Genomic DNA, 230,686 nt, shown 5'->3' on the forward strand with positions numbered 1-230,686 from the left:
GCGCATTGATTTCATAAACTGTATGGGTGACATCCGAGTAGCTTGTTTGAATTTACGATGGAAAACAGCCCGGCTCATCCCCACCAAAGAAGCCAGTTCGTCTATGGTGACGTTCTTACCTAGGTTCAAAGATAGGTATTCGATCGAGCGGGCGATCTCGTTGCCAATGCCAAATGCTCTGCGCGCCGATATACCTGCATCCCCTTTCAACACCGCATAGTAAAGCTCACGCAAGCGACTCTCACCAAGCACTGCTATATCCGTCTTATCATCACCAAGCTGAAGCAATCTAAGCAAGGCATCGGCAAAGTTGTCATCCCAATTAACCAGCGACAAACCCGGGGGCTGTTCACTGCTTTTCGGTAGCTTGATTGCTCCTGCTGCGCTCTCCATCTCTATGGCAAGCTCGGTCATCACCTTGGTATCGAGTGAGATATAAACACCTAGCAAAGGATCTTCGGGTGAGGCATCTGGCGTACCCGCCTCTACTGGCAGTGAGACCGTGCAACACATGTACTGACTATTGTCATACACGTAGCGGTCACCCTCTAAGATAGCTTCCTTCTTGCCGCTCAAAATAACGATAACAGTAGGGTCATAGACTGCAGGTGCACAGGGAATGGAGTCGGTCACCCTAAATAGGCTAACCCCCTTAATTCCGGTTTCAAACATACCATCTTCTGAGAGACGCCTTTCTACCAGCGCTTTTATTTTTTGCTTGAGCATTATATCCACCAATCACACCAAAGATACAAATAGGCAAGTTTTAGACATTAATATGCCTATTTTAGTATCAACCTGAGAGTTATAGTAACTTCCACACAAAGATACTACCGCCGATAGCTGAATGTAAATCACTTTATATCGCTATCAAAGCGCTCAATTAAACGACATAGGTAACGATTATGACCACATTGCATTTTGGTAAAAAAGGTTGGACTCCAGAACGTATTGGCTCTCTTACTGGTAAAACATATCTGATCACTGGCGCTAACAGCGGCGCTGGATTTGAGGCCTCTCGCATCCTGCTTTCCAAAGGTGCCAAGGTGGTCATGCTAAACCGTAACCCAAGCAAGTCTGACGCGGCTATAGCTCAATTAAAGCAGTTACTTGGCACCCAGATAGACGTGAGCTTGGTACAGATTGACCTAGCCGAGCAAGACTCTGTGCGCAGAGCGGCTGAAGAGGTCCTTGAATCCACTGCACGCATAGATGCACTTATCTGTAACGGCGCGATTGCTCAGGTAGCCAAACAAGAGATCACTGTTGATGGCTTTGAAAGCCAGCTAGGCGTGAATCATCTTGGTCATTTCCTGCTATGTGGTTTGCTTTTTGACCGTATCGAAGAGTCTAAAGGCCGTATTGTGATGGTAGGCAGCAATGCCTATAAGATGGGGTTAAAGCGCATCAAATTTGAAGACCTAAACTTCGATGATAATTACACGGCGTGGGATTCATACGCTCAGAGTAAGCTCGCTCAGATGATGTTTGGCTATGAACTACAGCGCCGTATCGAGCAGTCAGGCAAAAACGTTGAGGTACATGTATGTCACCCTGGCGCTTCACGCACTAACCTATTGATGGATACTGCCAGCTCCTTCAACAAGATTGTTTGGTCGGTAATGTCTCGTATTGTTGCTCAGTCAGCGGAGCGAGGCGCTTGGCCAGAGGTAATGTGCGCCACCGAATCAGGACTCGCAACAGCCAAGCTATATGGTCCAACCAAGCGAGCCAATACCGTTGGTCCTGTAGGAGAAAATAAGTTGGATGCGGTTGCCCTAGACAAAGATATGGCGGCTAAACTGTGGCAAGTGTCCCTTGAGAAAACCTCACTAAACTGGGCTTTATAAACGACATTCGCCCGAGATAAAGCGGTGATCTTGCACTAACCGACAATCGTAACTAACGCTTATAAGGATTAAAGCTTAGGAGCGATACATGGACAGTAGACTTACAGTAAAAGAGTTTCTCAAGGTATTTGATTGCGTGCGCTCTAACGGCGAGAGAACCGAGGATCGCTATCAGCTAGGCATGATAAACGCATGGCATGACTATGATGGCTACACCTGTTGGATTGGATACAAGGACGTTACCGTCACTTTAATGTTCCATGGTGCGCTGAAGATCGAATATCGTGATACCTCTCACTACAACGAATTCATTCAGCAATGCCTTGCGCTTACTGCAAGTAAACCGCTGCAATAGAGGAGTTCATCATGCCAATGCTCCCTTATCCTTTATATACGCTTATTTCTCTCTGTTTTTTACTGGCTTGTTCTCTCACACTCTCTTTAACTGCCCACGCCTCGGATACCTCTATGATTGATCTCACCAAGCCAAACGAATACCAACTATGGCGCTCAACCAATGACAACGTCATGGGCGGGATATCACAAGGCGGCGTTCGCTATGACGGCGAGACTAGCCTTTTCTCTGGAGAGCTATCACTAGAAAACAATGGTGGCTTTAGTTCGGCTAATCGTTCTATAGAAATAGCGCCAGAGATGGCCGAAGTAGAGTTAACCTTCATCGGCGACGGTCGCACCTATCAAATGCGCTTTGCTAGCTGGAACAATGGCAACCGAGTTACCTATAAGCATGAGTTCACTACCGAGAAAGGTAAGCAGCAGACAAAGACATTCAAGCTTGAGGACTTCAAGGCGACCTTCAGGGGAAGACCCGTTTACAATGCTCCCACTCTTATAGCCAAAGATGTAAAACAACTTGGGGTGTTGATAGCAGACAAGCGAGCTGGAAGCTTCGAGTTAAAGCTCATCAAGATTGAGTTCCAATCCTAAATCATCTCTTTTGAAACACACCAGCGAAGTGTATCAAGCGCTTCTTGTTCAGCTCCTCAGAATTACCGCTCACTCCTGCCACAGCCACTAGCCTTCCATCCAGATAGAGCGGTATGGCAAGGCAATTCAGGTTAGGTTCTGCCTCTTCTAGATCCAATGCATATCCCTGTTCGAATACTTGGTTCAACTCTTGTTCAAGGGGAGCAGAAAGCTCGTCTCTCAGGCGCAACGCACGGCGCAGTCCATCATCAAAGGCCAGAAATACCTTACCTATCGCGGAGGTCGCCAAGCGCTCTCGATTACCTCGAGGGCTGCGGATCGTTAGTGGGTTATCTCTCTCAATGGCGTCGATATACAGATATTCTTGTGCGCCACTTTGCACCGCTAGATATGCGGTATTGTCGGTAAGCTGCGCCATCTGTTTAAGCAGAGCGCTAAAGTGAAGGCGTATGCTTTCATCGTTTTGCTCGAGCGGTTTAGACAACTCTCTTAGCCTGAGCCCAAGAGCGTAACCTTGCTCTACTCGAGAGACATAGCCAAGCGCAGATAGAGTAGCCAGAATACCATGCACCGTAGTTTTACTGATCTCAACCGCATCGCTGATCGCCTGCAGAGACATAGGTTTTTCAGCGAGGGATAGCACCTCTAAAATAGAGAATCCTCGTTCGATAGACTGGATGCGTTTCGGTTCTTTAGCCAATGAATTTCTCTAGTAGCACAAACTATTGATGACAGTATGAAATATAAGTGCTCAATAACAGTGATGTCATCCTATTTAATCTGTTATTAAACTTAGTGCGCTTATCAGAATAAATCGTCAGTTGGGATAAGCAAAAAAAAGGGCGCTCTATAAAGAACGCCCTTTTTGTATTTCAGAGGATCAAGCTAGTTCTAGTTGATGACTTTGCTTGCTCTGCTGTAGATGAGATGTCTTGGTAAACTCAATGCCAAACTCGTACACGTTTTTACGTGTGCTCTCTTCGGCATACAGAAAAGAGCGAACCTCTTCCCTATCCATCACGTAGGGCTTGCTACACGCAAACTGCCCTTGCTTGATGATGATCTCTACCTTACCTGCTCCCAGATCTCTTACCTTAAACGCTAGGTCTAGGGTAAAATCAAACATGTTTTCTAGGGCAGTTTTAACTAATCGTTCACGACCGATAGGCATCAGGCTAAGCCTCCTGCTGCAACTAGTGGCCAGTCACCTTCTTCGATCTGAGCCTCGAAATGTAGGCAAAAATCGACAATGTGATTGATGACTTTAGTGTCTTCTAGCAATAAATAAATGACGTCTACACGCGAAAGAATCAGTGGCACACTCTTAGCACACCAACCTTCCGAAATGACGACTTGCACTCGCCCTGAGCCCAACTCGTCTACCTGGAATCTTAGGTCCGGGTTATGTTTTAGTATGTTTTGTAGCTTCCCTTCTACTAACGTTTTACGGTTAATAGTTTTCATTCTAAGCCTCTTTGTGGGGAGCTCCATTATACTTACAATTTTGAAAATTTATATTTCAGATCAAAGAAATTTTGTGATTTTGGTGACAAATTTTCATCTTAATTATGAGGACTTATCAGTTTAATATGTAACTCATTGATGTGATTTATGGGTATAGATTTGGAAAATATAACCTTAATTAGAATAAGGAATTAATGATTATATATGGCAATTAATGCGCTCTCTATTTCATATTTATTCTAAATAAATTCTTACAATGTGACACAACAATAAAGCAATTGATTTCATAATATAGAATTAATCGAATTAGGAAACACACTAAAGTGTCAATTAGCCCACTGCCGCATCAACTTTCCAAAACCCTCTACTCTGAACTGTTTAATGCCTTTCAAAATCACGGTAAACGAGTGCGCTATAGCCATGGACAGACCATAGTTGGGCAGTTCGAAAAACCTGACTATATGGGGATATTGATAGAGGGGGTTGCTGAGGCACACATTACCTCGGCGGACGGTAACAGCTATATTGCGGAACAGCTTCAGACTGGCTGGGTATTTAATGCGGCTTGCTATCTCGATAACGGCACCTCTCCTGCCGAAGCGCTTTCAATAAATGATTGCACTCTATTAACGCTTCCTTTTTCTGTGTTGCGAAAACACCCTGCTCTTAAGGCTGAAGCCACGCAACTGGCCGCCTATTGCGTGGTTCAGCTATATCGAAGGTCGGAGGTCTTATTTACCTCTGCCATGTTACTCCCCTTAGAAGAGCGCATCCTGCGAAGGCTCAACACCCTTAAAGACAAACAACATACAATAAACATCACAACAGATAAGCTCGCTAGTTACCTCGGGGAAAGCAAGTTCAAGGTGTATCGAGAAATCAAACGCCTTGAGCAAAACAATGTCCTCAGCACCGGCTATGGGACTATCACTCTGCATCAAGCCGGCTTGCTAGATTAAGAGCCTCACCCAACTTAAGCCCCAAATAACCTTTCATTCTGCTTCGTGTACGCCTGTCAACCATACACTTCGAAAATAACGAAGTTTGTATCGATAAAATACCTGCTCGAAAGTTGCAAGGTGCAACTTTTGCTTTGAATAATTTAGGTAATCTAATCGCGAAACCTAACACGTAGAGTGCGCCCTTATATCCTGTGCACTTTGCAAGGTAATCCATGTAGTAACAAGCAACACCCCGTATGGATTTTTGTCGCCTATGGTTTGCTAATTTTGTAAATAACATCAGCGACAGGTATCAGGTAAAAGTTATTGACCTCCTCACGGTGGGGGAAAATACGTGTCGGTTCGTTTATCGAATTCGACTGAAAACCCTTAGGCCAGTGCAACCCACTGGCCCTTTTTTTATCTTATCTCCACCAAATCACACTCGCACTTAGAGTGCAAAAACGCTTTTCTAGCTTGGTTAAGATCGAGCGGTTTTCCTACTTTCGGTCTTGTTATGAACAAAAAACTGTTAACTCTAGCACTTACCGGTGCCTTCTCAGCAAACGTATTTGCCGGCGGTATCCTGCTTCACGAAATTGCTACCTTTGATAGCGTCTCATCTGCAGGTGTTTCCAACCCAACCAATCGCACTGATGCCAGTGCGGCTATCACCAGCCCGGCTGGCCTTACTGCTATCGGTGACTGTAGTTTTTCTGTGGGTCTGCAATATCTAGACGCTTACTCTGAGTAAAATGGCGTGAATGCGCTGGATAATCCAGTGGGCACATCGGGTAAGAACCAATCTCCGGTGCCAAGCCTTGCTTACGCCCACAGACTGAACCAAGACTGGGTGATTGCAACATCACTTCATGGTGATGGCGGTTTGGGCATGGACTATAAAAATGGTCGTTCAGGTATCGGCATCATAGATGAAGAATCTCAAGAAGCGCTGAACGTTCACTTTGCGGCGGCCTATCAAGCCTCTCCTTCTCTCTCCGTTGGTGGCGCGCTAGTGGTTCAACACCTTATGACCTCGGTTGATTTATCTTTTGGTAATATGGTCAGTGGCAGTGGTGACGAAGGGAATACCGCTGTTAGCTTTATCCTTTCTGGTATGTATGACCTAAATGAGCGCACTTATATTGGCGTCAACTATAAGCACAAGGTTGATCACAGCGATAAAGCCGTGGATTTAGACCTCTCAAATGGCGGAAAAGCTTCTGTGGACGTCGGTGTAAACTGGCCTTCTCGCCTAGACCTTGGTATCTCGCACAAGCTAACAGAAAAGGTCACCCTTAAAGCCATGACGGGCGTTGAATTCTGGTCTGATTTTTCTGATGTGCTGGATGCTAACGATATCTACACCCTAGGCGGTGCGGCTGAGTATCAGCACAATGGCTGGATCTATCAGGCAGGCTTGCGCTACGACTCAGCCATGTTTGATACCGATAACATGGTTCCAGAGCTAGCAATTGCTGAAAACTGGTCGTTTGGATTAGGCGCTGAAAAGGCACGCAGTAATGGTCATCGCATCGGCCTAGCCTACGAGTATCGTAACCTAGGTACTCATGATGTGACCTACAGTATTGGCGATATCCCGTATTTTGATGGTCGAATGGATGAGCAGCGAATCCATGTGCTCAGCCTAAGTTACGCTTACTAATGCAAAAAGACCTACTCGTTTGAGTAGGTCTTTTTTTGATTAACTGCGTTAAGCAAATGTATCAAATTAGTGATCTTGGTGGACTTTTAGTTTACCAAAGGATTGCATTTAAAATATTTAAGCTTACACTTGTGCGCTCATTCAGCTAACAAGTGTAAGCTTAAATAATGAACACAACACTTAACCCTTTGAAGCGCTTCGTTAATGCTTCGCTGTTTAACAACACTTCTGCTATCGGCTGGTTAGCTCCGGTCATTCAATTACGTCGCCCAGGATGGCAGCCTGGGCTATTTCGCTGTTATGTAACAAGCAAACAAGTCATCAATCAGCATGTGCTTAAACTGAGCCTAAAACCTTCGGCAAAATGGCCTGGCTTTAAGCCGGGACAGCATATAGAACTGAACACCCTGATAGATGGCCGCCAGCAAAGTCGCACCTTCACCATCTCGAGCCCCTTGTCTTTGTGGCAGAAAGAAGGGGAAATAGAACTCACCATAAGATGCCACCAAGATGGCAAGTTCACCCCACACTTATTGTCTGCCGTTTCGTCAGGCGATCGTTTGTATATCAGTGAAGCAAAGGGAAACTTCTATCCTGAAACAGACCGCTCTCCTCTATTGCTGATCGCCGGTGGCACGGGAATTACACCATTTGCCAGCTTCCTTGATCAGCAGGTAAAACGTGACACACCAGTAACCTTGTTGCACTTTGCACCAACCTCTGATGATCACCTGTTTAGTCAGCATTTCACTAAGCTCTCACAGCAGCACCCGCATTTTCGCTACTTACCAATGAGTACACAGGAGCAAGGCTATCTGAGTCGTGAAATGCTGCGTCAAAACCTAAGTGAAAATGATAGTGACCATGTCATGGTCTGTGGCCCTGATGGATTAATGAAACAGGCTCGTAAGTTAGCGTTAGCCGCAGGTATCAGCGCGGAAAACTTCAAAACCGAAGCCTTCTCTTTGTCGCTGGGTAACCTTGAATCTGGCGCTGCGCAAGCTGCCCCAGCTATTTCTGTCAGTCAAAATGGCACTAGCCAACAAGTACAACCAGACAAGCCCGATACGCTATTAAATCAACTTGAGTCCGCGGGAGTGGCTGTGCGCTCTGGATGCCGAATGGGGGTGTGTCATCAATGTAGCTGCATTAAAAAGTCTGGCACTGTCGTCAACCTGCTTACAGGCAAAACTTCTGGTCCAGGCGAAGAGCGTATTCAAACCTGTATTTCCCAAGCGCAAACTCCAGTCGAACTTAGTCTTTAGGAACCAACATGAAGCAATTAACTCAGGCCGATTTCGATAATCTGGCCCGTGACTTAGACCAAATCAAAGCTGACACCCAGAAAAAGATCGGCCAAACCGATGCTCGATACATCCGAAAGGTTATTCTGGTACATCGAGTAGCGGCTATCGCTGGCCGCATTCTTATCTTTGCCGGTTGTTTCGTCCCTTTGCTCTTGATCCCCGGTATTCTGCTGCTGGCGCTGGCAAAGATCCTCGACAATATGGAGATCGGCCACAATGTCATGCACGGTCAGTATGATTGGATGAACGATGCCAATATCAACTCGGATAAGTTCGAGTGGGATATCGCTGGCGACGGCGGCAGTTGGAAGCGTGTTCACAACTATGAGCACCATACTTACACCAATATTATTGGTAAAGATCGTGACTTTGGTTATGGCTTGTTGCGTCTATCTAATGATTTTCGCTGGAGAGTTAAAAACCTCTGGCAACTGATCACCTATGCCATGCTAAGTCTGCTGTTTCAGTGGGGCGTGTCCTACCACGAGCTCGCAGGCGAGCGCGTATTCTTCGGTAAAAAGAAGGAAGGTCGTGAGCCAACAGTTCCACACAGTGAATTAAAGAAAGCCTTCTTTGCTAAAGGTGCTAGGCAAATATTCAAAGATTATCTGTTGTTTCCAGCCCTTGCCGGCCCTTTCTTTGTGACCGTTCTTTTGGCCAACTTAGCTGCAAACGTACTGCGCAACCTATGGACCTCTACCATTATCTTTTGTGGTCACTTTCCACAGCAGACTCGCACTTTTACTCAACAAGAGTGTGAAAATGAGTCTAAAGGCCAATGGTATTATCGTCAGGCTCTTGGTTCAGCAAACATTAACGGCAAGCCATGGTTCCATATCCTAAGTGGACACTTGAGCCTGCAAATTGAGCACCACTTGTTCCCAGATATGCCTTCGTCGCGATATCAGGAAGTAGCACCTCAGGTTCGAGAGGTGTTTGCCCGCTACGGTATTCCTTACAACACAGGCCATTTTGTGCGCCAATATGCATCGGTGGTTAAGCGCATTACACGTTATTCATTCCCTTAATTTACGGGACCAGACATAAAAAATGGTTCTTCGCAGATTAGAGGGGAGCGCAAATATTCCTTCTGAGCCAGTCGCTCCCTCCGAGTGTTTGATTCACAAGGCCGCGATGAACCCATCCTTGGGCGCTTGACGCTCGCCTCCCTGCGAGCGACACCTTGCTCCATCAATCACTCTCCAGGAGCGGCATCGGTATGTAGTCCTAACTTGGTATGGCTCAAAGTCATCGCTGATGCCCCGGACGGAGCGAGCGGCAGGCTGTGGTGCAGGGCAAGTGTTTGAGGCAAGGATGCCGAAGCCAAGCCTACAGGGAGGTATTTACGGCGGCTTGCCATACATCGCAGGCAGAGTGACCGCACGAAGCTGAAGTAGCTGTTCGCACCAATCTGCGATGAACCTAAAAAAAGGCCTACTCAAATGAGTAGGCCTTTGCTTGACTCTTATGTTTGTATTTTACTTTTTTATTTGTCGGTAGATTTCACTACTGCCATTGTCATTACGAATGACAGTGCGAACACACCTAGTACACCCATTACCGCCTGGATGAAGTTCTGAGTACCGGCTGCTAGATATGCTGGCAGACTGAACACAGAAGATAGGATATAGCTGGTTAGGTGAGTATCAATCGTTACCGAGATTGCACCTACAATACCTGTTGCCAAACTCGCAGTGAATAGCGCCTTAGTGTACTTGGTTAGAACACCGAATAGTGCTGGCTCTGTGATACCTAGAATTGCAGTCACACCTGAACCTACAGTCACTGAAGATTGCTCTTTAGATAGGGTTTTACGTTGCTTGTACCAGATAGCTAGGGTTGCACCCGCAATAGCGATGTTACCTAGACACATGATAGGCATCAGCAGATCCTTGCCGTACAGAGCAAAGTTGTTCAGGCTGATTGGTGTCATGCTGTGGTGGATACCAAACACGATAGTGATTGGACGGGTTAGACCGAAGATAAAGCCAGTTAGTGTTGGAGAGATTTCAAGTAGAGAGCTCACTACCCAACCTGCGCCATTACTTAGCCACATACCCGCTGGTGCTACGAAAGAAAGCACAACAGTAGAGGTTACAGTGAACGCTAGTAGCGGAGTAAATACAGGCTTAGCCGATGATGGTACTAGCTTGTCTACCAGTGGAGTAATCTTAGATAGCACCCATACCGCTAGGATTGCAGGTACGATAGCACCACCATAGCCCATTAGCTCGATTGGCACTGCGCCAAGCACGGTAAGTGTAGGATCAGCGCCTGCATCTTTTAGCGCAGCCGCCTTGTCAATCAATGCTGGCGAAAGCATTGCCGACGATACTGCCAGAGCGATGTATTCATTTACCTTAAATACCTTAGCCGCTGAGAAAGATACCAGCATAGGCAGGAAGAAGAATACCGCTGTAGAGATAGAACGGAAGAAGAAGACGGTATCAGAGCTTTCTGGAATTACGTTAGTTGCGATAAGGCCCGAAAGCAGACCCATCAGCATACCTGCACCTGCGATAGCCGGTACTACTGGGCCAAAGATGCCCGCTACGATACGCATCGCGTTCTGGAAAAGCTTGCCTTTTTCTTGCTCGATCTCAGCTTCTTCTGTTGCTGCTGCCTTGCCAGAAAGCGCGTTGTACCACTTCTCAACGTCCACGCCGATGATAACCTGAGTTTGGCCTTGAGCCAGCACTACACCCTTAACGCCTTTTACGCTCTCAAGGATTGTCTTGTCAGCTTTAGATTCGTCTACTAACTTGAATCTCAAGCGAGTCATGCAGTGAGTAATGTTGGCAATGTTCTCTTCGCCGCCAAGACCCTGAACTATCTGCTGTAGGTTTTGTTCAAAGCTATTTTCTTTGCCTGGGGATGCGCTGAAGGTTCCGCCGTTTGTTTCTGTCAATTGCATCATATCGCCCTATGTGCTTGTCGTTATCAGATGTGCTCATGGTATCTATCCAGGTTATTAATCCAATCGAGAAAACGGTGACTTTCATCACACAAAACGCTCCAAAAAGTTAATTTTCAATCATTTTCGCTGATTGGTTCGTTTTTTTAGCGCAAAACGAAACAGGAACGAACCAGTTAATTTTAGGTGCAAAATACCCCTTGAAATCTGTTTTTTTTCGCTGTTAGATAAAATAAATCCAGTTAGCCAGAGACCATCTGAAGTGAACAAAAATACCATTACTAACATTGAATGCATTATTACAAGACCAGACAGACACAATCTGATCACGGTAATTGTTGAAACTGAGCAAGGCGTGACTGGCTATGGATGTGCCACCTTTCAACAACGTCCCCTTGCGGTTAAAACCATGGTGGACGAATACCTTAATCCGCTACTGATCGGTAAAGATGCCAATAATATCGAAGACCTATGGCAAATGATGATGGTGAACGCTTATTGGCGTAATGGTCCCGTTATTAATAATGCTATTTCTGGTGTCGATATGGCGCTTTGGGATATTAAAGCCAAGCTAGCTAATATGCCTCTCCATCAATTATTTGGCGGTAAGTCTCGCGATGCTATTCAGGTATATACTCATGCCACCAGCGATACTATGGAAGGCCTATATGAGCAAGTGGATAAATATCTTGAGCAAGGCTACAAGCATATTCGTTGTCAACTTGGATTTTATGGTGGTGTGCCAGAGAGTCTAAATACGGCAGAGAATCCAACCGAGGGTTCTTATTACGATCAAGACCAATATATGGCAAATACCGTGGAGATGTTTAAACAGCTTCGCGCTAAATATGGCAACCAGTTCCACATCCTGCACGATGTGCACGAACGTCTGTTCCCAAATCAGGCTCTGCAGTTCGCGAAAGCAGTCGAGCAATACAATCCATACTTTATCGAAGATATCCTCCCCCCAAGCCAAACTGAATGGCTGGATAACCTTCGCAGCCAAACCAGTGTGACCCTTGCATTGGGTGAGTTGTTCAACAACCCAGAAGAGTGGAAGCAGCTAATCATTAATCGTCGCATCGACTTTATTCGTTGCCACGTTTCTCAGATTGGCGGTATCACCCCAGCCCTTAAGCTAGGCCACTTGTGTCAAAGCTTTGGTGTTCGTATCGCATGGCACTGCCCACCAGATATGACTCCGATCGGTGCTGCGGTAAACACTCATATGAACGTTCACCTGCACAACGCGGCTATCCAAGAGCACGTTGAATACAAGGAAAACACCCAGCGTGTATTCCCTAATGCTCCTGAACCAAGAAACGGTTACCTGTATGCTCAAGAGAAGCCTGGTATTGGTGTTGAGATGGATGTAGCAGCAGCGAAAGATTTCCCTGTTGTCTATCGCCCGCACGAGTGGACTCAGAGCCGCCTACCGGATGGCACTATCCATACGCCATAGACGGATAAATAAAAATATTTCAAATCACAGACTCGGTCACCTTTGGTGGCCGTTTCTGTATCTGGGGAAAAGCAAAGCCCTACCTATTGCTCGCCCGATGTATCTCTGTATTGCAGGCTCTCGCTATTAAACTTGGTGTGATAGGTACACTGATAATTAATATCGATAATATCGCTGACGACAAATACCTCACCGCTAGATAAAAACCCTCGATTCGTAATATTCATAGCAGCGCTTGAGCGTTTCACCCCAAATAAATTTGCATCCTCTGAAGATAAATTAATTGCTTGATAACTCGTTAGATAACTTTCTATTTCTAGCCCTAGTGATAGAACATGCTTCTGCAATGAGCTTTCTATAATCTCATCGGTTATTTTAGGGAATAAAGAGACTGGCATTCTGGCCTCTTCTATTTGAGTAATCTTATCCTGAACGAGTCTCAACCTTCTTATATTCCAAATATATTCATCTTCTTCTATAGAGAATACCTGCATCTCATGGGCAGTAGGAAGACGCTTATTAAGCTTAAGTTTCTTGTAGGATATTTCACCGAATTTAGTTTCAGTGATTGAATTATAAATTAACGGAGCACCGATAATAGAGGTATTAACATAGTAACCTGAGCCTATTTTAGAAGTCACCATACCAATGGCTTCCAGTTTAGACAGTGCTTTACGTACAGAGAAACGAGAAATCTGATACTTTTCAACAAGTTCACGTTCGGATGGGAGCTTGTCAGTAATAATATTCTGACAGATCTTACTGACTATATCTTGTACTAGAACTTCGTATTTTTTCATCGTTAAATTGTTATTGTAATGCCTTTAAATATATTACTCGTACATCTTGCTTATCTCCACAAAAAAGAGCCCAGAAAATCTGGGCTCTCGTCTCATAAGTGGAATAAATAATGTTTACTTGTTTTGAGGTGTTTGTAGTTTCTCCATCACCTGATCCAAGCTAAAGCTGGCTGCTTTCTGTCTTGGTGGGAACTCTTTGAAGGTCTCGAGATACTTACTTACATAAGCCTGTGCTGGCACCAGCATAAAGGCTCGGTCTAGCATCCAGTCGTAGTAGGTGTTTGAGGTGATGTCTGCGACCTCATATGGATCCATTCTTAGGTTGAAGATCTTAGGCACACGCAATGGAGTGAAGGGTTCAGCCCAGATATTCAACGTACCCTTGGCGCGCTGCTCTAGGAACACGATCTTCCATTTGTTGTAGCGAAGCGCCGCCAAATCTCCGTCATCGGTAAAGTAAAAGATCTCATCTCGACGCCCTTCCGCCTCTTCACCCGTCAAGTGTGGCAAGAAATTGTAACCATCTAAGTGAACCTTAAAGCTCTCACCGCCGACATCCATACCTTTAAGTAGTTTCTCTTTTACACCATCATCACCAGCAGCGGCTAGGAATGTTGGCATCCAGTCCATATGGTGCATGATCTCGTTAGAGACGGTTCCTGGCTGGATTTTGCCTGGCCAACGCACCATAGCTGGTACGCGATATGCCCCCTCCCAGTTGGTGTTCTTCTCACCTCTGAATGGAGTGGTACCCGCATCAGGCCAAGTGTTCATGTGTGGGCCGTTATCGGTTGAATAGAAGACAATTGTGTTGTCTTTAATACCAAGGTCGTCGACTGCTTTCAGCAGTTGCCCTACATGGCCATCATGCTCCACCATACCATCGGCATAATTACTGATGCCTGTTGAGCCCTGCAGCTCAGGTTTCACATGGGTTCTGAAGTGCATTCGAGTAGCGTTCCACCACACAAAGAAAGGCTTCTTCGCTTTTACTGATTTTTCCATAAACTGAATGGCCGCTTCTAGGGTCTCTTCATCAACGGTTTCCATGCGTTTACGAGTCAGCGGCCCGGTATCTTCAATCTTTCCGTCAGCATAGGACTTAATCACCCCACGCGGTCCGAATTTTTTACGGAATTCTGGGTCTTTCGGATAATCGATATTCTCAGGCTCTTCTTCAGCATTTAGGTGATAAAGGTTACCGAAGAACTCATCAAAGCCATGTGCGGTAGGTAGGTGTTCATCTTTGTCACCTAGGTGGTTCTTACCAAATTGTCCGGTTGCATAGCCGTGGGGTTTTAGAAGCTCCGCAATAGTCACATCTTCAGCCTGCAAACCCAAGTCTGCGCCCGGAAGGCCCACCTTACTCAAACCAGTTCGCAATACACTCTGACCGGTAATAAAGGTTGAACGACCCGCCGTGCATGATTGTTCTCCGTAATAGTCGGTGAACATCATGCCCTCTTTAGCGATACGGTCGATATTCGGGGTCTTGTAGCCCATCAAGCCAAAGGTGTAAGCACTGATATTGGATTGCCCGATGTCATCCCCCCATATAACCAAAATATTCGGTTTTTCTGCTGCAACGCTAGTACCTGCTGCCCCGAGAAGAACCGAAGCTATTATCGCTAAGCGACGTTTAGCTCCTTTAAACGCAGTCATAGTAACTCCTTGTTTGTTTTATATAACTAGCCAACCAAGATATAGACTAGAAACGCTTGATTGGCGAATAGTTAACCAATCGCCAACGCCCCTTTCTCCTTACGCTTTGATTGCCAATCTAGTTCACAATTTTGGCGCTACCGTCCATAGGCGTCATATTTTTACTTCATAACTATCAATCACTTACGATTTAGATAACTTTTAGTTATAGGTGGTATAAAGCGACTTTGTCGGGGTGCAGTATTTACACTGCTGGCCATCAATATGAGTCGAGCGCCATATGGACGTAACAATGAACTTGTTATTTGCTAGGGATATCAAAAGCGCTCCTCTCGTTTTGTTTTCAAATCCTAAAACGAAATTGATGGAGTCTTTTGACAATGCAAATCAGTAAGATCGCAATGACAGCAGGTATGCTAGCCGCATCTGCTTCTGCTGTAGCGGCTGATAAGCCAAACATCCTAGCCATTTTTGGTGATGACATCGGCATCTGGAACGTTGGTGCTTACAACCAAGGCATGATGGGCTACGACACGCCAAACATCGACCGTATCGCAAACGAAGGTGCGCTATTCACCGACCACTACGGCCAACAATCTTGTACTGCAGGCCGTGCAGCCTTTATCACAGGTCAAGAACCGTTCCGTACGGGTCTTCTAACCATCGGTATGCCAGGTTCTACCCACGGTATCCCTGACTGGGCGCCTACCCTAGCTGACCTTCTTAAAGAACAGGGCTATATGACAGCTCAGTTCGGTAAGAACCACCTAGGTGACCAAGACCAACACCTTCCAACCAAGCACGGCTTCGACGAGTTCTTCGGTAACCTTTATCACCTTAACGCTGAAGAAGAACCAGAGACTTACTACTATCCAAAAGACCCTGAGTTCCGCAAGAACTACGGCCCTCGTGGTGTAATTAAGTCTTACGCTGACGGTCGTATCGAAGATACAGGTCCTATGACGCGTAAGCGCATGGAAACTGCTGATGAAGAGTTCCTAGAATCATCTCTAGCCTTCATGGAAAAAGCAGTTAAAGCTGACAAGCCTTTCTTCATCTGGCACAACACCACACGTATGCACGTTTGGACTCGTCTGCAAGAGAAGTACAAAGGTAAGTCTGGCATCAGCATCTATGCAGATGGCATGCTAGAGCACGATGACCACGTAGGTATCCTGCTAGACAAACTAGATGACCTAGGTGTTGCTGACAACACTATCGTTATCTACTCAACCGATAACGGTGCAGAGACAGTATCTTGGCCTGACGGCGGTGCAACTCCGTTCCACGGTGAGAAAGGTACCACTTGGGAAGGCGGTATGCGTGTTCCTCAGCTAGTTCGCTGGCCTGGCGTTATCGAACCAGGTTCTCGCTACAACGACATGATGGCGCACCAAGACTGGCTACCAACGCTAATGGCAGCAGCTGGCGTTCCTGATGTAAAAGAGAAGCTTGCAAAGGGCTACGAAGCTAACGGTAAAGAGTGGCGTGTACACATCGATGGCTACAACTTCAAGCCTTACTTCGAAGGTAAAGAAGACCACGGCCCTCGTGACTCACTGCTTTATTTCTCTGCAAACGGCGAGCTAAACGCAATCCGTTGGGAGGATTGGAAACTGCACTTCGCTACCCTAGAAGGTAACATCACTGACGCAGTTCGCTTCCAGTCTAACTGGCCGAAGATCATTCACCTACGTGCTGACCCATTCGAAAAAGCACCACACGAATCTGGCATGTACCTACGTTGGATGGCAGACAACATGTGGCTATTCGTTCCAGTACAGGACGAGCTAGGCAAGTTCTTCGCAACCCTAGACAAGTTCCCACGTCAAAACAGCCAGGTGCTAAACCCAGCAACCATCACTCAAACTTCTTTGGGTGTTAAGGCGAAACTTGACCAGATCGACGAGCTGAAGAAGCAAGTTGCATCAATGCAGAAGTAATCGACTTCTGACTCTTAAAAATGCTCGACCACTATTTGACAATGGGGTCGAGCATTTTTGTTTCTGGATTATTATAAGCTTAAAAAAGTTTTCCTCGCCTTACATTGTGAGACACTTTTTGTCTCTTCGATTCTTAGAATGCTTTTCAGAGGGCGGACGGGCAAGATTCATTTTGTTGGCATAAACTGACAACTTTTAATCTGGCATCTTTGCTATGGTTCACTTCTTCAACGGTTCTCATGATTTTAGAGAGTGTTTGTTTGCATAAGGTAGGCGTGACTGTGTCAGAAAGTTCAAGTTTATATGTGGTGGTTCTAACCGATAAAGCGGGTATTGAGTTCGTTAGGTTTGGCACAACGCTGAACTTTGAACTCAGAAAAGAGCAGCACCTGCGTGGCCTAAAAACGGGCTTCTTCTACTCTAATGGTCAGAAACAGGATTATCGCTTCTTTCATGATACGCGACTGCTAGGTCGTATCTCTCGACGTGAGAAGAATGCTCTTCTGGCGAAAACAGCTATTCGAAACCGCTTAGTAAGAAAGGCCCGCAATGGCGAGCTCAGAATCTCGGTCAAAGAACTGTATGTAGGCTCTGCTGAGACGGTAGCCCTTATTGAGCGTGTGCTGATTCATGCCTTTATCTACACCTCTCGTATCCTAAACCACTACAAAGACAGAGGTGGTGAAGTAGCAGGTGTGGAATACCGATACCCAAGTAATTATCTAGTAAAGAGTGAAGTACGAGAGACCGTGCTTGAGCTTCTTAAGAATTTTGATTCCTCGGTTGAGGTGGATAATCGCGCCCTAGAAATGGTGGACTCTTGGTATATCAAGGGCGACACCCAAGCCTCTTGTAGTAAAGAGGTTCGCAAAAAGCTGGCGACTGAGAATGCGCGCAAAACCCGCACCGCTAACCTGTTTGGGCTTTTAAAAACGGCTATTGCAAGCGGAAAAAGCCAAGGCTCGCTTTCCAACGTTATGATAGAAAACCGAGCTAATCAGCTAGAACATAAATCTGTTCAGAAGCTTGAAGAGGTTTCTTATCCAGAGGCGTTGGAGCTTAAGGCACAGATCACCTCGATGGAGTCTAAGATGGCATACTACAGAGACATCGCGGTCATGAACCACCAGGACTACTGCGATCTCGGTGGAGATGCCATGCTACTGTCCCTGCAGGAAAGCGCCAATGACCCAGACCTATTACAGGACATGAAGCAACGTAAAGAGCTTAGAGACAATAATCTAGAAAAGATCCAATCCCTGGCTAGCACGGTTCGCGAGCACCGCCAGAGACTCAATGGTTCTAAATATCAGCAACTCTAAACCGACTAATTATTGACCGTGGCGCAAATTGATAAAACATTAGTTCAGTTGTTTGGTATCTTTCGTGTCACAGAACAAGGCCACACTTCAGCATAGATAACCGTATAAAAGGTTACGCCTTTAGTGTCGGCAATCAGCGCTTTTATTCCGGTTAAATAAAAGTCCCCCTGTTGAACTTGTTCCAGACAAACAAACAAAAATAACAACGTCAAACTTTGGTTTATAACTAAAAATGGCTTAAAACTATCAGGCTCAGCGAAATGCTGAGCCTTTTTTTACGCTTTTACAATGCGCGCTTTGGTATCATAAAACACAGTGGAACCGCCTACCTTATCCATAAGCCCCATATTCGGCACATCTGGGTCGGTGCGCATAATCGGGTTTAGATTAAATCCGGCCTTGCGCTGCTTACTTCCCTTAATCAGCTTTCCATCCACTTCATAATCTGAAGCGCCATAGCCGTTGTGACCAAAGCCAACGATAAAGCTAATTGCGTCCGGTGCTATGCCCTCACGCAGTTTCACCTCCGCTTTACGCTTACCATTTACGCTCTCGATCCACACCATGTCACCGGTTTTCAGCCCTTTAGCCTCGCCAGTTTGTTTGTTGATCTCGGCAAAGTTAGTCGGCGTGATTTGGCGGATAGAGTTCGCAGACGACAGGCGTGAGTGACTCTGCAGAGCCGATTTTCGAGTCAATATGGTCATGTCAAACCCTGTATCTAGATCTGATAATGGCTTGTCTAACGCTGTCACAGATTCGGCGTTTAGCGCCTGTCCCTTGAATCGCTTGCCCGTCATACTATCGACAGTGGTAGCCACCTTTTCTGAGTACATGGAAATGCACTTATCGAACTGATGCGTCAGTTGCTTGCCGTTGCGACGATTATTCACAGACTCAAACAAACCGCCTCGACTGATAGCAAACAGTACATCCAACCACTCATTCGCTTTAAGCGTATCTTTGTGCTCTTGGTAGAAGCTATCTAAACCGGTAATTCTCAGTTCTTCATCGGTGATCTCTGGAATCTGACCAAAGTTGTGAGCAAGGTTAGCCACACCCTTGATGTAGTAATCAGACATAGTATTTAGCGGCCATAGCTTGCCGTAGCCATCAGGAATGGCGTCCTCACCAAAGCCAGGCATACCCAATTCAATCGCCACATCAATCAAGAACTGCTCATAGCTCATGTGGAAGCCTTTCTCGGTTTTGTCCGTCATCGGCTCAACTACAGGAGTGCGCACTGCCGTGCCTTTAACCAGTGTTGCCTCCATCATTGGATGGTGCACATACTGCTCAAGGTACATGAGATCTGGGATGATGTAGTCTGCATAAGCTGAACTGTCACCCACCACGATATCCGATGCGATCAACAAAGGCACTTCTTTAGGGTCAGAGATCTTGGCAATGATCTCATCTCGGCCCGTACTTGGCGTCGAATACAGAGGTGTGCACATATGCCAAAGCAAGATGTCTGCTTTATAAGGGTAGCCATCGATAATAGACGGAATAATCTCACTAAACACATCCTTGGTGATTGGGAACCAAGGGCGCTGAGCCGGATATGGGTTCTCACCATTGGCCAATTTGCGCTTATATTCGCTAGAGTCTTCGTAAGCCATCTGCTCACGGGTAATGTGCAGCCCTTGAGGTTTCGCTTTCAGTCCAGGAATGGTTTTCAGGTCATAGGCGCCGCCATTGTAATCGACACCGCCACCACCAACGGACAGACCGCCAGTCCAGTTCATGTTGCCCATTACAACGTTGATCTGATTGATCAAAAAGCCGGTGTAATAACCGTTCGGATGCTGAGCAATGCCACGATAAAACTCCACCGCTGACTTACGTCCTGCCTTGGCGATGCCCTTAGCTAGCCACTCGAGTTTCTCGAACTCTACGCCCGACTGATTACTATACTCTGCCATGCTTTGGCTAAATACAGAGTCACAAAGCAGGGAGAAAGAAGTGACTAGAGGCTTGCCGTTTAGCTCACCTTTGAACTCAATATCTGCCTCATCTAGGGTATCAAATGGCACGATATTGCCGTTCTTATCCGCCACTAGATATTTGCCGTTCTGACGAGCAAACTTGCCGCTTTCCAGATCAATCAAATAAGAAGAGTTGGTATAAGAAAGTTCACCAAAGCGTTTGGCAGACTCTAGGCTTGGACGACTCAGGTAACTGCGGTTGAAGCCATCGCTTTCAATAAGGGTACGTAAGATAGCCGCAGCAATGGCACCATCAGAGCCTATCTTAGGGCAAATCCAATGAGTGTTAGGTGAGGTCTGCACTGTGCGTGGAAGCACTGGGTCAACCACAGTGATCTGTGCTCCTTTGACTCGCGCTTCTGCACTGTATTTGCCCATGGTCTGCATTGGGAAGTTAGCTTCACCTGGTGCTGTCCCGAAGAACACCATGAACTCAGACTCGGTAATATCAGCCTTGGCATTGTGCTTGCCCGCATAAACCTCACCTGTTGCGATGTGGTGGGACAACTCACAGATATTGGTATGCTCGTAGTTATTCACGGTACCGAACGAGTTACAAAAGCGCGACTGGAAGTCTTTACGACTCTTAACGATGCGCCCTGCTTGTAGCACAAACTTATTAGTCTCAAAGCCATACTCAGGATTTTGCTTGTCGATCAAGGTATCGCGCTTTTGGTAGAGTTGTTTGAAACCCTTCACGTTCAAGTTTTGGCTGTCAGCATCTGAGGTATCGGCGAATATCTTGCCGCCATTAACCGTCTCTGAAATCAACTTCTCCCAAGAGATGGTCTTCCATTTACCTTCACCTCGCTTGCCCACTCGTTTTAGCGGTGCACTTAGACGGTATTCATCGTACAGGGTCTCGATACCCGCATTACCACGCGCGCACACGGTACCAACTGCAGCCGCAGTTGCACTAATTGGTGTCGAGATATCTGTGTAATCTATCTTGGTATTTGGGTGATAAGGGTTACCAACGATACGTTCTATCTTACCGCTGTTGTTGTTTACTTTAACGCGCAGTCCGCACTCAGAGTGACACTGTAAGCAGGTGGTGTGCTTAATACAATAGCCCGGAGCAATCTGGTGTTTACCTACTTCATTCAAGCGCCATTCAACATTGTCCGAGTTGCCATAAGCCTGGTAGTTAACAGGCTCACCGTTTTTACTCATGGTAACGGCACGGGCGAAGATACCTGAATAGGCCGCACCACCAGTTGCAATACCAACACCGGCAGCACCTTTTAGAAATTTACGTCTATCCATGGGTTAATCCTCAATTTTTTGAATAAGAGCAGGAACAGCCAGTAGCAGAGCTGCAAACAAGCCGCCGGTTAACAACAGAGATGCGACCGTAAAGAAAAGCTCGTGTAGGTCTGGAGCAAACAGCGAGATGCCTCCCCCACTGCGACTCACGCCTTCTCCGGCTACGAGCAAGCAGTAGCGCACAAAGTAGGCTCCGACTGCAGACAATACAAAAGCAATCAAGGCCATAGCGCGTGAGCGACTGATCAACAGGATCGCCAACGCCAGTACGAAGCCGCCGAAGGCTGTCCACTCAATGCCAGCAAAATGCGTATCCAGAAGGGCTTTAGAGAGTTGAACCTCTGCGCCAGAGAAACGAATCGCCCACCAATTGGCTAAGAATAAAAACGCGATATTGGTAACCAGCAGTGTTCTAAGAATGTTGCTTCTGATAGTGCTTCCATCGTGAGACAGAACATTGAATAGTAGAGAGCCAACTGCCACCCCAGATAGAGAGGTCAAGACTACCGTTAGTGGAGAGTTCCATAGTGCCACGCCATGCTCATTCATCATCCAGATGCCCGAATAAGCGGGTAGGAAAAGGCCTAAAACCACGATCCCTGCTCGAAGTGGGTTGAATAGCTTCTCAGCAATCGGGTGAAATGGTGCGAATATGGTCAGTAATAACAGCCCCATAAACACAGGGATAGCCGGCACGCCGTATTTGATGATAGAGCCGTTCCAGTTTTCCCATCCGGCGATAAATCCATAGATCAAGCGACCTTGTTGCTGTACCTCAGCCAGTACGTTGAAGGTTGCGCATAAGGCCAAAGCCACTGCGACTAGCTGCGGCAAATAGGCTTTGCTCGGTTTTTCGGTACATAACGCCCAAGCTACGCCTAAGCCACCGGCCATACCTGCGAGCAAGGAGTAGTTAACGAACAGCAAACCAAAAGGCATCTGGTTCGATACGTTGATAATATTAATCATTGCTCGCCCCCTTGAAGGTCAACTCAACATCATCCATGTTGCGCTCAAGATCTAATAGCCAGGTGTTAGGCTCTATCTCACCATTAGCAATCTCAGGATGATTTAGACCGATATAGAAAACGTTCGGCTTCGTGCCTGCGCTTGGTTTAAGAACCGATACATCGTTCTCTGCAATAAGCTTGCTCGCTGGGCTTTGAGGATCGTTCAAGTCGCCAAAAATTCGGGCACCACCGACACAGGTCTCGGCACAGGCTGGAAGTAGCCCCTCTTCTAATCGATGAGCGCAGAAGGTGCACTTGTCTGCAATCTTGGTCTCAGAGTTGATAAAGCGAGCGCCGTAAGGGCAGGCTGTTACACACGAACCACAACCCCAACATTTATCGGAATCGACCAGAACTAGGCCATCTTCTCGCTTATAGGTCGCTCCAGTTGGACAAACAGGAACACAACTTGGCGTTTCACAATGGTTACACAATCGAGGTAAGAATGAACGGCGAGTGTCCGGATAGCTCTTCACCTCGATATCGCTAACCCAGGTTCTAAACTGACCAACGGGCGCATTGTTCTCGAATTTGCACGCCACGGTGCATGCCTGACAGCCAACACAACGTCGTAGATCAATGACCATACCCCATCGTTTGCCTGAGCCAGACTGCTGTTTTAGTGAGTTTTTCGGCTGTGATGCCATTGCTGATGTGGCAACGGTAGCCGCTGCCGTGGCTATAGCTCCGGTGAGGAGTTGTCGCCGAGATATCTGTTTATCCGCCATTAAGTTACCTTGAAACACTGAAGTTACTCTCTGAAACTTAACGGCAATAAAACTGCAATAAATTGATCTGAACAGGCATATCGTCAATCGACGATGAAAAATAAGATTGCTTTAAAAGTAACCTAGAAGCATATGAAACAACTTTAAATCATTGTCTTGATTAGGGTTTTAACCATTTTGATTACAAGGCAAAATAGGCTCGTCATTTCTAATTGGAGCTAGAGTATGCTCAAAGGTACTCATCACGTTGCAATCATCTGTAGCGACTATAAGATCTCAAAACGCTTTTACACTGAAGTGTTAGGACTGGAGATCCTTGCGGAGAATTATCGAGCCGAGCGCGACTCTTACAAGCTCGATCTTGCGCTTCCCGACGGCACACAAATAGAGCTGTTTTCTTTCCCAAATCCACCCGCAAGACCCAGCAGACCGGAGGCGCAGGGATTGAGACATTTGGCTTTTCAAGTAGAAGATTTGGATGCTGCGATAGACAGGTTGACTGGCTTTCACATTGAAGTAGAGCCGGTGCGAGTGGACGAATTCACTGGCAAACGCTTTACCTTTTTCCAAGACCCAGACCAGTTGCCACTGGAGCTGTACGAGGTTTAATAAGGGAGAGTATCTGGGTCGACATCGATAAAGTGCGGCTCGATCACATTAGGAAAACGCACTGCCTTAATGTGACTATCACCATTTATCAGAGCCTTGCACACACGATGCATGCCATCCATTACTCTGCCTTCGCTGCACAATAAAATGGGATAGCTGAGGTCGGTTTGCTGAATCAACTTGGCATGCTCTGCTACATTGCGACAGGTAGGCTTGGCACCGCCTAAGTCATACCAGAAGGCCTCATCGAGCTCTTTAATGCTTTCTAGTGGAACGGACATGACCTCGAATTCACGGGCTAACTCTATCAGCTTGATGACATCCCAAATGAGCAGTTGCCCCTGCTGTGAACGTCTGAAATGGTATTGCTGTCTCATGGTTTGTAACGCAACTTCCGTTTGATTTGACCTATGCTGAAGCCAATCATAAACAATCCAAGCAAGATTGGTACACCCCAAAGTAGTGTGTTTTGCATGCTGAGCTTAGGTTTGTAGAGCACATGCTCGCCATAGCGCTCGACCATAAACGCCTTAACCTCAGCGTCACTCTTGCCCGCTTTCACCAACTCAAATACTCGCAGTCGAATATCCTTTGCTACTTCCGAATTAGACTCGATAAGGTTCTGATTCTGGCACATAGGGCAGCGCAAGGTTTTGGCCAGATTAATTGCCTGTTTTTGCTGCGCAATGGAATCAAATTCAAACAGTTCCACCGGATGCACTTTGTAGCTTTCAGCCAAACTGAAGCTAGAAACTAGAAGCAGTACAACAAGGGTTAACAGGGATTTCATTGAGAAAGACTTTCCTTAAAGCGAGGTAGTGGAATAAGTCTACCTAGCCGTATACAAATAAGCCCGATACCGGCAAACACCATCAACAGCGCACCCACGCCAATCCAGCGAACAAAGGCCTTAAATTGTACTCGAACCGCGTAGTTTTGAGTGTCGAGCTTTTCTCCAAGTGTGATGTAGATATCACCGTCCCAAAAGCAGGTCATCGACGGCTCGGTCATATTCATCACTCGCACCGGATAGTGTCTCTTCTCAGGCTTTGCGAGATAGCTTTTTGAGCCACTGATGATCTCAATCTGCCCCTGCTCTGCGGTAAAACTTGGTGCGATATAGAGCTCAGTATCTAGATAACGTAACTGAAACTCACCAAATTGAGTGCCAAGTTCAGGGCCAAGGCGCACGTTTTTTTCATAGGAATAGAAGCTGTTCATACTGGCGCCAATACACGCCAAAGCTACCCCAATATGAGCAAGGCTTACGCAGAGCTTTTTGGCAGAGACACCACCTCGAATAAGAGCCCATATATGACCAATAATCACCCATAGCCCGAGACTCAAAGTTGCAAACGCCCACCATGACCACTCAGCTCCTACCTCTTTATTGGAATGGGTATAGAGATTGAGTAAAGAAATGGAGAGCACTAAGCTGCAGAACAGAGCTAGCTTGCACTCCAGCCAGTTCGGTTTCCCTTGTTGTCCTTGCCACTTAACAAACGGCATCACACCCAAGAGCGCTAAACTAAGCAGCGCTAAAGGCGCAAACAACAGATTAAAGTACGGCGCCCCCACAGAGATATTACCTAGGCCAAGCAACTGATAAACCATGGGATAGAAGGTGCCAAATACCACCACTAAGGTTGCCACGACTAGGACATTCACCCCTACTAGCACTAGGCTATTTTTGCTCTCAAGTTGCTTGATATCCTCTGATTGTATCTCTCTAGATTTCACTACCAGTAAGGTATAGGAAGCGATAAAAATAAGACTTAGCATCGCCAGCAGTGTCAGTCCTTTGCTTGGGTCTACCGCAAACGCGTGTACTGAAGTCAGCACTCCAGAGCGAACAGTAAAGGTCCCGAGAATACTCAAGCAGAAGGTGACTATTGCAAGGGACAAACTCCAGAACAGCATCTGTTTTTGAGTGCGGCTAAGAACAAGAGCGTGCAACAGCGCTGTAGCTGTTAACCAAGGCATCAGCGAGGCATTTTCTACGGGATCCCAGAACCACCAACCTCCCCACCCGAGCTCGTAATACGCCCACCAACTGCCCACTGCAATGCCTAGGGTTAAGAACACCCACGCCAGCATGGTATGCCTGCTAATACGTTTAAACGCTTGTGCTGAATAGTCTCTACATACTAGCGAAGCCACTGCCAGCGCTAGGACAGAAGCGAAACCAACATAACCCACATACAGAAGTGGCGGATGGATAATAAGACCGATATCCTGAAGCATAGGGTTGAGGTCACGCCCTTCTAAAGGCACTAGGGTATTGAGTTCAAATGGATTGGAAGCCAATAAAGTAAACCAGCTAAAGATGGCAATCACCGCCATCATTACTGTGGTCGCGACAGGTGTGGTATTTACTCGCCTTACACTTATCAAGGTTCCCCACAGCGATAACACCCAGACCCAGAACAGCATAGAGCCTTGATGCCCACCCCAGGTTGCTGCCAGCTTAAAGCCCATCGCGAGCGAGCTATTTGAGTTGTCAGAGACATAGCTCAAACTAAAGTCATCGATGGCAAAGGCGTACATTAAAACGCCCACCGCTGAGCTTGCTATAACCAGAACCAGAGGCGCACCACCGATGAGTAGCCTTGAGGCTAATCTAGATTGAGAAATTGAGCCCTTAATGCCTATCAATATAAGTAGGGAGCTCAGTACGGCTACCGCTGTTAAGAGCCATAAGCCGCTGTTTGCTAACAACAAATGAAATCCTTAATTTTTACTATATCCAAATCACCTCGTGATCTCTTAAAAGATAACTGACCTGTGCTGTAGAAAGTTTCTGCGGCATGGATGCCGCAGTAAAGCCATCAAGGATGATTTAACGGCGTCTTTCGGAAGTACAGGTTAGTTAAACCACAAAGAAATTTGGATATATCACCAAGCCCATACTGAGCTTGGTGATAACGTTTAGATAAGCGTCATCTGTCCTGCGTACAGAACAAAGGTACGTAACATCAATACGCCTATCAGGCTAAGGCTAGTCACTACCAACACAAAACCGTGGCTGTGTTTGGTCTTGGCTGGAGAGAAGTAGTTCATGGCAAGTGGCAACAACATGCCCAAACCAATTACACCAAACCAAAACCAGTTGGACCAGAAACCGCCACCGATCGCATTCCATGCCGCCGCTTCATGCTGACCACCTGCGAAGATAAGGCCAGTGAAAAAAGTCACTAGAACGAACAACTCAAACATCACTACAGGGCGCTCAAAGCCGTGAATCCACGCGACACTCGAGCTGTGTACGTCCTCTTTAAACACTAAGATGCCGAACATCAAACAGGCCGCGGCACCAGACGAGAGGCTGGAGAACAAGAACAGGATTGGAAGCACTGGGTTGTTTAGCATTGGGTAGGTTTTCAATGCAGATAGTAGGAAGCCCGTATAGGCTGCTAGCGCAATGGCCAAAAAGCCAAGGAACAGCTCGATACCATTCTCATAGCGTTTGAACCACTGCAGTAGACCATCCACAAAGCTCAACTTACCACCAAGGAAGCCAACTATAACCTCACGGAAGATGATACCGATCCAGACAAACAGCACCGCCATATACACCTGGAATAGGATCACACCCATGGACATCACTGAGGTCGGATTGTAGTAGATCATGATCTTCCAGAAATCTAACGGCTTGGTTAGATGGAAGATCAGGATCAACAGGCCCACTATGATGCCAAACGGTGCCAGCCAAGCGATCGCCTTCATGATGCCATTTTGTGAAGCATCACCTTCAATGACCTTGCGCTTCAGATACAACCCGACAATAACCGCACCCGCAGACATACCCGCTAGAAACAGGTAGATGGCGATGATCCAGTCCCAGACCAGAGAATCAAAATGAAATGCGCTACTCATTACACCTCTCCTTTCGCGAATGGAACTTTGTACAACTTAGGTTTAGTGCCTAGCGTTACCTTGTCACGGTAGACAGGACTAGATGCTATGGCCTTGGAGACATCGCTGCTTGGGTCATTGAGGTCGCCAAAGATAAGCGCCGTAGTTGGACAACTTTCAACACAAGCAGGTTGTTTACCTTCAGCGAGGTTGGTGTCGCGACAGAAGTTACATTTGTCAGCCGACTTGTTTTCAGGATGGAAGAAACGAACCTGATAAGGACAAGCCGCCAAACAGTAGCCACAACCTACACATTTATCATGATGCACGTCGACGATGCCGGTTGTTTCGTCTTTGTAAGCTGCGCCGGTTGGGCACACATACACACAAGGTGGATTTTCACAGTGCTGACAAGAAGTGCGAGTGAATCGATACTCCACATCTGGGAACTCACCAACAGGTTCAGAGCGCTCAATCTCAAGGCGAGATACGCCCTCTGGCACCTTGTTTACTTCCCGGCATGCCTCGGTACACGCGGTACAGCCAATACAGGCATTCTCATCGTGTAGCATACCTAGCTTGACGCTAGTTTCTGCCTCTGTGGTGGCAAATGATTTCTTGCTGGAAACCACGCTTGCCACCCCAGTGCCTGTGGTAAACATCACAGCTCCCGCGCCAGCAAGGAAGTTTCGTCTAGAACAACTCATATCCCTACTCCTTCTCTTCGCGGGTCTGATTAAAATCAGAGTGACAATCTACGCACATATTCACCAACTGCTTGCGCTCATAGGAGAGCACCTTGGCGTCGGTGGCGTGCAGTGTGTGACAGTTTGAGCAGGTTAGATTTTTGGCGTGCACATCGTGCGTCCAACTCGCCTCTCTTAGATTCTCTGAGCTATGACAATCCATACAGGTATTATTGGCCTGTAGAATGGCATCGGTTGAAAGGTGTGTCTTGCCCGTACCCGCTTGGGATTGAGCATCAGAGAACTTAGTGACTGTGGAAGCCCCATCGCGGTGATCGGGACCTATATTGCCGTGACAATCAGTACAGTTGGCCTCTTTGCCTAGTTTTTGCATAACGCCCTCACCGTGAGATCCGGCTAAGGTTTGCTTAGAGTCCTTGTGGCACTGAATACATTTATAGTCTTTGTCACGAATGTATTCGACTTTATGACGGTCAGATGTTGAATCACTTTGGACACCATCATCGGCCATAACATTATTTGAGAAACCAAGTAAACAGGATGCAAATAGCAGACTAAGCATCATGGACTTGATCAATATAATATTGCCCATTGTATCCTTTCCTTAAAACCAAAATATTCCACGCGGAATTTTGATTAGAAACTAAAACCCCTTGAATTCCTTGCACCGAACTCAAGTGAAATTAATTCTTATTTAGGATAAGCCACAACGCTTTTACCTTATAAAGTCTACGCCTAAACCCCTGATACAGATAATAAAACCCGTCTATTTTGCGAGCAAAATCACTGCCTAAATATGGATTTAAATAAGTGTGATAAAGGTCTCTGATAGAAATTGATGTATATCAAATGAAACTAAATATGAAAAATAATTTTTAATATTTGCAGTAAAATTAATATATCCGAGACATTATTTTGGATACTCAGAACCTATTTATATATAGGTTTTACTCCAATTCTTTTTTAGGAATCGTGACCACAACGCCGTTCATAAAATTAAGAATATGGAGACAAACTCGTCATGAAACAGTGGAAGCTTGGGTGGATAGCACCGTTAGCGCTTTTCGGTGCCTTGAGCGGCAACGCCTTTGCCGAATCGTATAGCCAGGAGATTGTTGACCCTCGCAATGAGGCGTACGAACAAGTACATCCTGATCAATTTCATAGCTGGAAAGCCACCAGCGAAAGCGAACAAATCGACGATGCTCTAGCAGGAGATCCAAACATGGTGATCCTATGGGCAGGCTATGGCTTTGCTAAAGACTACAACAAGGCTCGTGGCCACTACTATGCCATCGAGGATCTACGCAATACCCTACGTACCGGTGGTCCAACGGACGCAGAATCTGGTCCTATGCCTATGGCGTGCTGGAGCTGTAAAAGCCCTGACGTAGCGCGTCTTATCGATGAGCGCGGCGAGGACGGTTACTTTGAAGGTAAATGGGCACGTCTTGGCGGGGAAGTGGTTAATGCCATAGGTTGTGCCGACTGTCACGACACCAAGAGCGATGGCTTCAAGAAGGGCGAACCTGCTCTTAAGATCACCCGTCCTTATGTAGACCGTGCCATGACTGCCATTGGTATGCCGTTTGAGGAGCAGTCTCGTCTTGATCAGCAAGCCTCGGTATGTGGTCAGTGCCACGTTGAATACTACTTCGTAAAAGAGGCGAAGAACGCGGTTAAGTTCCCATGGGATATGGGCACCAATGTGGATGAGATGGAGCAATATTATGACGCTCTAGGCTTCGCAGACTGGACCCACGGCGTATCTAAAGCCCCAATGCTAAAAGCTCAGCACCCTGAGTATGAAACATGGCGTGACGGCATCCACGGCAAGAATGGCGTGGTCTGTGCAGACTGCCACATGCCTAAAGTAGAGCGCGAAGATGGCACCGTTTACACCGACCATAAGATTGGCAACCCATTCGATCGCTTCGAAGACACCTGTGCTCAGTGCCACACCCAAAGCAAAGACCAGCTTCACAGCATAGTGGCTACTCGTAAAGGTCAGGTTCTGAACATGAAGCTAACCGCTGAGAAGCAGATCGTTGCCGCTCACTTTGAAGCAAAAGCGGCATGGGATGCTGGTGCTACTGAAGACGAAATGAAAGATATCCTACAAGATATCCGTCACGCTCAATGGCGCTGGGACTATGCAATCGCATCACACGGCGTACATATGCACGCCCCTGAGGTTGCTCTTGAAGTGCTAGGTACTTCGGTTGACCGTGCAGCAGATGCTCGTGCGAAACTGATTCGTCTTCTAGCAACCAAAGGCATCACTGATGAGGTTCAGATCCCAGATATCTCTACTAAAGAAAAAGCACAAGCAGCTCTTGGTATGGATATGGACGGCATGAACGCTGAGAAAGAACACTTCTTGAAGACAGTAGTGCCGAAGTGGGATGAGGAGGCTGAGAAGCGTGAGGCGACTTATTAGGTAGTGAAGTAAATACGGTGGAAGATCCCGGATATTTGCTAGACGCAAATTCCGGGATGACGAATTGAAAGTGAGGTTGCCTTTAATTCGTGAAGAACACCACTGTACTAATTAATCGTCATCCCGGAACGCCGTTAGGCGTATCCGGGATCTCCCCACCAACCCAAACTAAACCAAACATGCAGATACTATTCATCACCCTAACCCTAATCCTAATCGCGTTCTTCACCTTAAGAGTCGCGTTTAAACACCAGTCCCAGCCTAACCTAAAGGCAGGAAGCACTGTGGTGGGTATGATTCTGCTAACAACCCTAGTCTGGCTGTCTGTAAAACAGCCCACACCAGAATTTGAAACAGCACCAGAGCCTGTTTCCTACCCTGGGTTATTAAGCCAAACCCAAGACAAACTAAGAGATAATCCAAACGATTCAGAAGCCTGGTTTCAGCTAGGAAAGCTTTATATCCAAGACAACCAATTCCAATCTGCGCTCACCTGTTTTGACTACACCTTAAAACTCACCAAGGTGCCACACGCGGGCCACTATGCCGCCTTTGCCACCGCGCTCTACTATCAAAACAAGCAACGCATCACTCCACAAGTTCAGCACTATCTGGATCTAGCCCTTGAGAGCGACCCTTTCAACGAGACCGCACTGCAATTAATTGCTTCCGATTATTTCATTGAGGCTGACTATCAAAACGCCATCAATACCTGGACTAAGATACTCGACTCTCAGAACCTAGGCGTGGATAGAGCTAAGGTTATCAATAACATAAACCAAGCCAAGGCTATGCTGCCACGCTCATAGTCGCTGACTGATTCCTCTACACTACTTTCACTAAACCTTATCTTGCACCAATCATGTGCAAATCTGTGGTAGAAATCCCTATGGATTGGCTTATACTGCACGCCATTTCTATATCCCAGATTTATATAAGGTGAACGAAAGTGGAAGAAAAACTACAGCCCAAATACGGACTGGGCACAGCCGTTTCTTTGGTTGTTGGTATCGTAGTTGGTATCGGTATCTTCTTTAAGGCAGGTCCTGTCCTGCAAGCAACCGGCGGTAACGGCACGTATGCCATCATTGCTTGGGTAGCGGCAGCGCTACTAACCACAATAGCGGCTATCGTAATCTCTGAGATCGCCTCGATGGGCTCAAAAACCGGCGGCCTGATGTCATTCAGTGAAACCGCTTGGGGTGAACGCTTTGGCTTCTTTGTCGGCTGGGTACAAACGGTTCTGTATATCCCGCTTATCCTTTCTATCATTCTTTATTACTCAGCGGTATTTACCTGCGCATTCTTGCAGATTGAGCCTACCCTGCCAGCGCTTGCAGGCTTAAGTGCCCTTTACTTCGTAACCTTTGCAGCAGCGAACCTGCTGGCTGAGTCTCTAGGTGGATTACTACAGCGCGTTGCCACAGTTATCAAACTGATCCCACTACTAGGTATCGCTCTGTTTGGATTCTTCCATCAAGGCGAAACCGTTCAAGCAGGTCAGGCAGCAATGGAAGCAATCAGTGATGTGAGCTTTGCTACTGCAATCGCAGCAGCCATGATCCCTGTGCTATTTGCGTTCGATGGCTGGATTTTCGTAACCACTATCGCACACGAAATCAAGAACCCTCAGCGCAACCTACCTCTTGCTATGGTAGGTGGTCTTGCCATCATCGGCCTTGTGTACGTGATGTTCACTACGGGTCTTCTGTCAGTGGCGAGCGGTCATGCCTATGCGGCAGGTGAGATGGATGTGTCTGGCGTGGCCAACATCCTATTTGGTGAAGGCCTAGGCCGCACCCTAACCTTCTTTATCGTTATTTCTGCGCTTGGTGGTTTTAATGGTTTGATGCTGCTGGGTATGCGCATGCCATACTCGCTAGCGATGCGTCGTAACTTTGCAGGCTCAGAGGCGCTACTATCAGTTTCTCCTCGCACTAACCTTCCGGTTCGCTCGGGTCTCACTATGCTGGCACTGCTAGCTACCTACATGACTGTTGGCTTTATCCTAGCCGGTACTGGTGTTCACACAGGTATCTTCGACCTATACGGCGACCTACCAATCGCACTGATGTGGATCATCTACGCAGTACTATTCCTTGGTGTTTGGCGTCTGCGTAAGACTCAACCAGATGCGAAGCGTCTTATCCGCGTTCCTGCACTGCCGGTATTCGTACTGCTAGCTATCGCAGGTACAGGCTATGCATTGTATGGCTTTGTACCAGCAAACATTACCTCGTTCGCTCTATCTTGTGTAGTAGCCGCGCTTGGTCTGATTGTTTACGCTCGCTCTGAGGCGCGCGACTAATCAGCTGATATCAGAGGGGCAAAGTATGGACTCAATCCAGCTTTGCTTCTCTTTTATGAACTCAATAAACAGCTTGGATTTCTGCGGTAGGTTTACCCTATCCTGATACACCATAAACAAGCTCTTATCTTGCTCTATCCAGTCGGGTAGCAATATCTTCAGATCCTGCATTTTTCGCTCTCGATAAAGAGAAGCGGGCAACAAGCTCACCCCATAGCCGCTTATGGTCATGGTGCGTGCCACAATAAAGTCGTCACATAGCATGGCTGGCTCAGAGTTAATCTCATACCTCTCTCCTGCTTTAGCAAACTGCCACGGCAAGATATAGCCCTCAATATGCGCTCGAATACAGGGCAATTCCAGAAGCTGGCTAGGATGATCCAACTCATCACTCACCGCATCTTTGTGTGCGGCCAACACATAAGTCACCTTGGACAACTTCATCGCAATCAAGCTGGAATCTACCAAAGGACCAAGGCGAAAAGCAAAGTCGATATTGTCTTCCGCTAGGTTTTGAAAGCGGTTCGAAGCTCTGAGGTCTAGTTTGATATTGGGATAGCGATTCAAAAACTCAGCCAATAAAGGAGCGAGCAAATCCTGACTCAAGGCGCGAGGCGCAGAGATGGTCAGCTTACCCATAGGGCTGCTCATCATGGTTTGGGCTTCATTGCTGAGCTCATACACGGTATCTGCTATCAAACGTGCTTTAGGCAGTACCTGCTCACCCAGTTCGGTCAATGAGAGTGAGCGCGTGCTTCTATTGAGAAGCTTGCCTCCGATCTCTTGCTCCAAGGATTGCACCTTACGGCTTACGGTTGTGGTTGGCAGATTCAGCTTTCGCGCCGCTTCTGCAAAGCTTTTGCACTCCACCACGGTAGCGAAGATAGGTAGTGCGGATATCTCTTTCATTGTCTATTTAAATTTATCCCATATTCGGGATAGTAAAGCCCAATTTAACCATCTAATCAAACTTATTGGGATGACCTAATATTTATCTCAAGCAATCAAGCAGACAAACAAACAGAGGTTCATCATGGATATCTTGGTACTAGGCGCAACAGGCAACACAGGCACAGCAGTAATCGAGCAATTAAAACAAACTGACGCTAAGTTTGGCGCTATGGTTCGAAACGCATCGGCAGCAGAGAAACTTGGCCTAACACAAAACCAAATACGTGTGGGCAACTTTGACGACAAGGCCTCTATGGTTGAGGCAATGAAAGGCATCAAGCGCATCTATGTTGCAATGCCAGCGCACCCAGATAACCGTCTATGGATAGAGAATGTACTTGAAGCGGTAAAAGAAGCAGGCGTTGAGCACATGGTTAAGCTTTCAGGCATGGGAGCTAAGAAAGATGCTGGCTCTGCCATCATCCGCACTCACGCGGAGACTGACGAGTTAGTGGAAGCATCAGGCGTAACCTATACCATTATTCAGCCTAACTCTTTCTTCCAAAACCTATACGGCAGCCTTGAAACCATCAATGGCATGGGTCAGTTCTTCTTGCCTCTAGCAGATGCAAAGCAGAGCGTAGTGGATATCCGTGATGTAGCAGCAGTTGTCGTTACTGCACTGACTCAAGACGGTCACGAGAATAAAATCTACCTACTTTCAGGCCCAGATTCTCTAACCTTTGCGGAGCAGGCTGAAATCATCAGTAAAGCAGCTGGCAAAAAAGTGGAATACGTTGCGGTTTCAGAGCAGCAAGCAGCCGAAGCGATGAAAGGTGCTGGCATGGGTGAATGGCTATCAGACAATCTTGCAGAAATCATGGCTTGGTTTGGTGAAGGTCACTACGCCTACACAACCGATACCGTTGAGAAAGTAACAGGTAAGAAACCTCGCACTTTTGCAGACTTTGCCACTGAATTTGCTCACTCAGTACAATAACCGAGCTTTGGTCCTTAGAAACGGCGCTTTATGCGTCGTTTTTGTTTGTCTGCTGTTAAGCGATTGATAAGTGGATATGCAACTTTATACATTGAAAATCAGAAACTTAGATTGCAGTTAGATCTTTTCCTATTTGTGACGCAACCCATTAAACTCCGCGCTTAATTTTTACCAACATTTTTGAAAGGACGACTAATGTCAAAGCAACTAGCCAACCCAGCACCACTAGGTTTGATGGGTTTCGGTATGACTACCATTCTACTTAACATGCACAATGCAGGCTTCTTCCCACTAGATTCAATGATCCTTGCTATGGGTATCTTCTACGGTGGTATCGGCCAAGTTATCGTAGGCACCATGTGTTTCAAACGTGGTGACACCTTTGGTACAACTGCTTTCACCTCTTACGGTCTTTTTTGGCTAACTGTTGTTGGCCTAATCGCTATGCCTAAAATGGGCTTCCCGGCGAGCCCAGCACCATTCATGGGTTGGTTCTTCGCAATCTGGGGCGTGTTCACAGGCTTCCTATACATCGGTTCTCTGCGCTACCCAACCGCGAAGCAAATCGTATTCTCTTCACTAACCATCCTTTTCTTCCTGCTTGCAGCAAAAGAGTGGACTGGTAACGGCACTATCGGCTTTATCGCGGGTATCGAAGGTATCTTCTGTGGCGCTTCAGCTATCTACTTCGGTCTAGCTCAAGTGCTAAACGCTGAATACGGTCGCGTTGTACTTCCAGTAGGCGCACCAAAATTTGCAGCTAAGCCAGAAGTTGCTACTGCATAATAATTAGAAGCTCCACGTTCTGATTTAAAAAGCCCTGCTCACTGAGCAGGGCTTTTTGTTATGCGTTTCTTTTAAAGAAAGATACCAGAGATTTGGCTAGGGTCTGCTTACCCTCTTGGTAGGCATCAAAGACATCATCGTCTCTGCCTGCCGCAGCAAGTCCTCCGTAGACTATGGTGAGAAACAGTGTCGCTACGGCGGTCAACATAGCCACAAAGCCTAAGATCCTGTACTCGATAAGCACCAAGCAAAAACCGCAAAATCCAGCCGATATTAAGGCGCGTTTTGTGTTTCTTCTCATCTCAATCCCTCCCTCGTATCCATTGAATACCATTTTACTAGGATTGAAACGGTGAATGTTTGCTCTAAATCACTGTTAATACGTGAGAAATTATTCGTTACAAAATTGTAGCGAAGTCTTATTTTTTACTTTTCATTATTTAAAGTTGCATCCAGCAAGTTATTTTAATTGAGGGGGCTAAATAACCAAAAGGAAAGACAGATGATCACTTGCTACGTGCGCTATGTTATCGACCCAAAGAAGATTAAAGAGTTTGAGGTCTACGCCAAGATGTGGATTCCCTTAGTGGAAAAGTTTGGCGGTCAACACAACGGTTACTACCTGCCTTCTGAGGGTGCCAACAACATCGCCTTGTGCCTGTTTACCTTCCCTAGCCTTGCGGCTTACGAAGAGTACCGAACTACTTCGGTTAATGACCCAGAGTGCCAAGCAGCGTTTAAATATGCGGAAGATGTTGATTGTGTTATAAGCTATGAACGCAGTTTCTTTAGACCCGTTTTTGAATAATGCCCTATCAGCCGATATTTGAATTAACGCACAATCACACCCTTGAACTGCTTGCCCTCTATCGCAAGCAGTGGTGGTCGACGAGTCGCACCCTAGAACAAACTCAACTCTGCATTGAAAACTCAACCCTTTGTGTAGGCATAGTGAACGAAGAGCAACAGCTGATTGGCTTTGCTCGTGTTCTATCAGACAAGGTGTTTAAGGCGCTAATCTTCGATGTAATCGTAGATAGTGACTATCAAGGACAGGGGATCAGCACTCTTAATTTGGACTGCATCAAAACGCACCCAAGCCTTGCCAGAGTGCAGCACTTTGAACTCTACTGCTTACCCGATATGTTCGATTTCTACCGCAAACAGGGTTTTAGTGATGAAGTCTCCGGTGTAAAACTAATGCGCCTGACCAATCCTATTTTGGATAACAAATAATATCTTGAAAGACGGTCTTTTCTGAAAGCGCTTCATAGCCATGAGGCTGGTCTGCGAAGAATCGAACCGTCTCTCCCTTTTTGAACAGATGCCACTCGTTGTCGAAGAAAAGATTCAGCTCTCCCTCAAGTACGTGAATGTGCTCAATCACACCCACTGAGTGCGCCGTCGACATCTGTTGATGTCTATCGATAAGGCTTATCTCAAACATCTCCATACCTGTGTCCGCTTTATACGGGAACAAGGTTTTGACTTTCATCTTGGCGTCATCGGGAAAAACACTCTCACTGGATTGAAGCTCAGGTTGATGGGCAAAAAAGGCTGAAAACGAAATATCTAATCCACTGGAGATCTTCCACAGCGTTGCGATGGTGGGGCTTGATTCCTCACGCTCTATCTGGCCTAGCATGGCCTTCGAAACCCCAGTTAATTTTGAGGTGGCATCTAGGCTGAGCTTTCTTTCTTTACGGCACGCCTTTAGGTGACTGGCTATCTGAGTCTTAAAAACTGTATCTGTCATGGCTCTAATTTATTCTTGTGCGCTATAACGCACAGTGCTACATTCTATTTGTGCGCTTTAACGCACAACTTAGATAATACTACAGAAACAGGGATCAAACTATGAGTCAGAGAATCAATCTTGGGCACCTCTCTGCCGGCTTCACCTCAATCCTAATCGGCTATACCGCCGCGGTGATCATCATAGTACAGGCCGCCAACAATTTAGGTGCTACTGAAACTCAATTAGAAAGCTGGTTATTAGCCCTTGGCTTAGCCATGGGTATCTGCTCAATCGCTCTGTCTTGGTACTACAAGCTGCCAATTCTAGCTGCATGGTCAACGCCAGGCGCGGTGCTGATCGCAAGCGATGGACACGGTTATGGCCTTTCCGTTGCGGTGGGAGCATTTATCGTCTCTGGGTTTCTGCTAATGTTGACTGCATTTGTCAAACCCATCAGCCGAGCCCTAGCACAAATTCCTTCACAGCTGGGCACCGCCATGTTGGGCGCAATACTACTTCCATTTTGCATGGGCGCATTTGAGACCTTGCCAAGCAGCCCGTGGCTGTTCTTTATTATGCTGGTGACCTTTTTTGTGGCTAAGCAATTTGCATCAAAATACGCCATGGTCGTTCTTCTGGCGGTCGCCTTGGTCTGTGCCACATATATGGGCAGTTTCAATGGTGTAGATTTAAGCCTAAGACTGGCAAGCCCTGAATGGGTAACGCCAGAGTTTGATCTGCACGCCATCCTAAACCTTGCCCTTCCTCTGTATATCGTGACCATGCTTTCGCAAAACCTACCTGGCTTTGCCATGATGAAAAGCTTTGGCTATGAGCCGCCAGTAAAGGCAACCCTAGCCACTACGGGAACGGCTAATATTCTGTTCGCTCCAATCGGTGGATTTGCCATTAATCTGGCTGCTATTACCGCTGCTATCTGCATGAATGAAGAGGTAGATAAAGACACCTCTCAGCGCTACAAGGCGAGTATCTGGGCTGGGGTTTTCTATCTTATTGCGGGACTGTTTGCCACCTCAGTAGTGAGTCTTTTTTTGGCCTTTCCAAAAGAGCTTACTCATTTACTCGCCGGCTTTGCTCTGCTTGGCACCTTGATGATGTGTCTGCAGACCGCATTTGCTGAAGAAGGCTACCGAGAAGCAGCTCTACTTACCTTCTTAGTTACTTTATCTGGTGCAAATTTTTTAGGAATCAGCTCTACCCTTTGGGGACTGATGATAGGTATGGTATATCTAAAGCTGTTCACTCAGAAAAAGGTCAAGGATAACCATGAAAATCAGGCTGTTACATCCTAGCGAAACGGATATTCAGAAAGAACTCCTATTCACTGCCCTTTGGAAACCAGAAGACGAAACACCGCATACCAAAGCAGATTTGGAGTTGCCCCATATCAAGGAGTATTACCAAGATTGGGGCAAACAGGGGGATTTAGCTTTGGTAGCAGTGAATGGCGATGACGCGCCGATTGGACTGATCCAGATCCGCCACAAAACCTGTGTAACTGACGATCATGCCGAGCATCCTGAGTTAGCAATGGCGGTGCTTCCTGAACATCATGGTAAAGGTATTGCCAAGGCACTGTTCGATGAACTCTTCACTCGCATCGAAAACACCGAATCCGGTATCCGCCTCGGGGTTCACCCGAAAAACCAAAAGGCGATAGGCTTGTATGAGAGATTTGGATTCCGAGTGTACGATAGGCCAGATAAAGGCTACCCACAGATGGTTTGGTTAGCGGAAACGCTTTAGCATCTGCTTTGCCATCTGCTTCAAGAGACCCGAACGCAGCATATTTGCGCCCACTATCAGCCCAAGACCTATGTATTGATGCAGGCTGAAGCGCTCATCAAATAGGGTAAATTGCCAAACAGCGGTAAATACCAGATTGGTATAGATGAGCGGGGCCAACTGTGAGTTGGTCTCTGCTAATCGATACGCGCTGTTGCGAGCCAACTGTGTGCCGATAATAGCAAAGGTCATCACCATGACTATTAGCATCACGATATGGCTAGCAGTGAAGGTAAAGTTCAGATCTACAGCGCCTTGCTCATGGAACAGAGCTAGGATAGGCACTAGTATCACGCCCGCCAACAGAAAAGACCAACCGCTGCTTTCCATACCGCTCATGCTGCTTTTAGATGCCCTATGTAGACTCAGCTGAGAAACCGCATTGAACATGCCCGACATAAGGCCAATCAACAGCTCCGGTTTAAAGGTAAAGCCATCCGTATTACCCGCCAGAAATATCACACCCCAAAAGGTAAGACCAATTGCCCACAGAGTTGCTGACTGCAATTGAATCTTAAATAGGCAACGCTCAAACAGTGCGATGAATATTGGCCCTGTGCTGAATAACACCACGCTTTCCACCAGCGACAGCTTGCCCAAAGAGTAAAGGAAACAGAACTGACAGGCCGCCACTCCAACAGCGCGGATAATCAGCACGCGCCACATATCTCTCTCTGGAAGACATCGCTTTGCCAGCAGAATCAGAGACAGCATGATGATGGCAGGCAAGAAGAATCTGAGAAGTAACACACTACCCGTCGCCATTCGCAGTGTTAGAAATTTTGCAGTTAAGCCCGTAAGAGAGGTACAAAAAGTCGACATGAGCATAAATGCGGTGGCGCGTTGGTCAGTCTTTATCAAGTTACATACTCCTAAACCCGATGAATTTAGGCGCAGTATAGGTCTCAAAGAGCTTGAGAATAACTGAATAATGCTGAACTATACTGTTAGAAAAACTTACATATAGCATCCAATGAGAAAACAGGTTCCTCTAAAATCAATTTACGCTTTTGTTGCGGTTAGCGAGACAGGCAGCATGTCCGCGGCAGCAGAAAAGATCAATGTCAGTCACTCTGCCATAAGCCAGTCTATTAAAGCACTTGAGTCTCAGCTGGATACTGTACTATTCACTCGTATAGGACGACGTGTTGAACTCAACAAGGTGGGCAGAGAGTATTATCGAAAGGTAGCTCCAGCTCTTGAAATCATACTGGATGCTAATCAAGATTTACTTAATAAAAATAGCCCAAGGTTGACCATCAATATGGTTAACTCTCTCACTCTGCATTGGTGGATCCCTAGAGTCAACCGATTGCAGGCGCTGGCACCTGAACTGGATATTCGTATTTCAAATCGCGTAGGCGTGTTTGACCTAGATGCTGAGGGCGTAGACATTGCCATCATTCACGATGCCATCGAACCTTGGAAAGACTATCACTGTGAGCACCTAGCCGATGACGAGCTCATCTTGGTATGCAGCCCTAATCTTCTAGAACAGAGCACAACACCGCAAGAGCTGTTCAATCAGCATCCAAGGATCAATGTGAACAATGCTAGACGTAAGCATGATTGGAAGATCTGGTGTGACGCCTACGATCTTTCGAGGCCAAAGCCCGATCCTAAGCTCACCTTTGTAGCATCGGTGCAAGCCATTCAGGCTGCTATTAGGGGACTAGGTATCTTGGTCACCCATCGGCACTTCGCAAAGGATGATATTGAGCAAGGAATGTTGGTAGAAGTGGGAAGCGCAGTCACCAACCCGACGCAAGGTGTGTATGTGGTGTGCCATGAAAAGCAATTGGAGAACCGAAATGTATCCGTATTTCTCCAATGGCTTAGGGATGAGTTTTCAACAAATTAGTCTTTGTTTTCTCTCTTATGCTTTGGCACATAGTTGAGGATCGAGATAGGCACTTCCTTACGTGGTTGGAAGCCTTCGATCTCACGGCGTTCAATAAGGTGACCCAATCGGCTCTCAATCATACACAGGTTTTTGAAGTTGTCCTTCGACACAAAAGAGATAGCCTCACCTTTGGCATCCGCTCGGCCGGTACGACCGATGCGGTGTACATACTCATCCGCAGGGTACGGCAGGTCATAGTTGATTACGCGAGGCAGCTCTTGAATATCGATACCACGTGCGCCCACACCCGTTGCAATCATGTATTGGATCTTGCCTGCTTTAAAATCCGCTAACAGCTGAGCACGCACCTTTTGGTTACGTCCGCTATGAAATGCCTCAGCAGCAATACCGCGTTTCTCTAGCTGGCTAGCAAGCTTAGCCGCACCGTGCTTGGTCTCAATAAAGATAAGCGCCTGATCCCATTGGTATTCATTGATCATATGCGCAAGCAAAGCAGACTTCTTATCCTTATCTACTGTAACCAGCCACTGCTCAATATTTGATTTTGATGCGCTGTGCTTTGAGATAGCAATCTCTTCCGCGTCATCAATTGCAGTGCGTGCTAGCTCGCGAACTGGATTAGACAGGGTCGCTGAAAACAGCAGGTTTTGAACATCATCAGGAAGACGAGCAATGATCTTGTTGATGTCCTCGATAAAGCCCATGTCCAACATGCGATCAGCTTCATCCAGAACCAGAGTTTCCACTTCCTCAAAGTAAACCGCACGCTGACCATACAGATCAATTAAGCGTCCAGGAGTGGATACCAATATATCCACTCCTTCAATCAGAGCCTGCTTCTGAGGTGCATAATCCACCCCACCATATATAGCGGTTGAAGTAAGGTCGGTAAACTTGGCGTATTGCTTAACCTTCTCATCAACTTGGATGGCAAGCTCACGAGTAGGAACCACAATCAGTGCACGCACACGCTTCTTTTTCTTAGTGGTACCAGTGCTCAGCATCTCCAAAATAGGCAGTACAAAACTCGCCGTTTTACCCGTACCCGTCTGCGCTGCCGCAATCAAGTTTCGACCCTTCAATACGATAGGAATCGCTTTCTCTTGGATAGAAGTCGGCTTGTCATAACCGGTTTCGACAACGGCATCGGTCAACGCCTTGGAAAGACCTAGTTTAGAAAATGGCATAAATCACTCTGTGGTTTGCTGAACCCTTTAGATGCAAAGAATTCTAGCCTAAGAAATGGAGAGGGATAGTAGCATGGATGTGTATTAATTTTATGTGTTTTTGAGGCTAGATAGCTTCTCAACAAGTAATTTTAACTATCAAAGAGCACAAAAAAAGCGCCAATCAAATTGGCGCTTTAATACTCTTTTTAAATAGGTCGATTACTGTCGTTGGAAAGACAATGTAGCTTCGCCCGCAGGTGAGACGTCAAATACATTAACACCCCAATCCCAACGTTTTAGCACAGCAACAAAGTTACCTGAAGCTTCTACAGACGTAATTTCCATCTTAAAAGTATCGATTACTCGATCGTAGGTCTTGCTCTCAGAATCCTCGAATTCACATCTGACAGTCAAGTACATATCACCGCCTTTTTCGAACTGAAGAAACTGCTGAATACCTCCGCCATTAGTACCGTCAATACAAGCATCTCCCGGATATGCGCTCATATCATAACCTTGACGATACTTATTAAATACGAACGATGGTGATGAATTGAAAATGAAAGCAGCTACTTGCTCTGTATAAACATCATCGCTTTGAACTGTCACACTCCACTCACTAGTACCCTCAAAAATACTAGATGTGAAAGCCGGTCTTTCTTTAGCAGAGTTATCATTACCTTCTTGTTGGCCACTAACGGCCATATCTGCAAACTGTACACCGTTAAAATCTACAAAATTGTCAACCTTAAAATGCTGAACGAAAGCTGATGAAGGAATATCTTCACTATCAAACGACTTAATTTTCGCATCTAGGATTTCTTTGTCTGCATCCCAATCAATTTCAGTTTCTGACCAAACTTCAGGTTTGCCATTGGCATCCACGTAATAAAGCTTCGGATCTTCTGCTTGCAAGCGCATAGTTGTGCTAGCGTAAGATTCAGAACCATCACCAAGCTCAGTATGACGCTGAGAGATGAAGGTTTCCTTTGTGTTCATCCAGCTAAACATGTTGATTTGGTCGTAAATTAATGCACCTCGCATTTCAAACTCATTTGAGGGTACAAGTGCGTTGTTCCAAAACGGTACTGAATGGTCGATATAACTTTCACCATTTGGCTCATTACCTTCGATCTTTATCTCATTGAATGGTTCGTCATGAGGAAGATCCGGCTGATGATAATGAACTGCATTCCAATCATGTTTAGACATGTAAGACTGAGAGCCGTCATCTAACCACTCTTGAACACGCTCTTCATAGTAGTCTTGGTTGTCGTTACGCACTTCTACAGGTACACCAACAGGGGACTGCCACTCAGTCATAAAATCAGTAGCACGAATCCCTTTGTTAAATTCAGTTGTCGTAATATCTCTGAACTCAACAAAATCAACACAAGTATCTAGAGTGGTTCCTGCTTCGATTTTATTAATTTCATCTATTACTGGACAGTTTTCAGACCACTCTCGATCTGGTCTATCCTGAGCACCCTCATCAGCCGGATTACCCTCATTATAGGTTTCATAGCCACTGTATTTTGCAAGCTCTAGGTCCTCATAATGGTAGACAGCACCCTTCTCACCTTTAAAGTCAAAACTAGTGTCTCTGTTATAGTCAAACTCCCAATACGCGTGCACTTCTACCGTATTCGTAGTTCGCCATACTCGCTCTTCTCGCCAGTTCTGCATAGGATCACCGTTACCATCGGCATAATCCTCTACATACCACTGCACTCCCTCTTTCTTATCTTCATCCAAGCCTGCGTCCGATACGCGAGTCATATAGACAAGGTGTTCAACACGGTTGGTAAACTCATGATTATGGTGACTGTGTTGCCATAGGTTTGTGACGTAAACTTCAACCGTGTCCCAACCAGCATAAGGCGAATCAGGGTTATTTTGGATATCTTCTAGGATTTCTTGCTCTATCTCTTGAGCTTTTTCCATGTCCTGTTTAGCGATTGTCGCTCGTTCAGCAACATCGTTATCAGCGGCAAACAAATAGTCTTCAAATAGATTGTCTGTATTATCTAGATTCTGGTTATCTGAAACTTTTTGACTGGCACTTTTATAGCTTGCGTCGTTAACCAGACCAGTGTTGCTTAGAGCAATTTCATTCACAATTTGTGTAGTGAAAGGTGATACCACAATATGCTCTGTTTGAGTACCAATTGCTAAAGCCTCATACTTGATAGTCGAGCTTTCTTCAGAGGAAGTTGATAACGAGTATGTTGATGAATCACTTTCGATGTTCGCAGTTATCTTCGCGTTTGCTAATTTTTCCTGGTTGTCACTCTCAAGTTCGAAATGAAATTGTCCATTCTCATCCGTAGTCGTAGTGAATTCAGACTTACATGTCTCATCCAGTCCTTCGAAATCAAGGCAGACTTCTGTGCCAGACTTGTAGGCTTCGTCAAGAACGACACCAGAGAGAGTAAAGGTGGAAGGTTCGCCACCCGAAGACGAGTCAGAGTCTGAACACCCTGCCATAAGTGCAGCAAGTGTGACCGCTAGAAAAGTAGATTGCTTGTTCATCGATTTCCCAAGAAGCTAGATAAAATTAAAAGTCGCGCGATAGTAACTGCAGCGGGAAAACAATGCTTACCAGTTCACGCCACAATTCCGAATACGACCAGAATCAATATGGGACAAGCTTCATACACTAGGCATCATCCCGAGGCTAGCTCAAATTAACTTTGAGTTCGTTTATGTGATGTAACACCTTGAAAAACTAACTTACTCATTCACAAGGCAAATACCACCTTGTTACAGTTCTGAATTCTGTATAACCTTGCACCCTATGCCTTTAGTTGCACTAAAGGCCTAACTCCCCTCTTCAAAGGGAAATTCTTTTAGATTTGATAGCGAAGTAGTAATGAGAGTTAAAGGCTTTACTCTGATTGAGCTAGTTGTGGTGATAGTTTTGCTTGGTGTGATTGCCGTGGTGGCAGCGCCGAGGTATTTGGACTTCCGTGTGGATGGCAAAATAGCCGCCATGAATAACTTTGCCAGCGCGCTGCGCTCTGGCGTTGATCTCGTGCATGCAAAGGCCATTATTCAGGGGCAAGAGGGAGAGACGGGCAAAGCTGACCTTGGCAATGGTACCAACCTCGACCTTGCTTATGGCTATCCTGATATGAGTTACGGCAATCTTGATAGCCATATCACCAAGTTAAGTGGCTGGTTAAATGCTGAGGTGGTCAACCGGCAAACGAACAAGGATTGGCCGCGCGAAGTAATGACTATGGATCGCTCTCAGGTTGGGTTGGATGGCGCAAAGCGTGTCATTCAGTTTTTCTTTATGAGCGACTCCAAAGCAGGACTAGTAAACAGTAAGTTCGAATGTATGGTTCAGTATCAAAACGCTACAGAAAGCAGCACACCCATCATTACTACCTATCTCGATGCGTGCTAATCCAATAGAAAAGAAGCTACCAAACAGGCAGCTTCTTCATACATGTCACTTTAGAGACTTTGCTGATGCGCCTGGATCAATTCATCCATCTTAGCCTGCGCCAATTCATTTGCCTCAGCAAAACTCATCCCCGAATCAAATTCACTGATCACCTCGTAGTAGCACTTTAATTTAGGTTCTGTGCCGGACGGCCTAACAATCACCCGCGATTTATCCTCTAAATAATAAATAAGTACATCACTCGCCGGTAAATCAATAGATTCAGCTTTCCCGTCGTCAAAGAGCCGACTTAGGGTTTTCAAATCTTCGGTAACTTGAACCCGCTTACCTGCTATTTCTTGAGGTGGGCTCGCTCGCAGCTTATCCCCTATTGGAGGTGCTTTCGGATCTAAAGCAATACTGCGCTGCGCGTTTAGGTAGAAGCCATGTTGCCTGTAGATATCTTCCAGTTTGTCCCAAAGCGTTTTCCCCTGCGCTTTTAACTTGGCTGTCAGTTGAGAAAAAGCTACTAGCGCCGATAAACCGTCTTTATCCCATACCTTACTGCCGACTGTGTAACCCAGCGCCTCTTCATAAGCAAACAAGAATGGCTTTTCCTTGGTTTGTTGCTGCATTGCAATGTTGGTGAGCCACTTAAAACCGGTCAAGGTTTGATAGTATTGAGCGCCATGGGCTTTAGCGATACTGCTCAGCAGTCGCGAGGAGACAATGGTGTTTCCCACCAAAGAGCTAGGCTGACCTTCGAGCAAGTATTCTCCTAATAACGAACCCACTTGGTCACCAGTGAGCATTTGATACTCTCCATCTGGGCGTTTTACCGCAACCGCAAAGCGGTCGGCATCAGGGTCATTAGCGCAGGCGATATCAGCATCGACTGATTTCCCCAACGCCATCACCATGTCCATTGCACCCGCCTCTTCTGGGTTTGGAAAGTTAACCGTTGGAAAGCGACCTTCAGGCTCTCGCTGCTCGGCAACACTAGCGACTTTTTTAAATCCAGCATCTGCGAGCAAGGTTTCCGCCATTTCCGCGCCTACCCCATGCATTGCGGTATATACAATCGAAATATCGGTATTCCCATCGGGTATCAGCAGCGGATTTTCATTCATCGTTTTGCGATAGGTTTGGTAATACTCATCTTCTAGCCAAACCAGTAGTCCTTTTTGATGCGCCTCATCCAAAGGCATCAGCTGTAAAGGAAGTACTGTGGCTTCATCAATCTTGTTGGCAATACCTGCATCGTGGGGCGGAATAATCTGAGCACCATTCTCCCAATACACTTTAAAGCCGTTGTACTCTGGAGGATTATGGCTCGCCGTAACTACTACGGCGCCAGCAGCATTGCGTTCAAGAACACCGAAAGCAGCGATAGGCGTTGCCGCTACCTTGTGAGTGAGATAAACCTTGATGCCAAGAGCAGCCAATACCGAAGCGGTATCACGGGCGAATTGCTCTGAATCAGGGCGACCATCATAACCAATGACTATGCCGCGAGATTGTGCATCAGCGACCTGCTCAATTAGATAGTTACCCAAGCCCATCGCCGTTTCTTGAATCACCAAGCGATTCATACGATTCGGTCCTGCGCCTATCATTCCGCGCAGACCAGCGGTACCAAAGGCCAAGCGAGAGCCGAATCTGTCTGTCAGTTCTTTCTCGTTGTTGGTATCCACTAGATGTTGGAGTTCATCTCGAGTTTTCGGGTCTGGATCTCTTGCTAGCCACTGGCTAATTTGTTCCGACATATTACATCCCTCACCAATTTGACCCAGTTGAAGTGAAAGATTAACTGAGCCTGAATGTTCCTATTGAATAAGTGTAAATGACTATCAAGTGTTATTCAGGGTGGGGTTTAGATAAATAGCCACCACTGTAAATCAGCAAGTTTAATCTTACTGATTCTCATTCGCGTATACAATTAACTAAACAGATTTACTTGGAGAGAACGTATGTCAGAGCAGCAACTTTATGACCGTTATCTACCTGGGTATACGGACGCGCACAGCGAAGACGAGCGACAAAGGTTATGGTTTTTGGCATCACCACAAGCCAGGTACAAAATACATCGAGGTCTGCAACAACGGCATTGCGAAGGAGATGATTGCATCCGTTTTCGTGACCAAGAAAGAGCAGAACTCGGACCCGTGGCATGGCCAGATCTACTTTCCTTGGACGTTGCCCTATGGAAATCACGTCAATGGAATCCAGACTTCTTTGGTTTAGAAAGCTCTGAGACTCCGATTACCAAGCAGTCTGTTTCCGCTAACAACAAACCCGATAGCTACATCAACAGCTACAGCGGAGAGCGAATGCAGCTCTTCTACGAGTCACGTTTTGTGTATGCGAGGATCTATAGCGCTGCCCACTACGTACTGATGCACGCTAAATTACTGGCAGAGCAGTGGAGCCAAGAGCGCTTTCGTCATCACTTGCCTATCGAACTCTACACGCCGTCAACAAACGAGCGTTCTTTTACCACTAGCTTGGTCAATATCAATGGCTACCAATCACTAAGAAAGCATTTTCTACAGGATTTTAGCGACTGGTCTGAAAGCCAACAGTTCAACTGGCTGATTAAGCTAAATGATGAGCTTAACAAGCAAACCGCCGCTGCCTACATCATCGAGTATGAAGACGATGATGGCATCCCTTGGATAGACTTTGTGTGCAAGAATGACAGTGCGCTGAATCTAATACGCCCAGCCCACTTTGTGGAAGATATTCAAAGGATTGCCGCCGATAGTACCTTTATCGAACATCAAGCACTCAAGCTAGCATCAAGAATAGAGGATGAATGCAAGGGCAAGTGCATGTAATTAACCACAAGCATGTTTGATAAAACCGAACGTCCAAACGACCATATTCTGGGTATATAAATCATGGGGGGTGGAGGCGATGCTATCGCTGAAACAGTTGTCGTACGCATTGGCTGTCTCTAGGACACTGCATTTTCGTAAGGCAGCGGAGACTTGCCATGTCAGACAATCAACCCTGAGCACAGGCATCAGTGAGCTTGAAAAGCAGCTCGGTATTAAGATCTTTGAGCGTGATAATAAGAAGGTGCTCATTACCCCGCTAGGGCGAGAGGTGCTAGATAAAGCCAGTATTATCATGAGCCAGTTAGACGAGTTGGTTCGGTTAGATAACAGCAAGGGCAAACCTTTCTGTTTCCCACTATCCGTAGGCATGATACCAACCATAGCCCCCTATCTATTGCCGAAATTGCTCCCAGTCCTCAAGCAAGAATATCCTGACAGCAATATAGATATCGTAGAAGAACAGTCTCATGTATTAGTGGAAATGGTTCACAGTGGGGAGATAGACACAGCCGTGTTGGCGATGCCCTATCCTTGCGACGGATTGCTGACCCTTGAGTTCTGGCAAGAAGATTTCTACTGGATTGCCTTAGATGGGGAGGCAAACACCAAACAGACTGAGATCACCTCACAGCAACTGCAAGAGACCAACCTGATGCTGTTAAAAGACGGTCACTGCCTTAAAGACCACATCCTAGACGCTTGCCGTTTCTCCGATGACACTAACAACCAAGAGTACAGAGCCACCAGCTTGAATACTCTGATACAGATGGTTATGAGTGGTTTGGGCACTACCTTAGTGCCGGAAATGGCGATAAAACAACTGGTTACCCACTACCCTGTCCTATCCGCTATCCACTTAAATGAGCCCAGCCCGCATCGTCGTATCGCTTTGGCATTCAGGCCGAATTATGTTGATATCACCACACTACAACTGCTAGCTAAGATATCGAAACAGTCTTTGATGGAACACTGACCTGACTCTTTGTCGGTGCCATTATTCATCGATTGATAAAACCTGCGCGCCGTACAGTTATTAATCGATTTTATCGATTGAAGTAATCACCATTATCATTTTTACAAATCACCAGTTCTCCCCAATACTTTCCCTATCTGAACATAAGGTTCTGAATAAATAACCGTGATTTCGCCACAGAGTGATTGTTAATTCCAACAAAACAGTCTTCAAGAAACGTACGGTTTTATTGTTGCTTTAGAAGAAACCTTATTCAGCAATTGCTCGATTGGATTGTTGTAGCCGTAATAGAGCAACGAATACATTCAATAGCCTGTGTTTGTTCACCAGTTGTATAGATAGACACCCGCGTTTTGCACTTTAAAGGGAGTACATCATGTCACAAGACAAAGCACACTCTTCTGGGAAATGCCCAGTAATGCATGGCTCGATGACTACAAGGGACCGCACCGAGAAAGACTGGTGGCCCAAGTCTCTTAATCTCGACATCCTCCATCAACACGACGATAGAACCAACCCTATGTCCGGTGCTTTTGACTATCAAGAAGAAGTCAAAAAACTGGATTTTGTAGCTCTGAAGCAAGACCTTATTGCTGTTATGACCGACAACCAAGAGTGGTGGCCAGCAGACTGGGGTCACTACGGTGGCTTAATGATTCGTATGACCTGGCACGCAGCTGGCACCTACCGAGTCGCTGATGGTCGTGGTGGCGCTGGGACAGGTAATCTACGATTTGCCCCTCTCAACTCTTGGCCGGATAACACCAATCTTGATAAAGCACGACGCATCCTTTGGCCTATCAAGAAGAAATACGGCAACAAGCTCAGCTGGGCTGACCTAATCGCCTATGCTGGCACCATGGCTTACGAGTCGATGGGTCTAAAAACCTTCGGCTTCGGATTTGGTCGCGAAGACATCTGGCACCCTGAGAAAGACATTTACTGGGGTTCAGAGAAAGAGTGGCTCGCCACCTCAGACAACCCTAACAGCCGTTACTCCGGCGAGCGTGACCTTGAAAACCCACTTGCGGCGGTAATGATGGGTTTGATCTACGTAAATCCACAAGGTGTAGACGGACAACCTGACCCAGCTAAAACCGCACACGATGTACGCGTCACCTTCGCTCGCATGGCGATGAATGACGAGGAAACCGTAGCACTAACCGCCGGTGGCCACACTGTAGGTAAAGCGCACGGTAACGGTAATGCTGATGAGCTAGGGCCAGAGCCTGAAGGCGGTGATATCCATGACCAAGGCTTCGGCTGGCTCAACAAGAAGTCACGTGGTGTGGGTAACCAGTCTGTTACCAGTGGCCTTGAGGGCGCATGGACGACAGAACCGACCAAATGGGATAACGGCTACTTTGACCTCCTCCTAAACTACGAATGGGAACTCAAGAAAAGCCCGGCCGGAGCTTGGCAATGGGAGCCGGTAGGCATTCAAGAAGATCATAAGCCTGTAGACAGTGAGAACCCAAGCGTTCGCCACAACCCAATCATGACTGATGCTGATATGGCGATGAAGGTAGACCCAGAATATCGCAAGATTTCTGAGCGCTTCCATAAAGACCCAGCCTATTTTGCTGAGACCTTTGCCCGAGCTTGGTTCAAACTGACTCACAGGGATATGGGACCTAAAGCACGCTATATTGGTCCAGACGTTCCTCAAGAAGATCTTATCTGGCAAGACCCAGTGCCAAAAGGCAACGCTGGTTATGATGTAGCGGCAGTAAAAGCTAAAATTGCCTCTAGCGGTTTATCAGTGAGCGATATGGTTTCTACCGCGTGGGATAGTGCGAGAACCTTCCGTCACTCAGATAAACGCGGCGGTGCAAACGGTGCACGCATTCGTCTTGCTCCACAAAACAGTTGGCAAGGCAATGAACCTGAGCGCTTGTCACGCGTACTTTCAGTACTGGAAGGTATCGCCAGTGATACCGGAGCAAGTGTGGCCGATGTCATTGTGCTCGCCGGTAACCTTGGCGTAGAACAGGCAGCGCAAGCCGCTGGCATAAGTGTCAATGTGCCTTTCCATCCAGGACGCGGTGATGCCACCGACAACGACACAGATGTAGAGTCGTTCGAGGTACTAGAGCCACTTCATGATGGTTTCCGCAACTGGCAGAAACAGAGCTACGTGGTAACGCCTGAAGAAATGCTGCTAGATAGAGCACAACTCATGGGGCTCTCAGCTTCTGAAATGACGGTGCTTGTGGGTGGCATGAGGGTGCTTGGTACTAACCATGGTGGCAGTCAGCACGGTGTGTTCACTGACCGAGTCGGCCAGCTCACCAATGACTTCTTCGTCAATCTCACCGATATGGGATACACCTGGGACCCAGTAGGTGAGAACGCCTATGAGATCCGCGACAGAAACACCAAAGCCGTAAAATGGACTGCGACCCGTGTAGATCTAGTATTCGGTTCAAACTCCATCTTACGCGCTTACGCTGAACTGTATGCCCAAGACGATAACCATGAGAAATTTGTACACGACTTCGTGGTCGCTTGGAGCAAGGTAATGAACGCAGACCGCTTCGATTTGTAATCGATTAGTCTGATACACCCAATAAACAAAACCCCGCATTTTCAAGCGGGGTTTTTTATGGTTCATCGCAAATTAGAGTGGAGCGTTAATAATCCCTCTGAGTCAGTCACTCCCTCCGAGCGATTGATTCACAAGGCCGCGGTGAACCCATCCGTGGGCGCTTGGCGCTCGCCTCCCTGCGGGCGACACCTTGCTCCATCAATCACTCTCCAGCAGCTGCATCAGTGGGAACTCCAACTTCGCAAGGCTCAAAGTCATCGCCGATATCTGGGCGTTTGAGCGGCAGGCTGTGGTGCAGGGCAAGTGTTTGAGGCAAGGATGCCGAAACCAAGCCTACAGGGAGGTATTTACGGCGGCTTGCCATGCATCACTGGCAGAGTGAGCACACGAACCTCAAGTAGTAGTTGTTCCCGCGAATCTGCAATGAACCTTTTTTATTTCCTTATGCTTTCCAATCGCCTCCGAGGGATTTATAAAGACCCACAGTCACCTGCGAGGTTTGAAGCTTAGCTGCGACCTCTTGGTCGAGCAGCATGCGCTTTTGGCGCTGAGCATCAAGTACGCTCAAGTAATCAATCAGCCCAGCTTTATACAGAGACTTCGCCTTAGTTAATGCTGTCTCAGCAGATTGATACGCCTTTTCGATGCTCTTCTGGTGCTCCTGACTTCTGCCATAGGCAAACAGCAAGCTATCCACCTCTGCAACTGCGCTATTTACCGAGTGTTGATAGCTCATAGCTGCCGATTCAAATCTAGCCTCGTTCATCTTAACCATAGCCTTGCCTCGACCACCATCGAACACATTCCAATGGATGCCTGCAGCCCCTACCCAGCCGAATGAATCACTGCTGAACAGGTCATCAAAGCTGTCCGCCGAAACGCCCGGAGCACCAGTTAGGAAGAACTTCGGATAGCGGTTGGCAACGCTGGCTGCCCACTCTTCATTCACCGCTGCCATCTCGCGCTCGGCAAAGCGAATGTCTGCTCGGCGCTTCAGTAACTCTGAAGGCAAACCGACAGGGATAGTTCCCTCAAGTTCAGGGAGCTCAGCCTCATTTGCCAAACGAATGTCCACCTTAGATAGAGGCTCGTTTAAAAGCGTTGCGATACGCTGTTTGTGCACCTGCTGTGCGATTTCAAGTTGAGGTAGTAGCGCTTCTGTGGCTGCAGTTAGCGCCTGGGCTTGGGCAAGGTCAAGCTCAGAGCCATAGCCGCTAACAACCATTTTTTGTACTAGTTCTTCGGTGCGCTGCTGGTCTTCAAGGTTATCCAGCATTAAGGCATGGCGTTTTTGAGCGCCGCGATACTGAAGGTAGTTATGGATAAGGTCGGCAGTGAGCAAGGTGGTTAATCCATCCTGATAGATTTCCACCTGCTCTTTTCTTATCTCCGCGGCATTGGCTTGTCTGTCGAGTCTTCCGAAGATGTCCGCCTCCCATGCAATAGAGGCACCAACAAAACCGCCCTGATGCTGATTATCCAAAAGCGTCATACCGCCAATCTGAGGAGGCAAGCCAGATACGCTATCACCAATAGGATTTAGTGCAGGCGATAACAGGGAGTCATTCTTACTCAACTGATAGTTGTAGTAGCCGGCACCGACACTTACTGTTGGCACCTTAAATGACTCAACTACCGTCTGATAGTTCTTTGCCATCTTCACGCGTTGCGAGGCCATCTGTAGGGTCAAACTCTGGCTCTGCATATCCTGAACCAAGGTGTTCAACACCGGGTCATTCAAGCCTAGCCACCAATGACCCTCATTAAGTTGAGCTTGAGTTTGGTCATTGATATAAGCTTCGGCCATACTCACTGTCGGCTCCTGATAGTCAGGGCCAACAGCACAGCCCGAAAGCAGGATTGCTAGCGCAATAGGAGTAAAGTTTTTTAGGTTGTTCATCATTATGTCCTATTGAGTAAGTAGCTCTGCTTGAGGCTCAGTTGCTTCTTCTTTGGTGGTCAATCTATACAGAGCCGGCATCACAAACAGTGACAATACGGTTGCCGCCACTAGACCGCCGATAATGGTTGCTGCCATCTGATCAAACAGCAGGTCACTCAGCAGAGGGATCATGCCCAGCGCTGTGGTCAATGCGCCCATACTGATTGCCATGGTGCGATTAACCGTTGCATGCTTGATGGCATCGGATAGGCCCTTACCATTGGCACGCTCTAGCTCTATTTGGTCCATCAACACTATGCCGTTTTTGATGATCATGCCCGATAACGTGATTGCCCCCACCAAAGCCATAAATCCAAATGGCTTATCCAAACCAATCAGTGCAAAGGTTGCACCACAGGCCGCCAGTGGAATGGTTGCCAAAATGATGATTGGCTGTTTAAAGCGGTTGAACATAGCCACTAGGATGATCACCATGATCAGTAGTGCCTTTGGCATCTGCTTCATAATATCCGTTACTGCCTTGTGCTCATCGTAATACTCACCGCCCCACTCCATGCTGTAGCCCGATGGCAAAGCGATTGCTTCTATCTGATCGATAAGTGCATTACGAACGCGTGCTGGTGTTGTGGTTCTAGCCACGTCCGCTTGTGCGGTAATGGTCTTGACGCGGTCACGACGCCAGATCATGCTTTGCTCCATTTCTAGCTCAAAGCCATCGACAACCTGACCCAGTGGTACGCTATGTAGACCTAAGATAGATTTCACCGGCAGAGTCTCTAGGGATGCCATATCTTGGTTATCAGCACGTAGCCTGATTGGAATCAGCTCATCATTCCAATTCATCTGGCCAAGAGGCATACCATCGGAAGAGCGCTTCATGGCAAAGGCGATATCGGTGCGGTTGATACCCGCCTCACGAGCACGTTGCTGATTAATGATTGGCTTAAGCATCTTACTCGGCTGGCGCCAGTCATCTCGGATGTATTTAGCATCAGGGTGAGTAGCAAAGATGGCTTTTGCTTGGTTAGCTAGGTCATGTAGCACAGTCTCATCAGGTCCAGAGAAGCGCGCCTCTACCGAGAACTTATCCGCCGTTGCTAGCTTCAAGTTTCTAAACCTTGGCTCAGCATCAGGGAAGTTCTGCGCTAGCCATTTATCACCGCGAGCAATCAGACCATTGATGCTGTGAAAATCCACGGTATTGATAAGGATCTGGCCATAAGCTGAATCCAAAGGCTCTGGCTCAACAGTTACCGAGAAGCGAGGAACGCTGGCACCGATAGAGGTCGAGAAACTTTCCACCTCAGGCTGTGCAATCAACCACTGCTCAACACGCTTCAGGTCATCTGCGGTGCGCTCTATCTTGGCGCCGTTTGGTAGCCAATAGTCCAAGAAAATAATGGGTCTGTCTGATTGGGGAATAAAGTTCACAGCCACCGACGGAATCGCAATCGCTGTTGCGGCAACAAGGGGAATCAAAGCCGTCAACGCCTTCGCTGGATTATCTACCGTCCAACTAACCAAACGCTTATACAGTGACTCTTTATCTGCTTCTTCTTTAAGATCTGGCTTTAGGAATAGCCAACAAAGCAGAGCGGTAATAGTCATTGCCACCAGCCAAGAGAACATCAAAGATGCGGCTATGATGTAAAACACTGAACCCGAGAACTCTGCTGCATCGGTTTTAGAAAACAGCACTGGGCTTGCCGCCATGATAGCGATTACAGTAGCCCCAAGCAGGGGAATAGCCGTCTCTTTTACCGAATCGATAGCCGCTTGTGTGCGCTCAATGCCTTGCTTGAGTTTTGCCATCATCATATCGGTGATCACGATAGCGTTGTCCACCAGCATACCAAGCGCAAGGATAAAGGTACCAAGGGATACGCGGTGCAGGTCAATACCGGCGATATACATGTAGTTAATAGTCAGCAATATAGTCAGCAGCAGGCTAGTTCCGACTATGCTCGCACTCTTAAAGCCCATAAAGACCAAAAGCACCACAAATACGATACCGACGCTCTCCATCAGGTTTCCGACGAAGTTATCGATAGATTTTTGCACTTCTTCGGGCTGATAGGCGATAGTCGAGATATCAACACCAAGTGGCAACGTCTGTTCAAAACCATCTAAGATATTAAGGACTGTATCGCCGAGGGAAACCACGTTGATGCCCTCAACCGGACTTACCGCAAGGGTAATAGAAGGCTCGCCGTTGTAGCGGTTCTGGTTAAGTGCCGGGGTCTGATAGCCCATGCTAATATCGGCCACGTCACCCAAACGAATACTGCCTGAGCTTAGCTCGCCCACACCACCTCGGATAAGTAGGTTTCGAATATCATCCAGAGATTCAAACTCACTGCCTTGGTTGATACGAATGCGTTCACTGCCCGCATCGAAGCTACCCGCCTCAAACACCATATTCTGGTTATTTAGCTGATTCCACACCTGAGCGATAGAAAGGCCATATTGAGCAAGTCGCTCGTCAGGCAGGTCGATGTTCACCACGCGAGGCTCAACCCCGTGTAGTTCAATCTTCTTGATGCCGTCTACGGTTTTTAGCTGACGCTGTAACTCTTCTGCATAGCGGCGCAGTTCTTCTGGCTTAGCATCTGTGCTGTGAATGGCGAATAGCATGCCATACACCTCAGAGAACTCGTCCTGAACTATGCTGATCTGCGCGGTAGAAGGCAGCCTGAGCTTAACGTCATTAACTTTGCGACGAAGCAAGTCCCACTCTTGAGGCAGTTCGTCTGAGCTCATGCTCTCTTTAAGATCCACAAACACCATAGACACGCCCGGGCGAGATAAAGAGCGTAGGCGGTTCAAGCTTCCCATCTCTTGAAGCTTGGTCTCTATAGTATCTGTTACCTGTTGCTCTACCTCATGGGCAGAGGCTCCCGGATACAAGGTCACCACAACCGCCGTTTTCACGGTAAAGCTTGGGTCTTCTAGCTTACCCATGTCGAAGTAAGAGTAGAGGCCAGCAATAACGCTCAGTGCGGTAAAGAACAGCACAAAGGTTCTTTGGCGAATGGCAAATTCGGCTAGATTTATCATGCGTTACTACTCTACTCTTACCAATAGGTTCTGTGCTGGGTCACCGTCTTTCACAAAGTGCGAACCGCTTACAATCACATAATCGTTGTTGGTGATATCACCCGAGATACACGCTTGATAAGCATCGATGGCTTTGATTTCTACCGTAGTACTTACCACCTTGGCGTCACGCACTAGGTTCACATGCAGATGCTCTTTGTCCCCTACAATCGCAGAATAAGGAACGCAAGAGGCAAACTCGCTAGCAACCACTTCAGTCTGCACAGTTACTGTCTTACCTGGGAATAACGCCTTATGTTCAGCATCTAAGGTGTAAACCACAGAATAGGTTTGCTTGATAAGGTGAGGCAGAGGCGCAATCTCAGTGACCTTAGCCCCTAGAACATCTTTACCTTGATACCAAGAGACATCCGCCTGCTGGCCAAGCTCAAACTCTTCAATCAGGTTCTCAGGCACGTCAACTTCTACCTCAAGGCGACCATTATTTTGCAGAGTCGCCACCGCGATACCCGGCAGGATCTGCTCATGGTCGTCGTAATTTACATTACCAATGACACCGGTAAATGGCGCCTTAAGCTCGGTATAACCAATGGTGTCTTGTGCACGCTGAATGTTCTTATTCACTACCTGAATAGCGGCAAGGCTGCGCTCGTAGCCGCTGGTAGCACGGTCTAGGTTTACTTGAGCAATGGCGTTGTCCGCCGAGGCTTGCCTCACGCGAGCCAGTTCTGCTTTAGCCAGTTTATGTGCAGAAACTGCTTCTAGTTTTTTGGCTTTGAGTTCTTGCAGAACCAGTTCGTAATCGTGAGGGTCAAGCCTTGCGATCACCTGCCCCTTCTCAACGTTGTCGCCCTGTTTGACTAATACTTCCTGTATGGTGCCAGGGACTCGGAAAGATAGATTTACCTTCTCTTGGGCATGAACAACGCCGTTGAAGGAGTAGGAAGGGGAAGCGCTTGCTACCTGAATAACCTGTAGCGGTCGTGGATCGGGTGAAGTAGTGGCGGTTTCAGTGACCTGCGCGCCTTTACACCCCATTAAAATTAGGCTGCCCATTACTGGGATTAACGGAAATGCATATTTCATAAGATATGGCTCCTTTTAGATTGGAGCCATCATAGAGAGAAAACGGCATTCGATAATCTGCCGTACGCATTACTTACTGTCTCATTATTTATGACAATTGATAGGTCTCAGGCATCACCTTCATAAAATACTCAATAATCGCGCGACTAGCGGCGGTCAAGGTGCGAGATTGAGGATGAAGGATATAGCAATCGCACCATTTCACCTCAGAATCAGTCAGCACTTCCACTAACTCTCCACTTACTAGACTCTCTTGGGTAATGATGTTTGGCAACACCCCGATACCCTTACCTGATAGGATGGCATTCTTGATTAGGCTAAGGCTGTTAGAGATGAGTTTGGGTTCAATATCTATGGTCTCGCCGTTGTGCTCATATTGGGAATAAACATCCCCTGTCGGCCAGCGCAGACACAGCACCTGATGCTGATTAATATCTTCTAGCGTTCTGATTTCATTATGTTTACTGAGGTACTCTGGGGAGCTCACCATGCTCGCTTTAACGGAAAAAAGCTTACGTGCCACGATATCAGAGTCCCGCAACTCACCACCGTGAAATGCAAAATCCAATCCCTGCTCAAACATCTCATCAAAGCCATTGGTGATATTTCGAATATCGAGTGTCACCTCTGGATATTGCTCCATAAAATCAAACAATAGTGGCTGCAGGAACTCTAACGAATCAGGTAACAGCCCCAGTTTTACTTTGCCCGCTACCTTCTTGGTATCTCGATAGAGCACTTGGTTGGCGTTTTCTAGCATCTCGAGCGCTTTGAGCAATTCTTCGTAGTAGACCTCACCATGGTGAGTAAGAGAAAGGCTTCGCGTAGTGCGATGAAACAGTTTAATGTCGAGGGTATTCTCTAACTCATTGATACGACGACTGACGTTCGCCCGAGGAAGCTCAAGGGAGTTAGCTGCCGCAGTAAAGCTACCCAGTTCTACCACCTTAACGAATAGCTTTAAGTCTTCAATCTTCACTTTATTTCCTATGTGAATGAATGCATACACGCGTACCTTATCAATACTGCGTACAGCAAAACCTTGATCTGAATCGCTACATAAGAAATAACCGAGGCTCAATTCTAGTTTGTTGACCTCGGTTACTCAGAGTTAGCAGGTTCCCGCGTTTTACTGAACCACGGCTTGCTGATAAATATCCTGCTCAGAGATTGGCTGGAAGTCACCGGCTATATTCCCTTCAAGTCCGTTCTGCGCATGTCTGTCGATCCTTGGGATAACACTAACCGCTTTTTCTTTGTTCCAGTCAATGTTGCCAAGCTCAATGTACACATCTTGTGGAGCCAGCACAGACTTGAAGCGATAGACTAGATTAGTTAAGTCTGAGATAGACTGGAAATAAGTACCTACACCATAAGAGTCCTCCGGACTGGTGTGTTTCATAATGGCTTCACCGACCGCTTTATCTTCACTAGGTAGAGCCATGCCCGGAACGAAAGCATTGGTTCCAAGCGCTGAGTACATGAAGCCATAAGCGGCATTGATGTCGTCAGTACCTTTAACTTTTGGGAAGGTATCTAGCCAATATTGCGCCTTTTGGAATCTATCTTCCGCGCCCCAAGTATTTGGGAAGGTGCCATCATTCACGTCGATGCTTCTCTCTTTCGCTTTGCTGATTTGAGTCTGCATATTTGGCGGATTGGTCATCACTTGATACTGCTTGCCGTGAAAGATTTTGACCTCTCCATCTTGGATCTCGACGATCGCTGAATCCCCAGTCGAGTCTGCAATCGACAGATGCTTAGGGCTGGCTGAATAGCTGTATCCACCTTTAATTGCGACCAATTTTACTGACTCAAGTGCTTTAACCGCTTCATCAACCGTTGCGAAATTATCTAACACATAGCTAACCCAATGATCGCCATCTAGCTCAGGCATATCATCAGAAGTGGAGACTTGGTCTATCTCACCTTGATCGAAATAAAGAGTACGCGCAGTCAGTCCCTTTTCATTCATTCCATCCATTGGGAAGCGGTTGTTAGCAAAGGCTGCAATACTGCCATACTTAGTACGCCACTCGATGGCATTAGCGTTATCGTCAACGGAGCCTCTTCGCTCTATGCCGCGAGGCGTCTTAACTAGAGTCGGTGCTGATGCAGAGAAATAGTCCTCGTTGCGACCCACTATTACAAACTCAGAGTCGGTATTCCACAGCATACGAGTACACGCACTCACGCTAGTCGGGATAAGAGCAGTGGTGGTAAGCGCTGCTGCAAGGCAGGAAATGATTAATTTTTTCTTCATTTTTGATGTCCTCAGTAGTGAATGAATTGAGGTCATCTTAAGCTTCGTTTGCTAAAGTTCATCCCAGGGAAAGGGGGAATATCCCCCAATTAAAGATTCGCCGAGGAACTAGATGGATGAGCCAAATCACCCTATCTCAACTTACAGCCTTTGTGACTGTCGCCAAGAAGAAAAACTACAGCAAAGCGGCAGCTGCATTAAGAAAAGATCGTAAAACCATCAGTGAGCAGGTTGAATATTTAGAGCTTAATCTTGGCTACAAGTTGTTTGAGAAATCAGGACGAAAGTTAGAGCTCACTGACAAAGGGGAAAAGCTATCTCACCGCGCACAGCTACTCTCAGCCGATATCAGTACCTTCGAAAGCTTTGCTCTAAGCCTATTCGATACTGATCTCGAAACACTTTCGGTCTGTTTTGATGAATCCATACCACAGATATGGCTAACTAGTTTAAGGCGTAGCTGCCTTGCTAAGAAAATCAACCTAGATCTAATAAAGGTCTCAAGAGAACATGGTGAAAAACTTCTCAAGACGGCGCAGTGTCAATTTGGGATGTTCCTGGCCAAAGGACAGGTGATCAATTCAGAGCTGTATTGGAAAAGTTTACCTCCAGTATCTGTGTCCGCGTTTACCCATCAAGACTCCTTACTTTTAACGCAAGTGCCTTGCTCGATTCGGGCTCTGGCGAGTCAAAAGCAACGTGTCTATTCCAGCGTCACAAGCAATACCGATAAATACCCGCTATTACTGTCTGACAGCCGTGTGTTTGAAAATGATCTAGACCTTCTATTAGGTGGTTTGGTGGATGAACCGAGTTGGGCTTTTTTGCCCAATCATCTCGAGCAAAAAATCCCTGAACCTATAAAGAAAATAGATCTAGATGTGGCCGACGAGGCCCAGTCAATCCAACTTCAGCCAGTATTACTATGGGCAATCCCATATCCGGACTATTCTAAAATGATCCTTAAGGCCATAGACAAAGGAAATTAGTCCTCAACCTTGATACACGGAGCGGTGTCGTTTGAATCGTGATAACATACCACGAAATTGAATGACTAGGTCAAAATCCATCAACCTTTAACGGCGGAATGGTGTTTTCAACTTGGTCTTTACCACCTGGTATGACATCAGTGGTGCAAATTAGAAAAGGCAATATATTTAAGATGGTAAACAACAACATCCAATGGTTTCCGGGCCACATGCACAAGGCACGCAAGGAAATCGAAGAAGTTATCCCTCAGATTGATGTGATCATCGAAGTGCTAGATGCACGTATTCCCTACTCTTCTGAAAACCCTATGATTGCTGGTATCCGTGGCGAGAAGCCATGCATCAAGGTGCTGAACAAGCGCGATCTGGCAGATCCAGAGTTGACCGAGCTTTGGATCGAGCACTACGAGAAAGAGCAAGGTGTGAAGGCGATGGCCATCACTACCGAGAATGTTCAAGAAGTGCATAAAATCATGGAGCTTTGCCGCAAGCTAGCGCCTCATCGCGAAGCCATGGGCAAGAACATTCGTACCATGATCATGGGTATTCCAAACGTAGGTAAATCTACCATTATCAATACCCTAGCCGGCCGTACTATTGCTCAAACAGGTAACCAGCCTGCGGTAACCAGGCGTCAGCAACGCATTAACCTGCAAAATGGCGTAGTGCTTTCTGATACCCCAGGGATCTTGTGGCCTAAGGTAGAAAACCCACACAGCGGTTTTCGCCTTGCAGCAACCGGGGCCATTAAGGATACCGCAATGGAATACGATGAAGTGGCTTTCTACACGGTTGAGTATCTGGCAAAGCACTACCCTGAGAAGCTACAAGAGCGTTATCAGTTAGACGAACTACCAGATAGCGAACTAGAACTGATGGAAGCGATCGGCAGAAAACGCGGCGCACTGCGCTCTGGCGGTCATATCGACCTACACAAAGCCTCTGAGATCCTGCTTCATGAGCTACGTCAGGGCACGCTAGGTAATATCACCCTTGAGTTACCTGAGATGATTACTCAGGAGCTTATCGAGGTAGAAGAAGAGACGGCTCGTCGCGAAGAAGCAAAAGCGAAGAAGAAAGAAGAGCGCCGCAAGCGTTATCTGAAGAACAAACGCTAGTCTCCTCTCAAAAAACAAAACCTCAGCCCTTATTAAAGCTGAGGTTTTTTTATTTTTGGAGCAGTTGTTCTATATTTAACCGGTGTTGCACCTTTTCTTCATGGAGGAAGAAATATGCTACGTCGTTTGTTCTACCCACTGATCGGTCTTTTCATCATCGCCTGCATCTTTTTTGGCGAAGAAATGTGGCTATTTATCACGGGCGACCCCATCCGCGATATCCAAGAAGGCGCGCAAAACATCATCAAGGCCTTCAATCGCTTCATCAGTGGCTAGACGATATTCAACACATAGTTCACTACATTGAAGTAGATCCAAATACCTGAGATATCCACCACAGATGCCAATACCGGACTCACCAGCACGGCTGGGTCTAGTCTAATTGCCCTAGCAATAATAGGTAGCAAGCCACCAATCACGGTCGACAAAGTCACTTGGATAAACAAGGCTATAGCGATGGCAATGGCTATCATCCAGATAGAAAACCCGGCGATAGTGCTAGAGTCCGTAAACAGCACCACACGCCCAATAATCACAACTGAAACGATAAAGGCCAAGCAGATGGCGATACCTCCCTCTTTCAAAAAGACCTTAAACCAATCGTTCTGCCGAATCTCATTTGTTGCCAACGACCTAACCACCAGAGTCGCAGCCTGACTGCCCGTATTACCGCCAGCTGCAGCAATCACAGGCATATACACAGCAAGCAACACCAATTGACTGATAGCATCTTCATATTGCGAGATGATAACGCCAGAGACTATACCAAGTAGCGCCAACATCACTATCCAGCCAGCACGCTCTTTTACGTGCTCTAACACTGAGGTAGAGAGATAATCCTCACACGGCTCTGCCTCAGAGTGAACAAAGCCCAGTTGGTGCGAAAGGTGACTAGCAAGGGTATCTAACCCCTTCTTTTCAACCTTTTGGATCAGGTTTTGCACATAGTTGATAGAAAGCTCTGATAAGATTTCCACCGACTCTTCAATGCTCTTTATTCTGAGTATATTGATCTGCTCATCAACACTGGCTTCAACAAAGCGCTGTCTAAACTCTTCTCGATTGTCAGAAGAAAATATCGATAAATCTTCTGTGCAGATAGGCTTTAACTTATCCATTATTCTCTCCTAATTCGTTGATTAAAAAAAATGCCCTCGTTGTCCTTAACAAGGGCAAAATGGTATGGAAAATACCAAAAGATAGAGACTGATTTAGTGTTCCCCGCGTCTCCATCAAAGAGGATGTGTATTTTAATTACTAACCCCGATAGCAATTACAAATACACAGGGCTTGACCAAAGCCGATAACAAATATCTGGTCTTTTTTATTTAGAGGCTGATTTGATATTTGTTATTTAAATTGCGTAATAAAGGGTTGCAGCAACGCTGCCTAGAGACTCTAATCGAGTTGCGGCTTCACCGTGAATAATCTCTACCTCCACATTATTTGCTAGAGCTTCAACTAGAATAGAGTTGAATTTCACTGCATCTACTGGGTGAGAAATATAAATACGACGCACTTGCCCATTCTCTAGAGCGGTTAATACTTCTTGCTCGCCAAACACACTGCGGTCAAACACATTTTGACGCGTGATCAGCTCTTGAACCATAGAGTAATCTTGTACCTGCTCATACTCATCAGCGATGCTGCGCACTACATCTCTTAGTTCCTTTTCAGCAACCTTGAATGGAATAGGCTCGATAGAAACTAATAGCTCAGCAACACTGTGGTGAAGCTCACTCGCTACTTGATTCGCAATCTTCATGTTGCCTCCAAGGATGATACGGTCGAACTCGTTGTCATCCATAAAGTAAGAGTTAATCTCTTCAGCCGCAGTGCGATAGATACGCTGCTCTGTGTCTAGGTCGCGACGGTCTGACGCTTGAGTGCGAGACTTTTTACCACCTGGGCGCAAGAACACACCAGACTCAACACCACTGTCGATAAAGGCTTCAGTCTCTTGAGAGTTAAGGTTGATAGAGATAACGCGGTGCTCTTTCTCTGAGAACAGAACCACTAGGTATTTGCCGTAGCGATGCAGTTGCGACATCAAGTGGCAAACCTGTGGTAGACCATAATAAACCTTGCTCTCAACTGGCAGTGGCAGGTCAACAATCATGCCGTCAACGAAGTCGGTCACTATCATAGCTGCGCGGCCTTTTGGCTCATGTTGCTCAAGGGTCTTTAGTGTGTGCTCTTCAATGTATTCCCAAGTAAGAGAGGTACCCACCATCTCTTCTGCTTCGCGCTTCTGCTCGTCAGTTAGGTTGTCAAACTGGTTCTTAAGCTCGATCATCCAAGCTGGGCGCTGACGCTGATTATTGCGATCACTTGGATCTAGGTTCGCATATACAGTCATCATATTTGACTTAGTTTTTTGATGCGCATCGATATAAGCGCGCAATGTAGAAAATAGATCTTGAATTGTATTCTTCATAAATACCTCTATAAATTACTTTGGGTTAACCAAATTAATAAATCTGTTGGAGAAATCTTATAGCCAAGGGCAAAGGTTGTTCTTGCTTGCATCCTGGATAATCTTTGAATTAATAATAAATTTGTTAACAGAGAAAAATAGTCTATTAATACGAGCTTTCATATTTAATCTTGAATTTTGGACGTAAGAATCCTGCTATAGCTATTAAATCTACAGCTTCTTACTAGTTAAAATTATTTAATAATTAATTAGCACTCAAACAATTTGGAGTTTGAACCGTCCAAAGAGAGCTTATTTTTATTAAGAATTACGATGTTAGACTTTTGCTGCAAGATAGCGCCTCTGTCCTCTAGCGTCTTTAGCGACTGACTCACCGTATTGCGTGACATACCCAGTAAACCTGCGAGTTGCTCTTTAGAAAGCGGTATTTCATCCAAATCACTAAAGTCAGAAATGCCTTCTAGAATGGCAGCAACCTTGGCCAATTTGTCTCTCTCAGTACTGGCATAGTGAACCATAGTGGCGTATTTCAGTTTACTGGTCTGAGAGCGAAGTAATAACTCCAAGAACTCTCGATTTTGAGCCAATACATGCTTCGCATGCTCAATATCGACCAATACCACTCTGCTATCAGCGAAGGCGGAGAAAGAGCCGTAATACCTTAGGTCTTGGATTACGCCAGATTCTGCCGCAATGCGCCCTTTGGTCATCAAGGCATTCATTCGAGCCGAACCGTCATAGGTTTCACGCACACCACCGATCACTCCATCAATAACAAAGATGACATGGGTCGGAGCACTGCCCTGCTTTACTAGAACGGTTCCTTCCTCAACATCCATTACTTTTGCACCCATCAATAGCTCAGAAGCTAATTCCTCTGAAATATCAAATAGCTGATGAAATTCGTTAATCGTGATCATATCTCTCGCCAATTACGACTCGCACATGCGAAGGCTGCGCAGTCTAATTTGTTTACATCTTGAACGCATGCACTTGCAGTGCATGTACTCGAAGTCTAATGACACTATCCTTTGCGCCGTCAATTCAGTTCAGGTACTTCACAGCAACATAGCTGCATGGAACCCGAAATGCCTGCGTTTGGAATGGTTACGCATCGAACTGCCCTAAACCAACCCAGGTGTTTACTATGATTTCAGACCTAGAAAACTTCGATCTAAACCTTCTTTCTGTTGTGCGCAGCCTAGTGAAGTATAAAAGCACTAAGGCTACTGCCCTGCATCTTGGTATCTCTCAAGCCAGTGTTAGCCGCAACGTTGCAAAGATAAATCAGACCTTTGGTCAAAATCTTTTTACTCGTAGCGCCCATGGTATGGAGGCGTCAGCCCTTGCCCAAAAACTTGCCAATGTGGCTGAAGAGATGCTTATTCCTCTTCAGACTGCCTTGGACGAATTCTCTGACTTTGACGCAGAGGCCTACACCGGCTCAATTTCTTTGGTCATAGACCCTTATATTCTAGATGAACAGGCAGAGTCCCTGATTGAAATCTGTCATCAAAGTTTCCCTAATGCCCAACTGGTGTTCGAACCATGGAATCAAAACTCACTCGAAGCACTCAAATCAGGCGAGTTTGACTATGCGATTACCGATCAGGATATCGTACTCCCTCAAGCTATCTATCAAGAGAAGCTTTATGACGAACAGGTTGTCCTCATTGCACGTGATGACCACCCGGTTCTTTCTCGAGATCATTCTCTTGAGGAAATGCTCTCTCTGCCTATTGTTTCTATTCCTGCACCTGGTATTCAAGACTCTTCAATCGATCTTTTGTCGCTTTATCCGGCCAACAATAGCCAAGCGCAGATTGTGCTAAAAACGCAGAGTCTTCGCACCGCGGCGAGCTATCTTCTTTCTACTCACGCCATCATGTTTGGCAGTCCTTCCACTGCCAAACATTTTGATGGCATATCCACATACCCGCTACCGCAATTAATTAATAATATGAAGCGATATGAGATATATGGTGGTTTCCTTCAGATAAAAAGAAATAACCCTTTCACTCAACACCTGCATAGTGTTATTCAGTTAATGTTCCAAGACAAGAATTTCCTGTTTCAATAATGGATAGCTGTTATTCATACGAATTAATTAATATTCGGTATTATCCGCTCCGTTAACAACAAAACTTAAATAACGAGGTCATAATGATTATCGCACGCTTCTTCTTGCTACTGGCTATATTGTCAGAAGTAGCAGGCACTAGCTCAATGAATATTGCAGGACAAAATGGTAGCTGGATAAGCTATCTATTAATGTATGTTCTTATTTCTATTTCTTATTACTTCCTAGCACTTGCCGCTAAGAAAATCTCTATTGGCGTGGCCTATGCCTGCTGGGAAGGTCTTGGCATCGCTTTGATCACCCTAGTTTCTATCTTCTATTTCGGGTCAGAGCTCAGCGCACAAGAGTTGATCGGTCTAGCACTTGTGGTTGGGGGCGTTGTAATGGTGACTCTAGGTGAGGAGCACCATCAACCTGAGCCGGGTCGTACTCGTAACGATGCAGCACGCCAATCTATTAGTGGTTAAGAGGTAACACCATGAATTCTATATTTAATATCTACTTTGGTTTCGTGCTAATTGCTGCACTTCTAGACATCGCAGCTAACATGGCATTGTCTAAATCTCACGGTTTTGAGAAGAAAAGCTGGGGTTTCGCCGCTATCGGTTTAGTTCTACTGGCTTTCACCCTGCTGGCACAAGCGGTTAAAGGAATTGACCTGGCAGTTGCTTATGCGACTTGGGGCGCTATCGGTATTCTTGGTACCGCGCTTGGTGGTTACTTCCTACTAAACCAGAAACTTAAACCTATTGGTTGGGCTGGTATCTTCACAGTAATCACTGCAGTTATTGTCTTAAAGTCCGCATAACCCCTAATTACTTCAATTTATTTACTCCTAGGTGCAAATTGTGCCTAGGAGTCTTTGAGGCTGAATCAAATGAACAATAAATGGTTTTCTAAAGACACTTCGTCAGTTATTGAAGCACTAAATGTCAATATTGAAGAGGGTCTTTCAAATAGTTCAGTAGAGAAAAGAAGAAATACCTTTGGCTACAACGAAATTACTAGCCAAGAACAAGAATCTATCTGGTATATTTATCTATCCCAATATAAAAACCCGCTTATCTATATTCTATTAGTTGGCTCTATTGTCTCGTGGGCAACAGGACACCTTGTAGATGCTATTGCCATTGCCGTTATTATACTAATTAATACTGGCATCTCTTTCTGGCAAGAATATAAAGCTAAAAAAGGCATGGAAGCCTTACAAAAGATGGCTGCACCTCAGGCGCAGGTTCGACGCGCCAGACAATGGGTTGATATTCCTGCGAGCGAACTGGTACCGGGCGATATCATCAGGATAAACACGGGTGATATCCTGCCTGCGGACGTGCGCATTCTAGAATCTCACAACCTGTCTATGGACGAAGCGGCGCTAACCGGCGAATCTGAACCGGTACAAAAGCAAACCGAGTCACTTGAGGGTGAAAACATAAGCCTAGGTGACCAAACTAACATGGGCTTTATGACCACATTGGTAACCGCGGGTAATGGTATCGGCGCTGTTGCAGCCACCGGCATGCAAACCGAGGTCGGCCATATTGCAGATATGATGAACACCACAGAAGAGACTCGTTCTCCGATGCAGGTGCGTATCGACACCCTAGCGAAAACCCTACTTTTTGCCGCGCTAGGCGTGGTGTCGGTTATCTGTGCCATTGGTTATGGCCACGGTCTTAGCTGGCTTGAGATCCTAACTACAGATATCTCTCTTTCTGTAGCCGCTATTCCAGAGGGTATGCCGACGGTACTGACCATAGTGCTGACTATGGGGTCAAATAAAATGGCCAAGAGCAACGCTCTAGCTAAACACCTGTCTGCTATTGAAACTCTAGGTTCAACCACGGTTATCTGCTCGGATAAAACCGGCACCCTAACCCAGAATCAGATGCAGGTAATGCGCGCCTTCGATGCAGATGGCATCTACTGGAAGGTGACGGGCAAAGGCTTCGCACCTGAAGGTGAGTTCTTTGCTCAAAATAGCTCAAGCAAGGTTGCCGACTGTGATGCCATGGTTACAGCATTGACTGCGGGTAGCCTAGTAAGTGACTCAGAATTGGTATTTAGAGATGGCAGTTGGGCAGTCAATGGTAGTCCAACAGATGGTGCGCTCGTGGTAGCCGCAACCAAGGCTGATATCACCAAAACAGAGCTTCTTAAAATCGGTGGCTATGAAGTTATTCGTCGCTTCCCATTCGATTCAAGCCGTAAGCTAGCCTCGGCTATCGTTCGCAGACCAAATGGCGAACATATGCTTGCTGTGGTGGGTGCTCCAGATGTTTTGCTGTCTAAATCAATGGAAAACCAGCCACCAGCAGAAGCCTACCGAAAGGCCGAGCTATCAGACATCACCAGTAAGGAGAAACTGCATGAAACTCAGGTTCCTGCTACCCATATTGGCTTTAACCGCGCTATGGATAACTTCGCTAGAGACGCACTTCGCACACTGGCTGTGGCTCATCGCCGCATAGATGAAACTGAGCTGGATTTAGACTCGAGCCTACTGGAAAACAAGCTTACTCTACTTGGCGTCTTCGGCATCATGGATCCACCAAGACCTGAGGTAAAAGAGGCCATTAAGCAGTGCTCTGAAGCAGGCGTAAAAACCGTGATGATTACGGGTGACCACGCAGCAACCGCAGCAGCAATCGCTAAGCAGATTGGTATTATCCGCAGCCAGTGCGACAAGGTAATGACTGGGGTTGAGCTCGATGACCTTACGGATATGGAACTTGAAGAAGTCTGTCCTGAGGTGGCGGTTTATGCTCGCGTAACCCCTGAGCACAAACTTCGAATCGTACGTGCTATCCAAGCTAACAATGAAGTCGCGGCAATGACGGGGGATGGCGTGAATGATGCCCCGGCTCTACGAGCTGCAGACATAGGTGTTGCTATGGGTATTACAGGCACATCGGTTGCTAAAGACTCAGGGGATCTGATCCTGCTCGATGACAACTTCTCGACTATCGTAAAAGCGGTTCGTCAGGGCCGTAAGATCTTCGATAACTTGCGTAAGTTTATCCGTCAGGCGCTGACCGCCAACGTGGGTGAGGTATCGGTGATCCTGTTTGCCTTCCTTTTGATGGGGCCGGAGACGATTCTGCCACTGACCCCACTAATGATCCTATGGGTAAATCTAGTATCAGACGGTATCCCAGCTCTAGCTTTAGGTATGGAACCGGAAGAGAGAGACGTGATGCGTCGCAGGCCTCGCAAGCGTGATCAGGGTTTCTTCTCTGATGGACTGGGCGCACAGATCGTAACCCGAGGTCTAGCACTGGGTGGATTGAGCTACATAGTGTTTAGCTGGATGCTGAGCCATAGTCACAGCGCAGAGTATGCACAAACAGCGGCCTTCATGACATTGATTTTCGGTCAGCTATGGCACCTGTTTGACAGTCGCTCTCTGACGACATTGTTTAGAATTAACCCATTTACTAACCGATATCTGCTAATGGCAATAGCCGTGTCTTCGACCTTGTCTCTGGGCTTTATCTACACCGCGCTGGGTCAAATGATATTCAGCACTGAGGCGCTTTCGATGCAGCATCTTGGCTGGATAATCCTAGGTTCAGCGATCCCGACACTAGTGCTTTCTGCTATCAAGGAAGTCACTAAGGTTCGCTTCTTATAATATCGTAAAGGTCCCTCGGGGCCTTTTTTATTGGCTCTGCTTTGGCTTAACCGCCAGTGCCACTACAGGCACCATGTGCAGTATCATCATACGGATTACATGGCTGAGCATGATAAGCGCCGGCTCTAAGCCAAGATAAAGTGCGGCTACCGTCATTGCCTCAATGCTTCCTGGCATCCACGACAACGAGAGCACAATAAAGGGCTTATCTAGCCAGAATGAAAAGGCAAAAGCGCAGACGAAGGTTACGCTCAGGCTAAGTAAGGTCACGCAAAGACTGGAGAAAGTGAAGTATCTGAATTCAGTCAGGGTTATCTTGCTGAGTCGCATCCCCATCACGGCTCCCAGTGCCGAGATTGCCACCATCATGATGATGGGCGAGATGGTCAAATCCAATTCTGGAAAAAAGCCATTTAAACCAATTCCCACCAGCATGCCCGTCACCATATAGGGTGCAGGGATACCTAGTTTATCGAGCAAAACACCTGTACCTCCAGCAAGCAAGAATGCCAGAAGAAATGCGCTTACATTAAACCCGAGAGGTTGCTCTAGAAGACCACCGCTCGATTGCTGGGAAACCAAAAGCCCCGACAGCAAGATAAGGAATATCAATCGAAAGGTATGTACGAAGATGACCTTCGCTGACGGCGTTTTCTGTGATTCATTGAGCACCATAACCGCCGCCATAGCTCCCGGAATCGAAGCCAATAGACTGTCGCTCTTACTCCAAGAAAAGCGTTGCAGTAGCCAGTATCCACAAAGCACCTGAAGGCTCATACACACTACTAGCCCTATCAACATAGTCAGTGGAAACCCAGTGGCAAAGAATGATGGTGGGATCAAGCCTCCTACACTGAGCCCGAGAGCGAGCTGAACAAAGATAAGCGTATGAGTAGGAACCTTGGTTTTTATCCCCCACTTACTCAAAAGAATAATGGCAATAATACTGCCAAACATCTCACCTAGCGGCACCGACAACAGCACAAATAGCGCTGAGGATGCAAAGGCGATAGCTAGAGTTGAGACAGAGTTTAGTGAAGGCTTCAAATCAAACAGTCCATGTTAAAAGTGAAGCGCTAGCATATCAGAGCAATAATTATGCGTCCGATTTCAAGTGTGACAATGAGATACAGAATGAGTTAGTGAGTGTTTACAAGCTATTGATAATACTGACACTACTGGATATCTTGTAGTTAAACCTCACGAAAAATAAGCATACAATGAAGGGATCTATCTTAATCACAGGCTGCAGCAGTGGCATAGGTTATCACTGCGCAAAGGAACTGCACCAAGCGGGCTATCAGGTTATCGCTAGCTGTCGAAATCCTGAAGATGTCGAAAGACTGCAAGCCGAAGGAATGGTCTGTGTCGAATTGGATGTGACCAAGCCCGAATCAATACAAACGGCCCTTGAGCAGACCCTTGAGATTAGCGGCGGTAAACTCGATGCTCTGTTCAACAACGCCGCTTATGGTCAATGTGGTGCCCTTGAAGACCTGCCTACTGATGCCCTGCGAGCCCAATTTGAAACTAACGTCTTTGGCTGGCACGAACTCACCAAAGCGGTTATTCCTGTGATGCTCAAGCAAGGCCATGGCAAGATTATTCAAAACAGCTCAGTGCTTGGATTAGTGGCAATGAAATATCGCGGCGCATACAACGCCAGTAAGTTTGCCTTAGAGGGTTACACCGACACTCTACGTCTAGAGTTAATGGACACTAACCTTTCTATTAGCCTTATCGAACCTGGCCCAATTGTGAGTAAATTCCGTGAAAATGCACTAAAAGCATTTCAAAGTACGATAGATGCGGATAACTCCAGACACAGCAAAAACTATCAAAACACCATTGAACGCTTATCGAAAGAATCGCCAACCAATGGCTTTACCCTGCCACCGGATGCCGTGACAGACAGAGTTATTGAGATCCTAGAAAGCAACAAGCCGAAAGCCCGCTATTACGTTACCAAGCCAACCTATATCTTCGGCTTCTTACGTCGCGTTCTCTCAGCCAGATTGTTAGACAAACTGCTAGTAAAGAGTGACTAGATCACTCTTACTTGGTGTTCGATATCTTCAGCAAGATCTCCTCAAGCTGATCCCAAGGCATAGGCTGTGCGTCAATTACCTCGATTCTGGATTCAAACCCATCTAATGTAAGTTCGTTGACAGACAGCACACCATCAGCCTTATTGAATGCATAACACCCTTTATCGGTGTTCATAACCGCTTTTATACGGTCAGCAGTAAGCTCGTTTAACAGTGAGAATAGGTTATCAAAGTTAAACACCAGCTCTGCACCGAATAACCACCCACATGAGAAGTAGCCCTGTCCTTTGTTTTCTTTTCGGATGTGGCTTTGGTTAGGTGGTAGTTGGAACTGCGGTTCTAGTGCAGCATGATGATGGTGATGCTCTTCAATATCATCATTCTCATTTGGTTTAATGTGCATATCCAAAAGTGAGAGTTCAATATCACCACGTGTAGCGGTAACAATCGTGGTATTGATGTCCTGCGCTTGAAGCCAGTCATACATATCTTTGATTTGAGCTGTCGATGCCAGTTCATGCTTATTGGCTACGATGATATCCGCTACTTCCAATTGTTGCTTAAAGTTGGAGTTAGAGGTGTATTTCTCGTCTTCATAATACCTAGCATCGCTCAGTGTCAGCGTCGTACGTATTTCGATGTATGGACTGAATTGAGCAGATGACAGAGTAGCCATGATTTGCTTGGGATGCCCTAATCCAGTTGGCTCTATGATTAGCCTATCTGGATTCTCACGTAATAGTGCAGTAATCGCTACGCTAGTAGGAACACCTGCTGTACAACAAATGCAACCGCCGGGTACTTCTTTGATAAGAGCACCACTATCAGACATCATGGCCCCGTCGATACCTATCTCACCAAACTCATTCACGAGCACCGCCCAGTTTTCGTCGGCGGGCTTATTTTTTAAAAGATTAAGAATAGTGGTGGTTTTTCCAGTTCCGAGAAAACCAGTGATGATGTTGGTAGGTACTTTACGAGTCACAAGGATACTTCTTGATTTGAGAGTAAGAACTCGAGTCTACAAAAAGTACCGCAAAAGAAAAAGCCCGGTAGCAGTTACCGGGCTTTAGAGTCTGTTGAGCGTCTAGATTAACGAATATTCAGTACCGATGACCAAATATCCTGTGAGTGCGCCATAAGCGAAGAAAACATAAAGAACATTGCTACAACTATCAATGCTGACATTATCGCGTACTCAACTACTTTCATTAATCTCACCTTTATTACGTGCTAGAAACTGAGGCGCGATTATACTGGCATTGATTGAAATTTAAACAGGTTATTGTGTATCTATATGTGCAATCTAAGATACCATTTTTGGTTTATGAGTGCGCGAGCTTAGAGGTGCATCAGCCAACCAATAAGTCATACAATTAAGTGGTACACATCGACACTTGTGGAGGAAAGAGGTTTGAAGGCCGTTTGCTCCAGAAAACACAAAGGCGCAACGAATTGCGCCTTCTTAACGTCTCGTTACTCAATCGTGAGTCTGCGAATCTCGCGGTCACTTTAACCCGGAGATATATTAACGAGTGTTGAAGTATTTGAAGCTCTTCAGCCTTGGAACAATAACCTTATTGTCGTGAAGATCAAACGAGGGACCGATAATGTGTTCCTCTGAGTAACCTTACACCTAAAGCATGGCTCAAATTGGTGAAACTGCAAGAATTACCAAAAAATGAAATTTTAATTACCGTTTTGATCATGGAATAAATCAGACAATTAAGGTTTAATATGCAACGGATTAACTACAACAATTAAAATAAGAGACCCCATCAGTGCTTCGTAGATTCAATCGCTTCCAGCATATTCCACCCTCACAGGCGGCGCTAGCGCTGGGTATTATCGGTTTGGGTCAAGCGTGGTCTCTCTATATTCCTACCGTTGGTGGTGCTATACGTCCATATCTGGTCGTCATTGGCGCACTTTTGTTGATCCCAGTACTTCTCAAATATTTCCTTAATCCGAAGATATTTCTGGCTGATATTCGCCACCCGCTAAATGGTAGCCTTATGGCTCCAATGAGTATGGCGCTGTTGGTTTTGTGCGATTATGTGGCCACTGTTTTTCCAGAGCCTGCGCATTATCTTTGGCTCGCCTCATTAAGCCTCCATCTACTAATGATGGTTCTGTTTTTTGGCTTTCAGTTTGCTGACTTTAAGATGGCGAATATTGTACCTAGCTGGTTTCTCTATCCGGTTGGGGTAATCAGCAGTACTTTGGCGGGTTCAGGTTTAGGTCATATCACCTTCTCACAGAATATGGCGAATCTATGTATCGCCATCTATTTTGTAATGCTTCCTGTCGTGCTGTATCGATTAGTGTTCTTAGGCAAACTTCCAAGGCGTGCGCGCCCTACACTGGCTATTATGGCCGCACCAATCAACCTGACATTGGCCGCCTATCTGGTAAACTTCCCTGAGCCTGACCCTATTCTGGCGGGAGCACTGGCGGGTATCGCTATCACCATGACGGTACTGGTGTTCCTGTGTTACTTCAATCTGCTCAGACTGAACTTTCAGCCCTCTATTGCAGCAGTAACCTTCCCATCAGTGATCAGTGCTATCGCTATGTCACGTCTGACCACTTGGTTTAAAGACTCTCACCCAAACTGGTATTGGCTACATAACTTCGGCATGTTCGAACTCACCATAGCCACATTGCTGGTTGTCTGGGTATCCGCTGGCTATTTAGTCATGTACTGGCCAGAACGATTCAAAACAAAAACGGAGCACTAAGTGCTCCGTTTTTATATTCGTTAATTTGCTACTTATTAGCGCAAACCGTGCAAAAACTCATGGCGAGTTGCGGCATTAGATTTGAATATACCGCCCAGTGCTGTAGTAGTAGTTTCGCTGGTTGCATCCATCACACCGCGAGATTTCACACAGTAGTGAGTCGCATCGATAGTGACCGCTACATCATCACTACCCAGCAGTGTTTGCAGTGCAACTAAGATTTGCTGAGTCATGCGCTCTTGGACTTGAGGGCGCTGAGCGAAGAAGCGAACGATACGGTTAATCTTTGAGAGACCAATGATCTTGCCACGAGGGATATAAGCTACCGCTGCGCGACCATCGATGGTAACTAGGTGATGCTCACAAGTGCTGGTCAGCGTGATGTCTTTCACTCGAACCATCTCGCTAACATCCATCTTGTTTTCGATAACGGTGATCTTAGGGAAGCGAGTGTAATCAAGACCAGAGAAGATCTCGTCTACATACATCTTGGCGATGCGGTGCGGAGTCTCTTGCAGAGAGTCGTCAGTAAGATCCAGTTGAAGTAGACCAAGAATCTCACGCATATGATATTCAATGCGCTCTTTCTTCTCGTCTGAACTTAGATCATTTTGCACCATAGGTGTTTCAAGGCCACGGGCCTCAAGTGCTTGTTTTACCAACAAAGCCGATTCACTCAAACCTGACATCGTTTAGCGTCTCCTGTACAACTCTTTGCTCAATACGGCCAATAATTCCGCAATGGCGTGAGAGGATACTCGTATTTTGCATAAATTACATCTTCTATTTACCGTAAGCGGTATTGTGGCTGGCGACATCATGCTAAAGTTTCATTTTTAATACATGTGAAACAAAGGATAAATCATGGGCTGTTGTGACGCTCCTGGGTTGATGCCAATTGAAGAGGCAATGCCAATCATTCTAAAAAATACCCCTGTTGTTACCGAGACCGAAACTCTGGCAATAGAGGATGCAATTGGCCGAGTATTGGCACACGATGTCAGCTCTCCCCTTAATGTCCCGCCTTTTGATAACTCAGCAATGGACGGCTACGCAGTTCGTATTGCCGACCTAAATCGTTCGCTAACCATGCCACTTGTAGGTAAGTCATTCGCTGGTGCTCCATTTAATAACGAATGGCCAACGGACAGCTGCGTACGCATCATGACCGGTGCTCAAATCCCTGAAGGGTGTGACGCTGTGATTATGCAAGAAGATGTAACCGCAGATGGCGAGAGCATCACTTTCAATGTTGAGCTAGGCTCGGTGAAGCCCCAGCAACATATCCGCCCTACCGGTGACGACATCAAAACCGGTCAGCTAGCTCTTGAAAAAGGCACACGCCTATCTGCGCGCGACCTTCCTATGCTGGCCTCTTTGGGCGTTGCTACGGTAGACGTATTTCGTAAGCCAATCGTGGCTGTATTCTCGACAGGTGATGAGTTAAAACCAGTTGGTACTGAGCTACAAGCCGGTGAGATCTACGACAGCAACCGCTATGGTATGCGCCCACTGTTCGACAAGTTCGGTTGTGAAGTGATTGACCTGGGTATCATCCCTGACAACGAAGAGCTTCTTCATCAAGCGTTTGAAAAAGCCAAATCCGTTGCTGATGTGGTGGTCACCTCAGGCGGCGTAAGCGTAGGTGAAGCGGACTACACCAAGGATATCCTTGAGCAACAAGGTGAAATCAGCTTCTGGAAGCTAGCGATTAAACCAGGTAAGCCATTCGCGTTTGGTTCACTGGGTGACGCCCTATTCTGCGGCCTTCCAGGTAACCCAGTGTCAGCCTTTGTGACCTCTTATGTTTTGGTTCAGCCTTTGATTGCGAAGCTAAGCGGTGAGAGCCAATGGAAAGAAGCACCAAGCATCTCTGCTATCTCTAAATCTGCATTCAAGAAGCGTCCGGGTCGCGCCGATTATCAGCGTGCTATCTTCTCAGTGAATCAAGACGGTCAACTTGAGGTAGAAAGCACGGGTAATCAGAGTTCAGGTGCATTCCGTTCGATGAGCCTTGCCAACTGTTTTGCCATCCTTGAGCGTGAGCGCGGCCATGTAGAGATTGGCGAAACTGTTCAAATTCAACCATTTAGCTCAGTGATGTACTAATGGATATATTAAGCGACGAAGAACTGCTTCGTTATAATCGTCAGATCATCTTGCGTTCGTTTGATTTCGAAGGACAAGAAACCCTGAAGCAGAGTTCAGTTTTGCTTATTGGTGCCGGTGGCCTAGGTTGTGCCACCAGCCCATACCTAGTTTCAGCAGGTATTGGCAAACTCACCATTGTCGACTTTGATGATATCGAGCTGTCTAACCTGCAGCGTCAGATCCTACATACTGAAAAAGATGTGGGTCGTCGTAAGGTAGACTCTGCTAAAGAGAGCCTCGCAGCCATCAATAGTCTGTGTGACATCCAAGCCATCCATGAAAAGCTGGACGATGCCAAGTTAGAGGCGCTTATCCAAGAGCACAGTTTAGTTATTGATGCTACCGATAATCTAGATACCCGCAATCAGATAAACCGCCTCTGTTTTAAACACAAAACACCGCTCGTTTCGGGTGCTGCGATTCGCCTTGAGGGTCAGGTGATTAGCTTTACCTATGGCGAAGGTGAACCTTGTTATCAATGTCTAAGCTCTTTATTTGGTGATGCCAACCTGAGCTGCGTTGAAGCGGGAATTCTATCTCCTGTGGTCGGTGTGATTGGCAGTATGCAGGCGTTGGAAGCGATTCGCGTGCTGACTAAGCTGGGCGAGGTCTCCAGTGGCAAGCTTCTGATACTGGATGCACTGAACCTAAAATGGCGAGAGTTTAACCTTCCTAAGCAACAAAACTGTAAGGTTTGTGGCACATGATTCTCAGCTAAACGTTTGCACTGGTCACACCTTACATTCTTGCAATAAAAACCATTCACAAACGCTCTAGATTAGCTTAGATTAGTCCAAACACCTCCCCACTGGGACGCAAAGGAGGCCTTTACCTCCTTTGTTTTAATCTTGATTAGGATGAACAAGAATGAGCAATAAACTACAACAACTTCGCTCTCAAACTGTTGTTGTTGCCGATACAGGTGACATCGAGGCGATTGCAAAATATCGTCCAGAAGATGCAACAACTAACCCTTCTCTAGTTCTTAAAGCTGCAGGCCTTGACCACTATCAACCCCTAATTGATAGCGTTGTAGCAGAAGCAAAACAGAAGTTTGACAACATCGATGCACAAGTAGCATTTGCAAGTGACTACCTAGCAGTGAAGATCGGCCTAGAAATCCTAAAAGTGGTACCAGGTCGCGTTTCTACAGAAGTAGACTCTCGCCTATCTTACGACACTGAAGGCAGCATCGAGCGTGCACGCAACATCATCAAGATGTACGAAGCGGAAGGCATCAATAAAGAACGTATTCTTATTAAGCTTGCTTCTACTTGGCAAGGTATCCGCGCGGCAGAGCAACTAGAGAAAGAAGGCATCAACTGTAACCTGACTCTACTATTCTCATTCGCTCAGGCTCAGGCTTGTGCTGAAGCAGGTGTTTACCTGATCTCTCCTTTCGTTGGCCGTATCATGGACTGGTACAAGGCGAAAGAAGGTCGTTCGTTTGAAGCGGCTGAAGACCCAGGCGTACTGTCTGTAACTAAGATCTACAACTACTACAAAGAGCACGGCTACAACACTGTCGTTATGGGCGCAAGCTTCCGTAACACGGGCGAGATCCTAGAGCTAGCTGGCTGCGACCGTCTAACTATCAGCCCTCAGCTTCTAGAAGAGCTAGAGCAAGCAAAAGGAGTTGTTGAGACCAAGCTAGTAGACAATGGCGCAACTAAAGAGCGTCCTGCTCCGCTAACTCACTCTCAGTTCCTATGGGATCACAACCAAGACCCAATGGCGATTGAAAAACTAGCGGAAGGCATTCGTCAGTTCGCTGTTGACCAAGAGAAACTGGAAGACATGCTAAAAGCGCGACTAGCTGGCTAATCCCACCTAGAACCCTAGATTTAGAGCCTCAGCAATGCTGGGGCTTTTTTGTTTCTTGCCACTAGCAAAATGCAGGTCTAGTTTTTATTGAGTACCCAGAACACTCAAGGAGAAGCTAGATGCCACATCACACCTATAAGATGACCGAGCTTGTCGGCTCATCACCAAATGGAATTGAAGACGCTATCAACAACGCGGTAGAAAAAGCCAGCAAGAGTGTACACAACATGCGTTGGTTCGAGATGCAGGAAGTGCGAGGTCATATCGATGACGGCAAGGTGGCCCACTGGCAGGTGACCATCAAGATTGGCTTCACCCTAGATTAAATATAGAAAAAGCGCCCTAGGGCGCTTTTCTTTTGTTAACAGCAGCAGCCTTTTGAGACTTCAATAGCTTGAGCACTTGCTCGGCAAGGCTTGCTATTTATTGCTGTTACCAAACGCTGCAATGATGCCTCTAGCTTTTCTCGTGGCACGGCGAAGTTCATGCGATAGAAGTTGGGGTCAGACTCTCCAAACCAAGTGCCTGGGGTTAGTGCGAGCTTTGCCTTTTTGACCAACAGAGACTTCAACTGCCCTGCTTCTAAGTTCAACTCAGTAAAATCAAACCAGATCTGGTTAGTTCCTTGAGGCTTGTATGCCTTAACTTGAGGAGCATTAGTTTTTAGGTAATCAAGGATAAAATCACGGTTCGCATTGGTGTACTTAAGGTAGCCATCAAACCATTCTTCACCCTTCTCATAAGCAGCGATAGTGGCGTAGGTAGTTAGGGCATTACCATGGTCTAGCGCCAACGAGCTAACCATGTCGGCAATCTCTGACTTCATCTCAAAGCTGTTGGTATAGATAAAGCCAACCGAGATGCTGTTAAGACCAAAGTTTTTCGCTGGAGAGCCAATAATCGAAATGATATTAGGGTAATCGAACTCTAGGATACTGGTGAACTTCTGCTTATCGAACACGATATCTGCATGCACCTCATCGCTCACTACGACTACATCGTATTTATTAGCAATGCTAACCAGTTTCTCCATCTCAGCATAAGACCACACACGACCAACAGGGTTATGTGGATTACACAGCAAAACCATCTTCGCTTTGCCTGAAGCAAGCTTTGCCTCAAAGTCGACAAAGTCTACCTCATATCGCTCCCCATCCGCTTTTAGGGGGTTAGCAACAACCTTGCGACCTGCTGACTCAATCAAGCGACGGAACTGATGATACACAGGGGTTTGGATAAGCACTCCATCGCCTTTTTCTGTGTACTGGCGGATAAGAAGACCAATAGCACTTAGCACACCTGGCACTTGAACAAAGTTCTCTGGGTTAAGTTCTAGAGCATGGCGGCGCCTATTCCAATCAGCAATGGCATTGAAAGCACGCTTTGAGTCGAACTCATAAGAGTACAGCTCGCGGCTCACCAAACGTTGCAATTCATCGGTGATCGGCTGTGCAATCGGGAAGTCCATATCCGCGATCCAATAAGAATCTAGGTCAGTGGCACCATAGATGTTATTGAGCATGTTCGCGTCATGTTTGATGAAATTATGCTGATTTTCTTTCTGCTTTGCTTCGATTTTAAACACAGTTTGTTCCCATTCTAATAATTGATACACCTATAAGACGGAACAGTTCGAGAAAAGACGAAATATTTTTAAAAAATAAAAAAAGACCTCCATTTGGGAGGTCTTCAATAGAAATTTAAGAATTAAGCGCTAACTAGCTCTGTCTTCTCGCTACGCTTTTTAAGAAACGCATAGCCAAAGCCTGTTACTGCTGTACCTGCTGCGATTGCTACTAGGTACATAAGTACTGGAGAAATAGCATTCGGGATAAGCAGAACGAACAGACCACCATGTGGTGCCATTAGTTTTGCACCGAATAGCATAGATAGAGCACCGGTTAGTGCGCCGCCCGCCATACATGCAGGGATAACGCGCATTGGGTCTTTCGCTGCAAATGGGATAGCACCCTCAGAGATAAAGCACAGACCCAGTACAAACGACGCCTTACCTGCTTCACGCTCGCTTTGGTCGAACTTGCTCTTAGCAATGAAGGTAGCAAGGCCCATACCTAGCGCAGGAACCATACCTGCAGCCATGATAGCCGCCATAGGGGCATAGGTTTGTGAGGCTAGAAGGCCTACACCAAACGCATACGCTGCCTTGTTAACCGGACCGCCAAGGTCAAAACACATCATAGCGCCAAGAAGCACGCCCAGTAGAACTGCACTGTCAGAACCCATGTTGTTCAGGAAATCTGTCAGGCCATTCATGATGCCAGATACTGGGCCACCCACGATGTAGATCATCACAAGGCCAGTGAACAAAGTCGCTACAAATGGAATGATCAAGATAGGTTTAAGTGCCTCCATCGACTGTGGAAGGCTAACCTTTTCAGCCAGGAACTTAGCTGCATAACCTGCAATAAAACCTGCTGCGATACCACCAAGGAAACCTGCACCTGTTGAGCTTGCAAGCATACCGCCCACAAGACCTGGAGCTAGACCCGGACGATCTGCAATAGAAAATGCAATGTAACCCGCAAGCACAGGGATCATAAGCGCGAACGCAGAGCCGCCACCGATAGTCATCAAGGCCTCAGCCAGTGTGCCCTGCTCTTTAAATGCCTCGATACCAAATACGAAAGAAAGAGCGATGATAAGGCCACCTGCAACCACTACAGGAAGCATGTGCGATACACCCGTCATCAGGTGCTTATAGGCACCCTTCTTCTCTTCTGTCGCACTTGATTGGCTAGTGCCCGAGTGTTGATAAACGCTCGCTTCAACAAAGGCTTTGTCCATCTCTTCAGCGGTTTTCTTCAGTGCTGGACCCGTTTTGGTACGGTACATCTTCTTGCCATTGAAGCGATCTAATGGAACTTCGATGTCAGCTGCGATAATCACAAGATCCGCATCAGCGATTTCTTGGTCCGTCAGTTGGTTCTTGGCACCTACAGAGCCGCGTGTCTCAACCTTGATTTGGTGACCTCGACGCTTACCTTCCTCTTCAAGGGCTTCTGCCGCCATAAAGGTGTGTGCAACGCCAGTTGGACATGCTGTGATAGCAACAATCTTCTTGGTTTCCGAACTCGCAGTCGCCTTAGCTTCTGACTCAGCAAGAACCTCAGCTTTCTCACTAGCGCTGTTTAGAAACGCCACAGAATCAGCGGTAACCTCATTGATTACACCTTGATAAAGCTTCTTTCCTGCAAAGCGCGATAAATCGATAGCCACATCAGAAGCCACTACCACTAGGTCGGCTTGTTCGATGTCGCTGGTTGATAATGGTGTAGAGTCGATAACGCTAGACTGGCATTCAACCTTAGCATTCCAACCCAGCTTAGCAGCTGCTTGCTCTAGTAGACCTGCCGCTAGGATGCTGTTCGCAACACCACTAGGACAAGCTGTAATCATTACGATATTCATATTAGGGAACCTTTTTCTCAGAGCTGGATAACTTTTGTTTCTTGTTGGATTTGTTGTAATTGTTGTTGGCTAGGTACGCCTACGCCTACTTGGCTAACTGCTAGTGCAGACAAAGCGGTAGCGAAGCGAATAAGTTCTGTTTTTGGCATCTGTTGCATCTGCCCCCAGCAAAGCCCAGCAACTAGGGTATCGCCCGCGCCTACAGTGCTAACCACTTGCATACGTGGTGGCTGGGACTGAATCCACTCACCTTGGTTTAGCCACATCACGCCTTCAGCGCCCATAGAGACAACCACGTTCTGGATGCCTTGCTCACCAAGAGACTCGGCAGCGACTTTACACTGCTCAGGCGTTTCTAGCTTTTCACCGACAAAGTCACTTAACTCTTCATCGTTCGGCTTGATAAGCCAAGGCTTGGCAGCAATGCCTGCTTTTAACGCAGCTTTGCTACTATCGAAGAATACCTTCTTGCCTAATTGGTTTAGCTTTTCAATCCAAGCTGCACACATCTCTGGGGTTACCCCCCCCGGAAGACTACCCGCAATCACAAAATAGTCGTGGGTTTCAGCTAGGTTAAATAGCGTTTGCTCAAAGCGCGCGACCTCATCTTCACTCACCTGAACGCCCGGAAAGTTGATGTCACTCACGTCACCACTTTCTTCCACCAACTTAACGTTGATACGAGTAGCACCACTTACCTCGACGAATTCATTACGAACGCCGATCTGCTCAAACAGCTGATGGAAAAGTTCTGGGTTGTCTTTACCAAGAAAGCCAGTAACCGTCACATCAGCGCCAAGTTCACTTAAAACCTTAGCTACGTTTACTCCCTTGCCAGCAGCATGCAGATTGCTTTTCTCAACTAGGCTCACAGAACCTTGGTTGAGGCTTTGCAGACTGCCTGTAAGGTCCAACGCTGGATTTAGAGTAATAGTGACAACCTTATTGGTTTTCATCTCTGACATAACCACTCCTTAGCCTTCACCCAGACCAGATTCGATAGCCTTACCGATAGACGCTAAAGCCTCGGCCGCATCGCTACCTTCAGCGGTGAATTGAAGCTGATGACCATGTTTAACACCTAGGGCAATCACCTTCATCAAGCTTTTGGCATTTACTACCTTGCCGTCACCATCTAGGTTGGCAACGCGGATGTTGGACTCAAATTTCTTACACTCTGCAACCAGCATAGCGCCCGGTCTTGCGTGCAGGCCGTGTGCATTTTTGATCTTAAAGATTGCGCTATTGCCAGCTTCAGAGGCTGCTTCAGTTTCCCCGCCAGTTAATAGCGAAACAATGGTAGGGATGTCAGCATCAAGTAGCTTGCTCTGACTACCATCGAAAACCAGCTTTGAAACGTTGGATAGAATATTTGCGTGAGCGCCATTACAAGCTGCGAAGGTGATAAGACCTTTTACCGCTTGGCCGTCTAATTCGAACTCACTCGCGCTAGAGACAAATGATACGCCAGTGCGTGAAACTCCCTTATCGCTACCGACCAACCAAAGACCGTTACCAAGAGCGGTCGGTGCTTTAGTTACGATATCAGCAACAAACTCACTGCTCGCACACTCATTATTCTTAAGAAGACCAGCGGCTACCGCGCTCAACTGAACCATATCCGTTGCTGGGAAACCCAGCTGAATGGTCGATGCATCAAATTCCACCTCGAGCTGAACCTCACCATTAAGCAAACCAATAATCTCATCAGCATCTTTTGCATCACGCAGACGCTCTTGAATACCGTCAGCACCGAGAACCTTAGTCAGCTGCTTTAGGATATCTAGGTGCTCATCAGATTTAGCCGCAATACCGATTGCCACATAAGCCTGATTACCATCGCCCCAATCTACACCTTGAGGGAAGTGATGAACCGCAACGCCTGTGGTCTTAACCATAGAACGGGTATCCGTGGTGCCGTGAGGGATGGCGATACCATTTCCAAGGAAGGTTGAATTCTGGTTTTCTCGGTTAAGCATGCCTTCTACATAGCCCTGCTCTACCAGACCTTTATCAGTCAGACTGGCAGCGATAGCCTTGATTGCAGAAAACTTGTCTTGCGCTGATTGCGACAAGCTAATGTCATTGGTGGTTAGTTTAAGCATGGTTGCTTCTCCAGCTTTACTTGTTTAGCTAGGTTCAAGCCTAGCGAATATTTTAATTTGTTCACCCTGCTGAACTGAATCGATTCAGCAAATAACTATTCTTATGTTGTTCTGTTCAACAATTCCCAATTAAGTGTGTATTTCATTTCGTAAAATGAGTGAGCTGTGTCACTTAACAAGATTTGCTGAATCCTTTCAGCTTTTATACTGAATCGGTTCAGCATATAATTCAAATGGAATTTAGATCATTAGTGGCGGAATTTGATCCGGTGCACAAAAGATAGGGCGAATCAATGACTCTCGATGAGATAGCAAAACTGGCTGGTGTATCCAAAACCACCGCGAGTTATGTCATAAATGGCAAAGCACAGAAGTATCGCATCAGCGAAAAGACCCAGCGTAAGGTCATGGCAGTGGTTGATGAGCATAACTATCGCCCAGACCACGCGGCCTCATCCCTGCGCGCTGGAAACTCTCGCTCTTTTGGTTTGATCATCCCAGATCTTGAAAACACCAGTTACGCCCGCCTAGCCAAACTGCTCGAGCAGAATTCCCGAAAAGCAGGCTACCAAATCCTGATCGCGTGTTCCGATGATGATCCAGACACAGAGCAAAAGGTAGCGGATACCCTGATTAGTCGCCGCATCGATGCCCTATTCGTTGCCAGTACCATGCCCAACGCCAGCGAGTACTATCAAAGACTACAAAACAGTGGTACTCCGGTTATCGCCCTCGACCGTGCCATGAATGACGAACACTTCAGCTGCGTGATTAGCGAAGACTTCGACGCTGCCCATGATCTCACACGCTCCCTTATCTCATCTAAGATACAAAGTATGGGCCTAATCGGTGCCCTACCGGAACTGCAAGTATCCAAAGAACGTGAGCAGGGGTTTCGCTCCGTATGTCAGCAAGAAGGGTATGAGACACAAGTAAACTATGGTCATCACTTCTCCCGAGAAGAAGGTAAGAAGCTTTTCTCTGACTGGGTAAAAAAAGGCTGTGTTCCAGATGCGGTAATCACCACCTCATACACCCTGCTCGAAGGCATTCTGGATGTAATGCTGGAAAAGCCTGAATTGATGAACAAGGTTAAGCTCGGCACCTTCGGTGACAACCGCTTGCTGGACTTTCTACCAATCAAAATCAACTCTCTACCGCAGCAGTTTGAATTGATTGCGGACAGCGCAATGGAGTTGGCGTTGAATGCTTCAGCGAAGAGGTATAACCCTGGGGTGGAGTTGGTTCCTAGAAAGATTGTGGTTAGAAAATAGCGGTGAGCTTTAAGCTGTCAGCTTTCAGAGGGTTGATTACGATGTTGGATGTTTGCTTTTAAACAGTTGAGTTTCGAAGTCATGAAGATCCCGACTAAGAGCCAGCCGGGATGACGTTCATTATTGATTTACGGAGCTATTTCCCTGCGTCATCCCGGAAATTGCAACGCAATTATCCGGGATCTGTTTGAGCACCCAACCATATCGAAGCCACTCAAATTAAACGTATACACTATCTCCATAGCGAAAGAGCCAAAAACTGACAGCTGATCGCTCAAAACTGACAGCTCCGCCCCCTACCACTTAACAATACCCTTAGTCACCTTAATCCCCCCAACCAAAGTTGAACCGCCAAGGTCCTTCGCCAGCCTCATCAAGGTATCGTGAAAGCCATTATTTGGAAACGCATCCTCGACCTGTTTAATGGTTTCCTTACTCAACCCCTTGCGCACCATACCCATGGAAGCATCAATCCAGTCCGCCTTGCGGCACGCTTCTATGACTTTCTGATGGGCACCCTTATAGGGGGTGATCTTATGATGCCAATGAATCGCGCCTTGCAATTCATCTGGGTCGAGCCCCCAACCGAACTCTTCATTGTCTTTCAGAGCCACTGCCTCAGACGGCTCTAGATAAGCAAGCTCATGGTCTGTCCAAAGGCCTATATCGTGGTAGACAAAAGCGGTCTCGACAATCTGCTCTAGCTCCGGATCGTTGCCAAGAAAGTGCATGGCGTAGGTGATGGTGCGGTATACATGATTGCGATAGCCAAGATAATCATCGCCAATCAAATGCTTATAACGTGAAAAGAGCTCTTCCACTCGTGGGCGTTCTAATTTTATTTCTATCTGCGACATCTTCCCTGCTCATTCGGTGATATTCCTAAAAACAATATAGAAGCTGACCTTTAATCGATAAAGGAACTAACAATCACTATCTGAAGAAAACTTACCTTCCATCAAAACAGGTGCAAAAAGCGGCGCTAGAATACGGCATCTTTTGAACAGTGACTCGAGGCATAGCGTGATTACAAGGTTACCTAGATGGGTGGAATATGGGGCTTTCTTGCTGGCTTTTATTGCCGGAACCATTAACGCTATCGGGCTTCTAGGCATCGACCATCAGTCTGTGTCACACCTTTCAGGTACTGCAACCCTGTTTGGTACTAAACTGCTCACCTCTCCTCTATCAAAGAGTTTGCATCTTGCCGGTGTGATTGCCTCTTTCTTCATAGGTTCGGCCATTTCTGGTTTTGTACTTAAATCTTCATCGTTGAAGTTAAAGCGTCACTACGAGATACCCCTACTGCTTGAGGCTCTGCTAATTTTCATCACCCTATATCTGCTAACTACCGATAGCGGTTATGGTGACTTCACCGCATCTATGGCATGCGGCCTGCAAAATGCCATGGTCACCACCTATAGTGGTGCCGTGGTGCGTACCACCCACCTTACCGGTATTATCACCGACCTTGGGCTTATGTTTGGCCACTACCTGAGGGGCGAGAGCATCAACAAGAGAAAGCTCATATTGTTTAGCTTGATCAGCCTAGGCTTTATTTTTGGCGGTACAGTTGGCGCTTTGCTTTTCAACGCCATTCTATTTCACGCACTGCTTCTACCTGGGGTTCTATGTGTGCTTATCGCGCTCTGCTATCGCTATTATGTGAAAACACATCCAGATATTGAATAAACGCCAGAAACGACAAATCACGCAGTTAAGCGTTTGTATTTTAGAAAAAAGGGAGTTTAAAAATTGGAGCGTGCAGCGGGAATCGAACCAGAAGCACTACCCATTAAAACCATATAAATCACTGATAAAACAGTTAGTTAAGCAAAAGTCAAAATAGCTTTTGTTGGTTATTATCTGCCAAATGTACCACTTGATCGTTTCACTTTCAATTAAACTGGAGTTAAAAGAAAGACATAAAAAAAAGCACATAAAGTGCTTTTTTTTAAGATTCAGTTACCTCTAGAAGGATATGTTTAAGCTACTTGTGTTCCTCTGCTCCTTAAATGCCAAACCTCCACGAATATTGTTTTGCCAGAGTAGATAGTTACTTTCCATAACTTTTACACTTGTCTGTCCACAATGGTCAGCAACATCGACCTTTCGCATACCAGCATTAATACTGTTATTGACGAAAGTATGTCGTGCTACCTTGCTGCCCCTAAACTCTACATTTGCCAACTCAAAGTATTTACTCAAGGCATGGTAATATTGCACACTACTCTTCCACGGTTGCTGAGTTGTGGGAGCAACGAAGAAGAAATCTTCTGTCACTTCTCCATCTCGTGTCATGAACGTCATCTTGCACGTTTTTCCTTGAAGGAGCTGCTGTTTCAGAATTTTGGTAGAGAGTTCTGTTAGTGAAATTACTCTAATTGATTTCTCCGTCTTTGGTTGCTTCAACTCTCCACCGACAATAGAGTATTTAATCTTAAGAGTTTGTTCTTCAGGGTCAAAACCAGAAACAGTAGCTCCAAAGATCTCACCAGTTCGTAGGCCTTCCTCAGACGCTAATATAAAACTTTGAACTACAAAATCATCAGTAGCACGAGCAGACAGTTTTAGTAGTTCATCACGTGAGTACGGATGTACATACTTTTGATCATTTGCTCCCTTAACTTTGATTTTTCCTTCGTTGAAAGGGCTACTCTTCAGATCTCGACTCTCAAGGTAAAGCTCAAAAACTTTTTTCAACATGAGCAAAACGTGTTTTCTGGTTTTTTTTGCGTAGCCCACTTTTGAGTTGCGACTAGTTTTACAACGCTTTAGAGTTTCGTTTAAGAACGAGTTTAGCATCGATGCTGTAACATTCTTCACGTATTCATCTAAGAATGGGCAGTGTCTCTCCACAATTAAAATTGCGTCGAAGTAGCCTTTTTTAGTGCTTGTCGTTAGCGAGTCATCCTCGTCTATTTTTTTTCTGAGCTTCATGAGGCTCGTTTTCATCTTGTCCCTAGTTAGACGCATTTTCGATTCTCTTCTTCGTTATTAGTATCGTTACAACCTGCGCAGGAAGTGAATTCAAGTTATTAATATTGAGCGATATACGCAACGAAATACTCCCAAAAACAGATGGAAAAAAACAAAAATGAGAAGCATCTCTGATTTTTCAAGGAATAACCATTTGACTTATCCGACATAAAATGAATCGGTCGGGATTTAAACCCTATAAAAATATGAATGGTACGATTGGAGAGGGACGCTCTTAATATTTATTCCAAACAACATACAACCCTTAAAATACCATTAGGCATTTGTTTATCTCTTGGAGATTAATTATTTCCTCACAAAGCCACCCCCTTCTTGTGATGCAAAAAAACACAAAATGGTCATCGTACATTTTTCAACTAGTGATTTTTGACCTCAGAGTAATTCTGAATAAAAAATAGCGTCAGACCAGAAACAAATTAAGAGTGTAAATCTTTGCCGACTGCTATGTACTAAACGTGCCGGCGTCCTCTGACTTTGTTTTATGAATGAACTCAATTATTTCAGGTCAATCACTAACAATTCAGAAAAAATAGAAGGAATAAAAATGAAAGAACAACTCAACCTCTTTCCAATCACACCTCTCGCAGAGGACAAAGAAATAAAGATCGGTGAGATGCTTCTTAGCAAAGGCTCGACCAACTTTGAATTCAAAACCGAATGGTTAATCAAGGGACTTTTGCCGAGTGAATCTCTATGTATGCTCTGTGCGGCTCACAGTACACTAAAAACATTTACCGCATTAGACCTATCTTGTGCTATTTCAACAGGTCTAAGCTGGAATGGCCGAAAAACAAGAAAGAGTAAGGTTCTCTACATCGCAGCAGAGGGACAGAAAGGAATAAGTAAACGAATCAAAGCGTGGGAGATAGCTAATCAAGAACTAGCTGATGATGTTCTTGTCCTAGGCAGAAGTGTTGAAATAACAAACGCATTACAGATGCGAAACCTCATCCAGATCGTAAAAGAAACTAGCTCTGAGGACGGTTCAAAGATAGAGCTTGTAGTCATCGACACCTTGTCCCAATGCCTTGTTGGAGATGAAAACTCATCAAGGGATATGACGGCCTTCATCAGAGCCTGCAGCGAACTAAGACACGAAGCTGGTGTTTCTGTATTAATCGTTCACCACGCGGGCAAAGACGCGAGTAAAGGCCCGAGAGGCCACAGCTCACTTCCGAGCAACATAGAAGCCATGTTTAGAGTGACACACAACAAAAAACGAGAGAACTCGGTTATCTTTCACAACGACAAACAAAAGGACATGGATACTGCGGACAAAATAACACTTGATTTTTCAGTAGTTGACCTAGGCATCTCTGATGATGAAGGTGAGCCAGTAACTTCTCTAGCAAGGTTTTGTAGCAACGGCGACACACAACACCAACCAAGAAATAGTAAAACATATACTCAACCAGAGAGCGATGACCACAAGATAATTTCGTTTCTTCGCAGTTTCAGCTCGGGAGAAGCCACAAGAGGATCACTAAAAAAACACTTCTTCGGTGAAAACGGTCCGTTAGACCCTAGGCAACGTCAAAACTTTAAAAGAATTCTTGATAAGTTACGTGATGATGAACTTGTGACTGTTAAACAAGCTAGCGAAAGAGCCCATGACTCCGACCTTATCTCAATAAACATCCACTAGTGTGACATATAGCCCCCCCTAAAAGGGGGCGTTATATGTCACAAGTGAAACAGAGCACCAAACTAAACATAAACCTAAACTAAATGGATAACCCTATGACCAAACTCTTTATTGAAGCAGGCATGCACGAACTCTACACAACAGAAGAAATGTTGCAAATAGAAGATCTTTTCGAGAATTGCGGACATCGCGCCGAACTTAAGAACACACTGATGAACATCTACATCTACAACTACACGGTAGACGTCAATCCGGAGCTCGGCTCACTCCTGCGCTACATGACCAAGCACCAACTAGCAGGTCTAATTACAATAATGCGCATGTTCGGCAGTCATTTTTATGAGCTGTATGAGATTCTCCCTCCCAAATACCATGACATCATGTTTAAGTAAGTAATTGCTGAACAAGTCTATCTCGAAAGGAGCTGGTTGTAGGTGCTATCTACAATCAGTTTTTTTATCTTTCATCAGAGCACATTTCAGCTACTTATTCGCTTTGAAAGGATTCTGCGGCCACACAAAATTAAGCATGCGTATCGAGCTCCATAAGTAACTCACTAAGTTTCTCCGCCTTTTTACCTTTTACAAAGTTATCTAGTAACTCCAATGGTTCAACGTAAACACACTTGATTGGAGGATACATTTCATCCTCTGTGTTACCAGTTTCTCTATTTAACATATGGACAGACTCTAACGGGCCTCGCCCCGGAAAAACAAAGAAATTCCGTACACTTGCAGTTGGACAATATACTGATAACGCCTTAGCGTAAAAGAATTGCTTAACTAAGTCTGGCCACCCCGGAGCACTTCCCAGCCCTTGAGCCTCATAATACTTTGCATCGACAACTGCAAAAATATCACTATCTGGAAGCCTTAGAACAGTATCAGTTCTTTGACCTTTATTCGCAGCAATCTTTATGTCCCCATCGATAAAACGGTATGCTGGTACAGGGAGCAACTTATTCACTGGAAAATTCCACTTTAAAGTTTTATCCAACATATGCTCCCACATTGTATGAAAGTGCCGTATCCCTAAAACACTATCACTTTTTTCTCGCCCATGAACCGATTTTAAATAGTCACGCAACAGCTTGAGCAACCTGATATCTCTGTCCGAATAAACACGCTCCAGCTCAAAGTTAATTGCCTCTATTTGATGCCAAAGTTCCCCCTTCGGCTCAGACACTGTTTGAATATCTTGTGCAATAGACAGGTCTGACCCTGTCACAATCCACGCATACGAAGAGTCAAGCTCACGAATGACTGAAGCATGAATTCTAGCTACCTCACAATCCGATACGTAGCGCCGTTTAGAACCGAGGATGTCAAGATATACTGGCCCACCTCTTCCATGATAGGCTACTTGCTGCGAAATGGTTTTTTTCCAATCAGGCTTACCCGAGTTGATTACTCGCTCAGACAATCTCTGAGAATATAGGCCGTTTGCACAATAATCTTCAAGTAAGCCAGAGATCAAAGCTAATTTATGGTGTCCAAACCAACCTTCACCATCCTCGAGCGCTTCTATAACGCTTGAGCGGTCCTGTGTGTAACGATAAATAGCTCTAATCAGAGATGCAGATAGGCGAAAGCAACTCTTGGTACCTGAATGAGGCAAACTCGAGTTCCGAGGAAAAAATACGTTTACCCCCTGCCCTGAGACTACCACACCGCAAAAAGAAACTTTATTATCACCGCTCTGGATAACACCATTTGCAAGCATGACCTCTTTCAAATGCTCAGGCAATAACCCAACTAACACTCGGTCAGTGTAGAGATTAAGCTCAATCGCCATCGCTAATTACTTCAGGCTCAATAGGAACAATCGCACACTCACTTAGTTTGCTCTCTAACGCTTCATTGAAGACAGCTGCGCCTTGCTCATAAGCACTAATAAGTTGACCAAAATTTGTGATCGACGTTGTTGTGCCCTTCACTTCCGCAGACTCGCGGAAAATTACTGTATGTTGGCCATGTCGAAGTACGTCATCCCAAAGATACATCAGCAGTTTGCCTTTGAGGATATGGTCTGAACCAGATTTAAATTCATTTTCGCCAATAAATCGATGACCAAGAAGACGATCTTCGGCAATACGCTCAGAAACTAATAAGCTGTTGATAGCCTTGCTAAAATCAGCCCAAGACACCGTACAACTTTCAACACCATCGATACCATTAATGTTTACAGTTAACTCTCCCTTGGATGCTTTTGAGTAATCGATCCTCAGGTATTCAAACTCCCAACGACGCTTGAAAGCTGTGTCCATAGGCATTACTGCTTGATCGCTACTATTCATTGTTGCAAGCAAAGATAAGTTCGAGGGTAACTTGATTTTTTTGCTAGAAAAAGCACCGCTGGTGTGACTATTAAGATAGTTGAGCAAGTCAGGATCTGATATATCAATAGCATAAGTGCTGGTGCCATCCTCCTCTCGATCTAACAGCTGGAATATTTCGCCGAATACTGCCGCGGCAGCAGCCCTGTTAATCTCCTCAATCACCAAGTTGTAAGGGTTCGATGGATCATTCACAGCTTTAATCAGTGCTTCTGTAAATGGACCTGCTCGAAATTGGTACGTTACACTACCACCCTCCATAACAGGCTTTAAACAACCAACAAAGTCACTATATTGGGTATCAGGATGAAAAACCGTTCGTATTAATTGTTTCTCATCTAGCCCCTGTTTTAACGAATAACTTTTACCAGTACCGGGTGCACCATAGTAAATTTTGTTATGACCTGTCGTAATCGAACTCACAGTAGTCGATGAACCAAGACTTGGAGCTATTTCACTAGGGTCCTCAGCACTTAGGCTATCGATAAGGCTTCGTACTGATTCCTCTTCTATGTATATTGCTATAAAGTGTTCAAGCTTTCCTGCTGTATCATTAATTAGCTTGCAAATAGACGTCACGCATGAGGCTATATAGTCACTTGGTTTTCGATTCAGTTTTTTACCGCTGAGTCCATCTCCTTTTCTATCAAGCCATACTTCACCAGACAGAAAATCATTGAACCTACTTCTATCGTCAACATCTGAGAAGTTTTCATTAACGTAAGTATCAATTATGGCAACTTGCCCTGCATCAATCTCATCACGCCACAGAAGTGCAGGAAGGGCTCTCATCGTTGAATCTTCCAAGAGCCTCTTAAGCTCTTGAGCGTGAATAGCGTAATCTTGTAAAGCTGCAATGATACTTCGACAATGGCGAATTCTAGCAAACCAGTTAAACGGCAAATATGCGGCCTGTGAATTGCTATTCGTTATCTTGATAAGATTATCTTGTAAAACAGGAGAGTAGCTGGAATAAGCAGCTCGATAAACTTCAAATAGCTGCGTTTTAGCGTCATTATCAAATTTTAACTCTGTAGAAAGATTGTCAGAGACAGATTCTTCTGCTTGCCTCTTCAACAGTGCAAGATCCTGCAACATACCGATTCCTGTTTGCATCAACAAAAACACAGTGCTATTATCGCCGGGTTAAAAACCGGATAAGTGGCTGTGTGATGAGTGAAATTTTAGATAAAGCGCAATATATCAAAAACCTAAGAAAAAAACTGGGACTTGGGGCTACAGAACTAGCAAACTTACTGGGCATGAACTCTAGTGGTGATCGAACTATTCGTGGCTGGGAAAAGGGTGAACACGAACCAACAAAAGTAAAATGGGCTGCCATCGAAGCACTAGAGGCTAACTTAAAAGCACACTACGACAATGCACCATTGAAGTTCGACGCTAGCGTCACACCAAAATTCAAATTCATCGATCTATTTGCGGGGATTGGCGGAATTCGCTATCCATTTCAAAAATTAGGTGGACAGTGTGTCTTTACCTCAGAGTGGGACAAGTTCGCTCAAAAAACCTACCTAGCAAATTATGGAGAGATGCCAAACGGCGACATTACACAAATTAAAGCTACTGAGATACCAGACCACGATATCTTACTGGGGGGGTTTCCTTGCCAAGCTTTCTCACAAGCCGGTTTAAAACAGGGATTCAGCGATACTCGTGGAACCATGTTCTTTGAAATCCAACGTATACTTGCAGAGAAGAAGCCAAAGGCTTTTCTTTTAGAAAACGTAAAGCAGTTACAAGGGCACGACAAAGGGCGAACTCTCAAAACTATCAGGGCAATCCTCGAAGGCAACCATGAGCATGAATTGCCAGATGATATATTACTCAGTGATGAAACACGACAAGCTCTATCCCGAAAGCTAAATTACTGGGTCGATATAAAAGTTCTTCGTGCTGCCGATTTTGGGGCTCCTCAAAATAGGGAAAGGGTGTTCATCATTGGTTTTGATAAGGATCAGTTTCCTGATGTGAGCTTTGATGAAGAATTCAACTGGCCAATTGCACCGAAAACACCAACTAGAGTGGGTAATATACTTCAGTCAGCAATAGAGCTAACTGACGATGAGACTCGCAACGGTAAAGATCGATTTACTATTTCTGACAAATTGTGGATCGGCCACAAAAAGCGTAAAGAAGAACACAAAACCAAAGGAAATGGATTCGGCTACTCACTTTTCACACATGAAAGTGAATATACAAATACAATCAGTGCCAGATATTACAAAGACGGTTCAGAGATCCTCATAGACCAAACTTTTATAAATAAAAACCCTCGAAAACTTACTCCTCGTGAGTGCGCTCGACTACAAGGTTTTCCTGAGGAGTTCATTGTTGATGCAGTATCACAAGGGCAAATATACAAACAATTTGGTAACTCAGTTTGTATGAACGTAATCCATGCTGTAGCGAAACAAATGACAATAACTTTAGACAACATCAACGCTATCGATGAAGCAAATCTTAAAGCCAGTTAAGACTTAGATACAGCCTTCTGCATAGACAAGAGATAGCCCAGCGTCACATAGATTCTGGGCTGTTTGTACGAGCTAGTGTTGCTATCTAACTTATAGGCAATCTGCAGAAAAATCCGGAGAACTATCAAGAATCTTCTTGGCGATCTCTCGGATAATTAATTTAGCTTTTTCATCAACATCATTGTTAACTTCGTCCAAACTCAAAGCTGGCTCAGCGCAATCTATAATGATCTGTTGAAGTAAGCTCAAAGACATAATATTTTTTCGTATTGTCTCTTGTAGCCACACAAAACGCGGATTGCTGGCTCGCATACTCTCTTTAGAGATAAAGCCGGCTCTTACGCAATAGTCCAATACCCTCGAATAAATATTTTCTAACCTTGCATCTTGCCTAGAAAGTGAGGCTGACAAGTTCTTCTCAAAATGTAGTGAATAGTTCATAGTGCTTTCTCTTCAACATATAAATTTATGTCAGAAATCACAAATCTATTTAAAGGGGGGAGTTAAGAGGGGTCTCCCATCTTGCCAGTGACATCACCTAGCGAAGCGATGGGGTTGTCCTATCTGGAATGAGGCATCAAAATAATTGCTTAGTATTTAATTAGTTGCACTCAGCTAATTAAAAATCCTACAGTTATTGAAAACCATGCTTAAAAACTGGACAGTTACAACACAGGCAGTAAAAAACGCAACCGCTGGAGTAATGATTAGAGAAAAATACCTATTATCAAAATCTCATCCAAACCACAAAAACACTGAGCGAATCTTAAACCTCCTAGGTAACCAAAAAACATCTCAGCGCATAGCCATTGCAGGTGAACATTTTCGTACAACTCAGATGTTAAACAACAAAGGTGGTAGACCTTTACAGAGTTATGCAATGGAGTTTTGCCTTACTATGCCACAAGGGTACAGACCGACTCCAGAACAATGGAGAAGCATAGTACGTGACATTTGTATTACTGTAGCCAAAAAGCTAGAACTTACTGATGTTGAATTTGAGCATTTCAAAACACGGCTGAGAGCTGTTGTTCATCAACAAAAACAGCAAGGTTTAGGAGCTGGCGACCATGTCCATTTGATAATGCCCAAGATAGTTGGAGCACGTATTTTGAAGGAGTTGCAGCGTAAACAGGTCACGAGACTGATTAAACAATCATTTAACTCAGCAGTTCTAGAACATACAGGATACGACTACACACAGTATGTTCCAAAAGCAACTGGCAGAGGTAAGCGGCTAGATGAATGGCAGTATCAGCAGCAGGAAGCAAAGAGAGCATTGAAAATTCAGAGGTTAGTTACCAAGTTACAAAATCAATCTGATAAGTGGTTCAAGGCTTTCTCAAAGAATGACGAGAAACAACTTAACCGTCAGTTCAATAGGTTAATCAAAACATTTGAAGAACTTGCCAGTCTATCTCCTGATGAAGTAACTTCTAAAAACATTTCTCTTTTGAAGAAAGACATACAAAAGAAAAGTAATAGAGATATTATCTAAACACTAGTTATGTTTGGCTAAGTCGTAAGCAGGAACACGAGTAAGTACCTTTTTCTTGCTCGTGTTGTTCTACACCCCAAAGTTGCTCTTCGATTGTGGGCAAGTTTACCCTGCGTCATGCTAAACTCTGTCTCGAATTCATCCGTTAATGGTAACTACCTATCTTACTTGTAGAATAACTCATGTAGTAGCTATCAATAAATCTAAACAGATATTACACTAGCCTATCGAAAGCTAAAACCTTCTCGTTTCGCCTTCTCTTCTATATTTATTATTTCTCTGCACTGCAGTGGAGAAGGTATTTTCCTTGTCTGCTGTACGGTATCTGCTATTTTGAGAAGGCTAACTTCCTTCTCAGAAAGCATAAAACTATCCTTATTCCAGTCAAGTATCATTCCCCAATACTCCTCTTTGGATTTAATAAGTACATACTCTTGGGCTTCTATCCCATTGTCTATTTTCTTTGTTGCAACAGCATCTTCCTTTCGATTACGCTCTTTATGCATTTCTATGACAAAAGACTTAAGGTTAATATCATAAGGGATGGACATTTCACTCTCTATTCTTGTCCAACAAGCTTCTTTTTTACAATATTGAGTTACGTTTTCGTTACCTGCTTTTTCTTTTATATTGTAATTAACCTTTTCCGCTATCAACAATAAATTATCCAACACAGGCTTTGGTACTTCTTGTAAATTCCAAATTTTTGAAAAGTCCAGTTGTAGCCCTTTCGCTTCTAAAATACTTGTGAACTTAGCTATTGCATAAGTTACAATGTTAGCCTTGTAACCGCCATACCACGAGTCTCTCTGAGCTGCTACTTCTCTATCCAAACCTTTAAAAATTATAGCCTTAGCTACTAAATCTTTAAAGTAGACTTCGTTAAAGCTAAGTTCACTTTTTTTCCATTCTTTACCAATCTTTTCAGCAAATAGAGTAAAGTTTTTTTGAGCTCCTAAGCTTACTAAATGTGGTTTTTTTTCAAAGCTCATCTGGTATTTAGCTAAGTCAGTTTTTGTGATGACTTGTCCTCGAGGATTTAATTTCTCGAACTTATCTTGATCAGTTTTTGTTCCGCTGTTTTTCGCAGTTAAATATTGTCCTCTAGCGCGCTCATAAAACCATTGAGTTTGTCTATGACTTCCAACGGCACTTGGAGCAAAAAGCCGACGAGAAAGCTTCTCCATCTCCCGGTGGAAAGGCGAATTTGAAAAGAAATCAGCTGCATTTACTTTATTTTGTGTATTCGCAAACTCAGATATCCGTGGGACTAAATCCTCTATTTCCTCTGGTTTTACTACAGTTAATTTAACTTGAACATATACCTTACTAAGATCTGAACCGTCTTTTTTGTAAGTATTGAAAATAGACGCTGTAGTCTGACCTCCATTTACTATTTGGAGATCTTTAATTGCAACAATTTCATTTGGGTTTGATTCGCTAAAATACAACGATTCTGCTGTTGCTGTTAGGCCATTATTAAAGGCAAAGAATAATTCCGGTTCTTTTTGAATAGTCTTCCTCATCCCTTTATTAGTATTGCCACGGAACTGCAAAAAAGTTCTAACATTTTGTTCTAGTAGCCTTTCACCATGGTTCTCATATAGCTCAGCTAGTATCTTCCCATTTAACATAAATAGGTAAGACTGATGATTATCCGCTGGCTCAAATGCCTTTAAACATGGAATTGTAGTAGCAAAATCATTCTGTATATCAATGTATAAGGGTTGCTTTCCAAATTTTGATGTTTCAATATTATATAGTTTTGTTAAATCCCAAATTTGATGAATAACGTTGATTCCATTTACATCAGGAATAGTGAAATCTTTGAATCTATCGCTCAACTCTAGGTTCGAAACAACAATAAACTTCAATCCCGTAATATAATCTTGCTTTGTGTTAATTAACTGAATCAAATTATATGCTAATTCAGTCTCCTCTAAGCTATTTATAAAGTCACTTTTTAGTGAGTACTTGAAGAACTTCTCCAATCTTTTATATAATTTCTGTGTTTCAGATTTGGTCAAGGTACTATAGGACTCTGAAAACTTAGATATAATAAGGGTTAATACTCCGTTTTCATCTGAGTAATCATACGCATCTACTTTTATACCCAATCTATCTTTCTTGAAACCACAAGGTTCATAATTTTCAATTACCCCCTCATCTACCAATGTATCACAAATATTCTCAACAAAGTTTTCCTCTTCAAACCCTGTTGAAACTAATGCACCGGCATAGATATCTTGAAGATGCTTGTCAAAGAATTCGGTTAATTCATTATTCATAGCATTAACTCACTTTCGTTAATTATAAAACTTGAAATGTCGTCTAAGTTAATAGAATAAGTCACATCACTTATACATCTTGGAACTTCTTGACGGCTAATTTTGGGGAAACTGTCATTCACAATATAGAAAGTTCCTGAACTTAATATAAATTTATGATCATCATATTTTTCATTATAAATGTATCCAATAGACAATAGTTTCTCTTCAAATTCATCTATTTTCTCGATACTTCCACTATCAATCAGCTTAGACTTTATTTTTTCTATTAACTCTGGAAGACTTTCTATGCCTTCATCATAACTGCGAGCTGGAGAAATAACTAAAACATAGAGGTAAAGTTTATCAAGTAGCTTATCTAACTGTGTTTCAGAAGATATTTTAATTTTAGGATGACTAGTCCCTGTTTTACATTTAATTTCAAAGGCTGCGTCTGACAAGCAGAAGTCTTGGTTAGAACCGAGTGGTCCCGTCCAAAATTCAATAGCCTCGGCTGCGGTAAACCCTTTACAATCACACAAATAACTATTTATAAAGTATAGCTCACCAATTAATCCTTTTATTTTTTCAGTAGATAATAACCCATCATTGCTTTTCTTTAGAAACTTCTGCCATTTATCAATTCGCTCTAAAATTGTGCTATGGGTATAATAATCTAAACTCTCGATCTTACCTATAATATCCTTACATAATGAATAGAAAAGCGATGCATTATGTTTGTTTCTTAATCTTAGTATGACTGATTCATCATCGATAGCAATATCAGTGTCCATCCCTGTTAACTCGGGCTTCCTTAGTTTAGCCTTAGGTTTTGCGTTAGAAAATGCCTTAAAACAGTAATTCCCGTTACTATCTACAAACCACCATGCATTTACGTAACTAGATTTAGTAGCTCTAATCTTCTTATTATTATCTAGAGCAAACCAAGGTAATGTAGAGCTTTCATTAATCATCATACTCTTCTTCTAAGTCATAATCTGAATAAATTTCTTTCCAATATTGCGTATTAACAATATATTCTACTTGATTTTCCTTGAGTAGAGCTTCGTGATCTTCTAACTTAGGAAAAGACAGCGCCCAAAATACAATACCATCGCTCCCAATGCATTCTTGCAACTGGGAGTCCTCCTTCTTGGAGTCCTCCTCCTTAGACTCCTTTTCTTTGACATCTAATACCGATATGATCAATAAAGGTTTTGTTCTCAAAGTTCTATAGTCTCGACCAGACAAACTAACATCATCGTTAGCATGGTTACTTGATTTCTTTTTTTTCTTTAGGCTTTCTATGTCATTTGTTGTCAAACCAGCACTTTCCCAGTTTGGCGAAACAAATGTACTATTACTTGAAATTATCTCTTTTCTTATACTATTAAACACAGCGGTTCGTTTAGCTGCAGAAATATTCAATTCACCATCACGAGTTTCTAATTTTAAACTTAAACTTTCTTTACCTTTGCTAGGACTAACTATCAATAAATCAAGTAAATCATACTTTTTCTCGATATAGTCACTTATTGCATTAGGTTCAGACTGCATTGATGCAGGGTGATTCCTAAACGCTTGAATGAAATTAACAGCATCTTCATTGGAAATGTCTTTGACAAATACTCCGGGAGACTTAATATTCGCATCAACGTTGGTATTACCAATAACACTTTTGATAAACCTTCTTAGTAACGCATGATTTTCATTGACCGACTTTTTAGTAGCTAAGAGCTTTTCTGTTTGGACTAGGCGCCCAGAAAGCGAAATACTCTGAGTAAATTTATTACCGGTACGCATCTTGTTCCTAGCAGTAACCATTAGTGATTCTGGATGCGCTCTGACTGCTAGACCAAACTCTAATGGACTCATTCTAGCTTGTTCCATTCTAGAAAAGTCTGCCCGTAACTCATTTGTAGCCGCAGAAATGTGCCTATACCAGCTTATTGCTTCAGGAGCCATGTAAACACGGCAAATGTCTTCGAAGTTTGGTCTATATCCAAACCAGCGTCCCTGCTGTTGCAAAGTGTCATACATCTGGCTGTTACGCATAAAGTAGCTAACGGTCAACCCTTCTAACGTCAGTCCACGTGACAAGCTGAGGCCACCAACAGCAATGATAGTCCTTCCGCTAGGGTACCTCTCTTTATCATAATCTAATGGCTCAGCATTTATTGAGCCATTAACTTCAATCACTTTCAAAGGCGCGATAGAAGCTTTGAGTTGGGATTGAACCTCTGCCCATACAAATTCAACATCGCTGTACTCTTTTAAAAACGTAGCTTTCAATTGTCTAATGCTTTTGTTTCTTATTGCAATGTCCGGCTCTTTTGCATAATGATTTAGTATGTCGTTGCTTAAAGACTTGATGTAATTAAAAACTAAAATTTTTAAATTCGATTGGACATCAGTAAATCTACTAACATTAATCAACATCGAGTTATTTTTCCCAAATTGACCTCTTAATAACCGTATCGCTTTAGTTATAACGAAACAATTAATAGCTTCCATTAAGCTAATCGGCAATTCAGTTGGAACAAAATCTTTCTTGTGAGACATAGGAATATGCTCTTCACAATCAACAACTTCTCTTACAATATCTAATTCGCTGTTATCACCAAAAATCTTATCAGGTCCAATGTAATTTGATGGAGCATCTAGATTCAATATAAAATCTCTTGGGAAAAGGTCATCATGCTCCATTTCCTCAGTGGTTTCTGGGTCTATAAATATATTAGCGAAAGGGGTTGCTGTGTATCCTACGTACGTATTTTTTCTAAACAACCCTATTATTTCTCTAATTTTAGAATTTATCGCCGTAGGATCATCATCCTCTTTATTTGTATTAATAGAAGCATGATCAGCTTCATCATCAATAAGAAGCATTGGAACATCATCTAAGTTGAGGTTATTATTTTTGAACCACTTGATAACATTATTCAAAATACTTTTGTTTTTCTTTAACACTAGAACGACGGGTTCTTTGAACCCATCAATACTAGCCTTGAAACTGTTTGCGGCTGCTGTATCAAAATCTTCTGATGTAGTAAGTGATACAGGAAAACGCTTAGATTGTTCTGAGCGTTCCAAACCAACACCTACAAGCTTCAAATTTTTATTCGCATCTAAATATCTTGTACTATCTCTACCAATGAAGCCTTCATCTATACGCTCTTGTGTTTGGGCTCTTAATGCACTTAATATCCCAGCAAGTACAATAATTACTTTATAACCGGCATCTGCGGCCTTGGTTATTAAACCTGTGTAGTTAGCAGTTTTCCCGCTTTGAACGTGACCAACTACAAGACCTTTCCTTGACCACTGTCCATCATCATCAGGATTCTGGCAGTTATCTAAGATTTTATTGGTAACTAAATCTATTTTTCCAGCCACTTTGGGGCTAAACCCAGAGTTTATTAAGTGCTTTTCATATCTATTCCAGTAGTACCAATTGATGTCAGCTTTGCATTCGTCTAGCCAAGGAATATGATCTCGATTTCTAAATAGAGTTCCTTCTCCCATTTCTTGAGAGAACAATGATTCAAAATATGCTATGACTTCTTCAATTTCATTATGGTATATTTCTTCCCCATGCATTATTTTGAAGAATCCACTTGTATTATTAACTATATCTCTTATGTCACCGTCAACAAGCTCTGTTGATTTAGTTTCAATAAAAGGAAGAACTGTTTTTTTGAAATTTTCTATCTTGTTATTCATAGTGACTATCAGCTAAATAATTTATCAATTTGTTTTATTGCTTGGCTTTGATTCGAGTGGAATGGCTCCATACCAATTATCATAGCTCTAAAGCTATCATGATCTAATTGGGCGTAGATATTTCTAAGATATCCAATACTTTCGTATACTTGCTTGTCATCCAATTCTTGCTTATCAAATTTTTCAGTCTTGCTAGCGTATTCACTATAGAAATGCTCTGCAGGGAATCCAGTACTGATAGAATCGATTAGATTGTATAATTTTCGTTGCGTTTCTGAATCAAGAGAATCACTGATATCTTGAATAAGAGGATGCTCTTTATTTATTAAATATTCATATGAGTTAGATTTTTGTATTCTTTCCCAAATTGGGTATGTCACATTTCTTACTTGTTTATACCCTTTTTGTTTTATAACTTTTCTACCACTATACTCTATGTTGCTGATTATATTTCTGAGTTCGTTTCTTACTGAAATAGGAGGTGCAGCATTAGCTTTTTTAACGTCAATTTTCCAAATGCTATCTAGTTCATTTGTAATATCCACTCTTATTCTAATAAGCTTATTTAGCTCCGACTTAGGTATAACCCTAAACCAGTTGGCTTTTATAATGAGTCTTTTATTCCGATATACATAGAACCCCTGATTTTGAAAGTAACCCTCTTTTCCACCATAGAGTTCATATTTTTCAGATGATACTTTTGAGTGATGAGGAAGGACGTAGGGCTGAACTTTTACCTTCGAGTTATTGATATTTATAGTTTTTTCAGTTAACTCCACGGTCGCTACTTCATCTCGACAAAATGGATCGTAAGCCTCTAATTTATCATTGTTAAACAGTATAACTATTGGCTTATTTTTTCCTTCCTTAGCATCCAGAAATCGATGAAATGTTAAAGATATGTGCTCTCTGGCATTACTCATTAGTTCATTAAATTTTGTTTCCTTAATTTCCTCAGAATCAAAATTATCTATTCTGTCGAGCTTTTTCCAAAGTACAACGGTCCCACTATCCTCATTGTTTAATAGCTTTACTGCTTGGATCAATTGTTCATTTTCTTGGAAGTCGTCTGTACCTAGAATATTCAATTGCCAGCCATTGTGGCTAGTCGCGATTTCATCCAAATCCCACTGCATGGCAGATAGAGTGTTATCTTTTTTAGTTATTACAGTTAGTTGACGTGCTTGCGAGAAAGAGGCTGTTTTCAATCCAAGCCCAAATCGACCCAAATCATCTTTACTTCGAGTATTAAGTGGATTCTTGCTACCTAACTTCATTGCCTCTAACAACTCTTGATACGTCATACCTGTACCGTTGTCGAATATCTGCACCCATGCTTTGCCATTCAAGTACTCAAAATCAACATGGATTAGGGATGCCTCTGCACTGATACTATTGTCTAGAATATCGGATAGTGCTGTTTCCATGGAATACCCGATATCACGAAGTGATTCTAAGAGCGAACTAGGTGAAGGTTCCAATGTAAAATGTTTCATATAAAATATTTTCTCACTCAATTAAATAAAGCATATCAGTACGCAAAGACATTAATATATGAATTGACCATAGAAACATGATTCGGTTCATATAATGGAGTTCCTCGTTATGTAACATTCATTTACGGGCACTATCACATTCGTACTAGAACACTCTTAGATACTACTTAAGTATTTCTCAAATTACTTATCACTATACGCCACAGCTAATGTTCTCTTCTACAGCATTTCACCTAAATTACTCTCAATAGGGACAAATACTGTCTTTTTAACAAATAATTGTACTGGCTATACATATAATAGTTCCCACCATTATTATAAAGTACCTCGTATCTATAAGTTTGTCTATTCTTGATTCTTACACGGTTGTTGGCGTTGTTGACTGACTAGTTAATCCTTTAGTAGCTTCTACGCTCTAGTTCTATGTAACAGGTAAAAGGGTGCAAACAGGCAAAGTCAAAGTGAAACCTTAAAGTTCGATTTATCAGTCAGATTTGCAAACAGTTCACACATTCGGATTTCACGGCAGGACACAAACTCAGAGCTCGCGATTTTATTTAGACCAAGCTAAACCAAATTGCAGGTATTGCAGGTATTGCAGGTATTGCAGGTATTGCAGGTATTGCAGGTATTGCAGGTATTGCAGGTATTGCAGGTATTGCAGGTATTGCAGGTATTGCAGGTATTGCAGGTATTGCAGGTATTGTCGACTAATTCCTAAAGTCGTTCTAGTCGTTTCTAGCAAAAACCTTAAACTCAATCCGGTTTACTGCCAGTTGCAATCGCACCAAGCTGACCCGCTTACCATAGCGCCCATAAGTCATTGTTTGTTTGGTATGACCAACAATATCAGCAATTTCGTTCTCTGCGATACCTTCTGATTGTGCAGTATCTATGAAGGTATGACGTAGCCCATGGAGAGTCGGACGATCCTTGCCGTGAAAACCCTGTTGAGTCAATACTTTAGCAAACCGTTTCCCAAATTGTTCAGACCAACAATTATTTTGACCATATGGTTTTATATCGAATAGTTTTTTCTGATATGTTTCAGCACGTTGATTTACATAGTCAAGGAATCCAAGACTCAACAACTTATTATGTAATGGCACATGTCTTATCGAAGCGCGGCTTTTGATACTCTTGCCATCATTCTCATTTATGCTGATACACCAAATATCCCCCAACTTCACCACGTCCTTCGTACTCAGTTGACAAATTTCACTAACTCTAGCACCAGTGAATAACAAGAGGTGCGGGATCCAGTAGTCCTCCAACTTTTTTTGATAGTTGAGATGAGAATCATTTGATCCTATAACGCCTGTGAAATTATCGTGAGAAAACAGTCTACCCAGCTCTTGTCTGCGCCACTTTCGGCGCTGTTCTGATGCTAGCCGACCATCTGACTTCGCCTTAACTAATCCGAATGGATTGGCTCTGGCATACTCCATCAATATAAGCCAATTGTAGAACTGCTTTATCGCTGCTAGATAGTCTCTGACCGTCTTCGCAGATAAACGTTTCTCATACAGTTTTTTCAAAAACCCGCTAGCTTCTCTTGCAGTTATTTCTTCAAATGGTTTATCAGTTGCTTGGATTAATGATTGTATCCGCGAGCGCATTAGGCCTAGGTTTTTCGGTTTAACTCCCTCAGCTTGTTTAAAGTCAATAAAGCGGGTAACTAAATCCTCTCGGGAAGGATTGGTATGTACTTTCCTATCTTGTTGCTTCTCTACGGGTTGATTGTGAGCAGGCAGGATTCCCTCAGATAAAAAGGAATTGCAGGCGATCAGATTTAACTCTTCCTTCAATGAGCTAATAAAAGTTTTAGCGTCGAGATCGCTTTCCTTCATAGCTCTAGCGATGAGGGTTCGGGCTTTTTGTAGTATTAGAAGAGATCTATCAATGGCGGTACTACGAGACTTAGTTCGCAGAGAAAACCTTACTTCGGCAGGGCATCCACTAACTGCCAGTTTTTTGGGTAGGTAAATTCTAGAATAGTAGTTCGAATTACGATTCTTAAACATGTACATCGTGACACCTTGGCGTTCTAGGTACAGACTACTTTGCTTAAGCTGTTGAAAATAATGATAATATTGGAGCGTGCAGCGGGAATCGAACCCGCATCATCAGCTTGGAAGGCTGAGGTAATAGCCATTATACGATGCACGCATCATCGTGAAGACAATTTCAATATGCCACATCTGGTTGAAAAGAAAAGCCCTAAATCGACGACAAGTGATTGTTTACTCGTTTTTTATTCTACTTGAACAAACCTTGCTCACTTATTCACAAACACACACCATTAACACTCTAGCTACAAATTGACTCAAAGTCCGTTTTACTTCAGCATGTGCCTAATTATTAACATGGAAGACACTTAGAACAGTTATGAAACTTATCCGAATAATTCTTGGCAAGATCATCTTGCTACTCGATTTTGTATTCACCCCGCGCGGTGTAAAGCGCTCCGAAGATGCTCAGCTACAGGCTGACAGCAAAGCCAACGACCTCACCCTATATCAATTTGAAGCCTGCCCTTTTTGTGTGAAGGTCCGTCGTGAAATGAAGCGTCAATCGGTAAAGATCGCGCTTAAGGATGCGAAGAAAGATGAGACAGCTCGCGAAGAGTTACTGTCAGGCGGCGGTCGCGTAAAGGTGCCTTGCCTCAAGATCAACAAAGATGGCCAAGAGACTTGGATGTACGAGTCTTCAGATATTGTTGCTTACCTGCAAAAAGAGTTCGCCTAGTCACTTTTCTCTAGACAAAAAAATACGCCCTATAGTTGGGGCGTATTCATACTATCTTGTCTTTTTCTATATTCCCTATAGACAATCACAAATCCAATCTGAACAATTTTGACGCTTAACCAGATCATACTTGTCCTCATGCATTCACAGGGATTATAAATAATATGTAACCAGATGTGTAGGTTAGATGTGAAACTTACCTATTAAGGGGTATAAGAATGTTCAAAACAGATAAGAGCAAAGTCAAAGAGCTATTGATAGCCACGCGCTTTGGCGTGTCTGCATCAGAGATGGCTACCATCATAGGCGTTGATCCCGTAAAAGCACTCAAGATCATTCGTCAACTCAAAGAAGAAGGGGAAGACATTCAGAGCTTGGGAGAAGGCAATAACCCTGAACTGCTGGTGCTCTACTCTATCGGTGAGATAGAAAACTAGTTAAAACAAAATGTTACAAGCGCTGTCGGTAATTTATTTGAATTTAGTCTTTGCTGTCCTATTTTGCTGATATTCCCCTGACTTATCAGTGTTTTAATGTATTGATAAAAATTACAAAACAAAAATGAACCAATAACGACTACAACCAGTACCAATATTGTCAGCAATTTTGCTAGGAAAGGATTATGCATAGACTCAACCAAAAAAGCTTGTCCGCTTTAGACTCCATTTTGCAAGACCTCGGCGAACTCTCCTCAGAAGAAGCCCTTGCTACCTTGATGTGCGGCTTAAACATCGTCTCAGAATACACCTTCGACCTCGATCAGATTGATGAAGGCAAAGTTCTCACCACAGTACAAAACGCAGAAACTCAGATTCAGATCATCAAATCCAGCCTCAAACAGCCCTCTCCTATTCAAGAGGACATGGCGGTTTAGTCACCCAACTCCTCTCACTTTCATCCTCTTCTACACTTTAGGTCTGATTTGCCAAAAGCAGGCCGTGTAGAAGAGGAGACATATGCCTCCCCGAAAGTACCTTTTAAGTCTGCTCAAAATAAAAAAGCGGTACGTAACTTTCCAAACTTGCAACCCAGGTGATATTGATTATCACTTGCAACAAGGCTACATTGGTGAACACGAAGTAAGGCCGAACTTTAAGCAAAATAACTGTTTCTACTAACCAGGAGATAATCCATGGATTTTTCAATTGAGAACATAGTCGCCCGCGAAATACTCGATTCACGCGGCAATCCAACCGTTGAAGTAGATGTAACACTATTCTGTGGCGTTCAAGCCCGCGCCTCAGCGCCATCAGGGGCTAGTACAGGTTCAAGAGAAGCGCTAGAGCTAAGAGATGGTGATGACAGATTTGGTGGTAAAGGTGTGGCGCAAGCGGTCAACTTTGTGAATACCGAAATTGCGCAAGCCTTACTTGGTATGGACTCACGCGAACAGCGCAAGATAGACACTACTATGATTGAGTTGGATGGCACAGAAAACAAAGCACGCTTTGGCGCCAATGCCATACTCGCTGTATCCATTGCAGTGGTTAAAGCAGCTGCACTGGCAGCGGAAGTCCCTTTATATCGCTATATCGGTGGCGTATCCGCTAACGTCCTACCTGTTCCTTGCATGAACATACTTAATGGCGGTGTGCACGCTCGCTGGCAAGGACCTGATTTCCAAGAATATATGATTGCCCCTATCGGCGCTTCTTCTATGCGAGAAGCCGTTCAATGGGGTAGCGAAGTGTATCAAGCCCTGCGCAAAGTGCTGCTCGATCAAGGCTATTCCACCGGTGTTGGTGATGAGGGTGGCTTTGCACCTAAGGTAAACTCAAACAAAGAACCCCTTGAACTGATTGTTCAGGGCATTAAGGCAGCGGGCCTGCGTCCGGGTGAAGATGTAGGTATTTGCTTAGACCCTGCCTCGAGTGAGTTCTTTGAAGATGGAGGTTATCAGCTTCATTCAGAGAACCGCAAACTCAGCTCGGCGGAGATGATCGACTACTATGCTGCACTTGTAGACGAGTTCCCTATCATTCTTATCGAGGATGGATTAGCCGAAGATGACTGGGACAACTGGCCTCTGCTCAACCAAAAACTTGGTAGCCGTATTGAGATTGTCGGTGATGACCTCTTTGTGACCAACACCAAATACATAGCCAAAGGCATCGATTTAGGCGCAGCGAATTCGGCCCTTATCAAACTAAACCAGATCGGCTCTCTGACCGAGACCATAGACTCGGTAAACCTATGTTACTCAGCGAACTGGGGCGCTTTTGTTTCTCACCGCTCGGGTGAAACAGTAGACAGTTTCATCGCCGATATGACGGTAGGTTTGAGCACGGGTCACTTAAAAACCGGTGCTCCATGCCGGGGCGAACGCGTTGAGAAATACAACCAATTGATGCGTATCGAGGATGAACTGGGAAGTTCTGCCCGATTTGCTGGTCGTGGAGCATTTCAAAACCTCGACTAACCACTAAAAATAGAAAAGGCGCTTCAAGCGCCTTTTTTAATCACCAGCTAGCTCATCTCGATAGGCCTTGAGACCTTGGATAGAGCTTACTTGAAGTTTTCGACTCTCTGAATCAAGGATCCCCATTCCCTTTAGTTCCTTACAGAAACGAATCACAGTGGTGGTGTCTGTACCACTGTATTCTCCGACCTCTCGATAGGTCCACTGATATTCAGGATGATTGTCGAATAGATGATAAATGGCATCCATGATCCTAACCTTGGCGCTGTTTGAGGTCATCTGAGTCAAACGGTTCTCGGCCTCGCCTAACTCATAACATACACCTCGCACCAAAAAGCCCGAGAGATTACTCGATACGCTATCTAGCTCGGTAAAGGTGCTGAGATTTACCTGAAGTAACTCACTTGGCAACATGGCTCTTGCGGTAGAGCGATAGTCTTGCTTGGTGAACAGTGAGCGATACCCAAAGAAGTAACCAGGGCCATAGATACGCAGCAGGCTCTCTTTGCCTGATTCTGTGGTTTGGTAGAGACCTATCAGTCCAGATTTAACATAAAAGAATCCTCTGGTTGGGGCACCGTTTCGGTACACCACTTGATGCTTGGCATAGTCACGCTCATCCGTATAAGCGGTAACCTCTTGCAACACCTGATTGATCATACTAACTATTACTTCCTAAATGAGACCGAGCCCAGAGTTTAACAGCTTTTGCGAGCCATTTATGATCGTCACTATAAATCATTGAGAGTGTTCAAATTTAAACTCTTGTCATCTGATTTTTGAAGTGACAATCCATGCTTCCCGACATCTCCTTTTTGTATGAAATCTTAGCTAGCGGCGACGTAATGCTTAAGCTAGCTATTGGCTTTACCTTCGGCCTCAGTCTTGGGCTCACCGGCGTTGGTGGTGGGGTGCTACTCATCCCGCTTTTACAGTTTGTGCTTGGGATGCATACGGTACTTGCAGTAGGCACCGCAAGCATTATTGCTTCCATAGTGAAGCTCAGTGCTGCTGCTACCCATGTAAAACAGCGCAACGTCGAATGGCAACAGGTCGGCCTGATGTTTTTAGGCGCTGTGCCTCTAACCCTTATCAGCACTCAAGTGATCGTGACTCTCAATGGCAATCCAAACTATCAGGTGGCGCTGAACCAAGCCGTTCAGGCCATGATAGTGCTGGTGATGTTGGCGTCACTGCTACTAGTAATTCGAAAGTATCGCTCGGAGCATAAAGCTGTTGAAATAAAAGCGATCAGCAAACCCAAGCGACGCACCTCTCTTCTGTCTGGGATGTTTTGTGGTTCTCTGCTTGGCTCAACGGGCGTTGGAGGTGGGGTGATACTTCTACCTCTGCTCAACTCGGTGATCGGCGTGAATATCAAGCGCGCTGTGGGCTCGTCGGTGGTGTTATCCCTGATGCTGTCTGCCATCACCGCCTGGAATTACACCAAGAATGGCCAAGGAGATATGGCGACCGCTGCTATCCTAGTAACCGGGTCAATCGCCAGCATTCCATTAACCAATTACCTACTAAAGCGCATCAGCGACCAAAGCGTTTATCGCATTACCATTGGCGTTATCGCGCTAAGCCTAATTATAACTATTGCAACTGAGGTTCTATAGATGCAACGTACCCTACACGCACCTCTGTCGGGCAAGATTTCCCCGACAGGCTGGATTAAACAGCAACTGGAATTTGACCTTAACCAAGGTTTTGTCGGCGCACTCGACAACCTAGTGCCAGACCTCATCGTCGAAGATGATATCTACAACTCTCATCGCCTTACCAGCAAAGATAAAGCGAAAGATGTCGGCGCTGTGGCACAAGATGCCGACTGGGAAGTTCAGTACCTATGGTGGAATTCGGAAACCCAATCGAACTGGTGGGATGGTTATGTGCGCCATGCGCTGCTTGTGGGCGACGCCCTGCACAAGCAGAAGGTTGAGAATTACATCGAGCGTATCTTAGCGAGCCAGGATGAAGACGGTTATCTCGGTATCTATGCACCGGATCTGCGTTACAAAGCCAAGGGTGAGAATGGCGAGCTATGGGCGCAAGCGTCACTGCTGCGCGTGTTACTTGGTTATTACGAACACACTCAACGTCAAGATGTGCTTGATGCGGTAATCCGCTCGGTCAGCCGTACCATGCAGGCTTGGCCTATTGGTAAAAGTCACCCATTTAACGTCTCTGAGCCCTATGCAGGGGTTGGTCATGGCTTGGTTTACACCGATGTTCTTGATCGTCTTTTCGACTACACCCAGGATAGCCAATACCTAGACTATGCTAACTTCCTGTATCTGGATTTTTGCCAATACGAGCTATGTGATAACGACATCATGTGGGGTAATCTACTGGATGAAGAATATAAATTCCAAGGGCACGCGGTTCATACATGGGAGCACCTGCGTCCGCTAGTAGTGTCCTGCTTTGCCTCAAACAGTCCACTACTAATGCAAGGTCTAGAGGCCTTCTTGAAGCGCCTACCTAATTACCTCACCCCATCGGGTGCGCCAATTGGTGATGAATTCATTCTGGGTAAATACGTTGATTCAACCAAGGTTGGCTATGAATACTGTTCACTACAAGAGTGGCTAGATTCACTGATTATCCTGACTCGCAATAGTGGTGACCTCAACTGGCTCGACGAAGTAGAGAAGATCTTCTTCAACGCTGCCTTAGGCGCTCGTCACCCTGATGGCAAAGGTATCGCCTACCTCAAGACAGACAACTCTTATTCCATGACCGGTGATGCAGGCTGTCATGAATGTGGCGGCACAGTGCATGAGGTGCAAACCCGCTATAAATACTCCCCAACTCACCAAGAAGCGGCGGTATGTTGCGTACCAAACGCGGGACGTATTACCCCATACTTTGTGAAATCAATGTGGCTTGAACAAGAAGAGGGAGTATTGAAGGCGCTGTATGGCCCAAGCATCTTCCAAACTGAAATCCAAGGCATCAAGGTTGAATTTGAAGAGGTCTCTACCTATCCGACCGAACTCAACTCCACTATCCATGTGCGCAGTGAAAAGCCTGTTAACTTCACCCTAAGCCTACGTGTACCAAACTGGGCAGAGACTGTGCTTATTGACGGTGAGCAAGTTAGAGTGCAAAACGGTATGGTTGCGCTTAGCCAAGAGTGGCATGAAGCGAGCCTAGATATCGAGTTTATTACCACACCTAAAACACACTTAGACCAGCAAGGTGAGCGCTTCTTCAGCTACGGTCCTTTGGTGTATGCCCTGCCTCTTGAGTCTGAGCAGGAAATCGAGCGCGAGTTCTTACAAGGCCGCTTTGCGGATCGTAAATATCAAATGAAAGAAGAGTTTGTACCACTGACGCTTGGTGAAGAGCAACAACCGATTCTAAATGAGGTAAACAAGGTTTCTTTGTGTGGTCACAGGACACCGAGTTTGAGTGTTGGAGGGCTGAACTTAAGGCCGATGGCTGAGACTATTTTGAGGCAGGTTACGTTTGCTGGGGAATGATTAAGGTTCGCTGGTAAGAAGATCCCGGATAACTACTTCGTAGTTGAAGTGCCCCCTTAAAGTTAGACATTTCTCTTAAGCAACTTTCAAGGCTTGGTTTCGATATTCTATCGGAGTCAGGCCTTTCAGTTTCACTTTGATTCGCTCAGTGTTGTAGTAATGGATGTACTCTTTGATGCTTCTAATCAAGTCATCCGCGTTGTCGAAGTCCCGACCATGATACATCTCCGTTTTAAGTAGACCGAAGAAGTTTTCCGCCACAGCATTGTCTAGGCAATTGCCCTTTCGAGACATGCTTTGTTCTATTCCACGTTCTCTTAGCATCCTGACGTACAACTTGTGTTTATACTGCCAACCTTGATCACTGTGTAGTAATGGCTGAGTTCCTTTTGGGAGCTTGTTAATCGCAGCTTTCAACATATCTAGTACCAGCGGAAGTCGAACATGTTTTGTCACCTGATAAGACACCACTTCTTGATTGAAGAGGTCGATGACAGGTGATAGGTAGACCTTCTGTCCTTTGACCTTAAACTCTGTAACATCAGTAACCCACTTCTCATCTGGCTTGGATGCAAAGAAGTTTCGGTCGAGCTTATTCGGTGCTGCATAAGCTAACTCTCCTTTATGGGAGCGATACTTTTTCGGTCTAACAGTGGATTTAAGTCCTAGCTCTCTCATTAATTTGTAGACCGTTTTATGGTTTATTTGAATGCCCCTATTTCGCAAGGTCCAGTAGATACGTCGATAACCGTAACGACCTTTATGCTGATAAAAGATACGAGTAATAAGCTCACGCTCACTAGCATAGTTCGAGGGTTTCTGAGCCACCTTTACTTGGTAGTAAAACACACTCCGAGCAAGTTTTATCGCTCGCAATAGGTACTTAAGAGGATGATCAGGCTTTAGAGCTAAAACAGTCAGCGCTTTTTCTTGGTTTGTCCTTCTTTTTCCAGTCTTAGCTCCTTCAACTTTTTTAAAACCGCATTCTCCGCACGAAGATATAGAAGCTCCTCTTTTAGCTCCTCTAATGTCATCTCATCGTCTGGTTTGTTGGTAGTGTGCGATTTAGATTTCATAGTGGCTCGTCCTCGCGATCTTGGCTCAAGCCCTACGACACCAGAGTCTTGGTACTGGTGAAGCCACCTAGATAAAGCAGATGGAGTAGAGAGGTTGAGCACAGCGCTTGTTTTATTGATCGACCAGTTGTTTTCCCACATTAGGCATAAAGCGTCGAACTTCGCTTTCGCTGTTGTGAGGTGTTTATGAAGAAACGCTTGCTCGCCATTCTCTTCATAGACACGCGTCCAGTATCGTATTTGTCTGGAGTTGACATTAAATATCTTAGCGAGTGCTCTAGACGATATTCCGTCACTGCATTGCTTCGCTACCGATAGTTTAAACTCTCTGCTGTATTTGGACATAAAAAGACCCACAATAATTGGTTGTCCAACTATTGGGGGTCAGTTCAAGTTTCCGGGATGACATTGTTAAAACGCAAAGATTTTCGTCATACCGGAATTTCTGAAAGAAATATCCGGTATCTGTATTACTGCTGAACCACTCGAAGCGTCTTCACCTCAAACGGCGTAAACACAAGCTCAACCTTGCCTTCACTGGCATCAAGTAACGCTGTCAACTCCTCCATCATATTGACTTCACTCACCTCAGAACCGAAGTAGCTCACATCAACAGACGCCGTTTGCTTTTCACCATGCGTTTCAAACAAGCGAACAATAATCCCTTTGCCATCTTCAGCAGGCTTCAAGGTTTCAATCACCACAGCGCTGTTGTCGCAATTCACAACCTGAGTGCTGGATAACAGTGAACCTTGCTTAACCGCAATAGGCGCTGCTACTAGATCTCTTAGCGCATAACCCTGCTCTACCACACCACCCTGTTTGTAATCGCCAGCGTGGGTGAAGATAGAATAACTAAAGCTGTGCTCACCAATGTCACCAAAGTTGTTCTCGGTGAAGTCAGCATCTTGCGGGTGACCAAACTCAGAGCCCGGTTTTTTCTGCGAGCGTAGCAAGGTGATCTCAAGCTCTTGGTCTTTTACGCGGTAGCCATACTTGGCGTCCGCCATTATCGCAATACCTTGCTCACCATCACTCACATCCACCCAGCGGTGTGCGGGAATCTCATCCTTGGCCATGGCAAAGCTATCGTCGCTATGGGTTGGTCTATCGATAACGCCAAACTGGATATTGCACTGCGCATCCCTTGCCTCGACCGTGATTGGGAAGTTTGCCTTGAGCGATACATCCTGTTCTTGCCAATCGACATGGGTATTAAAATCAATGCGACTGCTGCCTTCAAGGATACAGATCTCTTGAGTGAGCATAGAATCGCCATAGCGATATACCTGCTTGACCACAGCGTTCGGTCCACGGGTAAAAGCACTGGTTTCCACAAGCTCAAGGGAAGATGACTCTCCGTTTCTGTAGTCATCAGCAAAGTCCCACGCGGCATATTGAGTGGCGCGTTCTTTGTAGGCCGTCAAAAGATTAGCCATAGGTTTAGAGATGAATTCTCGATTCAGCTCCTTATTGAACACTGAGACTATCTGCCCAGCTCTGTTGAACTCCACCTTCAATTGGCTATTTTCAAGGCACAGTGGCGATGCGCTTGGCGCAATAAACTCGGCGCTGTTTGGTTCAATCACTTTATAACCCATAGCTGGCACACAAACCTGTTGCCAGTTGCCTTCGAGCTCCAGCCACTGATTGCGTGAGAATGGCGACAGATTGTAAAGCATATAAGGCTTTGCAAAAGATGAGGTATTGATGCCTGCTTCAAGCTTAGCTTTTTGCAGGTCAATCAGCTCTTTAGCTTTGGTGGTTAATCTAACGTAATCCACCTCTGCTTCCTGATAGACCCGTACGATCGAAGAGCCCGGCAGAATATCGTGGAATTGCAGGGTTAATGTATCTTTCCAAAGGCTATCCAACTCAGATTTGATACTAAAATCGCCATTGATAGTCATCAAGGACTCCAACTGTCCAAGCAGAAACTCCATATCACGATTGCCCTGCTTGGTGCGAGATTCGGTAGTAAAACAGCCTTGGTGCGCCTCGAAATAGAGCTCGCCCTGCATGACGGGTAACTTGTCTCGGTAGCTATCTACCCTCTCAAAGAACGCATTAACACGGCCGTTTTTAGCTTGAGGCAAACCGTCGAGATTTTGAATACGCTGAAAACGCTCAATATGCTCTTCGGCAGGACCACCGCCGCCATCTCCGACACCATAAACCATCAAGGCTTCTGGGCAGATCTCTTTCTCTTTATAGTTGGCTTCAAGCTTAAGTGAAGAAGTCGCGCGAGCACGGCTATCATAGGTGTCTTCAGGGAAGTTGTGCATGATGACCTCTGAGCCATCTAACCCCTGCCAGCGGAACATATGGTGTGGAAAAGGGTTCACCTTATTCTGAGACAGCTTTTGCGAGGCAATATATTTAACCCCAGATTTAGCCAAGATCTGTGGCAGTGCTGCGGTAAAGCCAAATACATCCGGCTCCCACAGATAATCAACGCTCTGCCCGAAATGCTGCTCAGTAAATTTGCGACCGTACATGATCTGACGGATCAGAGACTCACCACTGACTAGATTCAAATCTGATTCCACCCAAAAGCAGCCTTGAAGCTCAAAGCGCCCCTGCTTAACTTGATGTTGGATCTGCTTAAACAGTTGTGGATGGTCTTCCTTCACCCACTCAAACAGCTGATACTGGCTCGCTCCAAACAGATAATCCGGGTACTTTTCAAGATTAGCCACAGCGGTGGTAAAGGTGCGCATCGCCTTACGTCTGCCCTCTCTGAGCGGCCACATCCACGCAAGATCCAAATGCGCATGCCCGGTAGCGGTAATATCTACGCTGCCTTGTCTAGCCGGTTCATCATAAACCTCTGAGAGAATGGCCCGGCACTGCTCTATTTCATCTTTTGAGTATTCAACCAAGGTTTGGTCGACACGTTGCATAAGCTGAATAAAGCGCTCAAAGCGAGCGTCATTATTCTCTAAAGTCAGACTTTGAGTGGCCTGCGCACCTTTAGGCTGATGAGAAACAAAGCCTTCATCCCCCTTAATCCAATCAATCAAAACTTCGAGGTCATAATAGAGTGCTTTGAGCTCACTATTACAGGATCCAAGATGCGCATCGGTAATAATACCGCCGTTTTGTACGTAACCAAACAGGTCGTTACAACCCGCATCTACCCACATCTCAAACTTATCGCCCGCCATTTGATCCAGTTCAACCACCCACTTACCTGGTTTATCTGGCGGGATACCATAAGAAGACATCTTGTTGGTGATGCCACGAACTGGATTGCCTAGGCTATCAAACACTAGACCCTCTCCACCTACATCCACCATAAGCACTAGCTCATCTTGATATGCTGGCACCGGGCCCGAGAGCTTAAACCACGCACAATCAAACAGACCACCCCAGCTATCACCTATGGTGAGTTCTCGATATTCTCCTTGAGCTTTATCGGTAAACGAGAGCGGTTCTTTAGAGAGCCACCCCTCTATCTTCAGCTCTGTGAGCGGCTGATAGATTTGGTGCCCGACCCTGTTTAGGAGCGCTGTAATATTATCTGGTACAGAAATCGACATAAGATTACTCCTTACACAAAGCTGGCTTTTTCAGGGTGTGTTTTATCTTGATGATCCAGATGATGCTTGCCAGCAATAAGGTAATGGCATTGGCGAGCATCACAGGAATGTCAGAAACGATGTAGCCATAGGTCATCCACAAGAAGACACCCATAATAAAGATGGTGTACATACCAAGGGAAATAGACGAGGTATCTTTGGTTTTAAGAATATGGATAACTTGGGGAATAAAAGCGCAGGTGGTACAAGTGGCCGCAATATATCCGAGGACAATTTCGTTAATCATTTCATTTTCTCCAGGCGTCAGAAAATAGAGCCACCCTGCTGGAGAATGGCTCAAATTATAAAAGTGTTTAATTTAGAAATTATTTAAAGAAGAAGCTCAGCATCTCAGGGTAGCGCTTGGCCCAAGCGGACTCGGTGTGTTGCGCTCCCTCATCAACAATATATTTAAGGTCGATGTTAGCCTTGGTTTCTAATAAAGCGTTGGCCTCATTAGAGCCATCAAGATAGATCTTCTCAAAACCGATACCACGACCACTGCTCTCTTGTGTGCCCATATCCATGTAGACCTGAATCTCTTGTTCAAGCTCAGTGGCTTGCAGGTAGTCAAACATGGCCGGCTTGTTGAACCAAAAGGCTGGAGAGAAAACCCCCGCTTTAGAAAACACATCCGGGCGCTGCATGATGCCGAACAAGCTAATAAAGCCACCCATAGAGCTACCCGCGATTACGGTATTGTCGCGCTCGGACTTAGTGCGGTAGGTTTGATCGATATAAGGCTTAAGGGTATCGGTAATAAACTCGATATAGCGAGCGCCATCGCCCCCGCTCTGATACACAAGAGGATCCCAATCCGACAAGATAAAATCTTGGTCCATCTTCCATGGTGAGTATTCATACATACGACATAGGCCATCAAACTCAGAGCCGTTGTCGATACCCACAACAATAACGCCATCTTTGCCTTCAAAGAAGCTGTCTACATTGCGCGGGATCTCCCAGGTATCGCCACCATAAGAGATAGATGAATCAAATAGATTCTGACCGTCATGCATATACACCACTGGGTAGTGGCTGTCAGAGTTGTGATAATCCTTCGGCAGATAAACGCGAATGGTTCTGGTGCGCCCCAACTGAGGCAGTTCAAAATTATCAATAACTAGGTAACGGTCTTTATCTAGCATGTCAGGTCCTATTTGTTGGACATCTTCTTCTCTTCATCCAGAACCATTTCGTTGGTCTGTTCATGAATCGTATTGATGCGGATTGGCTCTATCGCGGAGTTCTTCTCGTACTCGGTCAGATAGATGTCGTTATGAATATGTTCTGCGGTCATCTTCACCATCAAGCGGTTGTTGGTATACAAGCCCTTGGTCTCTTCTCGATGAGAGAAGATAAGCGCCAAAGACATGTCCACCACCAGCATAAAGCGATGAGATGGGTATAGGGTTTCTTCAATGTTGTGGCGCGAGAAAGACTCCATCTTTTCATGGGGTTTTTCGATGCGGTTGAACGAAAAGCCGATAACGCGCACGCCACGCTCGATGGCATCGCAGATCTCTTCTTTGAAGATGTTCAATCTGAAGTCTGAGTTCATATAGATCTCAACTTCAGCCTGATTAATCAGCTCTTTCGCCTTCTGTACCACGTTGTCATAACCAGTGAGGTTATAAACAAATTCTTTCTCTTCCTGGAGCATCATCTTGGAGAGCTCTTTTTTCAGGAAGCCAATATTTTCAACCGTCTTCTTTTCGATCTGGCTAAATATCAAATCTGGAGACTTGGCCTCGTATTCTTTAGTGTCACCATCGGACATAAAGATATAACCATTGTTATAAAGGTTATCGATCGAGGAGTAGACGGACGAGCGGGATAATGAAATTTCCTTGGCGATTTTATAGCCACTCGCTCGGCCGTTCTTGAGTAGATTGATATACACAAGCGCGTCTGTTTTGGTAAACCCAAAGTCCATTAGCTTTGTCACAAGATCTGGCACGGTTTGTCCTCTAAAACTATTCACAATCAGCCCTTTAGATTACCACTTAGTGCTGGGTGCGTCATGACGCCTAACCCATTGAATTCACACTTCACAATTATTCGATAATGATGCGGGCTCTAATAAACCTGCATAGGTATCGATTTTAAGGATTTAGGCTTGCTGCGCTCTTTACTCAGTGCACAGCAAGCGACTATTTTATTTACCTAAGATTTGATACCCGTATGGTGCAAGAGTCAGTTGTTGACCGTTCACCTCTACCGATTTTTCTTGCTCTGAGTTATTCAGAACAAAAGTCAATCGGCCTCGTTGATACGCCACACAGCTGTCGTCTGCCACTTCGATCCAGTCGATAGACGCATCATTTAGCTCTGGATAGCCAAGGCGCATCTGGATCATCTCTTGAATGAAGGCTTTAAACTCAAGGTCTTGATTCTCTTCTTCCCAGATCATGCAGCGACGGTTTTGGTCGTAGGTCATGCCACGCTCGCCGGTCATACCGATCTCGCCACCGTAGTAGATACAAGGAGAACCTACTTGCGTGAACATAAACAGATAAGCCAGTTTTGCCTTGTCTTTATTCTCACCGCACAGGCTCATGATACGAGTGGTATCGTGACTATCTAGCAGGTTGAACATCGCCTTGTTCACGTTGCGTGGGTAAGACATATATGAACGGCTTACGTCATCAATGAAGCCTTGCTTGTTAGAAAGGTTCAGTGCAAAGAAGTCCGTTACCGCCTGAGTCATTGGGTAATTCATCAGTGAGTCATATTGCTCACCACGAAGCCACGCCATACCTTCATGCCAGATCTCACCTAGGATGTAGCAATCCGGCTTGATGCCTTTTACTACGCGGCGGAAGTCACGCCAGAACTCGTGGTCAACCTCATTGGCTACGTCCAAACGCCAGCCATCAATATCGAACTCTTCAACCCAGTGACGCGCTACATCTAGAAGATATGCACGACACTCTTCGTTCTCTGTGTTGAGCTTTGGCATCTCAAGTACGTTAGCGAAGGTCTCGTAGTTGAAGTTCCAAAAGTCCCACTCGCTCTTCGGCGTATCAGGGTAAACAGGGAACTCGTTGATCCAGAACCAGTCCGCATACTTAGACTCTTTGCCCTTCTCTACCACGTCTAGCCATAGGGGAGATTGGTCACCGATGTGGTTGAATACTGCATCCAGCATCACCTTCATACCGCGCTTATGCGCCTCTTTGACTAGCGCCTTAAACGCTTCATTGCCACCGAAGTGTGGGTCTACATTGTAGTAATCCACAGTGTCATATTTGTGGTTAGCATTCGCGGTAAAGATTGGGCAGAAGTAAAGGCCGTTTACACCTAGGTCTTGCAGATAATCTAGCTTATCGATCACGCCCCATAGGTCACCGCCCATAAAGTTGAATGGGTCAGGGTCAGTGCCCCAAGGCTGAACCCCTTCTGGAGAGATCTCAGGACGACCGTTAGCAAAACGCTCAGGGAAGATCTGATACCAAACCGTCTTTTCTACCCACTTTGGCGTGTCTAGCACGTCACGTGGATTCAGATAAGGGAAGCAGAAGAAGTTACTGATGTTGCTGCACTCAGCCTCAGCTACTTTAGGGTCGCGGATATCCACAATACGCTTCTCGCCATAGATAATCTTCTCACCATCTTTACCCTCTAGGATGAAACCATAACGGGTACGACGCTTAGGTGGAGCGAACTCAGCGAACCAATGGTCGTGATGCTCAGTCTGACCTTCAAGCTCCATCTTCACCTCGTTGCCACCAACCCAGCCGTGTGCTTCACTGCCGCCAAGGTTACCCCCGTCTAGGCCACCTTCAGCCCAGTGGTAAGGGTCACCAATCCACAGTACCACGCGCTCAACTTCGTTTTTCGCGGTGCGCAGTCTCAGGTGTAAAGTCTCTGTATCGAAGGCGTAAGCATCCGCACTCTTTGGCGTGTGCGCAATAGAGCTCTTAGTAATCATATTATTGTGTTTCCTAAATCTTTATTTTTCGGCGGGAATAGGGCCAACAGACCCTATCTGCCATTTCATTTATTCTTTTACTGCGCCACTGACGAGGCCTTTTGCAATATGTTTTTGGGTTGCAACAAACAGCAAGGTAATAGGTACCGCGACTAAAAGTGCGCCTGCGGTAAATAGAGTGAAGTTCTCCGCGGAATTTGAGCGAATCCAGCTAAAGATACCGATAGCTAGGGTCATCTTCTCTTCACTACGCAATATCAGCGTTGGCAATATGAAGTCCATCCAAGGTGCGGTGAATGACATCAATGCCACAAACACCAAGATAGGTTTTGCCAATGGAAGTATGATCTCAAAGAAGATGGTCAGGTGACCCGCGCCGTCAATCTTAGCCGCCTCATCCAACGAGGTTGGGATAGCATCAAAGTAGCCCTTAACCAACCAAGATAGGAATGGCAGACTGCCGGTCACGTACACCAGTAGCAGGCCCCAGTAGCTATCAATAAGGTTCAGCTTAGAGAGCAGAACATAGATAGCCGTCATGGATAGAAACGCAGGGAACATCTGCAGTACTAGGATGCTTAGCATTACATTACGCTTTCCGCGAAAACGGTAGCGAGAGAATGTATACGCCGTGATGGTCACCAAAACTAGCGAGATAAGCATGTTTGCCACCGCTAGATAAAACGTATTCTTATACCACTGAATATAAGGTGTATCGTTCAGCAGGGTACGGTAGTGGTCCAGAGTAAAGTCAAAACCGGTAAAGGTTGAGCTAAACAGGTTGGTACCTGGCTTAAACGAAGCCAGAACCGTCCAGATTACCGGAGCCAACACCGCAATCGCATTCAAAGACAAAAAGATATAGACGAATACGGTACTAATTTTTAGAGGTTTCTTAGTCGTCGACATAATTACATACCTACATCTTCTTTGAATGACTTCATTCTTCTAAATTGCCAAATCGCAATCGTAGAAAGGAACAAGAAAATAACTATCGAGACAACCGCTGCAATATGGTACTGCTGGAAGTCTAGGGTCAGTTTATAGATCCAAGTGATCAAGATATCTGTGTGACCCGCGAAGCGATAATCTGGATTGATCGGACCGCCTTCTGTCAGCAGATAGATGGCACCGAAGTTATTAAAGTTGTGTGCGAAGGTCATCACCAGAGATGGAGCTAGCTGGTTTAGAACCATAGGCAGGGTAATTTCTTTAAACTGCTGGAACTTACTCGCGCCATCTACTTCAGCTGCCTCATATAGGTCTGCTGGAATGTTTGTCAGAGCGCTCGAGATCATCAGCATGAAATAAGGAGCACTTGCCCACACGCTTACCAGAATCACCGTCACCTTGGCCGTAAATGGGTCAGATAAGAATGCAATCGACTCCAGTCCTAGGCCATTTAGCATATTGTTTACCGGGCCCACCCCGTTAAGCAGCAGTCGGAACACCAACAGGGTTACGAACGCTGGAATCGCGTATGGCAGGATGAAGATAAGACGCCAAGCTTTCTTGAACTTGATATCTTTGTTCTCAACCGCAAGGGCTAGGATGAAACCAAAACCAAAGGTAAATACCGTCGCACACACCGCCCAGATAACTGTCCAAGTCGCAACGCCAAAGAAGGTGCCAGACCAGATTTTCAGTTCAAACAGAGCGACAAAGTTCTTAAAGCCAACCCAATCCACTAGGCTTCTCGGCGGAATATGATTCGGCGCTGAGTAGTTAGTAAAGGCCACCATTACCGTGATAGCGATTGGCAATATGATGAACAGCAATGCGGCAGCGGCCGCTGGTGTTAGCATCAAGAAGGCAAAGTTCTTCTCGTACATGCGAACCCATTGCTGTTTCAGGGTTAGCTGGCGCTGGTCATCCAGAGTCTTAGCATCATTGACGTTTGCTCGGTAAACCAAGGCAAACAGTGCGACGATCAAGATGGCTACCACACCTTCTACCAACATAAAGATCGAGTTATCACCTTGGATAATGTCGAAGCCCTTACGCGTCTGGGCAACCTCGCCCAAGGTAATCAATCCTTTAATGGCAGTGAACAGGTCTATCGCAAAGTAAATAAAGACAATCTGGATAAATAGAAAGGCAAAACCCTTCAGGTAAGCACCGCTTCTTAATTGACTCCCCCCCATAATGAGCAGGGAGAGAGGCGCGCTAGGCGCCTCGTTCTTAGCAGTTAATTGCATAGGGAATAATCCAAATAATTACTGTTGCATTGAGATTTGCTGCTCAACGATAGTTTGCGCCTTAGTCAGCACACCCTCTACGTCTTTACCGTTGTTCCATACCTCAGTAACAGCCGCAGCCATTGGTTGCCAGATATAGCCCATCTCAGGGATAGACGGCATTGCGTCAGCATGGAAGCCTTGGTTGATCACAGCCTGAGTCAGTGGCGTTGCACTCGACTCAATTTCTTTCATTACCGTTGCTACTGGTGGAATCGCACCCGTCATCTCATAGCGTTTTTCCGCCATCGCTTCTGACGATAGGAAGTCGGCAAATAGCTGAGAAGCGCGTGGGTATTCGGTAAAGGCAGACACTACCGCTAGGCGAACCGTTGAGAAGGTACGTGGGTGGTGACCATCAAGAGTAGGGATAGAGGTAACACCTAGATTGATGCCAGACTTCTTCAAACCTGCTTCTGCCCAAGGGCCATCAATAAGCGCAGCGACTTTACCTTCTTGGAACAGACCACGACGCACTTGCGGGTCAGTAAGGTCAGCGGAATTAGCGCTGTTCGCTTCTTTCAGCTTAAGCATCGCGGTTAGGCCCTGAACAGCACCTTCATTGGCAATACCTAGGTCTTGCGGGTTAGAGCCCTCATTACCAAACTCATAGCCACCGTTCATCGCGAAGAACATACGAGATTCGTAGTAGTTCTGTACGTTCCACAATAGTGCATATTTCTTCTGGCGAGAGTTATTAAAGGTCTTTGAGAACTCGATAATTTCTTCAAAGGTCTTTGGCTCTTCATTCAGCAGGTCTTTGTTGTAGTACATGGCCAGAGTTGCAAATGAGACTGGGAAGCCATAACCAACGTTGTTTGCTTTAGATGCCGCAACCGCACCTGGAATCATTTCCTTTTCAATGCGATCTGTACTTACTAGGTTTTCCATTACGCCACCAGCAACAACTAGACGGCCTAAGGTATCGTGTTCGATCTCTACTACATCACCTACTTGAGTAGTGCCACCATCTTGGATAAGACGGGTTGCAGTATCTACTGGAGATAGAGAGCGGAACGTAAATTCTACGTTGTAACCATTTTGCTTATTAAATTCTTCAGCCGCGTACTTCATAAACTTGGTGCTAGCGCCGTGGTCAGCCCACACCATTAGTTTTGCATCAGCCTCTGGAACAATTTCTTGAGCCATTGCCGAACCACAAATGCAGCTTGTCGCAAGCACGGCAGATAAGATGGCTTTCTTCATTTTATGTTTTCCTTATTCGAACTTTGCAATTTAGTAGTACACCCTGTACTCCCAATTAAACTACCGGCTCAGTTATAGGTCAATGAAACTCTGCACCTATTAAAACAAAATTGTGATTTTCATCATCAATTGCAGGCAATCACTTATTTAGAAACCTGATGAATATAAATAAACTGTGCACGAGAAATATTTGACCGCGTAGCACAAGAAAAACCAAATAAAAGGCGAATTTCATTATTATCAAGCCCAAAAACGAGATCTCACGCATATATTCTGCTGACCGATCATGATGACTATCACATTATTCCGTTTATCGAAGTGACGAATAAATCTACATCGAGAATTATAGTAGTACACCCTGTACCACCAAACCCTAATGTGAAACAGACCAAAACGGAACTCAAAGAATGAACAAGTCAATCTTGTCTGTACTGATTGCCAACGCAATCTATGCGCCCTATGCACTGGCTGACATCTACTCTACAGATGCTCAGTCAGCAGAGCAGGACTACTTCTCGGCGCTTATTGACGGTACAGGGGGACATGTAGGTGCCTTCTTCGAAAAAGAAGACAAAAAGGTGTACAACGAGGACGGTAGCTTAAACGGTACCAACGAATATATTGAGAACAGCCTGATCACTGGCTTCCTTTATCAAAAGGATCTGCCATTTTCTCTTAACTACTCTTTTAAGCAGATCCAAAACACTTGGCGTAATGCTGAAGGCACCTTTACCCAAAAAGACGATGGTTTTCAGTTATCTACCAACCTTGCCTACCGTCACGGCTTTGGCAACGGCCTAAGCACTGGTCTAGGTTGGAAAACCGAGATTGAGCGCAGTACGCGTTACCAAAGCAACCTAAAGGGTGACCTCGATAAAGACCAACACCAGTTTTATACCTTTCTAGGTTACTGGAACAATGACTGGCGCGGCGGTTTCTACTCAGAGCTGAGCTACGGTCTACAAGACGACACTAACGAGCTGGATTCTGGTGACTGGGGTCGCAAAGATACAACCTATTACAAGGTTATGCTGAAGCCATATAAAAACTTCGGTAACTTCTTTGTCGGCGTTGAGTTGTACTACGAAGATAAAGACACCGAGAGCAAGCGCAGCGGTCAGCACCTAGAGAACTTCAAGGAGTTCTATGTTGAGCCAGAAATCGCGTATCAGTTCGACTTCGGTGGACGCCTGTTCGTGAAACAGCGCTACACAGAGAAGACCACCACTCAAGCAAATGGCAACGAATACTTCGGCACAGTTAACAAGACCACTATCGGTTATCAACACAACATCAAAGATTGGATGGTTGGCGCCGAGGTTGAACTGTTCAACGAAGACAAAGAACAAGATGTGGGCGCCGGCAAGGTTGGCTCAGGTAACGAAGAGTACAACAAGCTGAAATTAATGGCTCAGTACCGCTTCTAATAAGGAAAAATAGTAATGATCAAGGTCACTGATATAGCAGAACTGATAAACGGTCGCGTAAAGGGAAATAGCGAGCTCAATATAGATACATTAGTTGAACTTACTCACCCTGAGCGTGGCGGATTAGCCATAGTTCGCCAGCCCAGTGACCTAAAAAAGGTTAAACAGAGTTTGGCGGATGCCATCATAGGTCCAGAGTCCATCTGTGAAGACACAGATGCGACCGTGATAGTGATCGATAAGTTGAATGCAGACGCCATCAACTCTCTTTTAACCTGGTATAAGGTCAACAAATACCGTCTCGATGACCAAGGCAACACCTCTACCCTCCCCGATGTTTATATCGGCAAGCACACCACTATCGGTGAGAACTGCCACTTTAAACCTGGAGTGAAGATCATGAACGGCGTGACTATCGGCAATAACGTCGCTATTCACGCTAACACAGTGATCAAAGAGGGTACGGTGATCGGCGATAACGTCACCATAGACTCTAACTGCTCTATCGGTAACTTCAGCTTTGAATACCTCACCGATGAGAAGGGTGAGTATGTCAGACTAGAGAGCGTTGGGCGCGTGGTGATTGAAGATGGCGTCGAGATCGGTTGTAACAACGCCATAGATAGAGGCACCTTAGGTGACACGGTTATAGGGGCGGGCACTAAGCTAGACAACCTTATCCAAATTGGTCACGACGTGAAGATTGGACGCCACTGTCTATTGGTTTCGCAGGTGGGCATTGCAGGCTGGACCACCATAGAAGACAGAGTTTTGATCCATGGCCAGGTAGGCATCACAGGTGGCATCACCATAGGTCAAAACACCCGAATCAAGGCACAGGCCGGGGTAACCCGCTCATGCCCAGCAAACAGTCATCTCTCTGGTTACCCAGCACGAGAGACAAAAGAATATCTTAAGACGCTAGCGGTACTTAATGGTCTGGTTAAGAAACGCAAAAACAAGCCAGCGTCTGAACCATCAGCCCAAACCCAGAGCGAAAAGCCGGGTTGGCTAAACAAGATTTTTAAACATTAATTTCAGGTTGCGGAGCAAATCATGGCAACGGTAAGCCTACGTAAAGTAGAAAAAGAATACGAAAACGGTTTTAAAGCAGTACATGGCATCGACCTTGATATCCAAGAAGGCGAGTTCATGGTATTTGTTGGTCCATCGGGTTGTGCAAAGTCGACTACACTTCGCATGGTAGCTGGCCTTGAAGAGATCTCAGGCGGCGAAATCCGTATCGGCGAAAAGGTAGTAAACGATCTAGCACCTAAAGATCGCGGCATCGCGATGGTGTTCCAGAACTACGCTCTTTATCCTCACAAAACCGTATATGACAACATGGCCTTTGGCCTAAAGATGCAGGGCAAAAGCAAAGAAGAGATCGAAGAGCGTGTAACCGAGGCGGCAGAAAAGCTAGAGATCACTGACCTGCTCTCTCGTAAACCGAAAGAGATGTCTGGCGGTCAGCGTCAGCGTGTAGCGGTAGGCCGAGCCATCGTACGTAAACCAGACGTATTCTTGTTTGACGAACCGTTATCAAACCTAGATGCCAAGCTGCGTGTTTCAATGCGCGTTAAGATCGCTCAGTTGCACCAATCTCTAAAAGAGGAAGGCAACCCAGCGACCATGATCTACGTAACCCACGATCAAACTGAGGCGCTAACTCTAGGCGATCGCATCTGCGTACTGAACAAAGGTGAGATCATGCAGGTGGATACGCCAGCCAACCTATATAACTACCCAGCGAACAAGTTCGTAGCAGGCTTTATCGGCTCACCAGCGATGAACCTAGTCGATACCGCGCTAAAAGAAGAAAACGGTAACTACTTTATCGAGTTGGCACCAGGCTCTCGCGTTGTGATCCCGACCCATAAAACCCACAAGTTCAGCCAGCATGTAAATACCAAGGTTTACTTTGGTATCCGCCCAGAGCACATCTCTATTGCAGAATCGGCGGATGAGCTAAACACCATCGAAGGCAAGTTGGCTGTGGTGGAAAACATGGGTAACGAGAAATATCTGCACTTCCGTGTGGGAGCCAACATCATTATCGCTCGTGTGTCTTGTGTAGATATCACCACTGCAGACATCGGCAAGAGCTTCTACTTCAACCTAGATACTAGCTTCTGCCATGTGTTCGACGGTGAACACGAAGAGAACATTTCCCTTTAATTTGTGACGCTTTACCCCCTATTTTTCGGAGAGCCTGAGTGCTCTCCTTTTTTATGGGTAATATCTAATGATAAATACCATGCATATCATTTATAAAATATTATGATTTCCATGCATTATATTAAATAGCTATGATTTCTGCATCAAACGAACACCGAGCCATCAAGGCTCAAGTTCAAAGTCTATTTCGATGTGCGTCTCGTACGTATATAAAAAGCTACTAAGGTGACGAAGATGAAGAAACTGCTAATTGCGACAATACTGACCTCAATGACGGCTTCAACTGCTTGGGCTGCTCAAGAGATTAACCGTGATAACTATATCGAGGCAGAAACCTCAAAATATTTTGCGGTAACCGAAGCAAAAGCAACCGACGGTGTTAACAGCTGGCGTCATTTCCGAACTCCACCTAAGACCGAGGTTCAGCCTATCGTTCGTATGAACCGCGATACCATCTACTCTACTGCGGTAATCGACACTGAAAAGGGCGCAACCATCACACTGCCTGATTTCGGCGACCGTTTTGTAATGGTGCAGTTCACCGATGAAAAGCATGTAACCCAAGACCTTATTTACACTAAGGGCAACGAGACCATTCAGGTTCCAGAAACCACTAAGTTCCAATTTGTAGTAGTGCGTGCTTACCTACCTGATTTGAACGACACGGCAGAGATCAAAGAGCTTAACAAGCTACAAGACCAACTAGTGATCACTGCTGCATCTAAAGATGACTACCCTATCTACGGTGGTTACGATCTTATGACTCTTGCTACCAAGTTAGAGCCTGTGAAGAAAGAAGTACTGCAAGAGATCGCAGCAGAGAATGTTCCTGATTCAGCTCAGATGTTTGGTCTAGGTGAATACACCACTCCAGAGAAGCGTATCCAAGGTGCGGCTTACGGTTGGGGTGGCGCGACCTACAAAGACAACGTATATCAGTACTCACCAAACTTTGCGTCTAACGAGTGTCATTCAACCACATTCGAAGACCCGAAAAACGAAGGCTTCTGGTCATTTACTGTGTATAACGAAGATGGCTTTATGTTTAACGACGACGCAAGCTCAAACAGCGGCGTGGCTAAACCAAATGCTGATGGCACCTACACCATCTACTTTGGGTGTGATGAAGAGAAATACGGAGCGAATAACATTCCTCTTGAAGGTCTGAAAGACGGTCAGGAATGGAACGTACTGGTACGCCAATACGCACCAACTGAAGAATTCCATTACAAAAATATCGACCCGAGTAAAACCATCAAGCAGCTTTAAGACTGGGGTATTTACCCTGACCAAACAGCCCACTTCTTAGTGGGCTGTTTTTGTTTTCGAGGTACTCTACTCACTACAAAACTTTAACCCGATCACGGAGATTTTGTAGTAGCCAATCTGCTTATGATCGTCGCCATAAAATCTATGTCGCATTTCACTACCTGAATTATGGTGACCATCTTTCTTTTGATTTACAGTAGTACACAAGATACTACTAACGAGAAAGACAATGCAAAACAAGCAACCTAACGTGATTTTTATTGTTGCTGACCAATGGTCCACAGCAATGGCAGATGGCTCTGGTAAGAACGATTTTGTGCAGACCCCTGGCCTAGATACCCTAGCCGAAGAAGGCAAACGTTTTGAGCAAAGCTACAGCTCATACCCACTTTGCTGCCCAGCGCGTGCCAGTATGTTCACCGGCCTAATGCCTCACAACCACGGCCTTATCGATAACGAAGAGATCATCGAGCATCAAACTGGCGAATTCCCGACTCCAGACAACTTCCTAGCCGATGCCAAGACCATGGGCGAAGCCTTTAAAGAAGCAGGTTACGACACGGGTTTCTTCGGTAAAGAGCACGCGGCAGGTTACGGCTGGCGCGGTATCGATGAGCAAGGTAGCCTGAGCTACACAGGTGGTGGTTATCTAGCAGAAGGCTCTGTTTACGACACCATCTTTGCTAAAGACGCTATCGATTTCATCAAGAAAGATCGTGAGAATCCGTTCTATCTGACACTGTCATTCATCAACCCGCACGATATCTGTAAGACCCTAGGCGGCCCTGTTGGCGGTAAGAACATCTCAGATGCCATCTTCTTCTGCCGTAACGATGACGAGAAATTCCTGCGTAATGAAGAGCGTAAGGGCCTTCCTGAGAACTTCTCTGACAAGTACATTGAGGGCATGATCAAGCACGAAGACTACATGTACAAAGAGCTTGAAGACCTTGATGAAAACTACTGGAAGCAGTTTATCTCCACCTATGGCCTGTTGATTGAAAAGACTGACTGGCTAGTTGCTTTGGTACTGGATCAACTTAAAAAACAAGGCATCGACGATAACACTATCATCGTATTTACCTCAGACCACGGTGAAATGATGGGTAGCCATCGTCTGATCGCTAAGACGGTGTTCTACGAAGAGTCTGCCAAGACGCCGATGATTATCCGTTACCCTGAATCAATCAAGGGTGGCGAGGTAGATAACCGCAACATGGTTTCTACCGTAGACATCATGCCTACCCTACTCGACCTATGTAATATCGAGATCCCAGATGGCATCGATGGCAAGAGCTTCAAACAGAGCTGTGTTGAGAGCGATGCCTTCACCCATGAAGAGGTGTTCTGTGAAAACTACTTCTCTCGTATGTTCCGCTTTGAGAACTTCAAATATGTAGAGAGCTTGGTTTACGATAAGCACTACAAGATCCTTATCGACCTAGAGAAAGATTCAAAAGAGACCGAGAACCTGTTCAATACTCCTGGATACGAGGAAATCTCAGCCTTCGCCGAGAAGCGCATGCAAGAGTATATGCAGAAGAACAATCTCACCCTAGAGTTCAATGCAAAGAACCTAGTGAAAAAGAGCGCTTAAGCGTGATGACCGCCTCGGGAAACCGGGGCGGAAACATAAAAATAATGAGTTAAACATGCAGCAAAAACCCTTCCATATGATGGCTAAGCCCGTTAGCCACCTGTGTAATCTCAAATGCGACTATTGCTTCTATCTTGAAAAAGAGGCCTATTATCCCGATCAAGACAAGATGAGCATGGATGCCCTAGAGAACTATGTGAAGAACTACATCCAAGGGTCAAAACAAGCGCATGTGGACTTTGCTTGGCAAGGGGGAGAACCTACCTTAGCTGGACTCGATTTCTACAAAGCTGCAGTGAAATTCCAGCAGCAATACGCCAACGGCAAAACCATCACCAACAGCTTCCAAACCAACGGTATTGCTATCAATAAGCAATGGGCAAGCTTCTTTGCTGAGCATAATTTTCTGATAGGTATTTCGGTTGATGGTGATGCAACTATCCACGACAAGTACCGCATCTCTACCAATGGTAAGCCCACCTTTGAGCGTGTACGCCACGTTATCGGGCTACTAAAAGAGCACGGTGTTCAGTTCAATACCCTCACCGTGGTCAACGATGCAAACTGGAACAAGGGTAAACAGGTCTATCAGACCCTAAAAGAGCTTGGCTCCATGCATATGCAGTTTATTCCAGTGGTAGAGCAAGACCATGTGCACGATGAGCGTTTCGAGCCGGGAGCCACCGAAAAGGTAACCCCTTTCTCAGTACCTAAAGCGGGCTATGGGACCTTTATTGCCGATATCTTTGATGAGTGGGTAAGGCATGACCTAGGTCGAATCTATGTGCAGTCATTCGAGATGCTACTGGCGCAAAAGCTTGGCTATCCATCGGGCCTGTGTATCTTCAGTAAGACCTGCGGTGACAACCTCATAATAGAAGCAAACGAAGATGTCTATTCCTGCGATCACTTCGTCTATCCAGAAAACAAAATCGGCAATATCCAAGACACACCACTGGATGTCCTAGCCACCAGTGACAAGCAAGTCGCGTTTGGCAATCACAAATACGAGACTCTGACCGAGAAGTGTAAACAGTGCCCTTATCTAGAACGATGCTATGGCGGCTGTCCTAAACAACGCATTGTAAAGACTGATGATGAGTTCCTGCACAATTACTTGTGTGAGTCGTATCAGCATATATTCCGCCATACTGATCCAATTATGGATAATATGGCAAAACAGATAACAGCAAATAATCGAGCTTAGTACTCTAGGCTCGAGAAATATATTTCAAAGTCCACTTCACTGTTATTTCTGTTTCTAATTGCCTGCTGTTCCCAACGCACCTAGGTTGGGAACATTCCCCACAATACCTAGCTTCCAGCCCAATCTTACTTACGGATTTACGATACTTTGTGGCGTAAATCCTAGATCGGTTTACCAAATAAAATCCTATATAAATTAAAGACTTGCTCTAATAACTCACTATTGGTTTAATTGCCTAAAACGAGTTAAATAAATATAAAATCTGCCTAAAATCGCCAATAGCAACTAGACTTTTACCTAGATTAAATGCATAGTAGTACACGATGAACGACCACAGGAAACAGTGTAAAATTCATCATTAGCTTTTTCATGAGTTATATTTTTTATCTACGCCGATTTGGGTCTTGGATAAGGTAACCATCAGGCTTAACGAGCATGCAACTGACTCGCTTAAGTCGAGCTTTGGACTCCCCCATAAGCTCAACAGCCTTCTTTCAAACCCAAACAGGCAAAGACTATTAGCGATTTTAGGGGGCCACTGGCCTCCCTTTTTTTATAAATTGCTCAACCCTCACACAAAACTGTAGTTTCCGGTCACCAGTTTTAAGCGATCCTTAGTGTTTTCATCTCAATTGCTCAGTAAGCCCCCTAAACGAGATTTACTCTATATCAGTTTGATGTATCTCGTTTGAAAAGTGGCGGTTCAACACCATCACACAGAACTTATAGATACCTTATACGAATTTATTTTAATTCATAAGCCATTGATATAAATAAGTTTATTTGGATTATTATAAAATAATATATAAGAATAACCAAAAGACCTATTGACGGCAATTATTGTTCTGATAAGATGCACACCACTTAAGCATACACAGTACGCATACAAGCAAAACGTACGTGGCATCGCAAATGATTTGGTCGAGCATAAAACAGATAATTTTATGTTTAAGAGGTTTTTGAAAGGGGTATCTTGGTGAAGAAACTACTTCTATTAGCGATATTAATGTCGGGTCATGTAATGGCGCATTCACATGCTCCAACAGAATTTGGTGGCAATGCTACAGATGATGACTTTATCAATGAAGCTCTAACCATCAATGGTATCCAACAGGTTCCGATCACCATCACTAACCTAAACAAATACCCCCAACAATACGATGTGGTTGTTGAAAAAGTAAATATCGACAAAAAAACAGGTGAAGTAGAGGTTCTATCAACCAAAGTAGCCGGCCAAACATCGATTGTTTACCCAAATGATTTTCGTAAGTTACCAATTACCGTTCAACTGGATCAAGGCGATTGGAACAAGCCTGTAACTTACAAAGTTTGTTCGATTTCAGTAGCAAACGATGGAGATATGTTCAGATCAAAGATTTGTACATTGGCGAAGTTGTACTGGAAGAAAGATACATTTTAAGGTCATTTAAATGAAAAAATTAACTCTTGCAGTAGCGATTGCTCTCTTCGCAACTCCAGCCTTGAGCGATACAATCCGTACCTCAGATGGTATTTCGTGCTCATTCGACTCTGACGACTCTCCGTACGAAGTTCGTACCTATGCTGAGTCTGGTGCGAACGAGTACGACCAAAACGGATCAAATGATTATTACAATGGCTATGATGGCAACGATAACCGTGTAGGCATTGAATTCACCTGGAAATTCGGAGCTCCAAAACGCCTTGATTGCGACAAGTTATATGCATTGGAACTTCGCACTAAAGAAGCAAAAGTAAAAGAGCTTGAGAAGAAAGTGGAAATGCTTGAATCCGCAGCGTCGCTTTCAAACGTTCAATGGTAAGCCATATGAAGAAGTTAGTTTTATCCATCTCAATTCTGGCTTCATTTGGGGCAAATGCTTCAATGGACTTTAGTTCTAATGGTGTCTCATTCAGCACAAAAATTGAAGACTCATGCGGTATTCAAGTTCATGACGCAACCGGTGACATTATTTTTGAAAATGGCAGTCGTATTATTTACGACGACACTGCCAAGTTTGAAGTAATGGCAAATACGTCCTCTGAACGAGCAAATGTAAGATTTACTAATGTTGAAACGTCTCAAGCCATTGGCGATGACTATTTAATGTTGGTACGTGGAAACAATGGTGAACGAAAGCAGTTCAACCATACCTACGGCGGTGTCACTCTAGGCAACGGAGAGTACGAAGCCGTAGTAAAAGTAAACAAGTCGATTACGGATATGCCATCTGGTACGCACTACGTATCGGGCACTCTTGAAATCGAATGTGGCGATGTATCGATTGGTCAATTCCAATCATCTCGAATCAAATAACTTTTATTTAAATTAAATGCGTACTTAGTATTTTATGTGCGCTACATATCCCTAGATAGGAAGGTACAAAATGAAGAAGACTCTTCTAGCTTTGGCAATGGCTACTAACGCACTTACTTTTGGCGCTTCTGCATCAGAGCTCGTCCTTAAACCAGTTCTGAGTCCAGCAGACAAAGCAGCATATGAACAACTTGAGGAACTTTCTGGCAACACAGAATTAGTTCAAAACTTTCACGACATTATGGAAGGTCAAAACGAATTCAAGCAAGGCGAAAACGAAAGCGATGACGATTACGCAAATCGAAAAACCGATGCTATGTCTGATCTTATCAAGGGTGTACAAGAGAACGTTTCAGAAATGAACAATCGTGATAAAGCAGCTGCATTTGTTGCACTAAACAACATCTCTGTATTCAACGATAACCCACTGACACCAAAAGAAGAAGGATACGACTCAGTCCTTGACCAACTGATCAATTCGTTTCTTCTTGGTGGTGATGTAGCAAAGCAACGTTTTAATGAATGGAATAGCAAAACTGGTAAGGAAAAGAAAGAGTTCATTTCTCAGAAAGCTGGACGTGGCGTCCCAGTCCCTGAAGATGGTATTCCTGCTCCAATTAAAGGCGACACTCTGTTGTTCCAAGAAGACGTCCCTGTAGTATGTGGTGCAGAAATAACACAGAAGAACACTGGTTCTATTCACTTCCTTGGTGAGATTGACGTTAGTTCAGAAAGATCTGCACAAGTTATAACATACAGCAATGCGCCTACAGCAATGGTTGGCCTAATTGTTAACACTGAAAATACCACTCTGGACGAGAACAAAATCACTTACTCTGTTGATGGTAAAATAGTTAAACCTGCTATGGAAACTAAAGTAGGTGCTGATATCTACGATATTGGTGCCAACTACAACGGTACCTACGCAGAAGTTCCAGCAGGTATTGCGTCAATTTCTGCAACTATCGAATTCAACTGTCAGTAATCATTAAAATACTTTTCAGAGGCTATTTCATTAGCCTCTTTGCAACCTCCTGTTTTTCCACAAAGGCATTACCCATGAAAAAATCTCTAGCTGTAGTTGCTCTGATGGCATCTTCTTTGACACATGCTGAAAACGTTTCATTTTCAACAACAATTGACGACACTATTGGTTGTGGTGTTACTTTTCATAGCACGAATGGTGGTATCCGCCTTTATGATAGCCAGGATTGGGAATCAGTTTACGGTGATATTACTACAGGTCTAAATGACACCAACGTTCGTCTATATATCCACTCAACTGACACTGATTCAGCGACGATCGATCTTACTAAGGGACACTTTAGCGTTGGGGCTGGTGAAACATGGAAAGAGATTTCAATGACAACTTCACACGAAGTGGGCAACATGAAAAATGGTGATAGCTTTAGTATCGAGGCAACCCTTAATCAATCTCGTGCAGATTTGGGTGTAGGTACACACGAGATCACATCTACCGTTGAACTCCTTTGTGATACTTCTGGTAAATAAGGCTCTGAGAATGAAAAAGATTCTGAGTAGCTTAGCACTTACGTTAGCCTGTGCTTCGATTCAAGCATCTGAAAACGTGACATTTTCAGTAACATTGGAAGACGATGACCAACCATGTGGTGTTGAGTTCGGTGGTAACAATGCACGGATTCACCTAACTGACCAGTATGGCTCTTCGTTCTACGGTAGAGTTGTAACAGGGATTTCAGGCGGTCAAGTTGACTTCACAATAGCTAAAGCAACCAACTATCAAGGCAACATAGATCCCGCAGTCGCTTACTATGAGTCTTACGCACATGGTAGTTTCATTAGAGAACCAATTGACCAAAACTTTAAGGTTTTGGGCCTGGAAAATGAAGAAGAGTTTAGACTGTCGGTTTACGCAGGTATGTCGCGCGCTGAATTAGGTTCCGGCACACATTCTATCGAGACTACCGTCGAGTTTACTTGTAATACCACGCCTTAGCGAAGGCATAGCAAAACTAATCGAAATGAAACATAGGCCATCTCTCAGTAGATGGCTTTTTACTCAGGCCAAAAGAGTCTTCAGCAAATTAGCTTACGACTGATTTACCTGTATACCGCGGACTAATCTCTAATCACATGTCACATCAAAATAGATTTCGGCTATACCGTTGCCACCCGTTTGCTTTGATTGAATGAGGACTTCATTCTCCTTGTCTTCTTTCAGATCTAAATCAACACCCGCAGTCAACATTTCATCGAAACTTTTGTCTGGGCCTAAGTTAAAAGAAAACGTTAAATCACTATTTTCCAACTTAGTAGCAGACTGAATATCCATATGCTCAATGACAATTGAAGGCTTACTCCCCTCAATAAAAAATCTTACTGGATTCATCCCTTCACCAATTGAGCTTATATTGCCATCCTCTACATCAGTAATGATGCAACTTCCCTTTTTAACCTCAAAGTTTGGTGATACCAATATATCCGCAAACGTTGGCATCGAAATAAACATCATCAGCAAGGCCGTTCTCATCATTACCTCATTCAAAGCTAGCTAAGTACTTAGAGTTACTATCCTACAGTACAGTTTCAAACTCAACAAAACTGAGCGGTGAGTAAGTAATAATCTTCGCAAGATTTGGGTTTGAACTTGTTCAATAAATATAAAAATTTGCCAAATTTTGAAAGCGAGTTTCGACAGAATAATTTTCCGAGTGGTTTTAAAGAAAGATCAACAGACAAAAAAAGCCCTACAGAGAGGGTGAGTCACGTAGGGCAAAAGGATTCAGAACGAAAACGGTTCTGAGTTTCTCTGCTAAAAGAAATGGTTTAGAGCCTGAAAAGTCTTACGCTTGTCTGCTTTTCAAGTGGCTACCCAAACTTGGATAGCGAATCAATTCTGAGAGTAAATATGGTTTTGAATCCGAGGATCTGGACATACGGTTTTCCAAACCATGTTCACTCTAATTTTACTCTTCTTAATTGAAGCTACAGCGTCGTTAACTGCTCTCTTTCGCCCCATCACATAGTTTGTCTATGCTCAGGGGTCTCAATCGTTTGTTGTCTAGCTGTAGCTCCAATTACTTTGAGTATTTTTAAGCTCTCACTAGTGTCGTCGCGTAGATGAAGCGGTAAGCTCCACAGCTCGCAGTTGAGCAATCGCTTTGGCCAACTCTAGTTGTGCTTGAGCAAAGTTAGCGTCCCCTGCTCCTTTATTGATGTTTTCAAGCGCAGCACGCTTCGCTTCTTCGGCACGAGCTTTGTCGATATCTGTGCCGTGAAGCGCGGTATCAGCAAGAACCGTTACTGAGTCAGGTTGAACCTCCACCAGACCGCCTGATACATACAGCACTTGCTCGTCTGCTTTCAGATCGGTCACAAACACAGTTACACCCGGTTTGATCTTACTTAGTAGAGGTGAGTGACCTGGGCGGATGCCCAGCTCACCATCTGCGCCTGAAACCGCTAGAGCGTGTGCTGGCCCTGAAAACAGCGTACCTTCCGCACTTACGATGTTAAGTTGAAATGTATTCTCTGTAACTCCGATAGCCATAATGCACCCTACCCTTACATGGTTTTTGCTTTTTCAAGCACTTCGTCGATAGAACCGCAGTACAAGAATGCTTGCTCTGGGATATCGTCGTATTGACCTTCTAGCAGACCTTTAAAGCCTGTGATGGTGTCACGCAGTGATACGAATACACCTTTCTGACCAGTAAATACTTCCGCTACGTGGTAAGGCTGAGTTAGGAAACGTTCAATCTTACGAGCACGAGATACAGTTTGCTTATCTTCTTGAGATAGCTCATCCATACCTAGGATTGCGATGATGTCTTTAAGCTCTTTATAGCGTTGTAGCGTAGTTTGAACGCCTTGCGCTACGTCGTAGTGCTCTTGACCAACAACCTGAGGATCTAGCTGACGAGAAGTCGAATCTAGTGGGTCGATTGCAGGGTATAGACCTAGGGCTGCGATGTTACGAGACAGTACAACCGTTGCATCCAAGTGAGCGAAGGTGGTCGCTGGTGATGGGTCAGTCAAGTCATCCGCAGGTACGTATACCGCCTGGATAGAAGTGATTGAGCCAGTCTTAGTTGAGGTGATACGCTCTTGAAGAACACCCATCTCTTCTGCCAGTGTTGGCTGATAACCTACCGCTGATGGCATACGACCTAGTAGAGCCGAAACCTCAGTACCCGCAAGGGTGTAACGATAAATATTATCCACGAACAGCAGTACGTCACGGCCTTCATCACGGAAACGCTCAGCCATAGTTAGACCCGTTAGTGCTACACGTAGACGGTTACCCGGTGGCTCGTTCATCTGGCCGTAAACCATGGCAACTTTGTCTAGTACGCCCGCTTCTTTCATCTCGTAGTAGAAGTCGTTACCCTCACGAGTACGCTCACCTACACCGGTAAATACTGAAAGACCTGAGTGTGCTTTTGCGATGTTGTTGATAAGCTCCATCATGTTAACGGTCTTACCTACACCCGCACCGCCGAACAGACCGATTTTACCACCCTTAGCGAATGGACAGATAAGGTCGATAACCTTAACACCTGTCTCTAGTAGCTCAGTGCTGTTTGCTTGATCTTCATAAGAAGGCGCTTCACGGTGGATCTCGTAGTTCTCTTTCTGGCCGATTTCGCCGCACTCATCGATTGGCTCGCCAAGTACGTTCATGATACGACCAAGAGTTTCTTCACCTACAGGCACTGTGATTGGCGCGCCAGTGTTTTCCACTTGCAGGCCACGACGCAGACCGTCTGAAGAACCCATTGCGATACAACGAACGATACCGCCACCCATTTGTTGTTGAACTTCTAGTACTAGGCTACCTACGTTGTCACCTAGAACTTTCAGCGCGTCATATACGCGAGGACCATTGTTGTGGCTGAATTCAACGTCAACCACCGCACCGATCACTTTAACTATTTTTCCAAGACTCATGTCTATATCCTCAAATTCTTCTCGTAACCCTTAAACCGCTTGAGCGCCTGAAACGATTTCGCTCAGCTCTTGGGTAATGGCAGCCTGACGCGCTTTGTTGTACACCAACTGAAGGTTGTCGATCAGTTGGCCGGCGTTGTCGGTGGCCGCTTTCATGGCTACCATTCGGGCTGCTTGCTCACACGCGATGCTTTCTACAATGCCTTGATACACTTGAGATTCGATGTATCTGTGTAGCAGGTCTGAAAGGATGTCACGTGGTGCTTGCTCATAGATGTAGTCCCAACGCTTTTCTTCTTTCGGCGTGTCTACATCTGAAGGATGTGGCAGCAGTTGTGCTGTCGTTGGCTCTTGCACCATGGTGTTCACAAACTTGTTGTAAACCAAAAACAAACTGTCAATCTTGCCTTCATCGTAGTGACTAAGCATTGCGTTAACCGTACCCAGAATCTCTTCCAGTTTTGGTGCGTCACCTAAACCTGAGGTCTGTGCAACAACGTTACCCATGCGTTGGAAGAAGTTGATAGCTTTAGAACCGATAAGGGTTGTATCTACTTCCACGCCTTTTGCTTGCCACTCAGACATCTCTTCCAGCACTTTCTTGAACAGGTTGTTGTTCAAGCCGCCACACAGACCACGGTCTGAGGAGATAATGATGTAAGCAACACGCTTAGGTTCGCGTTGTTGAAGGTACGGGTGTTGGTACTCCAATGTACCCGAAGCGACATGAGCGATAACTTGGCGCATGCTCTCGGCGTATGGGCGTGTAAGCTCCATACGATCCTGAACCTTACGCATCTTACTTGCCGCAACCATTTCCATAGCACTGGTGATCTTTTGTGTGTTAGACACACTGCCGATCTTGGTGCGAATCTCTTTTGTATTAGCCATTATCTGCTCCTATTTGTTTTGGATTTCCAGTCAACAAACCGGAGCGATTACCAAGGCTTAAGCGCTACGAAACTATCCAGAATCTCTGTAAGAGCAGATTCGATGTCGTCGTTGTAGTCACCCGTTGCGTTGATCTTGTCGAACAACTCTGGGTTTTGAGCTTTAGCGTAAGAAAGCAGTTCTTCTTCAAAGCGAGCAATCTTGTTTAGCTCAACGTCGGTTAGGTAACCTTTTTCAGCTGCGAAGATAACCGTTGCTTGTTCCGCTACAGACATAGGAGCGTATTGCTTCTGCTTCATTAGCTCTGTAACGCGCTCACCGTGGTCAAGCTGCTTACGAGTTGCTTCATCAAGGTCAGAAGAGAACTGAGCAAACGCTGCAAGTTCACGATACTGAGCCAGTGCGGTACGGATACCACCAGATAGCTTCTTGATGATCTTGCTCTGAGCTGCACCACCTACACGAGAAACCGAGATGCCTGGGTCAACCGCTGGACGTAGGCCTGAGTTAAATAGCTGAGTCTGAAGGAAGATCTGACCGTCAGTGATAGAGATAACGTTGGTCGGTACGAACGCTGATACGTCACCTGCTTGGGTCTCGATGATAGGCAGAGCGGTTAGAGAACCTGTCTTACCTTTTACTTCACCGTTAGTGAACTTCTCTACATACTCTTCGTTTACTCGAGCTGCGCGCTCTAGAAGGCGTGAGTGAAGATAGAAAACGTCACCTGGGAACGCTTCACGGCCTGGTGGGCGTTTTAGTAGAAGCGAGATTTGACGATAAGCTACCGCTTGTTTTGATAGGTCATCGTAGATGATTAGTGCATCTTCACCACGGTCACGGAAGTATTCGCCCATGGTACAACCTGCGTATGGCGCTAGGTATTGAAGTGCTGCTGATTCTGATGCTGACGCTACCACAACGATAGTGTTTTCAAGAGCGCCGTGCTCTTCAAGCTTACGTACTACGTTAGCGATAGTTGAAGCTTTCTGACCGATTGCCACATAGATACATTTAACGCCAGAATCTTTTTGGTTGATGATGGCATCGATTGCCATTGCTGTTTTACCAGTCTGACGGTCACCGATGATTAGCTCACGCTGACCACGGCCGATTGGCACCATGGTATCAACCGCTTTATAACCAGTCTGGATTGGCTGATCTACCGACTTACGTTCGATTACACCAGGGGCGATAATTTCGATTGGGTTTAGCTGCTCAGACTTAACTGCGCCTTTACCGTCGATTGGCTCACCAAGGGTGTTTACTACGCGGCCAAGAAGACCTTCACCTACTGGAACCTCAAGGATACGGCCAGTGCCTTTCACCTTCATACCTTCAGAAAGGTCGGTGTAAGGACCCATAACAACCGCACCTACAGAGTATTGCTCAAGGTTAAGAGCGAGTGCGTAGCGGCCGCCTGGCAGTTCAATCATCTCACCTTGCATTACATCAGCTAGGCCGTTGATTGTGATGATACCGTCACGTACTGAAACGATGGTACCTTCATTGCGAGCCTCAGTGCTCACATTAAATCGCGCGATTCTCTCTTTGATTAGATCGCTGATTTCATTGGAATTTAGTTGCATATTCGTTACCTATCTCGCGCGAAGTTGACTAGCTAGTCGTTCGATGGAAGTGTTCAACGAGCCATCGATAATGGTCTCACCCGCTTTGATGACGATGCCGCCTACCAGTGTGGTGTCGAGCTCTTGCTCTAGTTCAACCTTGCGCTCTAATTTCTTCTCTAGTGCAGCGGTCAATGACGTTACCTGCTGCTCTGAAAGTGGCTCTGATGCTGTGACGGTGACAGGAACTACGCGTTCGTATTCGTCCTTTAGCTCGCAGAACAGTTGATATACATCGCCGAAGAGTGACAAACGGCCATTCTCAGACATCACCTTAATCAGGTTTTGTACTGGCTCATCGATCATGCCTTGGCAGATTTCGATGATGGCGTCAGCGATTTGTTCCGCTTGCTGGGAGCCTGCTCCCTCTGCAGAAGAGATGGCATATGCGATGCTCTCTTCTTCTGTCACGGTCACAAGAATTTCCAACATCGATTGCCATTCTTGTAACTTGTTCTCACTTAAAGCAAAGTCGAACGATGCTTTAGCGTATGGATGAGCAATACTTGCGTACTCAGACATATTGCCCCCCTACTAGATTTCTTTGATTAACTGATCAACCAGAGCTCGGTTCGCGTCTGAATCCAGGTTCTTGTTAATCAACTTCTGAGCACTTTCGATTACGGCGTCTGCCATCTGTGCTTGAAGTTCTTGGCGAATCTTCTGGCGTTCGCCTTCCAATTCCGCTCTACCCTGCTCAAGGATGCGTGCTTTTTCTTTTTCAGCATCTTGCTGAGCTTGGGTGATGATTTCGTTGCGACGTTTGTTGCCTTGCTCAAGGAGCTCGGACACGTTACGTTTCGCTTCGTCAACTAGGTCCGCTGCATTTGCTTTTGCAATATCTAGCTCTTTTGCAGCGTTTTCTGAATGGCGAAGACCGTCAGCAATCATCTTTTGGCGCTCATCTAGCATCGCAGTGAGAGGTGGCCATACATATTTCATACACAGCCAAACAAAAATCACGAAGGAGATTGCTTGGCCAAGCATGCTTGCATTTAAGTTCATAGCTTCCTCACTAAATCTTGATTACTACTAAATCGGTTCTTGCCTTGCGTTACGCTACAGCGAAGATGATGTATAGACCGATACCAACACCAATCATTGGTACAGCATCCACAAGACCCATCATGATGAAGAATTGAGTACGTAGCATAGGAGTTAGGTCAGGCTGACGAGCAACACCTTCTAGGTATTTACCAGCAAGGTTACCGATACCTGAAGCCGCACCAGCAGCACCTAGACCGATTAGCAATGCACCCGCTACATATAGAACTGCGCTTACGATATCCATTGAATGTCTCCAATTATCTTTAATTTGTTAATTAATTCGATTAAATAAAACTTAGTGATGTTCTTCTACTGCCATGCCTAAATAGACGATGGTAAGAACCATGAAAATAAATGCCTGTAGGAACACGATTAGGATGTGGAATAATGCCCATGGAACACTTAGTGCCCATTGCATCCACCATGGCATTAATGCAATCAGGATAAATATCATTTCACCTGCGTACATGTTGCCAAATAGTCGTAGACCTAAAGAAATTGGTTTAGAAATTAACGTTACAAGCTCTAAAACAAGGTTTACTGGATAAAGAAGTGGATTCTCAAATGGTTGAGTTGTCAGTTCTTTAATAAATCCTTTAATACCTTTGTTCTTCAGCGTGTAAATCATCAGTAGAATAAATACGCCTAATGCCATAGACATTGGAATATTTACGTCTGCTGTTGGAAGTTCCCTAAAGTGTGTAACGCCTAGTGCGCCGAGAAATCTAGGAATAAAATCAACTGGGATTAAGTCGATTGCATTCATTAGCAATACCCACACGAATGTAGTCAGTGCTAATGGCCCAATTAATTTGTCTTTGGCCTGGAAGATCTCTTCAACTAGGTTGTTTACAAACTCAAAAGTCACTTCGATAAGACATTGGAAACGTCCCGGAACGCCGCTAGTGCCTTTGGTTACTACGTATCTAAATGCACCGATAAACAGCAATCCGGTCAACCAAACCATGATCATTGAGTCAATGTTGATTGCCCAAAAACCATCACCTAACGTTGCGAAGGTCAGGTGGTGCTCAATATATTCATGAGCAGTTGTGACTTGTTCCATTGTTACGCATACTCCGACTGTGAGTCCGCGATAAACGGAGTCAAGAAATAGCCAACCATAGTCACAATATATGCCTCTAAGATAACTGGGTTATCGAGCATGAAGAATCTAAATGCAACGATAAAAGCGACAAAGGTATATATTAATTTCACGACTCTACTCATTTGCATTAAATCGCGAAGACTATAATTTGGGTTTCTTTGAACTTTTAAGCTGGAATAAAAGAAGCCAATTAATGCTGGTAACATTGCAATTGCACAACCTAACATTGCAGATTCAATATCTAGCTTATTCCCGAATACCACTTCGTATAAAACAACACCGACGGCTAATACTATCTGGCAGAGAAAAACTCTCTTGGCAGCAACGATAATGCTCGTGCTGACACCTTCCAGCTTCATAATAAACCTCGTATCTTAGTGGCTAAGAACATATAAACAGTGAGCAGAGAAGATTATGAATAACTCATAAGGTGCTTTGTTTTCTGTTTATATTCCCCAATGAAGCGAAGGTATATAAAACTTATTTACTATCGCTTCGGTACGAATAAAGTTACTCCTAAATTTCTGTGATCTAAACGGCAAATATCGACATCAATCATTTCATTTTTGAGATCGGCTCTGCTGTTTTATGGAATCAATAGATGAGATGAATGTGAAAGATGCTGTTTTGTACACAAATCAGAAAATGCATGCATAGAAAATTGCATATAAATCAACCATTTCATTTGTATGATTTATTAACTGGTATGCAAATGGTGTCATTGCACCTTTGGAGTAAATTTTGTGCGACTCAAGGAGCAACACCCTTAAAAAACTCTTACTTGATGCAGATCAGGTATTTTTACGAGTTGTTATGCCTAAACCCACTTAACTGATTGTTTTATATACAAAACAGCACAATATGCGCCTATTTTTATCTTTGGGCTCACAAATCCACCAGCTTCTGTGAACAGTTTCAAAATTCCGCACAATTCTTGAACAGGCCAAGATATCCCAAAAAGTGAATAATGATTTTCAAAAATCTAGGGTTAAAGGCATCGTACTGAATGAAAGTGCGCCCCAATCCTTAATTATCCAATGCCAGACTCTATGCATAGTTCTGGGTAAAAATCAGGCATAAAAGAGTGTGATCAAACTGGGTTTTACTGTTTCAAAACAGCGCTAGACTGTCCCTGTTCCGTTTAATGCTTAAATCTTCCGTTCTTTTCTAAGCAACTCGTAACTCAATGAAGTTACATGGATTTTTTGATTCAAGTTGTTATCAGGAGATAAGCAATGACAACGCATACACTACCTACTGAAGAGAAAAAGGGTGGCTTCTTTGCCAACTTTAAATTCCCTTCCGCCTATACGATCTTGTTTGCCTTGATCGCTATCGTTGCCCTTATGACCTGGATTATTCCAGCAGGTCAATATGAGCGTGCAATGAATGAAGACCTTGGCCGTGAAGTACCTGTAACGGGTACCTATCATTCTGTGGATGCCAACCCGCAAGGGGTGGTTGACGTACTGCTTGCGCCTATCGATGGCTTCTATGACCACAACAGCTACGAAGCTGCCGCAATCGACGTTTCACTATTTATCCTTATTATCGGTGGCTTCCTTGGCCTAGTAACCAAAACAGGTGCAATAGATGCCGGTATAGAGCGCGTCACAGCTCGTCTTAAAGGGCGAGAAGAGATGATGATCCCCATACTCATGGCACTGTTTGCAGCAGGGGGCACCGTCTATGGTATGGCAGAGGAATCTCTACCTTTCTATGCACTACTAGTACCTGTGATGATGGCAGCACGTTTTGACCCTATGGTAGCGGCAGCCACTATTCTGCTGGGTGCTGGTATCGGCGTATTGGGTTCAACCATCAACCCGTTTGCTACCGTAATCGCAGCTAACGCGTCAGCGATTCCATTTACAGAAGGCATGCTACTTCGCGTGGTCATGCTAGTGGTTGGCTGGTTTATCTGTGTAGCTTATGTGATGCGCTACGCTCGCATGGTTCGTGAAGATGCAACTAAGTCAGTGGTTTACGATAAATACGAAGAGAACAAGGCACACTTCCTAGGAGACAAAGAAGAGGGCCAACTAGAATTCACTGGCACTCGCAAACTTATCCTTGGCATCTTCGTAGCCTCGTTTGGCGTAATGATCTATGGCGTAGCTGTAGTCGGTTGGTGGATGGCAGAGATCTCTGCAATGTTCCTAGCCGCTTCTATCATCGTTGGCCTAGTCGCTCGCATGAGCGAAGAAGACTTCACCACCAGCTTTATCGACGGTGCTCGAGACCTACTAGGTGTAGCGCTAATTATCGGTATCGCTCGCGGCATCGTAGTAGTCATGGACAACGGCATGATCACCGACACCATCTTGTTCAACGCCGAACAGATGATCACTGGCTTGTCGTCTGTAGTGTTCATCAACGTGATGTTCTTTATCGAGGTCCTACTGTCATTCCTAGTCCCATCAACCTCAGGCCTAGCAGTGCTAACCATGCCTATCATGGCACCTCTGGCTGACTTCGCTGGCGTTGGTCGTGATCTAGTGATCACCGCATATCAATCTGCGGCGGGTCTAGTAAACCTAATCACCCCAACCTCTGCGGTAGTAATGGGCGGCCTAGCAATCGCTCGCGTACCATATGTGCGCTGGGTTAAGTGGGTAATGCCATTAATAGGTATTCTGACTGTATTCTGTATGGTAGTGCTGAGCATCGGTGCTCTGATCTAGCCTAGAGACTGATACCTTTTCGAAGAAGCCACCTACGGGTGGCTTTTTTGCGTTCGGAAGTAAAAAGATACGGAGCGAGCTATCAGCTATCAGCTATCAGCTATCAGCTATCAGCTATCAGCTATCAGCTATCAGCTATCAGCTATCAGCTATCAGCTATCAGCTATCAGCTATCAGCTATCAGCTATCAGCTATCAGGGTGAGTGTAGGGCTCCGCTCCAAACCGTCAACGCATAATCGTCCGTCCAGACCGTCATACCGGTAGGCTTTTAGCCGGGGTCTTCCGGTGTACAAACCTACCTAGAGCACTCAAAACAGATCCCGGATATTTGCGATGCAAATTCCGGGATGACGTGGAGTGGGCTAACTGGAAACTGCTTCCCTTCTGAAGTTTACCGAGCCTCTAGAGTAAGACCGTCATGCCGGAAAGCCCTAAAGGGCTTATCCGGTATCCTCCAACATACACAGCTAGAACCGACCCTACAGACACCCAAAAACGTCATATATGCGCTAACAGCCAACGCATAAAGCCCTCCTAATTCGAGTTTAAACGCTCAAAACTGATAGCTGAAAGCTTGCAGCTGACAGCTCCTCTTCTCCCTCTCAACTACTTTTTAAACCTTAAACTCTCCCAGAATAAATATATCCCCACCCCGAATAACTAATATATTTTATTCCCACATTAGTTTTATTAATTATCATCCAGACTTATATTAATGATATCAACTTATTAATTAACACCTCTAAATAATTAGTCTAAATTGACCTTAATCAAACATCCCTTCTGTTTTAAGTTGCCCGTTTGTTAATTAATACATTTAACTGCCAAGTTATGCATTTTTTTACATCCTTATGTGTACTAGTGCATAGATACAACACCAATACAAACGCACAAAAACCAAGCCACACAAGGCATCAAAGCAACGCAAATGCCTACAAAGTCAGTTTTAATGCATAGAAAAATAGCAAATAAAAACACACTAAATGAATACAAATTGCTAATAAAGATAACAGTTAAGTATTACTATATTTAAATAATTGTGTGATAGCGGTCTTAGTTTAATCCCAATCTAAGAGTAATATTAACTACAGAAAAGAACGGGGATTTAATTAAATTAAACCCACATAAAAACAAATAACGTGAAACAGAAAAATAATAAGAGAGATATAACATGAGCAAATTCTATGTAGGCTCAGAAGTTGGACAACTAAGAAGAGTGCTTCTTCACCGTCCAAAGCGTTCCCTGACTCACCTAACCCCTTCTAACTGTCATGACTTGCTATTTGATGATGTACTTGCTGTAGAGCGAGCTGGCGAAGAGCATGACGCATTTGCACAGACTCTGCGTGACCAAGGCGTTGAGGTTCTGCTTTTAACTAACCTATTGGCTGAAACCCTAGAAGTGCCAGAAGCGAAAGACTGGCTACTGCGCACTCAAATCTCAGACATGCGCTTAGGTCCAACATTTGCTAACGATGTGCGCTGCTATCTAGGCGACCTGCCTAACCTACAACTGGCTAAGATCCTAACCGGCGGTTTAGCATTCGGTCAGATGCCAATGCAGTCTTCAGCGATTCTAAATGCGATGTCTAAACCGACTGACTTTATTATCGACCCACTACCTAACCACCTATTTACCCGCGATACCTCTTGCTGGATCTACGGTGGTGTCTCCATTAACCCAATGGCTAAGGTAGCTCGTCAACGAGAAACTAACCATGTTCGCGCTATCTATCGCTGGCACCCAACCTTCGCTGGTCAAGACTTTGTGAAGTACTTTGGCGATGAGCAACAAAACTACGATCACTCAACTATCGAGGGTGGCGATGTATTGGTTATCGGTAAGGGCGCAGTACTGATTGGTATGTCCGAGCGCACCACACCACAAGGTGTTGAGCAGCTAGCTTCTAACCTATTCAAGCATGGTCAAGCTAAGCAGGTTATTGCATTAGAGCTTCCAAAAGAGCGCTCTTGCATGCACCTAGATACGGTAATGACTCACATGCGTGAAGACACCTTCTCTGTCTATCCAAATGTGATTCCAGATGATGTGAAAACCTGGAGTCTAACTGGTGATGAATCAGGCCGCGTAGTTGCCAAACAGCAAGACTCTTATATCCACACCATTGAGAAAGCCCTGCACGTAGACAAGCTAAACCTTATCACTACAGGTGGTGACAGCTTCGAAGCAGAGCGTGAGCAGTGGAACGATGCCAACAACGTACTAACCGTACGCCCGGGCGTAGTTATCGGCTATGAGCGCAACACCTACACCAATGAGAAATACGACAAAGCGGGCATCACTGTACTGCCTATCCCAGGTGATGAGCTAGGTCGTGGTCGTGGCGGTGCACGCTGCATGAGCTGCCCAATCGAGCGTGACGGTATCTAATTTCAGTGGCTGAGTGGAGCCCTGCTCCACTCCTATCAAAGAGTAAAGAATATGACAAAGCAAACTGTTGTGGTTGCCCTAGGTGGTAATGCTCTGCTTCGCCGTGGCGAGCCATTGGAAGCAGAAGTTCAACGTAAAAATATCCAAATCGCTGTAGAGACCATCTCTAAGATTGCCGAAGAGTACAACGTGGTTTTAGTGCACGGTAATGGTCCTCAAGTTGGCCTATTGGCTCTACAAGGATTGGAATACAAGAAGGTAAACCCGTATCCGCTAGACGTTCTAGGTAGCGAAACTCAAGGCATGATCGGCTACATGCTTATGCAAGAGTTCAAGAATCAGATGCCGAATGTCAATGTGACCTGCATGCTGACCCAGATGACGGTTAACCCTGAAGACCCAGCATTCGCTGACCCAACTAAGCCAATCGGCCCTGTGTACAAAGAAGCCGAAGCGCGCGAGATGGCAGAGAAATACCACTGGACCATCAAGCCAGACGGTGAGTACTTCCGCCGCGTGGTACCAAGCCCTCAACCAACTGGCATCGTTGAGCACGACGCTATCGAGAAACTAATCCACGAAGGTCACTTGGTCATCTGTACTGGCGGTGGCGGTATTCCAGTTAAGCGCGTTAACGGCAAGCTTGAAGGAGTGGAAGCAGTAATCGACAAAGATATGTCGGCGGCATTCCTAGCCCGTCAACTAGGCGCAGATGCACTACTTATCCTAACCGATGCTGATGGCGTTTACCTGGATTGGGGAACAGCGACTCAGCACGTGATTCGCAACGCTACCCCGAGCGAGCTGGCCAAGGTTGAGTTCGATGCAGGCTCCATGGGACCTAAGATCGACGCTTCCTGCGAGTTCATCAAAACGGGCGGCAAGGTAGTGGGCATAGGCGCACTGCAAGACGGCTTAGAGATCCTAAAAGGCACCGCTGGTACCAATATTACTCGTGACCTTTAAGTAACAGCTATCAGCTATCAGCTATCAGCTATCAGCTATCAGCTATCAGCTATCAGCTATCAGCTATCAAAAAACAATAATAAAGAACCCTAATAAAAAGGAACAAATATCATGGCTTTTAACCTACGCAATCGTAACTTCCTAAAACTATTAGACTTCACCCCTCGCGAGATCCAGCACCTACTAGAGCTATCTATGGAGCTGAAAAAGGCGAAGTACAATGGTTACGAGCAGCCGCGTCTGAAAGGCAAAAACATCGCACTTATCTTTGAGAAAACCTCTACTCGTACTCGCTGTGCATTTGAAGTAGCGGCATTCGACCAAGGCGCTCAGGTTTCTTACCTTGGCCCATCTGGCTCTCAAATCGGTCACAAGGAATCAATGAAAGACACCGCTCGCGTTCTTGGTCGCATGTATGACGGAATCGAGTATCGCGGCTTTGGTCAAGAGATCGTGGAAGAGTTAGGCGCATACGCTGGCGTGCCAGTGTGGAATGGTCTTACTGATGAGTTCCACCCGACTCAAATCTTGGCTGACTTCCTAACCATGATGGAGCACTGCCCTACTAAGCAACTGAGCGAAATGAAGTTTGCTTATCTAGGCGATGCACGCAACAACATGGGTAACTCACTTATGGTTGGCGCGGCTAAGATGGGCATGGAAATCAACCTAGTGGCTCCTAAGCAATTCTGGCCAGAAGAGAGCCTAGTAGCTGAGTGCCGCGCTATCGCGGAAAACACTGGCGCTAAAATCACCCTAACTGACGACGTTACTGAAGGCGTTCAAGGTTGTGACTTCCTATACACAGATGTTTGGGTATCTATGGGTGAAGCGAAAGAGGCATGGGACGAGCGCATCAACCTGATGCTTCCTTACCAAGTAAACATGGACATGATCAAAGCAACCGGCAATCCGCAGGTGAAATTCATGCACTGCCTACCGGCTTTCCATGGTGAAGACACAACAGTGGGCAAACAGCTTGCCGCTGAATACCCAGTGTTGAAAGACGGCTGTGAGGTGACAGACGAGGTTCTTGAATCGGAGCACTCTATCGTGTTCGATGAAGCAGAAAACCGTATGCACACCATCAAAGCTGTAATGGTAGCTACCCTAGGTAGCTAGTTGGAACTGGTGACATGCTACCCGTATGTCACCTTTACCACTTTCCTAAAATTTCCAGCTAAACCAGTTATGGCGACAGACGAAATCAAGGTGCTCATTAGTCCTGCCTTAATTTCTAGGGGATACGACGTATCTCCCTCATTTGCGTCCCTTCCCGACTTTACTGTCGCCGCCTTCTCTCGCGAATCGGAGAAGCTCTCTCCGTATTGCTGTTGCCTTCCGTCTTTGACGGAGGGCTTTTTTATACCTAGAGGATTCCTTTAATGACGCATTCACTGCATCAAAAGCACATCATCTCTATTCCTGAGATGAGTCGTGACGAACTAGAGCTTATCGTGCAAACCGCAGGCCGACTCAAGGCTGAACCCAATCCAGAAATCCTAAAGAACAAGGTGGTCGCTAGCTGCTTCTTCGAACCATCTACCCGCACCAGACTATCATTTGAAACCGCTATCCAGAGACTGGGTGGTACGGTTATCGGCTTCGATAACGGCGGCAACACTTCGCTAGCTAAAAAAGGCGAAACACTGGCTGACTCAGTACAAGTAATCTCTTCTTATGTGGATGCCTTTGTAATGCGACACCCACAAGAAGGCGCGGCTCGCCTTGCCTCTGAATTCTCAAATGGCGTGCCCGTGATTAACGGCGGCGATGGTGCCAACCAGCATCCAACTCAAACACTACTGGATCTGTTCTCAATCTATGAGACCCAGGGCAGTTTAGATAACCTAAATATTGCACTAGTGGGTGACCTCAAATATGGGCGCACAGTCCATTCCCTAACTCAAGCCCTAGCTAAATTCAGCAACAACCGCTTCTTCTTTATCGCTCCAGAAGTACTAGCTATGCCGGGTTACATCTGCGACGAATTGGATGAAGCAGGTATCCAGTACAGCCTGCACGACAATATCGAAGACGTTGTAGGTGAGCTGGACATCCTCTATATGACTCGCGTGCAAAAAGAGCGCTTCGACGCATCAGAATATGCGCATATGAAGTCCGCCTTTATTCTTACTTCGCAAACCCTGAAGCCAGCACGACCAAACCTTCGAGTTCTGCATCCACTTCCTCGCGTAGATGAAATCACCGTAGATGTAGATAAAACAGAGCACGCCTATTACTTCGAGCAGGCAGAAAACGGGGTCTACGCTCGTGAAGCACTGTTGGCATTGGTATTGAGCGACAAGGTTTAAGGAGAAAGACATGACCACTAAAACCCAACTGCAAGTAGAAGCGATCCGCACCGGTAGCGTGATCGATCATATCCCTGCCAATATCGGCATAAAAATCCTTAAACTGCTAAAGCTGAACAAGACTGAAGAGCGAGTCACTATCGGTCTTAATCTGCCCTCTTCAGCTCTTGGCGGTAAGGACCTGATCAAGATTGAGAATCTATTCCTAAGCAAAGAGCAAGCAAGCCAGATTGCACTGTATGCTCCACACGCCACCGTAAATCAAATAGATGACTATCAGGTGGTGAACAAGATCACCCTAGCGCTACCATCCACAATCGAGAGTGTGTTTCAGTGTCCAAACAGCAACTGCATTTCTCACGGTGAACCGGTAGAAAGCCGCTTCAAAGTGATTCAAAAAACTGAAAAGGTGCGACTGAAGTGTCACTACTGCGAAAAAGTATTCTCTCGCGAGATAATAACGGAGAAAAAATATTAAATATGTTGCATAACATTTAATGCAGTAATTATCTAAATAAATATAAAACTGACAACAGCGTTAATATGAGATGTATTTAATATAATTATTTAAATCTTACGTTTTCGCTGTTGCATCACTGCTAAATTAAGCCAATTCGGTGATCCCCTTCATATTATTCAGCATATTACGCTGATAAAATACCCATCTAAAATTTACTAAACTGGATTTTTATCTGATAACCGAGCTAAAGACTTGTAAATCTTATTTAACCAGTTGCATAAAACAACAATAATAATCTTATAAGGTGATTCTATGGACACTTTAATCGCGGATAGAACGACTAAAAACGAAGAGAAAAAGCTCGCTCATGTATGCAAACAACTGCTTCAAGAGCAAAGCTTCCACAACCAAAATCAGCTCAGAGCGACGCTAGAAGAGAGAGGCTTTGAAGGGATCAGTCAGTCGACGGTATCTCGCCTGCTATGCCAACTCGGGGTGGTGAAAGTGCCTAATTCTTTGGGTAAAAAGGTATATTGCCTGCAACCAGAAAATACTGCGGTTCACTTCAACTCTTCTATCGCTTCACAGATTGAACTGATCACACATAACCAATCTATGGTTATCGTCAAAACTCACGCGGGTAGCGCTCAATTGGTTGCGCGTCTCATCGACTTCGACCCTGACCCATCCATTCTTGGGACTGTAGGTGGTAACGATACTGTACTGATCATCCCTAAATCAGTAGAAGAAATCGACCTGTGCGAATTAGCGGTTCGTCGCCGTTTAGGTGTATTTTAAAATACCTAATCCGCCACGGATGGCGGAGCAACTGTTGATATTAAACTGTGCGCTTATTCAAAGTTTTCTAGAAATTAATCCTCACAATCCCCTAATAAAAATCTGAATAAATTTGCTAATCTTTACCTACCCTAGGAATAAAGATGCATTCCATGAAAGCCTCAAATACCAAAATTAAAGTTCTAATATTCCTGATTGTTGCCCTTTCCGGTGCATTCGCTATTTATTGGTTTCAAAAACCTCTCCCCGAAGAGGTTCATGTACAAACCTCAAACAAGATCAAAACTCATTACGAACATGGGCTGTTTACGCTCTCTATTTACAAGCAGAGTCACTTTGGCCTTCGTATGTATCGCCAAACCCTAGACCCTAAATACACCACCACTATTCGCGCCGATGTGGCAGATATGTCGCTGCGTTTAGACAAGCTCTACCATCAGATGCATAACAAAGCAGAACTAGATGGCTATGTAGAAGACAGATTAGCTAGCTATAAAAAAGGAAAAGACGAGCGCAGTGTAAGGCGATTTGAAGCAACCCAAAAACACCCTGAGTATTTCTATATAGCGCTAGACCTACTGCATCATATGGCACGTTTGGATGACTATGGCCTGAAGCACCAACACGACGCTTATTTTAGAAAGCTACTACGAGGTTATGATTTTAAGGCCTTGTTCTCCAACAAGACTATGACTGAGGCGTGGGCCGCCCAATTAGCAAACCAAGCTTATTGGCTAAAGCAGATTGGTGAAGGGGATTACACAGACCTGTTCGTAGAGACCCTAAAAAAGACCTACCCTGACAGAAAAGACTACCTACTGTCACAACAGCAGTTCGGTAATAAACTGTATGGCATGACCCATGTGATCATCGCCGACTCTGGCTACTACCAACACAATGTCAAAGAGTCTGACCACCCTTGGATCTACACATACTTTAGGGACAACATCGACGATATCTTGGCTTATGCCAAAGAGGACATCATCGCAGAGATAGGCCTCAGCTTTAAACTGGCTGGCCTGTATGATGAGCCTGCACTGAAGAAAATAGAAAAGCGCATCTACAGCTCTGTGGACCAAGATAAGGAGATGGTGCCGTCCGATACAGGTAGCTTCAGCTTCTCATGGGGCGAACACAGAAACGTACTCGCCATCATGCTACTCAACTGGCAAAAACCAAACGGTGGCCCAGATATTCAGCAGAATCCAACCATGTTCGAAGACTTGCCACAAAGCCTAACGGCTAAGTAAAAAGGAGGCTCATTAGCCTCCGTATTCTCTTTTGATCTCTACCACCTGCACTGAATAAGAGCGGTACCATTTCTCTCGCCCAAGCTTTTGGGCGATAAGATGAGTGCTGTCTTTGTGCCAAGCCTGAATATCTTGTTCGCTTTGCCAATAAGAGATGGCAATCTCCTGCGCTCCCTCTGTCACAGCCACAAAGTCTTGGCAGTTGTACTTGTCGAATGCCAACTGGCGTAACTTCTCGGCCATATCCAAATATTCTTGATCTTGCTCACCCACCTCGGCTTTGAAGATAACTGCGAACATTTTGGCTCCTTAGAAATGAAAAAAGGTAATGATCGCCCCCGGGCATTTCGCCCTCTCCCGATCATTACCTTTGAATGTAGCAGCCAACTACGTTGTCGGACTATGTTGCCCGTGGTCGCGTCTATGCGACTCTGTTTTTCGGAGGCGAATATACGCCCACCCTCAAGGACAAACCGAGAGACAGATCACACATAACTCAAGCAAAAATAAGACAATATAATAATGTGACGTGACGATATGTTACTGATTTCTATGAAACTTCATCGACCATATAAAAAACCGAAGCTAGGCTTCGGTTTAAGGGATTTGTCTTAGCTGAACTTCCATGTCAGGCAAATATTTTATGCGGTTGCACGCTTTACGGTGCTCTTTAAATTCTGCATAAAGGTTTTGAAGTGCGGCATGAAGTCCGCAAACAAGTCATGTTTTCGATTGAGCATCATCACAGGGCCTAATAAACGCAGCGCTACACCTACTCGGGTCGCGGTATCCGCTTCTAGACCACTGCCTTGCTGAAGTTTTTCAACAACCTTGAACATATCTTCTCTATCTTGAACCTCAAACTCTAGACGCTGTGGGGAATCTTGAGTATCGGTGCCAACTTCTTCGATAGTGATGCGATATACATTATCTTTTCTGCTTAGACGTTTCATAGCTTCTCCTGATTAGAACTTTGAGACTTTTCAACTAACCTGCTGTATAGTTGATAATGTCTACTATAAAAATATTAATTGATATTGTCAACTAAATTCATACAAAGAGATCCCTATGTCTAAAACACAATCCTTCGACAGCCTTTTTCATCTGGTCATCATGCTAAAGCGTAAAATGCATGAGAAGGTAGAGAAACTCGACCTTGGCATCACGCCTATGCACGTGCGCGTCATCAAGATCATCCATCGCAAGTCACCGTGCACGGCCAACGATATTTCTCAGTTTCTTAATCGCGATAAAGCTCAGGTAACAAGACTGCTAAGCTCTCTTATCAGCCTAGAGCTTATTGAGAAGATGCCAAACCCTGAAGACAAACGTAGCCAGCTACTCTCAATTACTAGCAAAGGCGCAGAGATACTTGAGCAGATCCAAGAGATCGACGCAGAGATATTTGAGCAGATGTGTTCCGACATTTCCGAAGATGAACTGAAACAGTTCAAGGCAATCTCCAGCAAGATGCACGAAAACCTGAGTCAATAAGATGCTCTCTATTGCCCAAGCCAAGAAACTGGCCTTGCTCTCTCAAGGCTTACCACCCAAACGCACTTCCTCTGCGTTAGAGGCATTCGAGCGCATGGGCTATGTGCAGATAGATACCATTTCAGTGGTACAGCGAGCCCATCACCACGTGCTATGGAGCCGAAGTCCAGGCTATCGGCCAGAGCATTTAGATGAACTGGTTTCACAGAAGAAGGTGTTTGAATACTGGTCACACGCCGCTTCCTATCTTCCCATGCGAGATTACCGGTTTACCCTTCGTCGCAAGCAGGCCATCAAATCAGGTGAACAAAAGCATTGGTTTACTAAGAATCCTAAGTTGATGTCCGAAGTGCTAGCGCGCATCAAGGCAGAGGGTCCATTGATGGCTAAGGATTTTGAGTCTAAACGCAATCCAAATGAGGTCTGGGGCAGCAAGCCCACCAAGCAAGCGCTAGAGTGTTTGTACATGCAAGGGGATCTCATGATCTCTGAGCGAAACAATTTCCATAAAGTGTATGACCTAACCGAGTGCGTTCTCCCCCAAGGTATTGATATATCCACTCCCTCAGCCGAAGAACATGCCAGATTCTTAGTAGCCAACTACCTTGAGGCAAACGGTATAGGCACACTTTCACAGATAAGTTATCTGTTAAAAGGGGTTAAGTCGAATGTGAAGCTTGCGCTTGAAGAGCTGGCCGAAGATAAGCTGATCACCCCGATTGAGATTGCAGGTAATTCATACTTTTCGCTGCCTCATTCGCTGGATCTACTTAATCAAAGACTCAATCGACGCCAAGCTAAGATCCTCTCTCCTTTTGATAATCTGCTGATCCAAAGAAAGCGAGCACAGCAGCTGTTTGATTTTGACTATCTACTGGAGTGTTACGTACCACAGGCGAAGCGAAAGTATGGCTACTTTTGTCTGCCGATTCTATGGGATGGTGACTTGGTGGCGATGGCCGACTGTAAGGCTAATAAGAAAAGGTCTGTGCTCGAAGTGTTGAACCTCTTTATCGAGCCAAAACTGAAACAGAAAGACGCATTTATCGAGGCACTTCAACAAGAATTGATCGCGTTTGCCAAGTTTAACAACTGCTCTGATTTCAAAATTCAGACCATTCAAACAAAAAAGGCGCAGTGACCAGCACCGCGCCCTTTTAGGACCTAAAATCTTATCTCTCGCTAGGGTGTGTCCAAGCGAACTTCTCAAACGGCTTATCAGGCGCTGTATGTGCCAGAGCGTTAGTGAAGTTAGAAATTAGCTTAGCTGAGAGACCAGTCAATACCTCTAGTGCTTGTCGCTTGGTATAGCCAGCATCCAAGAATGCCTGCAAGCGCACATCGCCGATATGACCACGGTTATCCAGAAGCTCTTTAGCAAAATCGTGCAAGGCTTGTAGCTTAGGATCTGGAATCACCGTTCCCTCGCGAAGCGCTTCAATCACCTCTTCTGGCATTTTACCGGCCTTCATCATATAGGTGTGGCCTGGTACGCAGTAGTGGCAATTGTTCTCAAAGTTCGCTGTCATAAACACAACCTGTTGCTCTAGTGGGCTGAAGGTGGTGTTTTTCATAAAGAGATCAAAGGTAGTGTTGTACGCCTCGTACGTGGCCGGTGCTTCTGCAAGTACAGCGTGCAAGTTTGGTAGCATGCCAAACGCTTTTTGCGATTGTTCTACCAGTGGCTTTGATTCTTCTGGAGCGGTTTCTTTGTTGTAATAGGTAAACTTAGTCATCTCTAACTCCTGTTAGAAGTTTGCGTCCAAGTGAGCTTCAAAACGTTTGAAGTCATTTTCAATATCAGCATTCTTCATTACGTCATAACACGCAAAAGTTGGCAGCGCTGACATACCGAAGAAACGAAAATTTGCGTGCATGTGGAACATTAGGTCATCCACACCACGGCCTTCAAATAGGTACTCGTCTTTGTCATCAAACGACTCTTTTGGCGCATTGAAAGTAAACGAAAGCATGTACTTAGTATCGGTCTGAGTACCACCAGTACCATAGTTTTTAGTTGGTTCTTCAGAGCTTCGGCCATCAAAGTTACACAGCGCGCCGCCCATACCAGCAGTGAAAACATCATCCATGTACTTTTTGAAAGACCAAGGGATTGTCATCCAGTTCACTGGCGATTGAAGGATCACGCGATCCGCCCACTCGAAATGAGCCAGTTGCTCATCAGCTACAATCTCGTCCTGCATAGTCACAACACGAACCTCGTGGCCTTTAGATTCAAGCTTAGTGCGCGCCTTTTCTACTAGAGCGGCGTTTAGTTTGCCTTCTGAGTAAGGTGATGGTTCGTGTGCATTAATGATTAGAACATTACTCATGATGTTAATCCTTCAGATGGTTTCAACATTGTTAGTCAGATAAGGCGTTTGCCTTTCGATGTGGTTTATTATGGTTACCTGAAACCTATTTGCAATTAGTTAACTTTTGGTAACCTAGATAAAAATCAACTCGACAGAGATAATTCACATATAAAACAACAATTTAGATAAAGTTAAGTTTTTATGAACATCTAGAAAGGTAGGAAAGATTGTCCCGTTACGCCAGTAGAATCGCCCAAAGACCAATACTTAAAGCGCCCTAGTTTCAATACCGAATATCTCACTATATAAAATGAATATTAGGTTACCTTGCTTTAGTTTTACTCTTAATATATAGAGTTAAATAAAAACAGGTTTCATTAATTTTATACTGTACAGTAGCTTTATATATATGTATTACAAATAATTAAACTAATGATTTAGATCAAAGATAGTAAGCTCACACATAATTATATTTTGCGCGTTGTAAAATAACTAATTATTAGGTGGAGCGATGAAATATAAAATGCTCCAAAAAGTTTTCATTCCAGTATTTATTATTTATTCTATGGGGGTTTTCGCCGCGACATATCACAGTTTTAACCGACCGGCAGACCATAAACATATAGTCACTGTAAATGGAAAAATAGAGAAGGATGAATATTCAAAGTTCAAACAGTTCATTGACAATCAAACGCTGCCTATCGACATCATTTTGTTGCAATCGAACGGAGGTTATATCTCGCCAGCGCTAGAAATTGGTGAGTATATTCATGAACATAGCCTACATACTCGTGTTGAGACCTACTGCAATTCAGCGTGCTTGTATCCCTTTCTTTCCGGTAATAATCCGGTTCTCTATCAGAAAGGAGAGATAGCGATCCATCGTCCTTATCGAGGTGAGATAGGCAAAGATATGAAGCACTGTCATCCACATGAGAAGCTATACAACAAACTGATTCGAAAGCTGACTCAATTTACTGAAAATAAGAAACTAGCAAGCCGGATAGTAGAAAAAATGTACCAAACACCAGCACCTCATAGGTATTCAATAAATAAGGAAAATTCAGGCGAATGGCATATTCATGTTTCAGATAAGGGTCTTCTAAATCATATTTAAAGATACATTCATCTTACTACTTAAATTAAGCTACATGGCTATAGTCTAGCCCTTGTAGAAGCGAGCAAATAACAATCAAGATTAGATTATAAATAACGCTCTATCTGCTTAAACCAAGCGGGTAGAGTGCTGTTATACCAATCTAAATACTTGTTCCTCATTGAGTTCTGACGCTCGAACAAGATATTTACTACCTCTAAAGCTATCCATGCTTTTGCAAGGATTAGACTTCTAATCAAATCTTGACGGTCAGTTTGTGGATTGATTTGCACATAACGCTCTGCGATGGCTAGGTACTCAGAATCAGTTCCCATCCCTTTAACCAGAGGTGCAAGATCAATAGCTGGGTGCCCATAACCAAAGCGCTCCCAATCAAACAAAACTAGTTCTCCATTGCCTCGCCGTCCCCAGTTTCCGTTATTGCTGTCTCCTGAAATCAAAGTATCAGCGGTAAACAAGTGCTGAGCCTGCTTTTGCATATCGCATAGCGTCGCCCGGCTCATTTCGGGCAGAGACAACCTTGAAAGGGCTCGGTTTGTATCTCTATCTGTCCAACTATGCTGTTTCAGTGGCTCAATGTGTTTGTGCGGGAATCGATGAATGGCCGAAAGTGCGGCAAAAGCATCGCGAGAACTGGACAACTCCGCCAGTGATACCTTGTTGGGAATGTATTCGATAAATAGTGACTGTTCGGTCATGTCTATTAACTTAGGAATACCCACCCTCGCGCCACTAGCTTTGGAGCGACAACCTTATAGAAATTCCTTTCAACAAGGCTGGCATTATTCTTACGGATACAGACGCTCTCTTTATGGGTAACCATAGCAACACTGGCCGAGCCCATTTGAGCAAGCTCCCTATCTTTTACTCTCTCTTCCATGTTTATTCCCTAATTGAGCCAGACCTAGAGTCCATCTCAAGTAAACAGTTGGAAGTAAGACGCCCCATACAAATAGGCTCTTTATCTAAATGATAATAATTTGTATTTTTAACAATATGCCACTATTGTCAATTAGACAAACCAATTATCCTTGAAGTCATCAAACCATTGAAAAGTATAAACTTTTAAGTTTTGGCACGACGCTTGCTATCTATAAAACAACAGTAACCAACAACAAATTGCAAGTGAGGGCTCCATGCAGCAGATGTTTTTAGAGAATCGAACCGATGAGGCTTATGTTGAAGAGTTTCGTTGTGGTTCTTTCCGCCATCACAGAGAAACTCGAGAATCGGTACTGCTATCGCTGCTCAAGAATATCTGGCATGACGCCTTCAAAGTCAGAGTTTCAAAATCCGACACTGCAAACGCCACAAACTAGGAGACTATTATGAGCCATTTAAGAATCCCTAAAGGCTGGACTATCCAGCGCTCCACACCATTTTTCACCAAAGAAACCGTGCCTCAGGCTCTGCTTACCCACCACAATACGGCAGCAGGTGTATTTGGCCAGCTGTGTGTGATGGAAGGTAGCGTAACCTACTTTGGTTTTGCTGATGAGAATGCGACTGAGCCAGAGCTAAAAGTAGTAATCGATGCCGGCCAGTTCGCCACCAGCCCACCACAATACTGGCATCGTATCGAGATGAGTGATGATGCTCAGTTCAACATTAACTTCTGGTCTGATAAAGACAAGCGTGACCAACCGATGTTCCACACAAAAAGCTAGGTATCTTTGATAACTGTAATTAGGGCAGTTTTAGTAAAGAGTTAGCTTATTTCTGGGGTGTGAAAGTGCAAGATCTCACCATCAAAACACCCCATGCGTGGCAATGATTAAAACTCCAACAAAGACTTATTACACGTTCATTCAAAATTACATTTGCTAAGTTATGCCAAATTAGGTGCAGAAAAGCCTAGATAAAGGCTTCCAAAAAACAAGCAGACTCAATTTGTATTTGAATCGGGAATCAATTCTCGAAACTCAATCCATTTAGGATCAACAGCACTGCCTCCGATAAGCCCCAACTCACCAGTTTGTTCCCATAAAAGAAGCTTATTTGACCATTCTTGGCAAGTCCCCATACTAAAAGCTTGTGCCAATAAGGAGTCTTGAAGAATTGTAGTATCAGAATCCATATTAATGCGATATAGGGCCATATCTAAGTTATGATTTAACTCTCCATTTCGATTACATTCCGCCACTTCACCTGCAACGTAATTTATGTGACGCAGAAAATTAAATTCAGAGTATGACAGGTCAGATGCCGCAAATGATGCAGCACCCACCAAAGATTGTGCACAACCTACCAGCGCCACCGAAAACGCAAGGACCACGGTTTGCTTAATCATTAGAATTTAACTCTCAAACCAAACTCTGTTTGCGACATATCGCTGCCACTTAAAGAAGGGAACAAGAACATACCGGTTTGTGCATATAGAGATACCGTTTTCTTTATCTCAGCTTCAACACCTACATTGAGTTTTGTATATAGCTCTGAGCCCGAGGCTTCCATACAATAGGAATAACCACACATTTTGTAGTCATAAATGAATGCACCGAGCCCCGCTCCAACATATGGTTTAACCGCAAAGTCATCGTTGCCAAAATAAAAACCAATTCGAGTATCAAGACCAAATGCCATTTCAGAGTTATCACTTGGCAAATCTAGGTTATTCAGAAATTCACCACCGATAGCTACAAACGCATTTTGTGAAATCTGATTTTCTAATCCGATAGCCAAAGATAAGAACTGAACATCTTCGATATCAGAAGAACCTGCTTGTACGTAAATCTTGTTCTCTTCTGCGTAGACTGTAGCGATTGAACTCAAAGCTACTGCTGAAGCTAGTAATAATTTTTTCATTTTTCTCGTTTAAGTAATTTTTATTAAATTGATGCTTTTTTAACAGATAACCAAACACAATAAAGATACCTGGTACGCTATATTGGTAAAGGCAAAACTTGTGTGAGGATAGAGAATGTATGATTAACTTAAACCTCGTATCCAAACAAATAGTGTCAAATGCAATATGGTTTCAAACAATTAAATAGTCTCAATAAACCATATGCTTTGCGCATATTCCAATCCAATCGGAGATGACGATCTAGCAACTTTATATTGCTTGCGTCCAAGGAAGCAGTTTATTTGACTTGAAGAACTAGACCATCTTCAGTGTCGAGTAGAGTATATTTTTTATTACTATCACACTCTACTTGGTAGCCTTTTACGTTGGGTGCTACTTTAAAATCAGTTATTGTTGAACACTTGATCCCTCCGTCCTGAATCACTTGTAATGCAGCAACCATATTTTGAGTGTCTTTATTGATACTAGCTACTTCAGCTTTTGGTAAACCAAATGCTAAAACATTTAACGAAAGCAATAGTGTCGATAACGCGATAATAGTATTTTTCATAATTAGTTCTCTAGACGTTTACTCTTCGTCGCCGAATACTAATGCGTACTAAGTACCATTGCAAGAGAAAATACAAACTTTCCCTTCAAAAATTGAAATTAGAAATAATCCTAATTTTTCAGTTGAAAAACGTATTAGGTACCTTATAATGCGAAAAAATTTGGCTCATAGGACAGGAAAGTAACGAGCCTTAGCTGATACACATTATGGAATAACTTATCCTATTGAAATTGAAGGTAATTTAATGAACTCGCTAAGAATCACATCTATTGTACTAGCTGTGACGGTTTCTTCTGGTTGCTCTAGCCTGAGCCAACGAAATGATTACAACAAACTAAATGAGCCCTTGCAAAAAGGAGATTTAGTTACCGCTCTGATGAATACAGAAAAACTAGCTGGAGACATAGACCCTGTAGATGGCCAAGCAGATGATCTATTGTGGGCATTGCAAGCTGGAACGCTAAACCATGCGTCAGGCAATGACCAGAAAACAATCATGTACTTTGACTCTGCGGAACGCTCGTTCAAAGATGAAAACTCGGAGGGTATGGTAAAGAATACAAGCGAAACTGCAGGAGCAGTTCTGGTAAACGATGCAATTCTAGATTATGAACCCACACAATATGACATGGTTTACGCCAATCACTACAAAGCTATGTCATTCTGGCACAAGGGTGATACTTCTATCGCACGTGTCGAATTCAATCGTGCAGAAGAGCGCCAACGTCGCGCAGCAGAGACTTTCGCTAACATAATTAACGAGCAAAAATCCCTAGCAAGTACAGAGGAAGCTCAACAAGTAAACTACGGCAAAATGATGAGTGACATTGATTCTAAAATGCAATCATCAGGCATCAATATGACTGGCTCTGAATGGGCACCATACGAAGGTTATATCAACCCCGCCGTAACATATGCCTCATCACTTTTCTTCATGTTAGAGGGACGATCTAAATCAGACTATGACAAAGCCGTAGATGGCTTCAAGCGAGTTTACGGGATAAGCCAAAACGCATCGGTAAAAACAGACCTACAAATGGCACAAGCTTTCGCTAGTGGTCATTCAGACAATGAAATGAACCCTACTGTCTGGATTATTCATGAAGATGGTTTGGCTCCTCAAAAGTCAGAATTTCGAGTTGATCTACCGGTTTTCCTATTAACCGGACAACCACAAATTGCCTCTTACGCTATTCCCAAAATGGATTCCGGTAAATCAGCAATTAAATCCGTCAACGTCAACAATTACAAAACAACTGAAATCGCGGACGTTAGTAAAGTTATCAAATCCGAGTTCAAAGAAGAGCTACCAGCAATCAAAGCTCGTGCTGCAGCATCAAGTATTTCTAAAGTTATTATGCAAGCAGCAGCTGCTGAAGCAGCCAAAAATGACGACACCGGTGCCGGAGCATTGTTACAACTAGGTACGATGCTGTACAGCTTAGGCTCCACCAGTGCCGATATCCGAACAAACGTTTTGTTACCTAATACCGTGAACGCTGTTCGAATGCCTAAAGAAGACTCATTTGTAATGAAAGCGGGAGCATTTGAAATCCCGGTAACCACAGACCCTGACGCCAAATACTCAATCGTCTACGTGCGAACCATGAACTCAGTAATCGAGCCAACAGTTTCAGTTATCAACATTCAGTAACCCTAAAAGTAGGCACTCTCCATGAAAACACCTTATATCCTTGCGCTCTTTGCCGTCACTCTTCTGTCCGCAGGCTGCCAAACAACAACACAATATATCGATAGTAGAGATCAAACTACTAATATAACAGCCGGATTATCCAACGCTGACTTCGAGAAAGCTGCTCAAGAGGCCTTGGAAGAAATGATAGCGTCCCCGCTTCTGGTACACCCTAAAGCACAAGCTGGCGGTCGCTACGTTATAGCAGTGAGTGATATTACTAATGACACTATGCAACGTATTTCAACAGAGCAAATAGCTAAGAAAATACGCGTTGGTTTACTTCAGTCTGGAAAATTCTTAGCTACAAGTGCTATTGGTGCTAACCAGGATGCACTTGTAATTGAATCTCGCAAAATGCAAGAGTCATCAATCGTAGATAAAAAAACTATGAAAGGTAATAACATAATTATGCCTGATTTCTCTCTTTCAGGAACAATAATCCAACGAGTCAACTCCCTTGATAACGGTGACCAGAAAATAGAGTACTACTTCCAATTAACGCTCACTAATTTAGACAACGGACTAGCATATTTCGAATCGGAAACGGTTATAGGAAAAGTGGCGGACGGATCCACTGTTAGTTGGTAACTCTGCAGGGGAGGAATCTCCTCCCCCCAGATGAGCTTAAAAATCCACTCCGGATGAGATAAGTAATGAATAATCATATTGTTAAAAGTGCCGCGTTAGTTGGCACCCTTCTCTTCAACCAAAACGCAATCGCTCTAGACTTTGGCTTCTCAGAAGAGAGGAGTTCGACAAATACACAAACTCATATTGAGCAACAGGCGACTCATGATCCTAACGCTAATGTGTCTGAAGGCATTACCGACTCTAAGAGAAAAAATTCAACATATGCAACGATAAGTCACAATGGTGCTGAGCAATTGGTCGAGAGTAGAATTGAAGACTGGCTAGACTCTCCAGAGGGACGCCCATTTAAACAACAAATGGCGCTTCGAAAAATCAACATCTATACGGGAGTAGCTAGTAGCCCTACCCCTGGTGTTTCTATGCAACATATGCAATCAGCATTCGATGCCGCCATGGTTAATGCTCTTGAAAAAGCAGCTGAATCACAGTTCCTAAACGTGACTGGTGAGATGGTAAAAAGCTTAATAATTGAAGATCCTCAGTTTGCAAAAGACATTTGCTCTTTAGATCAAGATCTTGAGCAATCAGATCTTATCGCTAGAAAATCTATGAACCTAGCCACTACAGCAATATCGCAAGCAATCAAAAAAAACACCGACGCTAGCGATCAGCAAATTGAAAGAGATTTGAGTCCAATTCAACATAGTGTCGCAAGAACTAGCCTAGAAGATAGTATACAAAGAGCCATCAATGAGGGTACCCAAAAACCGGTAGAGGTAGATGGTCTCTTTGTTCTTCGTTCATTTTCAAGCGTGACGGATCAAGGCGTTGCTATTCAGGGCGTTATTTTGATCGAACATAGCTTAACAACGGCATTAATTCGTCAAGCTAAAGGCTCCCGAGGAGATTTCAACCCCAAAGACTATGAAATACCAAAAGCTTTTCCAAAAATAGATGAAATGACCGATGAAAATGGCAATAACTTAGGCCTCTACACAATTCGAGACTATATAAAGTATGTTTCTCAAGACGCTTCTAGGGCCCCTTTTGGAGCCCAACTTGTGATTGATGCTAACGGTCAACTGACTTTTGTTGCAATTGGCTATAGCTCAGCAGAAACAACGAACAATGCCAGTCGAATGTCCGCTTACACAAAAGCAGCCCAAAAAAGGGCCAAGAGTATTGCCAATATCCAGATGCAATACCTTTCGAATTTAGTAGTTACTACAGAAACTACTATCAACGATAAAAACGCTTATATTGAAGAACTCGTACAAGACTACACAGACTGTTCAGCTACAGGTCAGGCCATACCAAGCATAAATACACCACTCTTGTCTAACAATATTACCTCTGTTGTCACGCTCAAAACTCAAGGAACGAGTATTGGCACTCAGCGAGATGTTATCCCGTACACAAACCCATATTTACCAGATCAAGAAACATGGTTGGGCTTCTCCTACTGGTCTCCGACCATGGAGAAAGAGATATACGAGATACAACAGGATAAAAAAAATGCACTGACAAAAAACTCTCGTAGGCTATCTGTGAGCACGAACGCTAGTGACCAATCCTCCACTGAATCAATAACAACAATTTCGGCAGATTTCTAATGAAACGTTTAATACTGATCATTTTCTTATTTATACCTTTAACTGGTAACGGAGCAACTTATGAAAAGGAAGTTACCGGTTACGGTAAAGATAGAGAAGAAGCCATTTACAATGCAAAACTGGAAGGAGTGAGACAATTTTTTGGCTCTGAATTATCTTCGGTCCAAATCCAAAAAATGACTGTTGAAACGGGAGGACTGACTGACAAAGCGGAACTATCACTCGAGAATGGTTCAACTGAAGGCTTCAAAGGCAGAATCTCTAATTACGATATTATACAGGTGGACTGTCAGGAAACTTGTACTGCCACTCTTTTACTTAGGTTTGAGAAAGATGAATCTCAGATAGAAAAAGAGAAGCTGCTCACTCGTAAAACAATTCTATTCACCAACCCTGTAGGTGAAGGGGCTATGGAGTTACAAACTGGACTACAAGCTAAGTTTGTTCAAGCTAGAAAGTTCGCTGTTGTTGAAGAAAATATACCAGGGCTAGATTATTCAGTTGAGCTCCGCGTTAAAGCTGCACGAACCAAAAAGTTTACATCTGGATCTACAAAAACAGACCCACTAACCGGCAATGTGACTTCAAATATTAAAAACAACTACAAATCTTTAATAAGCGTAGACTTCAAAGTCTATAGAACAGCTACCGGTCAAGTTTTAGTTCAGGACAACATCAAAACAACGTCTAGCAGAAATAACTTACCTCTATTAAAAAATATTACTGTTGAAAAACTGTATAACGCTATTCATGAACAAATTTTTCCTCATCGAATAGCTAAAGTTAGTGGTAATGAGGTTATCGTTGCTTCTGGAGGTGACACTATGAGAGTAGGCGATGTATACGAAGTTTACTCTCTGTCAGAAGAGATATTTGATCCCTACACTGGGGAGTCACTTGGGCAAGAGGAAACCAAAACAAGTGAATTAAAGATCACTAGGGTATTGCCCAAATTGTCTTACGCTAAAATATCCGGCAAAGGTTCAGTAAAAAAACACGATATAATCCGTAAAAAAAAGCGGATTCCATCTAAGCCTAAACAAGTAAAAGCCGACAAAACGAACACTATTAAATCACCTATCACCCCTGCAGGAAATAGTGTGGTAGATACTAAAAATGGTGGCGTTATCCTTTAGTTTCCTATGGTAACTCAGCAAACTAAATCGCTCTGCTGGGGTAGCGTATAATACTGTGACCTAAGATGAATGGTCTTCTCGCACAGAAGGCCATTCTTTTTTATTTATCTAAACCCATTCCTGAAAATCGAATACCAGACAAATGCGCCATATCCCTATTCCAAGTAGCTAAGTCTTTTTGATTAAACTGCCCCAAGTCATTGTGTCCACATGCTCTGGCCATTACCTGCATAAGTTCTGTCGATGCTTCGAAAAAGTTCTTAAGCTGGTTAGAAGCCTTATCAACATTGAGCCTCTGACGCAGATCCTTTTTCTGAGTAGCTATGCCCGCAGGACAGTTATTGGTATTACACATTCGTGCAGCTACACAGCCAATAGACTGCATCGCACTGTTGGAAATAGCCACACCATCAGCTCCCAACGCCATGGCTTTAACAAAATCCATCGGCACGCGAAGCCCACCGGTGATAATCAAGGTCACTCGACCACTGGCTCCTACCGAATCCAAATAGGCTCTAGCCCTTGCAAGCGCGGGAATGGTTGGCACACTAATATGATCCCTAAACATCTGTGGCGCCGCACCAGTACCACCGCCGCGACCGTCTAATATGATGTAGTCTGCGCTGGCATCCAGAGCAAACTGAATATCCTCTTCAATATGGTTAGCACTGAGTTTGAAACCAACAGGAATACCACCTGTCACCTCTCGAACTCGGTCGGCAAACTTCCTAAAGTCTTCTACCGTATGTAAGTCCTTAAAGGTAGGTGGAGAGATGGCAGCTGTACCCGCTTTAATTCCACGCACTTCTGCGATTTTACCAATATTTTTCACACCTGGCAGATGGCCACCGGTACCAGTTTTAGCCCCCTGACCACCTTTAAAATGAAACGCCTGCACAGTCTTAAGCTTTGACTCTTCATAGCCAAACCCAGCACTGGCAAGCTCATAAAAGTAACGTGAATTGGCTGCTTGCTCCTCGGGGAGCATTCCCCCTTCGCCAGAGCAAATCCCAGTACCGGCGAGTTCTGCACCCTTGGCTAGAGAGACCTTTGCCTCTTCAGAGAGTGCTCCAAAGCTCATGTCTGAGACAAACAAAGGGATCTTGAGTTTAAGGGGTTTTCGAGCCTGCGGGCCTATGACTAATTCAGTCGAAACGGGAACATCTTCCATCAAAGGCTTAGTCGCCATCTGCGCCACCATCACCTGAATATCATCCCAGTGAGGAAGTAAGTGACGCGGAACGCCCATAGAGGTCATAGGGCCGTGATGCCCCATTTTCGAGAGACCTTCTCGGGCCAGTTGATGAATAAACTCCACCGTCGGTTCTTCTTTGGTTGGAGTCGCAGTAGGTATAACCTCTACGTTCTGGATCTGTACGCCAGGCCCTTCTTGGCCAACTTGATCATCGCTAAACTGCTTATGTGAACCATCGCAGAAAGGCAGATTATTCGAGTGCTTACAGCGACATAGATAGTTGTCACCGTCCTGCTCTGCCACAAAGCTCTTTGGCTTAAAGTCAGTGCTGGCGTGGGAGCCATCACAAAAGGGTTGGTTCTTGGAGAGCCCGCAGGTACAAAAGTAATACTCCTGCCCCTTGGTGAGTTCAACTTTGATCGGCTTGTTATCTGCGATGACTGGTTTACTCATAACACCCTTCCCTCTGCTCCAAGATATAAACTCATCTCAGAGTAAAGAAGATCGAACGAGTAAACGCCAGAATATGAGGTGGTTAAATACTATCGGATTCAATGATGGAAGCGAGTGCGGTGCCAATGATCATCTTATACATATGTTCAGCCTCTTGTTCATCCATGCCAAAGTAATGCTTACCCATCTTTTTCATGTTGGCTAAAATCTTCTTCGCATGGGTGCCAGAAATTCCCTGTACGCCATCCAGCACAAAAAGCTCAAAGACGTTCCTAAACAGAGGTAATTTTATCCCCTCCGCGAAAGAGTCTAGAAATGCTTCCGGCGAACTCATGTCTAAAAGAGGTAGCATTTCTGGAAAACCCCGCCCCTCAATACCCTCTAAAAAATGGGCACTGCTTGGATAATACCCTTGAATGGTACTTTTACGAGTACCCATGAATTTGGCCAAACGAGAATATGTAACCGCTTCCCAGCCTTCGGTCTTAAAAAGCTCCCAGATGTGATCGTCCAACTTCTGCTTATTTGCTTCATATTGCGCTCTTGATATACGTGCCATTGACCACTCATTCTATTAATGCGTACCTAATCCGCAAATATATCATAATAATTCTCATTAACCAATGCAGACTGTTGCCGGCTATATCCCATAAAGAAAGTCACTCTAGCCAAGCTTTGCGAAGTCTACTTTTTGAACAATACTCTATCCACTGCAATGGATAACAAGGAAAATGACATGCGACATCTACTGACTATCTTTGCGCTAGTGGTAACTGTACTAGCTATGCCTATTCAAGTACTTGCTGCGGGCCACTATGAGGTTGATTCCAAGGTTTCGACGGTAAGCTTTGCGACAATCAAGAAACAGTACATAGTTGAACCTGCTGTTATTACTGGATTGACTGGTAGCCTAGACGATTCAGGTAATCTAAAGGTAATGGTGCCACTGCAGAACCTTGATACTGGAGTATCTATCCGAAACGACCGCCTTGGTGAGCTTTTCTTTAAGGTCGCAACCCATCCAAATGTTGAAGTGATGGCTACCGTGCCTGCTGAGTTGATGAAGGGTGATATGGTGGTTACACAGGCTAAAGTTCCTGCACAGGTGACCTTGTATGGTAAGGCTCAGACCTTAGACTTTATGCTAAATATCGTACGCGCGGGTAATGTGATTTCGGTCTCTAGTGTGAAACCAGTAGTCATTGATGGTATTAGCTTTGGTATTCCGAAGGAGAGTCTAGCTGCAGTGTCCAAGACGGTTGGGGATATTGCTATTTCGTCTAGTGTTGGGGTGAATGTTTCTTTGGTTTTGAAGAAGTAGAGTTGTCGTACTGAAGTGAGCTCTGAACACTAAAGGTCCCGGCTCGAGGCCGACATCTTTATTGAGCACCCTAGCCAACGCAAATTACGTTTTCTAGCTAGCCCTTACGTAAAAATAGCGCCATTTCAGCGCTATTTTTATTTGTTAGCCGCTCACCTTTTGCAGTTGCGGTTTCATACCACCAGGCACTTTATCCAATGACATCAAAGTTAGCTGCTTGCCTTCTTGGTCTGCATTTTGGTTCTTCAGCAGTGACTGGCTCGCAGTTTTTGGTAGTTTCCACATAGCACCTGTGGCTGGGTCGACGATCAGCAGGCCGATGAAGCCACCGAATAAAATGTTACCTACATACCATCCATCAACAGATGAAGAGACTGTCACGATAGAATCTTCATAACCACCTTTGTGGTATTTAATGGTGTAGTCTGCTCCATCAAAAAAACCGTTGCTTGCATCCAAAGAGATAGTCGATGGTGTATGACCTTTACTCACTACCTGACCATTTTCATTGGTGATAGTGAAGATAGCATCGTCAGGAGAACTGGTGATTGCCATAGTGTATTGGCTATCACTAACAATCGATGCACAACCTGTGGTTGCCATCAATACACTTGCGGTAATGGTAGTTAAAATCTTTTTCATTTGTACGCCTATAAACCCTTAGCGATATTCTCTTGTGGAATATTATGCTCAATGAAGAATGTTTATAAGCGTACCGTACGCTAAAATTTTGGGTGAAATGTAATCAGTGATTGCATAAATTCAATAAATAAAACAAACAGCAATCCATCACTCATCTTTATGTTTTCATATTGATCTTAGCCGACTTAGAAGGTCTAAATAGTGCTCCTAATTGCATCCACTAAAAGACCTAACTTGTAAACAAAGTGGTCGAAACAACTCAAACCCTGCGGGGTAAGTAGTGATAAGAAAACCGCGCTATTCAAAATAATGGTTAGCCAAAGTATCGCTTTAAAAGGCTGCTTTACTGATTTGTGCCTTAGTATCTGTTGAGCAATTAATGCACCAGGCCAACCACAAATAAGAGCGAATAAATGCAACGTTGATTCTGGAGTTCGCCACTCATTATTTTCAGCTGCATTCTTGTCTATTGCATATAACATGAAGGTAAAAAAGCTCATTCCGAAATAAGCTGCCACAAACAATACATCTACATCAAAAATGAAGTAGGAACTGGCAAGACCGACAAGGAAAGTAAGAGCAAACACCAGAGGAAAAGAAAAGCTCACAGTTAGAACTTCAGCCAACCTTACATCCACAGCGCACGCATCACCGCGCCTGTCCTGGCCAATTGCAAACTCTACCTCATCGTTCACACTGGGGCGTCTACCGCCATTTACTGATGAGATATGAAAGAACAGTCTTTGATGACTTATTGGTGAGGAGATAAACCCATAACCTCTCTCATCATTCCACTCGACTACTGTTCCTTCCATCTTATTTCTCTAATATCTATATTCAGTAATTAGAGTATTTTACCTAAATTAAGTTATGAAGTAATTGAGAAAGATTATTCAGATAAATATTCAACTGAGTCGCAATAAATACGCCTAAACAGATTCAGTGGCCACTAGATATTTATTAAATTCAGACTTCATGCTCTCAACATCAAACTCTCTATTTAGTGTTTGCACATATACAGCTTGATTAATTCTCTCGTCCACAACGTTTTGATATCGATACTCCTCATCTCCCTCATAACTCACTATCAGCCCCTTCTCAGACAACTTACTCTTCAGCACTTGCGACAACTCATAGGGAGCGAGCTTCGATTCAATACGATACAGATACCCCTTTTCAATCTTCTGTCTTGCCCAATAATCACACTCATCAAGCTCTATCGGTATGCGAGTAAAGAAAAGAGCTGAGCTTTGATGCATTACAGGCTCAAGAGTGACTGGTGTATGTTTGAATTCTGGTTGCCCAGAAAACTCATCACTGTTGGGAATAATAAGAGAGCATGGCTTGCTTTGTTTGGCTGTAGACTCATTCCAATGGATAGGAATAAACAGCTGTTTTGGCATCATCTCTAAGCTTATCTGTGCTCTCACCAAGCACTTGCCCTGCTGGTTACTTACAGCGACTATCTGGTTGAATTTAACACCATATTCTTTGGCGGTTTGCGGATGGATTAGCACAAAGGGTTCAGCTTGATGTTCTGCGAGCCTAGCCGAGAGGCCGGTACGGGTCATGGTGTGCCAGTGATCGCGGGTGCGCCCACTGTTTAGCAGTAGAGGAAACGCTTCAGACACTTGGCTAAGTGGCTCGCTATGGGTTACCGCAATGAAGTTCGCTTTTTTGTCTTGAGTGAAAAAGCGACCATCAGAGAAGAATCGCTGATGAGTCAGTTCTTTTTGTACCTCTAAGACAGGCCACTGTTGAGGGCTGAGTTTGCTATAGCCTTGATCGTCTAACTTGGTGAGACCAATCAGGTTGAGGTCTCGCTCGCCATTGCTGTTTTCAAGGGTGGTGAGCTTGGCGTACTCACGGAATATCTCCCCCTCATGCAGGTAATCAAATGCCTCACCAAACCCCATTCGTTGCCCTACCTGAGACACTATCCACCAGTCCGGTTTTGCCATTCCTGGGCTTGGCAGAACGCGTCGCTGTCTCGAAATACGACGCTCTGAATTGGTGACGGTGCCAGATTTCTCGCTCCAGCCTTGCGCAGGCAACAGTAAATCCGCCATTCTCGTGGTTGCGGTATCGGCAATACAATCAGATACCACCACAAAAGGGCAAGCCTTGAGAGCGGCTTCAATCTTGGCGCTGTCTGGCAAGCTCACCATAGGGTTGGTGGCCATTATCCACACGGCTTTGATCTTCCCCTCAAGCATGGCATCGAACATATCTATGGCCTTCAGTCCCGGCTTGCTGGCAAGGTTTTCGGTGCCCCAAAAGTCACTGATAGCCCGCAAGTGTTGTGGGTTGTCATATTCCATGTGAGCGGTAAGTGTATTGGCCAATGCGCCTACCTCTCTGCCACCCATGGCGTTAGGCTGGCCCGTTACTGAGAAAGGACCACATCCCACCTTGCCTATCTTACCGGTCGCCAAGTGACAGTTGAGGATGCTATTAACCTTGTCCGAGCCCTGGCTGGATTGGTTCACACCTTGGGAATAGACAGTGACCACTTTATCCGTGGTTGCGAAGTCAGAGTAAAAGCGAGCAAGCTGAGATGCCGTCAAACCGGTTTTATGCTCGACCTCGGACTCAAGCAAAGCCGACTGCAGCGCATCTTCAAAGCCATTGGTGTTTGCTTCTATATACTCGGCATCTAGGTATCCATTGGTAGTCAGATTGGCCAATAGACCATTAAACAGAGCGACATCGGAGCCAGAGTTGATAGCCAGATGTTCATCAGCAATAGAGCATGTCTCGGTAACCCTTGGGTCTATAACCACTACCTTGAGATCTGGATTATCTTGTTTGGCTGCCCGTAGACGCTGAAACAGCACAGGGTGACACCAAGCAAGGTTAGAGCCGACTAAAATCACCAGCTCAGCCTGCTCTATATCTTCATAGCAAACCGGTACGGTATCCGTGCCAAAAGCGCGCTTATGACCAACCACAGACGAGGCCATGCAAAGGCGAGAATTGCTGTCTATATTGCTGGTTCCCATAAAACCTTTGATAAGTTTGTTCGCCACATAATAGTCTTCCGTCAGCAGTTGTCCTGAGACATAAAACGCCACAGAGTCAGGTCCATATTTTTCGATCGCTTCCGAGAACTTGTTTGCGGTTAAGTTAAGTGCTTCGTCCCAACTGACAGTTTCAGCTTTGCCTTGTTGCTTCTTAGTGGGCGCCAATAGGCGACCGTCATGGATTACCGTATCGCCCAGCGCTATACCTTTGGTGCAAAGCTTACCGAAGTTTGAAGGGTGATCTTTGTCTCCTCGAACCTCGAGCTCACCGCTTGATTTGGGTCTAGCCTCCACTCCACAGCCCACTCCACAATATGCACATGTTGTCTTGATCCAACCTTGGTTGTCCTGCACCATAGTATCGCTCCATTTCTAACTTATAAGCGATACATTGCAAAGTTCGCACCAAATACCACTAGCAATAAATAATCATTTTTAAATTAATAAAAAACAAACACTTAAAAACAAGACTAACCCTAAAGTGGTATGCAGATTTATACCCAAACAACCCCCTAAACAACCCCATTTGCACTAATGTGAGCCCAATTGCACCACCAAGGTTCATTTTTAAGCAAAAATCAGTTTTGAAACTGTACTAATCCAAAACACTACATCTTAAACCCCACAACTAAACCATTGTTTTTAATGGAATTTTAAAATTAATTTCTTAGAAAAATAAAAAAGTGGCATTCATATTGCTGGGGTGAATCCATGTACGAGTTCAAAAGTACGGGATTCAGGTATGAAGATAAGATTCTCAAAAAAGAGCCCAGGAAGGGTAACACTGGTAGGTGCAGGACCTGGCGATCCAGACCTTCTGACTGTTAAAGCACTAAGAGCGATTGAACAGGCAGAGTGCATCGTTTTCGATAACCTAGTTAGCCAAGAAATCAGAGCGCTTTTCCCTGAAAAAGCACGCTGCCTCTTCGTTGGTAAATCCAAAGGTGCGCACAGCTCAACCCAAGATGAAATCAACCAACTTCTTCTAGATTTAGCACTCTCTGGCACCAATGTGTGCCGCGTAAAAGGCGGCGACTCATTTGTATTTGGACGTGGTGGTGAAGAGATGTTGCTGATGGCTCAGAAAAACATATCTGTGGATGTGATTCCAGGCATCACCGCTGCTTCAGGCTGTACCAGTTACGCCAACCTTCCCCTTACCCATCGTGGTGTGGCTCAGGGCTGTACCTTCATTACCGCCCACAGCGATAAAGCACTCTCAATCAACTGGAAAGCACTGGCAGAACTCAACCAGACGCTAGTGATCTATATGGGCTTAACCAAGACAGAACTTATCACTAGCGAACTTAGTCAGGCAGGTATGGATGCCGCAACGCCAGTCGCCATCATTGAAAATGGCTGCACTCCAGAGCAACGCATCTTCACAGGGCAACTGCACGAACTCACCGCTCTTAAACAGCACAACCAGATCAAATCACCCGCTCTTATCGTGGTAGGCGAGGTCGTCACCATAGCTAACCAAATGCAGTGGCTGGAGCAACTTTCAGAGCGACATACCGCAGACAGCACATTTAAGTTAACGGCATAAATCAAGGAATAGAGACATGAGTAAACAACGAATCCTAGTGGTCGGAAACGGAATGGTTGGCCACAAATTTATCGATACCCTCATTGCTAGTAAGCGAGATGATCTTGAGATCATCACCTTCTCTGAAGAGCCTCGCCTTGCCTATGACAGGGTGCAATTGACCTCCTACTTCACGGGTAAAACTGCTGATGACTTGTCGCTAACCAGTGCACCTTATTACGAAGAGAATGGCATTAATTATATTCTGAGCGACAAGGTTACAAGTCTAGATACAACTGCCAAAACGGTAGTTACCGAAAGCGGCCGAGTGGAGGCGTATGACAAGCTGGTGCTTGCTACTGGCTCCTATCCTTTCGTGCCGCCTATCCCTGGCAACGATCAAGAGCACTGCTTTGTTTATCGAACTCTAGAAGACCTAGATGCTATCCAAGCTTCGAGCAAACAGAGCAAGAGTGGCGTGGTTGTAGGTGGCGGCCTACTGGGCTTGGAAGCGGCAAACGCGATTAAGAACCTCGGCCTCGAGACTCATGTGGTGGAGTTTGCGCCTCGACTAATGGCAGTACAGCTTGAAGAGGGTGGCGGCGCACTGCTAAGACGCAAGATTGAGGCGATGGGCGTATCCGTGCATACCGAGAAAGCGACCACAGAGATCGTAGAGGGTGAAAGCGCTCGCTATCGCATGAACTTTGCCGACGGCACCCATCTAGAGACCGACATGATCGTCTTTTCTGCTGGTATCAGACCTCAAGATGAACTGGCGCGGGAAACCGAGATCAAGCTTGGAGAGCGCGGCGGTATCGCAGTCAATGACCACTGCCAAACCAGCCTAGAGGATGTGTACGCTATTGGTGAATGTGCCCTATGGGAAGGACAAATCTTTGGCCTTGTAGCACCAGGCTATCAGATGGCAAAAGTAGCGGCGAGTCATCTTCTACAAGATGAAACCCCTATCCAGTTCACTCGCCCAGATATGAGCACCAAGCTGAAACTTCTTGGCGTAGATGTCGCCAGTATTGGAGAGGTGCATGGCCGAACTGAGGGTGCGCAATCCTACACCTACAGCGATGAAATTGAGCAGGTCTACAAACGCCTTATCGTTTCAGAAGATGGCAAAAAGATAGTCGGTGCTGTATTGGTGGGTGATGCTGATGCTTATGGCACGCTACTTCAACTCAAGCAGAATGACATGCCACTTCCAGAGAACCCATCGGTTTTAATCCTGCCTAATGTGGCGGACGACGAGTCTTCCGCTATGGGTGTGGACGCCCTGCCAGATAGTGCCGTGATCTGCTCATGCTTTGATGTCTCGAAAGGCGATATCAAACAAGCAGTCGCTTCTGGCTGTACCACAATGGCTGAGCTTAAAGAGACCACCAACGCCTCAACTGGTTGTGGAGGCTGCTCAGCTCTTGCCAAGCAAGTGCTAGATAGCGAACTCCTTAGCCTAGGCGTTGAGGTAAACAACAACCTTTGTGAGCATTTTGCTTATTCGCGCCAAGAGCTGAGTGACATTGTTCGTATCAACCAGATCAAAACCTTCGACGAGCTATTAGAGAAATATGGCACCGGCCTTGGCTGCACTGTATGTAAACCTGCGGTAGGTTCGATACTCGCCTCGTTCTGGAACGACTACATCTTGCAAGACGAGCATATGGAGCTTCAGGACACCAACGATATCTACCTTGGCAACATGCAAAAGGACGGCACCTACTCGGTCGTGCCACGCGTCGCTGGCGGTGAAATCACACCTGAAAAATTGATTGTCTTGGGTGAGATAGCCAAAGAATACGATCTCTACACCAAGATCACCGGAGGTCAACGTATCGACCTATTCGGCGCCCAACTCAATGACCTGCCAATCATCTGGAAAAAACTGGTGGATGCAGGCTTTGAGACCGGACACGCCTACGGCAAATCAGTGCGTACTGTGAAGTCCTGCGTGGGTAGCACATGGTGTCGTTATGGTGTGGGTGACAGTGTCAGCTTCGCTATCGATATCGAGAACCGCTACAAGGGCCTTCGCGCTCCACACAAACTGAAGTTTGCCGTATCTGGCTGTACCCGAGAATGTGCGGAAGCCCAGTCAAAAGATATTGGCGTCATCGCCACCGAAAACGGTTGGAACCTTTATGTCTGTGGTAACGGTGGTATGCGCCCACGCCATGCAGACTTGTTCGCCACCGACCTAGACGACATCACACTCATCAAATACATCGACCGCATCTTGATGTTCTACATCCGCACTGCCGATCGCTTACAACGCACCTCGGTTTGGATGGAAAACCTAGAGGGTGGGTTGGACTACCTCAAACAGGTAGTGATTGAAGACAAGCTAGGTGTGTGTGAAGAGCTTGAGAAAGAGATGGCGAGCAACATCGCCAAATACCAATGCGAATGGAAGACCACCATAGAGTCTCCGGAAAAACTCAAGCGATTCAGCCACTTCATCAACAGTGACCAAAGGGACGAGAAGCTCAAGTTTATCTCGATGCGTGAACAGAAGATCCCGAAATCATTCGAGCCAAGCGCTGAAGAAAGAATCCCAGTATTGGAACTTACGTCAAATGACGAATAGCTAAGGAGAAGCCCATGACCAACTGGCAAACCGTTTGTCGGGTAACCGACCTAACTCCGAACATAGGCGTATGCGCCCTCGTTGAAGACCAGCAAGTTGCCATCTTCAACTGCGCCCGTACTGACAGCCTATACGCCGTGGCCAATTTTGACCCAATCGGCAAAGCCAATGTGCTCTCCCGAGGAATTATCGGCTCTATCGAGGGTGAACCCTATGTGGCCTCCCCTCTTTATAAGCAGCATTTTCATCTGCAAACCGGAGCCTGTTTAGAGGAGCCCAAACAACAAATTAAGACCTACCCTGTGCGCGCCCATGAGGGCGAGATACAGGTGTCGATTTAAGAATTTAGAACTAAAGTAAAAGGATTAACACCATGGAAAATACGAAGTTCTCACTAATGTCATTTACCGGCAAGATGAAAATCTTGCACCTAAGCTGGATTGCTTTTTTTATTACCTTTGTGGTTTGGTTTAACTTTGCACCGCTACTACAGATGGTAAAAGAGACCCTAGGCCTCTCCACTCAAGAAGTAAAAACCCTTTTGATCCTGAACGTGGCGCTTACCATACCTGCGCGCGTCATCATAGGTATGCTTACCGACAGATTCGGGCCTAGATTGGTCTACTCAGCACTGCTCGCTGTCTGCTCCATTCCCTGCTTTATGTTTGCCTTTGCCGACTCCTTCATGCAGGCCGCTATTGCGCGCTTCATGCTAGGTTTCATTGGCGCGGGCTTCGTAGTGGGTATCCGTCTGGTATCTGAGTGGTTCCCGCACAACGAGCTAGGTACCGCTGAAGGTATCTATGGCGGCTGGGGTAACTTTGGTTCGGCAGCTGCAGCCTTTACTCTACCAACAGTGGCTCTGCTATTTGGTGGTGACGAGGGCTGGCGTTACGCTATCGCTTCTACCGGTCTTATTAGCTTGCTGTTCTCGTTCGTCTTCTACAAGAACGTATCCGATACACCAAAGGGCTCAACCTATTTCAGACCTAAGCACCTTTCTGCGATGGAAGTAACCTCAAAGGGTGATTTTTACTTCCTGCTACTGATGAAGATCCCTATGTATGCGGTATTGGGTCTACTGGCATGGAAACTGTCATCAAGCGGTATCGGTATGCTGTCTGACTTAGTAGTTAACTCTATCTATGGCGGCCTAGTGGCTCTATATCTTCTTGAAGCTAGCCAAGTATGGAAGGTAAACAAGAACATTTTCAAAGAGCCTGTTGAGGAGATCCATCAGTATAAATTCAAGCAAGTTGCAGTTCTTAACGTCCTTTACTTCGCCACTTTCGGTTCTGAGCTTGCTGTTGTTTCGATGTTGCCTCTGTTCTTCTCTGAGACCTTTGAGCTGACGCCGGTTCTAGCTGGTATGGTGGCTTCTGCCTACGCCTTCATGAACCTGATGTCTCGTCCAGGTGGCGGTTGGATCTCGGATAAGTTTGGCCGTAAGCCTACCCTGCTAATTCTAACTGCAGGTCTTGCTGTAGGTTACTTCCTAATGGGTCAGGTAGATAGCCAATGGCCAATCTGGCTAGCTGTTGTAGCCGCTATGGTGTGTTCATTCTTCGTGCAGGCTGGTGAGGGTGCAGTATTTGCCACAGTACCTCTTATCAAGCGCCGTATGACAGGTCAGATTGCAGGTATGACAGGTGCTTACGGTAACGTGGGTGCGGTAACTTACCTAACTATTCTATCTTTCGTTGACTATCAAACCTTCTTCTATGTGATTGCAGCAACCGCCGTACTTGGCTTTGCTACCCTGCTATTCATGGAAGAACCAAACGGCAAGATTGCCGAGGTTAATGAAGATGGTAGCGTTACCTTGATTGACGTATCTAACTAAAGGTATTGGAAGCCGAGCTAGCTCGGCTTCCATTCGTTTATAGGTATTACTGTGAATATGCCAATCGCAACTCTCAAAATAGAACACGGCGGTGCTTCTCTCACTGGTAAACGAGCGCAAAACCAAGACGCTATTTTGGTTAAGGTTCCGGACAACAACCAAGAACTCACGCATAAAGGCATAGTGGCCTGTATTGCCGATGGTGTTAGTTGCAGCGACCAGAGCCAGAGAGCCAGTCACACCGCTGTGGTGCAGTTTGTAAATGACTACTTCGCTACCCCAAGCAGTTGGAGCATCAAACACTCCGCCAGCAAGATACTAACCGCTATCAATAGTTGGCTTTATGAAGAAGGGAGTAAGCAAGCACTTACCCATAACAGCCTAGTCACCACCTTTAGCTGTGTGATCATTAAATCCAACACCGCCCATATCTTCCATGTTGGCGATACCCGAATCTACCTAATGCGAGATGGTGAGCTAGAACTACTCACCAAGGACCATCAAAGGGTCAATCTTGCCAAGCAAGCTTATCTCACCCGAGCCCTTGGCATGGATTCAAATCTGGATGTGGATTATCAACAGCTGAGCCTAAAAAAAGGCGATAGATTTATCCTCACCACAGACGGTGTTCACGACACCTTAGATGTATCATCACAGGTTTCCTCCGCAAGTCTAACTTCGCAACAACTCAGTGACCAACTTTGCCAAAGTGCCCTTGAAAAAGGCAGTGAAGACAACCTCAGTGCACTGGTTTTAGATATCTTAGAACTGCCAGCACAATCGCTTCCTGAGCATCAGCTTTCAGTGCTCTCTCGTTCTATCCCTCCAGCACTGGATGAAGGGCATAAGTTGGATCATTTTAAGGTTCTGAAGATCCTACATGCAGGTGCTAGAAGCCATGTATATCAGGTACTTGATGAAACTAGTGGTGAGATTCGCGTCTTAAAAACGCCGTCGGAGCAATATCGAGATGAATTGGAATTCCTAAAAGGATTTGCCAACGAGCAATGGGTTGGCACTCAACTCAAGAACAAACGGGTTATGAAGGTCTACCCGACACCTGTAGAGAGCAAGTTTGTCTACCAGATCTGCGAGCACATCGAAGGCATGACCCTTCGCCAATGGATGTACGACAACCCTAAACCTAGCCTACAACAAGCTCGTTCTATCTTAGATGAGACCGTAAAAGCTCTGCGAGTTTTCCAGCGTGCAGATATGGTTCACCGAGACCTAAAGCCTGAAAACATCATGATTACCCCAAGCGGCGAAGTGAAAATCATCGACTTTGGTGCGGTTAAGGTGAAAGGGCTCGAGGAAATAAGCCCTGAATCTCAAGATACGGTTCCACTAGGAGCGGTCAACTACATAGCGCCAGAATACCTAAACACGGGCAAAGCTAACCTAGTATCAGACCTTTTCTCTGTGGCCGTGATTGGTTATGAAATGCTAACCGGAGAGCTACCTTACAAACCCAGCACTAGCCAGAATCTCAACGCTGCTAGGCATACAAAGTGGGTTTATCGGTCACTCTCCGATTACCGAGATGACATCCCAACTTGGGTTGATCTGGTATTTAGAAAAGCCACTCATCATCTGCCCAACAGGCGCTATCAAGTATTGGGAGACTTCATCGCCGATCTCTATATCCCCAATCCTGTATTGCAAAAGGAAAAAGATGAAAGCCCTTTGATTAAACGCAATCCGGTGTTGTTCTGGAAGATACTTGCACTAATGGCAACAGGGGTAGCATTGGTAGAAACCCTGATGTTAGTTTCAAAATAAAAACCTAACATTGAACTCATTTAGGCATGTAGATAATTCCAGTATGGTGCGACAAATCCTAATGAAATGTCTCAAATCAATGCACCTGTCTCCATCTAAATCATTGTTAGTCTTAGCTTTAGTCTCTTCATGTGCCAATGCCAGCGTCATCACACTTGCCTCCAAGGGAAATACGCTTCGAATTTCTCCCGCAAGCCTAAAGGTGGAATGGAACAAACTAGCGATCAATAGCGGTAATTTGCGGGTAAATGGCGAACCACAGAAAGTTACTAACTTGAGAGCCAACAACAAAACCGCAAGTTGGGTACTATCTCCAAGTCAGATATCAGCGGTCGCACGCTTAGATCAAGACCAACTGCTGCTCTCTTTCGATGCCTCTAGTCACGCAAAGATAACGCGAAATCAACCAGTTACCTTAAGTTGGTTCGACCTTGCAGAGAACAAAACTCAAACCCTACTTCTGCCATTTAGTGAAGGAATGCGAGTACCCACTAACAGCCAACAATGGGGGCAATTCTTACCGCAGGAGTATTCAGGCTCGAATACTACTCAAGACCTAAAGATGCCATTTTGGAGCGCACAACAAGGAGGTAGATTTGTTAACTATCAATTGGTTACGCCCACCAACAATGAACTCGGCTTTGACTTTGCCTCACAAAAAATAGATATGAGGGCAGACCACCAATTTACATCTCTCAATCAAAGCCAAACCTTTATGGTCAAAATCACCTTGGGTAAGGATTCTCTCAGTGGGGCTAGGTCCTATCGCCAGTGGCGAGTCGAACATAAACAGTCACATAGCCTAGAGCAAAAACAAAAGCTCAACCCAGAAGTGGCTAAGATGGTAGGCGCGAGTCAGGTTTATCTGTTTGGCACTGGCTTGATAAGTACGATGGATGTTGCTGATTGGTGGGGACTCAATACTTGGTACACCAAGGGGTCTGGGCTCAAGCTTTCAGCCGAAGCGACTAAGGAGCTTAAACCCCTGAAAAAGGGTAAAGACTGGCTAGCTCAGTATCACAAGAGACTATTGGTTTCTGAGATTAATCGCTCTCTCAAGCAAAAGTATCCAACTCAAACACCAAGCCTTGCCGATAACACCATCAAGGCTCAATACGACTCTGCTCAGAAACAAAAACAATGGCTCGAAACCCATGCAGGCAAATATCTGCGCCCTTCAAATCAGTGGGGACAAGCCATCTCAACCCAGATGATTCACACCCTCCAGCAAGCAGGACTAAAAAAACTGTGGCTAGGCTTTGATAACTGGATGCCTGCATTCTACCAACCAGAAGCCGTCGATATGGCAAAAAATGCAGGTTATCTAGTCGCTACCTACGACTCATACAACACAGCCATTGAACGAGGAAAAAACGATACCTGGCTGACCGCGCAACTTCCAAAAGCTATGCGAGACAACTGTTATATAGAGCAAGCTGACGGGACTAAGAAGAAAGGCTTTCGAGGAAATGGCTTCTATCTCAATCCAAACTGCCATCTCGACTACGTTCAAAAACGAATCCAAGATATTGTTCAATATGGCCATTTCAATAGCCTATTCATCGACGTGGATTCAACAGGTATGGCCCGCGAAGACTATCGCGATGATAGTAATGAGCAGAGTGTTCTCGACGCCTATAACCAAAGACTAAGTTGGATAGCCGAAGACAACCACCTGATTGTAGGCTCGGAAGATGGTAACAGTTTAACTACCGCAGGTATTTCGTTTGCTCATGGACTAGAGACCGTTGGCTTTGGTTGGACAGATAAGGATATGAAGTCCAATCCAAACTCACCTTATTACCTAGGACGCTGGTATCCCGATGAAAAGCCGGATTTCTTCTTTAAACCGGCAAAGGTAAAACAGCCCTATAAAGATCTGCTGTTTGATCCCAAGTATCGCGTTCCACTCTACCAAGCTGTTTTTCACGATGAGGTGATCAACAGTCATCACTGGCACAGCGATAGCCTCAAGTTTAGTAATGTGCAGGTGGAGCGAGACCTAATTGGAATGCTCTACAACATCCCAGCGATGGTGCATCTCACCACTGATGAAGCAAGCTCACCAAAGAGCAAACGCATTGCGGCACTAGTGCATTACCAAGATGGGTACCTACCAATACACCAACAGCTCTGGAACAAACAGCTAGTTGGTTTTAAATGGCTAGATAAAATCGGTGAGGTGCAGCAAACCAGTTTCAGCGACGGCAGCACTATCACGGCCAACTTTACCGCAGAAGCATTTACTTTGGGCGATAACACTACTCCCGCTCGTTCCATGCTGGCTAAACTAGCCAATGGAAAAACAGTGCTTTGGTCATCTAAATAACGAGCGCAAAAAAGGGATTAGCCTCAGCTAATCCCTTTTATCGCATAAGCGAACAGAAGCCCTACTTAGCTACATTCCCAGCAACATTTAGCGCGTCCCAAGTGCGGGCAAATGGTGGCGCATAGCAGAAATCTAGATAACCCAGTTGCTGAGTTGTCATCCTAGCGGTAATAGCAACGGCCAGTGCGTTAACACGACTGACAGCCCCCTTCTTACCAACTATCTCTCCACCAAGAATCACTTTCGTGTGAGGGTGATAGATAAGCTTTATCTTGATGTCTTCCTGACCAGGGTAGTAATCAGTTTGGTTTTTATCAGAGATAACTGAAGTCTTATACTCAATCCCGTGCTCAATCGCCATAGATTCAGTGACTCCAGTGCAAGCCAACTCGTAATCCAATACCTTTAAGCACGAAGAGCCTAAGAAGCCCTCTAAAAATACATCTTTACCAGCTAGATGGTCAGCCATCATGCGTGCTTGCTTGTTAGCGGTAGTCGCTAATGGCAGATAAACGGATTCTCCTAGAGAAAGATGATGTGCTACTGCACAATCTCCTACAGCATAAATGTGGGGTTCATTTGTCTGGCCGAACTCATTGACCTTAATTGCACCCGTTGCATGCTTCTCTAGATCAAACATCTCAGTATTCGGCTTAAAGCCAAGTGACAATACAATTAGATCTGCTTCCAATGAGCCTTGGTCTGTCACTATCTCATAGCCGCCATTCTCAGCATCTCTGATCTGTTCAACACTGCAATTGGTTTTAAGCTCTGCGCCAGATTCCGTAATTGCACTTTCAACAACAGAAATCATATCTTCGCCAAATTGGCGACTCATTACACGAGGGGCACGCTCCACAATTGTCACTTGTTTGCCTAAGTGCTCTGCCGCATCAAAAACCTCAAGACCGATAAAACCTGCGCCAATCACGCAGATACGCTTGTTGCTTGGCTTAGCAAAGGCTTCTTTGAGCGCTAGCCCATCTTCTTGAGAGGTCAGAGTGAACACACCTTCAGGATTGCACTCACCAAAGTTAGGCACGATTGGGCGAGCGCCGGTGCTGATAATGAGCTTGTCATATTGCACGCTTTCTCGATTGCCGTTTTTCACTACCTCAACGGTTTTGTCTGCGTTATTGATTGCTACAACTTCGCTGTTCACGCGCAGATCCAGCCCAGACTTGATTGCCTGCTCTGGAGTACGTGAAATCATGCGCTCAGTATCATCAAACATACCGCCAACAAAGTAAGGCAGACCACAGCCACCGAAAGAGATGTACTCTCGCTTTTCAATAACTACCACGTCATCACTCGGCTGGTTACGCTTATATTTTGCTGCAAAGCTCATTCCAGCTGCGTTACCGCCAACTACCACAATTCTCATTTCTAAAACCTTAACTAACAAAGAGGGCCGAAGCCCTCTTAAAAATTACTTCTTAATGGTTAAGCAACCGCTTGTTCTGGGTCGCGAGACTCTGGGATATGTTCAGAGTCGTAACGCTCTTTATCTAGCGTGCCGTTACTCTTCGCTGTCATAACACCCGATAGCATGGAGCCAGAAATGTTAAGGGCTGTACGGGCCATATCAATCAATGCTTCGATAGACACCAGGATAGCCACGACAGTAATATCCAACCCCATGATGGTTAGTACCGCTACTGCGGCAAATGTTGCACCGCCACCAACACCAGCGATACCGAAAGATGCAATCGCAATTACCGCAATCAACTGAAGAATGAAGCCAAGGTCAACTGGAATACCCATAACTTGTGCCGCCATGATAGCTAGCATCGCTGGATAGATACCCGCACAACCGTTCTGACCAATACTCGTACCGAAAGTCGCAGACATGTTCGCAGTTTCTTCATCAACACCTAGGCTACGGTTTTGAGTTTCAACGTTCAGTGGAATAGCTGCCATGCTTGAGCGAGAACCAAAGCCGAACACAAGTACAGGCCAAGACTTCTTCACAAACTTCATTGGTGACAAGCCTGTTAGCGATACCATTGCAATATGTACTAGATACATCGCGAAGATAGCTACGTAGCTTGCAACTAGGAAGCGACCCATTTCAGCCAATGCAAACAAATCGTTAGTCATCATGAAAGAGGTCATGAGAGCAAATACGCCGTAAGGAGTTAGCTTCAAGATTTCACGTACCATCGACAGTACAACTTCTTTAGCTGAATTGATGAAATCAACGAAGTTTTGTACTTTTTCAGGACGACGCTTCTTAACCTGCAGGATGCTGTAGCCAAGGAACATACCGAAGAGAACGGTAGACAATGTTGAGGTACGTTGAGAGCCAGTAAGCATGTCAAACACGTTAGACGGAATGATAGATAGTGCTAGTGCTGCCAAGCCATTATTCGACATGGTTTCTTGTGTCGAAATCAAGCGGTCACCACGAGCTTCGATTGCACTGTTAGAACCGATAGTACTTACCATCGCATTCGCATCAATTCCGAAGATATAGATGCTCGCTACACCGATTACTGCAGAGATAGCAACAGTGAAGATCAAAAGGCCAATGATCTTTGGTGCGATCTTTGACAGAGCGCCATGGCCATCCACGTTCATCACAGAAGAGACCATCGCCACGAATACTAGTGGGATTACAATCATCTGTAGAAGCTTGATATAGCCTTTGCCGAACACGGAAATGAACTCAGCAAAACTACCCACTGCACTGTGGTCCACACCCAGAGACATCTGGATAGCACCACCAAACAGCAAACCGCATACCAAAGCACTCAATACACGGTAGTTAAATGATTTCTTCTGCTTCTTGAAGTTTGCCAGTACAGCGTAAAAGCCTAAGAAAAGTATACTTAAAACAATAAACTGAAAACTCATAGGATTCTCCTAAGCGTTATACACGCACGGCAAGGGCTTCAACTTCTACAAGCGCGTCTTTTGGTAGTCGGGATACCTCAACACATGAACGAGCAGGTGGAAATTCAGTACCGAAAACCTCGGTATAAACTTCATTGAAAGCAGCAAAATCTTCCATATCTGCAAGAAAACAGGTGGTCTTTAAAACAGAATCTAAACGGGCGCCACCAGCTTCTAAAACTTGTTTCAGGTTTAAAAGAGATTGTCTTGCTTGCTCTTTAATCCCTCCTTCAACAAATGCATTTGTTTCAGGGTCGAGAGGCAGTTGCCCAGAGGTAATCACCAAATCAGCAAAGGTGGTCCCCTGGGCATAAGGGCCGATTGCTGCCGGTGCTTTAGGCGTAGCTATTAGGTTTTTCACATTATTTCCTTAGTATTAGGTTTTATATTGTTATTAATTCAGATTTGAATTCTCTGACGAATTTGTAGATTGCTTGACGAGTCACCCCTAAGTTATCTGCAACCACAGTGGTCGCCTCTTTCAACTCAAACACCCCGTTATCAAAAAGAAGCTTGGTGATGGCTTTATTACGACCTTTAGGAGATACCGTTGGATCCGAATTCACTTGGCTAATAGCACTTTGCAAAGATTGATGAATTACTTCTGCTGCACTCTTACTAAAGTGTTCATTCTCCAAAACACGATTCACTGACATATCTGGCATCATGGTTTTGATAATGTCTGGAAATGGCGTGTTCAAATTGAGATTTATACACAACATGCCAATCGCTTTACCCCCTGGGCCCGCGAGGATACAAGTGGTGGACTTCATCAACGCACCGTCTTCCCCTTGAGTGAAGTAGCACTTGGGCGAAACATTGCCGGTACGTTCAAACTCGCGCCACATCCTTAGACCAAGGTCAGTAATAGGAGAACCTATCTCTCGTCCGGTATGGTGACCATTTACAATCTTAACGACCGAGTTTTCTAGACTCTCAAATGAGTGAATCAATATTTCACAATGTGGACCAATTAGATCCGCAAGTGAGTCAACAACTCGAAAATAATGTTCAAGATGTTGAGCGTCTTCTTTTGTAAACTTCACCTGATTCACGTTCATATTTGGGTTTATTTTTCTTAACTCGACAACAAAATACTACTCACTTTTTATACTGCGCCCAAATCATGCAAAACATGGTAAAGCATTGATTTTAAATGGATAAAATAGCCATGAGATAAGAAATGATCTGGATCAAAAGAATAAATAGATAGGGGTCACAAATGGGGAGAGGGAATAGTTTAATTTCGTTAACTTTCTCTAAGTTTACTTTTGTAAACTTATATTAATAGTAAGTTATAAGGCGTTTATTTGTGATTGACCTCTCTAGAAAATAGTTTTTTATTCAGTTTCTATTCTTTGCTTTATTGAATCTAAAATATTTTTCTAACGGGCACAAAAAAGGGATTGGCTGAAGCCAATCCCTTTTTATATTTTACTGACTATTACTCGTAGTCTGAAGCGTATGTGTCTTCGTAAGAGTGCGAGTAGAATTCGAATAGGTTGCCAAACGGGTCTTCTAGGTAAACCATTTGTGCTTGCTTAGAGTCATCTTCTGGGTGGTAACGATGGATATCCATACGTACTTTACCGCCAAACTCTTCTACACGTTTGATTGCTGATGCGAACTGCTCTTTTGGTAGCTGTACACAGAAGTGGAAGATACCTAGGCGAGAGAAATCAACGTTGTGGCGTTCTTCACGGTCAACCATTTCGAATAGCTCAACACCGATACCGTCTGAAGTTACTAGGTGAGCGATGTTGAAGCCTTTGAAGCCTTCACCGAATACTGCGATACACATACGACCGATAGCAGATTCGCGCTCTTCAACAACTTTAGTGTTGTTCATTACAACGCGTAGACCTAGTGCTTGAGTGTAGAACTCAACCGCTTTGTCCATGTCGCCAACCATGATACCTACGTGATTCATTTTCATAATTCGTTTCCTCTTAGCCAGGTCTGCCGACGCTTTGCGACTCACAGCCCCTTATGTTTGTTTGGTGTTTTGTTTTGATGGGGTGAGTATATGGAGGAATCTGAATTACATGAAATTATTGATTATTATATTTTTGATAATATTTTGTTATTTATGATTAAAAGTGTTCGGTGAAAGATACCGGATAAGTCTTTCAGACTTTCCGGCATGACGGTGATTGAGTGTCGGACGGATGGGAGCTTTGGATACTAGGTTTAACCTGTGAATAGCCAGAACCTACGATAAAACACACACCTCTTCCGTCATCCCGGAATGCCGGCCCAGCGGAATTTGCATAGCAAATATCCGGGATCTTCTAACGCACCGACACAAACTCAACCGCCTCTAAAACAAAAAAGCCCCAGCAAAAGCTAGGGCAATGTGGAGGCAAAACTAAATTAGACTAGGTTCCACTTGTTCACTATCTCTTCAGCTCGCGCAAGCAGTTCCGCGCTTGAAGAGGATTGGACAAAGGCAGCGTTGTCATTCACCTGCTCAACGGTATGGGCACCTGCGATAACTGGACCCACTTCCTCTTGCGCCACCAACCAGTGGATAGCTAGATGCGCTAGCGGAATGTTCGCTTCTTTGGCTAGAAGCTTTAACTCTTCCACACAGTTGAAATAGGGTTCGAAGGCGTCGCCGTTAAGTTTAGGGTTATTACGGCGATCATCCTTCTCATCCCAGTTTCCTGAACGCTTTAAGGTTCCAGTTAACAGACCCTGCATCAATGGCGAGTACGGTAGGTACTTCATATCATTGGCTTTACAGAAAGGTAGAGCCTCTTCACGAGCACGGTACTGCAATGGAATGTTGTGGTAGTGCTCAGGGTTCTGCTCAAGCAGGTTGTACAGGCCTTGGAAGGTAGCGACCTCTACCCCTTCCATCATCTGACGAGTCATATCTAGCGAGTAGTTAGACACACCCACATGACGGATCTTGCCTTGCTTTTTCAACTCAGCTAGCGCCTCAGCGGTTTCAGAGATTGGCGTGTTTGGATCCGGCCAATGCACCTGATACAAGTCCACATAATCGGTTTGTAGACGCATCAGTGAGTCGTCGATCTCTTTAAAGATGCTCGCCTTAGTAAGATCCTTGCGAGTCTTTTTGCGCTCATCTTGCGACCACGGCAGACCGCACTTGGTTGCTATGATGATCTTGTCACGAGACTCGTTTTTTAGTGCCTGTCCCAAAACCGTTTCTGCGTGGCCCTTGCCGTACACAGGAGCAACATCAAAGAAGTTGATACCGGTATCGATAGCCGCCTTGATGGACTTGATAGACTCTTCATCTGAGACGTTATTCCAAGTCCCGCCGATTGCCCAGCAGCCGAAGCCGACTGCTGACGCGTTTAGATCTTTAATTTGTTTGTATTTCATAGTCTTAACTCGATTACTTCAGCTCTGGCCAGTAATCCTTGTTTGCTTCAATCATCTCATCGAGGATAGATTTCGCAACCTTAGCTGAAGGAATTGTCTTGCTTAGGGTAAAGGCTTGCAGTGCCTTGTCGTACGAACCTTCGATAGCCGCATCCACCAAGCATTTTTCTGACATCAATTGCTGTTGCAGCATGCCTTGATAGAAGTGTGGCACTTCACCCACTTGGATTGGATACACCTTGTCTCTACCTAGTAGAGCAGGAACCTCTACCATGGCATCGTCTGGCAAACCTTTGATAATGCCGTTGTTTGGAATGATCACTAGCCACTTCTGACGCAGGTCATAGGCCATAGACATAGCCACATCCGCAATAAACTCACCGTGAACACCCACATGGAACTTGCCTTCTACATCACCGTCAGAAGCCTTGATCTGCTCGATTGCTTCGAACATCTTCTTCTCGCGACCTTCCATCACCTCGTTAGCACGAGTGTGCTCCGGGTTAGACTGAGCCACGATATCGTCAGCCATTAGGTAGTACTGTAGATAGGTGTTTGGAATGTACTCAGGGAACATCTGAACCAGTGGCTTAGTATTCTTAAAGGTCTTAATCCAAGACGGCTCTGAGTGACAGGCATTTTCCACTTCTTGCTCGGTCAACATACCAAACTTAGCGATGTGCTTGCGCAGGAACGGGATCTTCTCTTCGCCGTTTACCTTAATAGAGGTAAACCAGCCGTAGTGGTTCAGACCGAAGTACTCCACGTCTAGGTCGTAGCGGTTCACCTCAAGAATATTGGATAGGTTGCGCTCGATTGCCACTGGCATATCACAGATATTCAGCACACGTGCATCTGGGCGCAGACGGTTTACCGCGTCCGCCACAATCGCTGCTGGGTTAGAATAGTTAAGCATCCAGCAAGTTTCTTTTGAGAAACGCTCCATATGATCAATCAGTTCAATCATAGGGAAGATGGTACGCATACCGTAAGCCAGACCACCAGCACCACAGGTCTCTTGACCTACACAGCCGTGACGAAGTGGGATCTTCTCATCAAACTCACGCATCTTGTATTGGCCAACACGAATTTGAGCAAATACGAAGTCAGCGTGAGAGAACGCCACTTCTGGTTCAGTGGTTACCGTTAGCTTTACATTTGGAGCATGTGTTTTAACCACATAGTCTACCAATACCGCTACGTTATCTTGACGCTCAGCGTCGATGTCGTACATGCGGATCTCAGCGATTGGGAACTCGTCACCTTTCATAAGAAGCGCTTTAACGATACCTGCTGTGTATGTAGAACCGCCACCAGCAATTGCGATGATTTGTGGTTGTTTAGTCATAACCAACTCCATTTATACTTAAACTTACAAGCTAAAAGGTATTATCAAACATAACCTTTCTCGAATAGGTCTTATCGTATTTATTGCCGCAGACATGACAAATTGAATAATCTATTTATGTGACACCATTCAAAGGTTATTTAATATAGGTTATAAATAAACATTAAATATATAATCAATTATGGCGAGGAAGGTATATCGCTAGCTTATGCGCATCCGGATGGAACCAGGCCTCGGTATAATCAAATTTACGTCCATCTACTAAATTGGAGATAGAACGTAGGTTGATAATAGGGTGACTTTTTTCCATGCCTAATAGCTTGGTTATCTCCTCATCCGACTCCACTGCTGTGAACTCTTGGCGACTTCCTTCTATCACCATCTGCTTCTCTTGCTCTACATAAGCGAACTTGGATTTTTCTAAGGTAGAGATGTTCAGCTCAGGGAATAAAGAGACTGGCATATAGCTGTCTTCAACGATACGAGGCTGGTCATCTATATACTTAACCCTACGGATATAATACAGAGGCTCGCTCTCGCTTAGCCCAAGCAGCTTATGGACTGAGACGTTTTCGGTATCCATAAAAAACTTGGTCACCTTGTACTTCACAGACTTGTTGTTGCTCTGCTGTATTTCCGAGGTTCCCGCTAAGGTAGTGAGCTGATGGGAGAGCTGCTTTTCCAGCACATAAGTGCCCGAACCACGGCGCTTTTCTACCAGCTTTAATTTAACCAATTCATCCACCGCCTTGCGGATAGTGATTCGACTTACTTGATACTCTTCAATGAGTTGCTTCTCTGTAGGAAGCGCTTCTCCTACTCGATAAACGTCGGCGTTAATCTTGTCTTTAAGACTTTCCAACACTTTTACATATAACACTGCCGATTCCTTTTAATTATTGGTTATATATTCGAAATAATAACATGACTAATTGGTACTATAATAGGTTATCCATCACATTATAACCACCAGAAAGTTGTTATAATCTCTGCGATCAATAAAGCTATTCGCAAACAACATTAATAAATCAATAGCTAATTCAGGAACATCGACCAATGAACAGAGAAGCAATAACCACTTATATGAGTGATTTATCGCGAGCCATGTTAGCTCCGATCTATGTCCTACCTATGGTGGGTTTGGCTATCGCCATCGGCGCGGCTGTCACCAATACCTCTATCGTCTCTGCCCTACCCTTTTTAGACAATGCCTTCTTCGCTGGCGTTGGTGAGGTATTGAAATGGGGTGCACTGTCCGTCCTTATTAACCTACACATTATCTTCGCCGTCGGGATATCCATGGGTATGGCGAAGAAAGATAAACACCTTGCAGGTTTTAACGCACTGATCCTGTACTTTGTTTATCTCTACTCCATGCATACCTATATGGACATCAATGGTCTTCTTATAGAAGGGGATCTCGGTGGTACCGGTCAGGGATCCATTCTGGGGCTGCAAGTTGTCGACACTGGTATCTTCGTTGGTATGTTGATCGGTATCCTGAACGCTGTTGTTCATAACCGATACAGCCAGAAGGTCATCACAGGCGCATTCGCTCTGTATGGTGAATCTCGTCTAGTGCTACTGATCATGCTACCTATCGTGATGACCCTTGGTGTAGTATTCACTCACGTTTGGCCACCTGTGCAGCACGTTATCCAAGGTTTCGGTACGCATATTCTTGAGTCGGGTCATATTGGTGTGGGCATGTATGGCTTTATGGAGCGCATCTTGATCCCAACGGGTATGCATCACCTGTTGTGGATCCCATTACACTTTACTGAGGTGGGTGGCTGTACTGTAGTTTCAGGTCAAACCTACTGTGGTATCGAAAACATCTTCCTAGCAGAGATGACTGACCCAACAATCGAACGTCTATCTCACAGCGTTGTTTATGACGCTCGCTCTCTGGTTAAGATTTTTGGTCTTACTGGTGCAGCTCTAGCTATGTACCACTGCGCTGACGACGACAAGAAATCTCATGTAAAAGCGATTCTGGTCCCAGCGGTTGTATCATCGATTCTTGTGGGTGTGACCGAACCAATCGAGTTCTCTTTCCTATTCGTTGCACCAATTCTATTTGTGGTTCACGCCATCCTAACTGGTCTATTCATGATGCTAGTGTCTATCTTCGACATTCTGGCAATCGGTAAAGGCGGTCTGATTGACTTCATCATGTACAACATCCCGCTTGGCGTGACCAAGACTGGCTGGCCTTACTATGTACTGCTTGGTTTTGCTCAGTGCGCGACTTACTACGTGGTATTTAGAGTTCTTATCACCAAGCTAAACCTTAAGACCCTAGGCCGTGGTAATGCAGAGATGAAGCTGCACACTAAAAAGGATTACAAAGAACGCAATGCAGTTGGCGTTATCGACAGCACTGTAGGCGAGTTTAACTCTACCGCTATCATTGCTGGTCTGGGTGGTAAAGCAAACATCTTAGATGTGCAGAACTGCTACACTCGCTTGCGTGTTGAGGTAAAAGATTCATCTTTAGTGGACGAAGCAAAAATACAAGAAGCGAATCCTATGGGGATCGTAAATAAGGGGCAGAACATTCAGATAATCTTTGGTAGCCATGTGGCATCTGTACGCCAAGAAGTGAATGAATTCCTTGAAGCTATGCCTGCTTAAGAATAAAAACAAATTTATTTCCAAACACAAAAAAGGGATTGGCCGAGGCCAATCCCTTTTCATATTTAACTGACTATTACTCGTAGTCTGAAGCGTAAGTGTCTTCGTAAGAGTGCGAGTAGAACTCGAATAGGTTACCAAACGGGTCTTCTAGGTAAACCATCTGCGCTTGCTTAGAATCGTCTTCTGGGTGGTAACGATGGATATCCATACGTACTTTACCGCCAAACTCTTCTACACGTTTGATTGCTGATGCAAACTGCTCTTTTGGTAGCTGCACACAGAAATGGAAGATGCCTAGGCGAGAGAAATCAACCTTGTGGCGTTCTTCACGGTCAACCATTTCAAATAGTTCAACACCGATACCATCAGAGGTTACTAGGTGAGCGATGTTGAAACCTTTGAAGCCTTCGCCGAATACTGCGATACACATACGACCGATAGCAGATTCGCGCTCTTCAACAACTTTAGTGTTGTTCATTACAACGCGTAGACCTAGTGCTTGAGTGTAGAACTCAACCGCTTTGTCCATGTCGCCAACCATGATACCTACGTGATTCATTTTCATAATTCGTTTCCTCTTAGCCAGGTCTGCCGACGCTTTGCGACTCACAGCCCCTTATGTTTGTTTGGTGTTTTGTTTTGATGGGGGGAGTATATGGAGGAATTGAAATTACATGAAATTATTGATTCTTATATTTTTGATAATTTAAATTTATTAAAGTAAGGCGTGGTTGATGGCAGATACCGGATAAGTCTTTCAGACTTTCCGGTATGACGGTGGTTGGTTAGCGTTAAGAGTTCCGCACACTTGCGTCACCCCGGAATTTGCAAAAAGCAAATATCCGGGATCTTCAAATGCACTGACTCAACTATGACGCACAAAAAAGCCGGAGATAACACCGGCTAGATGTACTGAATGCAATAGAGCCAGCAAAGCCCCCTACATCATCCTCAAGAAGTAAGGAATGATCAGCGCGTTCGCCAAATCAATAAAGAACGCACATACCAGTGGCACCACGATAAATGCCTGCGCCGAGTAGCCATACTTATGGCTCACCGCCGACATGTTTGCCATAGCGGTTGGTGTCGAACCTAGGGATATCCCACCGAAACCGGCACACACTACAGCTGCATCATAGGTCTTACCCATTGCAGGGAATACCACAAAGATATTTATGACCACAGCCAGTAGTAACTGCATCGCCAAGATAGCGAAGATAGGACCTGCAAGGTCAATCAAAGTCCAAAGCTGCATGCTCATCAAAGACATAGCTAGGAAGGTGCCCAAGGCAATATCGGCAATCAAATCAACTGCTGCGGTGCGCGTTGGCCACTTAGTGCCAGTGATACGCGGGTAGGAATCTGGGATAAGATTGGTAATCACGATACCGGCAAACAGACAAGAAACGAACAGTGGTAATTGCAGACCTGTCTGGCTGATAGCCTCGTTCAGCAGTACGCCAAATACGATACACACATGGATAGCCAGCACTGCATCTAGGAAATCGAACGAGGTCAATTTCTCAACCGGTTGCTCTGCTTTTTCCTTCTCCGGATTTTCTTCAACGGAAGCAACTAGGCTGTGTTTCTTGATAAGGAACTTAGCAATAGGACCGCCCATCAAGCTCGCTAGAATCAACCCAAAGGTCGCACTGGCGATACCTATCTCCATTGCACTTTCTAAGCCAAACTCATCAGCGACCTTAGGTGCCCAAGCGATAGCCGTGCCGTGACCACCAATTAGCGAAATACTGCCACTGAGCATACCGAAGACAGGCTCAAGGCCAAACGCTGAGGCGACTGAAATACCTACGATGTTCTGCATTACCATAAAGGCAATGGTTACCACCAAAAGAATAATTAAGGGCTTGCCGCCTTTTAATAGGTCTTTCAGGCTGGCGTTGATACCGATAGTGGTAAAGAAATAGACCAGGAGCACATCGCGCGCCATTAGATCAAAGGTCACCTCAACCGAGGTAACAGCGTAGACGAGGGCAAGCAGTGTTGATACCAAGATACCGCCAGAAACTGGCTCAGGGATACTGAACTCTTTAAGAAACCCTATCGACTGATTGAGTCTTCGGCCGATAAAGAGCACTACTATGCCCATAGTCACCGCAAAAAAAGAACTCAGGTAAAGAACGTTATTGTCAAACTCCATAGCGCTTACATCATCTCCCTAGCTTCACATTATTCATTTCAATGGCACTCTTATAAGACTAAAAATGCGCTTACTCTAAACAGTGGCAGTACCTTGTGAGTGCGCTTTGAGTGCATCAATCCATTGATGATTTTATTTACTACCTTTCTCCAGATTATCAGACGCTTGCTGGGAGTAAATCATTATTTATATCAATTGGTTGCACTTTATCCCCGTTGCATTGCCTCACGGTAGGCCGTTGGGGTTAGCTCTCTGTATGCCTTGAACTGTCGATTAAAGTTGGCTTGGTTGTCATAGCCAACTCGCTCGATGATTTGACTTATAGGAAGGTCTGTGTTCATCAAGAGATCACAAGCCATATTAAGACGCAGTTTCTTGAGATGTTGGCTAAAGCTCTCGGTGAAATGTTTGGCGAACAGCCTGCGCACACTGCTCTCGCTCACATATAAATGGTCAGCAAGATCTTTCAAACTGATGTCATTGGCAAAGTTTTTGAGAAGATAGCCCTCAACCCTCTCAAGCTTGTCATTAATAGAACGAGATTCGTCGTCTTTCACTGCGACCGGATTGGCGAGCTTTATTGTCTCTTTATCTTCAATAAGAACAGAAAGTATTGTGATCAAAATACTGAGCTGCTTTGGTTGCGATACCTGCATCACTTCATCAAGCATTGCTACTACTTTCTCCGCAGTATCAGGGGAGAACTGTAAACCTCTGCTCGCATCAAATAGCAGAGTCTTTAATGGGGCTAACTCATGACAGATCTCGATCAAGGATTCGATCCACTCCTTGCGAAACCAGATCACATGAGTCTCACACTGTGGCGAATCATGCTCGAGTGCGGAGTAAATAGCATGCGGGAGGTCTGGACCTACCATAACCATATGGTTATGCCCAATTTCACTTTGATTATGCCCAACAAAGCAAAAGCCCTTAAAGTGACGGTGTATAGCTATCTCATACTCATTGTGACGGTGCCAACCATAGCTCTTTTTCTCTTCCACTATCTTTCGATAACGCCACGACATACCCAGTCGCTGTGGTACCCTTTCAAGCACACCCTGCATTCAATGCTCCGTTTAAATCAAAGCTGTAGATTACTTCAATACTAATGCAGATTACTTAAATTTGAACGAAAAGTACTACTAGTTAAGCACTAAGGATTCATAGAAAAAGAAAGGTGATGCGTACACTTTAGTTATGCCACTAAGGAGCAACTCATGACTAAATTCACACGAAAAATCATCACGCTAATCGCCGAAACCCGTAAACAATGGATTAAAGAATTGGTGTATGGGTATCGTATCTCGGGTACAGATGTTTGGGAGTACTACGGTTATCAATCTAAAGAAGAACTGGTGAAGGATCTCGCTCGCTGATAGTTGTACACAATAAGCTGGCAAGGACGCCTGCTTCTTTTCTCTTATCTAATTTATTAATTACTTATATACCAATCACTTAATCTAAATTTAAATATATTTATTAGTTCAACAAAATTTATTTATTAACTTTGATAAATACAAACAGTCGTGATAATAAATATGTTTGATCGTTACCCTCAACTTAACGTGATATAAAGCACAAAAATCAGTCAACAACCGATTTAATATCTTCCCGGTTCTCAATTTGAATCAATTTTTATTTGCCAAACTCGCTGCGAAGTGAGGACGGAAAGCCACGGGTCTTTATCAAATAAAAGATAGCCGGGTTGCGTAACTTTATTTGGATAAAATTATGAAAATGAAATGTCTGGTTTTGGCTTGTTTAGCTTCACTATCAGCACACGCTTATGCGGACAATGGCTATTCCTGTAATAACGTTGCAGGGTTTCAAAATAACCTAGATGGAAGTTCTGCGGTTGTTGTGAAAAAAGGCTTCAAAGAGGGAGTCTCTTACAGACAATATGAAGACGATTTCGGTACTAAGGGCGTACGACTAACTGGTGAAGGTATCAACGGCGGTCTTTGCTATGACAGTGTTGATGCAGGTAACAATGCCTTTGCTACTCGCTCTGAGTGGGGTTTTAGCTGTAACAACATCAATCCATTGGGACAGCAAGTGAACTCAGTTGGCACATACCCTAAAGTCACCCTAGCCAAGATCCCTCTAGAAGAAGCGGTCGACAACTATGGTATTCGCCTATCTGGAGAAGGCATCAGTGGCGGTCTTTGCTTTGAGCAAGTCAGTGATGCATTTTCTTACCTAGAATTCGCCAAGGACGGCACCTTTAAGGCGAAAGGAAAATTCCAAAACGATGATGCTCGTATTTCAGGCCGCAATGGTTATATCAAGATCTCTGGCAATGGTGTCGGTGGTAAATACCTAGTTACTTGGGATAACTAAACCCTAAGTCCTGCTTGTATAAATACAAGCAGGACTTATTACTCTCTGATTTATATAGACATAGTTATTATGAACATCAAAAAGCATTTGGGTTTTACTCTAATAGAGCTAATTTCTATTATTGTCATAATTAGCATACTTGCTGTAACCGCACTGCCGCGCTTTTTAAATTACAGCGCGGAAACTAGAGTTTCTGTACTTGAACACCTAGCCGGTAAAACTCGTGAAGTGTTTAATAATGTTCAAGCTATAAAGAATGTCGAGGGACGGGTATATATAAAAGATAATAAACAATATCTTAAATACAGCCCTGGTGTGGATCTTGTTCTGAACGAAGGCCAGTTAGATGCTGGAGAGTACTGCCGTGCCATCGGTCTACTCGATGTGACGCTTAGTAAAAACAATGACGCTCACACCAAGGACAAGAAATATCGCTGCAAATACGAGAACACCACCAAGGCTTTTATTGCAGATAACGCGCTGTCTCAAAACCAGTGTTACATACATATCAATCCGCATGATTACGATAAAGAGCCTAGTGTTTCTCTAAGATGTGCTGGAAACAGTAATGAATGTCTATGCAATTGATGAGTCATCCAGATACAGCTTGTTACAAAAACCCTAAGAATATCGAACATTCCAATACGAATAACAAAAACGATTAACATTCGCCCTCCTTTTTACATCAAAATAAAAACAAGGAGACAAAATGAAAAACAAGATACTTGCTCTTTCGGCACTTGGATTACTGGCCGGTTGTGGCGGCTCAAACTCCAGTAGTGAAAGCCCTGATGCACCGACTTCAGCGTGTACTATTTACGGTGGTAGCTTCGAAGAAAGTGAGGACATAAATGCATTTCTAGTAGGTAACCCAGATGTTATCGACTCTTTACCAGCTACAGGGTTATGGCTACCCGACAATGCTACTAACGCAGGTCAGCTCTGCAACGAGTTGCGATTATCGAGCAATATGGCGCTGTTTGTTACAAAAGAGAACCAAGATATAGAACGCGTTGTTTTCGAAGTTAGTGGTGATATTGCTATTTGGTCAGGGCAGGCTGCAACCCATGCTTCGCAGCCGGATGATTTTGGTACCAAAGTAGAAGAAGATATCCATGAACAACGAGGATCTTCTTGGAATCCAACGCCAATCTCAGGTAAATCTGTTGAACCAGATACAAACTCCATTGGAGAGTGGATAGTTTGGATAGATGATGGTGAGGGTGATGCAATTGATTACCCAGGATACGCAACCCAACTTGAAGCAATCGAATTTGCTGGCATCGATCAGTCTAAGCTTCTAAAAACCTATGAACTCGACGCAGAGTGGGACAAAGTAGAGTCATTCTGGCTTTCAGAATCTAATCAATCGGCTACAACCTTTAATTCCTCCTTTTTCGGTCGATCGAACAATCAATAAAACGAAGTTATTGTTCCTATCAAAAACGGCAACCCAAAGGTTGCCGTTCTCAAAGCAAAACTATTAAGAATTATTACTTCTTGGTCAACGCAAATTCATCAACACGAACTTCGGTCTGTTTACCAATGTCACCATCCATGTTGATAGCTGATGCATCGGTAATACGCATTCTTGTGTAGATGGTCGCTGACGTATTGTCGCCACTGTTAAACTCTACTTGTGCCTGACGGAATGACTTTTTCACTTCACCAACAGGGCTGTTGCTCAATTGGCTAACGTGGATAACGCTCTCACCTAGCTCTTTACCGTCTGCACCCGTTGCGCCTGCAAGTACTTCACTTACAGAGTTAGCGCCTTTCTTATCGCTCAAGTAGAACGACAGTACATAGTCAGTGTTTGGCTTCAAGCCTTCAACTGTCTGGCTCAAGCCAGGAACGGATGAGAAGTCATCGGATGAACTGATAAAACGAATACGAGCCGAGCCTTCATCATCAAATGCTGAGTCTTTAGAACTACCTACATCGCCCTTACCATTGTTTTTATCTGCTTCTTTACGCCAGAAGTCACTCTTACCGCTGTTGCTACGGAACGCCGTTAGCTGAGGGTCATTAATCAGTGAGCTTGCGCTAGATTTGATCACAACTGACGATGTTGCAGCTGTAGCAGCGTTAGTTTCTTTCTTAGCAGAAGCGGTATCAGAAGTAGAGGCACAGCCTGCTAGCAAACCTGCAATAGCCAGACCTAGGTAAACTTTTTTCATGTTCATCTTCCTAACAAAATATTGTTGTGTATTTCCTTGTTAAAGCCATAAAAGCATATAAAAGTATTGTATGACCAGATGTGACATAGGTAATACTTCGCAATAATTGGGTGGTCTGATACTCAACAATGTGCGGTATGACATGTTTTGTAGGGATGCTGGAAATTATTGATATATGCAACCAATGGAAGCCCCTTCAGTTAACACAAGCTTACAGTTACACATGGATCGCAAAGATTTTACATGTGGCGACATTCTCTGTAACACGCCATTTTCACCGCTTTATACAAAATCAACAAATTGACTTTCAATTCATTATTTTTGCATTTGTATTGGGTTTATTTGTTGCACTCAGCCCTTTGCTATGTAAAATCGCAATCATTGTTTTAAGATTCACAAAAAGTGAATAGAAAATCATCATGAGGTTGTAGATGAGCGATGTACTTGTAGCGGAAAGCCCAGTCAATACGAAGAGAAATGTATTGATGTTTGCTATCCCATCCCTATTGGGTCTGTTTTTCTTTTTAGCACCACTGAACGTAGCTGATAGCTTCACGTTTCCATTGGCACTTATGGCTAAAGGCGTTAAAGCCCTACTAGGTGATGCTGTTCTGCCAACCGTAACCGGCATTATCTGTTTCTCAGCAGGTGCAACACTGTTGGCTAACGTTTTCAAGCCAAGTTTCGTGACAGAGTCTTCTCTACTGAATCGCTTATTTATTCTTTCTCCAGCTTGGGTAGTGGTGAGAGTTCTAGGTGCAGTATTTACCCTAATGGCGCTACATCAGATGGGCCCTGAGATCATCTGGAACGGCAACACTGGCGGCCTAGTACTGAATGACCTGCTTCCTTCTCTGTTTGTTACCTTTTTCTTTGCAGGCCTACTACTTCCTCTACTACTAAACTTTGGTCTACTAGAGCTTCTGGGTACCCTTCTAAGTAAGGTGATGCGTCCTCTTTTCCGTCTACCGGGCAGAGCGGCTATCGACTGTATCTCTTCTTGGCTTGGTGACGGCACTGTAGGTGTACTTCTAACGAGCAAGCAGTACGAGCAAAAGAAATACACCATGCGTGAAGCGGCGGTTGTAGCGACCATGTTCTCACCTGTTGGTATCTCTTTCTCACTAGTGGTTCTGGCTCAGGTTGGCCTAGAAAACTACTTCGTACCTTTCTACGCAACCATCTGTTTGTCTGGTGTTGTAGCAGCAATGATTATTCAGTTCCTGCCACCACTGAGCTACAAGAAAGACACCTATATTGATGGCACGGCTCCGGACAAAAACGACGAGCTGATCCCTGAAGGTCAGTCTGCAGTGAAATACGGTTATCAACTAGCGCTTGAAAGAGCGAGCAAGGTTAAGAGCTTATCTGCAGTAGCAAAAGAAGGCCTGCACAGTGCTCTAGATATGATGTTTGGTGTTCTGCCTGTGGTTATGGCTGTGGGTACTGTGGGCCTAGTGATTGCTGAAGCTACACCTATCTTTACTTGGCTTGGTGCGCCTTTCGTACCTGTACTTGAGATGCTGAACCTGCCAGAAGCGACGGCAGCTGCAGAAACGGTTCTGGTTGGTTTTACTGATATGTATGTGCCATCAATCATCGCGGCATCAACTATCGATAGCGACCTAACCAAGTTTGTGATTGCGGCTCTATCTATCACTCAACTTATCTTTATGTCTGAAACAGGTTCGGTAATCCTTTCGAGCAAGATCCCAGTTAACATCTTTGAGCTGATGGCTATCTTTGTTCTAAGAACCCTGATCACCCTGCCAATCATCGCGCTATGTGGTCACATGCTTTTCTAATAAAGCTTTAAACAAATCAGCCCCCAAACTTGGGGGCTTTTTCATACCTATTGGTTAGTCACGGTCGATAGCAAATGGCGACCAAGCCTGACGTGTAGGCATCACCTCAACACGGTTGATATTAATGTGCTCTGGCAGTGTCGCGATATAGAACATCTGCTCCGCAATATCCTCTGCGCTGAGTGGCGTAGTGCCTTTATATAGGTTATCAGACGCCTCTTGGTTACCCTTAGTGCGAACCAAGGTAAATTCTGTCTCTGCAATACCCGGCGAAAGATCAGTAACACGAACCCCTGTACCTTGAAGGTCACATCTTAGGTTGTAGCTAAACTGCTTAACAAACGCCTTACTTGCACCATAGACATGGCTACCTGGGTAAGGCCATTGGCCTGCTATCGAACCTACATTGATGATGGTTGCCCCTGCTCCGGTTTTGATAAGGGTTGGAAGTAGAGCATGAGTAACATTCACCAAGCCGGTGACATTAGTATCTATCATGGTATGCCAATCATTAAGATCCACCTCAGAAGCGCCTTGAGGAGCCAACGCAAGACCTGCGTTGTTGACCAGTGCCGTTATCTCAGCGAAGTCTTGTGGCAGTGACGCTACGGCTTCTTTAACCGCTTTGGCATCACGAACGTCCAACTGCATTACATGCACAGGTACATCTAAAGTCTCTTTTAGATCCAGCAGTCTTTCGATACGACGACCTGATAGCACTAACGACCAGCCGTCTGCTGCAAACCTTTGTGCAGCGGCTTTACCAAATCCAGAGGTTGCGCCAGTAATAAATGCGATTTTCTTCATAATGCGTTCCTTGTTAAATGATGATTAGCAGTGCCAACCCCATCAAAATGGGTGCCACCGTTTTTTTAGGTGATGAATCCGGGTATCGATTAAAGAGCTTTTTCCCTATCAAATTACCAATCACGGCAACTGGAAAAAGCATCAAACTGATTTGAATAGACTGCACAGATACGGCGTCAACGTAGAGCAATCCGAGTAAGGAAGCGGCTGAGCTCAAGATAAAAAACACTATTGCAGTAGCCCTTAACTCACTTCCTTTTAGCGACAGGTTCAGCAGATACAGAACCAATGGTGGGCCACCAGCAGAGGCCGTGGTCATGCTAAAGCCAGACACAGCGCCAGCTAAAAAGGCATAGCGTTGGTTAAGCCAAAGAAGCCGCAGATTAAGCATGATCAGAGCCCCTGCGACAAAGGAAAAGCCGGCGATGATCATCTTTAGCTCATGAGCCGAGATCACCGAAACGAAAAACAGCGACACGGGTATTGCCCCTAACATTCCCAGCGACAACATGCCTAGCAGACGCCAATTCACTTGAGTCTTTATCCCACAAACCAAGCACAAGCTACTCAGCAGATCCAAAGCCAATGCAATCGCAACGGCATCAAACGGCGAATAAATAAAGCTCAGGCATAAGGCTGCGATAACGGCAAAACCAAAGCCACTGTAGGCTCTGATCACACCCGCAAACAAAATGAATACTGCCGCTAAGTACATTCTCTAGCCCGTTGTCGTTTGCCCCTTGATGTCATCAATGTAATCAAGCCTAGTCTCTGCCCTATAGAGCCAGTTTTCGGTTTTGTGTGAGGCAGTCACACCTCCACCTGGCTGACACAAGGCTTTTTTTAATCTGTCCCTACGCCCTTAATTCCATTTGTCGCCAAGATACCTGCAAAGCACAACGCAAAGACTCAATACCCACAGGAGAATGAAAATGGATGTATTCAGATCAGATGTATCAAGTCAGCAGGTTATAGACTTAGACAAACACGTATTCCACTCTTGGTCAGTGCAAGAATCCGCTGCACCCATCGCTATTGCTGGTGCGCAGGGATGTAATCTGTGGGACTTCGAGGGCAAGCAATATCTGGATTTTAGTAGTCAGCTGGTCAACACCAACATTGGTCATCAGCACCCTAAGGTAATCGATGCAATCAAGGCTCAAGCTGAATCTCTGGTGACCATAGCACCTGCTACCGCCAACCTAGCTCGAGGCGAAGCCGCCAAGCGTATCTTGGATAGAGCGCCAGCAAACTTCAAAAAGGTGTTTTTTACCAATGCGGGCGCAGATGCCAATGAAAATGCGATTCGCATGGCAAGACAATTCACCGGTCGCGATAAGGTGCTGTCTGCCTATCGTTCGTACCATGGCAACACAGGCTCAGCCATTGCCGCTACTGGCGATTTCCGCCGTGTACCAAATGAATATAGCCGTGGCCATGTACATTTCTTTAATCCATATCTGTACCGCACTGAATTCAATGCCAAGACAGAAGAGCAAGAATGCGAACGAGCACTCGCACACCTTAAACGCGTGATTGAATGCGAAGGTCCAGAGGCGATTGCTGCGATTATTCTAGAAACAATTCCCGGTACTGCAGGCTTTCTTCTACCACCAGAGGGCTATCTACAAGGGGTAAGAGACCTTGCTACCGAATACGGAATTCAACTGATCTTCGATGAGGTAATGGTTGGCTTTGGGCGCACAGGACGTTGGTTTGCCTTCGAACACTTTAACGTGGTCCCTGACCTTATCACCTTTGCTAAAGGAGTGAACTCTGGCTACGTACCAGCTGGAGGCGTGGTCGTAAGCGAGCACATCTCAGAATACTTCAAGAGTAACTTCTTTATGGGCGGTCTCACCTACTCTGGTCATCCACTGGCGATGTCATCGATTGTGGCAACACTGGATGCCATGGAAGAAGAAGGCATTGTTCGCTATGCCGATGAGGTGGGCAACACAGTACTTGGGCCAGCACTGATCGAGCTTATGGAAAAGCACACCAGCATAGGCGACATTCGTGGTAAGGGCATGTTCTGGGCGTTGGAGTTGGTTGAAGATAGAGCTACACGAGAACCATTAAGCGCTCAAAAGATGGGGGCTTTGAAGGCCAAACTGACCGACAAGGGACTGCTTTCATTTATCGTCAACAACCGTATCCATGTGGCTCCACCGCTTATCATCAAACCTAATGAGATAGAGCAAGGAGTTGCCATCATTAGCCAAGTGTTATCGGAATTTGATCACTGATTCTCCAAACAAAAGATAAAAAAAACGCCAAGGCAATTGTCTTGGCGTTGGCGCATCCAAAAGGAGCAAATTTGCGAAGAGCCTAGCCCCCTAAAGCTCTTGCCAGTTGTTCGACCCCTGGGGTAATGAGCGCCTTATCAATGGCATGGAAGCCAAGCCTGAAATAGGTATTGGTCTCTGGGTTAGCTTGTTGCTGCCCCATAAAGTGTGAGTATCCGGTCTCGATGAGTACCCCGCGTTGAGCGGCTCTCGATGCCAAGCGCTGGCTGCTAATCTGGTCAGGCGTTTCTAACCAGAGAGCATTGCAATAGTTGCCTTTGGCGAGTCGGGTACAGTCTGGAAGGTAGTTTTCCACCGCTTGGTTTATCTCATGCCAGCGCTGACGGGTATTGTCCTTAAAACGCCTTAAGAAACTGTCGTAATATCCCTGAGAGATAAAATGCGCCATCTCCATCTGCACACGACTCGGTGGATGACGATACATAAGACGACGCAGAGTCCGCAGTTCGTAGATTAACTCTTCTGGCGCAACGATATACCCCAAACGCAAACCTGGGGCCAATATTTTAGAAAAGCTACTGACATAGATAACACGATTGTCTTTATCCAACGCCTTCAGCGCTGGCAGTGGTGCCCACTCTGAGTTGCTGTCCGAGTCATAATCATCTTCGATAATGATGGCGTCATTCTTTTGCGCCATTTGCAGGAGGTCTTGTCGGCGCTGTTTACTCATGGTCACCCCCGTTGGCGCTTGATGGCTTGGGGTTACATAGAAGTAGTCACACATGGGTGAGAGCTCATTCAGCATCAGGCCGTCTTCATCAACGGTATGAGGATGCAATTGCGCCTGCGCTAGGCTGAAAATATTGTTCGCTTCTTTATATCCCGGATTCTCAACGCCCACCCGAGTGTGTTTATCCATCAGCAGTTGTGAAACTAGATACAAGGCATTCTGAGAGCCAACCGTTATCAAGATTTCATCACTCTTGGCGTGAATGCCTCGTTGTGGCAAAACTCGAGTTCGGATCTGCTCCACCAGTAACTCAACGTCTTTATCCACCTTGTCACATAGCCAGCCATGATCGTTTGGATCAGCAATTACCTTACGGGTTGATTCTCGCCACTGAGCTAACGGGAAATCATTGATACTCGGCTGTCCATAGATAAAAGGGTATTGATAGCAGCTCCAGTGAGAGGGTTTGACGATACGAGGAAACTGGTCGGTAGAAACCTTAAGCCTGTGGCTCCAGTTTGGTGCATTTGAGGGGTTATCTGCCTCAAAATGGTCCAATTCTTGTTCAACTTCCTCCAGCCTAAGGCTGTATTTTTCAGACAAATAGTAACCGCTTCTTGGCTTGCTGATGAGGTAACCATCGTCTGCGAGCCCCTCATAAACCAGTGATACCGTATTGCGCGATACCTTCAACTGGCTAGAGAGCTTACGGCAGGATGGCAGGGCTTCATCGGCAGAAAACACGCCCTCGAGTATCGCCTTCACCAGATACTCTCGAACCTGCTCTTGCAAGCTTCGCTTCGAATCAAACTCGATAAAACAGCTGTAATTTATCGCCATAGAGCCAACCTTTCCGAAATCTATTATTCATTGCATTTCATTAAGTTGTGCAAGAAGCAAGCCAAACTACCCAATTAGTAGTATCCAACTCAGTTCCTGTGCCTGTCCCATTCGACTCAGAAAATTGGCTCTAACCCATGTATCTGTCTCAAATCTAAAGTGAAGGTGTTCACAAAACACAGCAAGGAACGAATTATGAGAAAGGGAACGAAACTGAAAAACTGGTTAGCCATTGCAGTCGCGTCGATGACATTGGGTATGTCTAGCATGGCGCTTGCCGATGAGATGCCATCCTTTGCCAGCAAGGGCATTAAGGTGGCTACCGAGGACAACTATTCTCCGTTTAACTTTATCGAAAGAGGCAAACCGACGGGCATCAACAAAGACCTTTTGGACGAGCTTCGCTCCTACTCTAAATTCGAGGTCAAACAAGAGATCCTGCCTTGGACTGGTCTTCTAGCATCGGTTTCTGCTGGTCAATACGACCTTGCCCTTACCGGTGCCATCATCACCGATGCCCGCCTTAAGGTATTCGATTTCACCCCACCTATCGCCTCAGCCCAGCACTATTTTGTGGCTCGAGCAAAGGATGACAGCATCAATACCATTGGCGACCTAGACGGTAAAACCGTTGGCCTACAAGCAGGTAGCGCCCTTCTAGAAAGACTGCCAGAGCTAGCAAGCATGCTAGAAGCACAAGGTAAGAAGCTTGGTAAGGTAGTGGAGTATCAATCCTATCCTGAAGCCTATGCTGACCTTGCCAACGGCCGTATCGATTACGTCATCAACAGCGTGGTATCGGTTAACGAGCTAGTAAAAGCTAAGCCTAAAGTGTTTAAGAAAGGTGAAGCTGTATCAGGCCCAGGTTTTGTAAGCTGGCCTGTACCGAAAGACAACCCAGAGCTTCTTGCCTATCTAACCGACTTCTTCGCACACCTTAAAGAGACAGGTCGCATGGCTGAGCTGCAAGAGAAATGGTTCGGAGAGTCGTTCGATGAACTGCCAACCAAAGCCATCGTTTCTGTAGACCAATACCATGAGCTAACCGCAGTGCAATAATCCCAATTTCGTAGTGACCAAGGCCCACAGCAATAACTCTAGGTCTTGGTCCTACCCACCAAATTCATTCTCAATTTATTAGCAGACAGGTAGGTATATATGGATTACTACGCATGGATGCAGTTGCTTCATGGAGCATGGACCACAGCTTGGATATCCGCGGTTTCCATCGCTTTAGGGGTGGTCATTGGATTAGTAATAGCCCTGATTAGAATGGCAAAACTGCCGATCATCGACCAAGCACTCGGGATCTACGTCAGTTGGGCCAGAGCGACACCGTTGGTTACCTTGGCTCTTTTTATCTTTCTCTCTTTTCCATCCTTTGGCATCAATCTCGACAAACACTTCTCTGCCATCTTGTGCCTGACCCTAAACACCTCAGCATTCAACGCTGAGATTTGGAGAAATGCCTTCATCAACTTCTCCCACGGTCAAAAAGAGGCGGCAGAAGCCCTAGGCATGCAGCGCCTAACCTACTTCAGACGCATCATGTTTCCGCAAATGGTGGTAATGAGCCTGCCGGCACTGGTGAACGAAATGTCCTTCTTGATCAAGGGCAGCCCAGCCATAGCTGTGATTGGGGTTGTCGACCTAACCCGCGTCACCAACCGCATTTCAGCCGTTACCTATGAACCTCTGATGCCTATCTTGTGTGCTGGCGTTCTTTACATGTGCATCATTGGTGTGCTGATCAAGTTGCAACAAATGGCCGAGAAAAAAGCCGACTATCTAGCAGGCTAATAACAAGGAGTAATTATGGCTGAATGGGAAATTATCTGGCAGCAACGAGACATCTTCATCTCAGGCTTTGGCAATACCTTCGTGCTGTTCTTTGCCGCTTCAATCGCAAGTCTAGCCTTAGGCATTACCCTGCTCTACGTTCTAGAAAATGGAGCAAAAGGACTCAAAGGGGGCGTGGTATTAAGCATTAACATGATGCGCACATTGCCGTTCTTGATACTGGCTTATTTGCTTTACTACGGACTGCCACAGGTGGGAATCCGTATGGATGCCTTCACCGCAGGCTTGATCTCTCTGAGTCTTTATCACGGCACCTACTTTTGTGAAATCTTCCGAGGCATCCGCAAAGGTTTAGATTCAGGTCTGACAGAGGCAGCGCAAGCCTGCGGCTTCTCCAAGTTCAAGACCTTCAGCCGCATAGTGATGCCCAACGTACTGTTTAAGTCGGTACCCTTGATTGCCAACCAGCTCATCATCTGCCTAAAAGACACCGCCTTTCTGTGCATCATCACCGTTGGGGAGATCACCGCAGCAGCCAACAGCATTCAATCGACCTATTTCATTCCGCTCAATGCCTTCATTGTCGCCATCGCCCTGTACTGGGTTATCAGTATCGCCATTGAACAGGTCAGCAAAATCACACTTAACAAAGTTCAGGAAAGAGGGCTAAGCCATGCTTAATGAAAAGATTCACACCGAGCCAGTTGAAACCCCTATCAGTAAAGAAACGGCGCCTGTCGTCGAGTTGCCTATTCAAAACGCACAGACCCAATCTGAAGCCGAAGAGATCGTAAAGGTGGTTAACCTGTCTAAACAGTTCGACGGAATTGAGGTACTAAGAGACATCAACCTCACCATCAACAAAGGGGATGTGGTCAGTATTCTAGGCTCATCTGGCTCAGGTAAATCTACCCTACTTCGTTGTATGAACTGGCTAGAACAGCCAGAGCGAGGCACCATACATTTAGGTGATGAGCGCATTGGTATCAACCCAATCACTAAGAAACCTCTTAAATACAAAGAGCTAGCCAAAATGCGTGAGCGCATCGGTATGGTCTTTCAAAGCTTCAACCTATGGCCTCACCTCACCGTTCTGAAAAACGTAATGGAAGCGCTACTACACGTTAAGAAAATGCCAAAAGCTGAGGCAGAAAAGATAGCTAAAGCGCAGCTAGAAAAGGTCGGCATGTCCCACAAGCTAGACAGTTACCCAAGCATGCTATCCGGCGGCCAAAAGCAGCGTGTGGCTATCGCAAGAGCCCTTGCTATGGAGCCAGAAGTACTGCTGTTCGATGAGCCTACCTCCGCCCTAGATCCAGAGCTGGTTGATGAGGTGCTAGCGGTAATGCAGGCACTATCCAAAGAGGGTTACACCATGGTGGTAGTCACCCACGAAATGGAGTTTGCAAGGAACGTCTCTAACCAAGTGGTATTTTTGGAGAAAGGCATCTTGATTGAAAAGAATCCACCGGAGAAGTTCTTTACCAACCCTGATTCGCCAAGGGTTAGGCAGTTTTTGAAACTAGATTAGGTTGCCATGAACATAAAACCAATAGCGAATTAATATGACTTCAGGGGGAGCCGATGCTCAGTTCCCCCTTTAGCGGTACTCACATAAGCTCAAATTTTCGAAGCGAAAGAGGAGTACCCTAGGAGCGAGTTAATTAGGCTTGCTCCGGCAATTCGCATGCACTCGTTATCTCTTTCGAGATAAAGCTTCGCTCTTAAATAATAAATCCATGGCGCAAAATGGGCATCAGAGTTCACATTTTCAATATATTATTCTTGCATCAAGTATCGAAACTCTAAGGAAGAGTGGGTTAGTCACAGGACGTTATCTATCCAAAAACATTTATAGGTTACTTCCAAAATGAACAAAATTATTTTCGCTCTTGCTGCACTTGCAACATCTTCTTCTGTTTTTGCAATGTCTACGGATCAAATTCGTTCACAAGCAAGTCAGAATATTTCCGCAAAGTCATATTCAGAGACCGCATTCAGTGCAAACGCAAATGAACAAGTTACGACCTCTGATGAAGCACGTGCTATCGCACACGCTAAATTCAGCTTAAATAAGCGCAGCGAAGCTTCAACTAGTAAAACATTGCTGGCCGAGTCAGTAGACTATGATCAAATTACAACTACTGACGAAGCACGTGCTATTGCACACGCTAATTTCAATCTAAATAAGCAGAGCGACGCTCGAATTAGTAAGACATCGCAATCCAAGTCAATATCTACACACCAAACATCGCACTCTAGCTAATATAAATCGCACAAATAGCACACTCGAAACTTCCTCAATCAACTTTCGATAATCCCCAAGGTAGGAAAAATCTATCCCACCTTCATTTATGAATATGTGTCTATTGCTAATTTAGCTTGTAGTCGTGCTATAAAATTAAGCCTCCGAGTTGGAGGCTTTTTTATTTGTTAGGTTCGCTAAAAGTCGACTTACTCCAACATACTCTCGTACTGATGTTAATTTTTACAAACAACAGAAAGAAAACCGTGGCCGATTACTCTGCCAATACAGATTCACCAGACGTTGCCTTCACCTTAAGCCTGTTTCTATTGTCTCTATTTTCAATCACCTGCTGATGGTCATCGATAGGCCCTAACGTTTTAGCTAAACGGTCATACAGCACAACATTGGCAGTTGCCGCAAGGTTCATGCAGCCTGTGGTTGGCACGTACACAACATGATCCGCTCTATCAATGATTTCTTGAGGCAAAGAGTTGTCTTCAGGGCCAAGCACATAGATAGCCTTCTCTGGGTGCGTAAATTGTGGCAATGATGTCGCGCCCACCGCCAACTCAACACAAACTACCTTCACATCGCTGTCCAATTCCGCGAACAGATCGTCCTTTTCAACCAAACCAATTCGCTGATGGGCTTTCTTGGTATCGGCGTGCAATGTGGTCGCTCGATTGTAGCGATCACCGTTATAGCGAACTTGGGTAACGCCATAACAACCCGCAGCGCGCATAACACCGCCGACATTGGTCGGATTTTTAGGGTTGTAAAGGCCAAGAATTACAGTTGCTCGTGTGGACATAGTTTCTATTCTGTTTCGACTCAGTTGACATCAATACTCAATTCCATGAATTGTCTGAATCCGATAAGGGACTTTCGTTCGGTAAGTTCATGGAAGTTTCCGCGGAGACTACAGTGAAAATAGCCTCGCATCAAATCAGTCAGCCCTAGTCTCTGCTAATTACCTAGTCCTGATCCAACCTACAACCTCAGCTTAAAGCTGTTCATTGTTTCTTTTTTCATCGGTGGATTAATCTACACCCAACTTAAGAACAAACGAGAGTAACCAACATGAAAAAATCAATTTTAGCACTAGTACTAGCGGCAACAGCAACCACAGCTATCGTAGGTACCGCACAAGCATGTACAACTGCGGTTTACCACAATGGCGAGGCTTCTATCTCTTCTCGCTCTATGGACTGGTTCGGCCATGACGAAGCATCTGTAGTAGGTACAGGTAAAGGCGTTGAAGCTGTATACGCAGCGACTGACAACGCAGTAAAGGCGAAGTCAAAATACGCCACTCTGAAAATTAACTCTTTCCATGGCGCCAACACAGACACAAGCAAAGGAGGGGTGGTTGCCGAAGCGATGAACGAAGCGGGTCTAGAAGCACGTATCCTTTACTTGAGCCGCACATACTCTGCTTTCCCAGAAGGTAGTGCGAAAACTCCGGACGTCTCTGCTCTAGAGGTACCAAACTGGGCGACAGATAACTTCGCCACCGTAGCTGAAGTGCTGGATGCTATCGAGAACGGCAAAGTAGACATCATCGAAGCTGAAATCTGTAATCTACCAACAAGCTCTGGTCACGGTCACTGCACCCAAGCTCCAGTCCACTACCAATTTGCTGACAAATCAGGTGACACGGCTATCGTAGAATTTGTGCAAGGTGAACTGAAAGTTTATCGTGGTGAAACGGCAAACGTGATGTCTAACGACCCTGAGCTGGCTGTGCACCTTGAGTTCTCAGCAAATGGCAAGAAATCTGATGGCTCAATTCACCCAATCGACCGTCGTCTACGTGGTAAAGAAATCATAGCTGACATGTACGCTCGTGATGTAAAAGACAACGCAGCGGCTAAAAACGCAATGAAAGCAGTAGCTAACAGCACATTCGCAGGTTACGAACAGTTGGACCACTCACTAGAAACGCCGAACGTATTCCCAACGCTATGGACAGTTCACACTGACCGTAACCAAGGTGAGTGGGTGCTAGACCGCTACGATACCTGGTCAGCAGAAACCTACAACTTCACTATGTTCGATGTTACCAAAGCGGAGTCCACAACTCTTGGTATCCACCCACAAGATAAGTAATGGGAATATTAACAAGCTAACAGAAGCAGAAAAGGTGGCGATTAAGCCACCTTTTCTATGTTTGGAGCAACCCAAAAGAACCTGTATCCACTATAGCTAGCTTTCTTGATTCAACAGCGAATCAATGACTAACAGAGCTAGATAAAAGGTTGATGATCAGAGTACCCAGCAAAATAAACGCGATACCCACAATGGCGTAGATATCCAGTTTCTGCCCGTAAACCAACCACGACAGCCCAGCTACCAGCACGATGCCTGCTCCACACCAGATAGCGTAAGCCACTCCCAACGAGATGCTTTGTACCGTTACCGACAACAGATAAAAAGCCAGACCATAGCCAATAAGGACCGCAAGCGTAGGTGTAAGCTCAGTAAAGTGCTTAGTCTTGGGAAGTAGCGTAGTAGCAAACACCTCTAAAACAATGGCCAGAGACAAAGTGATGGCAGGAGAAACAGATAGCATGAAATAGTGTCCTTAGAACAATTTTGTTGCTGAGATTAACCTATTTCTGTGTCAGTTACATGAGCTGTTTATTTAGAGAATCCAAACGAGCCCAGTTGCTCTCCTTAAATGCCAACCAGTGCATAGTTTCACTATAAAACAGATTGATTTCAGAACGTTGTGCGACCAATTCGACACTTTTTTAGGCGATGAACAACTATCCTATAAGTAGTAGTTAAATAGCATGAGGTGACGTTATGAAATACCAACATATCTTAGTCGCACTAGAGCTTGAGGGTGAATGCAACGTTTTGATAGACAGAGCGGTTTCCATGGCGAAGCTTGTCGATGCTCAGTTGTCTTTTGTCCATATCGATGGCTCCCATGGCGAGATTTATCCGGAACTGGTCGACTTGCAAGCTAGCTATCACGAAGCACCACTCAAGAAACGCTCCGTGGAGCAACTCAACAAGATAGTCGAGTACACCAACCACCCTATTGAGCATATCTGGGTGGGTACAGGTGACCTTAGTGAGAAGATTGAAGCTATGGTGAAAGACAACAAAATAGACCTTGTTGTCTGTGGTCACCACCATGACTTCTGGAGCCGCATTATTTCTTACTCTAAGCACCTTATCGATCACTCCCCTACCGATATTCTAGTGGTGCCAATTCCAGTGGAAGAGAAATAAAACAAAGGAGACCAGAGGTCTCCTTTTTCAATTTTAGATATCCTTCAAAGCCTTCTTCGCCACCCAGTAGGAAAGGTTAGTCAGGAGGTTGGTTTGCAACTTACTTAGCTCAACAACCCCTCGAATGTTTTCAAAGAAGGTGCCGTAGTGAGGAAAATCTTCTAGTCCTTTTTGATTGCCTATTAAGCGCTTCTTCTTGGCTATAAGTTTGGCTAACTCTTTATCTTTCAACTTGCGCTCCCAAGCTGAACTTCGGCAGTTGTATACCCAAGTAATTTCGACCTCATGTCCTGCCTCTATGCCATAGTGCTTATTTTCTATTGTGACTAGATTGGTTTTAGCGAACAGAGCCGTTTTTGCTATGTACTCTTCGCTGCTAGCCTCCTCTTTTACTAGCGTTCGGAAATGCTCAATAAGCTTAATCAATTCCTCTCTACCGTTTTCAAACACTACGTTTGTTGAAAAATCCTCTTTCTTCCAGAAATTATCAATAGGTATAAACAGTGCCTTTAACGACTTGTTCACCCCACTATCTAAAGGCTTTTTCTTATTAGGCGAGAACGGCTTCTTAGTGTTGATAAACACCACGATCTTACTCACTTTGCGTGCAAGCAAAGGCATGATGCCCAGATTTTCTAGATGACCACCATCAGAATGGGGATACTCTTCTGATACATAGTTATCACCCTCTTTTACATTCAGTGGCAGATGATTAAATTCCGGAAAGCCGAGTGCTCCAAGGCCAATATTAGAGGTGATTTCTTGTGGGGCTGCACCTGTACTGGCAATGATGTCACACAGAGAGAAGGCCTTCTCATTGGTAATGTCTAGGCTAAGAACCGGCGCCTGTTTAACAAGTAATTGCTCACGACCAGAAAACTCTCTTTTTCGGTAAGGTCCCATACAGTCATAACCCACGCTGGTGATATAGCCACCACCGAAATAGTCATCACTACTGAACACATCTTCGTCTAGATGCCCCACGCGCACGCCAGAATAATAAGGGGTGTACTCAACGTGATATTTTTTGTCGGAAGCCAGGCCGTCTTCATTCAATAGGGTCGCTCCAAGGATCAAATAAGGCGCACCTTCTCGAACTTGATGGAAATCAGGGTTCATCCCACGTGGAAAGCCCTGCTTAGCCAAAGCTTTAGTTTCGTTGTTAAACGTAAAGTAGTGATTGGGGTTATCCAACCCATAAGGCTTCAGAAACACCTTACCAAGCGAATAAGCAAAGCTCTCATCACCTCTTAGCTTGAGTCCCCCCTCCAATAAGTTACTGACCAAGTTCGACTGTGTTATTGCCTCTTGCAGAGAATTAGGAAGCACAGATTTACTGTTGGATAGAGTGATATTTTCTGGGTCACTGATCTTGCCAAAATACTGGTCTAAATCATGGGTATAGCTAAATGGAGTTGCCGCCCATCCGCCACCCGAAACCGCAGAGATGTACTTTACCCTAGGCAGCAGTCCTAGTTCATCTAACGCTTTGAGTTGACCTAGAGTACAGGCCGCTGAACGTGTGCCACCTCCAGAGAATGCCACGCCTAGGTCTCTGTTCGCGTACGCTTGTTGAAAGCTCTCAAGTGTTGCCTCGGGAAACTGGTTCTGATCAATCCACTCTCGAGACCAAAAATCTACGTAGAACTTACTCATCCTATTTCTCCCTGAGTTCTGAATAAACCAGCAGGATACCGCGCCAGTTTCTCAAGCCGATGAATAATACTAGATGGCAAGAGTATAAATTTTCCACACCCTTTCGGGTGATATTTCCAAGGCTTTAGTAAGATTTGGAACGTGAGAAAGCGTGTTCAATCCCAATGTAACCCACAGTAATCGTCCAAGATACATTAGGATACAGAGTCAGTTTCTGAGTCCCGACATAATGAGCCCATACAAACCAACAGGGCTCAATCATGAAAAAAATCTGTCTTACAATCTCAGCGATTCTTCTGTCTAGCCATGCGATGGCCGACACCAATACAGCTTATGTGCGAAACGGTAATATCTATACCCACGAGAACCAAGCCTTCATCGGTGGTGGTGTAATTACTGGGAGTAAATTCTATAAGGGACAAGACCACCAAACAGCGGCTTATCTGAATGGCGGTTACCACGGCGAAGACTTCAACGCTGACCTAGCCGGTATCAACTACCGCTTCTTAGGCAGTAACGAAGACGTTTTTAACATGAGTGCTTTTATTGCAGCTAACCCAGGCTTCGATTCAGATAAAGCTGACATCCTCGCAGGGATGAGCGATAGAAAGTTCAGTGCAGACCTAGGCTTAAACGCCGATATCCATCTCGGACAAGGCACATTGGCAACCAAGTTCCAACACGACGTCACTGGTGTCTATAAAAGCTTTCAAGCCGATATCACTTACTATCACCCAGTCAACCTAGGTGGTGTTGCCGACCTAGTGCCTTATGCTGGCGTACATTACTTCAGTAAAGACTACGTGAACTACTACACAGGTGTTTCGCAATCGGATGCCACAGTTGGTAGACCCGCTTACAAAAGCGACGGTGCCTTTGCCTATAAGGTAGGTTATATGCTGGTAATTCCTGTTACTGAGAACCTAGACGTTACCCAATCCACTGGTTACTCATATCTTGATTCCAATATCTCAGACTCACCTCTAGTCGACAGTCAAAATCAGTGGGCAACCACCTTTGGCATCAGCTACGCCTTCTAAAGGAAGAGAACAGTGCTCCCAATTAAACAGATCACAACCATTACGGTATTGGCCTTGATGCTCAGTGCTTGCGCGACACCTTACGATACCCAAAAGAGCTTTTGGAGCTTTGGTAAAGGCTTTGAAACGACTCAGATTGCCCAAGATAGCTGGCAAATCAGCTTCGTCGGTAACAACAACACAGATCGCGCTTTAACACGCAAGTACATCATGCGAAAAGCCGCGGAACTTTGCCATGAGGCAGGCTATCCATACTTTACCTACACCAATGAAATGACCAATCGCGACGCTGTGAATCAATTTGGTGTAGCAACTAAGGACGATGACCTGTTGTTTGGAAGCTCTAGCGTGAGCAGAGAGACCTCTTCTGTAGTAGAAGTGACTGGCCTGAAACTTAAGCCAAAACACAACCAGAACCGAGTCTACGATACTGAATTTATACTTAATCACCTTAAGTTTGATAACTAGAGTATCTGCTTATTAAGGACAAAGAAAAGGAGCTCAATTGAGCTCCTTTATTTCTGGGATTAATTAGCCAACTTGTAATACTGAAAAGCAATTTCGCTAATTTCAGTTTAGATTACTGATCAATTTGCTCGGGCTTTTTTGATTGTATTTTCTATTGAGTCATCTACTGCTTTAACAAGCAGCAGGCCAACACTCAGAACAATAGCTCCACACAAAACGAAGGTCATTCTGCCCCATAAAGGGTTTGGTAATACAAACATTGCCATCACACCGACGCCTGAAACGGCGATAAGAGAGCCCAACATTTTTCGTTGTTTATTATCCAGTTTTTTCTGATCAGTTGAGTCATTGACAAGCGGTGTTGCTAGATTATCAAAGAACTGATCTACATCTTTTTGACGTTGCTCTTCCAGAGGCTTGAAGAACATGGTGGTCGCGCAGAAGAAACCAGCGGTAATTACCATGTGACCAACTAGCCCTAATGCAACTTTAATATCAGCCCATTCACGCTTGGTCAGTTCACTCAGACCAAACCATGACTCGATGTGATCTGCTGTAATAACGAAACCAACAATATAAGAAACTATACCGCCTACGAGTAATGTTCCCCAGCCAGCCCAATCTGGTGTTTTCTTGATAAAGAAGCCACAGAATGCTGGGATCGTCATAGGGAAGCTGATAAGTGCGCCTACGTACATCATAGTATCAAAAAGACTTAAACCTTTTAGGGAGTTGATGAACAGCGCAATAAATATAATCGCAAAACCAAAGAATGCTGAGGTCAACTTTGACACTACCATCAATTCTTTTTCAGTGGCCGCAGGACGAAGAATCGGTTGATAAAAGTTCATCACAAATATGCCTGAATTGCGATTTAAACCTGAATCCATAGAAGACATAGTTGCAGCAAACATAGCGGCAATTAGCAGACCAACCATACCTGCAGGCATGTATTTTTCCACGAAATATAGATAAGCAAAGTCGCCAGCTTTATTACCCGCATCTGGATATTGAGCTACGAGGTCTACACCTTGAGATGCAATGAACCAAGACGGTAGAAACCAAATTACTGGTCCAATCGTCATGAGCACACAAGCCAATAAAGCCGCCTTCTTGGCATTCTTAGAGTCTTTTGCTGCTAAGTAACGATATGAGTTCAGCATGTTGTTAGTGATGCTGAACTGTTTCATGAAGATACAAAATGCCCAGATACCAAAAACGCTGATGTAGTTAAGGTTATTACCTGAAATGAATGAAGCGCCTTCCTCCACAGGGAAGTCGTTAATGATATTTGAAACACCTCCACCATGTACCACGGCAATAACTGCACAAGTTACGGTTACTGCCATAATGATGACCATCTGCATGAAATCAGAGGCAATAACTGCCCAAGAACCGCCACTCACAGACATGATCAGCACTACTAGCCCTGTTAACCAAATGGTTGTCTCCATATCAAATCCAAAGATACCGGAAGCGATAATAGCTAGACCATTTAGCCAAATACCTGCAGATATCACACTGTTCGGCATAGAAGACCATGTAAACACTTGTTCGTTTTTGGAGCCAAAACGCATGCGGATAGCGTCTATAGGTGTCACTACACGTAGCTGGCGAAACTTTGGTGCGAAGTACAGGTAATTCATTAGATAGCCAAAAGCATTAGCTACAAAAATCATAGCCACAGCAAAACCATCTGAATACGCTTTACCTGCGGCACCAGTAAATGTCCAAGCACTGAACTGAGTCATGAACGCAGTTGCACCCACCATCCACCACAACATGTTACCGCCGCCTCGGAAGTAATCACTGGTTGTGCTGGTAAAACTACGGAACATCCATCCTATTGCAATTAGAAATAGGAAATAGACAGCAACGATAAGGGTATTGAGTTCCACTTTGGTATTCTCACATTCGTTAATAAACGAGAGGATAATATCCATAGCCAACATTATTTGTAGTATTATATTTTAATTGTGTGATGAAATTTGAAGTCTTACAAATTAAAAAACAACCAGAAAGAATTCAATTTTTTATAATCCTCAAACAATCCTATTAAAATCAATCCCTTGCAGTAATTTTAATTGAAGAAAATTAGCTATAAAAGGAATCTTTATCGCTACGATAAATATATTGAGATGTACTTAAGTCATTTCTGTGTATTTTGTCACTGGGTCGTAAATGTATATATTCTTATAACCTTTCATAGGGCTATTACATTTTTTTCGACTCTAGCTCACAGCGGCTGTTTCTTCGTTTTACATCGTGCATAGGCGACTCATCACTCTTGAGTCGTTTCATCTTGAGTCGCATACAGGCCCCGCCAAGGCTTGGTGAACTATGAATAGAAAGCTTGGAGTCCATCCAAGTGCCAATGCGGTTTACTATCGCAAGCCCCATGCCATGTCCCGAGTTCCCGCGACTTTGAGAACCGCGTACGAAGGGTTGGATAACCTTTTCAACCTCACTCTGTTTGATTCCTTCACCATCATCCTCAACAACGATCACCACATGCTTGTCATCAGAGGCTAGGCTAACGCGTATCTTTGATTTGCCGAAACGCTCTGCATTACTAAGAAGGTTACCTAGCTGCATAGCCAAATAGATAGGGTCGCTCTCCACCAGCACTGGGGCAGAGCTTGGAACAAAGTCTATATCCAGTTCAGTTTGTCCAAAGGCCTCTAAACGACTTTTCACCCAAGCATTTAGCTCTATCTGCTCTAGATTAGGTTGGATGTTCGCTTCATCAAGGCGAGCATAACTAAGCAAGGTAGAAACCAGCTCCTCCATATTGTCCAAGTCTCGATTGAGACGAGCGAAGTACTTTGCTTGCAACTCTGGATTTTGCGTCTCTTCCAGTGCCTCAATACCAAACCTTAAACGTGCTATTGGAGTTTTTAAGTCATGTGAGACAGCGCGACTAAGAAGCTTATTGTCATCCACCAGTTGCGCAATTCTGTCGGCCATGCGGTTGAACTCAGACTCGATATTGAAAATGTAGGAGCTCTTACTTACTGGGATTCTCTTCTCCAATCTTCCCAAACCAAAATCGTGTGTGGTCTTACTGAGATTTAGCAGTTGCTTAATTAAAGGGGCTACCCAGATCAGTAATATGGCTACTAAGCCTATGTAAAACAGCAAGGTAAACAGGGTATTGCGTGAAATATAGGGACTATCGATTGAATGGAGCGACGTGGTTATATTGAGAACCTTTTGAGTTTCAGGCATCAAAAAATGCAGTGATATACCCTCATCGGACTCAAGCATGAGGTACGCATCCTTCTTAAATTCCGAAGAAAGAGGCTCAGGTAAAGGGAAACGCTCAAGCTCCGCAATTGAAAGCTTCTCTGAATTGACGCTGTTCCACCTCTTCAGATACAGCTGCAATCTAGGGCTGTCTGTATCTAAACTCCTAGAAAGGTCAACGCCCAACAGTTGTAGAGCCGCAATGCGCTCATTGAGATTTGGGCCATCTGATGGTTCACTGGCTATCTGACTGATGGACCAACCCAACAGAGCGATAGAAACAAGAACCACAAACACTAGGGAGAGAATAAGCTTTCGCATGTTAGTGCTCTATCGACGGCTCTTCACGGCAAAACAGATAGCCTTTACCGCGTATGGTTTTAATCTTGTATGGTTGCTCTGGCGCCTCTTGAAGCTTCTTTCTCACTCGGGCAATGCGATTGTCGATGGAGCGATCAAAGCCATCGTATTCGATACCCCGCAACTCTGCGATCAAGTCCGTGCGAGCAACGATCTCTCCGGCTTGACTAGCTAGGCGCCAAAGAACATCAAACTCGTTCGAGTTTAGGTCTATCTCTGTATCTCGGATTGTTACAGCCTTGGCAGTAGCATTGAGTAGCAAGTCTTCAAACTTCAACTGCTGTTTGGTTTGTTCATCAGACACTCGGCGAAGCAAGGCCTTGATATGTGCGAGCATCACCTTGGGGCGAACAGGTTTGGTTAAATAGTCATCTGCGCCTACTTCTAGCCCCTTAATCTCATCACCATCTTCAACACAAGCGGTCATAAATATAATGGGCCCCGAGTAAAAATCTCGCGCCTGAGCACAAACATCAAAACCATCTTTAACCGGCAACATAACATCCAATAGCACTAGATCCGGCTGCTCTTCTTGGATCATCTCAAGGGCATAGTCCCCTTGGCTTGCGACCGTGATACTAAAGCCGTGATCAAGCAAGTAATCCCCGATCCACTCAGCAAGAGAGACGTCGTCCTCAACAATCAAAATATGAGCTTGTGTCGACATTAAAATAACCTCCAACCGGACTGACTCTGTTTTGGCGCTTTATATACCCAAGTAACCACCACCTTCACCTCTGCTAAAGGTTGCTCCTTGCCTAGAGGGACTAGGCTGAAATGCGTGGTTTTTTGGCCTCGAAAGCTATACCTGTATTGCTCCGCATAGTCGCCTTTCCAACACACCAATTGCTGCTTTGTTCCATCATTTATCAAGCAGAAGCGACCGTCTTTAGGCGTTTTCCATTCAAACAAGACTTCCTGATAACAGGTTTGCCCCTTATGAAGGGCGACACACTGCTCAGGAGTCACAGTCAATTGAACACCTTGCTCCTGCGCATGAGAGGGGAAGGCATAGAAAACAAGGCCAAATAAGGGAGTGACTAGTAGCTTTTTCATCTCACTCCCCTAAAAGACATAACTAACTGAAGTCATAAACGAAGATACATGCCCAGATTGATTAAATGGGCTGTCAGTTATCTCATCGGACAAAAGATTAAAACGATAGAGAGCACGGAATACGACGTTATTAGTGATGGGATAGGCCGCCCCTAGTTCCAATCCATAGTTGAGAGCACTATGGGGCTTATATTGCGGGAAGCGAGAAGTCGCTTCTTCGGCACTCACCGCATACATTGACTGAACGAGCTTGTCGGACGCGTAATTAACGCTACCCAAGGCATACAGATTCCAGTTTCTAACCTGCCACGATTTCCCCAGGCGCAGGGAGCTTTGAATACCATTATCATCGTAATAGTCGCCCACCAACCTAAACTGGAAAACATAATGATCAGCCCAATAGCGTGTTGCTCGAATTCCGCCGCCAATAAAGGTATTACCGCGATTACTCAAATAGTTGTCACGCTGCGCTTCTGTGTAACCCGTCAGATCAACGTCATCTTGTAACTCCCACAAGCTTTGAAAATTCGCGAATATAAAATCGAGCGACCAATTCTCTGAGTTCCAAGCGTTATAACCCAAATTGATGCCATCTTGGGATTGATGAACCATCTCAGCAAACAACCCATGATATTGATAGATACCGCTGATCAGCAAAGCTGGCTGATAGGTATTATCGGGTTGTCTAACATCAAACTGAGTCGAGCCATAAACAGTTGCACCCAATTCAAAATACCCACCGTTGGCAATACGCTCACCACCGTGAGAAACCGTATTTGAAATGTCAGATGCGCAGGCAAATAAAGGAAAAGAGATACACGTCAAAATCGATAAATGACGAATAAAATGTCTACACCTGCGATATAAAACAGCCTGCATACTATTTACCAGACCACACTTAAGGTTAAATAGTGTGCAATTCTACTTATATTCAATCAGTCAAAAATAAGCATTAGTGAAATCCTTGATTACATTGTTTTAGCCATTTGATTTCATATAGTTGTATTCTGATTGGAGCTACCAAATTTCCATGAAAAGAGAACAAAGCATGACCCCACCTGTGATTTACCATGACCCAACCTCTGAACCAAGCCGCGCTGTTCACTGGCTTTGTCTTGAAGCGAATATCCATGTTTCTATTGAATATGTTTGGTTAACGCGAGGCGAGCATGTTTCTGCAGAGTTTCTAAAGGTAAATCCACTGCATCAGGTACCTGCAATGAAACACGGAGCGTTTTGTCTTTCTGAGGCCAGCGCCATCATGAACTACCTCACCGACCTGCACGGCGTGAGCGAGCAATGGTTTGGTAATGACATTCAATCTAAGGCGGTGATTAACAAGTATCTTTCTTGGTATCACACTAACCTTAGAAAGACGCTTACCCTTGATTACTTCCTGCCAGCTCTATTGATGCCTGTCTATCTTGGTTTTGATAAGCCAGCGGAAGCTGAGATTGAAGCCAAGCTTGAAGCCTTGCTCCAGATGTTCAGAAACTTGGAATCTATGCTAGAGGGCAAACTGTATCTTACTGGTAACGCCCCTAGTGCTGCCGACATCCTTTATGTGTCCGACCTGGTTGCCCTAAAGATCGACCCTAATTATCAAGAAATACTGTCTCACTATCCCAATATCATCGCTTGGCTAGCTCGACTAGAATCTCGCCCAGCTTATATCGAGGCGCACAAAGCTTGGGAGCATGTTGTCCCTATGATCTTGGAGCTCAATGGAAGCAATAAAGAGTCGCCAGCTTGGGTGGCAGAAGCCTGTGAAGCAGTGCTCTAACAACCTGAACTAAATTTAAAGGCGATAGTTTTTAATGATCCACTGTTTCTTAACGACTTCAGCTTCATTGCAGTCAGCGAAGATTAGGTCACGAGACATATAAGGACCCGCAATTATCGCTTCGTCCGCAACAAGCACGCATTTGGACTGGTCGCTATGAATGCGGATCTCCATTGAGTCGGCATCGTATACAAACTGCTGACTCTTTTGCCCTTGGACACAATCAAGTAGGCCAAATGGGTGAGTTGAGTTTTCAGGGTCGCTTAACGTCATGCACTTATTGGCATAGGGCACAGAACGTATCTGCCCACTCTCGATTATGTAGCGAAATTGCGTATCTAGAGGCTCCTCTGCAGCAGGTTTACATGAGTGCGCCTGAAGCAGTTCAGAGAACCCTCTTCCATCGGTATCGATACACCAACCTAGGTTGTCTTTTTCTTCAAGGTTATCGGCAAGATAGATGACGGGGGTAGCTGACTGCAAATCAGGGGCGGAAGCAAATGCAGAGCAAGAAACTACTAGGGCACAAATTGCCCCAGCCAGAGAAAATTGTCGAACCATGACGCGTTCCCAGTTTTGATAGTGACGCCTTTAACCTTAGCCTGATTTTTCTGAACCATTCGCGTTCTACAGTTTTAGAGTTTGAGCAATAACGTCTAAACGGCATCCCAATAACATGGAGAGCCGTATTTTTTCGCCAAGAAGTCAATCACCACACGCACCTTGGCAGCTAGGTTGTCGGTCTCCAGATACAGAGCATTAATAGACTGTGCCTCGGAACTGGTTGAAACCTTATAGTCGGTTAGGATTGGTTTAAGCATCCCTGCTCTCAACTCCTCCCCAATCAGCCAGGTTGGAAAAACCACAATGCCAGAGCCGCCCACCGCTCCTGCGACCAGACTCTCCGCGTTGTTGCTGTATAAAGACCCCGAAACCTCGAATGGCTCTAGTTTGTCTTTACCCAAGAACCAACGTTGCAAGCCTTTCATTCCCTTAAAAACCAGACAGTTATGCATATCTAAATCTTGTGGCGTCTTTGGCTCACCATAGCTTTTTAAATAATCAGGGCTGGCTGCCATCACATAGTTTTGCTCACCAAAGCGCTTCATACGCAATGAAGAATCCTGAGGCACGCCAATACGGATCATAAGATCGATAGACTCAGCTGCGGGATCAACAAAGTTATCGGTCTGATGTAGCTCTACTTTGATTAGCGGGTATTGTTCTAAAAGTTCAGAAAGATAAGGAGCAATGTGCAACCGCCCAAAGGCCACCGGCGCACTTATCTTTATGGTGCCCCTCGCGGTGTCAGCACGTTGCTCGATACGTTCAACCACCAGCTCATATTGCTCAATGATCTCAGAACACTGCTTAGCAAAGGCTGCTCCTTCGTCGGTGAGGGAAATAGAACGGGTGTGACGATGTAGCAGCTTAGTGCCTACTTTCTCTTCGAGCTGAGCCATCTTTCTCGATACTGAAGAGGGGGTCATGTCCTGTCGTCTCGCCACCTCAGAAAAGTTACCGAACTGAGTCGTCATCAAAAAAAGCTTTATCTCTAAGAGGGTTACATCGTAATTCACCAAGTCTCTCCACTGACCTATGTTCTACTAATCAAGCTTAATAGCCGCGCATAAAAAAAGACAAGCCGAAGCTTGTCTTGATATTAATTAGAAAGGATATTTTGGGTACTCACAAAATGCGCATCTTGAGTAAAGGCTTGGAACTGCTCTATCACCTTCTGCATCTCAGGAGACTGGATATCCTCCAAGAACGCGGCCTCAGACTCTATCTGAATGACCTCGAAATATTGCCACGGAGAAGCGGTTTCTTGTCCTAGCAGACTCAGCCCCTTAAATACCTCGAAAGATGAAACACTCTTGAGTTGATTAACCGTCGGTAGGTCAATCTGTTTTGCCCAATTAAGGTAGTCTGATTCTTGAGTTTCAGGTTTTAGATTGAAGAAGACCATTAGGGTTCTAGCTGGGTTCTGCACAAGGCGACTCCTGAGTTAAAGGTTTATTTGCAAAATAGATACAAGCCAGTGCCAAAGTGATGCAGACCATTGCTGCCACTCGCCAGTAGTTCAGCTCAATTGGGCTATTTCCAAGCCAGCCCTGAGTGTCGATGACTAGGCTCATGCTCATCTGACCCAAGATCGTCGCCACGGTCGCAACTGCAACACCCACTCTTGGGACTGCCGCCACCATCACTAGCATATAGACGATGCCAAACAGCGCGCCCACTAGTTGCCACTTAGGCACGCTAAGCAAGTTGGCTTCATAGCTTGGTTCAAAAAAGAAGATCAAAAGTGCGGTCACAACGGTGCCAACACCAAAGGTCAACAAAGAGCTCTCAATAACGCCAACCTTAGCCCCCAAACGACCGTTAATTGCCGCTTGCGCGCTTAGCGCCATACCTGAGGCGATGGCAAGCAAGATAACAATGAGCATTATTGCGCTCCTAGATAAACGAATAATAAAGCTAGAGCGATGAAGCCTAGCCCTAATGTGCGCAAGGGATTAGGCGCCTGTTTAGGCATGCCAAACCAGCCAAAGTAATCGATAGCAAAGCTCTTGGTGATCTGCCCAAACAGCACACAGATCATGGTCATCGCAACCCCAAGAATTGGAGTAGAAAGCGTCAATACCACCACATAGATAGGCCCAAGTAGGCCCCCAATCAGTTGCCATTTAGAGATATTTTGCCAATCTGTGAATGTTGCGTGTGGGGTAAACAATCGAATAAGCCATAACAGTGCGGTACCTACGCCAAAGATGCTTAAAGTCGCCCAAAGATGACCAACTTGCTCTCCCAGAGGGCCAAGTAGGCCCGCCTCAAAGGAGAGCCCCATGCCTGCGGCCACAATCAGGCCAATAAAGAGTAAGTTCATCGTGGGTCAAACAAGGCTACGTTAGATTCGCGAGCGTAGGCCTTACCGTTTGGATAAGAAACCAACTCAAGCTGCATGCCCCAAGGCGCCATAAAGTACACCCAAGACTCACCTTCAGTCAGGCCATCGGTCATCACGGTTGGTTCGCCCAACACTTGAATGCCTTGCTCTTTCAGGTAGCTCACCGCCACATCAATATCGTCAACATAAAACGCCATATGATGACCGCCAATATCAGCATTATTAGGCGCCTGCTTATTACGCGGAGCCGTATCTGCGTATTCAAAGATCTCTAGGTTGATACCTCGAGCGCTCATCACCGCAATCTTGGTGATTTCAGCACGCGGATTCACATTCAAATGATCAGCCATCCAGTTATCGTCAGATGCAAACGGACCGAACTCGTACGCCAATTCAAAATCAAAGTGGTCACGGAAGAAGGCAATCGCCTCATCTAGGTTTGGAACCGTAAATCCAATGTGATCGGGTTTCTTTAGTCCTGGAATAGCCATTAGATATCACCTCGCTCGTGACGAATCTTGTTCAGTGCACCCATAGTGGTCGCGCCCTTGTTAAAGCCGGTGTAGGTAGATGCAAATACGATAAGCTCTTCAATCTCTTCGTAGGTGGCACCTTGTTTAAGAGCCATATCCACATGCGCACCAAATGGGTTGCCCTCACCTGTTACGTTCACTGCCATCTGGTCGATGGCAATAGAGATCAACGCCTTAGTCTTCTGGTCGATAAGGGGCATACCCCAAGCTTCTCCCGCAACACGGACGGTCATATCACCCCATACCGGGTTGATAGATTTAAGGCCAGTAATCAAGGCTTGGTCATCAAGCACTGCATTTTTGTATTTGGTGGTCATGGTTCATGCCCTCATAAAGTTGTTTAGGTCGCATCAGCGAATGAGGGGCATTATAGGGAGAGGTTTTTTTGGAAAAACCAGATAGCTGGAACATCACTTATGCAGGATCTGCACAAATACATTAAATGAAGAACACAGGTGTCTACTTCTATAACGCAGCACTAAAGTTTCATAGAAGAATTGTTTCTTATATATAAGCAAAAGATAAGAAGATGAGTTATTTTCTAATCAAGCTCACAAATATAAGCTCACATGTTATATAAAAATTATATATAATTCTCGCGTTAATCATCCCATACAATTTTTCTCATACGGATATGATAGATAAAAATAATAAAACCAAAAGAACTTTTGGCTTTACATTAATAGAGTTAATCGTAGTGCTCGTTGTTCTCGGTACACTAGCGGTTGTTGCATTGCCGAGATTTCTCAACTATTCGGTAGATTCTCGTATCGCCACCCTTGAAACCATAGCTGGCAGGGTTCAAGAGGCTGTTCAAAATGCCCAAGCAATCAAGAACATAGATGATAGAGTCTATAAGAATGGTAGCGAAGAGTACTTAAGATTTAGTCCAGGAGTAGATCTTCTTTTGACTAATGGTCAGATGGATGGTGGTGAATATTGCCATGCTATTGGACTACTCGATAAAGGCTTAGCAAAAAACAAAGACGCGAATTCCCCCGATGGTAAATATCGGTGTAAATATG

Annotated in this window: 220 protein-coding genes, 1 tRNA gene and 1 riboswitch (2 of these 222 cut by a window edge); of the genes, 106 read left to right on the forward strand and 115 right to left on the reverse strand. The window is 45.0% G+C overall.

What is annotated here, in order from left to right; translation table 11 throughout:
• Nucleotides 1-726, reverse strand: partial view of an AraC family transcriptional regulator gene (locus Pcarn_RS14340; protein WP_261836603.1) — the 5' portion only. Its footprint begins 168 nt before the window's first position; 726 of the gene's 894 nt are visible here — the first part of the coding sequence; it begins with the start codon at nucleotides 724-726; its stop codon lies beyond the left edge, outside the window.
• A gap of 179 nt (nucleotides 727-905) precedes the next feature.
• Between Pcarn_RS14340 and Pcarn_RS14345 the strand changes: the two genes are divergently transcribed.
• From Pcarn_RS14345 to Pcarn_RS14355, 3 genes are all read left to right on the forward strand, one after another.
• Nucleotides 906-1,850 (forward strand): SDR family oxidoreductase, encoded by a 945-nt coding sequence (locus Pcarn_RS14345; protein ID WP_261836604.1) that lies wholly within the window; start codon nucleotides 906-908, stop codon nucleotides 1,848-1,850.
• 88 nt (nucleotides 1,851-1,938) lie between these two features.
• Nucleotides 1,939-2,205 (forward strand): DUF3081 domain-containing protein, encoded by a 267-nt coding sequence (locus Pcarn_RS14350; protein ID WP_261836605.1) that lies wholly within the window; start codon nucleotides 1,939-1,941, stop codon nucleotides 2,203-2,205.
• Nucleotides 2,206-2,222: 17 nt separating this feature from the next.
• On the forward strand, nucleotides 2,223-2,798 hold the full coding sequence (locus Pcarn_RS14355; RefSeq protein ID WP_390904518.1) for a CIA30 family protein: 576 nt from the start codon (nucleotides 2,223-2,225) through the stop codon (nucleotides 2,796-2,798).
• 1 nt (nucleotide 2,799) lies between these two features.
• Here Pcarn_RS14355 and Pcarn_RS14360 read toward each other — a convergent pair whose 3' ends face one another.
• From Pcarn_RS14360 to Pcarn_RS14370, 3 genes are all read right to left on the reverse strand, one after another.
• Nucleotides 2,800-3,498 (reverse strand): IclR family transcriptional regulator, encoded by a 699-nt coding sequence (locus tag Pcarn_RS14360; protein ID WP_261836607.1) that lies wholly within the window; start codon nucleotides 3,496-3,498, stop codon nucleotides 2,800-2,802.
• A gap of 180 nt (nucleotides 3,499-3,678) precedes the next feature.
• Nucleotides 3,679-3,969, reverse strand: coding sequence for a hypothetical protein (locus tag Pcarn_RS14365; protein ID WP_261836608.1), 291 nt, complete (start codon nucleotides 3,967-3,969; stop codon nucleotides 3,679-3,681).
• A complete protein-coding gene (locus Pcarn_RS14370; RefSeq protein WP_261836609.1) occupies nucleotides 3,969-4,262 on the reverse strand; it encodes a hypothetical protein in 294 nt (97 codons plus the stop codon). The genes Pcarn_RS14365 and Pcarn_RS14370 overlap by 1 nt, the downstream gene beginning before the upstream one ends.
• Nucleotides 4,263-4,585: 323 nt before the next feature.
• Between Pcarn_RS14370 and Pcarn_RS14375 the strand changes: the two genes are divergently transcribed.
• The 5 genes from Pcarn_RS14375 (at nucleotide 4,586) to Pcarn_RS14395 (ending at nucleotide 9,204) form a co-directional block, all read left to right on the forward strand.
• On the forward strand, nucleotides 4,586-5,221 hold the full coding sequence (locus Pcarn_RS14375) for a Crp/Fnr family transcriptional regulator (RefSeq protein ID WP_261836610.1): 636 nt from the start codon (nucleotides 4,586-4,588) through the stop codon (nucleotides 5,219-5,221).
• Between the two features lie 499 nt (nucleotides 5,222-5,720).
• Nucleotides 5,721-5,957: a hypothetical protein gene (locus tag Pcarn_RS14380; protein WP_261836611.1), complete on the forward strand. Its 237-nt coding sequence runs from the start codon at nucleotides 5,721-5,723 to the stop codon at nucleotides 5,955-5,957.
• A gap of 6 nt (nucleotides 5,958-5,963) precedes the next feature.
• Nucleotides 5,964-6,869 carry an OmpP1/FadL family transporter gene (locus Pcarn_RS14385; RefSeq protein WP_261836612.1) on the forward strand — a complete coding sequence of 302 codons (906 nt, stop codon included), beginning with the start codon at nucleotides 5,964-5,966 and terminating at the stop codon, nucleotides 6,867-6,869.
• A 167-nt stretch (nucleotides 6,870-7,036) separates the two neighbouring features.
• Entirely contained in the window at nucleotides 7,037-8,134 is a 1,098-nt protein-coding gene (locus Pcarn_RS14390) for a flavin reductase family protein (protein ID WP_261836613.1), read from the forward strand.
• An 8-nt stretch (nucleotides 8,135-8,142) separates the two neighbouring features.
• Nucleotides 8,143-9,204 (forward strand): fatty acid desaturase family protein, encoded by a 1,062-nt coding sequence (locus Pcarn_RS14395; protein WP_261836614.1) that lies wholly within the window; start codon nucleotides 8,143-8,145, stop codon nucleotides 9,202-9,204.
• 458 nt (nucleotides 9,205-9,662) lie between these two features.
• Here the strand turns inward: Pcarn_RS14395 and Pcarn_RS14400 are convergent, their stop codons facing one another.
• The gene (locus tag Pcarn_RS14400) at nucleotides 9,663-11,090 is read right to left on the reverse strand and encodes a PTS transporter subunit EIIC (protein ID WP_261836615.1); all 1,428 of its coding nucleotides are present in this window, start codon (nucleotides 11,088-11,090) and stop codon (nucleotides 9,663-9,665) included.
• A 262-nt stretch (nucleotides 11,091-11,352) separates the two neighbouring features.
• Here Pcarn_RS14400 and Pcarn_RS14405 point away from each other — a divergent pair, with 262 nt between their 5' ends.
• Nucleotides 11,353-12,552: an enolase C-terminal domain-like protein gene (locus tag Pcarn_RS14405; RefSeq protein ID WP_261836616.1), complete on the forward strand. Its 1,200-nt coding sequence runs from the start codon at nucleotides 11,353-11,355 to the stop codon at nucleotides 12,550-12,552.
• A gap of 83 nt (nucleotides 12,553-12,635) precedes the next feature.
• Here the strand turns inward: Pcarn_RS14405 and Pcarn_RS14410 are convergent, their stop codons facing one another.
• Both Pcarn_RS14410 and Pcarn_RS14415 read right to left on the reverse strand, forming a co-directional pair.
• Nucleotides 12,636-13,352 carry a GntR family transcriptional regulator gene (locus tag Pcarn_RS14410; RefSeq protein ID WP_261836617.1) on the reverse strand — a complete coding sequence of 239 codons (717 nt, stop codon included), beginning with the start codon at nucleotides 13,350-13,352 and terminating at the stop codon, nucleotides 12,636-12,638.
• Between the two features lie 114 nt (nucleotides 13,353-13,466).
• Nucleotides 13,467-15,014 carry an arylsulfatase gene (locus tag Pcarn_RS14415; RefSeq protein ID WP_261836618.1) on the reverse strand — a complete coding sequence of 516 codons (1,548 nt, stop codon included), beginning with the start codon at nucleotides 15,012-15,014 and terminating at the stop codon, nucleotides 13,467-13,469.
• 374 nt (nucleotides 15,015-15,388) lie between these two features.
• Here Pcarn_RS14415 and Pcarn_RS14420 point away from each other — a divergent pair, with 374 nt between their 5' ends.
• Both Pcarn_RS14420 and Pcarn_RS14425 read left to right on the forward strand, forming a co-directional pair.
• Nucleotides 15,389-16,957, forward strand: a complete 1,569-nt coding sequence (locus tag Pcarn_RS14420) for an arylsulfatase (RefSeq protein WP_261836619.1) — start codon at nucleotides 15,389-15,391, stop codon at nucleotides 16,955-16,957.
• Nucleotides 16,958-17,238: 281 nt separating this feature from the next.
• The gene (locus Pcarn_RS14425) at nucleotides 17,239-18,279 is read left to right on the forward strand and encodes a hypothetical protein (protein WP_261836620.1); all 1,041 of its coding nucleotides are present in this window, start codon (nucleotides 17,239-17,241) and stop codon (nucleotides 18,277-18,279) included.
• A 275-nt stretch (nucleotides 18,280-18,554) separates the two neighbouring features.
• On the opposite strand, the gene Pcarn_RS14430 is transcribed toward Pcarn_RS14425, so the two are convergent.
• From Pcarn_RS14430 to dsrO, 3 genes are read right to left on the reverse strand one after another with little or no spacing between them, the layout of a single operon-like run.
• Nucleotides 18,555-21,533, reverse strand: a complete 2,979-nt coding sequence (locus Pcarn_RS14430; protein ID WP_261836621.1) for a molybdopterin dinucleotide binding domain-containing protein — start codon at nucleotides 21,531-21,533, stop codon at nucleotides 18,555-18,557.
• Nucleotides 21,534-21,536: 3 nt separating this feature from the next.
• A complete protein-coding gene (locus Pcarn_RS14435) occupies nucleotides 21,537-22,502 on the reverse strand; it encodes a hypothetical protein (RefSeq protein WP_261836622.1) in 966 nt (321 codons plus the stop codon).
• Nucleotides 22,495-23,271, reverse strand: coding sequence for a sulfate reduction electron transfer complex DsrMKJOP subunit DsrO (dsrO, locus tag Pcarn_RS14440; RefSeq protein ID WP_261836623.1), 777 nt, complete (start codon nucleotides 23,269-23,271; stop codon nucleotides 22,495-22,497). Before dsrO ends, Pcarn_RS14435 begins: the two co-directional genes overlap by 8 nt.
• 225 nt (nucleotides 23,272-23,496) lie before the next feature.
• Between dsrO and gloA2 the strand changes: the two genes are divergently transcribed.
• On the forward strand, nucleotides 23,497-23,880 hold the full coding sequence (gloA2, locus tag Pcarn_RS14445) for an SMU1112c/YaeR family gloxylase I-like metalloprotein (protein WP_261836624.1): 384 nt from the start codon (nucleotides 23,497-23,499) through the stop codon (nucleotides 23,878-23,880).
• Here gloA2 and Pcarn_RS14450 read toward each other — a convergent pair.
• From Pcarn_RS14450 to nrfB, 6 genes are all read right to left on the reverse strand, one after another.
• A complete protein-coding gene (locus Pcarn_RS14450; RefSeq protein WP_261836625.1) occupies nucleotides 23,877-24,257 on the reverse strand; it encodes a hypothetical protein in 381 nt (126 codons plus the stop codon). The two genes, gloA2 and Pcarn_RS14450, sit on opposite strands and share 4 nt — an antisense overlap.
• On the reverse strand, nucleotides 24,254-24,670 hold the full coding sequence (locus tag Pcarn_RS14455; protein WP_261836626.1) for a cytochrome c-type biogenesis protein: 417 nt from the start codon (nucleotides 24,668-24,670) through the stop codon (nucleotides 24,254-24,256). Before Pcarn_RS14455 ends, Pcarn_RS14450 begins: the two co-directional genes overlap by 4 nt.
• Nucleotides 24,667-26,601: a heme lyase CcmF/NrfE family subunit gene (locus Pcarn_RS14460; RefSeq protein WP_261836627.1), complete on the reverse strand. Its 1,935-nt coding sequence runs from the start codon at nucleotides 26,599-26,601 to the stop codon at nucleotides 24,667-24,669. The genes Pcarn_RS14455 and Pcarn_RS14460 overlap by 4 nt, the downstream gene beginning before the upstream one ends.
• A 207-nt stretch (nucleotides 26,602-26,808) precedes the next feature.
• A complete protein-coding gene (gene nrfD, locus Pcarn_RS14465; RefSeq protein WP_261836628.1) occupies nucleotides 26,809-27,756 on the reverse strand; it encodes a cytochrome c nitrite reductase subunit NrfD in 948 nt (315 codons plus the stop codon).
• Nucleotides 27,756-28,442, reverse strand: coding sequence for a cytochrome c nitrite reductase Fe-S protein (gene nrfC, locus Pcarn_RS14470; RefSeq protein ID WP_261836629.1), 687 nt, complete (start codon nucleotides 28,440-28,442; stop codon nucleotides 27,756-27,758). Before nrfC ends, nrfD begins: the two co-directional genes overlap by 1 nt.
• A gap of 4 nt (nucleotides 28,443-28,446) precedes the next feature.
• A complete protein-coding gene (gene nrfB / locus Pcarn_RS14475) occupies nucleotides 28,447-29,034 on the reverse strand; it encodes a cytochrome c nitrite reductase pentaheme subunit (RefSeq protein WP_261836630.1) in 588 nt (195 codons plus the stop codon).
• Between the two features lie 429 nt (nucleotides 29,035-29,463).
• On the opposite strand from nrfB, the gene nrfA reads away from it, so the two are divergent.
• From nrfA to Pcarn_RS14490, 3 genes are all read left to right on the forward strand, one after another.
• Nucleotides 29,464-30,882, forward strand: a complete 1,419-nt coding sequence (gene nrfA, locus Pcarn_RS14480) for an ammonia-forming nitrite reductase cytochrome c552 subunit (RefSeq protein ID WP_261836631.1) — start codon at nucleotides 29,464-29,466, stop codon at nucleotides 30,880-30,882.
• Between the two features lie 89 nt (nucleotides 30,883-30,971).
• Entirely contained in the window at nucleotides 30,972-31,691 is a 720-nt protein-coding gene (locus tag Pcarn_RS14485) for a TPR domain-containing protein (RefSeq protein WP_261836632.1), read from the forward strand.
• Between the two features lie 140 nt (nucleotides 31,692-31,831).
• Nucleotides 31,832-33,190, forward strand: a complete 1,359-nt coding sequence (locus Pcarn_RS14490) for an APC family permease (protein WP_261836633.1) — start codon at nucleotides 31,832-31,834, stop codon at nucleotides 33,188-33,190.
• On the opposite strand, the gene Pcarn_RS14495 is transcribed toward Pcarn_RS14490, so the two are convergent.
• Nucleotides 33,191-34,099, reverse strand: coding sequence for a LysR family transcriptional regulator (locus tag Pcarn_RS14495; RefSeq protein ID WP_261836634.1), 909 nt, complete (start codon nucleotides 34,097-34,099; stop codon nucleotides 33,191-33,193). It lies immediately after the preceding gene.
• Between the two features lie 124 nt (nucleotides 34,100-34,223).
• Here Pcarn_RS14495 and Pcarn_RS14500 point away from each other — a divergent pair, with 124 nt between their 5' ends.
• Together Pcarn_RS14500 and Pcarn_RS14505 are read left to right on the forward strand one after the other, a co-directional pair.
• Nucleotides 34,224-35,081 (forward strand): SDR family oxidoreductase, encoded by an 858-nt coding sequence (locus tag Pcarn_RS14500; protein ID WP_261836635.1) that lies wholly within the window; start codon nucleotides 34,224-34,226, stop codon nucleotides 35,079-35,081.
• Nucleotides 35,082-35,276: 195 nt separating this feature from the next.
• Nucleotides 35,277-35,867 carry an acetate uptake transporter gene (locus tag Pcarn_RS14505; protein WP_261836636.1) on the forward strand — a complete coding sequence of 197 codons (591 nt, stop codon included), beginning with the start codon at nucleotides 35,277-35,279 and terminating at the stop codon, nucleotides 35,865-35,867.
• Nucleotides 35,868-35,925: 58 nt separating this feature from the next.
• Here the strand turns inward: Pcarn_RS14505 and Pcarn_RS14510 are convergent, their stop codons facing one another.
• Nucleotides 35,926-36,168 carry a hypothetical protein gene (locus tag Pcarn_RS14510; protein ID WP_261836637.1) on the reverse strand — a complete coding sequence of 81 codons (243 nt, stop codon included), beginning with the start codon at nucleotides 36,166-36,168 and terminating at the stop codon, nucleotides 35,926-35,928.
• 201 nt (nucleotides 36,169-36,369) lie between these two features.
• Here Pcarn_RS14510 and Pcarn_RS14515 point away from each other — a divergent pair, with 201 nt between their 5' ends.
• Both Pcarn_RS14515 and Pcarn_RS14520 read left to right on the forward strand, forming a co-directional pair.
• Nucleotides 36,370-36,675, forward strand: coding sequence for an NIPSNAP family protein (locus tag Pcarn_RS14515; protein ID WP_261836638.1), 306 nt, complete (start codon nucleotides 36,370-36,372; stop codon nucleotides 36,673-36,675).
• Nucleotides 36,675-37,103, forward strand: coding sequence for a GNAT family N-acetyltransferase (locus Pcarn_RS14520; protein ID WP_261836639.1), 429 nt, complete (start codon nucleotides 36,675-36,677; stop codon nucleotides 37,101-37,103). Before Pcarn_RS14515 ends, Pcarn_RS14520 begins: the two co-directional genes overlap by 1 nt.
• Here Pcarn_RS14520 and Pcarn_RS14525 read toward each other — a convergent pair.
• Nucleotides 37,084-37,623, reverse strand: coding sequence for a helix-turn-helix domain-containing protein (locus tag Pcarn_RS14525; protein WP_261836640.1), 540 nt, complete (start codon nucleotides 37,621-37,623; stop codon nucleotides 37,084-37,086). The two genes, Pcarn_RS14520 and Pcarn_RS14525, sit on opposite strands and share 20 nt — an antisense overlap.
• Before the next feature lie 101 nt (nucleotides 37,624-37,724).
• Here Pcarn_RS14525 and Pcarn_RS14530 point away from each other — a divergent pair, with 101 nt between their 5' ends.
• Together Pcarn_RS14530 and Pcarn_RS14535 are read left to right on the forward strand one after the other, a co-directional pair.
• Nucleotides 37,725-38,918, forward strand: coding sequence for a benzoate/H(+) symporter BenE family transporter (locus tag Pcarn_RS14530; RefSeq protein WP_261836641.1), 1,194 nt, complete (start codon nucleotides 37,725-37,727; stop codon nucleotides 38,916-38,918).
• Nucleotides 38,893-39,372, forward strand: a complete 480-nt coding sequence (locus Pcarn_RS14535; protein ID WP_261836642.1) for a GNAT family N-acetyltransferase — start codon at nucleotides 38,893-38,895, stop codon at nucleotides 39,370-39,372. The genes Pcarn_RS14530 and Pcarn_RS14535 overlap by 26 nt, the downstream gene beginning before the upstream one ends.
• On the opposite strand, the gene Pcarn_RS14540 is transcribed toward Pcarn_RS14535, so the two are convergent.
• Nucleotides 39,355-40,272: a DMT family transporter gene (locus tag Pcarn_RS14540; RefSeq protein ID WP_261836643.1), complete on the reverse strand. Its 918-nt coding sequence runs from the start codon at nucleotides 40,270-40,272 to the stop codon at nucleotides 39,355-39,357. The two genes, Pcarn_RS14535 and Pcarn_RS14540, sit on opposite strands and share 18 nt — an antisense overlap.
• Nucleotides 40,273-40,384: 112 nt before the next feature.
• Between Pcarn_RS14540 and Pcarn_RS14545 the strand changes: the two genes are divergently transcribed.
• On the forward strand, nucleotides 40,385-41,272 hold the full coding sequence (locus tag Pcarn_RS14545; RefSeq protein ID WP_261836644.1) for a LysR substrate-binding domain-containing protein: 888 nt from the start codon (nucleotides 40,385-40,387) through the stop codon (nucleotides 41,270-41,272).
• On the opposite strand, the gene Pcarn_RS14550 is transcribed toward Pcarn_RS14545, so the two are convergent.
• Nucleotides 41,269-42,462 carry a DEAD/DEAH box helicase gene (locus Pcarn_RS14550; RefSeq protein ID WP_261836645.1) on the reverse strand — a complete coding sequence of 398 codons (1,194 nt, stop codon included), beginning with the start codon at nucleotides 42,460-42,462 and terminating at the stop codon, nucleotides 41,269-41,271. The genes Pcarn_RS14545 and Pcarn_RS14550 overlap by 4 nt on opposite strands.
• A 201-nt stretch (nucleotides 42,463-42,663) precedes the next feature.
• On the reverse strand, nucleotides 42,664-44,976 hold the full coding sequence (locus tag Pcarn_RS14555; RefSeq protein WP_261836646.1) for a hypothetical protein: 2,313 nt from the start codon (nucleotides 44,974-44,976) through the stop codon (nucleotides 42,664-42,666).
• Between the two features lie 340 nt (nucleotides 44,977-45,316).
• On the opposite strand from Pcarn_RS14555, the gene Pcarn_RS14560 reads away from it, so the two are divergent.
• Nucleotides 45,317-45,856, forward strand: coding sequence for a prepilin-type N-terminal cleavage/methylation domain-containing protein (locus tag Pcarn_RS14560; protein ID WP_261836647.1), 540 nt, complete (start codon nucleotides 45,317-45,319; stop codon nucleotides 45,854-45,856).
• Between the two features lie 50 nt (nucleotides 45,857-45,906).
• Here the strand turns inward: Pcarn_RS14560 and Pcarn_RS14565 are convergent, their stop codons facing one another.
• The gene (locus Pcarn_RS14565; RefSeq protein WP_261836648.1) at nucleotides 45,907-47,601 is read right to left on the reverse strand and encodes a phospho-sugar mutase; all 1,695 of its coding nucleotides are present in this window, start codon (nucleotides 47,599-47,601) and stop codon (nucleotides 45,907-45,909) included.
• A gap of 204 nt (nucleotides 47,602-47,805) precedes the next feature.
• On the opposite strand from Pcarn_RS14565, the gene Pcarn_RS14570 reads away from it, so the two are divergent.
• The 3 genes from Pcarn_RS14570 to katG all read left to right on the forward strand — a co-directional run bounded on the left by Pcarn_RS14570 (nucleotide 47,806) and on the right by katG (nucleotide 52,196).
• Entirely contained in the window at nucleotides 47,806-48,672 is an 867-nt protein-coding gene (locus Pcarn_RS14570; protein ID WP_261836649.1) for a hypothetical protein, read from the forward strand.
• 79 nt (nucleotides 48,673-48,751) lie between these two features.
• Nucleotides 48,752-49,648, forward strand: a complete 897-nt coding sequence (locus tag Pcarn_RS14575; protein WP_261836650.1) for a hydrogen peroxide-inducible genes activator — start codon at nucleotides 48,752-48,754, stop codon at nucleotides 49,646-49,648.
• 376 nt (nucleotides 49,649-50,024) lie between these two features.
• Complete coding sequence (gene katG / locus Pcarn_RS14580; RefSeq protein ID WP_261836651.1) at nucleotides 50,025-52,196, forward strand: catalase/peroxidase HPI; 2,172 nt, start codon at nucleotides 50,025-50,027, stop codon at nucleotides 52,194-52,196.
• Between the two features lie 442 nt (nucleotides 52,197-52,638).
• Here katG and Pcarn_RS14585 read toward each other — a convergent pair whose 3' ends face one another.
• The 5 genes from Pcarn_RS14585 to Pcarn_RS14605 all read right to left on the reverse strand — a co-directional run bounded on the left by Pcarn_RS14585 (nucleotide 52,639) and on the right by Pcarn_RS14605 (nucleotide 60,505).
• Entirely contained in the window at nucleotides 52,639-54,096 is a 1,458-nt protein-coding gene (locus Pcarn_RS14585; RefSeq protein WP_261836652.1) for an efflux transporter outer membrane subunit, read from the reverse strand.
• 9 nt (nucleotides 54,097-54,105) lie between these two features.
• Nucleotides 54,106-57,156, reverse strand: coding sequence for an efflux RND transporter permease subunit (locus Pcarn_RS14590; protein ID WP_261836653.1), 3,051 nt, complete (start codon nucleotides 57,154-57,156; stop codon nucleotides 54,106-54,108).
• A gap of 6 nt (nucleotides 57,157-57,162) precedes the next feature.
• Entirely contained in the window at nucleotides 57,163-58,242 is a 1,080-nt protein-coding gene (locus tag Pcarn_RS14595) for an efflux RND transporter periplasmic adaptor subunit (RefSeq protein WP_261836654.1), read from the reverse strand.
• Between the two features lie 88 nt (nucleotides 58,243-58,330).
• Nucleotides 58,331-59,221: a LysR family transcriptional regulator gene (locus Pcarn_RS14600; protein ID WP_261836655.1), complete on the reverse strand. Its 891-nt coding sequence runs from the start codon at nucleotides 59,219-59,221 to the stop codon at nucleotides 58,331-58,333.
• 150 nt (nucleotides 59,222-59,371) lie between these two features.
• Complete coding sequence (locus Pcarn_RS14605; RefSeq protein ID WP_261836656.1) at nucleotides 59,372-60,505, reverse strand: linear amide C-N hydrolase; 1,134 nt, start codon at nucleotides 60,503-60,505, stop codon at nucleotides 59,372-59,374.
• Nucleotides 60,506-60,621: 116 nt separating this feature from the next.
• On the opposite strand from Pcarn_RS14605, the gene Pcarn_RS14610 reads away from it, so the two are divergent.
• From Pcarn_RS14610 to Pcarn_RS14620, 3 genes are all read left to right on the forward strand, one after another.
• Nucleotides 60,622-61,494, forward strand: a complete 873-nt coding sequence (locus Pcarn_RS14610) for a LysR family transcriptional regulator (protein ID WP_261836657.1) — start codon at nucleotides 60,622-60,624, stop codon at nucleotides 61,492-61,494.
• A gap of 173 nt (nucleotides 61,495-61,667) precedes the next feature.
• On the forward strand, nucleotides 61,668-62,612 hold the full coding sequence (ylqF, locus tag Pcarn_RS14615) for a ribosome biogenesis GTPase YlqF (protein ID WP_261837342.1): 945 nt from the start codon (nucleotides 61,668-61,670) through the stop codon (nucleotides 62,610-62,612).
• A 114-nt stretch (nucleotides 62,613-62,726) separates the two neighbouring features.
• A complete protein-coding gene (locus tag Pcarn_RS14620; protein WP_261836658.1) occupies nucleotides 62,727-62,888 on the forward strand; it encodes a hypothetical protein in 162 nt (53 codons plus the stop codon).
• Here the strand turns inward: Pcarn_RS14620 and Pcarn_RS14625 are convergent.
• From Pcarn_RS14625 to Pcarn_RS14635, 3 genes are all read right to left on the reverse strand, one after another.
• Complete coding sequence (locus Pcarn_RS14625) at nucleotides 62,885-63,730, reverse strand: magnesium transporter (RefSeq protein ID WP_261836659.1); 846 nt, start codon at nucleotides 63,728-63,730, stop codon at nucleotides 62,885-62,887. The genes Pcarn_RS14620 and Pcarn_RS14625 overlap by 4 nt on opposite strands.
• 236 nt (nucleotides 63,731-63,966) lie before the next feature.
• A complete protein-coding gene (locus tag Pcarn_RS14630; protein ID WP_261836660.1) occupies nucleotides 63,967-65,049 on the reverse strand; it encodes a baeRF10 domain-containing protein in 1,083 nt (360 codons plus the stop codon).
• A gap of 248 nt (nucleotides 65,050-65,297) precedes the next feature.
• Nucleotides 65,298-65,969: a Crp/Fnr family transcriptional regulator gene (locus Pcarn_RS14635; protein ID WP_261836661.1), complete on the reverse strand. Its 672-nt coding sequence runs from the start codon at nucleotides 65,967-65,969 to the stop codon at nucleotides 65,298-65,300.
• A 227-nt stretch (nucleotides 65,970-66,196) separates the two neighbouring features.
• Between Pcarn_RS14635 and Pcarn_RS14640 the strand changes: the two genes are divergently transcribed.
• From Pcarn_RS14640 to Pcarn_RS14655, 4 genes are all read left to right on the forward strand, one after another.
• Nucleotides 66,197-67,129 (forward strand): LysR family transcriptional regulator, encoded by a 933-nt coding sequence (locus Pcarn_RS14640; protein ID WP_261836662.1) that lies wholly within the window; start codon nucleotides 66,197-66,199, stop codon nucleotides 67,127-67,129.
• An 83-nt stretch (nucleotides 67,130-67,212) separates the two neighbouring features.
• Nucleotides 67,213-67,596, forward strand: a complete 384-nt coding sequence (locus Pcarn_RS14645; protein WP_261836663.1) for a DMT family transporter — start codon at nucleotides 67,213-67,215, stop codon at nucleotides 67,594-67,596.
• 11 nt (nucleotides 67,597-67,607) lie between these two features.
• Nucleotides 67,608-67,937, forward strand: coding sequence for an SMR family transporter (locus Pcarn_RS14650; protein ID WP_261836664.1), 330 nt, complete (start codon nucleotides 67,608-67,610; stop codon nucleotides 67,935-67,937).
• Between the two features lie 69 nt (nucleotides 67,938-68,006).
• Entirely contained in the window at nucleotides 68,007-70,763 is a 2,757-nt protein-coding gene (locus Pcarn_RS14655) for a cation-translocating P-type ATPase (RefSeq protein WP_261836665.1), read from the forward strand.
• 27 nt (nucleotides 70,764-70,790) lie between these two features.
• Here Pcarn_RS14655 and Pcarn_RS14660 read toward each other — a convergent pair whose 3' ends face one another.
• Nucleotides 70,791-71,810, reverse strand: a complete 1,020-nt coding sequence (locus tag Pcarn_RS14660; protein WP_261836666.1) for an AbrB family transcriptional regulator — start codon at nucleotides 71,808-71,810, stop codon at nucleotides 70,791-70,793.
• Between the two features lie 173 nt (nucleotides 71,811-71,983).
• Between Pcarn_RS14660 and Pcarn_RS14665 the strand changes: the two genes are divergently transcribed.
• Nucleotides 71,984-72,811 carry an SDR family oxidoreductase gene (locus Pcarn_RS14665; RefSeq protein WP_261836667.1) on the forward strand — a complete coding sequence of 276 codons (828 nt, stop codon included), beginning with the start codon at nucleotides 71,984-71,986 and terminating at the stop codon, nucleotides 72,809-72,811.
• A gap of 7 nt (nucleotides 72,812-72,818) precedes the next feature.
• Here Pcarn_RS14665 and Pcarn_RS14670 read toward each other — a convergent pair whose 3' ends face one another.
• Nucleotides 72,819-73,796, reverse strand: coding sequence for a CobW family GTP-binding protein (locus tag Pcarn_RS14670; RefSeq protein ID WP_261836668.1), 978 nt, complete (start codon nucleotides 73,794-73,796; stop codon nucleotides 72,819-72,821).
• Nucleotides 73,797-74,592: 796 nt separating this feature from the next.
• Between Pcarn_RS14670 and Pcarn_RS14675 the strand changes: the two genes are divergently transcribed.
• Nucleotides 74,593-75,552, forward strand: a complete 960-nt coding sequence (locus Pcarn_RS14675) for a TDT family transporter (RefSeq protein WP_261836669.1) — start codon at nucleotides 74,593-74,595, stop codon at nucleotides 75,550-75,552.
• 35 nt (nucleotides 75,553-75,587) lie between these two features.
• On the opposite strand, the gene folE is transcribed toward Pcarn_RS14675, so the two are convergent.
• The gene (gene folE / locus Pcarn_RS14680; RefSeq protein ID WP_261836670.1) at nucleotides 75,588-76,241 is read right to left on the reverse strand and encodes a GTP cyclohydrolase I FolE; all 654 of its coding nucleotides are present in this window, start codon (nucleotides 76,239-76,241) and stop codon (nucleotides 75,588-75,590) included.
• Between the two features lie 175 nt (nucleotides 76,242-76,416).
• Here folE and moeA point away from each other — a divergent pair, with 175 nt between their 5' ends.
• From moeA to Pcarn_RS14700, 4 genes are all read left to right on the forward strand, one after another.
• Nucleotides 76,417-77,661 carry a molybdopterin molybdotransferase MoeA gene (gene moeA / locus Pcarn_RS14685; protein ID WP_261836671.1) on the forward strand — a complete coding sequence of 415 codons (1,245 nt, stop codon included), beginning with the start codon at nucleotides 76,417-76,419 and terminating at the stop codon, nucleotides 77,659-77,661.
• A complete protein-coding gene (moeB, locus tag Pcarn_RS14690) occupies nucleotides 77,661-78,410 on the forward strand; it encodes a molybdopterin-synthase adenylyltransferase MoeB (protein ID WP_261836672.1) in 750 nt (249 codons plus the stop codon). Before moeA ends, moeB begins: the two co-directional genes overlap by 1 nt.
• Nucleotides 78,411-78,570: 160 nt before the next feature.
• Nucleotides 78,571-79,527: a transaldolase gene (tal, locus tag Pcarn_RS14695; RefSeq protein ID WP_261836673.1), complete on the forward strand. Its 957-nt coding sequence runs from the start codon at nucleotides 78,571-78,573 to the stop codon at nucleotides 79,525-79,527.
• 119 nt (nucleotides 79,528-79,646) lie between these two features.
• Entirely contained in the window at nucleotides 79,647-79,853 is a 207-nt protein-coding gene (locus Pcarn_RS14700) for a dodecin (protein WP_261836674.1), read from the forward strand.
• A gap of 35 nt (nucleotides 79,854-79,888) precedes the next feature.
• On the opposite strand, the gene Pcarn_RS14705 is transcribed toward Pcarn_RS14700, so the two are convergent.
• From Pcarn_RS14705 to fruB, 4 genes are all read right to left on the reverse strand, one after another.
• Nucleotides 79,889-81,112, reverse strand: a complete 1,224-nt coding sequence (locus Pcarn_RS14705; protein WP_261836675.1) for a MalY/PatB family protein — start codon at nucleotides 81,110-81,112, stop codon at nucleotides 79,889-79,891.
• Nucleotides 81,113-81,234: 122 nt separating this feature from the next.
• Nucleotides 81,235-82,956, reverse strand: a complete 1,722-nt coding sequence (gene fruA, locus Pcarn_RS14710) for a PTS fructose transporter subunit IIBC (protein ID WP_261836676.1) — start codon at nucleotides 82,954-82,956, stop codon at nucleotides 81,235-81,237.
• 17 nt (nucleotides 82,957-82,973) lie between these two features.
• The gene (gene pfkB, locus Pcarn_RS14715) at nucleotides 82,974-83,921 is read right to left on the reverse strand and encodes a 1-phosphofructokinase (protein ID WP_261836677.1); all 948 of its coding nucleotides are present in this window, start codon (nucleotides 83,919-83,921) and stop codon (nucleotides 82,974-82,976) included.
• A 9-nt stretch (nucleotides 83,922-83,930) separates the two neighbouring features.
• On the reverse strand, nucleotides 83,931-85,061 hold the full coding sequence (gene fruB, locus Pcarn_RS14720) for a fused PTS fructose transporter subunit IIA/HPr protein (protein ID WP_261836678.1): 1,131 nt from the start codon (nucleotides 85,059-85,061) through the stop codon (nucleotides 83,931-83,933).
• Between the two features lie 293 nt (nucleotides 85,062-85,354).
• On the opposite strand from fruB, the gene cra reads away from it, so the two are divergent.
• Complete coding sequence (cra, locus tag Pcarn_RS14725; RefSeq protein WP_261836679.1) at nucleotides 85,355-86,335, forward strand: catabolite repressor/activator; 981 nt, start codon at nucleotides 85,355-85,357, stop codon at nucleotides 86,333-86,335.
• Nucleotides 86,336-86,631: 296 nt separating this feature from the next.
• Here cra and Pcarn_RS14730 read toward each other — a convergent pair whose 3' ends face one another.
• On the reverse strand, nucleotides 86,632-87,192 hold the full coding sequence (locus tag Pcarn_RS14730) for a phosphohydrolase (RefSeq protein ID WP_261836680.1): 561 nt from the start codon (nucleotides 87,190-87,192) through the stop codon (nucleotides 86,632-86,634).
• Nucleotides 87,193-87,358: 166 nt separating this feature from the next.
• Here Pcarn_RS14730 and Pcarn_RS14735 point away from each other — a divergent pair, with 166 nt between their 5' ends.
• Entirely contained in the window at nucleotides 87,359-88,027 is a 669-nt protein-coding gene (locus Pcarn_RS14735; RefSeq protein ID WP_261836681.1) for a YoaK family protein, read from the forward strand.
• Nucleotides 88,028-88,306: 279 nt separating this feature from the next.
• On the opposite strand, the gene Pcarn_RS14740 is transcribed toward Pcarn_RS14735, so the two are convergent.
• Nucleotides 88,307-89,275, reverse strand: coding sequence for a tyrosine-type recombinase/integrase (locus tag Pcarn_RS14740; RefSeq protein WP_261836682.1), 969 nt, complete (start codon nucleotides 89,273-89,275; stop codon nucleotides 88,307-88,309).
• A 541-nt stretch (nucleotides 89,276-89,816) separates the two neighbouring features.
• Here Pcarn_RS14740 and Pcarn_RS14745 point away from each other — a divergent pair.
• Nucleotides 89,817-90,980, forward strand: coding sequence for an AAA family ATPase (locus Pcarn_RS14745; protein ID WP_261836683.1), 1,164 nt, complete (start codon nucleotides 89,817-89,819; stop codon nucleotides 90,978-90,980).
• 95 nt (nucleotides 90,981-91,075) lie between these two features.
• Entirely contained in the window at nucleotides 91,076-91,372 is a 297-nt protein-coding gene (locus Pcarn_RS14750; protein ID WP_261836684.1) for a hypothetical protein, read from the forward strand.
• A 130-nt stretch (nucleotides 91,373-91,502) separates the two neighbouring features.
• On the opposite strand, the gene Pcarn_RS14755 is transcribed toward Pcarn_RS14750, so the two are convergent.
• Both Pcarn_RS14755 and Pcarn_RS14760 read right to left on the reverse strand, forming a co-directional pair.
• A complete protein-coding gene (locus Pcarn_RS14755; RefSeq protein WP_261836685.1) occupies nucleotides 91,503-92,774 on the reverse strand; it encodes an LlaJI family restriction endonuclease in 1,272 nt (423 codons plus the stop codon).
• Entirely contained in the window at nucleotides 92,764-94,413 is a 1,650-nt protein-coding gene (locus tag Pcarn_RS14760; RefSeq protein WP_261836686.1) for an McrB family protein, read from the reverse strand. The genes Pcarn_RS14755 and Pcarn_RS14760 overlap by 11 nt, the downstream gene beginning before the upstream one ends.
• Nucleotides 94,414-94,487: 74 nt before the next feature.
• Between Pcarn_RS14760 and dcm the strand changes: the two genes are divergently transcribed.
• Nucleotides 94,488-95,810 carry a DNA (cytosine-5-)-methyltransferase gene (gene dcm, locus Pcarn_RS14765; RefSeq protein ID WP_261836687.1) on the forward strand — a complete coding sequence of 441 codons (1,323 nt, stop codon included), beginning with the start codon at nucleotides 94,488-94,490 and terminating at the stop codon, nucleotides 95,808-95,810.
• A 90-nt stretch (nucleotides 95,811-95,900) separates the two neighbouring features.
• Here the strand turns inward: dcm and Pcarn_RS14770 are convergent, their stop codons facing one another.
• Entirely contained in the window at nucleotides 95,901-96,251 is a 351-nt protein-coding gene (locus Pcarn_RS14770) for a hypothetical protein (protein WP_261836688.1), read from the reverse strand.
• A gap of 205 nt (nucleotides 96,252-96,456) precedes the next feature.
• Between Pcarn_RS14770 and Pcarn_RS14775 the strand changes: the two genes are divergently transcribed.
• Nucleotides 96,457-97,308 carry a hypothetical protein gene (locus tag Pcarn_RS14775; RefSeq protein WP_261836689.1) on the forward strand — a complete coding sequence of 284 codons (852 nt, stop codon included), beginning with the start codon at nucleotides 96,457-96,459 and terminating at the stop codon, nucleotides 97,306-97,308.
• A gap of 224 nt (nucleotides 97,309-97,532) precedes the next feature.
• Here the strand turns inward: Pcarn_RS14775 and Pcarn_RS14780 are convergent, their stop codons facing one another.
• From Pcarn_RS14780 to Pcarn_RS14810, 7 genes are all read right to left on the reverse strand, one after another.
• Nucleotides 97,533-99,596 carry an AIPR family protein gene (locus tag Pcarn_RS14780; RefSeq protein WP_261836690.1) on the reverse strand — a complete coding sequence of 688 codons (2,064 nt, stop codon included), beginning with the start codon at nucleotides 99,594-99,596 and terminating at the stop codon, nucleotides 97,533-97,535.
• The gene (locus Pcarn_RS14785; protein ID WP_261836691.1) at nucleotides 99,593-100,552 is read right to left on the reverse strand and encodes a PD-(D/E)XK motif protein; all 960 of its coding nucleotides are present in this window, start codon (nucleotides 100,550-100,552) and stop codon (nucleotides 99,593-99,595) included. The genes Pcarn_RS14780 and Pcarn_RS14785 overlap by 4 nt, the downstream gene beginning before the upstream one ends.
• Entirely contained in the window at nucleotides 100,542-103,298 is a 2,757-nt protein-coding gene (locus tag Pcarn_RS14790) for a Z1 domain-containing protein (RefSeq protein ID WP_261836692.1), read from the reverse strand. The genes Pcarn_RS14785 and Pcarn_RS14790 overlap by 11 nt, the downstream gene beginning before the upstream one ends.
• A gap of 8 nt (nucleotides 103,299-103,306) precedes the next feature.
• Nucleotides 103,307-104,725, reverse strand: coding sequence for an ATP-binding protein (locus Pcarn_RS14795; protein ID WP_261836693.1), 1,419 nt, complete (start codon nucleotides 104,723-104,725; stop codon nucleotides 103,307-103,309).
• A 622-nt stretch (nucleotides 104,726-105,347) separates the two neighbouring features.
• Nucleotides 105,348-105,539 (reverse strand): hypothetical protein, encoded by a 192-nt coding sequence (locus tag Pcarn_RS14800; protein ID WP_261836694.1) that lies wholly within the window; start codon nucleotides 105,537-105,539, stop codon nucleotides 105,348-105,350.
• Entirely contained in the window at nucleotides 105,523-106,818 is a 1,296-nt protein-coding gene (locus Pcarn_RS14805; RefSeq protein ID WP_261836695.1) for a tyrosine-type recombinase/integrase, read from the reverse strand. The genes Pcarn_RS14800 and Pcarn_RS14805 overlap by 17 nt, the downstream gene beginning before the upstream one ends.
• 70 nt (nucleotides 106,819-106,888) lie before the next feature.
• A tRNA-Gly gene (locus Pcarn_RS14810) sits at nucleotides 106,889-106,963 on the reverse strand.
• Between the two features lie 219 nt (nucleotides 106,964-107,182).
• Here Pcarn_RS14810 and Pcarn_RS14815 point away from each other — a divergent pair.
• The 4 genes from Pcarn_RS14815 to eno all read left to right on the forward strand — a co-directional run bounded on the left by Pcarn_RS14815 (nucleotide 107,183) and on the right by eno (nucleotide 109,961).
• The gene (locus Pcarn_RS14815) at nucleotides 107,183-107,542 is read left to right on the forward strand and encodes a glutaredoxin family protein (RefSeq protein WP_261836696.1); all 360 of its coding nucleotides are present in this window, start codon (nucleotides 107,183-107,185) and stop codon (nucleotides 107,540-107,542) included.
• Between the two features lie 218 nt (nucleotides 107,543-107,760).
• Nucleotides 107,761-107,979: a hypothetical protein gene (locus tag Pcarn_RS14820; RefSeq protein WP_261836697.1), complete on the forward strand. Its 219-nt coding sequence runs from the start codon at nucleotides 107,761-107,763 to the stop codon at nucleotides 107,977-107,979.
• A 185-nt stretch (nucleotides 107,980-108,164) separates the two neighbouring features.
• Nucleotides 108,165-108,416 carry a hypothetical protein gene (locus tag Pcarn_RS14825; protein WP_261836698.1) on the forward strand — a complete coding sequence of 84 codons (252 nt, stop codon included), beginning with the start codon at nucleotides 108,165-108,167 and terminating at the stop codon, nucleotides 108,414-108,416.
• Nucleotides 108,417-108,674: 258 nt separating this feature from the next.
• Nucleotides 108,675-109,961 carry a phosphopyruvate hydratase gene (gene eno / locus Pcarn_RS14830; protein ID WP_261836699.1) on the forward strand — a complete coding sequence of 429 codons (1,287 nt, stop codon included), beginning with the start codon at nucleotides 108,675-108,677 and terminating at the stop codon, nucleotides 109,959-109,961.
• Between the two features lie 36 nt (nucleotides 109,962-109,997).
• Here eno and Pcarn_RS14835 read toward each other — a convergent pair whose 3' ends face one another.
• Complete coding sequence (locus Pcarn_RS14835; protein WP_261836700.1) at nucleotides 109,998-110,621, reverse strand: Crp/Fnr family transcriptional regulator; 624 nt, start codon at nucleotides 110,619-110,621, stop codon at nucleotides 109,998-110,000.
• A 134-nt stretch (nucleotides 110,622-110,755) separates the two neighbouring features.
• Between Pcarn_RS14835 and Pcarn_RS14840 the strand changes: the two genes are divergently transcribed.
• Both Pcarn_RS14840 and Pcarn_RS14845 read left to right on the forward strand, forming a co-directional pair.
• Entirely contained in the window at nucleotides 110,756-111,583 is an 828-nt protein-coding gene (locus Pcarn_RS14840) for a sulfite exporter TauE/SafE family protein (RefSeq protein WP_261836701.1), read from the forward strand.
• The gene (locus tag Pcarn_RS14845; protein WP_261836702.1) at nucleotides 111,584-113,452 is read left to right on the forward strand and encodes a glycoside hydrolase family 127 protein; all 1,869 of its coding nucleotides are present in this window, start codon (nucleotides 111,584-111,586) and stop codon (nucleotides 113,450-113,452) included.
• Between the two features lie 75 nt (nucleotides 113,453-113,527).
• Here the strand turns inward: Pcarn_RS14845 and Pcarn_RS14850 are convergent, their stop codons facing one another.
• From Pcarn_RS14850 to Pcarn_RS14895, 10 genes are all read right to left on the reverse strand, one after another.
• Nucleotides 113,528-114,481 carry an IS3 family transposase gene (locus Pcarn_RS14850; protein ID WP_315972707.1) on the reverse strand — a complete coding sequence of 318 codons (954 nt, stop codon included), beginning with the start codon at nucleotides 114,479-114,481 and terminating at the stop codon, nucleotides 113,528-113,530.
• A complete protein-coding gene (locus tag Pcarn_RS14855) occupies nucleotides 114,370-114,873 on the reverse strand; it encodes a helix-turn-helix domain-containing protein (protein ID WP_261833299.1) in 504 nt (167 codons plus the stop codon). The genes Pcarn_RS14850 and Pcarn_RS14855 overlap by 112 nt, the downstream gene beginning before the upstream one ends.
• 125 nt (nucleotides 114,874-114,998) lie before the next feature.
• Nucleotides 114,999-118,070, reverse strand: coding sequence for an alpha-mannosidase (locus Pcarn_RS14860; RefSeq protein WP_261836703.1), 3,072 nt, complete (start codon nucleotides 118,068-118,070; stop codon nucleotides 114,999-115,001).
• Between the two features lie 4 nt (nucleotides 118,071-118,074).
• Nucleotides 118,075-118,356, reverse strand: a complete 282-nt coding sequence (locus Pcarn_RS14865; protein WP_261836704.1) for a SemiSWEET transporter — start codon at nucleotides 118,354-118,356, stop codon at nucleotides 118,075-118,077.
• A gap of 79 nt (nucleotides 118,357-118,435) precedes the next feature.
• A complete protein-coding gene (locus tag Pcarn_RS14870; RefSeq protein ID WP_261836705.1) occupies nucleotides 118,436-119,257 on the reverse strand; it encodes an alpha/beta hydrolase in 822 nt (273 codons plus the stop codon).
• An 8-nt stretch (nucleotides 119,258-119,265) separates the two neighbouring features.
• Nucleotides 119,266-120,069, reverse strand: a complete 804-nt coding sequence (locus tag Pcarn_RS14875) for a TrmB family transcriptional regulator (RefSeq protein WP_261837343.1) — start codon at nucleotides 120,067-120,069, stop codon at nucleotides 119,266-119,268.
• Between the two features lie 198 nt (nucleotides 120,070-120,267).
• Nucleotides 120,268-122,043 carry a glycoside hydrolase family 13 protein gene (locus tag Pcarn_RS14880; protein WP_261836706.1) on the reverse strand — a complete coding sequence of 592 codons (1,776 nt, stop codon included), beginning with the start codon at nucleotides 122,041-122,043 and terminating at the stop codon, nucleotides 120,268-120,270.
• Between the two features lie 69 nt (nucleotides 122,044-122,112).
• A complete protein-coding gene (locus Pcarn_RS14885) occupies nucleotides 122,113-122,952 on the reverse strand; it encodes a sugar ABC transporter permease (protein ID WP_261836707.1) in 840 nt (279 codons plus the stop codon).
• Between the two features lie 2 nt (nucleotides 122,953-122,954).
• Nucleotides 122,955-124,241: a carbohydrate ABC transporter permease gene (locus tag Pcarn_RS14890; RefSeq protein WP_261836708.1), complete on the reverse strand. Its 1,287-nt coding sequence runs from the start codon at nucleotides 124,239-124,241 to the stop codon at nucleotides 122,955-122,957.
• Between the two features lie 18 nt (nucleotides 124,242-124,259).
• Complete coding sequence (locus Pcarn_RS14895) at nucleotides 124,260-125,486, reverse strand: sugar ABC transporter substrate-binding protein (protein WP_261836709.1); 1,227 nt, start codon at nucleotides 125,484-125,486, stop codon at nucleotides 124,260-124,262.
• 407 nt (nucleotides 125,487-125,893) lie between these two features.
• Here Pcarn_RS14895 and Pcarn_RS14900 point away from each other — a divergent pair, with 407 nt between their 5' ends.
• From Pcarn_RS14900 to Pcarn_RS14955, 12 genes are all read left to right on the forward strand, one after another.
• Nucleotides 125,894-126,913 carry a hypothetical protein gene (locus tag Pcarn_RS14900; protein WP_261836710.1) on the forward strand — a complete coding sequence of 340 codons (1,020 nt, stop codon included), beginning with the start codon at nucleotides 125,894-125,896 and terminating at the stop codon, nucleotides 126,911-126,913.
• A 15-nt stretch (nucleotides 126,914-126,928) separates the two neighbouring features.
• On the forward strand, nucleotides 126,929-127,948 hold the full coding sequence (gene lpxD, locus Pcarn_RS14905) for a UDP-3-O-(3-hydroxymyristoyl)glucosamine N-acyltransferase (protein ID WP_261836711.1): 1,020 nt from the start codon (nucleotides 126,929-126,931) through the stop codon (nucleotides 127,946-127,948).
• 21 nt (nucleotides 127,949-127,969) lie between these two features.
• Nucleotides 127,970-129,091: an ABC transporter ATP-binding protein gene (locus tag Pcarn_RS14910; protein ID WP_261836712.1), complete on the forward strand. Its 1,122-nt coding sequence runs from the start codon at nucleotides 127,970-127,972 to the stop codon at nucleotides 129,089-129,091.
• A gap of 234 nt (nucleotides 129,092-129,325) precedes the next feature.
• Nucleotides 129,326-130,360, forward strand: coding sequence for a DUF1254 domain-containing protein (locus Pcarn_RS14915; protein ID WP_261836713.1), 1,035 nt, complete (start codon nucleotides 129,326-129,328; stop codon nucleotides 130,358-130,360).
• 229 nt (nucleotides 130,361-130,589) lie between these two features.
• Entirely contained in the window at nucleotides 130,590-131,957 is a 1,368-nt protein-coding gene (locus Pcarn_RS14920; protein WP_261836714.1) for a sulfatase family protein, read from the forward strand.
• 55 nt (nucleotides 131,958-132,012) lie between these two features.
• Nucleotides 132,013-133,164: an anaerobic sulfatase maturase gene (locus Pcarn_RS14925; protein ID WP_261836715.1), complete on the forward strand. Its 1,152-nt coding sequence runs from the start codon at nucleotides 132,013-132,015 to the stop codon at nucleotides 133,162-133,164.
• Between the two features lie 976 nt (nucleotides 133,165-134,140).
• A complete protein-coding gene (locus Pcarn_RS14930) occupies nucleotides 134,141-134,584 on the forward strand; it encodes a hypothetical protein (protein WP_261836716.1) in 444 nt (147 codons plus the stop codon).
• Between the two features lie 10 nt (nucleotides 134,585-134,594).
• Nucleotides 134,595-134,966: a hypothetical protein gene (locus Pcarn_RS14935; protein WP_261836717.1), complete on the forward strand. Its 372-nt coding sequence runs from the start codon at nucleotides 134,595-134,597 to the stop codon at nucleotides 134,964-134,966.
• Between the two features lie 62 nt (nucleotides 134,967-135,028).
• Nucleotides 135,029-135,460 (forward strand): hypothetical protein, encoded by a 432-nt coding sequence (locus Pcarn_RS14940; protein WP_261836718.1) that lies wholly within the window; start codon nucleotides 135,029-135,031, stop codon nucleotides 135,458-135,460.
• 70 nt (nucleotides 135,461-135,530) lie between these two features.
• Nucleotides 135,531-136,445, forward strand: a complete 915-nt coding sequence (locus Pcarn_RS14945; RefSeq protein WP_261836719.1) for a hypothetical protein — start codon at nucleotides 135,531-135,533, stop codon at nucleotides 136,443-136,445.
• 74 nt (nucleotides 136,446-136,519) lie between these two features.
• Nucleotides 136,520-136,972 carry a hypothetical protein gene (locus tag Pcarn_RS14950; protein WP_261836720.1) on the forward strand — a complete coding sequence of 151 codons (453 nt, stop codon included), beginning with the start codon at nucleotides 136,520-136,522 and terminating at the stop codon, nucleotides 136,970-136,972.
• A gap of 10 nt (nucleotides 136,973-136,982) precedes the next feature.
• Nucleotides 136,983-137,438, forward strand: a complete 456-nt coding sequence (locus tag Pcarn_RS14955) for a hypothetical protein (RefSeq protein WP_261836721.1) — start codon at nucleotides 136,983-136,985, stop codon at nucleotides 137,436-137,438.
• A gap of 129 nt (nucleotides 137,439-137,567) precedes the next feature.
• Here Pcarn_RS14955 and Pcarn_RS14960 read toward each other — a convergent pair whose 3' ends face one another.
• The 10 genes from Pcarn_RS14960 to Pcarn_RS15005 all read right to left on the reverse strand — a co-directional run bounded on the left by Pcarn_RS14960 (nucleotide 137,568) and on the right by Pcarn_RS15005 (nucleotide 145,425).
• Nucleotides 137,568-137,972: a hypothetical protein gene (locus Pcarn_RS14960; protein WP_261836722.1), complete on the reverse strand. Its 405-nt coding sequence runs from the start codon at nucleotides 137,970-137,972 to the stop codon at nucleotides 137,568-137,570.
• Between the two features lie 573 nt (nucleotides 137,973-138,545).
• Complete coding sequence (locus Pcarn_RS14965) at nucleotides 138,546-138,992, reverse strand: F0F1 ATP synthase subunit epsilon (RefSeq protein ID WP_261836723.1); 447 nt, start codon at nucleotides 138,990-138,992, stop codon at nucleotides 138,546-138,548.
• Between the two features lie 14 nt (nucleotides 138,993-139,006).
• Nucleotides 139,007-140,392, reverse strand: coding sequence for a F0F1 ATP synthase subunit beta (gene atpD / locus Pcarn_RS14970; protein WP_261836724.1), 1,386 nt, complete (start codon nucleotides 140,390-140,392; stop codon nucleotides 139,007-139,009).
• A 30-nt stretch (nucleotides 140,393-140,422) separates the two neighbouring features.
• On the reverse strand, nucleotides 140,423-141,283 hold the full coding sequence (gene atpG / locus Pcarn_RS14975; protein ID WP_261836725.1) for a F0F1 ATP synthase subunit gamma: 861 nt from the start codon (nucleotides 141,281-141,283) through the stop codon (nucleotides 140,423-140,425).
• A gap of 47 nt (nucleotides 141,284-141,330) precedes the next feature.
• Nucleotides 141,331-142,872 carry a F0F1 ATP synthase subunit alpha gene (atpA, locus tag Pcarn_RS14980; protein ID WP_261836726.1) on the reverse strand — a complete coding sequence of 514 codons (1,542 nt, stop codon included), beginning with the start codon at nucleotides 142,870-142,872 and terminating at the stop codon, nucleotides 141,331-141,333.
• 9 nt (nucleotides 142,873-142,881) lie between these two features.
• Nucleotides 142,882-143,433 carry a F0F1 ATP synthase subunit delta gene (locus Pcarn_RS14985; RefSeq protein ID WP_261836727.1) on the reverse strand — a complete coding sequence of 184 codons (552 nt, stop codon included), beginning with the start codon at nucleotides 143,431-143,433 and terminating at the stop codon, nucleotides 142,882-142,884.
• Between the two features lie 12 nt (nucleotides 143,434-143,445).
• Nucleotides 143,446-143,916 (reverse strand): F0F1 ATP synthase subunit B, encoded by a 471-nt coding sequence (locus Pcarn_RS14990; protein WP_261836728.1) that lies wholly within the window; start codon nucleotides 143,914-143,916, stop codon nucleotides 143,446-143,448.
• Nucleotides 143,917-143,965: 49 nt separating this feature from the next.
• Nucleotides 143,966-144,202, reverse strand: coding sequence for a F0F1 ATP synthase subunit C (gene atpE, locus Pcarn_RS14995; protein WP_004730405.1), 237 nt, complete (start codon nucleotides 144,200-144,202; stop codon nucleotides 143,966-143,968).
• Between the two features lie 51 nt (nucleotides 144,203-144,253).
• Entirely contained in the window at nucleotides 144,254-145,024 is a 771-nt protein-coding gene (atpB, locus tag Pcarn_RS15000) for a F0F1 ATP synthase subunit A (protein WP_261836729.1), read from the reverse strand.
• A 2-nt stretch (nucleotides 145,025-145,026) separates the two neighbouring features.
• The gene (locus Pcarn_RS15005; RefSeq protein ID WP_261836730.1) at nucleotides 145,027-145,425 is read right to left on the reverse strand and encodes an ATP synthase subunit I; all 399 of its coding nucleotides are present in this window, start codon (nucleotides 145,423-145,425) and stop codon (nucleotides 145,027-145,029) included.
• An 876-nt stretch (nucleotides 145,426-146,301) separates the two neighbouring features.
• On the opposite strand from Pcarn_RS15005, the gene Pcarn_RS15010 reads away from it, so the two are divergent.
• The 9 genes from Pcarn_RS15010 to Pcarn_RS15050 all read left to right on the forward strand — a co-directional run bounded on the left by Pcarn_RS15010 (nucleotide 146,302) and on the right by Pcarn_RS15050 (nucleotide 155,932).
• Nucleotides 146,302-147,750 (forward strand): YfcC family protein, encoded by a 1,449-nt coding sequence (locus tag Pcarn_RS15010; protein WP_261836731.1) that lies wholly within the window; start codon nucleotides 146,302-146,304, stop codon nucleotides 147,748-147,750.
• A gap of 47 nt (nucleotides 147,751-147,797) precedes the next feature.
• The gene (locus Pcarn_RS15015) at nucleotides 147,798-147,953 is read left to right on the forward strand and encodes a hypothetical protein (protein ID WP_261836732.1); all 156 of its coding nucleotides are present in this window, start codon (nucleotides 147,798-147,800) and stop codon (nucleotides 147,951-147,953) included.
• A 969-nt stretch (nucleotides 147,954-148,922) separates the two neighbouring features.
• On the forward strand, nucleotides 148,923-150,143 hold the full coding sequence (gene arcA, locus Pcarn_RS15020; RefSeq protein ID WP_261836733.1) for an arginine deiminase: 1,221 nt from the start codon (nucleotides 148,923-148,925) through the stop codon (nucleotides 150,141-150,143).
• 51 nt (nucleotides 150,144-150,194) lie between these two features.
• Nucleotides 150,195-151,109 carry a carbamate kinase gene (gene arcC, locus Pcarn_RS15025; protein WP_261836734.1) on the forward strand — a complete coding sequence of 305 codons (915 nt, stop codon included), beginning with the start codon at nucleotides 150,195-150,197 and terminating at the stop codon, nucleotides 151,107-151,109.
• 111 nt (nucleotides 151,110-151,220) lie between these two features.
• Entirely contained in the window at nucleotides 151,221-152,231 is a 1,011-nt protein-coding gene (locus Pcarn_RS15030; protein WP_261836735.1) for an ornithine carbamoyltransferase, read from the forward strand.
• 263 nt (nucleotides 152,232-152,494) lie between these two features.
• Nucleotides 152,495-153,424: an aspartate carbamoyltransferase gene (pyrB, locus tag Pcarn_RS15035; RefSeq protein ID WP_261836736.1), complete on the forward strand. Its 930-nt coding sequence runs from the start codon at nucleotides 152,495-152,497 to the stop codon at nucleotides 153,422-153,424.
• A gap of 10 nt (nucleotides 153,425-153,434) precedes the next feature.
• Nucleotides 153,435-153,902: an aspartate carbamoyltransferase regulatory subunit gene (gene pyrI / locus Pcarn_RS15040; RefSeq protein WP_261836737.1), complete on the forward strand. Its 468-nt coding sequence runs from the start codon at nucleotides 153,435-153,437 to the stop codon at nucleotides 153,900-153,902.
• A 294-nt stretch (nucleotides 153,903-154,196) separates the two neighbouring features.
• The gene (locus Pcarn_RS15045; RefSeq protein WP_261836738.1) at nucleotides 154,197-154,682 is read left to right on the forward strand and encodes an arginine repressor; all 486 of its coding nucleotides are present in this window, start codon (nucleotides 154,197-154,199) and stop codon (nucleotides 154,680-154,682) included.
• Between the two features lie 152 nt (nucleotides 154,683-154,834).
• A complete protein-coding gene (locus Pcarn_RS15050; protein ID WP_261836739.1) occupies nucleotides 154,835-155,932 on the forward strand; it encodes a DUF3541 domain-containing protein in 1,098 nt (365 codons plus the stop codon).
• Between the two features lie 12 nt (nucleotides 155,933-155,944).
• Here the strand turns inward: Pcarn_RS15050 and Pcarn_RS15055 are convergent, their stop codons facing one another.
• Nucleotides 155,945-156,232 carry an antibiotic biosynthesis monooxygenase family protein gene (locus tag Pcarn_RS15055; RefSeq protein ID WP_261836740.1) on the reverse strand — a complete coding sequence of 96 codons (288 nt, stop codon included), beginning with the start codon at nucleotides 156,230-156,232 and terminating at the stop codon, nucleotides 155,945-155,947.
• 341 nt (nucleotides 156,233-156,573) lie between these two features.
• Complete coding sequence (locus tag Pcarn_RS15060) at nucleotides 156,574-156,885, reverse strand: DUF3861 domain-containing protein (RefSeq protein WP_261836741.1); 312 nt, start codon at nucleotides 156,883-156,885, stop codon at nucleotides 156,574-156,576.
• A gap of 115 nt (nucleotides 156,886-157,000) precedes the next feature.
• Between Pcarn_RS15060 and Pcarn_RS15065 the strand changes: the two genes are divergently transcribed.
• Together Pcarn_RS15065 and Pcarn_RS15070 are read left to right on the forward strand one after the other, a co-directional pair.
• A complete protein-coding gene (locus tag Pcarn_RS15065; protein ID WP_261836742.1) occupies nucleotides 157,001-157,426 on the forward strand; it encodes a MarR family winged helix-turn-helix transcriptional regulator in 426 nt (141 codons plus the stop codon).
• Nucleotide 157,427: 1 nt separating this feature from the next.
• Complete coding sequence (locus tag Pcarn_RS15070; RefSeq protein WP_261836743.1) at nucleotides 157,428-158,567, forward strand: winged helix-turn-helix domain-containing protein; 1,140 nt, start codon at nucleotides 157,428-157,430, stop codon at nucleotides 158,565-158,567.
• Between the two features lie 31 nt (nucleotides 158,568-158,598).
• On the opposite strand, the gene Pcarn_RS15075 is transcribed toward Pcarn_RS15070, so the two are convergent.
• A complete protein-coding gene (locus tag Pcarn_RS15075) occupies nucleotides 158,599-159,162 on the reverse strand; it encodes a carboxymuconolactone decarboxylase family protein (protein ID WP_261836744.1) in 564 nt (187 codons plus the stop codon).
• Nucleotides 159,163-159,174: 12 nt separating this feature from the next.
• Nucleotides 159,175-159,759 (reverse strand): NAD(P)H-dependent oxidoreductase, encoded by a 585-nt coding sequence (locus Pcarn_RS15080; RefSeq protein ID WP_261836745.1) that lies wholly within the window; start codon nucleotides 159,757-159,759, stop codon nucleotides 159,175-159,177.
• Between the two features lie 493 nt (nucleotides 159,760-160,252).
• Between Pcarn_RS15080 and Pcarn_RS15085 the strand changes: the two genes are divergently transcribed.
• Nucleotides 160,253-160,858 carry a hypothetical protein gene (locus Pcarn_RS15085; RefSeq protein WP_261836746.1) on the forward strand — a complete coding sequence of 202 codons (606 nt, stop codon included), beginning with the start codon at nucleotides 160,253-160,255 and terminating at the stop codon, nucleotides 160,856-160,858.
• A gap of 86 nt (nucleotides 160,859-160,944) precedes the next feature.
• Here the strand turns inward: Pcarn_RS15085 and Pcarn_RS15090 are convergent, their stop codons facing one another.
• The gene (locus tag Pcarn_RS15090; protein WP_261836747.1) at nucleotides 160,945-161,556 is read right to left on the reverse strand and encodes a phosphotransferase family protein; all 612 of its coding nucleotides are present in this window, start codon (nucleotides 161,554-161,556) and stop codon (nucleotides 160,945-160,947) included.
• 5 nt (nucleotides 161,557-161,561) lie between these two features.
• Nucleotides 161,562-161,738 (reverse strand): hypothetical protein, encoded by a 177-nt coding sequence (locus tag Pcarn_RS15095; protein ID WP_261836748.1) that lies wholly within the window; start codon nucleotides 161,736-161,738, stop codon nucleotides 161,562-161,564.
• A 256-nt stretch (nucleotides 161,739-161,994) separates the two neighbouring features.
• On the opposite strand from Pcarn_RS15095, the gene Pcarn_RS15100 reads away from it, so the two are divergent.
• Together Pcarn_RS15100 and Pcarn_RS15105 are read left to right on the forward strand one after the other, a co-directional pair.
• Entirely contained in the window at nucleotides 161,995-162,177 is a 183-nt protein-coding gene (locus tag Pcarn_RS15100; RefSeq protein WP_261836749.1) for a hypothetical protein, read from the forward strand.
• Between the two features lie 9 nt (nucleotides 162,178-162,186).
• Nucleotides 162,187-162,525, forward strand: a complete 339-nt coding sequence (locus Pcarn_RS15105) for a DUF1971 domain-containing protein (protein ID WP_261836750.1) — start codon at nucleotides 162,187-162,189, stop codon at nucleotides 162,523-162,525.
• A 218-nt stretch (nucleotides 162,526-162,743) separates the two neighbouring features.
• Here Pcarn_RS15105 and Pcarn_RS15110 read toward each other — a convergent pair whose 3' ends face one another.
• The 3 genes from Pcarn_RS15110 to Pcarn_RS15120 all read right to left on the reverse strand — a co-directional run bounded on the left by Pcarn_RS15110 (nucleotide 162,744) and on the right by Pcarn_RS15120 (nucleotide 164,214).
• Nucleotides 162,744-163,148, reverse strand: a complete 405-nt coding sequence (locus Pcarn_RS15110) for a hypothetical protein (protein WP_261836751.1) — start codon at nucleotides 163,146-163,148, stop codon at nucleotides 162,744-162,746.
• Nucleotides 163,148-163,663 carry an outer membrane beta-barrel protein gene (locus tag Pcarn_RS15115; protein WP_261836752.1) on the reverse strand — a complete coding sequence of 172 codons (516 nt, stop codon included), beginning with the start codon at nucleotides 163,661-163,663 and terminating at the stop codon, nucleotides 163,148-163,150. Before Pcarn_RS15115 ends, Pcarn_RS15110 begins: the two co-directional genes overlap by 1 nt.
• Nucleotides 163,664-163,941: 278 nt before the next feature.
• Nucleotides 163,942-164,214: a hypothetical protein gene (locus Pcarn_RS15120; protein WP_261836753.1), complete on the reverse strand. Its 273-nt coding sequence runs from the start codon at nucleotides 164,212-164,214 to the stop codon at nucleotides 163,942-163,944.
• A gap of 244 nt (nucleotides 164,215-164,458) precedes the next feature.
• Here Pcarn_RS15120 and Pcarn_RS15125 point away from each other — a divergent pair, with 244 nt between their 5' ends.
• From Pcarn_RS15125 to Pcarn_RS15140, 4 genes are all read left to right on the forward strand, one after another.
• Entirely contained in the window at nucleotides 164,459-165,868 is a 1,410-nt protein-coding gene (locus Pcarn_RS15125) for a hypothetical protein (protein ID WP_261836754.1), read from the forward strand.
• Between the two features lie 21 nt (nucleotides 165,869-165,889).
• Nucleotides 165,890-166,498, forward strand: coding sequence for a penicillin-binding protein activator LpoB (gene lpoB, locus Pcarn_RS15130; RefSeq protein WP_261836755.1), 609 nt, complete (start codon nucleotides 165,890-165,892; stop codon nucleotides 166,496-166,498).
• Nucleotides 166,499-166,563: 65 nt separating this feature from the next.
• Nucleotides 166,564-168,114 carry a hypothetical protein gene (locus tag Pcarn_RS15135; protein ID WP_261836756.1) on the forward strand — a complete coding sequence of 517 codons (1,551 nt, stop codon included), beginning with the start codon at nucleotides 166,564-166,566 and terminating at the stop codon, nucleotides 168,112-168,114.
• Nucleotides 168,114-169,250: a hypothetical protein gene (locus tag Pcarn_RS15140; protein WP_261836757.1), complete on the forward strand. Its 1,137-nt coding sequence runs from the start codon at nucleotides 168,114-168,116 to the stop codon at nucleotides 169,248-169,250. Before Pcarn_RS15135 ends, Pcarn_RS15140 begins: the two co-directional genes overlap by 1 nt.
• A 100-nt stretch (nucleotides 169,251-169,350) precedes the next feature.
• Here the strand turns inward: Pcarn_RS15140 and Pcarn_RS15145 are convergent, their stop codons facing one another.
• Both Pcarn_RS15145 and Pcarn_RS15150 read right to left on the reverse strand, forming a co-directional pair.
• Nucleotides 169,351-170,898 (reverse strand): glutamate synthase-related protein, encoded by a 1,548-nt coding sequence (locus Pcarn_RS15145; protein WP_261836758.1) that lies wholly within the window; start codon nucleotides 170,896-170,898, stop codon nucleotides 169,351-169,353.
• A gap of 82 nt (nucleotides 170,899-170,980) precedes the next feature.
• On the reverse strand, nucleotides 170,981-171,457 hold the full coding sequence (locus Pcarn_RS15150) for a hypothetical protein (protein ID WP_261836759.1): 477 nt from the start codon (nucleotides 171,455-171,457) through the stop codon (nucleotides 170,981-170,983).
• A gap of 177 nt (nucleotides 171,458-171,634) precedes the next feature.
• On the opposite strand from Pcarn_RS15150, the gene Pcarn_RS15155 reads away from it, so the two are divergent.
• On the forward strand, nucleotides 171,635-172,219 hold the full coding sequence (locus Pcarn_RS15155; protein ID WP_261836760.1) for a YceI family protein: 585 nt from the start codon (nucleotides 171,635-171,637) through the stop codon (nucleotides 172,217-172,219).
• Between the two features lie 144 nt (nucleotides 172,220-172,363).
• Here Pcarn_RS15155 and Pcarn_RS15160 read toward each other — a convergent pair whose 3' ends face one another.
• From Pcarn_RS15160 to Pcarn_RS15170, 3 genes are all read right to left on the reverse strand, one after another.
• On the reverse strand, nucleotides 172,364-172,861 hold the full coding sequence (locus Pcarn_RS15160; protein WP_261836761.1) for a hypothetical protein: 498 nt from the start codon (nucleotides 172,859-172,861) through the stop codon (nucleotides 172,364-172,366).
• 194 nt (nucleotides 172,862-173,055) lie between these two features.
• Nucleotides 173,056-173,676 (reverse strand): cold shock and DUF1294 domain-containing protein, encoded by a 621-nt coding sequence (locus tag Pcarn_RS15165; protein WP_261836762.1) that lies wholly within the window; start codon nucleotides 173,674-173,676, stop codon nucleotides 173,056-173,058.
• A gap of 114 nt (nucleotides 173,677-173,790) precedes the next feature.
• On the reverse strand, nucleotides 173,791-176,241 hold the full coding sequence (locus tag Pcarn_RS15170) for a molybdopterin oxidoreductase family protein (protein ID WP_261836763.1): 2,451 nt from the start codon (nucleotides 176,239-176,241) through the stop codon (nucleotides 173,791-173,793).
• Nucleotides 176,242-176,626: 385 nt separating this feature from the next.
• On the opposite strand from Pcarn_RS15170, the gene cobA reads away from it, so the two are divergent.
• From cobA to Pcarn_RS15200, 6 genes are all read left to right on the forward strand, one after another.
• Nucleotides 176,627-177,433 (forward strand): uroporphyrinogen-III C-methyltransferase, encoded by an 807-nt coding sequence (cobA, locus tag Pcarn_RS15175; protein ID WP_261836764.1) that lies wholly within the window; start codon nucleotides 176,627-176,629, stop codon nucleotides 177,431-177,433.
• Nucleotides 177,434-177,449: 16 nt separating this feature from the next.
• On the forward strand, nucleotides 177,450-180,008 hold the full coding sequence (gene nirB / locus Pcarn_RS15180; RefSeq protein WP_261836765.1) for a nitrite reductase large subunit NirB: 2,559 nt from the start codon (nucleotides 177,450-177,452) through the stop codon (nucleotides 180,006-180,008).
• A gap of 14 nt (nucleotides 180,009-180,022) precedes the next feature.
• A complete protein-coding gene (gene nirD, locus Pcarn_RS15185; protein ID WP_261836766.1) occupies nucleotides 180,023-180,349 on the forward strand; it encodes a nitrite reductase small subunit NirD in 327 nt (108 codons plus the stop codon).
• A gap of 32 nt (nucleotides 180,350-180,381) precedes the next feature.
• Nucleotides 180,382-181,851: a NarK family nitrate/nitrite MFS transporter gene (locus Pcarn_RS15190; protein ID WP_261836767.1), complete on the forward strand. Its 1,470-nt coding sequence runs from the start codon at nucleotides 180,382-180,384 to the stop codon at nucleotides 181,849-181,851.
• A 57-nt stretch (nucleotides 181,852-181,908) separates the two neighbouring features.
• Nucleotides 181,909-183,633, forward strand: coding sequence for a bifunctional protein-serine/threonine kinase/phosphatase (locus tag Pcarn_RS15195; RefSeq protein ID WP_261837344.1), 1,725 nt, complete (start codon nucleotides 181,909-181,911; stop codon nucleotides 183,631-183,633).
• A gap of 61 nt (nucleotides 183,634-183,694) precedes the next feature.
• On the forward strand, nucleotides 183,695-185,962 hold the full coding sequence (locus Pcarn_RS15200; protein WP_261836768.1) for a glycoside hydrolase: 2,268 nt from the start codon (nucleotides 183,695-183,697) through the stop codon (nucleotides 185,960-185,962).
• Nucleotides 185,963-186,023: 61 nt separating this feature from the next.
• Here Pcarn_RS15200 and Pcarn_RS15205 read toward each other — a convergent pair whose 3' ends face one another.
• The 8 genes from Pcarn_RS15205 to Pcarn_RS15240 all read right to left on the reverse strand — a co-directional run bounded on the left by Pcarn_RS15205 (nucleotide 186,024) and on the right by Pcarn_RS15240 (nucleotide 194,439).
• Nucleotides 186,024-187,346, reverse strand: a complete 1,323-nt coding sequence (locus Pcarn_RS15205) for a CoA-disulfide reductase (protein WP_261836769.1) — start codon at nucleotides 187,344-187,346, stop codon at nucleotides 186,024-186,026.
• 59 nt (nucleotides 187,347-187,405) lie between these two features.
• Nucleotides 187,406-188,818 carry a cation:dicarboxylate symporter family transporter gene (locus Pcarn_RS15210; RefSeq protein WP_261836770.1) on the reverse strand — a complete coding sequence of 471 codons (1,413 nt, stop codon included), beginning with the start codon at nucleotides 188,816-188,818 and terminating at the stop codon, nucleotides 187,406-187,408.
• Nucleotides 188,819-188,834: 16 nt separating this feature from the next.
• Nucleotides 188,835-189,218, reverse strand: coding sequence for a RidA family protein (locus Pcarn_RS15215; RefSeq protein WP_261836771.1), 384 nt, complete (start codon nucleotides 189,216-189,218; stop codon nucleotides 188,835-188,837).
• Between the two features lie 22 nt (nucleotides 189,219-189,240).
• The gene (locus Pcarn_RS15220; protein WP_261836772.1) at nucleotides 189,241-189,918 is read right to left on the reverse strand and encodes a helix-turn-helix transcriptional regulator; all 678 of its coding nucleotides are present in this window, start codon (nucleotides 189,916-189,918) and stop codon (nucleotides 189,241-189,243) included.
• A 383-nt stretch (nucleotides 189,919-190,301) separates the two neighbouring features.
• On the reverse strand, nucleotides 190,302-190,793 hold the full coding sequence (locus Pcarn_RS15225; protein WP_261836773.1) for a VOC family protein: 492 nt from the start codon (nucleotides 190,791-190,793) through the stop codon (nucleotides 190,302-190,304).
• A 437-nt stretch (nucleotides 190,794-191,230) separates the two neighbouring features.
• The gene (locus Pcarn_RS15230; RefSeq protein WP_261836774.1) at nucleotides 191,231-192,211 is read right to left on the reverse strand and encodes an aldo/keto reductase; all 981 of its coding nucleotides are present in this window, start codon (nucleotides 192,209-192,211) and stop codon (nucleotides 191,231-191,233) included.
• A 13-nt stretch (nucleotides 192,212-192,224) separates the two neighbouring features.
• A complete protein-coding gene (locus Pcarn_RS15235) occupies nucleotides 192,225-193,559 on the reverse strand; it encodes a 6-phospho-alpha-glucosidase (RefSeq protein ID WP_261836775.1) in 1,335 nt (444 codons plus the stop codon).
• A 175-nt stretch (nucleotides 193,560-193,734) separates the two neighbouring features.
• Entirely contained in the window at nucleotides 193,735-194,439 is a 705-nt protein-coding gene (locus Pcarn_RS15240) for a GntR family transcriptional regulator (RefSeq protein ID WP_261836776.1), read from the reverse strand.
• Between the two features lie 176 nt (nucleotides 194,440-194,615).
• Between Pcarn_RS15240 and Pcarn_RS15245 the strand changes: the two genes are divergently transcribed.
• Nucleotides 194,616-196,196, forward strand: coding sequence for a PTS transporter subunit EIIC (locus tag Pcarn_RS15245; RefSeq protein WP_261836777.1), 1,581 nt, complete (start codon nucleotides 194,616-194,618; stop codon nucleotides 196,194-196,196).
• A gap of 76 nt (nucleotides 196,197-196,272) precedes the next feature.
• Here Pcarn_RS15245 and Pcarn_RS15250 read toward each other — a convergent pair whose 3' ends face one another.
• The 3 genes from Pcarn_RS15250 to Pcarn_RS15260 all read right to left on the reverse strand — a co-directional run bounded on the left by Pcarn_RS15250 (nucleotide 196,273) and on the right by Pcarn_RS15260 (nucleotide 199,427).
• On the reverse strand, nucleotides 196,273-196,764 hold the full coding sequence (locus Pcarn_RS15250; RefSeq protein ID WP_261836778.1) for a VOC family protein: 492 nt from the start codon (nucleotides 196,762-196,764) through the stop codon (nucleotides 196,273-196,275).
• Nucleotides 196,765-197,139: 375 nt separating this feature from the next.
• Nucleotides 197,140-198,360 (reverse strand): sodium/glutamate symporter, encoded by a 1,221-nt coding sequence (gene gltS / locus Pcarn_RS15255; protein WP_261836779.1) that lies wholly within the window; start codon nucleotides 198,358-198,360, stop codon nucleotides 197,140-197,142.
• Nucleotides 198,361-198,566: 206 nt separating this feature from the next.
• Complete coding sequence (locus Pcarn_RS15260) at nucleotides 198,567-199,427, reverse strand: helix-turn-helix transcriptional regulator (RefSeq protein ID WP_261836780.1); 861 nt, start codon at nucleotides 199,425-199,427, stop codon at nucleotides 198,567-198,569.
• A gap of 153 nt (nucleotides 199,428-199,580) precedes the next feature.
• Between Pcarn_RS15260 and Pcarn_RS15265 the strand changes: the two genes are divergently transcribed.
• The 4 genes from Pcarn_RS15265 to Pcarn_RS15280 all read left to right on the forward strand — a co-directional run bounded on the left by Pcarn_RS15265 (nucleotide 199,581) and on the right by Pcarn_RS15280 (nucleotide 202,123).
• Nucleotides 199,581-199,739, forward strand: a complete 159-nt coding sequence (locus Pcarn_RS15265) for a hypothetical protein (RefSeq protein ID WP_261836781.1) — start codon at nucleotides 199,581-199,583, stop codon at nucleotides 199,737-199,739.
• 255 nt (nucleotides 199,740-199,994) lie between these two features.
• A riboswitch (cyclic di-GMP riboswitch) is annotated at nucleotides 199,995-200,076 on the forward strand.
• 18 nt (nucleotides 200,077-200,094) lie between these two features.
• Complete coding sequence (locus Pcarn_RS15270; RefSeq protein WP_261836782.1) at nucleotides 200,095-200,703, forward strand: hypothetical protein; 609 nt, start codon at nucleotides 200,095-200,097, stop codon at nucleotides 200,701-200,703.
• 69 nt (nucleotides 200,704-200,772) lie between these two features.
• On the forward strand, nucleotides 200,773-201,291 hold the full coding sequence (locus Pcarn_RS22140; protein ID WP_315972692.1) for a prepilin-type N-terminal cleavage/methylation domain-containing protein: 519 nt from the start codon (nucleotides 200,773-200,775) through the stop codon (nucleotides 201,289-201,291).
• A 121-nt stretch (nucleotides 201,292-201,412) separates the two neighbouring features.
• Nucleotides 201,413-202,123 (forward strand): hypothetical protein, encoded by a 711-nt coding sequence (locus Pcarn_RS15280; RefSeq protein ID WP_261836783.1) that lies wholly within the window; start codon nucleotides 201,413-201,415, stop codon nucleotides 202,121-202,123.
• A 73-nt stretch (nucleotides 202,124-202,196) separates the two neighbouring features.
• Here Pcarn_RS15280 and Pcarn_RS15285 read toward each other — a convergent pair whose 3' ends face one another.
• Entirely contained in the window at nucleotides 202,197-202,883 is a 687-nt protein-coding gene (locus tag Pcarn_RS15285; protein WP_261836784.1) for a hypothetical protein, read from the reverse strand.
• Nucleotides 202,884-203,314: 431 nt separating this feature from the next.
• Here Pcarn_RS15285 and Pcarn_RS15290 point away from each other — a divergent pair, with 431 nt between their 5' ends.
• Nucleotides 203,315-204,688, forward strand: coding sequence for a YjiH family protein (locus Pcarn_RS15290; RefSeq protein ID WP_261836785.1), 1,374 nt, complete (start codon nucleotides 203,315-203,317; stop codon nucleotides 204,686-204,688).
• A gap of 54 nt (nucleotides 204,689-204,742) precedes the next feature.
• Here Pcarn_RS15290 and Pcarn_RS15295 read toward each other — a convergent pair whose 3' ends face one another.
• Together Pcarn_RS15295 and Pcarn_RS15300 are read right to left on the reverse strand one after the other, a co-directional pair.
• Entirely contained in the window at nucleotides 204,743-205,495 is a 753-nt protein-coding gene (locus Pcarn_RS15295) for an SDR family NAD(P)-dependent oxidoreductase (RefSeq protein ID WP_261836786.1), read from the reverse strand.
• Nucleotides 205,496-205,508: 13 nt separating this feature from the next.
• Nucleotides 205,509-206,210, reverse strand: coding sequence for a sulfite exporter TauE/SafE family protein (locus tag Pcarn_RS15300; protein WP_261836787.1), 702 nt, complete (start codon nucleotides 206,208-206,210; stop codon nucleotides 205,509-205,511).
• A gap of 217 nt (nucleotides 206,211-206,427) precedes the next feature.
• On the opposite strand from Pcarn_RS15300, the gene Pcarn_RS15305 reads away from it, so the two are divergent.
• Entirely contained in the window at nucleotides 206,428-207,744 is a 1,317-nt protein-coding gene (locus Pcarn_RS15305; protein ID WP_261836788.1) for an aspartate aminotransferase family protein, read from the forward strand.
• An 82-nt stretch (nucleotides 207,745-207,826) separates the two neighbouring features.
• Here Pcarn_RS15305 and pdxR read toward each other — a convergent pair whose 3' ends face one another.
• On the reverse strand, nucleotides 207,827-209,317 hold the full coding sequence (pdxR, locus tag Pcarn_RS15310) for a MocR-like pyridoxine biosynthesis transcription factor PdxR (RefSeq protein ID WP_261836789.1): 1,491 nt from the start codon (nucleotides 209,315-209,317) through the stop codon (nucleotides 207,827-207,829).
• Between the two features lie 195 nt (nucleotides 209,318-209,512).
• On the opposite strand from pdxR, the gene Pcarn_RS15315 reads away from it, so the two are divergent.
• From Pcarn_RS15315 to Pcarn_RS15335, 5 genes are all read left to right on the forward strand, one after another.
• Complete coding sequence (locus Pcarn_RS15315) at nucleotides 209,513-210,376, forward strand: transporter substrate-binding domain-containing protein (RefSeq protein WP_261836790.1); 864 nt, start codon at nucleotides 209,513-209,515, stop codon at nucleotides 210,374-210,376.
• Between the two features lie 99 nt (nucleotides 210,377-210,475).
• On the forward strand, nucleotides 210,476-211,117 hold the full coding sequence (locus Pcarn_RS15320) for an amino acid ABC transporter permease (RefSeq protein ID WP_261836791.1): 642 nt from the start codon (nucleotides 210,476-210,478) through the stop codon (nucleotides 211,115-211,117).
• A gap of 15 nt (nucleotides 211,118-211,132) precedes the next feature.
• A complete protein-coding gene (locus Pcarn_RS15325) occupies nucleotides 211,133-211,798 on the forward strand; it encodes an amino acid ABC transporter permease (protein ID WP_261836792.1) in 666 nt (221 codons plus the stop codon).
• Nucleotides 211,791-212,648 (forward strand): amino acid ABC transporter ATP-binding protein, encoded by an 858-nt coding sequence (locus tag Pcarn_RS15330; RefSeq protein ID WP_315972693.1) that lies wholly within the window; start codon nucleotides 211,791-211,793, stop codon nucleotides 212,646-212,648. Before Pcarn_RS15325 ends, Pcarn_RS15330 begins: the two co-directional genes overlap by 8 nt.
• A gap of 339 nt (nucleotides 212,649-212,987) precedes the next feature.
• On the forward strand, nucleotides 212,988-213,383 hold the full coding sequence (locus tag Pcarn_RS15335; protein WP_261836793.1) for a hypothetical protein: 396 nt from the start codon (nucleotides 212,988-212,990) through the stop codon (nucleotides 213,381-213,383).
• A 253-nt stretch (nucleotides 213,384-213,636) separates the two neighbouring features.
• Here the strand turns inward: Pcarn_RS15335 and Pcarn_RS15340 are convergent, their stop codons facing one another.
• Nucleotides 213,637-214,176 (reverse strand): RNA methyltransferase, encoded by a 540-nt coding sequence (locus tag Pcarn_RS15340; protein WP_261836794.1) that lies wholly within the window; start codon nucleotides 214,174-214,176, stop codon nucleotides 213,637-213,639.
• 269 nt (nucleotides 214,177-214,445) lie between these two features.
• On the opposite strand from Pcarn_RS15340, the gene Pcarn_RS15345 reads away from it, so the two are divergent.
• Nucleotides 214,446-215,474, forward strand: a complete 1,029-nt coding sequence (locus tag Pcarn_RS15345) for a linear amide C-N hydrolase (RefSeq protein WP_261836795.1) — start codon at nucleotides 214,446-214,448, stop codon at nucleotides 215,472-215,474.
• 121 nt (nucleotides 215,475-215,595) lie between these two features.
• On the opposite strand, the gene Pcarn_RS15350 is transcribed toward Pcarn_RS15345, so the two are convergent.
• The gene (locus Pcarn_RS15350; RefSeq protein ID WP_261836796.1) at nucleotides 215,596-215,937 is read right to left on the reverse strand and encodes an SMR family transporter; all 342 of its coding nucleotides are present in this window, start codon (nucleotides 215,935-215,937) and stop codon (nucleotides 215,596-215,598) included.
• 236 nt (nucleotides 215,938-216,173) lie between these two features.
• Here Pcarn_RS15350 and Pcarn_RS15355 point away from each other — a divergent pair, with 236 nt between their 5' ends.
• Nucleotides 216,174-216,608: a universal stress protein gene (locus tag Pcarn_RS15355; protein ID WP_261836797.1), complete on the forward strand. Its 435-nt coding sequence runs from the start codon at nucleotides 216,174-216,176 to the stop codon at nucleotides 216,606-216,608.
• Nucleotides 216,609-216,641: 33 nt separating this feature from the next.
• Here the strand turns inward: Pcarn_RS15355 and Pcarn_RS15360 are convergent, their stop codons facing one another.
• Nucleotides 216,642-218,264 (reverse strand): patatin-like phospholipase family protein, encoded by a 1,623-nt coding sequence (locus Pcarn_RS15360; protein WP_261836798.1) that lies wholly within the window; start codon nucleotides 218,262-218,264, stop codon nucleotides 216,642-216,644.
• 260 nt (nucleotides 218,265-218,524) lie between these two features.
• On the opposite strand from Pcarn_RS15360, the gene ompV reads away from it, so the two are divergent.
• On the forward strand, nucleotides 218,525-219,304 hold the full coding sequence (gene ompV, locus Pcarn_RS15365) for an outer membrane protein OmpV (protein ID WP_261836799.1): 780 nt from the start codon (nucleotides 218,525-218,527) through the stop codon (nucleotides 219,302-219,304).
• Nucleotides 219,305-219,316: 12 nt separating this feature from the next.
• On the forward strand, nucleotides 219,317-219,772 hold the full coding sequence (locus Pcarn_RS15370; protein ID WP_261836800.1) for a CC0125/CC1285 family lipoprotein: 456 nt from the start codon (nucleotides 219,317-219,319) through the stop codon (nucleotides 219,770-219,772).
• A gap of 119 nt (nucleotides 219,773-219,891) precedes the next feature.
• Here the strand turns inward: Pcarn_RS15370 and Pcarn_RS15375 are convergent, their stop codons facing one another.
• The 5 genes from Pcarn_RS15375 to Pcarn_RS15395 all read right to left on the reverse strand — a co-directional run bounded on the left by Pcarn_RS15375 (nucleotide 219,892) and on the right by Pcarn_RS15395 (nucleotide 225,313).
• Nucleotides 219,892-221,670 carry a sodium:solute symporter family transporter gene (locus Pcarn_RS15375; RefSeq protein WP_261837346.1) on the reverse strand — a complete coding sequence of 593 codons (1,779 nt, stop codon included), beginning with the start codon at nucleotides 221,668-221,670 and terminating at the stop codon, nucleotides 219,892-219,894.
• A 316-nt stretch (nucleotides 221,671-221,986) separates the two neighbouring features.
• Nucleotides 221,987-223,339: an ATP-binding protein gene (locus Pcarn_RS15380; RefSeq protein WP_261836801.1), complete on the reverse strand. Its 1,353-nt coding sequence runs from the start codon at nucleotides 223,337-223,339 to the stop codon at nucleotides 221,987-221,989.
• Between the two features lies 1 nt (nucleotide 223,340).
• A complete protein-coding gene (locus Pcarn_RS15385; RefSeq protein ID WP_261836802.1) occupies nucleotides 223,341-224,045 on the reverse strand; it encodes a response regulator in 705 nt (234 codons plus the stop codon).
• A complete protein-coding gene (locus Pcarn_RS15390) occupies nucleotides 224,045-224,434 on the reverse strand; it encodes a DUF3019 domain-containing protein (protein ID WP_261836803.1) in 390 nt (129 codons plus the stop codon). The genes Pcarn_RS15385 and Pcarn_RS15390 overlap by 1 nt, the downstream gene beginning before the upstream one ends.
• 9 nt (nucleotides 224,435-224,443) lie before the next feature.
• A complete protein-coding gene (locus tag Pcarn_RS15395; RefSeq protein WP_261836804.1) occupies nucleotides 224,444-225,313 on the reverse strand; it encodes a MipA/OmpV family protein in 870 nt (289 codons plus the stop codon).
• Between the two features lie 151 nt (nucleotides 225,314-225,464).
• Between Pcarn_RS15395 and Pcarn_RS15400 the strand changes: the two genes are divergently transcribed.
• Nucleotides 225,465-226,217, forward strand: coding sequence for a glutathione S-transferase family protein (locus Pcarn_RS15400; protein ID WP_261836805.1), 753 nt, complete (start codon nucleotides 225,465-225,467; stop codon nucleotides 226,215-226,217).
• Between the two features lie 15 nt (nucleotides 226,218-226,232).
• Here Pcarn_RS15400 and Pcarn_RS15405 read toward each other — a convergent pair whose 3' ends face one another.
• From Pcarn_RS15405 to Pcarn_RS15435, 7 genes are all read right to left on the reverse strand, one after another.
• Nucleotides 226,233-226,778, reverse strand: a complete 546-nt coding sequence (locus tag Pcarn_RS15405) for an RICIN domain-containing protein (RefSeq protein WP_261836806.1) — start codon at nucleotides 226,776-226,778, stop codon at nucleotides 226,233-226,235.
• Nucleotides 226,779-226,873: 95 nt separating this feature from the next.
• A complete protein-coding gene (locus Pcarn_RS15410; protein WP_261836807.1) occupies nucleotides 226,874-227,797 on the reverse strand; it encodes a LysR family transcriptional regulator in 924 nt (307 codons plus the stop codon).
• An 83-nt stretch (nucleotides 227,798-227,880) separates the two neighbouring features.
• Nucleotides 227,881-228,210, reverse strand: coding sequence for a hypothetical protein (locus Pcarn_RS15415; RefSeq protein WP_261836808.1), 330 nt, complete (start codon nucleotides 228,208-228,210; stop codon nucleotides 227,881-227,883).
• Nucleotides 228,194-228,667 (reverse strand): DMT family transporter, encoded by a 474-nt coding sequence (locus Pcarn_RS15420; protein WP_261836809.1) that lies wholly within the window; start codon nucleotides 228,665-228,667, stop codon nucleotides 228,194-228,196. The genes Pcarn_RS15415 and Pcarn_RS15420 overlap by 17 nt, the downstream gene beginning before the upstream one ends.
• Nucleotides 228,667-229,107 (reverse strand): DMT family transporter, encoded by a 441-nt coding sequence (locus Pcarn_RS15425; protein WP_261836810.1) that lies wholly within the window; start codon nucleotides 229,105-229,107, stop codon nucleotides 228,667-228,669. Before Pcarn_RS15425 ends, Pcarn_RS15420 begins: the two co-directional genes overlap by 1 nt.
• Entirely contained in the window at nucleotides 229,104-229,619 is a 516-nt protein-coding gene (locus Pcarn_RS15430; RefSeq protein ID WP_261836811.1) for a VOC family protein, read from the reverse strand. The genes Pcarn_RS15425 and Pcarn_RS15430 overlap by 4 nt, the downstream gene beginning before the upstream one ends.
• Nucleotides 229,619-229,978: a carboxymuconolactone decarboxylase family protein gene (locus tag Pcarn_RS15435; RefSeq protein WP_261836812.1), complete on the reverse strand. Its 360-nt coding sequence runs from the start codon at nucleotides 229,976-229,978 to the stop codon at nucleotides 229,619-229,621. The genes Pcarn_RS15430 and Pcarn_RS15435 overlap by 1 nt, the downstream gene beginning before the upstream one ends.
• 317 nt (nucleotides 229,979-230,295) lie before the next feature.
• On the opposite strand from Pcarn_RS15435, the gene Pcarn_RS15440 reads away from it, so the two are divergent.
• Nucleotides 230,296-230,686: the 5' portion of a type II secretion system protein gene (locus tag Pcarn_RS15440; RefSeq protein WP_261836813.1), read on the forward strand. It continues 143 nt past the right edge of the window; 391 of the gene's 534 nt are visible here — the first part of the coding sequence; the start codon lies at nucleotides 230,296-230,298; its stop codon lies off the right edge, out of view.

The sequence above is a fragment of the Vibrio ishigakensis genome (genome assembly GCF_024347675.1).
Taxonomy (GTDB): domain Bacteria; phylum Pseudomonadota; class Gammaproteobacteria; order Enterobacterales; family Vibrionaceae; genus Vibrio; species Vibrio ishigakensis.

Coding starts and splice junctions, on each gene's coding strand:
- Pcarn_RS14345 (WP_261836604.1), top strand. CDS start 906: ATGACCACATTGCATTTTGGTAAAAAAGGTTGGACTCCAGAACGTATT.
- Pcarn_RS14350 (WP_261836605.1), top strand. CDS start 1,939: ATGGACAGTAGACTTACAGTAAAAGAGTTTCTCAAGGTATTTGATTGC.
- Pcarn_RS14355 (WP_390904518.1), top strand. CDS start 2,223: ATGCTCCCTTATCCTTTATATACGCTTATTTCTCTCTGTTTTTTACTG.
- Pcarn_RS14365 (WP_261836608.1), bottom strand. CDS start 3,969: ATGCCTATCGGTCGTGAACGATTAGTTAAAACTGCCCTAGAAAACATG.
- Pcarn_RS14370 (WP_261836609.1), bottom strand. CDS start 4,262: ATGAAAACTATTAACCGTAAAACGTTAGTAGAAGGGAAGCTACAAAAC.
- Pcarn_RS14380 (WP_261836611.1), top strand. CDS start 5,721: ATGAACAAAAAACTGTTAACTCTAGCACTTACCGGTGCCTTCTCAGCA.
- Pcarn_RS14390 (WP_261836613.1), top strand. CDS start 7,037: ATGAACACAACACTTAACCCTTTGAAGCGCTTCGTTAATGCTTCGCTG.
- Pcarn_RS14395 (WP_261836614.1), top strand. CDS start 8,143: ATGAAGCAATTAACTCAGGCCGATTTCGATAATCTGGCCCGTGACTTA.
- Pcarn_RS14400 (WP_261836615.1), bottom strand. CDS start 11,090: ATGCAATTGACAGAAACAAACGGCGGAACCTTCAGCGCATCCCCAGGC.
- Pcarn_RS14410 (WP_261836617.1), bottom strand. CDS start 13,352: ATGAAAAAATACGAAGTTCTAGTACAAGATATAGTCAGTAAGATCTGT.
- Pcarn_RS14415 (WP_261836618.1), bottom strand. CDS start 15,014: ATGACTGCGTTTAAAGGAGCTAAACGTCGCTTAGCGATAATAGCTTCG.
- Pcarn_RS14430 (WP_261836621.1), bottom strand. CDS start 21,533: ATGGATAGACGTAAATTTCTAAAAGGTGCTGCCGGTGTTGGTATTGCA.
- Pcarn_RS14435 (WP_261836622.1), bottom strand. CDS start 22,502: ATGATTAATATTATCAACGTATCGAACCAGATGCCTTTTGGTTTGCTG.
- dsrO (WP_261836623.1), bottom strand. CDS start 23,271: ATGGCGGATAAACAGATATCTCGGCGACAACTCCTCACCGGAGCTATA.
- gloA2 (WP_261836624.1), top strand. CDS start 23,497: ATGCTCAAAGGTACTCATCACGTTGCAATCATCTGTAGCGACTATAAG.
- Pcarn_RS14450 (WP_261836625.1), bottom strand. CDS start 24,257: ATGAGACAGCAATACCATTTCAGACGTTCACAGCAGGGGCAACTGCTC.
- Pcarn_RS14455 (WP_261836626.1), bottom strand. CDS start 24,670: ATGAAATCCCTGTTAACCCTTGTTGTACTGCTTCTAGTTTCTAGCTTC.
- nrfD (WP_261836628.1), bottom strand. CDS start 27,756: ATGAGTAGCGCATTTCATTTTGATTCTCTGGTCTGGGACTGGATCATC.
- nrfC (WP_261836629.1), bottom strand. CDS start 28,442: ATGAGTTGTTCTAGACGAAACTTCCTTGCTGGCGCGGGAGCTGTGATG.
- nrfB (WP_261836630.1), bottom strand. CDS start 29,034: ATGGGCAATATTATATTGATCAAGTCCATGATGCTTAGTCTGCTATTT.
- nrfA (WP_261836631.1), top strand. CDS start 29,464: ATGAAACAGTGGAAGCTTGGGTGGATAGCACCGTTAGCGCTTTTCGGT.
- Pcarn_RS14495 (WP_261836634.1), bottom strand. CDS start 34,099: ATGAAAGAGATATCCGCACTACCTATCTTCGCTACCGTGGTGGAGTGC.
- Pcarn_RS14500 (WP_261836635.1), top strand. CDS start 34,224: ATGGATATCTTGGTACTAGGCGCAACAGGCAACACAGGCACAGCAGTA.
- Pcarn_RS14505 (WP_261836636.1), top strand. CDS start 35,277: ATGTCAAAGCAACTAGCCAACCCAGCACCACTAGGTTTGATGGGTTTC.
- Pcarn_RS14510 (WP_261836637.1), bottom strand. CDS start 36,168: ATGAGAAGAAACACAAAACGCGCCTTAATATCGGCTGGATTTTGCGGT.
- Pcarn_RS14515 (WP_261836638.1), top strand. CDS start 36,370: ATGATCACTTGCTACGTGCGCTATGTTATCGACCCAAAGAAGATTAAA.
- Pcarn_RS14520 (WP_261836639.1), top strand. CDS start 36,675: ATGCCCTATCAGCCGATATTTGAATTAACGCACAATCACACCCTTGAA.
- Pcarn_RS14525 (WP_261836640.1), bottom strand. CDS start 37,623: ATGACAGATACAGTTTTTAAGACTCAGATAGCCAGTCACCTAAAGGCG.
- Pcarn_RS14530 (WP_261836641.1), top strand. CDS start 37,725: ATGAGTCAGAGAATCAATCTTGGGCACCTCTCTGCCGGCTTCACCTCA.
- Pcarn_RS14535 (WP_261836642.1), top strand. CDS start 38,893: ATGAAAATCAGGCTGTTACATCCTAGCGAAACGGATATTCAGAAAGAA.
- Pcarn_RS14545 (WP_261836644.1), top strand. CDS start 40,385: ATGAGAAAACAGGTTCCTCTAAAATCAATTTACGCTTTTGTTGCGGTT.
- Pcarn_RS14550 (WP_261836645.1), bottom strand. CDS start 42,462: ATGCCATTTTCTAAACTAGGTCTTTCCAAGGCGTTGACCGATGCCGTT.
- Pcarn_RS14555 (WP_261836646.1), bottom strand. CDS start 44,976: ATGAACAAGCAATCTACTTTTCTAGCGGTCACACTTGCTGCACTTATG.
- Pcarn_RS14560 (WP_261836647.1), top strand. CDS start 45,317: ATGAGAGTTAAAGGCTTTACTCTGATTGAGCTAGTTGTGGTGATAGTT.
- Pcarn_RS14565 (WP_261836648.1), bottom strand. CDS start 47,601: ATGTCGGAACAAATTAGCCAGTGGCTAGCAAGAGATCCAGACCCGAAA.
- Pcarn_RS14570 (WP_261836649.1), top strand. CDS start 47,806: ATGTCAGAGCAGCAACTTTATGACCGTTATCTACCTGGGTATACGGAC.
- Pcarn_RS14575 (WP_261836650.1), top strand. CDS start 48,752: ATGCTATCGCTGAAACAGTTGTCGTACGCATTGGCTGTCTCTAGGACA.
- katG (WP_261836651.1), top strand. CDS start 50,025: ATGTCACAAGACAAAGCACACTCTTCTGGGAAATGCCCAGTAATGCAT.
- Pcarn_RS14585 (WP_261836652.1), bottom strand. CDS start 54,096: ATGAACAACCTAAAAAACTTTACTCCTATTGCGCTAGCAATCCTGCTT.
- Pcarn_RS14590 (WP_261836653.1), bottom strand. CDS start 57,156: ATGATAAATCTAGCCGAATTTGCCATTCGCCAAAGAACCTTTGTGCTG.
- Pcarn_RS14595 (WP_261836654.1), bottom strand. CDS start 58,242: ATGAAATATGCATTTCCGTTAATCCCAGTAATGGGCAGCCTAATTTTA.
- Pcarn_RS14605 (WP_261836656.1), bottom strand. CDS start 60,505: ATGAAGAAAAAATTAATCATTTCCTGCCTTGCAGCAGCGCTTACCACC.
- Pcarn_RS14610 (WP_261836657.1), top strand. CDS start 60,622: ATGAGCCAAATCACCCTATCTCAACTTACAGCCTTTGTGACTGTCGCC.
- ylqF (WP_261837342.1), top strand. CDS start 61,668: ATGGTAAACAACAACATCCAATGGTTTCCGGGCCACATGCACAAGGCA.
- Pcarn_RS14620 (WP_261836658.1), top strand. CDS start 62,727: ATGCTACGTCGTTTGTTCTACCCACTGATCGGTCTTTTCATCATCGCC.
- Pcarn_RS14625 (WP_261836659.1), bottom strand. CDS start 63,730: ATGGATAAGTTAAAGCCTATCTGCACAGAAGATTTATCGATATTTTCT.
- Pcarn_RS14630 (WP_261836660.1), bottom strand. CDS start 65,049: ATGAAGAATACAATTCAAGATCTATTTTCTACATTGCGCGCTTATATC.
- Pcarn_RS14635 (WP_261836661.1), bottom strand. CDS start 65,969: ATGATCACGATTAACGAATTTCATCAGCTATTTGATATTTCAGAGGAA.
- Pcarn_RS14640 (WP_261836662.1), top strand. CDS start 66,197: ATGATTTCAGACCTAGAAAACTTCGATCTAAACCTTCTTTCTGTTGTG.
- Pcarn_RS14645 (WP_261836663.1), top strand. CDS start 67,213: ATGATTATCGCACGCTTCTTCTTGCTACTGGCTATATTGTCAGAAGTA.
- Pcarn_RS14650 (WP_261836664.1), top strand. CDS start 67,608: ATGAATTCTATATTTAATATCTACTTTGGTTTCGTGCTAATTGCTGCA.
- Pcarn_RS14655 (WP_261836665.1), top strand. CDS start 68,007: ATGAACAATAAATGGTTTTCTAAAGACACTTCGTCAGTTATTGAAGCA.
- Pcarn_RS14665 (WP_261836667.1), top strand. CDS start 71,984: ATGAAGGGATCTATCTTAATCACAGGCTGCAGCAGTGGCATAGGTTAT.
- folE (WP_261836670.1), bottom strand. CDS start 76,241: ATGTCAGGTTTGAGTGAATCGGCTTTGTTGGTAAAACAAGCACTTGAG.
- moeA (WP_261836671.1), top strand. CDS start 76,417: ATGGGCTGTTGTGACGCTCCTGGGTTGATGCCAATTGAAGAGGCAATG.
- moeB (WP_261836672.1), top strand. CDS start 77,661: ATGGATATATTAAGCGACGAAGAACTGCTTCGTTATAATCGTCAGATC.
- tal (WP_261836673.1), top strand. CDS start 78,571: ATGAGCAATAAACTACAACAACTTCGCTCTCAAACTGTTGTTGTTGCC.
- Pcarn_RS14700 (WP_261836674.1), top strand. CDS start 79,647: ATGCCACATCACACCTATAAGATGACCGAGCTTGTCGGCTCATCACCA.
- fruA (WP_261836676.1), bottom strand. CDS start 82,956: ATGAATATCGTAATGATTACAGCTTGTCCTAGTGGTGTTGCGAACAGC.
- pfkB (WP_261836677.1), bottom strand. CDS start 83,921: ATGTCAGAGATGAAAACCAATAAGGTTGTCACTATTACTCTAAATCCA.
- fruB (WP_261836678.1), bottom strand. CDS start 85,061: ATGCTTAAACTAACCACCAATGACATTAGCTTGTCGCAATCAGCGCAA.
- cra (WP_261836679.1), top strand. CDS start 85,355: ATGACTCTCGATGAGATAGCAAAACTGGCTGGTGTATCCAAAACCACC.
- Pcarn_RS14730 (WP_261836680.1), bottom strand. CDS start 87,192: ATGTCGCAGATAGAAATAAAATTAGAACGCCCACGAGTGGAAGAGCTC.
- Pcarn_RS14740 (WP_261836682.1), bottom strand. CDS start 89,275: ATGAAGCTCAGAAAAAAAATAGACGAGGATGACTCGCTAACGACAAGC.
- Pcarn_RS14745 (WP_261836683.1), top strand. CDS start 89,817: ATGAATGAACTCAATTATTTCAGGTCAATCACTAACAATTCAGAAAAA.
- Pcarn_RS14750 (WP_261836684.1), top strand. CDS start 91,076: ATGACCAAACTCTTTATTGAAGCAGGCATGCACGAACTCTACACAACA.
- Pcarn_RS14755 (WP_261836685.1), bottom strand. CDS start 92,774: ATGGCGATTGAGCTTAATCTCTACACTGACCGAGTGTTAGTTGGGTTA.
- Pcarn_RS14760 (WP_261836686.1), bottom strand. CDS start 94,413: ATGTTGCAGGATCTTGCACTGTTGAAGAGGCAAGCAGAAGAATCTGTC.
- dcm (WP_261836687.1), top strand. CDS start 94,488: ATGAGTGAAATTTTAGATAAAGCGCAATATATCAAAAACCTAAGAAAA.
- Pcarn_RS14770 (WP_261836688.1), bottom strand. CDS start 96,251: ATGAACTATTCACTACATTTTGAGAAGAACTTGTCAGCCTCACTTTCT.
- Pcarn_RS14775 (WP_261836689.1), top strand. CDS start 96,457: ATGCTTAAAAACTGGACAGTTACAACACAGGCAGTAAAAAACGCAACC.
- Pcarn_RS14780 (WP_261836690.1), bottom strand. CDS start 99,596: ATGAATAATGAATTAACCGAATTCTTTGACAAGCATCTTCAAGATATC.
- Pcarn_RS14785 (WP_261836691.1), bottom strand. CDS start 100,552: ATGATGATTAATGAAAGCTCTACATTACCTTGGTTTGCTCTAGATAAT.
- Pcarn_RS14790 (WP_261836692.1), bottom strand. CDS start 103,298: ATGAATAACAAGATAGAAAATTTCAAAAAAACAGTTCTTCCTTTTATT.
- Pcarn_RS14795 (WP_261836693.1), bottom strand. CDS start 104,725: ATGGAAACAGCACTATCCGATATTCTAGACAATAGTATCAGTGCAGAG.
- Pcarn_RS14805 (WP_261836695.1), bottom strand. CDS start 106,818: ATGTTTAAGAATCGTAATTCGAACTACTATTCTAGAATTTACCTACCC.
- Pcarn_RS14815 (WP_261836696.1), top strand. CDS start 107,183: ATGAAACTTATCCGAATAATTCTTGGCAAGATCATCTTGCTACTCGAT.
- Pcarn_RS14820 (WP_261836697.1), top strand. CDS start 107,761: ATGTTCAAAACAGATAAGAGCAAAGTCAAAGAGCTATTGATAGCCACG.
- Pcarn_RS14825 (WP_261836698.1), top strand. CDS start 108,165: ATGCATAGACTCAACCAAAAAAGCTTGTCCGCTTTAGACTCCATTTTG.
- eno (WP_261836699.1), top strand. CDS start 108,675: ATGGATTTTTCAATTGAGAACATAGTCGCCCGCGAAATACTCGATTCA.
- Pcarn_RS14835 (WP_261836700.1), bottom strand. CDS start 110,621: ATGATCAATCAGGTGTTGCAAGAGGTTACCGCTTATACGGATGAGCGT.
- Pcarn_RS14840 (WP_261836701.1), top strand. CDS start 110,756: ATGCTTCCCGACATCTCCTTTTTGTATGAAATCTTAGCTAGCGGCGAC.
- Pcarn_RS14845 (WP_261836702.1), top strand. CDS start 111,584: ATGCAACGTACCCTACACGCACCTCTGTCGGGCAAGATTTCCCCGACA.
- Pcarn_RS14855 (WP_261833299.1), bottom strand. CDS start 114,873: ATGTCCAAATACAGCAGAGAGTTTAAACTATCGGTAGCGAAGCAATGC.
- Pcarn_RS14860 (WP_261836703.1), bottom strand. CDS start 118,070: ATGTCGATTTCTGTACCAGATAATATTACAGCGCTCCTAAACAGGGTC.
- Pcarn_RS14865 (WP_261836704.1), bottom strand. CDS start 118,356: ATGATTAACGAAATTGTCCTCGGATATATTGCGGCCACTTGTACCACC.
- Pcarn_RS14870 (WP_261836705.1), bottom strand. CDS start 119,257: ATGCTAGATAAAGACCGTTACCTAGTTATTGATAATTTTGAACTGCCT.
- Pcarn_RS14880 (WP_261836706.1), bottom strand. CDS start 122,043: ATGATTACTAAGAGCTCTATTGCGCACACGCCAAAGAGTGCGGATGCT.
- Pcarn_RS14885 (WP_261836707.1), bottom strand. CDS start 122,952: ATGTCGACGACTAAGAAACCTCTAAAAATTAGTACCGTATTCGTCTAT.
- Pcarn_RS14890 (WP_261836708.1), bottom strand. CDS start 124,241: ATGCAATTAACTGCTAAGAACGAGGCGCCTAGCGCGCCTCTCTCCCTG.
- Pcarn_RS14895 (WP_261836709.1), bottom strand. CDS start 125,486: ATGAAGAAAGCCATCTTATCTGCCGTGCTTGCGACAAGCTGCATTTGT.
- Pcarn_RS14900 (WP_261836710.1), top strand. CDS start 125,894: ATGAACAAGTCAATCTTGTCTGTACTGATTGCCAACGCAATCTATGCG.
- lpxD (WP_261836711.1), top strand. CDS start 126,929: ATGATCAAGGTCACTGATATAGCAGAACTGATAAACGGTCGCGTAAAG.
- Pcarn_RS14910 (WP_261836712.1), top strand. CDS start 127,970: ATGGCAACGGTAAGCCTACGTAAAGTAGAAAAAGAATACGAAAACGGT.
- Pcarn_RS14915 (WP_261836713.1), top strand. CDS start 129,326: ATGAAGAAACTGCTAATTGCGACAATACTGACCTCAATGACGGCTTCA.
- Pcarn_RS14920 (WP_261836714.1), top strand. CDS start 130,590: ATGCAAAACAAGCAACCTAACGTGATTTTTATTGTTGCTGACCAATGG.
- Pcarn_RS14925 (WP_261836715.1), top strand. CDS start 132,013: ATGCAGCAAAAACCCTTCCATATGATGGCTAAGCCCGTTAGCCACCTG.
- Pcarn_RS14935 (WP_261836717.1), top strand. CDS start 134,595: ATGAAAAAATTAACTCTTGCAGTAGCGATTGCTCTCTTCGCAACTCCA.
- Pcarn_RS14940 (WP_261836718.1), top strand. CDS start 135,029: ATGGACTTTAGTTCTAATGGTGTCTCATTCAGCACAAAAATTGAAGAC.
- Pcarn_RS14945 (WP_261836719.1), top strand. CDS start 135,531: ATGAAGAAGACTCTTCTAGCTTTGGCAATGGCTACTAACGCACTTACT.
- Pcarn_RS14950 (WP_261836720.1), top strand. CDS start 136,520: ATGAAAAAATCTCTAGCTGTAGTTGCTCTGATGGCATCTTCTTTGACA.
- Pcarn_RS14955 (WP_261836721.1), top strand. CDS start 136,983: ATGAAAAAGATTCTGAGTAGCTTAGCACTTACGTTAGCCTGTGCTTCG.
- Pcarn_RS14960 (WP_261836722.1), bottom strand. CDS start 137,972: ATGAGAACGGCCTTGCTGATGATGTTTATTTCGATGCCAACGTTTGCG.
- Pcarn_RS14965 (WP_261836723.1), bottom strand. CDS start 138,992: ATGGCTATCGGAGTTACAGAGAATACATTTCAACTTAACATCGTAAGT.
- atpD (WP_261836724.1), bottom strand. CDS start 140,392: ATGAGTCTTGGAAAAATAGTTAAAGTGATCGGTGCGGTGGTTGACGTT.
- atpG (WP_261836725.1), bottom strand. CDS start 141,283: ATGGCTAATACAAAAGAGATTCGCACCAAGATCGGCAGTGTGTCTAAC.
- atpA (WP_261836726.1), bottom strand. CDS start 142,872: ATGCAACTAAATTCCAATGAAATCAGCGATCTAATCAAAGAGAGAATC.
- Pcarn_RS14985 (WP_261836727.1), bottom strand. CDS start 143,433: ATGTCTGAGTACGCAAGTATTGCTCATCCATACGCTAAAGCATCGTTC.
- Pcarn_RS14990 (WP_261836728.1), bottom strand. CDS start 143,916: ATGAACTTAAATGCAAGCATGCTTGGCCAAGCAATCTCCTTCGTGATT.
- atpE (WP_004730405.1), bottom strand. CDS start 144,202: ATGGATATCGTAAGCGCAGTTCTATATGTAGCGGGTGCATTGCTAATC.
- atpB (WP_261836729.1), bottom strand. CDS start 145,024: ATGGAACAAGTCACAACTGCTCATGAATATATTGAGCACCACCTGACC.
- Pcarn_RS15005 (WP_261836730.1), bottom strand. CDS start 145,425: ATGAAGCTGGAAGGTGTCAGCACGAGCATTATCGTTGCTGCCAAGAGA.
- Pcarn_RS15010 (WP_261836731.1), top strand. CDS start 146,302: ATGACAACGCATACACTACCTACTGAAGAGAAAAAGGGTGGCTTCTTT.
- arcA (WP_261836733.1), top strand. CDS start 148,923: ATGAGCAAATTCTATGTAGGCTCAGAAGTTGGACAACTAAGAAGAGTG.
- arcC (WP_261836734.1), top strand. CDS start 150,195: ATGACAAAGCAAACTGTTGTGGTTGCCCTAGGTGGTAATGCTCTGCTT.
- Pcarn_RS15030 (WP_261836735.1), top strand. CDS start 151,221: ATGGCTTTTAACCTACGCAATCGTAACTTCCTAAAACTATTAGACTTC.
- pyrB (WP_261836736.1), top strand. CDS start 152,495: ATGACGCATTCACTGCATCAAAAGCACATCATCTCTATTCCTGAGATG.
- pyrI (WP_261836737.1), top strand. CDS start 153,435: ATGACCACTAAAACCCAACTGCAAGTAGAAGCGATCCGCACCGGTAGC.
- Pcarn_RS15045 (WP_261836738.1), top strand. CDS start 154,197: ATGGACACTTTAATCGCGGATAGAACGACTAAAAACGAAGAGAAAAAG.
- Pcarn_RS15050 (WP_261836739.1), top strand. CDS start 154,835: ATGAAAGCCTCAAATACCAAAATTAAAGTTCTAATATTCCTGATTGTT.
- Pcarn_RS15055 (WP_261836740.1), bottom strand. CDS start 156,232: ATGTTCGCAGTTATCTTCAAAGCCGAGGTGGGTGAGCAAGATCAAGAA.
- Pcarn_RS15060 (WP_261836741.1), bottom strand. CDS start 156,885: ATGAAACGTCTAAGCAGAAAAGATAATGTATATCGCATCACTATCGAA.
- Pcarn_RS15065 (WP_261836742.1), top strand. CDS start 157,001: ATGTCTAAAACACAATCCTTCGACAGCCTTTTTCATCTGGTCATCATG.
- Pcarn_RS15070 (WP_261836743.1), top strand. CDS start 157,428: ATGCTCTCTATTGCCCAAGCCAAGAAACTGGCCTTGCTCTCTCAAGGC.
- Pcarn_RS15075 (WP_261836744.1), bottom strand. CDS start 159,162: ATGACTAAGTTTACCTATTACAACAAAGAAACCGCTCCAGAAGAATCA.
- Pcarn_RS15080 (WP_261836745.1), bottom strand. CDS start 159,759: ATGAGTAATGTTCTAATCATTAATGCACACGAACCATCACCTTACTCA.
- Pcarn_RS15085 (WP_261836746.1), top strand. CDS start 160,253: ATGAAATATAAAATGCTCCAAAAAGTTTTCATTCCAGTATTTATTATT.
- Pcarn_RS15090 (WP_261836747.1), bottom strand. CDS start 161,556: ATGACCGAACAGTCACTATTTATCGAATACATTCCCAACAAGGTATCA.
- Pcarn_RS15095 (WP_261836748.1), bottom strand. CDS start 161,738: ATGGAAGAGAGAGTAAAAGATAGGGAGCTTGCTCAAATGGGCTCGGCC.
- Pcarn_RS15100 (WP_261836749.1), top strand. CDS start 161,995: ATGCAGCAGATGTTTTTAGAGAATCGAACCGATGAGGCTTATGTTGAA.
- Pcarn_RS15105 (WP_261836750.1), top strand. CDS start 162,187: ATGAGCCATTTAAGAATCCCTAAAGGCTGGACTATCCAGCGCTCCACA.
- Pcarn_RS15110 (WP_261836751.1), bottom strand. CDS start 163,148: ATGATTAAGCAAACCGTGGTCCTTGCGTTTTCGGTGGCGCTGGTAGGT.
- Pcarn_RS15115 (WP_261836752.1), bottom strand. CDS start 163,663: ATGAAAAAATTATTACTAGCTTCAGCAGTAGCTTTGAGTTCAATCGCT.
- Pcarn_RS15120 (WP_261836753.1), bottom strand. CDS start 164,214: ATGAAAAATACTATTATCGCGTTATCGACACTATTGCTTTCGTTAAAT.
- Pcarn_RS15125 (WP_261836754.1), top strand. CDS start 164,459: ATGAACTCGCTAAGAATCACATCTATTGTACTAGCTGTGACGGTTTCT.
- lpoB (WP_261836755.1), top strand. CDS start 165,890: ATGAAAACACCTTATATCCTTGCGCTCTTTGCCGTCACTCTTCTGTCC.
- Pcarn_RS15135 (WP_261836756.1), top strand. CDS start 166,564: ATGAATAATCATATTGTTAAAAGTGCCGCGTTAGTTGGCACCCTTCTC.
- Pcarn_RS15140 (WP_261836757.1), top strand. CDS start 168,114: ATGAAACGTTTAATACTGATCATTTTCTTATTTATACCTTTAACTGGT.
- Pcarn_RS15145 (WP_261836758.1), bottom strand. CDS start 170,898: ATGAGTAAACCAGTCATCGCAGATAACAAGCCGATCAAAGTTGAACTC.
- Pcarn_RS15150 (WP_261836759.1), bottom strand. CDS start 171,457: ATGGCACGTATATCAAGAGCGCAATATGAAGCAAATAAGCAGAAGTTG.
- Pcarn_RS15155 (WP_261836760.1), top strand. CDS start 171,635: ATGCGACATCTACTGACTATCTTTGCGCTAGTGGTAACTGTACTAGCT.
- Pcarn_RS15160 (WP_261836761.1), bottom strand. CDS start 172,861: ATGAAAAAGATTTTAACTACCATTACCGCAAGTGTATTGATGGCAACC.
- Pcarn_RS15165 (WP_261836762.1), bottom strand. CDS start 173,676: ATGGAAGGAACAGTAGTCGAGTGGAATGATGAGAGAGGTTATGGGTTT.
- Pcarn_RS15170 (WP_261836763.1), bottom strand. CDS start 176,241: ATGGTGCAGGACAACCAAGGTTGGATCAAGACAACATGTGCATATTGT.
- cobA (WP_261836764.1), top strand. CDS start 176,627: ATGAAGATAAGATTCTCAAAAAAGAGCCCAGGAAGGGTAACACTGGTA.
- nirB (WP_261836765.1), top strand. CDS start 177,450: ATGAGTAAACAACGAATCCTAGTGGTCGGAAACGGAATGGTTGGCCAC.
- nirD (WP_261836766.1), top strand. CDS start 180,023: ATGACCAACTGGCAAACCGTTTGTCGGGTAACCGACCTAACTCCGAAC.
- Pcarn_RS15190 (WP_261836767.1), top strand. CDS start 180,382: ATGGAAAATACGAAGTTCTCACTAATGTCATTTACCGGCAAGATGAAA.
- Pcarn_RS15195 (WP_261837344.1), top strand. CDS start 181,909: ATGCCAATCGCAACTCTCAAAATAGAACACGGCGGTGCTTCTCTCACT.
- Pcarn_RS15200 (WP_261836768.1), top strand. CDS start 183,695: ATGAAATGTCTCAAATCAATGCACCTGTCTCCATCTAAATCATTGTTA.
- Pcarn_RS15205 (WP_261836769.1), bottom strand. CDS start 187,346: ATGAGAATTGTGGTAGTTGGCGGTAACGCAGCTGGAATGAGCTTTGCA.
- Pcarn_RS15210 (WP_261836770.1), bottom strand. CDS start 188,818: ATGAGTTTTCAGTTTATTGTTTTAAGTATACTTTTCTTAGGCTTTTAC.
- Pcarn_RS15220 (WP_261836772.1), bottom strand. CDS start 189,918: ATGAACGTGAATCAGGTGAAGTTTACAAAAGAAGACGCTCAACATCTT.
- Pcarn_RS15225 (WP_261836773.1), bottom strand. CDS start 190,793: ATGAAAATGAATCACGTAGGTATCATGGTTGGCGACATGGACAAAGCG.
- Pcarn_RS15230 (WP_261836774.1), bottom strand. CDS start 192,211: ATGAAATACAAACAAATTAAAGATCTAAACGCGTCAGCAGTCGGCTTC.
- Pcarn_RS15235 (WP_261836775.1), bottom strand. CDS start 193,559: ATGACTAAACAACCACAAATCATCGCAATTGCTGGTGGCGGTTCTACA.
- Pcarn_RS15245 (WP_261836777.1), top strand. CDS start 194,616: ATGAACAGAGAAGCAATAACCACTTATATGAGTGATTTATCGCGAGCC.
- Pcarn_RS15250 (WP_261836778.1), bottom strand. CDS start 196,764: ATGAAAATGAATCACGTAGGTATCATGGTTGGCGACATGGACAAAGCG.
- gltS (WP_261836779.1), bottom strand. CDS start 198,360: ATGGAGTTTGACAATAACGTTCTTTACCTGAGTTCTTTTTTTGCGGTG.
- Pcarn_RS15260 (WP_261836780.1), bottom strand. CDS start 199,427: ATGCAGGGTGTGCTTGAAAGGGTACCACAGCGACTGGGTATGTCGTGG.
- Pcarn_RS15265 (WP_261836781.1), top strand. CDS start 199,581: ATGACTAAATTCACACGAAAAATCATCACGCTAATCGCCGAAACCCGT.
- Pcarn_RS15270 (WP_261836782.1), top strand. CDS start 200,095: ATGAAAATGAAATGTCTGGTTTTGGCTTGTTTAGCTTCACTATCAGCA.
- Pcarn_RS22140 (WP_315972692.1), top strand. CDS start 200,773: ATGAACATCAAAAAGCATTTGGGTTTTACTCTAATAGAGCTAATTTCT.
- Pcarn_RS15280 (WP_261836783.1), top strand. CDS start 201,413: ATGAAAAACAAGATACTTGCTCTTTCGGCACTTGGATTACTGGCCGGT.
- Pcarn_RS15285 (WP_261836784.1), bottom strand. CDS start 202,883: ATGAAAAAAGTTTACCTAGGTCTGGCTATTGCAGGTTTGCTAGCAGGC.
- Pcarn_RS15290 (WP_261836785.1), top strand. CDS start 203,315: ATGAGCGATGTACTTGTAGCGGAAAGCCCAGTCAATACGAAGAGAAAT.
- Pcarn_RS15295 (WP_261836786.1), bottom strand. CDS start 205,495: ATGAAGAAAATCGCATTTATTACTGGCGCAACCTCTGGATTTGGTAAA.
- Pcarn_RS15300 (WP_261836787.1), bottom strand. CDS start 206,210: ATGTACTTAGCGGCAGTATTCATTTTGTTTGCGGGTGTGATCAGAGCC.
- Pcarn_RS15305 (WP_261836788.1), top strand. CDS start 206,428: ATGGATGTATTCAGATCAGATGTATCAAGTCAGCAGGTTATAGACTTA.
- pdxR (WP_261836789.1), bottom strand. CDS start 209,317: ATGGCGATAAATTACAGCTGTTTTATCGAGTTTGATTCGAAGCGAAGC.
- Pcarn_RS15315 (WP_261836790.1), top strand. CDS start 209,513: ATGAGAAAGGGAACGAAACTGAAAAACTGGTTAGCCATTGCAGTCGCG.
- Pcarn_RS15320 (WP_261836791.1), top strand. CDS start 210,476: ATGGATTACTACGCATGGATGCAGTTGCTTCATGGAGCATGGACCACA.
- Pcarn_RS15325 (WP_261836792.1), top strand. CDS start 211,133: ATGGCTGAATGGGAAATTATCTGGCAGCAACGAGACATCTTCATCTCA.
- Pcarn_RS15330 (WP_315972693.1), top strand. CDS start 211,791: ATGCTTAATGAAAAGATTCACACCGAGCCAGTTGAAACCCCTATCAGT.
- Pcarn_RS15335 (WP_261836793.1), top strand. CDS start 212,988: ATGAACAAAATTATTTTCGCTCTTGCTGCACTTGCAACATCTTCTTCT.
- Pcarn_RS15340 (WP_261836794.1), bottom strand. CDS start 214,176: ATGTCCACACGAGCAACTGTAATTCTTGGCCTTTACAACCCTAAAAAT.
- Pcarn_RS15345 (WP_261836795.1), top strand. CDS start 214,446: ATGAAAAAATCAATTTTAGCACTAGTACTAGCGGCAACAGCAACCACA.
- Pcarn_RS15350 (WP_261836796.1), bottom strand. CDS start 215,937: ATGCTATCTGTTTCTCCTGCCATCACTTTGTCTCTGGCCATTGTTTTA.
- Pcarn_RS15355 (WP_261836797.1), top strand. CDS start 216,174: ATGAAATACCAACATATCTTAGTCGCACTAGAGCTTGAGGGTGAATGC.
- Pcarn_RS15360 (WP_261836798.1), bottom strand. CDS start 218,264: ATGAGTAAGTTCTACGTAGATTTTTGGTCTCGAGAGTGGATTGATCAG.
- ompV (WP_261836799.1), top strand. CDS start 218,525: ATGAAAAAAATCTGTCTTACAATCTCAGCGATTCTTCTGTCTAGCCAT.
- Pcarn_RS15380 (WP_261836801.1), bottom strand. CDS start 223,339: ATGCGAAAGCTTATTCTCTCCCTAGTGTTTGTGGTTCTTGTTTCTATC.
- Pcarn_RS15385 (WP_261836802.1), bottom strand. CDS start 224,045: ATGTCGACACAAGCTCATATTTTGATTGTTGAGGACGACGTCTCTCTT.
- Pcarn_RS15390 (WP_261836803.1), bottom strand. CDS start 224,434: ATGAAAAAGCTACTAGTCACTCCCTTATTTGGCCTTGTTTTCTATGCC.
- Pcarn_RS15395 (WP_261836804.1), bottom strand. CDS start 225,313: ATGCAGGCTGTTTTATATCGCAGGTGTAGACATTTTATTCGTCATTTA.
- Pcarn_RS15400 (WP_261836805.1), top strand. CDS start 225,465: ATGAAAAGAGAACAAAGCATGACCCCACCTGTGATTTACCATGACCCA.
- Pcarn_RS15405 (WP_261836806.1), bottom strand. CDS start 226,778: ATGGTTCGACAATTTTCTCTGGCTGGGGCAATTTGTGCCCTAGTAGTT.
- Pcarn_RS15420 (WP_261836809.1), bottom strand. CDS start 228,667: ATGCTCATTGTTATCTTGCTTGCCATCGCCTCAGGTATGGCGCTAAGC.
- Pcarn_RS15425 (WP_261836810.1), bottom strand. CDS start 229,107: ATGAACTTACTCTTTATTGGCCTGATTGTGGCCGCAGGCATGGGGCTC.
- Pcarn_RS15430 (WP_261836811.1), bottom strand. CDS start 229,619: ATGGCTATTCCAGGACTAAAGAAACCCGATCACATTGGATTTACGGTT.
- Pcarn_RS15435 (WP_261836812.1), bottom strand. CDS start 229,978: ATGACCACCAAATACAAAAATGCAGTGCTTGATGACCAAGCCTTGATT.